Here is a 223,651-nt window from a genome sequence, read left to right as displayed (position 1 = left end):
ATGACGCCGTCAGGTTCGTTGACGCCATAAGCGTCCGCAATGTCCTGGTCGATGCCCTGGACATTCACCCCGAACCAGCCACGGCGCGGATGGCCAAATTCCAGAATTTGTCCGGCGACCTGGTCCACCAGGTTGGCCGGAATGGAAAAGCCAAGCCCGACCGAGCCCCCCGTCGGAGAGATAATCGCAGTATTCACGCCTATGACTTCGCCGTTCAGATTGAACAGCGGGCCACCGGAATTGCCCCGGTTGATCGCTGCATCCGTCTGGATGAAGTCGTCATAGCGCCCGGACTGGATGTCCCTGTTTCGCGCGGAAATGATGCCCGCCGAGACTGAGCCCCCAAAGCCAAACGGATTGCCGATCGCCATGACCCAGTCGCCGACTTCGGCGCCATCACTGTCTGCAAACTCGACATATGGCAGCGGGTCGTCGCTTGTGACCCTGAGGACTGCGACATCTGTTTCAGGGTCCGTGCCGACAAGCTCGGCCTTGAGGGTACGTCCGGAATTGAAGACAACATTGATCTCATCGGCGTTCTCGATGACGTGATTGTTGGTCACAACCGTACCATCCGCCGAGATCAGGAAGCCCGACCCCAGCGACCCCTCGCGCTGGAAGCCGTCCGGATCACGGCCAAAGAATTCGTTGAAGCGCTCAAGCGGGGAGCCGTCCGGGAACTCCGGCATGCCCTCGGGCGCGACGGTCTGGCTTGTCGTGATGTTGACGACAGCAGGCATCAGTCGCCTGGCAAGTTTCGAGAAGGACTCAGGCGCCTGCTTCTGGTCGATCGCCGATGTCGTATCGGACAGCGACCCCTCTGCCTGATTGCTATCAGACTGCGATGCCCGCTGGGCCTCGGCCAGCGGTGCAAATAGCAGCAGGCCGGCCACACCGGCCATGAGGGGGGCTCTGAAGCGTATCATTGTCGCTCTCCGCTTGAAGAAGACCTACATCTGTCTCGCACACAAGTATGGCGCTTCGCAGGCATACCGCAACGCGTCAGAAAAAGCGCGCCGCAATGTAAAAGATAACCAGACCCAGAATGGCAGACCAGATACCGCCGCTGCGGACGCTTTCTGTCGGCAGGCGCGCCAGCCAGTCTCCCATGCGCCGCATAGCATCCGGCGCGGCGGCATAAAGGATACCTTCGAGCGCGAACCACAGGCCAATGGCGGCGAGGATGGTCTGCCAGGTCATGGACGCGAACCTCCCTGCCGCCTGCCTGCTTGCCTATTGCGGTGTCCCGTTCTGACGGGCCTGCTGAATGAAGTCGTTGCACAGCCCCATCCTGTCTGGGCCGACAACAACTCGCGTGCCTTCGGTGAAGGCTTCCTCGCAGGCGATGAGGGCGCGCTGGAACCGGAAGAACTCGCGGTCGCCGTCATAGGCCTCCGCATAGATCTCGTTCCGGCGGGCATCGCCTTCACCACGAATCTGCTCCGACTGTTGCCGCGCTTCAGCCAGGATCACGGTACGTTCCCGCTCCGCCCGCGCACGGACACCGCGGGCACGCTCATCCCCCTCGGCCCGTATCTGCTCGGCTTCCTGGTTCCGGGTGGCCTCCATACGGGAGAACACACGTTCGGAAACATCGTCCGGCAGGTCAGCCCGGCGAATACGCACATCGATGATCTCGATGCCGCGACCGGCAATATTGTTTGCGAGATTATCGCGGATCTCGTTCATGAGCTCCGAGCGCTGACCGGAAATGATGTCCTCCGGCAGGCGTGAAGCCAGGGCATTACGGATTGCGGCATCCGTGAAGTTTTCAAGCTGGTCGCGGGCGACACGCTCCGTCTGGAGGCGCTGATAGAAGGCCAGCGGATCAGAAATCTGCCAGCGTACGAAAGCGTCGACGATCAACTGCTCCTGGTTCGATGCATAGGCTTCGATATCGCGGACATCGAGACCAAGATTGCGCCGGTCGTACATCACGACATTCTGGACAAGCGGCAGCTTGAATTTCAGGCCGGCCTCATCCGAGCCCGGCTCGTTATAGGAATCGACAACCGCCCCGACCTGGAGCAGCAGCGCTTGCTTGCGCTGGTCGACGATGAAGAATGAGTTGAAGGCCACGATCAGGGCGAGCACGATCGCGACGAGGCCAAGTATTCCAAACGGTCTCATGATCTAGTTCCCCTGATTGTTTCTGCGGTTGACGCTATCGAGCGGCAGGTAGGGCACGGCCCCGGACTCATTGTCGAGAATGAGTTTGTCGCTGCGATTGAGAATGCGTTCCATGGATTCAAGATACATCCGTTCCCGCGTGACTTGTGGTGCCTGCTGGTACTCAGCGAGGATCTGCGTGAAACGTGAGGCCTGACCGGTCGCATCGGCAATCACCTGCTCGCGATAGGCTTCGGCATCCTGAATGATCTGCTCAGCCGCACCGCGTGCGCGTGGAATGATGTCATTGGCGTAGCGGTTGGCTTCCTGGACTGCGCGCTCGGCATCCTGGCCGGCCACGACCACATCAATGAAGGCATCACGCACAGGCGCGGGGGCCTGGGCTTCCTGGATCTCGACGTTGAGGATCTGGACCCCTGCCTTGTAATCGGTCAGCAGGGCGCTGAGCTGGGTGCGAACCTCGTTCTGGAGCTCACCACGGCCCGTCGTGATGATGTCATCGAGATTGGACTTGCCGACCACTTCACGCATCACCGACTCAGCCGATGCTTTCACCAGCTCTTCACCGCCCTCGATATTAAGGATGAAGTTCTCCGGGTCTTCTTCATCATAGTACCAGAAGACACGGAACTGGACGTCGACGATATTTTCGTCACCGGTCAGCATCAGGCGCTCGTCATTGTCAGCGCCGATCTGTGTGACCTGCTGTTTCTCCGAGGGCATGATCTCATGCTTCTCGATCGGTGTCGGCAGGTGGACATGCAGCCCCGGTTCGAAATTTTTCTGCCACTTGCCAAAACGGAAGACTGCGGCGCGTTCGCCTTCATCGACCACGACAACGCCTGTGGCGAGCCATGCGATCAGCGCGGCCAGGCCAAGTACGGCGAAACCGAACGGGCCAAAGCCGGAGCCCCCGCCACGGCCATTTCCACCGCCGGAGCCATTGTTTCCGCGGCCACGACGGAACCGTTCCTGCATACGGCGCATTTGCTCTTCAAGGTCAGGGCGGTCACGTCCACCGCCACCTGATCCGCCGGAGCCTCCTGAACCGCCCGAGCCGCCGGGACGGGACCACGGAGAGTCCTTGCCCTTGCCGCCTGAGCCCCACGGGCTGCCATTGCCCTTGGACGATCCTTCGCCGTCCTTGTTTTCATTCCAGGGCATTGCCCCTCCTTCATGACTGTCCGTCTATGGCCATATAGACATTGCGCAGATATGTGCACCCCAAGACGCTCGCATCAAGGAGTCACCCGCATGTTTCGTGGCAAATCGCGGCAAACTGACAAAGTCGAAACCGCCATCCGGCGCGCACTGGGCGCACCTGAATGGCTACAGGGCATCCGCGTCAAGGATGATGGAAGCGTGACTCTCATCATCGAAGCAGACCCTGAAGACATGGAAGCCTCGGAGACACGCCGTGTCGAAGCCGAGGCGCGTGCCATGAATGTGAAGGGGGTTGGCGATGTACGGGCCATGTTGACCGCCGAACGCGCGCAGGGCGCACATAGTACACATGAAGAGGCCCCGCCCCGGGCAGGCACCCAGCGTGTGCACAAAGGGGCCCGCCTGTCCGAAGAAGCCGTATCGCAAGGCGAGCCCGGTGCACCGACCACCGAAAAAATACCCGGCATTTCCCGCATACTTGTTGTCGCGAGTGCCAAAGGCGGGGTCGGCAAGTCGACCGTTGCGGTCAATCTGGCAGCCGCTTTTGCCAAGCTCGGCCTCAAGACAGGCCTGCTGGACGCAGACATCTATGGCCCGAGTGCGCCGACCATGTTGGGCACAAGTGATGCCCAACCCGCCACGAACGCTGAAGGCAAGCTCGTGCCGGTCGAGGCGCACGGCATTCATTCGCTGTCCATCGGCTATCTCTCCGATCCCGATGCCCCCATGATCTGGCGCGGGCCGATCGTCATGTCGGCAATCACGCAGATGCTGAACGATGCTGCCTGGGGCACACCGGAAGACCCACTGGACCTGCTCATCATCGACACCCCGCCCGGCACTGGCGACGCGCAGCTCACCATTGCCCAGCGTGTGCCGGTCACCGCAGCCGTACTCGTCACCACGCCTCAGGAAGTTGCGCTTTCGGATGTGCGGCGCGGCGCAGCCATGTTTGCCAAGACAGCCGTTCCGGTGCTCGGCGTTATCGAGACGATGAGCTGGTTCGAGGACCCGGCCGGCAACCGCCACTACCTGATGGGCGAAGGCGGCGGACGCAGGACAGCAGACGCACTCGGCCTGCCCCTGCTAGGCCAGCTGCCGATCCTGAACGAAATCCGTGAAGGTGGCGATACCGGCAAACCCGCCGCGGCGGGAGAGACCGAATCCGCGAAACTCTTCCATGAGCTTTCGCGTAACGTCGCCCTCAACCTGGACAGCCTGCAGACCAAGCCTGCGCCGGAGATCGTGTTCGAGGACTAGGCGTTGAAGTTCAGCTTCAGGCCCGGCTCCGGCCAGCGGCACTTGATGAGCTTGCCGGTGCCCGACAGCGTCACATAGGCGTCCATCATGTCCTCGCCGCCAAAGGCGATATTGGTAACGAAAGGGTCGGGGAAGCCGATGTGGCTGTGGTTGCCATCGGGCTTTACCGTGGTGATGCCACCCTGAAGGATGGTCGCGGTGCAGACATTCCCGGCCGCCGTGATGGCAAGACTGTCGAAATAGCGCAGGTCTGGCATCCCGGCGACGACGCGGCCCGTCGAGAATGGCCCTGCCTGTTTCGGCTTGCCAGGGCTTTCAAGGTCATAGGCCCAGACACGCGCGGTCATCGTATCAGCGAAATAGACGACATCCTCGTCAGGCGAGAGACCAATGCCATTCGGCGAGATATGATTGTAGTCGAACTCCTGCACGGTGTCGGAGCCGGCTGGCATGAAGTAAAGCCCGCCCGTGTCGCGGTGGCGGGAATAGGATTTGCCGAGATCGGTGAAATAGAGATTGCCCGCCTTGTCGAAGACGAGATCGTTCGGCCCCTTCAGCGGATTCCCGTTACACTTGTCAGCAACGACCTCGACTTTCCCGGTGGAAAGATCGACCCGTTCGATCCGGCCGCCGGAATAATCTGACGGGCAGTGGCCGGGAATGAGCAGGCCGTCGCGCTCATGGTAGATGAAGCCGCCATTATTGCAGACCCAGAGCGCCCCGTCCGGCCCGATAGCGAGCCCGTTCGGGCCGCCTCCCGGTGTCGCGATCACTTCAGTCTTGCCGTCCCCCCAGCACCGCGTGATCTTCTTGCTCTCGATCTCCACGACAATGACCGAACCGTCCGACATAACGACCGGGCCCTCCGGGAACCGTAATCCTTCAGCGACGGTCTCAAAATCCATGGCGGTGCCCTCCCCTGGCACTGTCTGCTTTTATGAAAGGGGAGCTTGTCGCGCTGGAGAACGCCTTTCAAGCCGCGCCGTCGCGGAAGGTCAGCCGGACTCTTAGGGTATCTCAGGCATCTATCCGCTCAAGCACTCTCAGTGTAAACGCATGATCGTTGCGCTCATTCTGCGCAAACGGTTTGGTTGCGACTTCGCGGAACGCGGATTCATCGAAATCCGGAAAAGAGACATCGCCGTCCACCTCGGCATCGACCTCGCTGATATAGAGAACATCCGCGATGGGCAGGACACGGGTATAAAGCGACTGCCCGCCGATCACGAACACTTCATCCTCACCATCCCTGACCGCAATCGCCTTGGCGGCCTGTATCGCGGCATTCAGGTTCGAATAGACGCGCGCGCCTTCTGCGGCATAGGCCCAATCGCGTGTGATCACGATGTTCTGACGCTTGGGCAGGGGATGTATGGGCAGGCTCTCCCAGGTATTGCGGCCCATGATGATCGGTTTGCCCACGGTCGTCTGCTTGAACAGTTTCAGGTCATCCCCGAGTTTCCACGGAAGCCCGCCATCCTTGCCTATGATACCGTTTCTCGACCGCGCAACGATCACAGACAACCTGACCGGTTCTTCCATCGGAGTCCCTCTTGCATTCACACCGCATTCTGCGACGTTGATATATAACTACTCCGGACAAAGACTAGGATTGACGTATAGGCCGGATCAATAGCCTCGGTCACAGCCAATAGAAGATTCAACTCATGATGGACCTATTGAATGGCCTGATCGACGCAATAACTAACAATCAGCCGCAAAATAAATGGCCTGTAATTGCCGGCCTGTCGGTGACCCTCGGACTTATATACTACTTTCGCGGCCGGTTCTGGGCCTTCCTTTACTTTGCCACGATCCCATTCCTGAACTGGTCATTCGGTATTGTTGACAGTTTCACACTGCTGTCACCTTCAGAAAATTTCAGCCGCGGCGTCGAGATACATCCGCTGACTGTGGTCACCGGGCTGGTTTTCGTCTTTCGTGACTTCGTCCAGCGCCGCATGGGCCATCGTGTCCTGATCGTCATGGCGCTGGCGATTGCCTGGTCGTTTTACTATGCATGGCCTGTCATCGCGCTCGCCTCCGGGCTGGCTTTCGCGGTCTCGGAAATCACGGACTGGTTGATCTTCACCTTCACGAAATACCGCCTGTCGACACGAATCATCCTGTCGAGCGCCATCGCGGCACCGGTCGATACAACAATCTTCCTCTACGGCGCGGACCTCGCCCGCCAGATCAAGCTCGGCGACGAACCGGGCAACATGTTGCACCTGGCCAACTGGATTGTCTTCATCACCGGCAAGATGATCGGTGCCGTAATCGTCTCCTGGCTGATCCGCCAGCGGGAAAAGGCCGGTAAGGTCGATCCATACGAGGATGATGGCGCCAGCCCGAAAACCACTTTCGGCTAACCCGACGGCAGAGCTTCCTCACCCGCAGTTGCCCGCGTAATCATGCAGACGAGAGCAGATAAGGGAGGACACATCATGAAACTCGGCTCAGACACCCCTGCAATCGTTACAGGTGGCGCATCCGGCCTCGGGCGGGCAACGGCTGAAGCCCTGGCCGCAGCTGGCGTGAAGGTCGCGATCTTCGACATCCAGGAGGAAAAAGGTGAAGAGGTCGCCAAGGCCACGGGCGGGGTATTCTGCAAGGTCAACATTCTCGACGAGGAGTCCTGCGAGGCCGGCTTTGCAAAGGCCCGTGAAGCACATGGCCAGGAACGCATCACCGTGCACTGCGCCGTGACAGGCGGACGCGGCAAGACACTCTCGTTCGACAAGGAAACCATGAAATACAAGCGCACACCGACGGAAGAATATGACCGTGGCGCGCAAGGCATTCTTGTGGCCTCCTATCGCATCGCCTCAATGTCGGCGCTTGGCATGGCGAACTCAGAACCGTTGAACGATGATGGCGAGCGTGGATCCATCACACTGACGGCCTCGGTCGCTGCGCAGGACGCCCAGATCGGCCAGGTGATCTACGGCTCCTGCAAGGCTGGCGTGAACGGGCTTGTCCTGCCCATGGCGCGAGATCTGATGAATATTGGTATCCGGGTAAACTCGATCATGCCCGGCATCTTCACGACGCCACTGATGCTCGGCGCACCGGAGAAGGTTCTCGACAGCCTCGCCGCCTCCGTGCCGTTCCCGAAACGCCTCGGCAAACCGGAGGAATTCGGCTCGCTTGCGCTGGAGATCGCCCGCAACGGCTATCTTAACGGTCACAATTTCCGGCTGGATGGCTCTATCCGGATGGCTCCGCGCTAGGCAGGGCAGACGGCTCTATCAAACGGCGACCGGAGCCTTGATGTGCTTGTGGGCCTCATAGCCCACAAGCTGGAAGTCCTCATATTCCCAGCCGAACAGGTCGGTCTTGTCAGGATCAAGGATCATCTTCGGCGGGGTGAGTGGTGCGCGCGTGAGTTGCAGCTTCGCCTGTTCGAGATGATTTGAATAGAGATGCGCATCGCCAAGCGTGTGGACGAACTCGCCAGGCTCTAGCCCGGTGGCACGCGCCATCATCATCGTCAGCAGGGCGTAGGAAGCAATATTGAACGGCACGCCGAGAAAGATATCGGCAGAGCGCTGGTAGAGCTGGCAGTTCAGCTTGCCGTCTGCAACATGAAACTGGAACAGGCAGTGACACGGCGGCAGCGCCATATCGTTCACGTCCGCCGGGTTCCAGGCCGAGACCACCAGCCGGCGTGAGTTCGGATTGGTCCGGATTTCATTCAGGACCCATTCGATCTGGTCGATCGTGCGTCCGTCAGGTCCCGTCCAGGAGCGCCATTGTTTACCATAAACCGGGCCGAGATCACCATTCTCATCGGCCCACTCATCCCAGATGGAAACGCCGTTTTCCTTCAAGTAGGCAATGTTTGTATCGCCCCTGAGAAACCAGAGCAGCTCAATGATGATTGATCGCAGGTGCAGCTTCTTGGTTGTGAGCAAGGGAAAGCTATCGCCGAGGTCAAACCGCATCTGACGCCCGAAGACGCCTATGGTGCCGGTGCCGGTGCGGTCACCGCGCTCCACACCATTGTCGAGCACGTCCTGTAGAAGATCGAGATACTGACGCATTGCGGTAACGACTTTCACCGAGTCTGCACGCCCTGTCCACTGTCTTGCACGTCAGGAAACAGGTGGTCGATCCTTAACAAACCCTCAACCACAAGCCGCAAGTTAAACGACACATCCAAATCGGACTTCAACTCAGTTGTTTTAGGAAAGACACTGAGAAAGAGCGATTTATCTGGAGCGCTGGGCAAATGAAACTATTCGGAAACGACAGGAAGTTCCGTTCGAACAATGGCGGTAATGTTGCTGTTATCTTCGCGCTTACGCTTTTGCCGCTCCTTCTGGTTGCCGGTTTTGCCATTGATGCCCAGCTCGCCTTTTCCAAGAAGGGCAAGATCCAGCGGTCGGTAGACTCAGCCATGCTCGCCGGTGCGCGGATGATGCAGAATGTCAGCGACAAGGATGAGGTCAAGGAACACGCGCAAACCTATTTCGACGCCATCATGGAGAGTGAAGGCAACAGGCTTACGTGCGATGCCCTCGGGATCAAGTTTCCGGGGCCGGAAGAAATCGAAGGCACTGTGACCTGTTACCAGCCAACATCGCTGATGCGTCTGGCCGGGCGTGAATATGTCGAACTCACCGTCACGGGCACGGCAACCTATGGCACGGGCCGTCTGGACGTGTCGTTCGTCTTTGACGTTTCAGGTTCCATGAACAGCTATGGCCGTATTTTCGAGCTCAAGACCGCTGCCAAGGATGCGGTGGAAACACTGCTGCCTGAGCCAGGCTCCGCCAGTGATGGTGATGTACGCATCGCCATGGTCGCCTACAACAGCATGATCGATGCCGGGAATTACTTTGAGGATGTTACAGGCCTCAAAAAACGGCGCACCTATGAGGTCGATTACGAGAAGGAAGAGTGTAGCTACACCTGCGAACGGTACCACCCACGGTGGGGCTATTGCATGAGGTATGACCGCAGCTGTCGCGACAAGCGCGTGCAGGACACATATACGATGGACTCAACATGCATTTACGAGCGTGGCGGCAACTATGCCTTTGAGGACATACAGCCCAAGCAGGTCAACCAGTGGCAACTCGTCGATGAGCTCGAGTCCGGTGAGTACAATGCCCAGTCCGATAACAAGAACAGCGAAGGCTACATGGCGGCAAGCTATGCGGAATGGAGCGACTATTACGAGAGATGGTATACACGCGGTGAGGATGAGTGCCTGAACATTCCCCCTTTCGCCCTGAGCCATAACAAGACGCAAATCAATCACTTCATCAACAGCCTCTACGCGAATGGCGGCACTGCTGGGCATCAGGGCATCGCCTGGGGCTGGTACATGATCAATGACCGCTGGAGCGACGTCTTCGATGGCGCGTCGACACCGCTCGACAAGGAAGAGCCCGATGTCGTCAAGGCGATGATCGTCATGACGGACGGCGAGTTCAACCAGCAACTCTTCAACAGCCAGGGCAGCTCGACTGAACAGGCGAAGGATCTATGCGACACGATCAAGAATGATGATGTCATCATCTACACGGTCGCATTCCAGGCCCCGGATGCGGGCAAGGATGTGCTGGAATACTGCGCGTCGGGACAGGAGTTCTACTTTTCCGCTGATAACGGACAGGAGCTTGTCGAAAGCTATCGCGCAATCGCAACCTCGATTTCCGACCTGCGCATCTCACGCTGATCGCAACTGCCCCCTTTCAGGCAGCAGGGTTTCCACCTATATTACAATTGTCCTTTCGGGGACTATGGCGATAAACGCACGTGTAATAAGCGGTTCGGACCCGGGGGCGGTACCCGGCGGCTCCACCAATTTTCCCGTTCATTGGACGGATTATGGGGCCGAAACAGGATCGACGGACGTGTAAAGACGATGCTTTCGCCCGGCCGAGCTCCGTTAGAAGCTCATTTCAACATAGTTGCCAATGACAACTTTGCTGAAGGTGAACTGATGGCCGCGTAAGCGGTCGGTAGGTAAACCGAACTTTTAACTCCTGGGGCATCAGCGCCTCAGGCGGGGCCCGGAGGCGCCTGGCAACAGAAGCCTCCACCTTTTCCCTACAGATTCGCAGATGGCCTTGCCGGAACACCCCGGCCCGGCTGGCGTTTATCCTGACGATAACAGGAGTATGAAAATGTCTTCATTTGCACTTTACACGTTTGGTTTCGTGATCCTGATTGCCGGGCTTGCCTTCGGTGCCTATCAACTGGGCGTCCCAGGGGTCTGGATCGGAATTGGGGCCATTATCCTGGCCGGCATTGGCATCATAACGGGTGTCTCCAATACCCGCCGCAAGGACGATACTGAAGCTTCCCACGAGCACAGCTAGTCCGCGGCCCACATTCCAGGTCATTGCAGTTCAGATATATTCAGGCTTTGCAGAGCGTGTCCGCCCCTGACTATAAACGCGGACGCGCGAACGTGGTATTCTTATATCGCTTCCTGAACGAAGCATGTTGAAGCACGCTCAAAACGCCGTAGAAAGAGATCACTGCTGAAGGGATTGGCTGGATGACTGACGATATCGGATATGAAGCCCTCACACAGGCTGCAATGCGTGGCGTTGTGCGTGAAGCCCTTCGCGAAACGGCCCGCAACGAGATGGCGCCGGGCGAGCATCATTTCTATATCACGTTCCGGACCAAGGCCCCCGGCGTAAAAATGGCCGAGCATCTGGTCGAGCGGTTCCCGGATGAAATGACGATTGTGGTCCAGCACCAGTTCTGGGACCTGGAAGTGTTTGACGGGCATTTCGAGGTGATCCTGAAATTCAACGGTGTGCCCCAGCACCTGTCCATCCCGTTCGCAGCGATGACGCGCTTCGTCGACCCATCCGTGAATTTCGGCCTGTCATTCGAACGTGGAGAAGCCGGGACCGGTCAGGATGTCGTCGCACCCGCGACAGAGCTGTCGGCAGACGAAGAAGCAAAACCTGAAGAAGCAAAGCGTGCCTCGGGCGATGACAGCGCGGGCACCGTCGTGAACCTCGACACCTTCCGCCGGAAATAGCCTTGGCCGATAGCAACACCGAAAAGCCGCGCGTAAGCGATGCCGACATGCTGGCGCGTTTTCGCAATTCGAAGAAGCGTCCGGCCTGTTCCGACACGCTGGGCATGCAGCTGGCAGAAGTGCATCAGGATGAGATGCGCATCGTCGTGGATTTCCATGCCGACGAAAGCTTTGCCAATCCGACCGGCGCGATACAGGGCGGATTCGTCACCGCCATGCTGGACGAAGCGATCTCGACCAACATCATCATTGCTTCCAACGTGACCATGACCGCGCCAACGCTGGAGATGAAGACCTCCTACCTCGCGCCGCTCTTTGTCGGCCCGGCCAAGGTCGAGGCGAAAATCCTCAAGTTTGGCAAGACAGTGTGTTTTTCCGAAGCGCGATGCCTCGCCCCGGATGGCAAGGTCGTCGCCACGGCGACAGCCACGGCAGCGCCGAAACCTTTCAGACGGTTCTAGCCCAGCGCCTGTCGGGCCGACGGTATCAGTCCATCGCCTCAACACGCATATAGATGCCCTCGCGGTCTCCCACACGCCGCTCGACCAGCAGGCGCGCGACCTGATGGTCATCAGCGAAGGCATTTCCGGACACACTATCCAGCAGGGCCTTGGCAAGATTGTCGAGATCCATCCACGGCGGATCGCCGGTATATTCCATGACGATATGAACCGCATAGTCGCCATGGCCGGGCCGTAGGCGCGTAAAATCCTTGCGGAAGAACTCCTTCAGGAGCGGTTTATAGTATTTCGCCTGTGTGGTGAGGCCGAAACAACGGACCTCAAGGGCGCCCTCATCGGTGATCCGCGCCCGAACCTTGCCGGATTTGATCCAGCCATCCACGCTCAGACACCGCCAGTCTTTGTCACGCCGGACTTACCGAGCCGCCATTCGAGTATGTCCAGCCTGTCCTGCCCGAAGAAGGGCTCATCATTGAACACCATTAACGGCACGCCCCAGTGGCCAGCAGCCTTCTGGTCAGCTTCGTTTCGCTCGATCTCTGCTTCCAGTTCGTCCTTGCGCGTCTCTGCCTCTCTTTCCATCGCAGCAAGGTCGAAACCGGCCCTGTCTGCGGCCTGCGCAAGGGCATCTCCCTTGTCCCATTCGGTCTCCCCGGCCCAGATCAGGCGCGAAATCTCATCGAAGAAGGCCAGCGCATCCGGGGACTGGCTGGCAATGACACCCAGGCGCGTCAGGCGATGGATGTGGGGCTGATCTGCCGGCACCTCCCCTGTCGACATATCCATGACGACCGGGTCCGGCTTCGGACGCCCGATAGGGATGCCGTGATATTCTGCCAGCCGGAAACAGTCGCGCATCAAGTAGGGCGGCCACATCGGGTTCACCGTCTTGAAAAAACCGGGAATACGCACCGCAATCGGATAGACTGGCCTGATGATGAAAGGGATATCCCAGCGTCGCTCCATCTCGCGCAGGCGCGACGTCGCCAGGTAAGAATACGGGCTACGGAATGACCAGTAGATTTCAACCTTGTCCATGATGTCTCCGGTTTTGCCTAGCTAAGCCATCCGGCCAGCTCACGCCGGGCCAGTGTCTCCAGAAGATCAATCGCACGTTCGCTGTCATTCAGACAGGGCACCACAGAAAAGTGTGTACCGCCAGCCTCAAGGAATGTGTCCCGGCCTTCCATGGCAATCTCCTCAAGCGTTTCGAGACAGTCCGAGATGAATGCAGGCGAAACGACGGCAATTTTCTTCACGCCCTCCCCCGGAAGCGCTTCCAGCGTCTTGTCCGTATAGGGCTGTAGCCACTCGGTCGGGCCGAAGCGGCTCTGGAATGTCGTCATGGCAAAGCCAGTGTCCCAGCCGAGGTTTTCAGCCACCAGTCGCGTCGTCTTGTGACAGTGGCAGTGATACGGATCACCCTTGTCGAGATAGGCTTTCGGGATGCCATGATAACTCATCAGGACCCGTTCCGGCTCAAAATCCAGCCCGGCAACATGGTCCTGAATGGAGCCAGCCAGCGCCTCGATATAGGCTGGGTGATCGAAAAACGGCGCCGCCGTGCGTATCGCCGGTTGCCAGCGCATATCGCCGAGCGCCCGGAAGCTGCGGTCATAGACGCTCGCGCTCGTTGTCGCGGAATACTGCGGATAGAGCGCGATCACCGCGATCCGTTCGCAGCCCTCATCGTGTAGCCGCTCCAGCTTGGAGGCGATGGACGGATTGCCATAGGTCATGGCAAAGTCGACGAGCAGGTTCTCGCTGCCGATCCTTGCAGCCAGCCGATCAGCTTGGCGGCGGGTATAGACCAGAAGTGGCGAGCCCTCCTCCATCCAGATCTTTTTATAGGCCTCGCCGGACTTTGACGGCCGAAACGTTAGGATCGGCCCCTGGAGTATCGGCTGCCAAAGCAGCGGGTTGAGCTCGATGACGCGGCGGTCTGACAGGAATTCAGACAGATAACGCCGCATCGACCAGTAATCTGTGCCATCAGGCGTTCCGAGATTGACAAGCAACACGCCAGTCTTGCCCTGCACGATGGGCGGATGCCCCTCAGGCGCGTGTGCGGGTGTCTTGCCCCTGTGAGCGATCTGTCCATCAGCCATGACGAGTCTTTCTTCTGCTCAAACTGTCTCCTGCACTAGATAGCGCTAACCCGCGGGAGACAAGGCAGTCAGGCTGTCGCAATGCACCTGTCCCAGCCGGGCCCTTACATCTGCCCCTGACAACCGGGCGCATTTGCGCCGGCACACCTGCGTGTTAAAGCGCACGGGACAAAAGATATCTGCCGAACATGAAGGAGCCTCACCATGGGCATTTTTGGCGAAAAACAGCCGAAATCGCGTAAAGAAACAGACACGATGGGCCCGGTCGAGGTTGCCGGAGACAAGTACTGGGGCGCGCAGGCCCAGCGCTCCCTCGGTAACTTCAAGATCGGCTGGGAAAAACAGCCCGCCCCGGTCGTCCGCGCGCTTGGAATCGTAAAGAAAGCTGCCGCCGAGACGAACATGGCGCTCGGCAAGCTCGACGAAAAACTCGGCAAAGCCATAACGCAGGCCGCAGACGAAGTGATCGAAGGCAAGCTGGATGCGCACTTCCCGCTGGTCGTCTGGCAGACCGGGTCTGGCACCCAGTCCAATATGAACGCCAATGAAGTGATTTCGAACCGCGCCATCGAGATACTCGGCGGGGAGATGGGGTCCAAGTCGCCGGTTCATCCGAACGATCACTGCAATATGAGCCAGAGCTCCAACGACACCTTCCCGACCGCGATGCACATCGCCTGTGCGGAGGAAGTGACCCACCGTCTGCTCCCGGCGCTGCAACAGCTTCAGAACGCGATCAATGACAAGGCGCAAAGCTGGGCCGACATCATCAAGATCGGCCGCACGCACACACAGGACGCCACACCGGTCACGCTCGGCCAGGAGTTCTCCGGCTATGCCCAGCAGCTTGCCAACGGCATCGAACGTATCGAGATGACCCTGCCGAAGCTGATGGAGCTTGCCCAGGGGGGCACGGCGGTTGGCACCGGGCTCGCCTCCCCGGAAGGCTTCGACGAGATGGTTGCCGACAAGATCGCCCAGATCACGGGCCTCAAATTCCAGACCGCGCCGAACAAGTTTGAGGCACTGGCCGCCCATGATGCGATGGTCATGACGCATGGCGCGATCAACACGGTCGCCATGTCCTGCTTCAAGATCGCCAATGACATTCGCTTCCTTGGTTCCGGCCCGCGTTCCGGTCTCGGTGAGCTGGCCCTGCCGGAGAACGAGCCCGGCAGCTCGATCATGCCGGGTAAGGTCAACCCGACCCAGTGCGAGGCGTTGACCCAGGTCTGCGCACACATCCACGGCAACAATGCCGCCATTGGGTTTGCCGGCAGCCAGGGCCATTTCGAACTTAATGTCTTCAACCCGATGATGGCGTACAACTTCCTCCAGTCGGTGCGCCTGCTCGCCGATGCCGCGGTTTCCTTCACAGAGAACTGCGTTGTCGGCATCGAACCGCGCCTCGAGAACATCCAGCGCGGGCTGGAAAACTCACTGATGCTGGTCACGCCGCTTAAGGAAAAATACGGCTATGACCGCGCAGCCAAGATCGCCAAGACCGCTCACCAGAACGGCACGACCCTGCGCGAGGAAGCCATCAAGGATGGCATCCCCGAAGAGGACTTCGACGCGATCGTCCGGCCGGAGAAGATGATTTCGCCGGGGTGAACCAAACACTTATTTTGCTGAGTTCCGAAGCCACAGCCCTTGCCAGACGCGACGTCATCCTTCAAAAGCTTCACTAGTGAAGCAAATTGGAGGATACGTTCATGGATATGGATTTCAGCAATCTTTTTTCGGTGAAGGGCAAGACCGTTGTCGTCACGGGCGGGTCTCGCGGTATCGGTGAAATGATTGCCGCAGGCTTTCTCGCGAATGGCGCCAGGGTCATCATTTCCTCGCGCAAGGCCGATGCCTGCGAGGCCACGGTCGAGCGGCTGAAGGGCGAGTATGGCGGCGAAATCTATGCGATACCGTCCGATCTCGGCAATATGGACGGGGTCGAGTATCTCGCCAGTGAGATCGCCAAGCGCGAGGACAGGGTCGACGTGCTGGTCAACAATGCCGGTGTCGCCTGGGGGGCCTCACTTGAGGAGTTCCCGGAAAAAGGCTGGGACAAGGTGATGGACGTCAATGTGAAAGGCGTCTTCTTCCTGACCCAGAAACTGATGCCACTCCTGCGCAAGTCGGCCAACGCTGACGATCCGGCCCGCATTATCAACATCGCCTCCATCGACGGGATACACACCAATGCGATGAGCGGCTTCGTCTATGGGCCTTCCAAAGCCGCCGTCATTCACCTGACACGCGTCCTGTCGGCTCACCTTGCCGGCGAACACGTCCTCGTCAACGGCATCGCACCGGGCCCGTTCCCCACATGGATGCTGTCGACCGGCGTTGGCTTCAAGGGCGAAACCGAAGGGGTGGACTGGCAGTCGATCGGCGATCGGAATCCCTCCGGACGTGTCGGCAAACCGCAGGACATTGCCGGCCTGTCAATCTTCCTGTCGTCGAAAGCGTCCGCTTACATCACGGGCCAGACCATTGCCTGCGACGGCGGGATCGTCGCTGCAAGCTAAGAGCTGGCAGTAAAAAAGTTCAGCTTTTGGGACGGTCTTGGTGTTGCGCTGCAACATCAAGACCGTCATAGCGTGCGACAACTCCTCACACGCCAGAAGACTGAGCACATCCCGTGACCAAATCGACATTCGCCACTTTCGCTGATCGCCTCGGCGCGCAGAACTTCTCGCAAGCCAATCTTGCCAAGTTCACGCCCGGCCGCATCAAGACCGAGCTGCTGGCAGGACTGACCGTGGCGCTTGCCCTGGTGCCTGAAGCGGTCGCGTTCGCCTTCGTCGCGCAAGTGCATCCGCTGGTCGGGCTCTATGCAGCTTTCATCGTTGGCCTGATCACCGCCCTGATCGGCGGACGCCCCGGCATGATTTCCGGCGCCACAGGCGCGCTGGCCGTGGTCATGGTCTCGCTGGTGGCGCAGCATGGCGTGGAATATCTTTTCGCTGCCGTTGTCCTGATGGGCATCCTGCAGCTTGGCGCAGGCGTTTTCCGGCTCGGCAAGTTCATCCGGCTCGTCCCCCACCCTGTCATGCTGGGCTTCGTCAACGGGCTCGCCATCGTGATCTTCCTCGCCCAGCTAACCCAGTTCCAGGTACCGGGTACGGCTGAAGCCTCCGGCCACGGCATGTCCGGCGGGGAATGGATGACTGGCATGCCGCTTTACCTGATGCTCGGCCTCGTCGCGCTCACCATGGCGATCATCTGGGCCATGCCGAAAATCACGAAAGCCGTGCCAGCTCCGCTTGCCGGCATCGCGATTGTCGCCGGTATCGTGATCCTGTTCGGGCTCGATGTGCCGCGCGTGGGCGACCTGGCCTCGATCCAGGGCGGCCTGCCAAGCTTCCATATACCGATGGTTCCACTCAATCTCGAAACGCTGGAGATCATCTTCCCTTACGCGCTGATCCTTGCCGCCATCGGTCTGATCGAAAGCCTTCTTACGCTGAACCTGGTTGGCGAGATGACCAATACACGCGGCGGAGCGAGCAAGGAGTGCATTGCACAGGGATCTGCCAACCTTGTGACCGGGTTTTTCGGCGGCATGGGCGGGTGCGCCATGATCGGCCAGTCCATGATCAATGTGAAATCGGGCGGACGCACCCGGCTTTCCGGCATTTCCTCAGCCCTTTTCCTGCTCGCCTTCATCCTTGTCGGCTCCGGCCTGATCGAGCAGATTCCGCTGGCAGCTCTTGTCGGGGTGATGTTCATGGTCGTGATCGGTACATTCGCGTGGAACAGCCTGCGCATCATGACACGCATTCCACTGACGGATGCATTAGTTATCGTACTCGTCACAGGTGTGACGGTCGCATATGATCTGGCCACAGCCGTGGTTGTCGGCGTTATCGTCTCAGCGCTTGCCTATGCCTGGAACAATGCCCGGCGTATCCGCATCATCGAACGCGATTCCATCCGTACGCCCGGCGCACATGTCTACGAGATCGAAGGACCGCTCTTTTTCGGCTCGACGGAAGGTTTTGCTGAACTTTTCCACCCCGAAACCGATCCGGACGTCGTCATCGTGGACTTCATGCGCTCGCGCGTCGTCGACCAGTCGGCCCTGCAAGCCATTGAGGACCTGGCCGCGAAGTACGAAGCGCTCGGCAAGACGCTTCGCCTGCGCCACCTGTCGCGGGACTGCCACAAGCTGCTCAACCGCGCCGGACAGCTCATGGTCGATAGTGATGACGATCCGGACTACGGCCTTGCCGTGGATTATTCGGTGCGCACCGGGGCTTTTGGCGGGGCCCATTAAGTGTGGCCTCGCGCAGGTGACGAAACGGTCAGCTTTGCCTAGGCTTTCGGCCAGCAAAGCCACTGATTCGAAAGGTCACTGCCATGTCCAAGGCGCCCATCGGCTCGAAAGCCAATCCGTCCGAATTCGACGTTGTCGGCAAGCTCGCCGATGATGAGCCATACTTCGTGATCCGCGCGAACGATCCACTGTCCTCAGCGCTGGTCGAACTTCATGCCTATATCGGGGCCGGACAGGCAGGTGCAGCCCATAACAAGCTCGCAGAGATCATGGCACTGACATCGGCACGCGCGCCGCGGCCTGCCTCTAGTCCGAAATACCGCGAAACCTTCGCCATCTCGCTCGCCATGGAACAGTGGCGTGAGTTCAATCAGGATTAGGGGCCCTGTCCGTGAACGAACCGGTCAACCTCAACAAGGCCCGAAAGGTCAAAGCCCGCGCCGAGAAGGCGCGCAAGGCCACTGAAAATCGTGTGAAGCACGGCCGGACAAAAGCCCAGAAAGAGGCTGAAAAGACCGCCAAGAACAAGGCAAATTCAACGCTCGATTCCTCCCGGCTAGAAAGGTGATTTGTTATCTGGCGCTCCTTTTGCAAAGGTGGGCCAAATAAAAACATGAAACCGGCATCAGGGAGGATGCACCAATGACAAGAGCCGCATTTCGGGTGAGCTTTGTAACAGCCTGCTTTCTGCTGGCCGCAATTGCCGGCTACGCCATGCATGTCATGGGCTGGTAACGCGCCCGCTCAGCTTCCGGGACTGTCAGTCTGGCGCGCCTCTCCAAGCTCATGATTGAGGCGGCCTTCCTTCAGCCTGTTCAGGAGCTCAAGGCCTGAGCGATGATAGGACAGGCGCGAAAGTGATTCCCGGAATTCTTCTCCGGCCTGCCCCTCCAGACTTGCGGCGGCTGACTGCTCAGCGGCTTCAGCATAGAGCGTATGTGCGCCAGAAAAGTCGCCTGAGGATTCATAGCAGGCTCCCAGATTGTGTGTGACGGCAGGCGCCTGCGGGTACTCTGAATGTAGACGGTGCCAGACATCACAGGAGGCAAGGGGTGCCTCCCGGCCCGCCTTAACCGCCTGCTCGAAACGGGGGTCAGCCCGCACGACCGGGTCGACCGCTTCGTCAACAAAGGTTGCTCTCATCGTCGTATTGCGCGGCGCGATGTCGTTTCGGATTTCATGGATCGTGTCAGACAGGGCATCTATAACCATGTCCTGTGGTGGGCGGACACCGCCGCTCAGGCCATAGGCGTAACGCCCCTCGCGATAACGTCCGCGCCGGTCATGCCAGTACGTCTCGTCGCAGCTTTTATGCGATGAACTGCCGAAATAGGTGTCTGAAAACAGGAGCGTCCCGCTCCCATATTCGATGAGGCGCGGTGTGACGGCCACTTCCAACTCTTCGCGCAGGCATATCTCCTGAACCTCTTCACGGTGCTCACAATCGAACAGACCGTCCCATTCGACGCATTTATTGTTGGTCTGGGTGTATTCTTCCGCCTCATAGGCGGTCACCTCGATCAGGCCTTCATAGATGCCTGCTCGCTCGCCAGGTGAAAGATTACCGTCTGCGAAGCGCGCCATGCGGAACCAGGGACGGCCCTCGAATGTCGCGCCGGATAGCATCGCTTCAAACTGGCTCTCATACCAGCGTCCACCCGGCCCGGAAAAACGGCCGACATCGACCGTCCTCGTCTCAACTGCCGCGGTATTCGGTGGCACTATGCGTGCGGCGTAATCAATCCCCGGCGTTGCACAAGCGCCGAACCCGGCAACGGCGAAACACACAAAAAACTGTTTCATGTCGAATGTCCCCCTTCACTCTCGACTGATGACAGCGAGTTTAGGAAGACTCAAGTGAATGCGTACTGAACACTTCCAGGGCGGAAAACCATTGAACCATCACCTGTCTCGCACCAGATACTTGCCTGGTGAAATATCGGGAGAAAGACATGTCTGACGTAAGCCCCCTTTTTGAACCCTTTAGCATCAAGGGTCTCGACCTGCCCAACCGCATTGTCATGGCCCCCATGACGCGGGGCTTCAGCCCGGACGGTGTGCCGACAGATGATGTACGCGACTATTATGCCCGTCGCGCCGACGCCGATGTCGGCCTGATCCTGTCTGAAGGCACGCTGATCCCGCGCAAGGGTGCTGCTGACAATGCAAACTATCCGCTGTTCCACACCGAAGCTGCGCTTGCAGGCTGGAAGAATGTCATCGAAGGCGTCCACGCCAAGGGCGGCAAGATGGGGCCGCAGATATGGCACCAGGGTTTGCTGCGCAAGACCGGCACCGGCCACTATCCCGATGCCCCATCTGACAGCCCGTCCGGCGTCACGCACAAGGGCAAGCAACTCTTCGACGAGCCCGGTGAGGAAGAAGTCGCCGACATGGTCGCCGCCTATGCCAAGGCCGCCGCAAGCGCCAAGGAGCTGGGCTTCGACACGGTCGAAATTCATGGCGCTCACGGCTATCTGATCGACCAGTTCTTCTGGGAAGTCATGAACAAGCGTGAGGACAAGTATGGCGGCGGCCTGCCCGAACGCGCTAAATTTGCTGGCGAAATCATTTCCGAGGTCAAGAAAGCCGTCGGCCCGGATATGCCGGTGATCCTCCGCTTCTCGCAGTGGAAACAACAGGATTATGCCGCCAAGCTCGCGCAAACACCGCAGGAATTCGAGGCTTTCCTCAAGGTCTTCGTTGATGCCGGCGTCGATGTGCTCCACGCTTCCCAACGCCGGTTCTGGGAAGCTGAATTCCCGGACGTCGACGGCGAGAACGGCCTCAACACGGCCGGCTGGGCGAAAAAACTGACGGGCCTTCCAACCATCACTGTTGGGTCTGTCGGCCTGTCATCGGAATTTACGGGCGCGATGCGCGGCGAAGGCTCCAAGACCCGTCCGATTACCGATGTTGTCGAGCGTCTCGACAAGGGCGAGTTCGATCTGGTGGCCGTAGGACGCGCCCTGCTTCAGGACCCGCACTGGGCAACCAAGGTCAAGGAAGGCCGCGCCGACGAGCTCATGGACTATGATGCCAAGGCGATGGCAACACTTTACTAGACCAATGAAACGTCTTGCGCATGGGCTCCGGTTCATCCCGGAAGCCTGTGCGCAGACATCCCGCCTGTATTATACAACCGGGCCGCGTGAACTCACCCAGAAGGCGTGAATGATAGCTGGCAGCCACAGCACAAAACACAACACGATGTTGATGAGCAGCTGGAGGCCAACACCTGCACGCAGGGCAACTGCGACAGGCGGCAAGAATATGCAGAGCAGTATCGTGATAAGGGACATGGTTTTTTCCTGTTTAGACACAAGATGAACGCGCCCTGAACGCTACGTGTTCCGCTTTATCGACCGTATTTGCCAATCATCTTTATACGCTCCGGAAAAACCGCCGTCCCGTGAAGTTGCCTCACTCGAATTTTTACGTGACTGCCCCCACGGCACGCCTCCCAGTCTCCGCAAAAACAGAACTATGGGAGGCCTGCCATGTCATTCGACCAGATTAAATCAGAGAACAGAGGCCCAGTCTGCCTCATAACGCTCAATCGCCCTGACAAGCTGAACGCCTGGACCCCGCAGATGAGCCGGGAACTCGGTGAAGCGATCACTGCTGCAAATGAAGACGACGACATTGGCGCAATCGTAATGACTGGCGCGGGCCGTGGCTTCTGTGCGGGCGCCGACATGAAAGCCTATTTCCAGTCCAATATCGACGAATCCGAGACCAAGGCTCACAAGCGGGATGGCGGGATTGACTGGATTAGCCTGATCCGCTCGTCCAAGCCCTGCATCGCCGCTGTCAACGGTCCGGCTTTCGGTATCGGTGTTACACAGATCCTGCCGTTCGACATGATTGTCGCTTCGCGCGACGCGAAATTCGGCTTTGTCTTCGTAAAGGTCGGCATCGTGCCAGAGCTGGCGAGTTCGCATTATTTGATGCAGCGCGTGGGCTGGGGAAAGGCGCATGAGCTCATGCTGACCGCCAAGCCCGTCAGCGGGGAAGAAGCCGTCTCGATCAAGCTCGCCGACCGCCTGGCCGAACCCGAAACCTTGCTTGATGACGCTATCGCACTGGCCAGCCAGATCGCAGAAAACCCCTCGCCCATGCTTCGAATGACCAAAGAGCTCCTTACATCGAATGCCTGCGAGACGGACCACCACGTGATGCAGGCGCGCGAGCATGAGCAACTCGAAATCTGCTACACCCTGCCCGAGCACAAGGAGGCAGTGGCCGCCTTCACAGAAAAGCGTAAACCGGACTTCAAGGCCGCGCGCAGACGCCTCAAGGCCTAGGTAAAGCCAGCCCCGGTCATGCGCGCTCGTAAGCCGCCTTGAGCCAGGCTTTAACCTCGTCATCGACTTCGTCAGCCGTTTGTAACTTGATCTTGTGCGTGCACATGGAACCCGGTTTCTCCTCGGCCATCCGGATCGTCCCGGCTTCCCCCTTGAGGTTCACACCGAGATCGACCCGGGTCTTGGTCGCCGGCGTCACGACAGCGAAGTTCTTTGACCGACGAAAAGCGACCGCGGTCTTTTTCGGTGAAATCTCAACGTCCTTGCCGAGGGTTTTCGCATAGGCTTCCAGGGCGTCATAGATGGGGCGCAGATTGTCCTTGCCCTTGTACTGGCCGGCCAGCATGTCGCCTTCATCGGCATCAAACCGGCCCTTCGCCGCCTGGCAGACCATGTTGGCATGGCCATGGCCAAGCCCGTACTCGTCCTTGAGCATCTTAACCTGCTCTCCGAACTTTTCGTGACCGCTCGCCTGAACGACGCCTACCCAGTGCTCAAGCGGCTGACCGGTCTTTTTGAGCAAGCCAGCCCTCATGCTCTCCATCATCTCTTCAGGTGTCATGCCCATGAAGGCCTCTCTCATGTCTCCGTGCCTACCGATCGCAGGCATGACAGATGAGACGCCACTTCATTTAAACGTCAAGACTGAGCGGCGGGGCAGCCGGACTATTCATTGGCAGCAGCGCTGTCCCCGGCTGCTTCAGCACGCGCCAGAAGCGACGCACAGGGGGCATCATCAGCCCCGCCAGTCTCAATGAATGGCAGGGCTGCCAGCCCACCACTGATCGAGCCGAGTATGCCCGCAATGCCGAACTGCGCGACGGTTTCGGCACTGAATGGCAAAAGCTCTGGATTTCGCAGCGTGCCCCCGATGCCAACGTCTCCAACCAGCGTGCCAAGTGAAGCATCCTTGGCCTCGGAGCGCACGGAGAGCTTCATGCGTTCGGTGCCGAGATCGACATCGCCGCGGATCACGATCAGGCTGTCATCCGTATCGACGACTGCGGGGGAAAGCTGGCCATTTCCCTGTTCGAAACTGGCGACAAGGGCCATGCAGCGCGCATCGACATAGGTCCGGTCCTGCGGATTCTCGCCCCATACAGTCAGCGCCTCCACCAGGTCGAGCGCGGCGCCTTCAACGGCGAGCGCAAGGATGTCGGCATTCGTGGACCAGACCGAAACCTTTCCATCCAGTGTTTCAGCAGCCTGGCGAAAGCCATCCCCAGTAGCTTCGAGCCTGAACCGGCCTTCGGCTGTACCTCGTAGGTATGGATCAAGCGCAAGGTTCTCGATGGCGACGCTGCGCAGATCACCTTCCGCTGTTGTCACTGCAGGTGAGCGCGTCCCGTCCAGGGTCGCATAAGCCTCAAGCTCGCCCTCCTGGAATCCGGCTTTCAGCAGAGGGGCGCGCACAACCCGGCCTTCTATCTCGAAATCAAACTCGAGGCTCGTCACGTCGACAACAGCATCTTCGACGGTTTCTGCACGATAGGTCACGCTGCCATCAACAGCATCAAGGCGCGAGAAGTCGATTACGACATTCGGAATAAGCCGGTCGCTCTGATTGTAGACATTGCGCGCACGCTCCTGCTCCGCACCAACGGTTTCGCCGTCTCCCACACCAATAGGGATACCAAACACGATGCCGAGGTCATCTGCATCAAGCGTCTGTGAAACGAGATGGGCATCAATGACCGGGGTGTCCCCCGCCATGTTCACTGTCAGGGGGCCTGTAACATCGCTGTCGCCGACGATCGTCTCCGGCTGGAATTCAAATCTCCAGCTATCACCGTCGATATCAACAGCCATGCGCACATCATAAGGCGGGGTGTCAGGCGCGGCGAGGCCTGCAAGGTCTGCCAGGTCAGCGAAGTTACCCCCGGTTACGCGCAGGTCGCCTGTAATTGCCGTGAGAGTGCTGGCAGCTTCGCCGTTGAAATCGAGCGTGGAATTTGCCCCACGCGCTCGCACAATGAGCGCGCCGGAACGCAAGGACCCGTTTGCTTCCCGGATCAGAACGGTGCGTTGCCCGTCCGGGCGCGTCAGGCGCAGCTCGACATTGGCAAGAGCCACTTCATCAATGATGGAACGGTAGTCTGTCAGATCCTTGTTGTCTGGGCCGTCGTCACCCCCGCTTCCGCCAAAACGGATATACCCGTCACCACCCTCTAGCCGGGAAATCCAGCTGACGAAGGGAAGAAATCCAAAAGGATTGAGCCGCGCCTCGATTTCACGCGCCTCCATACGCTCCGGCATATCAATATCTTGGGCTATGGCAGTTGTTATTGCCGGGAAGCGCAACTGGGCCTGCCCAACGGTAGAGCCGTCAGGCCCCCATATCCCGAGCGCCCAGTTCGCGAATGGTGTTCCAAAGCGCGGTTGCGTCAGGGCCAAGAGAAAAAGTACGACAGCCATCAGCAGCCCTGTCAGGATCATGAGGGTGATTTTCAAGGGCTTCATGGCTCGGGTCGGCATTCTGGATAAACGCATTGACGCCACACGGGTTCTCGTCTGCTTCGTTACAAGCAGCTAACCCCTGCCAAGCGGGCCGATCCCTGCTATATGTTCGCCATGAGTTCCAGCCAGAATCGCCGCCCGTCCATCTCCGAAATGGCCGCCGCCCGCGCGCCCGTGCCGGACAGTACGGCCAACTATTTAGACGGTCTCAATCCCGAACAGCGCGAAGCTGTCGAAACGACCGACGGCCCTCTGCTCGTGCTCGCGGGGGCCGGTACAGGCAAGACACGCGTGCTGACGACGCGGCTTGCCCATATCATCTCCTCCAAACTGGCCTGGCCGTCCCAGACGCTGACCGTCACCTTCACCAACAAGGCCGCCCGCGAAATGCGCGAACGCGCGATGGAGCTGATCGGCGAGGCCGGCGAAGGCCTGCGCTGGCTCGGAACCTTCCACTCCATAAGCGCCCAGATACTGCGCCGCCATGCCGAGTTGGCCGGGCTGAAATCCAGCTTCACCATCCTCAATGCCGACGATGCGATCCGGCTGTGCAAGCAGGTGATCGAGGCGGAAAACATAGACACCAAGCGCTGGACACCGCGCCATCTCGCCAGCCTCATCGACGGCTGGAAGAATCGTGCCCTGACGCCTGCCAGGGTCCCGCAGGATGAAGCCTGGAGTTTTGCCGATGGCAAGGCCGTCAAGCTTTACGAGATCTATCAGTCGCGCCTGAAAGTTCTGAATGCGTGCGACTTCGGCGATCTTCTGATCCACAACATCACGATCTTCCAGGAAAACCCCGACCTGCTCGCCGATTATCACAAGCGGTTCAAATATATCCTGGTCGACGAGTATCAGGATACGAATGTCGCCCAGTATCTTTGGCTGCGCCTGCTTGCACGTGGTACGGGCAATCTCTGCTGTGTCGGTGACGATGACCAGTCGATCTATGGCTGGCGTGGCGCGGAGGTGGACAACATCCTGCGCTTCGAGAAAGACTTTCCGGGCGCCAAGGTCATCCGGTTGGAGCGCAACTACCGCTCGACGCATCACATCCTTGGCGCTGCCGCAGGCGTGATCGACAACAATAAGGGCCGCCTCGGCAAGACACTCTATGTCGGTGCCGAGACCACGGCCGATCCCGATGCCGACCGGGTGAAGGTCCGCGGTCTCTGGGACGGCGAAGCCGAAGCGCGCCTTATCTGCGACGACATCGAAGCCTATGTGAACAAGGGGGGCACTTACGAAGACTGCTCGATCCTCGTGCGCGCCTCCTGGCAGATGCGCCTGTTCGAGGACCGGCTGATCATGCTGGGCATCCCCTATCGCGTGATCGGCGGCCCGCGCTTTTTCGAGCGCGCGGAAATCCGCGACGCGATGGCCTATCTACGCCTCATTCGCTCGCCTGATGACGACCTCGCCTTCGAGCGCGTCGTCAACCAGCCCAAGCGGGGTGTAGGGGCCGCCACGGTGCAAAAGCTGCAGACCTTCGCGCGCGCCGACGGGCGCTCGCTGTTCACGCTGACCCCGATGGTGCTCCAGACCGATGAAGTCAAAGGCCCCGCCAAGCGCGGCCTGACAACCTTCATCGACCAGATAAACATGTGGCGCGACCGGCTGAACAACGGGATGCCGCATCATGAGCTTGCCCAGGTCGTACTGGACGAGTCCGGCTACACCGATATGCTCCAGAAGGACCGCTCGCCACAGAGCCAGACCAAGCTCGACAACCTCAAAGAGCTGATCCACGCCATTGGCCAGTTCGATTCGCTCGCCGGTTTTCTCGAGCATGTCGAACTCGTCATGGATGTCGGCAGCGAAAGCTCCGGCAACGAGGTCCAGATCCTCACCCTGCATGCCGCCAAGGGCCTTGAATGGCCAATGGTCTTCCTGCCGGGCTGGGAGGAAGAGGTCTTCCCGTCGCGCCGCTCGCTTGATGAGAGCGGGATGAAGGGCCTCGAGGAAGAGCGCCGCCTTGCCTATGTCGGCATCACGCGAGCCCGCGAGAATTGCTCGATTTCGTTTGTCGCCAACAGGATGATCTTCGGGCGCTGGCAGTCCGTTCTGCCGTCGCGTTTCGTCGATGAATTGCCGCATGACCATGTCGACGCGGTCTCCGAGACCGGCTATTCCACCATGCCCGGCGCCGATACCGGCTTTCAGGGCACGATCGAGGACCTGGGCGAGCGTTCCTCCTATAACTCGCCCGGCTGGCGCCGCCTGAAGGAGAACGCTCGCAGCGCAGGCAAGTCAGGCCCGGTCATCGAAGGCAAGGCAGAGCTGCTGGCCAGCAGCGCCGGAAAATCCGGGTTCCACGTCGGGCAGCGCGTGCATCACGAGAAATTCGGCTACGGCCAGGTCCTCGCCGCAGACGGCACGAAGCTGCAGGTGAATTTCAAGAAGGCCGGACTGAAGAAGGTGATCTCGACGTTCGTGACGGGGGTTTAGCTGCCTATCTGACGCTGGCGCCCATATACTGCCCACGCGACTACGCTCAGCATCAGCAACGTGCCCGACATTATAACGGCCAGCACGGAATTGCCGGGCCACCCGGCGAGTTCGTAAACAGCCGTGCCAGCCGTACTCGAAATGCCGCCACCAATGAACATCATGACGATATAGATGGTCATCAGGCGTGTGCGAATTTCTGCATCAAGCGAGAGAAATGTCATCCGATTGCAGATATCGACCAGCGGCCCGAGCATGGTCATCAGGATGACCGGGACAACCAGCAGCCAGAGATTATATCCCATCGGCCAGAGCAGGCAGACCGCCACGAAGTTTACCACCGCCGCGGCGATCCGGGCGCGGTAAGGCCCGACATCATCGGCCCAGCGCCCGAGGAAAGGCGTCGTAAACAGGTTGAATATAGCGAATCCGGCCAGATAGCCGACCACATCGACACCGTAACCCATATCCGGCAAGTGCAGGCCAAGCCCCATCCAGATCGCCAGGAAAACCCCGAAACCGAGCCCCTGTATCGCGCCTGAGATAATGATTTCAGGATAGCGCGTCACCAGTGGGAATATGGACAGTAGCAGGCTGAAATAGCCCTGTTTCGGCTGGTTCTTCGCGCTCGCTTCACGCTCATCCATCAGGAAAGGCAGGAGGATGGAAACGACCAGCATGAAAGATGCCGCGATATAATAGACAGTGCGCCAGCCAAAGTACTCTGCCACGACGCCAGATCCTGCACGTGCAACCAGAATACCGCCAATGATGCCTGTGGTGAGCATGGCGGTCACCGCGCCCAGCCGGCCCGGATCTATGCGCTTGGAAGCATAGGCAGGCAGCAGATAAGGCGCGATGGTGAAAAAGCCGAGTACGGTCGAGGCCAGCGTGAATACGCGGAAATCCTGTGCAAACGCCATTCCCACGATCGACAAAAACTGGCCTGCGACCGTTACGGTCACAAGCTTCCGGTTCGAAATAAGGTCGCCGAGCGGCAGTAGCAGGAAGACCCCGAGCGCCAGTGCGATCTGGTTAGCCCCAGGCACAATGCCGATAACGCCGTGACTGACATCAAAGCCTTCCGCGACCTCTGAAATGATCGGGTGGATATAATAAGCGTTTGCCGTCACCACGGCGCAGGCAAGGGTCAGCAGGAAGACTTCCGTGCGCGAAAGGCGCCGCTCACGGCTTGTTGTGGATGGTTCTGCTTCAGGGGCTGGGGACGAGTCGCTCATGCCCCTTCAGTGATAGGGCACTACATGAATGAAGCAACACATCCCCATGCGGCAGGGCAACTCAGGCAGCAGCCGGAACCGGACCACCTGTCTCAATTGCGGCAAAGACCGTTTCCATGGCTGCACCGCTCATATCCTCACGCAGGCGGTTAAGCGCACCATCGACGGAGAACTGGAAGTGGATGACATTGGCGTCGGTGCCCGTGCTCGCGGCATCAAGCGCCTTCATAAGCGATTTGCCCTTGCGGTTTTCCCAGAGTACATCCGCCGTCATGTCTTCAACGCCCTTGATCTGGGACTCTGCGACAAGCAGGGCGACCAGAAGACGGGCGACACCCTTATGCTGCCACTTATCAACAAGGCCAATCGCGAAGTCGGCGCTTTCATTGTGGGCTGTTGCCCGCATGGCGTGGGCCGCCCCGATAACCGGACGTCCAGGCGTGGCTTCATCTATGGCAACCCATGCAATATGGCGCATGCCATCAACATCCGCGAGCCTGTCCAGCACGGGATCGGGAATTGTCGTCATACCGGAGAAGAAACGCATATAGCGCGAGCGGTTTGAAAAACGGGCAATCGCATCCGCCAGGGCCGGTTTGTCTTCCGGCAAGAGTGGCCGCAGCAGGACAGGGCTGCCTTCATCGGTCTTTATATGAAGCTCATAGGTCATAATGCTGCACTCGCACAATTTATGCTGCACTTGCGAAATGGACCTTTCTGTGGACGATTGCAAGCTTAAAGATTCTGGCGTCTGCCATGCACGAATGCATGGAACCGGTAACAGTTGCGTACGCGTCCGGCGAGCATCTCGCTTCCCCTGCCCGCCTCTGCTAGACAGCGCGCATGTCAGATACCCACACCTATGAGGGCGATGAGCCCATTCGGCTCAACAAATGGATGGCGTCTCTTGGCCTCTGTTCACGGCGGGAAGCAGAAAGCCTGATCGAGAAGGGCGAAGTCAGCGTGAATGGCGAACAGGTCAGCTCCCCCGGCCACAAGATTTCTCCCGGCGAGACGATGACACTCGGCCGGGCCGGGGCAAAGCAACTGGATGAGCAGCTCACCGCCGTCCTGCACAAGCCGGTCGGCTATGTCTCTTCCCAGCCTGAAGCCGGACAGACACCAGCCGTACGCCTGGTGACGAAGTCAAATCTCGTCGGCAAGGCCCCGAAAGTGCCGGGTCGCTCGACACAGCTTGCCCCACTTGGCCGGCTCGACATGGATTCCCGAGGGCTGCTTCTCCTGTCCGAAGACGGCGTGCTCGCCAAGGCTGTGATCGGGCCGCTCTCCGGCCTCGAGAAGGAGTATCTTGTCACCGTAAAGGGACAGGTGACGCCCCAGGCGGTCTCTCAACTCCGCAATGGTCTGTCGCTGGATGGGCGGCGTCTGAAACCGGCCAAGGTCGACCAGCTGGGCGCGGGCCGGTTACGGTTCCGCCTCCGTGAAGGCCGCAACCGCCAGATCCGGCGCATGTGTGAACTTGTTGGGCTTGTCGTGGTCGATCTGCATCGCGTCCGCATTGGCCCGCTGGAGCTCGGCGACCTGCCGGAGGGAAAATGGCGCGCCCTCACAAGCGAAGAACGCGCCAGTCTGGTCAGTTCAGCTAAGGCTGCTGCTTCCGGCGGCGCATCCGGGGCCAGATCAGCTTCAGCCAGATCCAGAGGAAAAGGCCGGCCAAAAGGAGCCAGGGCAGGCCCACCGCGAAAGCGGTAATTACCGCCCCGATGGCCGCAGACAGGTTGTAGAAGAAGTCCCCGAACGCCTCGCCAAGTGGATTGGAGCGGGAATTCGAGAAGGGTGGGACCTTCGTCTGGTAGGAGATATCCAGCGACGACATCGAAACACGCAGGCGCAATGCCTTGAGCTGAGCTTCAATTGACTCGATCTCACCTGTCACACGCGCCAGTTCACGTTCGATGGAAAGCAGGTCACCCAAAGAGCCGTCGCGGCGCTCCAGCAAGCCTTCAAGACGCCCACGGAGTGTGCGCTGTGCGTCCAGCCGGCTGGATGTGTCGATGATGGTGCGCGTCAGGTCCTCCGCGCGCGTCGAGCGCGACGTGATTTCGCCTCCAGCCTCTTCAGTGGCTTCATCGACATTACCGAGAAAGGCTTCGATCCAGTCCGGTTTCGCCCGGATGGAGACGTGTCCGGACACATAGTCATCATTGGAATTGTTGATGTTCGAGTTGACCACAATGCAAGTGTTCGTGCCAACACTCCGGCAGGCCTCGACATGCGATTGAATCATGGGATCGACACCGCCCTTTGGCAGGCGCAGGCCGAGTGAGTGACTGTAGGCAATATACTGCTCGGCGCCGGGCTCGACCTCGGGTGTTTCTGGTGCAGGCCGTGTATAGGCTTGGTCACTCGCCATTCGCTGGCCGGAAACAGACACCTCGGATGCCACAGGCGGGGGAGGTGAAGATGGCGTGGCCGTCCTTTCAGGTCCCGAATCCGGCCCACCACAGGCGGCGATCAATCCCACAGCCAGTATGGCTGGCACAAAATATTTCATTCTCATCCCTCCCACTCAGCGGGTGAGGTCAGAGAGTGACACAGGCTTCGAGGCAAATCTTGGGCAGGATCAGGGCCTTGGGCCGAATTTTGTTGTCCCCGGCTCCATCCGGCGGCGCGCATGGTGAACAAAGTCCACCAGCAGCGGGCGTGTCTCTCGAGGATCGATGATCTCTTCCGCAAAGAAGGCTTCGGCTGTCCGGAACGGGTCTTCCATGGCCTCGAACTTCTTGTAGAGCTCCTTCAGGAGAGCCTCCTTGTCATCGGTCTCGGCCAGCTCCTTCCTGAAAGCTGCCTCGATCCCGCCAGACATGGGAAGCGAGCCCCAGTTGCCGGATGGCCAGCAATAACGCCATTTGGCCTTGGTGGGATTCATCATCGCAGAGCCTGCAAGGCCAAACGCCTTGCGGATAACAACCGAGCAGACCGGCACTGTTGCCTGATATACCGCGGCCATGGCGCGCACACCCTTGCGTGTCACACCTGCGGTTTCATGCTTCACGCCGACGGCGAACCCCGCGCAATCAACAAAGTGGATTACCGGGAGGTGGAAGGTCGAGCAGAGGTCCATGTGCCGGGTGACCTTGTCGCAGACATCCGCGGTCCAGGCGCCATCCATGAAGAACGGATTGCCCGCCATGATGCCGACTGGCTGGCCATTCACCCGCGCAAACCCGGTCACGATACCCCGCCCCCACTGGGACCCGATCTCGAAGAAGCTGTCCCTATCGACCGTCGCATCAATAATCTTCTGCGGCTTGTAGGGCGTTTTGCCATCGGTCGGCACGACCGAGATCAGCTCTTCTTCCTTGCGGTTGGGGTCATCCGTCGGCGCCGTAACAGGCGGCAGTTCGTGGACTGACGATGGCAGGTAGGACAGGAAGCGCTTGGCCGCCTTGAAAGCCTCCGCTTCTGTATCGACCACATCATCCACAGTGCCGTTCTTGGCCTGGATTTCCCAGCCGCCAAGCTCTTCTTTGGTGACATCCTCACCAACTGCAATCGCGACCGGCGGACCTGCGACGAAAACCTGCGAGAGCTCTTTCACCATGACAGAGTAATGGCTGGCACCAACACGGCCGGCTCCGAGGCCTGCACATGGACCGAGCGCCAGTGACACCATGGGAATTTCGCCCATCCCCTCGACAATCAGTTCCCAGCTCGGCGTTTCGGGGATGTAAGTCCGCGGATCCTTGAGGAACATCTTGATGGAGCCGCCGCCCCCGGTCCCGTCGACCAGTTGCACAAGTGGCATACGATATTCGATCGCCTGCTTAAGCGCGATTGTCGTCTTGCCACGAATCGAAGCGTCCGCAGCCCCACCACGCACGGTAAAGTCATCGCCCAGCACCATGGCCGGACGGCCATCCAGCCGCGCGCGGCCGACCACCGAGTTCGACGCCATGAAGCTTTCGAGCTGCTCGTCATCATCATAGGTGGCAACGCCGGCAATTTTGCCAATCTCATGGAAACTGCCGGGGTCGACCAGGAAAGAGACCCGCTCGCGCACTGTCAGCTTGCCACGCCCGCGCTGGCGTTCGACCGGCTCTTCGCCGCCCATCTTCTCCGCCATCCGTTCCCGGCGGCGCAGTTCTTCAATCGACTTTTCCCAACTCATGTCCTGATCAATCCAATTTCAATGACGGGTCCGTCAAGCGCAATCCGCGCTCTCAGAGCGGGTGCCGTAGCGGAATGCCACTTACGAGATAGTCATTTCCTGAAAGACCAAGCAGCCTGCGATTTAAACCCTTGGTGAGGGCATGACCGCTTCGAATATACATAACGACATGGCCTGCACCGGGTAACTGCGCCATAATGAAGACAGCCCTTCGCGATAATGATTGTCATTTCCTGGCATGTTCAGAATGGGGGTGCGAAGTTTCGTGTCATTTCAGTGACATACAACGAAAACAGATGCTTTGGGACTTGCCATACCTCGCCCTAGCCTGCTTTATCGCTTCGAAGATTCCAATTGAGGAGGCGTCCATGGATCTCGCAACACTTACCCAGAAAGCCAATGAAGCTGTTTCAGCTGGCAGCGATTTCAACAAGAAGGTGAAATTTGACTTCGGTGACGAAGGCAAACTCTTCATCGACGGCGCGAACGGCACCGCGGACAACTCCGACGCAGATGCTGATGCGACAGTGAAAGTTGATTGGGACGACTTCAAGAAACTTGCCTCCGGTGACATGGACCCGACCATGGCCTTCATGCAGGGCAAGCTGAAAGTTTTGGGCGACATGTCGGTCGCCATGCAGCTTCAAGGGCTGATGAAAAAACTGGGCTAGGCCAATACTTCCCGCCCGGCGGGCGGTTTTGTGTTATGCAAAGGGCGCTGGGGCCATGGCCGCCGGCGCCTTTTCTTATTGAAGCGAGGCCACGCGTGACAGACACGGATCCGGCAAACCAGACCCGTTTTGTCCATGTACAAGGCAATCCGGCTCCTGAAGGCGCCGAGCTGACCTGGTTTGAGGGCGTTAGCGGACGTCGCCTTCGGGCCTGCATGGCACCCTCCCTGCGTGATAGACCGCGCGGAACGGTGATTGTGTGTCCGGGCCGGACCGAATTCATCGAAAAATATTTCGAAACCGCCCGGGACCTGCAGGCAAAGGGCTTCGCCATACTTATTCTCGACTGGCCCGGACAGGGGTTGTCCGATCGCCTGCTCGATGATCGGTCGAAGGGACATATCGACCGTTTCGAGACCTTCATGGGCGCCCTTCGTAACGGGCTTGATGCATTTCCTGGAGATTTACCCCGCCCCTATATCTCGCTCGCCCATTCCATGGGGGGCGCGATTGCGCTGGCAGCGCTCACCCAGAAACTGGTAAAAGTCGATGCAGCGGCCTTTTCATCTCCAATGTGGGGACTGCCGATCAATCTGGCGGCACGCTACCTTATATGGGCGATGCGCGCCCTGGGGCGCGCCAGCTCTTTCGCCCTCCCGCCGGGTCCAGCAGAAACCTTCGATACAAATATCGTCACGCATGACCGTGCACGCTGGCAGCTCCAGCGCGACCTGATCGATGCTGCGCCAGAGCTTGAACTCGGCCCCGTGACATGGGGCTGGCTCGGTGCGTCACTGGATATTCTCGACAAGACGACCAAGCCGGACCTGTTGCGAGAACTGGATATCCCGGTCTTCGTGGCAAGCGCCAGCGAGGAACAGCTTGTCGACAACAAGGCCCATGCGCGCGTCGCAGGCCATCTGAAGGACTGCGAGCACATTACGATCGAAGGCGCACGCCACGAGATCCTGATGGAAACCGATGCCCGCCGGGCGGAATTCTGGGCTGGTTTTGACCGCCTGACAGACCGGGCCGGCATCTAAATCGGCTCCTGACGCAAGGCGAGTACTTTTCACCCGCGTGAGAAGACCTAGGTCTAGCAGACAGGCCAGAAGGAGACATCCATTGATCAAGATCCACCACCTCGAACATTCACGTTCTCAGCGTATCCTCTGGCTTCTGGAAGAACTCTCCATCCCTTACGAGATCGTGCATTACAGCCGGGATCCGGAAACGATGCTGGCCCCGGACTCGCTACGTGAAGTCCATCCGCTCGGCAAATCTCCTGTCCTGGAAGAAGATGGCATCATCGTCGCGGAAACCGGTGCGATCATCGAATATGTCATAGAGCAACATGGCGGCGGTCACCTCAAACCCCCGCCCGGCAGCGCAGAAGCGCGCGCCTGGACCTACTGGATGCATTATGCCGAAGGCTCAGCCATGACCCCGCTTCTCATGAAGCTGGTGTTCCAGCGTCTGCCCCAGAACGCCAATCCGCTTATGCGCCCGCTGGTCAAGGGGATTGCCTCGAAAGCCGAAGAGGGCTTCGTCGATCCACGCCTGAAGGAGCATATCCATTTCTGGGACTCTTCGCTGGCGCAAACAGGATGGTTCGCTGGCAGCACATTCTCCGCGGCCGACATCATCATGAGCTTTCCGCTTGAAGCGGCTGCCGACCGGGCCGGGGCTGACAAGTATGCCAACATCACGGCCTTTCTTGAGCGCATCCATGCGCGGCCAGCCTATCAGGCAGCCCTGAAAAAAGGCGGGCCCTACGCCTACGCGTAAGGGCCCTGACCCTGTTTAAGCCGGGTCCCCTGTTTCGTTCGGACTGGACTGGAGCTGGGTATAGTTCTGGATACCGATACGCTCGATCAGCTCGAACTGGGTTTCCAGATAATCGATATGCTCTTCCTCGCTGGCGAGAATCTTGCCGAACAGGTCGCGGCTGACATAATCGCGCACGCTCTCGGCATATTTCATGGCATCGCGCAGCTCCGGTACGGCCTCTTCTTCAAGCTGAAGGTCAGCCTTGAGAATTTCCTCGACACTCTCGCCAATCTTGAGCTTGCCGAGATCCTGAAGGTTTGGCAGCCCGCCAAGAAACAGGACGCGCTGGATGAGCCAGTCGGCATGCTCCATCTCTTCGATGGATTCTTCGTACTCATGCTTGCCGAGCACCGTCACGCCCCAGTCCATCAGCATGCGTGAATGCAGGAAGTACTGGTTGATCGCCGTCAGCTCGTTCTTGAGGCAGGCATTCAGGTATTCAATGATCTTGGGATCGCCTTTCATGGCGGCCTCCTTAATTACGTCATTCAACAGGTATGCTCTGAAAATAGCACGAAATTGACGATTCTCAAGGAAAAAATCCTGTAAAAACAGATGCTTATGATAGTGAGAAGCAATTGCACACCATACAGAGGGGCGCCCGGGTCAGCCAGACGCCTGTATTCCTGAAGGTTTTTTGTAGAGTAAGGTGCGCTTGGCGCTATTCTGCGGCGACGAGGCCCGGCTCGGGCGGCATGGCGTCCATCGTTTCCGAGATCATTTCGCCCATGGCTGTACGGCAGCGGCCACAATTGAACTCGCAGCCATGATGCGCTTGCACGGCTTCAGGGCTGCGGGCCCCGGCCTCAATGGCGGCTTGTACGCCTGCCTCATTAATACGCCTGCAAATGCAAATGATCATGGTTCTCAATTAAGCCACATGCGAATGATTGTCAATCACGCTTATCAGAAAAGCCTATTACCGGAATAAAAGCATTTGATCGGACAGAATTTTTTTCTGCCGTTCCGCACAGGCGTGTTGCAGCCCCAGCTTGACCGCGTCTTCCGGCCCTTCTACCTCCCCACACGACCCCATACCCAGTGACGGAGAGATCATGAGCGCGTTATCCACCCATGCCGAAAGTGCAAAGGCCTGGCCCTTTGAACAGGCACGCGCCCTGCTCAAACGTCTTGAGAATCTGGAAAAGGCCGGCACCCCCAAGGAAGGCCCCATCACCTTCGAGACCGGCTATGGCCCCTCCGGCCTGCCGCATATTGGCACGTTCGGCGAAGTCGTCCGCACGACCATGGTGCGCCACGCATTCGAAGTCCTGACCGACGGCAAGTACGAAACACGGCTGATCTGTGTGTCCGATGATATGGACGGGATGCGGAAGGTCCCCTCCACCGTGCCAAATCCAGCCGAGCTTGAACCCTATCTGCAACAGCCGCTGACGGCCGTCCCAGACCCGTTCGGCACCCATGACAGTTATGGCGCGCACATGAATTCGCGCCTGATCGGCTTTCTCGACAGTTTCGGCTTCCAGTACGAGTTCAAGTCGGCCACCAAACTCTACAAGTCCGGAGCGTTCGACGCCGCTCTTCTGCGCGCGCTGGAAAAGTTCGACGAGATCATGGCCGTGATGCTGCCGACACTGGGCGCTGAACGCCAGGCAACCTATTCGCCCTTCCTTCCCATATCACCAACCACGGGCCGGGTTCTTTACGTGCCGATGAAGGCGACCAATCCGGAAGACGGCACCATTACCTTCGAGGATGAGGACGGCTCCGATGTCACCCTGCCTGTCACGGGCGGCAATGTGAAACTGCAATGGAAGCCGGACTTCGGCATGCGCTGGGCCGCGCTCGGCGTCGATTTCGAGATGTTCGGCAAGGACCACCAGGACAATGCGCCGATCTACTCCAAGATCTGCCAGATCCTTGGAAGCCGCCCGCCACAGCAATATGTCTATGAGCTGTTCCTGGACGACAAGGGCGAGAAGATTTCCAAGACCAAGGGCAATGGTATCTCGGTCGAGGACTGGCTGGCCTATGCCCCGCAGGAGAGCCTGTCGCTGTTCCAGTTCCAGAAACCACGCGCGGCCAAGAAGCTCTATTTCGACGTCATCCCGAAAGCGGTCGATGAGTATCTGACTTTCCTGTCCAAATTTCCGGACGAAGAACCGGCCCGACAGATCGAGAATCCGGTCTGGCATATCCATCTCGGCAATCCGCCGGCAGGCACCACGCCGGTCTCTTTTGCACTGCTTCTGAACCTTGTCAGCGCAGCGAATGCCGAAACGAAGGAGCAGCTCTGGGGCTTCATCTCACGCTACGCGCCAGAGGCGAGCCCGGATAGCCATCCGCTCCTGGATGATCTCGCCGGATACGCGATCCGGTACTATGAGGACTTCGTGAAACCGACGAAGACCTATCGCGCACCGGATGAGAAAGAACGCAAGGCATTGGAAGACTTCACAAACCGCCTGCGCAACTGGCAAGGCGAAGCCAACGCGGAAGAGCTTCAGAACCTCACCTTCGAGATCGGCAAGACGCACGAGTTCGAGAACCTGCGCGACTGGTTCAAGGCCCTCTATGAAGTCCTGCTCGGCCAGAGCCAGGGCCCACGCTTTGGCGGTTTTGCTGCACTCTACGGCGTAGATGAAACGGCCCAGCTGATCGAGGACGCGCTGGCGCGATAGATTATCGCCACAGGTAAACTCGACCTGTATTCATTTGCAGACCGTAGTATGCACCACAGCGAAAAGCACTAGAGCCTTTAGCGTTACGCCCCGGAAAATCATGTAAGGTCACACTAGGTTCAGGTGCCTCTATTACAGCGGCAGGCGACTTGATAGGACACTGCCATCCAAGCTTCTCGACCATACTAAAACTCAGCATCTGGGATGACGTATCCAGATCATGTACTTCACGAATATCAAAAGCTGTGTCTGGCAACCATTCTGGTATCCAACCGCGCCGGACTGCCCCGTCATCAATCGCAGCTTGCCGTGTCTGGTATTGCGCTCGCAAATGCTCGTCACACGCTGCGCATAGGACTAGCAAAGTAACTGGAAAGAATAATCTGGCGCGCTTCATGGCCTTGGAAATCTCATGAAATAGCGTGGCATAAATCAGGCAACAGACAAAAAAAAGACCCCGTCGGTTTCCCGGCGGGGTCAGTTGCGAGGAGGAGTAGTGACTACTCCGCAGCGATCAGTGTCTGCTTCTTGGCGGGCATGCCGCCCTGCGGCCAGTTCTGCCAGAGCTCTTCTTCATGAGCCTCGGCGGCCTCCACAGAAGCATCCTTCACATGGCCATAGCCGCGAATCTCGTCCGGAATGGACGCAATAGCGACAGCCAGTTCATGGTTCTTGGAATTCAGCCCGTCAGCGAGCTTCAGCACCTTGTCGAGATATTCGTCCCGTATACGGCGCTCCATCTTGCGTTCGGCGGTCAGACCAAACGGGTCGGCCCAAGTGCCCCGCAGGAACTTGAAGTGCTTCATCAGGCTGAAAGCGGTCTTCATCCACGGGCCAAAGGTCTTCTTCATCAGATGGCCGTTGGCGTCCTTCTTGGAAAGGACCGGCGGAGCCATGTGATACTTCACCTTGCCACCATGGAACGTCTCGCGGAGCTTCTTCTCGAAGCTGCCATCGGTATAGAGACGGGCCACCTCATACTCGTCCTTATAGGCCATGACCTTGTAGGCAAACCTGGCAACCGCCGTCGTCAGTCCTTCACCGAGCCCAGCCTTCTCTTCCGCCGCGCGGACCTTCGCGACAATATCGCGATACTGCTCGGCATAGGCAGCGTTCTGATAGCCCGTCAGGCGCTCTGAACGGTTCTCGATGATTTCATCCAGCGTCTGTGGTTTGACATCACCGCGCGGGTCGGAGGTCTGCTCAAGGCGCTCGGGCTCAGCCGCAGCAAGGCGGCCAACATCGAAGGCCTTCATGTTCTCCTCGATCTTCACGCCATTGAGCTTGATCGCACGATAGAGCCCACGAAGCGTGACCGGGAGGTGCCCTTTCTGCCAGGCATACCCGACCATGATCATGTTGGTGTAGATCGCATCATTGAGATAGGCGATTGCGAGGGCCTCGGCATCGAGTGCGCCGAAATCCTTTGCCTGGCGCTTCACACGCGCAGACAGCATCTGGCTCTCGAACGTCTTCGACCGATCACGGATGAATTCGCTCGTTGGCGTCACGTCCGCGTTTGCCGAGGCAACCGTGCGGCCGACATCCATGAGACCGAGAGCGTCGCCACCAGCAGCCACGACAAGGTCACAGGCAATGATCGCGTCGGCAGACGCCGGTGGCACGCGGCCCGTGGAAATCATCTCCGGCTCCTTGGCGAAGCGCAGGTGCGAAAGCACCGGGCCGCCCTTCTGAGCGAGCCCTGTCATGTCGAGACTTGAAGAGGCGTTGCCATCGACGTGTGCGGCCATGGCCAGCACGGCGGCCACTGTAGTGACACCCGTACCGCCGACACCGGTGAACAGCACGTTCCACGGCTCGGCAATGGGCGGCAGGTCAGGCAGCGGAAGGCCAGAAGCATCAACATCGAGACCCGGCTCGTCTTCAGCGGCAAAGTGCGCATCAGTGATGGTCACAAAGCTCGGGCAGAAGCCGCGCAGGCAGGACAGGTCGGTATTGCACGAAGACTGGTTGATCCGGCGCTTGCGGCCGAGCTCGGTCTCGACCGGCTCGACGGAGAGACAGTTGGACTTCACCGAACAGTCGCCGCAGCCCTCACAGACTTCCTGGTTGATCATCACACGCTGGCGATCGGGCTTGCGCAGACCGCGCTTGGACCGGCGGCGCTTCTCGGTCGCACAGATCTGGTCATAGATGAGAACGGAGACACCGGGCGTATCGCGCAGCATCTTCTGCACCTCATCCATTTCCTCACGGTCATAGATGCGGATCGAGCGCGGCAGCCCTTTCACATTGGCGTAGCGTGTCGGATCCTCTGTCACGATCACGATCTTGGTCACGCCTTCAGCTTCGACCTGTTGGGCAATGTTCACCGGCGTCTGCCCCGATTCCACAATCTGCCCGCCCGTCATGGCGACGGCGTCATTATAGAGGATCTTGTAGGTCATGTTCGCCCCGGACGTGACCGCCGCACGGATGGCCAGCAGGCCGGAGTGCGAATAGGTGCCGTCGCCCAGATTGACGAACATGTGGTCTTCCTCGGTCGCGAAGTACTGGCCAAGCCAGGCAACACCCTCGCCACCCATCTGGCTGGTCATGTCGGTGTTCCGGTCCGGCATGAAGTTCGCCATGTAGTGACAGCCAATACCGGCCAGGGCCCGGGAGCCCTCCGGAACGACCGTGGATGTGTTATGCGGACAGCCCGAACAGTAGTGTGGCGACCGCACGGTGGGTGAAGCATTTGACCTGGCAGCCTCACCGGCTGCACCAACGCGCTTGAAATACTGTTCTGCCGTTGAAGTGTCCCAGCCCCCCGGCACGCGGTGCATCAGCGCATCGGCCATTTCCGGGACAGGGATGGAGCCGACCTGGCTCAGCAGGGGTTTACCTTCCTTGTCGCGCTTGCCTTCAATATATGGGCGCTGGTCATCCGGTAGGCTGTAGAGAGCCGCCCGAAGCTGCTCCTCGATAAGCGGGCGCTTGTGCTCGACAACGAGTACACGTTCCAGCCCCTGGCAGAAATTGCGGATGGCGCTCTGCTCCAGCGGCCACGGCATCGCAACCTTGAAGACACTGATCCCAAGACGTCCGGCCTCTTCCGGTGTCAGGCCGATGGCAGCCAGCGCCTCGAAAATGTCGCGGGCGGCCTGACCTGTCGTGATGATCCCGACACGCGGCTTCGGCGATGGCACGATAACATGGTCGAGCCCGTTGGCCCGCACCCAGGCCTGCGCGGCTGGCAGCTTGATGTTGCGCAGGCGGCGTTCCTTGTCCAGCGGATTGTCGCCACGGCGCATGTGAACGCCATCTTCGGGAAATTCGAAATCCGGCGTGATCAGGTTGAAACGGTCCAGCGTCACATCGACGACAGCCCCGGAATCCATCGTATCGGCGAGCGCGATCAGCGCAGACCAGCAACCGGAGAACCGGCTCATCGCCCAGCCATGAACGCCATAATCGAGCACATCCTGGATCGAGGCGGGGTTCAGGACCGGGATTTCCGCGTCCGCCATCGCATATTCCGATTGCGACGGTAGCGTGGACGACTTGCACATATGGTCGTCGCCACAGATCGCGACCACGCCGCCCAGCCGGGAGGAGCCGGCAGCGTTGGCGTGCTTGAAGGCATCGCCCGTACGGTCAACGCCCGGTGCCTTGCCGTACCAGATACCGAACAGGCCATCACGCTGAGCGCCAGGAAACAGGCCGAGCTGCTGAGAACCCCAGACGGCTGTTGCACCAAGGTCCTCGTTCAGCCCTTCCCAGAATTCGATATCATGCTTGTCCAGCCACTTCTGTGCAGCACGCAGCTGCTGGTCGTAGCCGCCCAGCGGCGAACCGCGATAACCGGAAATGAAGCCTGCCGTATTATGCCCGGCGGCCATATCGAGGCGCTTCTGGTCAAGTGGCAGGCGCACGAGCGCCTGGATGCCAGTCATGTAGGCATGGCCCTCGACAAGATCGTATTTATCGTTCAGCGTTACTTCGCGATGTTCCAAGGAACAGACTCCTTAAAGACAGTTTGTCTATATTTTTTGCATTTTTTCGTGAAAATGCTTGCCTATCTTGCGCTCTCTGGCATAAGAAGGGGCAAAATGTTCTAATTATTGCGCCATATGGAGCCAAAGATTGCCTCAGACGCTGGACGCCATCGACGCCAAAATTCTCGACCTGATCCAGAAGGACGCGGCCCTCTCGGTCGCTGACATTGCAGACCGTGTCGGCCTGTCCTCATCGCCATGCTGGCGCCGCATCAAGCGCATGGAGGAAGCCGGCATTATTCAGGGCCGGGTCACCCTGCTTGACCGTGAAACACTCGGCCTGGGCTTCGAAGTCGTCGCCAGCGTCAAACTGGCCCTTCCCAGCAAGGAAAACCTCAGCAAGTTCGAGGACCTCGTACGCAAGTGGCCGGAAGTGCTGGAATGCATGACCGTCACCGGCGCTGTCGATTATGTCATCCGTATCACCACCACCGACATGCATTCCTACGACGCCTTCTTGAGAGAGAAACTCCTGGGCTCTGGCCTGGTTTCAGATGTTCAGTCACGCATTGTCATCAATGTCGCCAAACGCACGACCGCCCTGCCACTCGGCCTGGTCAGCGATTACGTGCCGGCGAGCTAGAGACTGCTCCCCGGCAGGAGTATGCCTTCATGTTCCGATCGCTTGGTATGTCCCTGTTCACAGCCGCGCTGGCACTGCAGGCAGCCGCGCAGCCGGTTGATGAAACCTGGCTGGACGAGAATGTTTCCGCTCTTCAGGAAACCCACAACCTGTTTGCACTGGGCGCTGCCGTCGCAACTGTCGGGCAGGCGCCGGTCGTTGCCGTCTCGGGTGTTACTGCCAAGGGAAGCGAAACGCCAGTTGATGCCAGCAATGCCTGGCATATCGGGTCCAACACCAAGGCCCTGACCGCCCTGCTCTATGCCCGCCTGGTTGAGGATGGTCTGGCTGAATGGGGCGCAACCCTAGCAGAGCTGTTTCCGGAACTCGCGGAAGATATGGATCCCTCCTGGCAGGACACCACGATCGAGGACCTGTTCGCCCACCGATCAGGGCTCGGGCAGGTCGGGCCGGTCTGGCTGATCTCGCGGCGCAGCGACAGCGCGGCCCTGCCTGACCAGAGGTATGAGACCACGCGCGACCGCCTCACCAGTCCGCCCAAGGGCGAACCGGGCGCGTTCGAGTACAGCAATCTGAACTACATCGTCGCCGGGGCAGCGATTGAGCGCCTTCTCGAAATCAGCTGGGAGAAGGCAATCCGGGCTTATATCTTTGAAGCCGAGGAAAGCAAATGGCGGGAGGGCTGGGGATTCGGTCCCCCACAGGACGGCCTTGAAGGCCACAAACAGTCGCTCTTTGGCTCTCGTACAGCCTCCGGTGCTGGCGCGGGAGCGGACAATCCGCAAGCTCTCGGCCCGGCTGGCACCCTGCATGCCCGCATGGAAAGCCATGCCCGGCTATTGCTCGAATTCATCAACGAAGACAGCGCCTTCATTACACCGGCCATGCGTGAGCACCTTCTCTCGACATGGCCGGACGACACTGCCAGCTATGCCATGGGCTGGGGCGTTACTGAAAATGAATCCCTCGGCCGGGTCTACGGGCATAACGGCTCGAATACGATGTGGCTTTCCAGCGTGGAACTTGCCCCTGAGGCCGAAGCAGTCATCATCGTCAATGCAACTGAATATACAGACGCCTCCAGGGAGGCCGTGCGTGAGCTGATGGACCGGATTGAAGAACATTTACAGCCCGTCGAATAGCTCACCCCGGATCCACGCGTGTCACATGCCCATTGGAACTATTGAGAATCCGCGCCTCACCGCCCGGCCAGGTCTGCAACCGCGTCAGCATCTTCGGTGACTGCCTGTCGCCTCCGAAAAGCGCTTCTGATTCATAACAGAGCCAGGCAATCGGAGCTGCCTCGGTTGCACTGGCCCCCGCATCCGCGATCATCGACATGATCGAGCCGATAACCTCACGCGGTGGATAGATCAGAAAGACCGAGTGATAAATCACCGTCAGCCCTTGCTGGGGGCGTTGCTCCAGCTTTTGGCCCAGCCACTCCAGAGCATCCGCTTTCTCAACCTTGATGCCAGTCTCTTGCGCCAGACGCATCGCCGCGTCGAGACGCTCAAGACGTTCTGCCTGGTCGGCCCATGTATAGCATTTCAGGCGCAGCGCCTGTTTCGGGTCGGACAGGTCGAAAGGCGACAGATCGCAGGCTGCGCGGCTGGCGACAGCGGGACTGGCATCGAGATGTCCGGGCACATCAGTCTGCCAGTCGGTGCGGATAACCACATCGCTTGAACCTGCCCGTGACCAGCTTTGGGTCTCGTATCCATACCGGTCCCAGTTCTGGTTGAGGCCCGCACTCGCGCCAAGCTCCAGAAGGTGCATTGGCATGTCATGGCAGGCTGCCAGTTCGAGAAAGCCTGGCAAGAGTGCGATGCAACGCCGGGTCTCATTGGTTTGCGGCGGGCTCTGGATGAACTGGCGCACCCATCCATCATTGGCGGCCAGCCAGGCGCGTGCATGCGGCCAGATGCGCGCAGACGACCAGTCAGCGCGCTGGGCCGGATATTCACGCCCAAGCTCCGGTGCCTTTCCTGACAGCACGGCATAGTGCAACGCCCCAGCCAGGCGCAGCGCGAGTGCATCCTTGCGGGGGTTTGTCGGCCAGTCAGACGTAAGGCTGGCGATGATGCCGCCAGCCTCGAAATCGTCTGCGAAAGCAAGACAGAGGTCTGCTGTCAGGGGTGAACCGAGGGTACGGCACCAATCTGCCTGTTCGCGGAAATGCGCCGGAACGGCTGTTTCACCCAGCACAGCACAAACGCCTAGAAACGCTCCACGCACATGGCGATGCCCTCACCGCCACCAATGCAGAGCGAGGCAACGCCCTTCTTCACATCGCGGTCTTCCATCGCACCAAGGAGCGTGACGAGGATGCGCGCGCCGGATGCCCCGATCGGATGACCCATGGCACAGGCCCCGCCATGTACGTTGACGATGTCATGCGACAGGCCAAACTCCTTCATCGCGATCATCGGCACGACGGCGAACGCTTCGTTGATCTCCCAGAGATCGACATCGCCCTTGTCCCAGCCAGCCTTTTCCAGCGCTTTCTTCATCGCTGGCACAGGCGCAGTGGTGAAGTATTTCGGCTCATGGGCATGGCTGGACGAAGAAATGATCTTCGCGATCGGTTTCAGGCCGCGCTTTTCGGCTTCGGACTGCTTCATCAGCACCAGAGCGGCCGCACCGTCGGAAATCGCGGACGCGTTGGCGGCAGTTACCGTGCCATCCTTGCTGAAGGCCGGCTTGAGTTGCGGGATCTTGTCCGGACGGGCTGTACGCGGAAGTTCATCTGTATCGACCGTGACATCGCCCTTGCGCGTTTTCATCGTGACCGGCGTGATCTCGCGCTTGAACTTGCCATCTTCCGTCGCCTTCTGGGCACGGCTCAGCGTCTCGATAGCATAGGCATCCTGCTGCTCGCGGGTAAACTGGTATTCCTGCGCGATCATGTCGGCGAAAACGCCCATCGCCTTGTTCTCATAGGCATCCTCGAGCCCGTCGAGCGCCATGTGGTCCTTCATGCCGGCATGGCCGTACTTATGCCCTTTCCGCAGGTCCACCAGATGCGGCGCATTTGTCATGGATTCCATACCGCCGGACACCACCACGGAGGCATTGCCGGACTGGATAGCATTCCAGCCCATAACGGCAGCCTGAAGGCCCGAGCCGCACATCTTGTTAATGGTCGTGGCTTCGGTGCCCTGGTCGAGCCCGGCCTTGATCCCGGCCTGGCGTGCAGGCGCCTGCCCCTGCCCTGCCGGCAGGCAGTTGCCCATGATGATCTCGTTGACTTCATCGGGCTTCAGTTTGGCTTCCTCGGCAGCGGCCTTGACCGCAATCGCCCCGAGCTCATTTGCCGACATTCCTGCGAGATCGCCCAGGAGCCCCCCCATCGGAGTGCGCGACATACCAACGATAACGACGGGATCTTCAGCCATTTCTATCTCCTGGAGCTGTTCTCATTGTGCGTGTGCGAAGATGTGCGCTCCAGATGCCGGAGCGTCAAGCCTTTCCCCCTTCCGGCAGGCCATGGGGGTAAGTAATCCTCACTTGTCGATGACGGTTCTTGCGCCCGGGCCGGACAGCCCTTTATGAAGATAGCGAATTACACTGAAAGGGAGAGAAATATGGCTGCAAGTGTTCCGGATACCGGCCTGCAACTGCGTTCACTGGTCAAGGAAAGTGGAGAGCTTGAACTCTCCCTTGCCGAGGTAGATATCCCCCAGCCTGGCGATGACGACATCCTCATCCAGGTCAAAGCCACGCCGATCAACCCGTCCGACCTTGGCCTGCTTGTCGGCGCAGCCGACCTCTCGACCGCCCGCGCCACCGGAACTGCAGACCGCCCGGCCATTACAGCAGATATCCCGAAAGCGGGCATGCGTGCCATGGCTGCCCGCCTCGGCCAGTCCCTGCCGGTTGGCAATGAAGGCGCCGGCACAGTTGTCGCAGCGGGCAAGTCCCCCGCCGCACAAGCTCTTGTCGGCAAGAAGGTGACCGGACTTGGCGGCGAGTTCTACGGCCAGTACCGGATGCTCAACGTCGCACAGGTCATGGAGCTTCCCGAAGGCGTGAGTGCGCGCGACGGGGCGTCCTGCTTCGTCAACCCGCTGACCGCGCTTTCCATGCCCGAAACCATGCGTATGGAAGGTCACAAGGCCCTTATTCATACCGCTGCGGCGTCCAATCTGGGGCAGATGCTCAACAAGATCTGCATCGCCGATGGAGTCGATCTTGTGAACATCGTACGCAAGCCCGAACAGGAAAAAATCCTGCGTGAGATCGGGGCCAAACATATCGTGAATTCGACCAGCGACCGTTTCATGGAAGAGCTGATCGACAAACTGGTAGAGACCAAGGCCACTGTCGCCTTCGACGCGATTGGCGGCGGTCCGCTCGCCGGCCAGATTCTCACTGCGATGGAAGCTGCCGCCAGCAAGGGACAGGAATTCAGCCGATATGGCTCTGCCGATCCCAAGCAGGTCTACATCTATGGCCGGCTCGACCTCAGCCCGACGACCATTCCGCCGGGCGTCGGCATGGCCTGGGGCGCCAGTGGCTACCTTCTGACCTACTTCCTGCAGAAGATTGGCGCCGAAGGCCGTGCACGGCTTCGCAAGCGGGTCATGGATGAGCTCAAGACAACCTTTGCCAGCCATTACACCGCCGAGATCTCACTTCGCGATGCGCTCGATCCGGAGACGATCAAAGCCTACAATGAGAAAAAGACTGGCGAAAAATATCTCATCAACCCAAGTCTCTAGGTCTTAGCCCAGCAAGATTGGGAAATTGTATAGTAGGGGCAACCTTGCCGCCATGTGCCCTGTGTCAGGACGATAATCGCCAGTTCAGAACTGGTGAGCGAAACCTGACACAGGAGACACAAATGAAACTTGCAGCTCGTAGCGCTATTGCCGCCCTTCTGATCGGCGGAACCGCAACCGCAGGTCTTGCCGTTGCTGATGTGGAGGATGCCAAGGCCCTCGGCGAAGCCCAGATCAGCCTGACCGATGCCATTACAGCAGCCGAAGCCCACACCAACGGGCAAGCCTATGAGGCCCAGATCGAAGACGACTCTTTCTCTCCCGAGTTTGAAGTCGGCATAGTCGCCAATCAGAAGACTTATGAAGTCCGGGTTGACGGTAACACGGGCGAAGTCATTGATTCCCGCGAAGACCACGACGACTAGACCCCGCCGAAGGTCGTAACCTGCCCCGTTGCTTCAACAGTAACGGGGCATCTTGCCGGAGGGCTCTGATGCGCCTGCTTCTTGTCGAGGATGACCGTGACACGGCTGACTATATCATTCGCGGCTTCCGTGAAGCGGGCGATGTCGTAGATCATGCCGCTGACGGACGTGACGGGCTAATGCTTGCAACAGACTCTACCTATGACGCGTTGATCATAGACAGGATGCTCCCGCAGACAGACGGGCTGAAACTTCTGACCATGTTACGCGCGGGCGGCAATGAGATCCCGGCCATATTCCTGACAGCCGTTGACGGCATAGAAGACCGTGTAGAGGGGCTGGAGGTCGCGGAAGACTATCTGGTAAAGCCCTTCGCCTTTGCTGAACTCAAGGCGCGCGTGGGCGTGCTCGTCCGCAGCACCCGCTCTGCCGGCACGACAACAGACACCAGCCTGCAGACCGGCGACCTGCAAATGGATAGGCTTAAACGCTCCGTCACACGCGCGGGTAAACAGATAGACCTTCAGCCAACAGAGTTCCGCCTGCTTGAATACCTGATGCGCAACAAGGGGAAGGTCGTCACCCGTACGATGCTTCTTGAAAATGTCTGGGACTTCAACTTCGATCCGAGAACAAACATCGTGGAAACTCATATCAGCCGTCTTCGATCCAAGATCGATCGCGGTGCGGATGCTGAGCTCATAAAAACTATCCGTGGGGCCGGCTACATGATCGACGATCATGAATAGGCTTTTCAAATCGACAGGTGTGCGCCTTACCCTGCTGGCCGCTGGCGTCTTTATCGCTGGTATGCTGGCCATCAATCTTCTGGTCTATTTCAATGTGCGAGACGACATGGAGGACCAGCTGCGTGACCAAGTCTCCGCCGAAACGCGACAGCTGCTAGGTGACTACAGAGACGATGGCATTGACGAGCTTCGTCATGACATCAGTGAACGCCTGGAACGCAATCCCGGTGCTCGTCTGCAATATACGCTTCAGAATCCGGCAGGCGTGACCCTTTTCGACAGGTTCGCAACCGGCAGCGAACCAGGGTGGAGCCGCGTGCGCCGCGATGGTGCCGGCGACCTCATCCTTCTGACCACGCCTCTCGAAGATGGATATTGGCTCGGAATAGCTGCCGACACACGAAGTATCCGCGAGACGACAGCCGCGCTTCGACACACAATGCTCTTCGTGACCTTGCCCATTATACTCTTGGGCATCATCTCCGGCGCACTCGTAAGCAGGCGTTTTCTGCGGCGCGTCGAACGGCTGAAACGCACTGCAGACCAGGTCGGACAGGGTGAACTTTCCGCGCGAATGCAGACAACTGGCAGTGGTGACGAGTTCGACGGGCTCGCCATCACCATCAACCGGATGCTTGATCGCATTGAAGGCCTTGTTCATGACATGCGTCACGTCTCGACCAATATCGCACACGACATGAGAACTCCGCTGGGCCGTTTGCGCCAGCGTCTGGAAGACATTGCACGGCAACAGCTTGATCATGGTACTCGCACCCGCATTGAAGAAGCGATTGTCTTGCTTGACGAAACTCTGGGGACATTTGCGTCCTTGCTGCGGATAGCCGAACTCGATAGTGGCCAGGCTGCCTTGCAATATAAACCTGTCGCGCTGGAGAAATTGCTGTCGGAGATCGTGACAGCCTATGAACCCGCTGCCACCGAATGCCATCAACACCTTAAACTCAAGGATACGAAGCCCGCTACAATACCGGGAGATCGACAGCTGCTTGCGCAACTTATCTCCAACCTGATCGAGAATGCGATGACGCATAATGGAGCCGGCACGCATATCGAATTGTCTTGTGGATCAGAAAATGGCCAGCCGGTCATGGTAGTCCGCGATGATGGGACGGGCATACCACCAAACGAGTGGGAGAATGTTCTCAAGCCCTTTCACCGCCTCGACAAGAGCCGAACCAGCCGGGGTAGCGGCCTCGGCCTGAGCCTGGCGGCGAGTATCGCGGCACGCCACGAAGCCAGCCTCGCTCTATCGGATAGCAGGCCCGGCCTGACCGTTACTGTACGGTTCCCGGCGGAGACGTCATGAACGGTCTGAACTCTCTTCCCGTATCGTGATCCGTATCAGCCCGAGCGTTGCGCTCGTCACCTCGAATGTATCACCCGGCGCCATGCCCTCTGGATAGTAGGCACAGGTCTCAAGCGGTGAAAGGCTGGATGAAGTACACATCCGCGCTTCCTGCTTGAGACGCCAGTTACCAGAAAACGTGACGCCGGAAACTTCCCCGCTATAGGTCCCGTCCTCCCGGTAGGTAATCGGAATGGAGTGGCCTTGCGAATTGAGAATGACGCCATGCCGGATTACCGCCTGCAATGTATCATTCGGATTGATATCCTGGGCAGACGCAGTGCCCCCCGTCCATATGGGGAGCAATAAGGCTGTCAGGGCGGTCAGGATGAAATGTTTGCGCATCTTCAGGCTTTTCAGAGTCCAGTCCTATGGGGCACGTCACAGGCCCTTCGCAATATCACGCAATAAGGCTTCTTATCCACCTATACGGGCGGCTCCACCGTCTCGGCCATCTCATAATATATACGCGTGATCTCCTCACCAGTGGGGGATCGCTCACAACGCCGTGTTATGGCTTCTACGGCATAGTGATGTACGTCGAGGTCCGGCCATGAGCGCTTCTGGGCCTCCACCATGGAAATTGCAGCGTCAGGTTCTCCGGCCTGAACGAGGGCTGCGGCAAGCCGATAGGTCGTTTCAGGTGTTCTGAATATGCGGTCGGCGGCCCGTGCATGCTCGATCGCTGCCCCATTATCCCCGTTGTTGAGATAGGACTGCGCAAGCCAGGCCTGTGTGACCCAGCGCACAGGATTGTCCGCTGACAGACTCTCATCATATGCAGCGAGTCTAGCGATGGCTTCCTCAGGCACCTCCCGGCACGTGTAGGGAGACATGTAGACAAGGAACCGCGCAAGCGGATGGCTCCTGTCGAGCTCGAGCACCCGCCCCATGATTTCCTGTGACTGCTCAATATTCCCCATGTGCCAGTAGTGAATTCCGGCATTGAACAGGGCGTCCGGATCCTGCGGAGAAAGGTCCAGTGCCTGCTCGGCATGGAAGCTCGCCGACGCGCGCTGTTCAGGCGTATCACGTTCAGGCAGAAGATTGGCAAGATAGGCGTATTTGTCGGCAAGGACGGAGTGTGCGGGCCCAAAACCGGGTTTGACCTCAAGCGCGCGTTCAGCGAGTTCGGCCCGCTCGGCTTCCCAGGCCTGGCTGTTGACAGCCGATCCGGGCGACCATGTAGCCCTCAGATACAGTTCCCAGGCCGACTGGCGCGCTGTCGGCTTCAGGGCGATCGCCTGCTTGGCTGCCGCGACGAGTTGCGGGCGCAGCTCTGCGGCAAGCGCGAGCACGATCTCATCCTGGATATCGAAGACATCCTCATCATTGCGATCATATACGTCCGCCCAGATCGTCTTTTCCGTCCTGGTATTGGAGAGCTGGATCTGGACGCGATAATGAGACCCCACATGCTGCAGGTTTCCCTCAAGCACATAGTCGGCTTTCAGTGCTTCACCTATTGCCGCCAGCCTCTCATCCCTGTCCCCGTCAACAGATGCCGCAGCCGCAGGCGAACTGATATCAAGCGCAGGGATACGTGTAAGCGTACTGACAAGTTCGCTGCTGATCCCCTCGGCAACAAATCCGGCCTGCCCGTGATCATTGCTTGTTTTCAGCGGCAGGATAGCAAGACTGATCCGGTCGCTCACAGCCCCTGCGGCCTCATTGTCGGCACGGCCTGGCAAAGGATTGAATACCGAATAGCTGACAGTCACCGCGAGCAGGACAACAGCAGCGAGCACAGCGAACCAGAACCGGTCAGGCAGAGCCGGCCGGCCGCCTCCGGGCAGCTCAGTGGCTTGATCAGTCTTTATCTTTGCCGTTTCGGGAGGCGTCTCCAGGTGGGGCTCTGGTGGGCTCTGGCGGAGATGCAGGACCGGCCTGTACTGTCCTTTCGGTATTTCCAGGTGAACAGGGTCATTCACGCCGTCGCTCAGGTAATAGCTTTCAAGTAAACGCCGCAGGCGTCCTGTCTGTACCCTGACGATGGAATCACTGGATGGGTCGAAATCCGCTGGCCTGCCGAATACATCAACGCCAATCGAATAGCCTTTGATATTCTCGGCCTCGCCACGCAGCTCGGCCCTGACGAGATACACCAGGAGCTCACTCATCCGCGGCGATCCGGCAAACCGGTGATTGGAGAGGATGCGCGCTAATTGCGTCTCGACCTGATCACGATCCGGATACATCCACCCCTGCCCTCTCAGGTGTCACGCATTTGCGTGAGAACACTTTCGTGAATGTAACGTATTTAAGGGACAATCGGAAAACGATTTTGCATGCTGACAAGACAATACCCTGTATCTTATAAAGAATATTCTCAACACGCCGATGTTACATTTTGCCTGTCCGGCGACTGAATCCATGTAACGGTATGAAACTCCCGCGCGCGCTCAAAGACCTCTAACTTTCGGGCAGATATCCTGAGATGTCTCTCATGACCCAAGAAGGAAGCGGATAAGTTTGACTCGCATCACCTCCTCCATGACGACGTCCGGGGCCCGCCGGATCGGCCGCTTCGAATACGCTCCGAGCCGGCAGCTCGTGCCTGGCGATCTCGGTCTTTCCGAACGCGAGATAGAGACACTGAATCTGATTCTTGAAGAGCTGCCGCTCCGTCAGATCGCCGAACGCATGGAGCTGTCTCTCCATACCGTCGATACGTTCAAACGACGCCTTTTCGAGAAGCTTGGCGTCAACACGCTGGCCGGTGCTGCCGTAATCGCCACAGCCTATCTGGCTGGCATGGCGCTTCAGCCGCTGGACAACGCCGCCTGACAGCCAACCGGGCCGTGACGTTACCGGACCTTGACCGGCGCCGTCTGGTCGAGCTGTACCGCCCGGTCGATGATATCGATGAGCTCGTCGTCTATGTCACTGACTGCGCGAACCTTCACGTGGCGCAAAGCCTTGCCACTTCCCTCGATACGGCCGAAATACTGATCAGCGAGCCGGGCGCCAGACCATAACTGAAGATTACAGTGCCGCCCGTGCGCGACCACGGAAACCACCCGCTCGGTCCCCAGCCAGCATGGCACACCCCAGGCCAGTGTCGCCTTAAGAGCAGGTCCCTGCCTGTGCACCGCCTCGCTTAAAGCAATTGCAACGGACTTCATCGGGTCATCGAGTTTGTCGAAATACGCCTGCACAGCATTTGGAAATGGCATCGTCCAACCCTCATCAAGCAACCCAGGACGGGATCAAACACCAGGAAGGGCGGGTCTGTGAAGACTGATAAACGGGTTTTTATAATCCGCATGCGGTTTGCTGAATGAAAAAAGGGCAGGTTTGCACCTGCCCTTTCCATCCGAACCATTGCGATTCAAGACTACCAGATACGGATACGCTCTTCATCAGGAAGATAGAGCTCATCCTCCTGAGTAACGTTGAACGCCTCATACCATTCGTCAAAGTTGCGTACGACGCCGTTCACACGGAACTCCGGCGGGGAGTGTGGATCTGTAAGCAGCTGGTTACGCTTTGCCTCGTCGCGGTATTTCGCCCGCCAGACCTGCGCCCAGGCCATGAAGAAGCGCTGATCGCCTGTCAGCCCGTCAATGACCGGGGCCTCGTCACCATTCAGGGACAACTGGTAGGCGCGATAGGCCAGCGAGAGACCGCCGAGATCGCCGATATTCTCGCCCAGCGTCAGACGGCCATTCACGCAAGGCTCGCCTTCGCCAAGCGGGCAGTACTCGTTGTACTGTTCGGCAAGCCCGTCGCCGAGCTCCTTGAAGGCAGCCAGGTCTTCCTCGGTCCACCAGTTCGACAGCACACCGTCGCCGTCATACTTCGACCCCTGATCGTCAAAACCGTGGCCCATCTCGTGACCGATCACGCCGCCAATAGCCCCGTAATTCACAGCCGGGTCGGCCGAGGCGTTGAAGAAGGGCGGCTGAAGGATCGCAGCCGGGAAGACAATCTCGTTGAAGCTCGGATTGTAATAGGCATTCACCGTCTGCGGCGTCATGAACCACTCATCCCGGTCCGGTTCCTCATTGAGCCGGTCGAGATTGTCCTGAAGCTGCCAGGCCGCAGCATTCATTGCGTTCTGGAAGGCATTGTCCGAAACGGTCAGGCCATCATAGCTCTCGAACTCGTCAGGATAGCCGATCTTCGGGTTGAACTTGTCGAGCTTTTCTTCCGCCTTGATGCGCGTTTCCGGGCTCATCCATTCCAGGTCGGCGAGATTGGCCCGCATGGCCGTGCGCAGATTGGCAACAAGCGCATCCATCTTGGCCTTGCTCTCCGGCGGGAAATAGCGGTCGACATAGACCTTGCCCATTGCTTCACCAAGCGCCCCTTCGACAGCTGAAACCGCGCGCTTCCAGCGCGGGCGCTGTTCAGGCTGGCCGTTCAGCACCGTGCCGTAGAAAGCGAAATCGGCATCATCGATTTCCTTCGGAAGGACAGAAGAAAAATTGCTGATCAGGTGCGCCTTGAGATAGGCTTTCCACGTCTCGAGCTCAGCCAAATTGGCCAGTTCGAAAGCCGCAGGCAGACCAGCGCCCAGCTTGCCGAGATCTTCCTGCGAAAGGCCGACCGCAGCAATCTCTTCCTGGGTTGGCGGCAGTTCGGAAACGATGAATTCCGCTTCGCCATCGACACCCAGCTGCGAAAGAGCTGCGGCAAGCGGGAACGCACCTGCAATATCCTCAAGCTCGCTGCGTGTGATCTTGTTGTAGGTCAGTTCCGGGTTGCGGCTCAGTGCCCGGTCCCAGTCGAGCCTGGCAAGCTCGGTCTCAAGCGCGAGCACATCACTGGCACGCGCGCCCGCATCCTCATAACCGGCCTGTGTCAGCATGAAGGTAAGGAAATCCAGATACTTTGCGCGGATATCCTCGGATTTCTCATCATCCTTGAGGTAATACTCGCGGTCAGGAAGGCCGAGTCCGCCCACCGACATCTGGAAGACGTAGTCATCGGGGTTCTTGTCATCGACCCAGACAAACCCGTTCACAGGCGAGGAAAAACCAGGCTTCATGAACGTTCTGGCGAGGTCATCACGGCTGTCGATCGCATCGATTTCAGCCAGATAGGGTTGCAGCGGAGAAAGCCCGGCCGCTTCAATGCTGTCTGTATCCATGAAAGCATTGTAGAAGGCTGCCACCTTGCCTTCGGAGGTGTCCGTGGGCGGTGTCTCTGCTGCCAGGTCCTCGATGATGAACTTCTTCTGCTGCTCGGACTTTTCGCGCAGCAGGTCGAATGCGCCATAGCGTACCTTGTCGGCCGGCAGTTCGAACTCATCGAACCAGTCGCCGTTCACGTACATGAAAAAATTGTCGCCCGGGTCGACATCCCGGTCCATGACGCTGGTATCAATGCCCCACTCGCCCCAATAGTCCGGCGATGTCGTCTCGACCATACGGTCAGGCTTGGCGGGAGACGACGAAGCCATCTCCGATTGTGCGGCTGAAGCCTGCGCGTCGGCGGAAGGTGTCGTGGCCTCATCGGTCGCTGTGGCACACGCACTCAGCAACGCAATCGCCGCTGTACCGGCAAGAAGTTTTTTCATCTGGGTCTCCTCATAGATTTTGAATGCGTTATCGCACGCCGGATCAGAATATCCACCCGGGAAACTGTCGCATCTCTGGAAGTTTATTCCGCAGGCTGCGGGCGCGCGCCCCGGCTTGTACCGATCAGCTCTTCCTCATCGATATGGACATCGCCTTCATAGCTTTCACCAATCCTGCGATAGGGCAGCCCGCCCCATGTCCAGCGGAAAATCCGGCCAACCTCGCAACCCACCGCGTAAAGCGCCGGGACCATCAGCAGGGAGACGAACAGGGCAAAGGCTACGGCCGAGCCGAGCGAGACCACCATGGGTTTGAGGAACTGTGCCTGCACCGACTTCTGCGCAATCATCGGCAGGATACCGACAAAGGTCGTGACTGATGTCAGGAGCACGGGTCTGAAGCGCGACACACCGGCATCGACAATGGCCTGCAGCGCCCCTGCGCCCTCTGCTCGCCGCCGGTTGATATAATCGACCAGGACAAGGTTGTCGTTGATGACAACACCCGCTGCCGCGCCGATCCCGAACATGGAGAACAGTGCCATGGGCACGCCGAACGCGACATGCCCGAAGGCTGCGCCGGCAAACCCGAACGGGATCGCCATCATGAGAAGGATCGGCTGGGAATAGGACTGGAAGGCAATCGCGAGCAATATGTACATCAGCACGAATGCGATCACGTAAAGCCGGACAATGTCCTGGAAGAACTCCTGCTCAGATTCGGCTTCGCCAACCGCGCCGCGGGTAACCTGCGGGTATTTCTTGGCGAATTCCGGCCAGAAGTTCTGCTCCATGTCAGCCGTGATGATGCCGCGCGTCCCATCACCCACCAGGTCGGCGAAGACAGTAACAGAGCGCATCCGCTCGCGCCGCAGGATACGGTTGATACCCGGCTCGAATGAAAGCTCAGCCACCTGGGTCAGCGGAATCGCGCGTCCGTCGGGCGTACGGATTCGCAGGTCCTGAAGACTGTCGAGAGACCGCCGGTCCTTTTCGGGATAGCGCACCATGACCCGCACATCCTCGCCGTCACGCGGCAGGCGCTGGGCCTCGATACCGTAATAGGCCGCCCGCACCTGTGAAGTAATGTCGCTGAGCGTGATGCCCATGGTCGTGGCACCGGGCTTCAGGTCGATACGGACCTCTTCAGCCGCCGAGGAAAGATTGTCCCCGATGTCATAGGTCTGTTCATAGGTCGCCAGTTGCGCCTTCACTTCCTCGGCAGCCTGGCGCAACAGGTCGAGATCATCATGATTGATCGCAAACCGGATCGAGTTGTCGGAATCATTGATCGTGTAGGAGAAGTTCACTTCTTCTGCGTCGGGAACATCCCCGAACGCGGTACGGACCTCGTCCGTGATCATCTTGGTGCTGACACCTGTCGGGCGGTCCTCAGCCGGCATGAGGCCGATCCATGACTGGACCTCACCTTCGGAAGCGACGATGGAAATACTGGCGATCAGGGACTCGTCGAGATCCGGATAACGATCTGCCAACACCTCGCGGGCATCTTCGACAGCGAAGCGAAGCTGGTCACGCACATCCAGGGACCGTGACTGCGGAGAGCCGTCCGGCAGATCGACCTCGACCCGGATCAGGTCGCCCTCGATATCGGGCATGACCCGCATTGGCAGGATACCTGTGGTCAGAAGCATTACGGCCCAGACAAAGGTCGATGTGAAGACCGCAAGCGTGACATAGCGGTATTTGACAGCCATCTCGAGCACAGGCTTGTAGATCCTGTGGGCGAAGGTCAGCAGGCTGTCGGCAATCGTCTGTTGCAGCTTCAGCAGCTTGCCGGCCGGGCCATCAAACCGCTGCGGCCCCATATGCGACAGGTGCGCCGGCAGAATGAGCATGGACTCAATGAGCGAGAAGGTCAGCGCCGCGATGACGACAAACGAGATCTGCTGGGTGAACTGACGCTCCGGACCGGGAAGGAACATCCACGGCGCGAACATGATCATCGTCGTGATGACGCCGAACATCACCGGCTTGAGCATCAGCTGGGTCCCGATGGTGGCCGCGTCGAGGCCCTTGCGTCGCCCGCTCTCGACCTCCTTGTGAATATTCTCGCCGACGATGATCGCATCATCGACAACCACACCAATCACAAGAAGCACAGCGAACAGGGACAGGAAGTTCAGCGAAACACCAAACAGTGGCAGGATCAGCATCCCCCCGGCAAAGGCGGTCCCGATACCGATCGTGACCCAGAAGGCGACGACCGGACGCAGGAAGAGGATGAGAATGATCAGAACAAGGATCATGCCCTGGGTCGCCGCCGAGCTGATCGTGTTCATCCGCCCCTTGTAGACTTCCGAATCGTCAAACAGCAGGTCGAGCCTGATCCCCTGTGGCAGCGCATCCGGGCCATTCCCGCTATTGGCGCGCTCCATGTAATCCTGAATGGCATCGGAATAGGCAACAATGTCCATGACTTCCGGCTGACGGACCATGATGAAGGCTGTCGGCTCGCCGTCGAATGTCGCATCCATCTCTGCGTCAACAAAGCCGTCCACGACCTCAGCCACATCGCGTATCCGGATTGTGCCGCCATCGAGCGTCTCACGCACGACGATGTTGCCGAACTCTTCTCGTGTGTCGGCGAGTTGGCGCGCCTGGAGGGCGACTGTGCCGGTATCGGTGCGAACCGTTCCACCGGATGAGTTCAGGGAAGAACTGCGCACCGCATTGGCGACTTCCGCAAAGGTCAGGTTGTAGCGGCGCAAGGCCTCTTCTGAGACCTCGATCGAGACTTCCTCATCCAGAGTGCCCTGCACCTGCGCAAGCTCGCCACCTTCGATCAGGGCAATCTCGTCACGGACCTCATCGGCATAGTATTTCAGCGTCTGCCGGTCGACATTCCCGTGTAGGGCCAGGCCCATATAGGTATTGTTGGCGCGCCAGCGCGTGACCTGCGGCGGAAAACTCGATTGCGGCAGGTTGGAAATCGTATCGACACGCCGCTTCACCTCGTCGACAAACTCGTCGACGTCGACATCGAGATTGGTCTCAAGATTGACATATCCCACGCCTTCACGGGCCGTGCCCGTCATGCGCTTCAGACCGTCAATATCGGCGACCACTTCCTCAAGCCGGACAACGATCTGTTCCTCGACATCCTGCGGAGATGCACCGGGCCAGGCAATCGAAACGCTTGCCCCGTTGAAGTCTGCTGCGGGAAAGGCCTCTTTCTCAAGGCTCAGAAATCCGAACGCACCGCCTACGAAGGCGACAATCATGAGCAGGTTGGCTGCAATGCTGTTGCGCGCCCACCAGGCGACTAGTCCGTTCATTGGGAGGCCCCCTCAAGCTCGCCCGCCGCGAGTGCTGCGGTATCGTCATCGGCGTCTTCATCATCGGCACCCGGACGCGGGGTACGCGGCTCCAGCGATCCGTCAGGCATACGTTCAACAACCTGGATATTCATGCCGTCAAAAGCGGCCTGGATGGGCGAGACAATCGCCAGTTCATCAGGCTCGACCCCCTCGCGGACATAAGCACCATCACTATTGCTGAAGACGAGGTCGACAGTCCGGATGTCCAGTTTCCCGGCCGGCCCGTCACCGATAAAGACCTGGTTGACACCGCGCAGCGCAGCACGCGGTATCCTGACGACATTCTCAAGCGACTGCCCCTCGATCGCGGCGCTCACGAAGAGGCCCGGCGCCATCGGCGCGCCATCATCCGAGCCCTCGCCATACGGGTCTTCCAGCTCTGCAATCACATTGATCAGCCGTGTCTGCGGATTGAGTGCAGCCGATGTCCGTTTCACCCGGCCCTGCCATTCACGCGGCTTGCCGCCAACATTGGCCCTGAAGGTGACTTCGGGACCAGGATTGTCAGCCGTCTCCGCAAAAGCGAGCGGCAGGCCGACCCTGCCCAGGTCCTCATCCGACAATGGCAGCGAAACCTCGACCACATCGGTCGCGAAAATCGTCCCGAGCGACTGGCCTGGGCTGACATATTGACCAATATCGACAACCTGCTCGCGCACACGGCCAGAGAAGGGCGCCGTCACGGCCGTACGGTCCAGCGCAAGACGGGCATCGGCAAGTTGCGCCTTGGCAGATTCCAGATTGGCCTGTGCTTCAGCAAGCTGTGGTTCGCGGCGGGCCAGCGGGCTCGCATCCTCGATTTCAAGCTCTTCAAGGTCCTGCCGGGCGATATCGGCTTCCGCCTGCTCACGCGCCAGGGCCTGCTCGGCAGACGCCACGGCAGACCGGGCACGCACAACGGCCAGCTCATAATCCGCCGACTCCAGTCTTACGAGCACCTGACCATTCCTGATAAAGCCCCCATCGACAAAGTCCGGTGAGACAAAGGAAATCCGGCCGGAGATCTGCGGCGCAACGACGATCTGGCGTTTCGGGCGGACTTCGCCCTGCGCATTCACCGATAGCTGGAGATCGGTCTGTTCGGCAGCTTCCGCGAAAACAGAGAGGCCGCGCGGTTCCTCTTCAGCCTTTTCGACAGGCGGCTCGAACAGCTTCATGATCCCGAAGCCGCCAGCCACCAGGCCAACAAGGACAAGTACGGGAAGGAGGAGCGCTATGATACGTTTCATGGGAGGTCTCTTCTCAGGGCGCTATTATATCAGAAATTTCGGAGCCCGGCTCTCCCGGAATCCCGCCCCCAATAGCCAGATGGAAGGCGATACGGTTTGACACGCGTGCTGAGCGTGCGGCGATGAGTGTGCTTTCGGCGTTAAGTCTGCGGGTCTGGGCATCGACCAGGTTGAAGATCGTGATCAGGCCATTGGAATACTGTCGTGTGGCCAGCTCTTCAGCCTCAACTGCCTCGTCCAGGGCCCGCTGCTGGGCTTCGACCTGCCGGGCAAGCCACCGGTCGGCGGCAATCGCATCCTCGGTCTCCCGCCAGGCGACCAGGACATTGGCCGCATAGCCGGAAAGTGCGGCCTCCGCATCTGCAATCGCAGCATCGCGGTCTGCACGCAACGCACCGCCATTGAAGACGGGCTGGGCCAGCGATGCAATTGCATTGGCAGCAATACGGGTCGGATCCAGAACATCGCCCAGATCGGTTTCATTCGTATTGGCGGAGGCTGTCAGTGTCAGGCTCGGCAAAAGCGCGAGCCGCGCCTGCTCAGCCCTCAAGCCCGCCGCCCTTACCCGCGCTTCAGCCGCAGCAACGTCCGGACGGCGAGACAGCAGCATCACGGGCGTGCCCGCGTCCCGGATCGGGGCAAGATCCGGCAATACGCCAGGTGCCTCGATCTCATTAGCCGGATACCGGCCAACAAGTATTTCCAGGCGCCGCACGGCATTGCCACGCGCCTGGCGCCGCGAAGCGACAGATGCCTCAGCGGTTGCAAGCGCACTGCGGGCAAGACGCACATCAAGCGCTTCGGTCAGGCCACGGGCCAGCCGGCGTTCGGTCAGTTTCAGAACACGCTCACGCGCTTCAACCGTCTGGACGGCGACGGTTTCCTGCGCGACCGCCTCATTCAGGTCCGTCCAAGCAATCGCGGTCTGGGCGGCCAGTGAAAGCCGTGCCGAATCATAATCGGCCCGTGTGGCGGCCAGCGTTGCTTCGGCCGCCTCTATGCCCTTGCCGATGCGGCCCCAGAGGTCAGCCGTCCAGGAAGCATCCGCACCCAGGCTGTAAGTCGGGTCGGTAAAGCGTTCATCGAGCGCTTCGTTATAGGTTGTCGCAACACCGGCCGATCCCCCCGCCGTTACGTTTGGCAGGGAGCGGCCATAAACACCGCGTGCCTGTGCACGCGCGGACTGCACGGTGAAGTACTGTCCTCGCAGATCGGGATTGGCCTGCAGGGTTTCAGCAACAAGGGCCTCCATGGCAGGATCGTTGAACTGGGCCAGCCAGTCGCCTTCGGGTGCCTCACCCGTTACACCGGCAGCCGCCCAGCTTTCCGGTGCCTCCGGGGCGACCGGAAACACCGCGACCGGCTCTCCCGCCATGTCTGACAGATTGGCACACCCGGTCAGCGCCAGCGCTCCAAATATCAGCCATGCCTTTTTCATGCAGTCCTCATACATTTCGAGCTTTGGCTCTAGGAGGCGACTACTCGACTGTCAACAAAAAATTATTGAATTTCGATAACCTCTTGCAATCGTTGCATTTGCAACACAATGGTATTGAGATTTCGTACATCTTGTGCGTGAACAAAGACTGACAGAAAGCGCATGACAGCTTGTCAGCGCGCAGGATTGCTGGTTGGAAAGTGTATGTCTGCAAGCGAACGACATAATGGCAAACGAATTGTCCGCCGCCCTGAGCGAGCGAGAGACTTCATTGTCCTGACTTCCGGCGCCGCCGGCCTCATAGCCTTGCTGGTCGCCTCTGGCGCCCTCGGCTTCATCGAGGGTGTGATGGCAGCGATTGTCCTGTTCGCTGGAGGATTGGCCTACTATGTCGGCTCTGTTCCGCCGGAACCCTATCTCGATCCGCGCGCCGATGCTGCCGGACAACCCGTTACCCTGGACAGGACCATACGTTCGCTGGTGCTCGCCCTGCCCTTCCCGGCTGTCTATATCTCGAAAGACGAGCGCATCGAGGTGGCGAACCAGCATGCCGAGAAGCTGTTTCGCATTTCCCGGATTGAAGGCGCGCTCAAATCCGTGATTATCCGCCAGCCAGACGTACTCTCCGCAACGGATCGCGTCGCCCGGACCGGGGCCCGTGAACGCGTCGAGTTCCTCACCGGCGAGGGTGACGAACTGTGGCTTGCACACCTTACCCCCGGCCCGGACAGGGAGAGTGTCTTCATCGTTGTCGAAGACCGCACCGCGGTTCACCGGGCCGAACGCGCCCGCGCGGACTTCCTGGCCAATGCCAGCCACGAGCTGAGAACACCGCTGACAGCACTTGCCGGCTTCATCGAGACCATGCTTGGCCCGGCTCGTGACGATCGTGAATCCTGGGACGGCTTCCTGGAAATCATGCACCAGCAGACCGAACGCATGCGCCACCTGGTGGCTGACCTCCTGTCCCTCTCCCGGATCGAGTTCAGCGAGCACAAGGCCCCTGACACGATCATCGACCTCAGCGATGTCGTGGCTCGCACGATCATGTCCCTGCAACCACTGGCCGCCGACAGGTCCATCAAGCTGCAGGTCGAAATTCAGCCCGGCACGATTCCGATCACGGCCAAATGGGAAGAAGTCGCACAGGTCATCCAGAACCTTGTCGGCAACGCCATCAAGTACTCAACCGAAGGCGACGAAGTGGTTGTCACTGTCGGCACGAACTGCTCGATGAAAGAAGCCGGGCAGAATGCCCTCCTGCATGAGCGCCATGCCGCCAGCTCGACCCTCCTGCAGCCGCGCGCCTCCGCCGAAGCTCAAGCCACCTGGATCAGTGTACGCGACCATGGGCCCGGTATTTCACGCCAGCATCTGTCGCGTCTTGGCGAACGCTTCTATCGTGCAGATGAAAGCCGCGGTGGAGAGATTGAAGGCACCGGGCTTGGCCTGGCGATCGTCAAGCACATAATGGCGCGTCACCGTGGCGGGCTGGGCGTGGCCAGCCGCGAAGGCGAAGGTGCCACGTTCGGCGTCTGGCTGCCCGTGACGGATGGCGAGAACCTGCCAGCCCAGAGCTGATGGCGCCTGCCCCGCCGCCTCCAAGGCTCTACACACCGCCTGACACACCTCCTGCCATTCAGTATGCGGATGACTGGATCGTCGTGGCGGACAAGCCCGCCGGCCTCCTCTCTGTGCCAGGACGCGGCCCGGACAAGCAGGACTGCGCGATCTCCCGCCTCGCACCACGATTCGGTGCGCTTCATGCCGTTCACCGGCTGGATATGGATACGTCAGGACTGATTGTCTTCGCCCGTGACCAGCAAACAGGCATGGCCCTGTCGCAAGCCTTCCGGTCCCGGACTGTCACAAAGACATATGACGCCATCGTTGAAGGTCATCCGGAGGCAGAGTCCGGAGAGATCGCCCTTCCGATCGGGCGGGACTGGAATGAGCGCCCCTTGAGACGCATTGACCTGGAGACCGGGAAACCGGCCCTGACGCACTGGGCGCTCATACAGCTTGTGCCCGGCCGCGCCTGGCTACGGCTCACGCCTGTCACCGGGCGGACACACCAGTTGCGGCTGCATCTCGCGGCAATAGGCCATCCCATTGCCGGAGACCGTCTTTACGGGAATGAAACCGCCGGTAACCGCCTTTGTCTGCACGCTAACGCACTGCGTTTCCTTCACCCGGTAACACATGCAGAGATCGCAGTCTCAAGCCTGCCCGCCTTCCCTGAAAATACTCCGCCTGCCAAATAATCTGCTTGTACGCAGCGTGTGTCACATATGTGTCAAGCAGCCGCGTTAAGAGGCCCTCAGATGGGCTCGGAATCAGTGTGGCTGCATGCTTGAAACGTTTGGACATCTTCCAGTTGCCTGGCTGCTTTTTGCCGTTCTGGCTGCAGCGGGGTTCGTATCCTTTTTCGCCGGACGCACCGAGGCTGTGCTTGTCGGGCGTGGCGCCAGTGAGCGGCTGAACTCCCAACCGAACTATCATGGCTATTTCGTTGCCATGGCGACTGTCGGTCCGGCAGCGCTGATACTTGTCCTGTACGGACTATTCGGCGAGTCCATCGTCCGCGCCGAGCTGGCGAACGAACTGCCACAACGCATACGTGATCTTGGCTCGCTCGAACTCGGCCAGTATCTTGACCGGATTGCTGAACATGCTGCGAGAAGCGATGCCTCATCGACTGGCAACGCCCTCTTTGACGCCGCATCGGCGCGCTACACCGATCTTCTGGGTCTGTCGCGCATCATTGCCCTCGTCCTGGCCCTTTCCGCCGCAGCCCTCGGCTTCTTCTTCGCCAAGCGCAGGCTCTCAACCCAGTTCCGCGCGCGTGCCCGCGTCGAGGACGGCATCAAGATCATGCTGTTCCTGTGCGCCGCAATCGCCATTGCGACAACAATCGGCATCGTCGCCAGCCTGTTCTTCGAGGCGCTGCGTTTCTTCTCACGCGTGCCAGTGCTGAGCTTCCTGTTCGGCACAGAGTGGAATGCCCAGACCGGCGCGGACTTCGGGGCCATACCCCTCTTCTTCGGCACGTTCATGATCGCCGCACTCGCCATGCTTGTGGCGGCCCCCATAGGCCTGCTTTCCGCCATCTACCTGTCTGAATATGCCAGCCCGCGCTTCCGCGGCATCGTCAAACCGATCCTCGAGCTCCTCGCCGGCATCCCGACCGTTGTCTACGGCTTCTTCGCCCTTCAGTTCGTCGCTCCGCTGGTGCGAAATATTGCAACGTGGATCAATGGCCTGCCAGTCGTTCCGGATGGCCTGCTCGCAGCGCAGCCCACCAGTGCGCTCGCTGCTGGCATTGTCATGGGCATCATGATCATCCCGTTCGTTTCCTCCCTGTCGGATGACGTCATCAACGCCGTGCCGCAAACCTTGCGCGACGGGGCCTACGCCATCGGCGCCACAAAGTCGGAAACGGTCAAGCAGGTTGTCATGCCGGCCGCTCTGCCGGGCGTGATCGCCGCCCTTCTGCTTGCCGTTTCACGTGCCATTGGCGAAACGATGATCGTGGTCATGGCGGCTGGCCAGCGCGCACAGATCACGCCTGACCCGACCGCCGACCTTACCACCATTACCGTGCAGATTGTCGCCCTTCTGACCGGCGACACCGAATTCGACAGCGCCAAGACCCTCTCGGCTTTCGCGCTCGGTTTTGTCCTTTTCATCGTGACACTGGTGTTCAATCTGATCGCCCTCCGCGTCGTCCAGAAATACAGGGAAAAGTATGAGTAGCCCGGCCCCGCCAAACGCCTCTCCGCAGGGCTCCTTCATTACTGAAGAGGCCCTGAAACGCCTGAAGACCCGCCACGCCGCCGAGCGCCGGTTCAAGCTCTATGGCCAGGTTGCCATCGGCATTGCCGTGGTGGCGCTGGTCACGCTGCTCATTTCCATTTTTGGCCAGGCGTCATCGGCCTTTTCACGCCACGTTCTTACGTTTGACACCACGCTGGAGGCCGCTCAGGTCGATCCTTCCGGGACACGCGACCCCGGTGCCATTGAGCGCAATGTAAGCGGGTTCAACCTGCTGCTACAGGATGAACTGGCCGCTCAGTTCCTGCCTGAAGATGCAGATCGTAACCTGCAACGTGAACTCTATGGCATGTTCACGCGCCTTGCCGTCCTGCCAATCGCGCGCGAGACCGCAGACCGGCCCGAAACCGTGGGAACCCGGCAATCCTTCTCGGTGGCCCTGGCTGATGATATCGACCTTTACCTGAAAGGCGGGGTCAGCAACCGCACACAGGTCAAGCTGGGGGCCATCACGCCTGTTTCGGGCAGCCTTGAAGACACGGTCGTCGTGGAGTTCGGCCGTGATACAGCCGGGGCCGATATCGCGAACGCCATTGAACGCTTCCGCGCCCAGGGCGCAGGCGATAATGAACCGACCGCACTCATACAGATGGGGCAGACCTGGTTCCGGGCGACGGACATTACAGACACCACAGCCAGCCTGGCCTACGTTGCCGGTGCACGTACAATGCCCGGGGCCGATACCCAGGGAGCCGCACTCGTTCTCGAACAGGGGCAGGAAAATCGCACGGTCACGGACCGCCAGCTTGCCTGGACAATGCTGCTCAAGGACCAGGGCCGCATCAAGAGCGTCCTCAACACATCCCTGTTTACCAATTCCGACAGCACCTATCCGGAACTGGCCGGGACGGCAGCAGCCATCGTCGGATCCCTGCTGACCATGATGGTGACCGCATTGCTGGCCATTCCCGTTGGCATCTTTGCAGCCGTCTACCTAGAGGAGTTCGCGCCCAAGAACCGGATGACGGACCTGATCGAGGTCAATATCAATAATCTCGCCGCAGTGCCTTCCATCGTGTTCGGCCTTCTTGGCGCGGCTGTCTTCATCAACTTCATGGGACTGCCGAGATCGGTGCCGCTTGTCGGCGGTCTCGTGCTCGGCCTGCTCGTTCTGCCGACCGTCATCATCGCCTCACGCGCGGCCCTTAAGTCTGTCCCGCCCTCAATTCGCGATGCAGCCCTCGGCGTCGGCGCCTCGAAGACACAATCGGTGTTCCACCATGTCCTGCCGCTTGCCGCGCCTGGTATCCTGACCGGCGCAATCATCGGGATGGCCCGTGCGATCGGTGAGACAGCCCCGCTGCTCCTGATTGGCATGGTCGCATTTGTCGCCGAAGTGCCCGACAGCCCGACAGATGAATCGACGGTGCTGCCAGTTCTGATATACAAATGGTCGACAGGCGCCGAACGGGCATGGGAGCCCCAGACGGCCGCCGCCATCATCGTGTTGCTCGTATTCCTCGTCTTGATGAACCTGTTTGCAATCATCTTGAGACGCCGGTTCGAAAGGAGATGGTAGTCATGGACGGAAATGTCGAAGACTTCACCGAAACCACCACACCCAGGCAGGCCGAGAACATGGCTGAAATGATTAAAGTCGATTGCCGGAACATCGACGTTTTCTACGACGACAAGCAGGCGATCTTTGACGTCTCCCTGCCCATTCAGGACAGGGCCGTTACATCGCTCATCGGCCCGTCGGGCTGCGGCAAGTCAACCTTCCTGCGTTGTATCAACCGCATGAACGACACGATCGAGATCGCGAAAGTCCGCGGCAAGATCTACATGGACGGTGCCGATATCAACGACCACTCCATCGACCCTGTCCTGCTGCGCTCACGCGTCGGCATGGTTTTTCAGAAGCCTAACCCCTTCCCGAAATCCATCTATGACAACATCGCCTATGGCCCGCGCATCCACGGTCTTGCTGCCGGCAAGCACGAGCTTGATGGCATCGTGGAATCCGCGCTGATCAAGGCTGGCCTCTGGGACGAGGTGAAGGATCGCCTGACAGCACCTGGCACAAGCCTGTCGGGCGGGCAGCAGCAGCGCCTGTGTATTGCCCGCGCGATTGCTGTCAGCCCCGAAGTCATTCTGATGGACGAGCCCTGCTCGGCGCTTGACCCGATCGCCACCGCCCGTATCGAGGAGCTCATAGACGAGCTTCGCGAACGCTACTGCATCGTCATCGTGACCCACTCGATGCAGCAGGCCGCACGCGTCTCCCAGAGAACAGCCTTCTTCCATCTCGGAAAGCTGGTAGAGTATGGAGATACCGAGCGTATATTCACCAATCCGGAAGACAGCCGCACACAGGATTACATCACAGGCCGCTTTGGATAATGACCCGGAACGAAAGCCCCATGTCAGAACATATCGTTACCGCCTTTACCGACGAACTTGAGCACCTGTCGGCAAACCTCCTGCGCATGGGCGGTCTGGCCGAGGCCATGATCAATGATGTGAGCCGCGCGGTCATGACCTATGATCTCGAGCTGGCCCGCCAGGTCATCAAGCGCGATGAGTCGATCGACGAACTCGAAGCCGAGGCCGAAAAGGCAATCATCCGCCTGATCGCCTTGCGCCATCCAATGGCGGCGGACCTGCGTGCCGTGCTCGGCGCCATGAAACTCGCTGGCGACATCGAACGCATCGGCGACCTCTGCAAGAATATCGGCAAGCGTTGCCTTGAGCTGACCGGCGACGAGAACCGCGCCGCGCTGAAAGGGATCGAGCGCATGGCCCGCGCTGTATCGCACCAGCTACAGACCGCGCTCGATGCTTATCTGCGCCAGGACGTGGAGGCCTCTATCAAGGTGCTCGAGCTCGATGACGACATCGACGACCACTACACCTCCTTCTTCCGTGAAACCCTGACCTACATGATGGAAGATCCGCGCCAGATCGGCTCCAACACACATCTGATCTTCATGGCCAAGAATCTTGAACGCGTCGGAGACCACGCGACGAATATCGCCAAAGCCGTCTACTACATGGTTACAGGCGAGACCGCGACGGGCGACCACGTCGAGGACCGCCTCAAGCGGACGGGAGGCACAAGTTGAAACCGTTCGTCCTGATTGCTGAAGATGAAAAGGCGGTTGCCGAACTTCTGAGATACAATCTTGAGCGCGAAGGCTATGAAACCGCCATTGCGCCGGATGGCGACGAGGCGATGATACAACTGGACGAACGTGTCCCGGATCTGGTCCTGCTCGACTGGATGCTGCCCAAGGTACCGGGTATCGAGGTCTGCCGCCGTATCCGCTCAAAGGCAGATACCGCCAACCTTCCTGTCATCATGCTGACGGCCCGCACCGAAGAAGCCGACCGCATCCGCGGCCTCGATACAGGTGCGGACGATTATGTCACCAAACCTTTCTCGACGACCGAACTCATGGCCCGTGTACGCGCCGTTCTGCGCCGTATCCGCCCGGCCCTGGTCGAAGACAAGGTTACGGTTGGCGACATAACCGTGGACCGCACCACGCACATGGTCAGCCGCAACCAGCTGGATATCCATCTCGGCCCGACGGAATTCCGCCTGCTCGACTATTTCATCCAGCATCCGGGCCGCGTCTTCTCGCGCGAACAGCTGCTCGATGGCGTCTGGGGCTCGGATGTCTATGTCGAGGCCCGTACCGTTGACGTCCATGTCGGCCGGCTGCGCAAGGCATTGATGAGCCGCGGTGGCGATGATCCGATCCGCACAGTTCGCTCGGCAGGATATTCCCTCAGGGGTGATTAAGGCGCACGTTTCAGCCAATTCACCTTGCAAATTTGGCAATAACGATCTAGCCGCACAGCTAGATCACAATCTTTCATTGCTGGAGGAAGACCATGCGCATTGGTGTGCCGACTGAGATCAAGAAACAGGAATCCCGTGTCGGGCTGACCCCGGAGAGTGTTGGCGACCTGGTCGATGCCGGTCATGAGGTCTTCGTTCAGAAGGGTGCAGGCATCGGCTCAGGCCTTTCCGACGAGGAATATGAAGCCGTTGGCGCAACGATCGTCGCCGACGCCGATGCGGTTTTCAAATCCGCCGAACTGATCGTGAAGGTGAAAGAGCCCCAGCCGGAAGAGACCGCGAAGCTCACACCCGATCACACCCTCTTCACCTATCTCCACCTTGCGCCCGATCCGGTCCAGGCCAAGGGCCTCATCGACTCCGGCTGCACCGCGATTGCCTACGAGACCGTGACCGAGCCGTCCGGCGGACTGCCGCTGCTTCGCCCGATGAGCCAGGTGGCCGGGCGCATGTCCATGCAGGTAGCGGCATGGGCGCTGATGCGTACCAAGCGCGGCCGCGGCCTGTTGCTCGGTGGCGTACCGGGCACCCAGCCAGCCAAGGTGATCATTGTCGGCGGCGGCGTCTCCGGCACCAATGCCGCAGAGATCGCCGTTGGCATGCGCGCAGATGTTACCATCTTCGACCGCAACAATAACCGCCTCTCCGAACTCGATGCCCAGTTCAGCGGGCTGGTGAAGACCATGTATTCCACCAAGGCGTCCCTCGAGGCGGCCGTCAAGGAAGCCGATCTCGTCATTGGCGCGGTCCTGATCCCCGGCGCCTCGGCCCCGAAATTGATCACACGCGAACAGCTCAAGACAATGAAGCCCGGTGCGGTTCTCGTCGACATCGCTATCGACCAGGGCGGCTGTTTCGAGACCTCGCACCCGACCACGCACGAAGACCCGATCTATGATGTCGACGGCGTGCTTCACTATTGCGTCGCCAACATGCCGGGCGCTGTGCCACGTACATCCACCTATGCCCTGAACAATGCCACCCTGCCCTTCGTCATGCAGATCGCCAACAAGGGCGCACGTGACTCGATGAACACCAATGTCCATCTTGCGCACGGACTGACCGTCGCCGAGGGCTACATCACCCATGAACAAGTCGCAAAAGACCTCGGCATGACCTATAAGCTGCCGGACTGGTTCAAACCGGCAGGCTAAGGGCCTCACTCCATCCCGAACCTCCCTGCAAGCGGAGAGGCTCGGGATGGAACATTCACATCGCCCGCAACGCGGTCAAAAGCTCCGCCATATCCTCCGGCAGCGGCGCTTCAGCAAAAACCTTCTCACCAGAGACCGGATGGACAAAGCCGAGGCTCGCCGCATGCAGCGCCTGACGCTCCATCTTCCGCGCGAGCGTCGTGGCCTCGATGAACGCCTCGCCTGATCCATATGCCTTGATGCCGCGATGACGGCCATAGGTCGGATCGCCGATCAATGAAGCCCCGATATGCGCCATATGCACCCGGATCTGATGGGTCCGGCCCGTTTCCAGCTGGCACTGGATCAGCGCGGCAGCCGGCAGGCCGGTTCCCTTGTCCAGTTCCCCGAACGTCTCAAGCGCCTTGAAGTGCGTCACCGCTTTGCGGCCCGCATCGCTCTCCTCATCACGCACGACCGCCATCTTCTTGCGGTCGCTGGTCGAGCGCGCAATGGCCATGTCGACCGTGCCGACCAGTGGACGCGGCGCCCCGCGCGTCATCGCCAGATAGGTCCGTTCGATATCGTGCGCCTTGAACAGTTTTGACAAACCTGCGTGAGCGGCCTCGGTCTTGGCCACGGCAAGCACACCCGTCGTGCCCTTGTCGATGCGGTGCACGATGCCCGGACGCTCCACCCCGCCAATCCCCGGCAGTTCACCCTTGCAATGATGCAGAAGCGCATTGACCAGCGTGCCCTGCCAGCTGCCCGGCGCCGGGTGCACGGCCATGCCCGCGGGCTTGTTGACGAGCAGGAGATGCTCATCCTCAAATAGCACATCCAGAGGAATATCTTCCGGCTCGGGTGTCGCTGGCACAGGCGGCGGCATGTCGAGCTCATAGGTCAGCCCGGCGCGCACGCCTGCTTTCGGGTCGTCAGCCAGGGTGCCATTGGCCGTAACCGCTCCCTCCTTCACCAGCGCCTTGGCCCGCGAACGCGACAGGTCCGGAAACTGCTCCGAGAGGAAACGGTCGAGCCGGGTACCATTATCGGCTGGCGCGGCGGTGGCGGTGAGCTTGCTCATGACTGAAGCTTATAGACTGGGTTTCGTTCGTTCGTCATGATCAGGCGATAAACAGGCGTGCAAAGGGAGGGCAAGCCATCATGAGCAGGATTTCGAGACGCCATTTTCTGGGTTATGGGGCAGGCGCGGCCGGAATGGCTGCCTGCGCGACCGAAACAACGGGGAATACACCCCTCACAGACAATCGCCCCGCCTTTGCCGGGCAGGCCACATTCGATCACGGCGTTGCTTCCGGCGACCCCCTGCCAGACCGGGTCATCCTGTGGTCACGCGTCACACCCGCCGATGAAAAAACGACCGCCTCGATCCCGGTTACGCTCAGGGTCTACCGGGACCGCGCCATGCAGCGCCTTGTCTCTGAACAGCAGATGGACGCCGCCCCGGCCCGCGATTTCACCCTGAAAGCCGACATGACCGGCCTTGAGCCGGCCACGGTGTATTACTATCAGTTCGCCGCGAAAACTGCTGCTGGCGACATTCTCTCGCCTGCCGGGCGCACGAAGACAGCTGCGGCCTCAGGCACAGCGCCGGTCAGGCTGGCTATTGTCTCCTGCTCCAACTTCCCGTTCGGCTATTTCAACGTCTATGACGACATCGCAAGGCGCGAAGATCTCGATGCGGTCGTCCATCTCGGCGATTATCTCTATGAGTATGGCGTTGACGGGTATGGCGGCACGCAAGGGCAGGCGCTTGGCCGCAATCATGAACCGCCCATGGAGATCATCACGCTTGGCGACTACCGGATGCGCCATGCCCAGTACAAGCGCGATCCCATGCTCCAGGCCGCCCACGCTGCTGCGCCCTGGCTTTGCACATGGGATGACCATGAAAGCACGAACAACTCCTATCGAACCGGCGCTGAAAACCATCAGCCCGAAACCGAGGGCAACTGGTCAGACCGCAAGCAAGCCGCCGTACAGGCCTATCTTGAATGGATGCCGGTGCGCGATCCGGAAGCCGGGCGCGCCTTGGGCGGCATCTACCGCCAGTTCGACTTCGGTGACGTGGCCACCGTCTTCTGTCTCGAATCCCGCCTCACCGGCCGGTCTGAGGAAATCGCATGGGGCGCGGAACTCGCAGGTGTCGCTGAAGAAGACGTTGCGACAAAAGCGCAAGCTGTCATGGCCCGTGTGCGCGATAAAAGCCGCACCATGCTGGGCAGAAAGCAGGAAGACTGGCTCGCCGCCGGACTCGAGAGTTCCACCACGAACGGTAAGGCATGGCAGGTTCTCGCCAACCAGGTCATAATGGCGACGGTCAGACCGCCAAACCTGATGGAAGAGCTGACCCCTGAGCAACGCGTGGCACAGAAGGGCTATGTCGCCTCAATGGTGCCGTTCAGCGCGCTCGGCCTGCCCTTCAACCTCGATGCCTGGGACGGCTTCCCGGCGGCCCGCGAGCGGCTCTACGCCGCGGCCAGCGCGGCAGATGCGCGCCTTGTCACCCTGACAGGCGACACCCATACCGGCTGGGCCAATACCTTGCATGACGCCTCCGGCGCACTGCGTGGCGTGGAGTTCGGCTGCACATCCGTCACCTCTCCCGGCCTGGGCCAGTATGTGAAGGACGTGCCGGACATGGGCAGGCTGTTCGCCGAAGCCAACACCGATGTCGACTGGTATGACCCGGATGGTCATGGCTACACGCTCGTCACGCTCACCGCCGATAACGTGACCTCGGACTTCTACAAGGTCTCCGGTATCGAGACGGAAGTCTACACGACCAGAAAGGTCGCGAGCTTCGAGACACGCCGAGACGGGAAAGGGATGACGGCCCTCAAAGCCCTCTGAGGCTAGCCCCGCCCGCGATAGGGCGCGACGCCGGTGTCGGGCACATACAGCCCCTCCGGCACCGGGCCGGACTGCCAGAACACGTCAATCGGGATGCCCCCGCGCGGATACCAGTAGCCATAGATACGCAGCCATTTCGGCTCCAGCAGGCCCTCCAGCCGCTTGCCGATGGCAACGGTGCAATCCTCATGGAACGCGCCGTGATTGCGGAACGAAGTGAGATAGAGCTTCAGGCTCTTGCTCTCGACCAGCCATGCACCCGGCGCATAGTCGATCACCAGATGTGCGAAATCCGGCTGACCCGTCACCGGACACAGCGATGTAAATTCCGGGGCGGTAAAACGGGCAAGGTAGAGCGTATCGGTATGCGGGTTCGCCACGCGCTCAAGCTCTGCCTCTTCTGGCGAGGCCGGTATGCTGCTGGACTGGCCGAGTTGTCCGAGACCGGAATAGATATTGTCCGTCATGCCGGGCCTCCAGGGATCGGTATAAGATTGAAACTCATCGCCATGTAGATGGCATAGGCGAGCAGAAGCACAACACCTTCACCGCGTGCCAGCCTGCGTCCCGTATAGGCAAACAGGATCAACAGGAAGACCGATAGCGCAAGCGCGCCCATGTCCTGCGTGGTTACCAGGCTCTCGCCGGGGGCATACTGCATCGCTTCGACATCCGCCGGTGCTCCAGCAGGCGCTGAAGATGGCGCAAGGATGCTGAACGGATAGACCGCCGCCGAGATCCCCATGATGCCGAGGATATTGAAAATGTTGGATCCGATAACATTGCCAAGCGCCACGTCTGACTTGCCCTTTATCGCCGACATGATCGAGGTCACGAGTTCCGGCAGGCTGGTGCCGACCGCAACAATCGAGAGGCCGATTACCGTCTCCGATATGCCGAAGACGCGGGCAAGGTCCGAGCCGCCCGTCACCAGGAATTTCGCCCCGAGAACGACACCGGCAATGCCACCTAGCGCCAGCAGGAGGGAGAGCCAGAGGGGGCCGTGCGTCTCGACCACTTCGGCTTCTCCGCTATGCACGTCGGCCGCCGGTGAGCCACTGCGCCGGTCCATCAGCACCGATGTGACAAGATAGGCGGCCAGCAGCGCGACAAGGACCAGCCCCGTGAGGCGCGTGAACCCGTCGAACCAGAGCACGCCAGCAAACAGGATGGTTGCCGCAATCATGACCAGGCCGTCGCGGGCCAGCGCGCGGGGATTCGTCAGAATCGGCGAAATCAGGCAGGCCGCCCCGATCACGAGCAGGACATTGGCCACGTTCGAGCCGAGCACATTGCCGACCGATATGCCCGTCGCGCCTTCGGCCAGCGCCTCCAGGCTTGTTACCAGCTCCGGCATGGATGTACCGAACCCGACAAGGGTCAAGCCGATAAGCAACTCGGACATGCCGAGCCTGCGGGCCACGCCCACCGATCCACGTACAAGGAATTCACCACCGGCAAACAGCAGCAAAAGGCCGCCGATAATCAGCGTTATCATCATCAGCATTTGAAAAAGACTCCCCGACCGGCCGGGACCGGTCCGGCCTCGTAGATGGAAACGGCGAAAGGTGGTTTCAATTGGCAGGCCATGACGTACACTCATCACCGGAAAACGGGGAAGAAATCAATGCGTCGCTCCATAACCCTCCTGGCCGCCGGGCTCGCCCTGCTGCTCTCAGCCTGCCAGTCAACCCTGCCGGAAGCCTCACCCGCAGCTGACAAGGCGGCCATCCGCGCCATGCTCGCTGCCCAGGACGCGGCATGGAATGAGGGCGATATTGACGCGTTCATGCAGGGCTACTGGCAATCACCCAGGCTGCGTTTTGCCTCCGGTGGCGACGTGACACGCGGCTATGAAACCACGCTCAACCGGTACAAGGCGCGTTACGACAGCCCCGGAGCAATGGGCACACTCAGTTTCGACGATCTGGAAATCAATCTCCTTTCGCCGGATGCCGCCGTCGTTCATGGCGCATGGCAGCTCGCCCGCGAGACCGATACGCCCGGCGGGCTATTCACACTCGTCCTGCGCCGGATCGATGGCGAATGGAAGATTGTGAGCGATACGACAACTTCAGCGCGTCAGTCCGGATAAATAGCTGAAATCATCTGTAGGCACAGGCCATTTCTGGCGCTAGTGACCCCGCGGAACCTGATCCGATCACCTGAGTTCACAATATGTCGCAAGACAATTGAACACACATACCTGATTTTAATCGCAAAACCCGCTATAGTTGTACCCGATGAGCCTGTGGCAAATGCTGATAGATGGCGGCCGGCGCCTGTTTGACAGTGACGTTACCGATGATGAACCGGTGACGAATGAAGCCGGCTGTGCGCCAGATCCGGAAGATGTCGGCTTCACCGCCGCCGTAATCGGGCTCGGTGCCAAGATGGCGGCCGCCGACGGGCGCGTCAGTGACCGGGAGATCATGGTTTTCTCACGCGTCTTCCGCGCGCCGCCCGAAGATGCCAACAATGTCCGCCGCGTCTTCAACATCGCCCGCCAGACCGTGCGCGGCTATGAAGCCTATGCCCGCCGGATCGGCAAGAAATACAGCGCCCGGCCGTGCCTTCTGGAAGGGGTCCTGGACGGCCTCTTCATGATTGCCGGGGCCGATGGGGCCGTCACAGACGACGAGATGCAGTACCTGCGCACAGTGTCGGAAAATTTCGGGTTCGATGAAGCCACCTTCCGCCGCATTCGCGCCAGCCATCTGGGCCCCGACCGGGATGACCCGTATCACATTCTCGGCGTCGCCCACGATGCTGCCTTCGATGACATCAAGCGCGCCTACCGCCAGCTCATGGCCGACAACCACCCTGACCGGCTCGTCAGCAACGGGGCTCCGCGCGAGTTCGAACTGGCCGCGCATGACAAGGCTGCCGCCATCACCGGCGCCTATGCCCGCATTCGGGCAGAACGCGGCATGATTGCGGCGAATTGAGGGAGAATGCCGCAGGCCGATTGACCTTGCTGAATGCCGGTATCATGTTTGGATCAAGGAGATAGACAAAGATGACCGCAGCCCGCTCTTCCCTTTCCTTCGATAATATCCTGTCGCGTCTGGCCAATGGCACGCGTGAAGTGGCCCGGTGGGGTCTGCGCGGTGTTATCGCGCTAGCCGTCATCGTCATGGCCGGAATGATTGCGGTCGTCACCGCAGCAATCGGCCTGATCATAGCCGCCGTAGCAATTCTCCTGCGACTGACGGGCGCACGAAATGCCACGGCTACGCGTCATCAACGTGCAAAGACCGAATCCGACGGCATCACACTCGACGCGCATCGCACCGCCAGCGGCTGGACGGTCGAATAGGCTTCAAGGACTTTCTGGCCTAGTCCTGATCGCCCTCAAGCGGCCCCTCGACAATTGTTGTGCTTTCCGGTGCAGCTGCTTCGACGCGTACGGAATCGAGCCTTCCCCTATCATTGAGATATAGCGTCTGCGTCGGATAGGCGAGCTCGATACCCTCTTCACGAAACTTCCGGAACAGCGCGAGCAACACGCGGGAGCGAACCGCCATTGAGCGGTTGAAGTCCGGATTGAGGGAATAGACGACGAGTTCGTATTCCAGTGCGGCCGGCCCGATGGAAGCAAGACTGCACCTGTCGAACGAGACCCCCTGCAGCCCCTTGACCAGTTCGGCAGCCATGCCGGGCACACTGTCCGCCACATCGGCAGGCGTCTGATAGACAAGCGCAAATGTCGTCTCGAGGCGCCGCCGTGTCATCCGGCGCATATTATGGATTTCTTCCTCGAGCAGGTTCGTGTTCGAGATGATGATCTGCTCACCCGTCTTGGAACGGATGCGCGTCGTCTTCAGGCCGATATCCTCGATATCGCCCCACGTCTCGCCATAACGCACCGTGTCGCCGACCTGGAACGGCTTGTCGAGCACGATGGAAAGCGAGGAAAACAGGTCGCGGAACATGCCCTGCGCGGCGAGACCAATGGCGATACCTGCCACACCGAAACCCGCCAGAAGCGCGGTCACGTCCGCCCCGACATTGTCGAGGATGAGCAGCAGCGCAAACGACCAGATGACGAGATTGATGAACCACTTGATGAGGTTCACCGCAGAGGCAAGCGTGCTCGCGTCCTGGGTGTTGCGGATCGCCTGGCGCCGGATGGATGAAATCGCCGCTTCCTGCAAGAGTTCTGCGGCCTGTAGCGTCGCCGTGATCACGAACAGGACATGGGTAAATGTCGAGACCGTCGACGGCAGCTCCATGATCCGGTCCGTGATGACCAGCGCGCTGGCGATCATGAAATAGAGACGGAAGCGGCGCACGATCCTGTTCAGGATCGCCGGGATCGAATGATCCTTGTCCTTGGGCACATAGTGTATCAGCCGGATCAGCCCGTAGCGGGCAAACCAGAGACCTGCCGTGATCGCGATTGTCAGGCCGAGCGCGATCAGAGCCTCGCGAGAGCCCGAAGCAATCCAGGTGGCAAAATCGCTGGCCGCCTCGGTTGCCGTTTCTGCGGTATGCCCAAGCGCATCCAGCGGCTCGATACGAACCGGATCCTCTCCTTCCTGAAGGCGTGCCGGGCGCCATGGGCCGGGCAGGATCATGCGTGACAATTCCATGTCGCTTGATACGCCCGCCTGCCCGCCTTCGGCAAGATGCTCAGACAGACTGGGCGGCGAACGCAGAGTCCTCGACAAGATTGCGCAACGGCTCACCGTTCAGGAACAAGACGAGGTTCTCGAGGAAAAGCTCGTCGTTACGTTTGAGAGCATCTTCGGTCATCGCAGACGTATGCGGCGTCAGCGTTAGATGCGGATGGCGCCAGAGCGGGCTGTCTTCCGGCAAGGGCTCTTCCCGCGTCACATCCAGCGTTGCATGGGCCGGCCTGCGGGCTTCCAGCGCGGCTATCAGCGCGGTCTCGTCCACAAGCGCGCCGCGCCCGACATTCATGAACAGGCTGTCTTCCTTCATGGCGGTGAAGAAGTCTGCATCGGCGAGGTTTTCCGTCTCCGGGGTATGTGGACAGCACAGGAGCACGGCATCTGACTGGCCGAGATTGTCAGGCTCGAAATTCTGCGGATGTATGATCCGGTCCGCGAAGGGAGACACGTGGCCGGATCGGCGCACCCCCGTGACATGCGCCCCGAGCCCCCGGAGACGCCGGCCCACCGCTTCCCCGATATGACCGAAGCCATAGATAAGCCAGCGGGTTGCCTGGATTTCGCGGAACGACACGCTGCGCCAGTCCTTTTCCGCCTGAGCCGCACGGCGTCCGGCCCCATTGCCGAACCAGTCGAACCCGGCCCACAGCACCCATTCGGCAATCGCTTCTGACTGCACATGGCTGGACGTATAGGCCTCCGCCTTGTCGCCTATCTTCTGGAGGAACGGATTTTCCAGTCCCGCCGCACTCGACTGGAACCAGGCCAGCCGTCCAGCGCTGTGCAGATACTTCGCAAAGGCCTTCGCCGCCGGGCTGAACCAGACATCGGTATTGCCATAGGAGATCAGCGCGCCATCTTTCGTCTCGCCCCACGGATGCCCGATTTCCAGGTCATCATTGACGGTGACAGGTGCTAATTGTTCAGAAAACGGCTTGAGACGTTCCTCAAGCCGCGTGAAAGTCGTCTCATGAAGCAGGCATTCGTACACTGGCGCTTCCTCCCGGTCGCTTTGCTACTGGCATTCTTGCCAGCCATGACCGCGCATGGCCAGTATGAGAACCAATATCAGCGCCAGCAGGTGAGCGATTACACCGACACCCGCACGCAGGGCTATATGCAGACCGTTATCGAGCTGTCCTCTACACTGGGATCGGCTCACGCGATCAGGCAGCTTTGCAATGGCAGTAATGATCAGTACTGGCGCGGCTACATGCAGCGCCTGCTCAGCATGGAAGCGCCGTATCAGAGCCGTATGCGTTCCTCCATGGTCGACGCGTTCAACAATGCCTTTGCGTCGGAAAATTCCCGGCGCCAGCGCTGCGATGAAAGCGCTGTCTCGGCCGAAAAGGTCTACGCCTCCACAGGCCAGCGCCTTGCCGATGATCTCGCGGCGGCGAACCTGCCCGAAAAACCCCGGCAGGAAGACAACACCGGCCAGTAATCAAAAAGAGAGCAGACTGGGTCGCCAGTGCCACTCTGTCCGGCATGTAATGTCCCGAGCGGATCAGCCCGCTTCGGGAATGCTGGGACAAGAACGCAAGCGAAAGAAAGAGTGTTGAACGGAATTGAAGAAGTGCTGGCCTTATTACCTTATTCTGCAGCGTACTTTTTCATCTGTTTCAGAGTAAGTCTGCCAGCACACCGCTTCCACGTTTCTTCAGGAAAGGCTTCACCATTGATGGTCGGCCGAACCAGCCTGGCGACAAGGCCTTCTTTTTGGGAAAAGACATACCGCTCCTCTCCCCAGGTCGCTTCAGTAGATATTTCAAAACTTGTGTCATCGAGGGGCTCAAACCGATAAGTTTGATCATCCACTCTCCACTCAGATGGCTCGTTAGCGTGCAGATCAAAATCTGCGGGTACCGCGATCGGCAGTGGCTCGCGAATGCAAAAACCGGCAAAACTATCGCCGCAGCTTCTAATTGCTCCAAGATAGTCGGAAGTCGAGAACGTACGGTCAGACCAATCAAACTGAATGAATTCAGTCGGCTGGTCCTCGCTGCAAAGGCGGAACTTTTCAAAACTTGCACCGCAAGCGGCAACAGAGATTGCAGGCAAAAAGGCGGTCGTCAGTAGCCGGACAACAGGAGACACTTCTAACACCCTCGACTGCCTGAACATCTAGCCATCGCTATACCCAACCCTTGCAGGCATATTTGGAGAGGGAGTTAATTACCATTCCAATAGCTGTGCGGTTTACTCCTCCCGCTTGATCCGTGCCTTGCCGCGCCCGATCGCCAGCGCCTTCACCGCCCCCCGGAAGGTACGCACTTCCTGGCTCGTCCACTGCCCCCGAATGAAGGCATTGCGCAGATTGCGAGTCATCAGAGGTGTCTTGTCGGGAGGGTAGAAATAGCCTGCCCGCTCAAGCTCGGCCTCGAAGTGCTCGAACATGCCGATCAGCTCGTCCCGGCTTGCCGTCTCGCCGACCCCCGCATCCCTGCCCTCGAAGCGTCCGCCCTGCCCGGCTGCATCGCCCCAGGCATGGGCAAATACCATCACCGCCTGCGAAAGGTTGAGCGAGGCAAACGCCTTGCTCACCGGATAGGTCATGATGGCATCACAGAGCGCGACATGATCGTTCGACAGGCCCTGCGCCTCGTTGCCGAACATGACGCCGGTGCGCCTTTCCTGTCCCGTCAGCCAGTCCACCGCGCCAGCGGCATTCGTCACGGGTTTCTCCATCCCGCGCGGGCGCGCCGTCGCCGCGACGAGATAGCCAAGATCGGCACACGCCGCCTCGACACTGTCGAACACCTTGACCTCGACGCCCGCCTCGAACGCGCCGGCCGACATCGGTTCAGCGGCCGGATTGGGCCAGCCATCGCGCGGCGCGGCGATACGAAGCTCGGTCAGCCCGAAATTCAGCATGGCGCGCGCGGTCGACCCGATATTCTCCCCAAGCTGGGGCTCTGCGAGGATAATGGCGGGCTGGCGTGTCTCGGTCATTCCGCGGAATAGTCGGGCCAATCCATCGAAATCAACTGCCCTTCAGCATTGAACTGCGGCGCGAGCTTCGCCGCCTCCAGCATAGCTATGAGCGCCTTGCGCGGATTCTCCGGGGCTTCATCACCGACAATCGCCTGAATAAGGCTACGTTGGCCCTCGGTCGCGCCGAGCAGTTGAAGCGTATTGAAGTAAAGCCCGGCATCGACGCGTGGGCTTTCCATGTCCAGCGCGCGCTCGATCAGCGTGTTCCAGAAGGAATAGATGTCACGCCGCCTGAGAAACCCGTCGGTTGCCAGTGCGACGAAATCCCCGCAGGCATAATGGGCCGAGTTTACGCCGCGCTCTCGTGCGCTCGCCAGCGGGCCGCCCTCCAGGGCACTGACGCATTCCTCGAAAGCCCCGCCATAGACACTGGCAAGAAAACGCGGACCGGCTTCGTCATTGAGCGTGGCGGCGATCTGCGTATAGGCCATCATATTGGCTGCGCCCTCGTGGATCCACGCATCGCCTTCGCCTGCAAACCGTACACCACCCTCCGACTGGAACAGATGTGCGGCCTCATGCGCGAAGTACCAGTGAAGATAAGCCAGCGTATCGGAGTCTGGCTCGTTCAGCCGCGCCCCGCCCGCTGACACCATCAGCATGTCATCGGCCGCCCCGCCCTTCACAGACAGTCCACCCGCACGTTCGCCCTTATAGGCGAACATCACTGTGGGCTTCTTATCCAGCGCGCGGCCCCATCTGGCTTCATGGGCCGCGAAGATCCGTTCCAGCACGCTGTCCATGAAGCGCTCGCCAATCCAGGCCGGGAAGGTGGCGTCCAGCACGGCGTCGAAATGCTCGAAGCTGCGGATTTCACCCTTGCCGATATAGATATACGTCCCGCCATCCTCGATGCGGTTTGTCAGTGTGCCCTGATGCACCTCACCGTCGGCAATTATATTCCGGTCTGAAGAAATCCGTGTATCCATCGCCAGCTGCGCGGTGTCTGGATCGGGCAGCCGCTCGCCATCATCACCTAGAATTTCCGAACGCGTGACCGGGAACAGCCGGAACTGGCCTTCATGCACCGCAATGGCGCCATCCCGGAATGTCATGAAAGGGGTGGCCTCGCCCTGTAACTCACTGGTCAGCGGGATGACGCTGAACGCCACTTTGCGGGCCGGCTGGTCAAGGACGATGACATCCAGCCCGGCAGCGCGCGCAAGGTTCGCATTGCCTGAGCTGACCGTCCATGTTGCCGCCCTGTAGTCATTGCCCGACTGGACAAAGGCCAGCAATTGCTGCGGCTCTGCAAAGCTGTACTCGACCAGCCAGTTGCCGGACTCATCGGGCCCGATCGTGACAACCGCATCCGCACTGCGATTTGACTGCGCATACACCTGCCCGGCACCGGTCAGAAAAACCCAAGCAAAAACAAAGATCAGACGTTTCATGGCTAAAGACCTCTGGGCGCCCGGCCAGATGCGCCCGCAACTCGCTTTTGACCTCTCAACCCCTTCTGCTATAGCCGCCCGTAAAACAGTGCAACTGAAAGGACTTTCCCGGCATGGCAAAGATCAAGGTCAAGAATCCGGTCGTCGAGATCGACGGCGACGAGATGACCCGCATCATCTGGCAGATGATCAAGGAGCGACTTCTCCTTCCCTATCTCGATATCGATCTCAGATACTATGATCTCAGCATCGAGAACCGGGATGCGACCGACGATCAGGTGACCGTCGATTCCGCTAACGCCATCAAGGAACACGGTGTCGGCGTGAAATGCGCGACCATCACGCCGGACGAGGCCCGCGTCGAGGAATTCGGCCTGAAGAAGATGTGGCGCTCGCCAAACGGCACAATCCGCAACATCCTTGGCGGCGTCGTCTTCCGTGAGCCGATCGTCATTTCCAACGTTCCGCGCCTCGTCCCGGGCTGGACGCAGCCTATCGTCATCGGCCGTCACGCTTTCGGCGACCAGTACCGCGCCACAGACTTCCGCGTCCCCGGCCCCGGCACGCTGACCATGACCTGGCAGGGCGAGAATGGCGAGAAGATCGAGAAGGAAGTCTATGAGTTCCAGGACTCCGGCATCGCCATGGGCATGTACAACCTGGACGAGTCCATCAAGGACTTTGCCCGCGCCTGCTTCAATTTTGGCCAGACGCGCCAGTGGCCGGTCTACATGTCGACCAAGAACACCATCCTGAAAGCCTATGACGGGCGCTTCAAGGACCTGTTCCAGGAAGTCTTCGACAATGAGTTCGCCGACTCCTTCAAGGAGTGGGGTGGCACCTATGAACACCGCCTGATCGACGACATGGTCGCAGCCGCCATGAAATGGTCCGGCGGCTATGTCTGGGCCTGTAAGAACTATGATGGCGATGTCCAGTCCGACACGGTCGCGCAAGGGTTCGGTTCGCTCGGCCTGATGACATCGGTCCTGATGTCACCGGACGGCAAGACGGTCGAGGCCGAAGCCGCCCACGGCACCGTGACGCGCCACTACCGCAACCACCAGAAGGGCGAAGCGACCTCGACCAACTCGATTGCTTCCATCTTCGCCTGGACGCGTGGCCTTGCCCATCGCGGCCGCCTCGACGATACCCCGGAAGTGACAGAGTTCGCCGAAAAGCTGGAACGCTCCGTCATCAAGACCGTCGAGAACGGCCAGATGACCAAGGACCTCGCCCTCCTCATCGGCCCATCCCAGAAATGGGAAACCACCGAAGGCTTCCTCGAAGCCGTCGGCGCCAACTTCGAGAAGGAAATGGCGAAGGGCTAGGCACCCGTCTTCACCAATCTCAACCGGAAGCGCCCTGCATCGTGATGATGCGGGGCGTTTTTGTTACGGGAACAATTTCACCGCCGGTCCAGCACAGGCAGCAAATTCAGGTCTCTCTTTCTTGCGTCACGCTCGATGAGCTTGCTCATCTGAGCGCCCATCTCCTGATGTCCCTGCTCGCAAGATGAGAGAGAAACGGCAAATAGTCTTCACCCCACGATCACATGCTCTTCATTGAACCAGAGCGGGGAGCGTTTGAGGTCGATGAAGGTGCGTTCGTCTTCCAGCAGCGCCTGTCCGGCTTCCGCCGCGCCGGGGTTTTCGCTGGCGGAGAAGAACGCCTCCCAGTTCTCCCACCACAGCTCGGCAATGCCGTCGAACCGCTCCGGGGCTTCGCGCGTGCCGCGGATCGTCTCGTTCATCTCATGGATGATGGCGTGGGTCTGCACGTAGCGCTTTATGCCCAGCGTCCCGGCATGACTGGCAACCAGCGGGGCATGTTTCTCGCGCCAATAGGTCTGGAACTCCCCAACGGTAAGCCCCGGCAGGCGGTGCAGGCAGAATGTCAGCTTGAGCATGGCGTCTCCTCTCTCTCTGGAGGAGACTAGCGCAAACGACAGTCAGATACATCGACCGTTATGGACTTCATACCGGAAGTTCTGTTCCACGCCCGGCGTAACATATCCGACCGTACACTTGATGGTCGGCTTCTTCGGGATGCGCACGACAATCGCACCGTGGCCTTCACAGCTTATCCTGCGAGTGGCAACAAGGTTTTCTCCTGACCGTTCAAGGCTGGTCCTTTGCCCACAGAGCTGAAGCTCCGCTGAGGCCGGTTCGGGAACGTTAACTTCAAAAGTATTTACTGCCCCGCTGCAAGCCGTGACGAGCAATGGCAGGATGAGTAAGCCCGGATTCATGTACTGATTGTGGCGCCGCCACAATCTGCAAACTGACACCCCGAAGCTGCGCCCTGTGAGCTCGCGCCTACCCGACCAGTTCATACCGGTAGGATTCGATCACCGTATTGGCGAGCAGCTTCTCGCACATCTCTTTCACGCGGGCATCCACCTTGTCCTCGGCAACACCTGTCAGGTCGAGCTCGATCACCTTGCCGATGCGTGCGCCCTGCACCTCGTCATAGCCCATCCGTCCGAGCGTATCCGCGACAGCGCGGCCCTGCGGGTCGAGAACACCGGGTTTCAGGCCGACATGGACGATGGCTTTCATGGGCAAATCTCTCTTGCGAAAAGCGTTATTGCGATGCGGCGCCTTCTCTAGCCTATTCGCAAACCGATTGGAATGCAGGCAACTGAACCAGCTTATTTGCTGCCCGGGCTGAAATCCAGCACGTCCGCGCCCTGCGCGTTTTCCTTGATGATACCAAGGCGGCGGGCGACCTCAGCATAGGCTTCCGTCACCCCGCCCATATCCCGGCGGAAACGGTCCTTGTCGAGCTTCTCATTCGTCTCGAGGTCCCAGAGGCGGCAGCTGTCAGGGCTGATCTCGTCAGCCAGGATCGTGCGCATCATGTCACCCTCGAAGTGGCGGCCGAACTCGATCTTGAAGTCCACCAGCCGGATGCCGACCCCGGCAAACAGGCCGGACATGAAATCATTCACCCTGAGTGAGAGCGAGATCATGTCATCGAGTTCCTGCGGGCTTGCCCAGCCAAAGGCCGCGATATGCTCCTCGCTGACCAGCGGGTCGCCCAGCTCGTCCTTCTTGTAGCAGAACTCGACAATCGCACGCGGCAGCGTCTCGCCTTCCTCGATACCGAGGCGTTTCGACATGCTGCCTGCCGCGACATTGCGCACAATCACTTCCAGCGGAATGATCTCCACCTTGCGGATCAGCTGCTCGCGCATGTTGAGACGCTTGATGAAATGGTTCGGGATCGAAACCGCGCCGAGCCGCGTCATCATGAATTCGCTGATGCGGTTGTTCAGCACGCCCTTGCCGTCAAGAACGGCCTTTTTCTCGGCATTGAAGGCGGTCGCATCATCCTTGAAGTACTGGATCAGCGTGCCCGGCTCCGGCCCTTCATACAGGATCTTGGCCTTGCCTTCATAAATCTTGCGTCTGCGTGACATCGCGAGACTCCCTCCTGGGGTCAGGGACTGGCACATGACGGCCCTTTGCGCCCCTATAAAAACAAGCCCGGATTGTTACTCCGAAGCTCGCTTTCGAACAAACGCTGATTCAGGTTTCGCCTCCAGCCTTTTCATGAGATGGCCGTACAGCATGGGCGCTCTTGCCTGAAACGCCTTACGCCCTTTATACCCCGGCAGGTATGCAATTGAGCCCGTTAACGAGGGAAGGCTGGCCAGATGAGCACATTCGACGACCGTGAGCGCGCCGAGGAAGCAAAGTACGCCCACGACTCCGAGCTGCAGTTCAAGATCATGAACCGGCGCAACAAGCTTCTCGGCCTCTGGGCCGCCGACCTGATGGAACTGTCGGGTGCGGACGCTGAAGAATATGCAAAGACCGTCGTGCGCGCCGATCTCGAAGAGGCCGGTGATGAGGATGTCTTCCGCAAGGTGCGCGGTGATCTCGATGCCAAGGGCGTCGACCGCTCGGATGCCCGCATCCGTGAGCACATGGCTGAACTGATCGCCGTGGCGCGCGAGCAGATCATGAAGGAAGTGAAGGACTAGGCTTCGCTGCCGGTCCGCCAAGCGGATCAATCGATCCGGTGGAGCGATAGAAGCCGAAGACAGCCACGTCAGTGGCAGCCCAGGGCATGAAGGGGCTTGAAGCAGGCCCCCTCCCCCCTCACATCCTGATTCAACGCCATACAAGCGGAGACAGACATGAGCGACAACGTCCAGACATCCATCGACACCGCCGTGAAAGGCAATGATGTGGTGCTCTTCATGAAAGGCACACCGACATTCCCGCAATGCGGCTTCTCTTCTGTTGTCGTCCAGGTGCTCGATTATCTCGGCGTCGACTATGTCGCCACCAACGTTCTGGAAGACCAGGCCGTGCGCGAAGGCATCAAGGTCTATTCAGACTGGCCGACCATTCCCCAGCTCTACGTGAAGGGTGAATTCGTCGGCGGCTGCGACATCATCAAGGAGATGTTCGAAAGCGGCGAGCTGAAAGAATTCATGGCCGAAAAAGGCATCGAGATGGAAGCCGCCTGAGGCGCTACGCTCTCGAAAAAACGAACACTTGAAAACAGCCTGCCCGTCTCCAGACCGGCAGGCTGTTTTTTGTATGCGCCTATTTCCCGATACTCAGTAGCGTGTCCTGCTTGCGCATCAGGAACAGCGCGATGAGTGCGCCAAGCACCGGGATGGCGGCGATGAACAGGTGGTTCGAGCCTTCATATGGATTGATCAGCGTCTGCCATGTCGTCAGCGTGCCGAGGCCATGGATGACCAGGAAGAAGCCATAGGACCAGAACTTGAAAGCCCCGAGCGCGAACGCCACGAGCGCGCCGATCTGGATCACACCCACCGCATAGGACATGACGGCCGGCAGGTCCTCGACAAAATAGAAGGCTTCCCAGATGGCCGCCGTCGTGTCCGGCTTGATGAACTTTTCAAGCGCCCAGACGAGGAAGAAGATGGCGAGTGTGGCGCGCAGGATGAATAGTCCGGTCGCTGTTGCATTCTTTGTCACGGGATTGGTCCTTTCCAGCTATTGCGCGCTAAAGTGGGGAAGGCCCGCACGGCCTGCCAATCACACTCGCGTGAAAAGCCTCCAGCCCATAAACGACCCATTGCCCCGGCAGCCGGGACCGCTAGTCTTCCCCGCAGACGCCACCAGAAAGGAACGCCTCATGCGAGCTCTCCCGGCCCTCACCCTTGCTGCCACCCTGCTCACCGCCGGCCCGGCGGCGGCTGAAGACTGGGCCGCGCAGGCCGAGCATCACACCGTCGAGCTTGAGGACTTCGAGTTCGACACCGGCGAAACGCTCTCCTCCATCACGATGAGCTATTACACGCTCGGCACGCCAGAGCGCGACGCGGACGGCAACATCACGAATGCCGTCATGCTGCTCCATGGCACCGGCGGCAGCGGCAAGTCCCTGCTGCGCCCGATCTTCGGCGACGAGCTGTTCGGCCCCGGCCAGCCGCTCGACCTCGAAACCACCTATATCATCTCGCCGGACAATCTCGGCCATGGCGCGAGCTCCAAGCCGAGCGACGGGATGCGCACGGATTTCCCGCGCTACGACTATGACGACATGGTCCGCGCCCAGTACCGGATGCTGACCGAGGGCGCCGACATCCAGGGCCTCGACATGATCATCGGCACCTCGATGGGCTGCATGCACAGCTTCGTCTGGGGCCCCACCTATCCGGGTTTCACCGAGCGCTTCGTGCCACTCGCTTGTAACGCCATCGAGATCGCCGGGCGCAACCGCATGTTCCGGCAGATGCTGATCGACGGCTTCCGCAATGATCAGGACTATGACGACGGCAATTATGAAGATCCGACCGATCTCGAAACCGGCCACAAGATCTACGCCAACACCCTCATCCTCGCCGGCGCCAACCCCTACCGCCTCCAGGCCGAAGCCCCGACCCGCGAAGACGCCGTCGAGGCGTTGCGAACCTCGCGCGAAAGCCTGGTCGCGCGCGCCGTCGACCCGAACGACACGATCTACCAGTTCGACGCCTCACGCACCTACAACCCCGCCCCGAACCTCTCCGAAATCGAGGTGCCGGTGCTCTGGATCAATTCCGCCGACGACTTCATCAACCCGCCGGGCCTGGGTGACCCGGAAGTGTTGGCCGCGCGCATGCCGAATGCCCGCTTCGTCCTCATCCCCGCCAGCGAAGACACCCGCGGCCATGGCACGCACACCGCGGCGAAATTCTGGAAGGACGAGCTGGAAGCGTTTCTGGCGGAAAACCCCGAAAAGAAAGACTAGCCCGCTCACCCCGGCGAAGGCCGGGGTCTCCTGCCGCACGCGCAATGCCAAGGTGACAGAGATCCCGGCCTACGCCGGGATGATCGCCACTCTCGCCGGGTAGGATTCTCCGCTTCTGTAGGCCGCGCACGCCATCCATGATAAACTCAAAGCATGAGTTATGATGTCGGCTCCGGCGATCTGGTGCTGTGCGTGAATGCAGCGCCGAACCATGTGACCGGTGAGCCCGTGCCGCTCGTCGCGGGCGAGACCTACCGGGTCTACTACGTCATGCCGTTTCTCTGCCCGTGCGGGCGCTCCGATGCGTTGCTCGATGTCGGCGTTGGCTTCGCCTGGTGCCAGACGCGCTTCCGCCTCCTGCCCAAGCCCAAGAAACGGAAGGCGCCGCGCAAGGTCACCGCGCCGAAAGAGGTCGAGAAGGTCTAGCGTAGGCCCGAGGCGCCGCGCGTCGCACATGCCGCCCAACAGCCATGGGCTTCTTCCCTTCGAGCCCCGTGGCTGGTAAAGCCGCGCCCCATGAGCACCCTCATCGATACGCCGCCAAAGCCGCAAGCCAAAACCCAGCCGAAAGTCGGCATCGTCTCGCTCGGCTGCCCGAAAGCGCTGGTCGACAGCGAGCGCATCGTCACGCGACTGCGCGCGGAAGGCTATGCCATCTCCCCGGACTATAACGGCGCAGACCTCGTGCTGGTGAATACGTGCGGCTTTCTGGACTCCTCGCGCGATGAGAGCCTGGATGCCATTGGCGAGGCGATCGAGGCGAATGGCAAGGTGATCGTCACCGGCTGCCTCGGCGCCGAACCGGACGTCATCCAGAAAGCCCATCCCAAGGTGCTCGCCGTCACCGGCCCGCACCAGTATGAGCAGGTCATGGACGCGGTGCACACGCACCTCACCCCGCCGCCGAACGCCTTCACCGACCTCGTGCCCGAAAGCGGCATCCGGCTCACCCCGCGCCACTATGCCTATCTGAAGATTTCCGAGGGCTGTAACAATCGCTGCAGCTTCTGCATCATCCCGAAACTGCGCGGCGACCTCGTCTCCCGGCCCATCCACCATGTCCTGACCGAGGCCGAACAGCTGGTGCGCGCCGGGGTGAACGAGCTTCTGGTGATCAGCCAGGACACCTCTGCCTACGGCCTAGACGTTAAATACGCCCCCCAAGCCTGGAAGGGCGAGGAGTATGAGACCCGCTTCCTCGACCTTGCGCGCGGGCTCGGCTCGCTCGGCGCCTGGGTGCGGATGCATTACGTTTACCCCTACCCGCATGTCGACAAGGTCATCCCGCTGATGGCCGACGGGACCATCCTTCCCTATCTCGACATCCCCTTCCAGCATGCCTCGGCCAATGTCCTGAAGGCCATGAAGCGCCCGGCCAAGCAGGATCGCGTGCTCGAGCGCATCCAGCAATGGCGCCGCGATGTGCCGGGCATGACCATCCGCTCGACCTTTATTGTCGGCTTTCCGGGCGAAACGGAAGAAGACTTCCAGATCCTGCTCGACTTCATCCGCGAGGCGAAGATCGACCGGGCCGGCTGCTTCAAATACGAGAACGTCCAGCACGCCGAGAGCCGCGATCTGCCGGGTCATGTGCCGGAGGAAGTCAAGGAAGAGCGCTGGCACCGGTTCATGGCGCTGCAGGCTGAAATCTCCGCAGAGCGCGCCGCCAACCAGATCGGCACCACGCAGGACGTCATCATCGACGGGCCGAGCGATGAACCCGGCGAAATGCTCGCCCGCTCCAAGGCCGACGCGCCGGAAGTCGATGGTGTCGTCTATCTTGCCAATGCGGCCCACCTCCAGCCGGGTGACATTGTCTCCGCCCATGTCACCGACGCTGACGAATACGACCTCTACGCCGAACTGGCCTGAGCCACGCCGTCAGCGCTCGCGCGCAACCAAACACCAGATGCTCCGTTAACGGATCAGGTATCCTGATAATCCCGTATGTCCGGAGCTAAAAATGCTGTCTTTCCTGAATAGCCATAGCGGCGCGCTCAATACCATTGCGAACTTCGTCATGGTGTTCATCTGGCTGTTTTATTTCCAGCTGCTCCTCCAGAGCGTACGCCGGGAGCGCCGTTCCAGCCTCGTCATTTCCTGCACTACATCCGACGACAATGTGCCCAAGGGCATCATCGCAAACATGAGCGAAGGCCGCTTCTATATCCAGAACATTATCGGGGCGAGCCTCACGCCGGGCCATGAGTACAGCGCTGACCTCACCGAGCCCGGCAAGGACAGCCTCACCCATTCCCTGCAAGGCCCGCTCGGGCCCGGCGAAAGCCTGACGACAGGCCCCTTCAGCAAGCTTCTCGAGCGCCTCGTCGCCGTCCATCCAGAAGCGGAATCCGGCGCTTTCGAGCAACTGGACGAAATCGAGTTCGAGCTCACCGTCATCGGGGTTCACGGCACCAACAGCAAATCCGTCGCCGCCAAACGGCCCTTCCGCCTGAAGCGCAAGTCTGATGGCGAATTCGAAGTGACCGTGACCCGGCGCACCACGCAGCAGATTCGCAACGGGCGGGCCCGCAAGCAGATCGTCGCCCATGCCGCCAACCTTCGCTGACGCCCCCGCGGGTCTGCTGTAACAATTGCAGGCGCGGCCTGATATGAAAATTATTGACTTACGATAATATTATGTATTGAATATCAATAAATTCCGATTTACAGGAAAAGTCAGTCATAACTCGTACCGTTCAGAAGGACCCGCCATGTCACGTCTTGCCATCATCGCACTTGCCACAACCGCCACTGCCGCCCTGCCAGCGCTGGCGGAAACAAAGACCTACAATGTCCAGGATTTTGACGGCCTCGAAGTCTCTGCCGGCATCAAGGCCATCTACGAAACCGGCACCGCCACCTCCGTCGAAGTGGAAAACCGTGATGGAGACTTCAGCGATATCATCGTCGAAGTCGACGATGGCGACCTGATCCTGAAACGTCCGCGCAAGATGGGCTGGGGCAACCGCACACCTTACACCGTCACGATCGGCGTCCAGTCGCTCGAGGACGTGAAGGCTTCCTCCGGCTCCAGCGTCAAGGGCAACGGCCTGGCCGGTGACGATGCCTCGATTGACGTCTCCTCGGGCGCGCATGTGGCCATCACCAATATCGCGGCCGGAGAGATCGAGATCGAGACCTCAAGCGGCTCCAGCGTTGAAGCCTCAGGCACCTGCAACGAGCTGGAAGCCGACGCGTCTTCCGGATCGGAAATCAGGGCCGAGAAGCTGCAATGCGCATCGGTGACAGCTGACGTTTCCAGCGGGGCCTCAATCCGTGCCTACGCCACAGACAGCGTCAATGGCGATGCCTCCAGCGGCGGCAGCATCCGCGTGGCCGGCGGGGCAAAGAATGTCACCAAGGACCAGTCCAGCGGCGGCTCTGTTTCCGTCAAATAGCTGCACTCCATGATGTGTGGGCCACGCATGACCCGGCCCTGAAAATCGACGCCCGAGCACATCATGCGGCCCGTCCGGCTTCCAGCGAGCACCCTTCGCGAGGCAGCCGGGCGGGCCAGTCATGTCAGCGATGAACGCGTCAGCTGAAATCGTAATCTTCCAGCTTGTGGCCCGGGTCCGGCCATGACATGTCCATGTCCTCCAGAGCCCCGCGCACGATCCGCGCGACAGCCGCATTGCGGCGCGGGCGGCTGTCTGCGGGAATGACATGCCAGGGGGCCCACGGTGTCGAACAGCGCTGGATCATGGTTTCATAGGCATCCATGAAATCCGGCCACAGCTTCCTGTCTTCAAGATCGCCCGGATTGAACTTCCAGCGCTTGTGCGCCTCGGTAATGCGTTCCTTCAGGCGCTCACCCTGTTCCTCATGACCGACATGCAGCATGAACTTCAGAACCGTGATTCCGTTCTCTGTCAGGTATTTCTCGAACTGGTTGATCTGCTCGTAGCGCTCTTCGATCACGTCTGCCGGGGCAAAGCCGCGCACCTTGACCACCAGCACATCCTCATAGTGTGAGCGGTCGAAAATGCCGATGGTGCCCTTGCCGGGAACCGCCTTGTGTATACGCCAGAGATAGTCATGCGCGAGCTCTTCCTTGCTCGGCGCCTTGAAGGCCTGCACCTGCATGCCCAGCGGACTCGTGCGGGCAAACACATGCCGTATCACACCGCCCTTGCCGGACGTGTCCATGCCCTGCAGCACGACCAGCACGGCCCGGTCACGTACCGCATAGAGCATGTCCTGGAGCTCATCGATGGCTTCGGCATCATCCTCCAGCCAGTCCTTGGTCTCCCCCTTGTCTGGAAAGAGCGCCCGGTCGCCGCTATTGCGCGCCGACAGGTCGAAGGGCTCGCCGGGTTGCGCGATGAAGCGCGCGCGTACTTCGCTGATGGATGGTTTGCTCATGATTGCCCGCCTCCCACGGCATCAGGTTCACAAAGAAAAAGGCCGCGCCCATGACGAGCGCGGCCTTGAGAATGATGATGTAACTTCAAAAGGTCTATGAAGAATAGAACTCGACGACCTGGGCCGGTTCCATCTTCACCGGATACGGCACGTCGGCCAGTTCCGGAACACGGATATAGGTGGCCTGCATCGCCTTCGGGTCGACCTCGATATATTCCGGCAGGTCGCGCTCCGGCGAACCGAGGGCTTCGAGGACCAGGGCGAGGTTGCGGGACTTCTCGCGGACTTCTACGACGTCGCCCGGCTTCAGGCGATAGGAGCCGACATTGACCTTGTGGCCGTTCACCTTGACGTGCCCATGGTTCACGAACTGGCGGGCAGCAAAGATGGTCGGCACGAACTTGGCGCGATAGACGAACGCTTCCAGGCGGCTTTCCAGCAGGCCGATCAGGTTCTCTGCCGTGTTGCCCTTCATCCGGTTGGCCTGGTCGAAGGTGCGGCGGAACTGCTTCTCGGTGATGTCACCGTAGTGGAACTTGACCTTCTGCTTGGCCATGAGCTGCAGGCCGTAGTCGGAGGTCTTGGAGCGGCGGCCCTGGCCGTGCTGACCGGGCTTGGTCGGGCGCTTGTTGACCGGAGATTTGGGGCGGCCCCAGATATTCTCACCGACACGGCGGTCGATCTTGTACTTCGTCGAGTGACGACGTGACATGGCATTCTTCCTTTTTCGACGCGGGCCGGTGAAGCGTCCCTTGCGAGCTTCACGATTTCAACGGCGGCTCCGCACCACCCGTCCTGAAGCGGCGGGTTAAATGCGAAAACCGCCTCGGCGTCAAGACGCCCCGCTGCTTTGCTTTCTGGCCTGGGCCTGCGGTTTGTTACCTGCCGGACGCGACCGGTTACGCCGCGGCTTGCGCCGGCGTCCGCCGTCCTTGTCCGGATTGAACGACCGCCCGGTATTCTTTCCACCCTTGTTGTGACCGCCTTCGCCGCGCGCAGGTTCCGGCCCGGCTTCATTTCCAGGCAGGCGATGCCCGATCAGTTTCTCGATGTCGCGCAGCAGTTTGCGCTCATCGACGTCACACAGCGTGACCGCAACACCGGCCTCGCCGGCCCGGCCTGTACGCCCGATCCGGTGGACATAGGATTCCGGCACATTGGGCAGTTCATAGTTCACGACATGGCTGACCTTGTCGATGTCGATGCCACGCGCAGCGATGTCGGTCGCCACGAGAACGCGCAGCTTGCGTGCCCTGAAAGCGTCGAGAGTTTTCGTGCGCTGGTTCTGGCTCTTGTTGCCATGAATGGCCGCCGCGGTGAGCCCGGCCCCCTCGAGATGCTTGCACACCCGGTCAGCGCCGCGTTTCGTGCGGGTAAACACGATAGCGCTGTCGACGTCCGGTTCACTGAGGATGGACGTCAGCACGTCGCGCTTCTGCGGGTGCGGCACAAACTGCACGCTCTGGGTCACACGCTCGGCGGGCTTCGACACCTGGGCGACCGCAACATTGACCGGGTCGTTCAGGAACTTGTCGGCCAGTGCACGGATATCCTTCGGCATGGTCGCAGAAAGCAGGGCCGTCTGACGCTTTTCGGGAAGCTGTTTCAGCACGTTCCGGATCTGGGGCAGGAAGCCCATGTCCATCATGTGATCCGCCTCATCTAGAACCACGCTTGTGATCCTGTCGAAACGGATGGCATCCTGCTGTTTCAGGTCGAGCAGGCGGCCCGGCGTGGCAACGACGATGTCGACACCGCGCTGCATGGCCCGGATCTGCTTGGAAATCTTCACCCCGCCAATAATCATGGTCACGGAGGCGCGTGTGTTCGCACCATAGGCCCTTACGCTATCGGCGATCTGGGCGGCAAGCTCGCGTGTCGGTGCCAGCACCAGGGCGCGGCATGTCTTCGGTTCCGGTTTGCGGTTCTCATGTGCGAGCGCATTCAGGAGTGGCAGCACGAAGGCCGCCGTCTTGCCCGTGCCGGTTTGCGCGGTGCCCAGCACGTCGCGCCCTTCCAGCATGGCCGGGATGACCTGCGCCTGGATTGGTGTGGGCGTGTCATAGCCCTCGGCTGAAACAGCACGCAGGATCGGCTCGGCGAGGCCGAGGTCGGAAAACTTGGTCAAAATATATCTTTCTGTTTGCCTGAATGGCGGGCCATATCCCGCTCTGGAAGGCGTTCATGAGCCGGGGCGGCAGACCATTCTGCCGTCCGGAATTTCGCGCGTTCAGGGCTTTTAGGTCGCAAGGCAACGATCGTATTAGGAAAGTCGCTCGATCCGCGGGCAAACCCGCCAATGGATCTCTTGATCGATGCCTGAGGCGTCTGGCGGGCGTGATAAGCCGTTCGGGTAAAAACGCAACCGGTTTATACCGCTGTGAATGCTCTGCTTATGCCGGGTCTTCTGCCAGGTCTTCGCCCTCAAGATAGTCCAGCATGGTGGACGTATCCCGCCGATCCATGCGCCAGCTCCAGATCGTCAGCGCGAAAGAGGCCAGCAGCAGCAATGTCCCGAGGGTCAGCGTCACCGGGCCTGAGACCGGGCCGATATGCGCGCGCTCCAACATCTGGTCGAAATTCACCGCTTCGATAGGATGAATCCAGACCTTGCCGACATAGGCGGCATACTGAATTCCGAAAATCCAGAGATAGTTGCGCCGGAGCCTCTGGCCGAGCGCACGCCAGACCGAAATCCTGTGGCGCGGGCGGATATAATCGTCCGAGAGGGCCGAACCACGGTCGACCGGAATGTTCGCGCCCTCCCCGCGCAGGATCGGCACCATGATCGCCAGCTCAAGCAGGCGCGCGCGGAATTTCCAGACCGCGAAATACCGGTAGCGCCGCGCCTCTAGCGACAGGAACATGATGGTCAGCAGGCCGACCAGCGGGATCGGCAGCGGCGAAGCATTGGCGCTGGCAAAGCTCACTGACAGCGCAATCCCGGTCGACACCACCGTCCAGTTTGTCGTCATGTCGAGACGCTGGCGCCAGATCGTCGAGCGGTAGACCTCCGCCCGGTAGAGGTGGGCAAGCGCGCCGACTTCCTTTGAGCCGGCCACAGGGTCGAAATCGGAATCTGTCATTACGTTAAGGACTATACACCAGGAAGGTTAATCAGGGGATATTTCCGTTGATGATGAAGGCCTTACACGCCGGGCCGGACCGACGCCAACCCTCAGCGCCGCAATTCCGGACCGCTGTCACACCATCACCACACCCCTGTCACACCGTCTCAGGCCGGGGATAACGCTTCCATCTTCCCGAAACCGTCCCATACGCCATCCCCACATTCCAGGCATGACATCCAACACCTGCCGGGCTCTGGAAAAATCGCAAATCGCGTATTGACCACAACTGTAATCAAGAGTATCGACTACAAACGTAGTCAAAAGAGCGTAACAGCCATGCAGATCACTCCGGCAGAACTGGAAATCATGAACGTACTCTGGGACCAGCCCGGCATCGGCGCCAGCGAGATCGCTGACGCGCTGGAAGGCGGCAAGGACTGGAATATCCGCACGATCAAGACGCTTGTCGGTCGCCTCGTCGAAAAGGGGGCGCTGACAACAGAGCCTGACGGGCGGCGCTATCTCTACCGGCCTGCCATCAGGCGCGGCGACTATCAGAAAAAGGCGGCCAAGCAGTTCGTTGACCGCATGTTTGGCGGACGCGCCGCACCTCTGGTGGCACATCTTGCCGATGCCCGCGGCCTCAGCGCCGACGACATCGCCGAGCTAGAGAGATTGTTAGGGGATCTCAAGAAATGAACATGTTCAATGATATGAGCCCGGTGCTCACGAATGGCCTCCAGACAAGCCTTGCCGTCACCGTTCTGATCGGCCTGGTCCTTCTGGTACGCAAACCCTTTGCCCGTAGCTTCGGGGCAAAGGCCGCCTATGCCCTCTGGCTGGTTCCGCTGGCGCGCCTCCTGATGCCGCCCCTGCCCGCCAATCTCTCGCTTTTCGCCACGTTCGCCCCGGCCCAGCAGGCCGAGCCGACTCCCCCGGTGGTATTTGAACCCATGGTGAGAGCCGCCGAACAGGGTGCGCGCGCAGCGCCGCCTCCACCGGCCGCGATACCAGCCATGGAATTCACCCCGGCCGAACCGGCAGGCCCCGGCCTGATCGAAGCCATGAGCGCGCACCTCCCGGCCATGATCCTGCCAGTCTGGATCACGGGGGCGGTCCTGATGCTTGGCCTCGCCTGGTATCGCCAGAGCATTTTCCACCGGCTCATTGCAGACGATTCTGCGCCGGCCTCAGAAGCCGTCGCCAGCGCCGCAAACGAGATCGCTGGCGAGCTGGGGGTGAAGCGCACCTTCGATGTCCGCACGAGCCTGCTCAATGGCAGTCCGCTCATCACTGGCGTCTTCAGGCCGGTCATCCTGCTGCCAGAATGGTTCGAGGCCGATTACAGCCCGCGCGAGCAGCGTGATGCGCTTACCCATGAGCTCATGCACCTCAAACGCGGTGACCTCTTTGCCCTGCAGGCCGCCCAGCTCATGCTGGCCCTGCAATGGTTCAACCCCTTGGCTTATCTCGGCATCCGGGCGTTCCGGATTGACCAGGAGGCCGCATGCGACGCCGATGTGCTTCGGGCGGGAACATCATCGGCGTTCTCCTATGGCCGCACCCTCGTCAAGGCAGCCCGCCTCGCAGGCCCGGCCGACAGCGCTTTTTCGAGCGCAAACCTCACCCTGGCGCATCCCATAAAAGAAAGACTTATCCTGATGCAAAACGCCACGCCAACATTCCGCCGACGCCTTCTGGGCACGACTCTCGCGCTCACGCTGGGCTCAGCGGCTGTGTTCACCACTGCCTCCTGCGCTGCTTCCGCTACGCCCATGGACCAGGCTCCATCCGGACTGGCAGGCGGTTCAGAGGACAAAGACGCAAAATCCGAATCCCGCGTCTACCGGTTCTCTTCGAGCAGCGAGAGCGAGAACAGGCACTTTGTCCTGTTGAGTGATCCATTCGAAGACCTCCAGCCGCGCCTCGACAAGCTGCACGAGATGGATTTCTCCGATATCCAGGAAGAGATGAGCGTGCTGGCAATCGAACTCTCAGACCTTTCCCAGCTCAAGGAGCGCTCTTTCAAGGATTTCGAGACGCTGGGCGAACTCAGAGAGCTCAAGGGTCTTGCCGAGCTCGGTGATCTAAAGCTCGATTTCGACCTGGACTTCGAGGGTATGGATATCCAGACCATAGAGACTGATGACGGCATACGGATCGTCATCCCGAACCAGGAAATCTTACTGTCCGGCGACATGGACCAGCTGGATGTCCAGATCGAGAAGATCGCCTCCAATGCCGAGGCCCATGCCCGGATTGCCGAAGCGGTCGCCGAAGCAAGCTCGGAACGTGCAGAACGCATTGCCATCGTCATCGAGGAGCGCATGGAGGAAAAAGCTGCCGCCCTCGAGGCCCGCGCCGAAGCCATGGGTGCCCGCATTGAGGCAGCCTTCGAAGGCGGGCTTGAAGAGGACCTCGAAAATGCCGGGGAGCTGGTCGAAACACTGGCCGAACGGTGTGAAGATCATGATGAAGACCAGACAGCCCCGGTGATTCTCAGTGAACGTGGCGAGGATGGTGAGACCTATCACGCCCTCTGCGTCAACGGCCCCGCCGGGCGCCTCGAAGATGCCGATGTCCGCCAGTTTGTTTCAAACCATGCAGCCCTGTCAGACGCGGAAAAGGCCCGTTTCGAGACGCGTGAGCAAATCGAATTCGAGTATACCAGCGACCATGACTGAGCGTTTGTGAACAGCAGAGTACGAGCAAGGCCCTGCCGTGAACCGGCGGGGCCTTTTTCTATTTGACCAGACGCCCTCTCATTGCGCGGTGGACCAGCAGTGCAATCCCGAACAGCACGGTCGACAGGCCGAGAAATGCCGCGATCTTGAGCCACCAGCTGTCGAAGCGGTCATCGCCTGTGATGTCCATGATGTGAAACCGCCAGAACACATCGAAAATGCGCCATTTGGTCGTGCGGACGGCCACAATCCGAGCCGTTTCTGCATCGACCCAGAAGACTGCCCTGTCTAATCCCTCGAACTCGACCCGCCAGAGTGGTCTGGTTGAAAAGGCCTCGCGCGGCGGGTTATCGATACGCTCCACCGTTGTAGCATATCCCCGCCCAGCCCAGCCTTCTTCGGCGACGCGACGCACATCAGCTTCCTCCAGAGGGGCAATTTTTTCACCCGTCGAAGCTTCATAAAGCCGTGTCCGGCCATTGCCTGAGACCTCCCACACCGGCCGATCCAGAACCTGTCGCAGTTCGGCCTTTTCAAATGGGTATTCCACATCCGGCGGCGTGATATTTCCAAGCCCTGCAGGGTCAATAGCAGGTGTTTCCGCACGAAGGTGCTCGCCTCGTATCTGCTCAATCGGAAAAAGCGTGAAGAACAGCCCGCTTGCTGTCCAGAAAAACAGCTGGAGACCGATCACCAGGCCGAGGATCTTGTGTGTCTGCGCAATACGGCGCGCCCTGATGGACATGAAGAAAGCTCCCGGCCGAAGTCACCAGCAAGGCTTGTGCATGAAGACTGCATGCCCTGTCGATGTTGCTATGACACCCGTAGAACCGGTTTACCTGTACCTGCAGGCTCCATTGCTTCCGAAAACCCAGACGGGGGCTAGAGCTGAAAGTGGCGCGCCACAGCTTCGGGCAGTTTGCCAGCCTTTGCCTGCTGTAACGCCGAGAGGGTCATCAGGACTGTGAAAGCGTCCGTTACTGTTCCATCGAGACAGAGCTCAACAAGCTCCTGCACGGTGACGCGCCTCACCTCAAGCGCCTCGCTGGGCTCGGGGGCAGACTCTCCCTCCTTCAATCCCCAGCCGAGATAGCCGATAGCACGCTCATCACTGACGGAATTGGACAGGTGCCAGCGCCCGATCTCCTGCCAGTTTTCCGCCGTGAGGCCCGTTTCCTCTTTCAGTTCGCGCTGTGCCGACTCCAGGGGCATGACATCCATTGGCCCGCCCCCTTCCGGCAGTTCCCAACTATAGGCATCAAAGGGGAAACGGTGCTGTCCGACCAACCAGGTATAACCTGCCTCATCGACTGGCAGCACACCGATGGCGAGATTGGCATAGCGTACGACACCATAGATGCCGGGGTCGCCATTCGGGTGGGTGACCTGACTCGTCTCGATACGGATCCAGGGATTGCTGAAAGACTCTTCGGTAGAGTGTATGCGCCAGGGGCCATTGTTTTTGGACATGGCCCAAAGCGTAAGCAGCTTGCCTGCGGCTGGAAAGAGCGTCCGGGGCGCGGCTGGAAATTTCCCAGGAACACGCCTAATCACACGCCATGCCGTTGGTCAGCGCCCTCACCATACTTTTTGCGACACTCATAACGGCCTTTATTTCCGGCATTTTCGGAATGGCGGGCGGGCTCATCCTCATGGGTGTGCTGACAGCCCTGCTGCCTGTGGCAACAGCGATGATCGTGCATGGCGCGATCCAGATGGTCTCGAATGGCTGGCGCGCTTTTCTGCTGCGTGATCATATCAACTGGACACTCTTTGCCCGCTACGCGCTGGGCTCGCTCGCCGCCATCGCCCTGCTTGTTCTGCTGGCCTGGCGCCCGGACAAGCCGGTGGTCTACCTGCTGCTGGGGCTGACCCCGCTCATGGTCTGGGCACCCAAGTCCATCGTCGATCTCGACATCCAGAAGCGCGGACAGGCTGAGATTGCAGGCTTCATCGTACAGGCCCTGAATACGCTTGCCGGCGTTGCCGGGCCTCTGCTCGATCTGTTCTTCGTGCGCACAGACATGACTCGCCAGGCCATTGTGGCCACGAAATCCGCGACACAGGTTCTCGCACATCTCGTCAAGATTGCGTTCTGGAGCGTGCCGGTCGTCGCCGCAGCCGGGATGACAGCCATGCCGCCGCTCTGGCTCTTCGGTCTAGCCATTCCGCTTTCCATGACAGGGACATGGCTGGGCGGACTGGTCCTTGCACGCATGAGTGACGTGAATTTCAAGCGCTGGATGCGCTGGCTCGTGACCGTGATTGGTTTCGTCTACCTGGCCCGCGCGGTCGGGCTGTTCTAACCATAAAAAACGCCGGCGCTCCTTTCTGGAGCGCCGGCGCCATGTTGCGATCTTTCGCCTCGCACGTGCGGAGAGTTACTAGAACTTGTAACCCGCACCGAACATCGCAGCATGGGTATCGGTGCTGCCGAAACCATACCAGGTATAGTCGCCGCGCAGTTCCCAGTTCTCGGTCAGGTCATAGTTGAGACCTGCACCAAGCGCTGCCCCATCCTCGGAATCCTCGATCCGGCCAATTTCGGTGCCGCCTGGCGTGGTTGCAGTGGCATCAAGGTCGATAAAGGCATAACCAGCACGGGCGAATACGTCGAAACGGTCACTTACCGGCACGGAATAGCGGCCATACACACCGACCAGATAGTTCAGGCCGATGTCGCCTGAAGCGTTGATGGTGTCGTTGAAATCGCCATCATTATTGTCATCGAAGTTGAACTCGTCTTCATCAACATTGAAGTCGAAGTCGCCGTCATCGATGCCTGAGGTCAGGTCGGCTTCAACGCTGAAGTTGCGGTTGAACTGATAACCGGTGCGCGCGGTGATAGCGTTGGTATCAACGCCAGAGTCAGCACCGTCCGGCTGGATGTCCAGATAGCTGTAGCCACCTTGGAGATAGAAGCCGGTATCTTCGGTTCCGCCGCCATAGGACTGTGCCTGTGCACTGGCACCTGCGATTGTGAAAGCGCCCGCTGCAGTAGCGCCGATGAGCAGTTGTTTAAGCATGGGAGGTATCCTCGTTTATGAGATAATCTACTTTTTTGCCCCGGCCCGATGACCGGAACTGGACCTTCAACGAGGCGGAAACAAGGCACGTTCCCAGACAGGCAGACAAGCTTCTGCACATGTGGCAGTTGGGCATCACTTTCTGAAATTTAATTTAGCAATAACAGCAAGTTAAGTAGATGCAATCTTCCGATAGCGGAGCGTAATCCAGCACATTTGAGGGCATATCTGCACATCCGCGGAACAGCCGTGACGGCTGGCCCCAGAAGCCTTTCACGCGCGACTGTTCTATTTCCGGCGGCCCCGGAAGAATTCCCGCAACAGCCCTGCCGCTGTCGCGTCCCGGACGGTATCCTGCTCCACGACCGGGCGCCAGTGACAGGTCGCTTGCTCGAAGAAGCGCGGCCCATTGATTACCGCGCCGCCTTTTTCGTCGGCTGCGGCAAACACAAGCCGCCCGATGCGCGCAAAACTGATCGCACCTGCACACATCGCGCACGGTTCAAGCGTGACATAGAGCGTCGCTCCGGTCAGCCGGTAATTGCCAAGCCTGGACGCTGCTGCACGCAGCGCCATTATCTCTGCATGTGCACTCGGGTCATGATTTGCCACAGGGGCATTGGCCCCCTCCCCGAGAATTTGGCCGCTCTCAGGGTCGCAGACAACTGCCCCCACCGGCACTTCACCTGCCGCCGCCGCCTCGCGCGCCAGCTCCAGCGCACGCTCCATCATCGTGTCGTCCTGCATCATGTGACGGGCATATACCGAACCCCGCTTTCCTGCACCAGCGCCCGGTGCTATGGGCGCTGCCCATGCGCATCATATCAGGTTTCTTCAAAGGCCATCCGCTCGCCTCGCCCGCCGGACGCAACACGCGCCCCACAACCGACCGGGCGCGCGAAAGCCTGTTCAACGTGCTAGCCCACGCCTCATGGGCCCCAGCGCTGGAAGGCGCCCGTGTCATTGACCTGTTCGCAGGCTCGGGGGCGCTCGGCTTTGAAGCCATGTCGCGCGGGGCCGCCTTCTGCCTTTTCGTCGAAACAGACAGCGCCGCACGCGGCACCATCCGGGACAATATCGAAGCCCTTCAACTGTTCGGGAACACGCGTATCCACCGCCGCAGCGCGACTGATCTTGGCACCAAACCCGCTGGCGTCGGCCCGCCCTTCACCCTCGCCTTCCTGGACCCGCCCTATAATAAGGGACTCGTCGCTCCCTGCCTCTCAAATCTGCGCTCAGGTGGCTGGCTCGGTGATGAGGCGATTGCCGTCGTCGAAACAGAAACCAGCGAGACGTTTGAACATCCCGGATGGGAGGTTCTCGACGAACGCGGCACAGGCAAGGCAAAGCTCACCATCCTCCAGCCGGCCTGAGCCCTTACCCGGACAGGAAAGCCTCATGGATATCGAGGCTCGACTGCCGGCCGACCTTGTCGTGGCATGTCTCCAGCCACTCGCCGGCAAAAGCCCGCCCCTTCTCGCGCAGGCCGTTCAGGAAAGGCCAGCTGGTATCGTACTTGGTTTCCAGCCTGAACTCGCGAAGCATCTCACCGCCGCGGATCGCGTGAATGTTCACATTGCGGTACTCACTGCGCACGGCCTTGGTGAGAAGGTTCTGGCCGAGCAGTTTCTGGACAAAGGCGATCGCGCGAAGTTCTCCCAGCAGGGAGGCATTGAAGGTAATCTCGTTCAGCCGGTCCTGGATTTCGCCCGCCGAGCGCGGCGTGCCCTTGCGCTCAAGCGGGTTCAGCGTGACGAGGATCACGTCTTTCGGGGCATCCGAATAGAATAGCGGAAACAGCGACGGATTGCCGAGATAGCCGCCATCCCAGTAAGGCACGCCATCAATCTCCACCGCCTTGAACGTGTTCGGCAGGCAGGCGGATGCAAGCACCGCTTCAGGCGTGATGTCCCCACCCTCGAAGATACGGACCTTGCCCGTCTCCACATTGGTTGCCGCAATGAAAAGACGCACCGCGGACGCACGCACAGCTTCAAAATCTATCACATCACTGACAGCCTCGCGCAGCGGGTTGAGGTCAAATGGATTGAAATCGTACGGGCTGAGGAATGATGTCATGGCGGTCGCAAGACTATGCGGGGTCCAGGCCGTGAGCGGGTTGGCCGTTCCCGTTGGCATCAGCGCATCCAGGGGTGCGCCGCGGCGCGAAATTTCCTTCCAGAAGCGCTCCATGGTTTCGCAGGCCCCGGCCCGTCCGCCCTGCGCCAGCCCTGAGAGATAGGCGACCGCGTTCATGGCACCTGCCGATGTCGCTGTGATGGCCTGTATGTCGAGGGTTTCGCATTCGCTGAGACGTTCCAGGACGCCCCATGTGAAAGCACCATGCGCACCCCCGCCCTGGAGCGCGAGACTGACCGGCTTGGGTTTCGGGCTTGTACGCGCCATAAGATCTCCTTCAGATGAAGCCCATAGCCAGCGATCATGACGGCCACAATGACAAATGGAAAAAACCCGCCCAGGCCCGTCGAGGGCCTTCGTCCGCAGGCTGCTGCCGGTACCGTCTGCCTGAAAGACGGTCAGGTTCTCCTCATCCGGCGCGGCACGCCGCCAATGACCGGGGAGTGGTCCCTGCCGGGCGGGCGCATCGAACCCGGCGAACGGGCCCGCGATGCTGCCCTGCGCGAGCTAAGCGAGGAAACCGGTGTAGAAGCAGAGATCACGGGCCTTATCGATGTTGTCGACGCCATCGTGACAAACCGGGACGGCACGCTCATCACGCGTCACTATGTGCTAAGCGATTTCCTGGCCCGCTGGATAGCGGGCGACCCCGTCGCCGGAGACGATGCCGACGAAGCCTGCTTCATTCCTGTCGAGGATATCGGCGCGCTGAAACTCTGGGATGAGACTGAACGCATCATCCGCATGGGGGTCGCGATTTCGAAAGGATTTCGGGATTCCCCGGTTTAGTGGCATACTACGTCCGTAGTGCCCCGCCCAAGAGGGCACCAAGGGAGGCATGAATGAGGTGAAACGCACCTCGATCATTCTTTATCTTGTCGCTGCGGCGGCTTTCTTCGCAGCCCCTGTCAGTGCGACCCAGCAATACGTCATTCCCTTCAGGATTACGTCGACCGGTCATCTCGTCGTGGACATGAGCGTGAACGGCACCAGTGGCACAGGTGCCATCCTCGATACCGCGGCCACCTTCCCGGTGATTGATGACGGCGTGGCCAACCGTCTCGGCATTTCGCCCGGAGACGCACCAGCCACCGTCGACATTATCGGCATCGGCCCGGTCAGCACTTTCCCGGTCATGGACGTAACAAGCCTGAGTTTTGGCGATATCGAGATTTCCGGCATCAAGGCCGCCTATAACGCCACATTCGACCTGCCCGGCGAGCGCAACATAATTCCGTCGAACAGCCTCCCTTTCCGGACGCTCGACTTCGATTTCAAGCGCTCACGCCTGCTAGCCTATGACCGCAAGCCAAGGAGCATATTCAGGGCAACCACGAGCCGTATGCCGCTTATATGGACAGAAGGGCTCCCTTTCATACAGGTCCGGGTAAATGGTCAGGAAGGCCTGGCCCTGATCGATACCGGCGCGAATGTCTCGTACATCAACTCTGTCTTCGCCAATGGGGCAGCACGGTCACGCAAGGATTTCCGGAGTGTCGAGCTGACGGGCGTGACCGGTAATTCCGTCGTGATGTCAGTCCTGGCCAGCCGTGAGTTTCAAATCGGGGACTTCGAAGTCAAACGCTTCAATGTGATTGTCAGTGATCCCGAATTTCTCACCGCGATCGGTCTTGAAGATCAGCCTATCATGGTGATCGGCGTCGATATCCTGTCGAATTTCAGATTACAGATCGACCGTGTCGACCATGAACTATATCTCAGCAAGCCCGATGAACGCCCGCGGCACGGCCCCGGCATGACAATCTATAGTGATCGTTGACCTTGAAGCTGGTGCACTTTCCGTTCGGTCATCATTGAAATCAGGTGCTGCTTCTCTCTTTATGCCGCAAACAACAACGGGAGAGTATGAGCATGGCTTACGCACCATTTGATCTGACAGGCAAGGTCGCCCTCGTCACTGGCGGTAATCGCGGCATTGGATATGGCATGGCCGAGGCGCTGGCCGCTTCCAATGCGCATGTCGCCATCTGGGGCCGCAAGGACGCAGCAAACAAGGAAGCGGCAGACAAGCTCTCAAAGCTCGGTGTAGGTGACGTCAAAACCTGGAGTGTCGACGTGGCCGACGAGAAGGCTGTTGTAGACGCCATGAACGACACTGTAAGCGCCTTTGGCCGTATCGATACCTGTATCGCCAATGCCGGCGTCGGTTTCGGCGCAAAGAGCTTTGCGGAAATGGACACCGATACCTGGCGCAAGAACATGGCCGTTAATCTGGACGGCGCTTTCTGGACGCTGCGCGAGGTCGTCAAGCATATCACGGAGCGCGCGAAGAATGGCGATCCGGGCGGGTCGGTTGTAGGTGTTGCCTCACTTGCCGCTATTGAGGGCGCAGGCAAAAATCAGGCTTATGCCGCCACAAAAGGCGGTCTGATATCCATGCTCAAGGCGATTGCGGTTGAGACTGCACGCTACGGAATTCGCGCCAATGCCATCCTGCCAGGCTGGATCGCAACAGACATGACGGAAGCCGCTCAGGGCAATGACGCTTTCGAGACGAAGGTTATCCCGCGTGTTCCGGCCCGCCGCTGGGGCGAGCCGAAAGATTTTGGTGGTGTAGCCGTCTATCTCGCTTCAGATGCGTCTTCCTACCATTCCGGCGATACATTCGTCGTCGATGGCGGTTATTCTATTTTCTAGAGACTTACTGCGGCGCACCGTCCGGCGGCATCGTTTCATCCTCGATGTCGTCGGTCGCCGGCTCTGAGGTCATGGGCTCTTCGCCGATCTCGCTATCCTGCGGATCAATTTCAGGCTGTGTGTCGGGAGACGGTACAATGTCTTCATTGAGCTCACGGCTTGTATCTGCCTCAGGGTCCATCACCTGACCGGATCCGGCACTGTCCCCTGTTGCATATTCCGGACTGGCGGCCGTTTCATCGACACTTTGCTCAATGTCCTGGTCATTGCTGCCACATGCCCCCATCAACAGGGCCGCACTGGCGAGAAAGATCAGTCTGAAGCGCATTTCTGTCTCCACTTTCCGGGACGCGCTTTCTGATCGCGCCCATCACTTACGCTAATCAGCGCCGCAGATTAAATTTTGTTCCGATTTCGTAGCGGCATGACCTCGCGGGATATCTTGGCAAGCCCGTCAGACGGCGCGATGCAGGGTGAAAACCGGAGGAAAGAAAATGACGATCCATACACCTCTCTGCGACTTTCTTGGTGTTGAGCACCCGATCATGCTGGCCGGGATGGGTGGCGTTTCCTATGCCGAACTCGCCGCCGCCATGAGCAATGCTGGCGGCTACGGCGTTCTCGGTATGGCCGGAACAACACCGGACTTCATCGAAGGCCAGATGAAGCGCGTGCGCGAGCTCACCGACAAGCCATTCGGGGTCGACCTTCTGGCCGCATCTCCCGAAAGTCTGGAGGAGTCCGTCGATGTCATCATCGACAACGGTGCCGACAGCTTTGTCGCCGGGCTTGGCGTACCCATGCCGATCATGGAAAAACTCAAGAAGGCCGGCGTGAAAGTCATGGTCGTCGGTGGCGCTGTGAAACACGCCGTCAAGGCCGAACAGGCCGGGTGTGACGCGGTGATCCTGCAAGGTGGCGAGGGGGGTGGCCATACCGGGCTCGTCGGCACGCTGCCGCTGGTCGCGCAGGCTGTTGAAGCAGTCGACATTCCCGTAATCGCAGCTGGCGGCATCTATGACGGGCGCGGCCTGGCCGCTTCGCTGGCCCTCGGCGCCGTCGGGGTCTGGATGGGCACACGCTTCATCGCTTCCGAGGAAGCCCACGCCGCCAATATGTACAAGCAGACCATTGTCGGCGCAGGCGACACCGACACGACCCGCACACGCTGCTATTCCGGCAAGCCGATGCGCTGCCGCACCAATGATTACATCCTCGACTGGGAAAGCCGCCCGGAAGACATCCAGCCCTTCCCGCATCAGGCCATCCATTCCAACAAGACCGGCGTCATCGGCGGAATTGGCGGGATCACGGACGAGGCCAAGCTCAACCCTGATAGCTCCTGCTTTGCGATGGGCCAATCGGCAGGCGGTGTGAAGGACGTGCTGCCCGTCCGGGAGATTGTTGAACGCATCATCGCCGAAGCAGATGGCGCCATGGACCGGATGTCCGGCTACCGTACAGGATCAAAGACTACAGCCTGACCCGTCTGGCATCGCGGCCTGCGCAATGCGCCGCACTTGCCTTTCCCGTGCTGAAGGTGTTGGAAGTCGCCAGGTAAATGTAGCGAACTAGGAGGAAGTCATGGGCGTACTCGAAGGCAAGACCGTGCTCGTCACGGGCGGCGGCAACGGGATTGGCAAGGAATGTGCACTGCTCGCAGCGCGCGAAGGCGCGAATGTTGTCGTCAACGATCTCGGCGGCGGCCTGACCGATGCAGGCAGCGATAGCGGCGATGCCGGACCGGCAGAACAGGTTGCCCAGGAAATCCGCGACGCCGGCGGCCAGGCGGTCTCAAACTCCGACAGCGTGACCGACTACAAGGCGGTCGAAGGCATGATCGAACAGGCCAAGGACGAGTTTGGCGGCCTGCACTCCATCATGAACCCGGCCGGTATCCTGCGTGACGGCATGTTCCACAAGATGTCGGAAGAAGACTGGAAAGCTGTCATCGACGTTCACCTGCACGGCACGTTCAATGTCACGCGGGCCTCGGTCAATCATTTCCGCGACCAGGAAGATGGCGCCTACGTCCTGTTCACGTCCACGACGGGTCTTATCGGGAATATCGGGCAGGCCAACTATGGCGCTGCCAAGCTCGGCATTGCCAGCCTGTCGCGTATCATCGCCATGGAAGGCGAGCGCAAGAATGTCCGCTCCAACGTCATCGCCCCGTTTGCCTGGACCCGGATGATCGCCTCGATCCCGGTCAAGGACGAAGCCGGCAGGGAACGCGTCGAGCGGATGAAGAACGGCATGCGTGCCGACCAGGTCGCCCAGCTCGCCATCACCCTTGCCGCTGACAAGGCAAAGAACGTGTCCGGCCAGATCTTCTCGGTACGTGGCAATGAGGTCATCCTGTTCGACCAGCCGCGCCCGGTGAAGTCCGTCGCCCGGCTGGAAGGCTGGACACCGGAAACACTGCTCGAGCAGGGCCTACCTTCCATGCAGGGCAGCTTCATGGATCTTGGCGCGACGACCACGGTCTTCCCGTACGAGCCGATCTAGGCTCCTTCAAGATGGCACAAAACGAATTGGGCGGCCTCTCTATACAGGGGCCGCCTTTTTTGTGCCCGGTGGATTTATTCCCAGAACGCATAAGTCTTGTCTGGCCCACCATCTGGACGAGAGGCGCACATACGCCAAAATCCACCGCATCGGATTTGTCATTCAGCAGAAAGGAGACTTCCGATGATTGATATCAGGCGTTTCGAGGATCTCGGTACATTCCGGAATGAATGGCTGGATGCTCACTATCACTTCTCCTTCTCGCGTTATTACGATCCGGCGCGAATGGGGCATGGCAAGCTCAGGGTCTGGAATGATGACAGCATCCGCGCACAGACGGGGTTTCCCCCGCATGGCCACCGCGACATGGAAATCATCACCTATGTCCGCAAAGGTGCGATCACGCATGAGGACTCAATGGGCAATTCCGGCCGCACCGAGGCTGGCGACGTACAGGTCATGAGTGCCGGGAAAGGTGTCCAGCACTCGGAATGGAATGCCGAGGACGAGGATACCACGCTGTTCCAAATCTGGATCGAACCGGCCGAGACAGGCGGTAATCCGGGTTGGGGCGCACGCAAGTTTCCAAAGGCTGAGCGTTCAGGCCAGTGGGCTGTTCTGGCCAGCGGCGAGGCGCATGAAGATGCCCTGCCGATCCGCCAGGATGCCCATGTGCTCGGAGCGACAGTAAAGGCTGGCGAGGAACTGACCTACACCATCAAGGATGGCCGCTATGGCTATTTCGTCCTCGCTGATGGATCCGCAGAATTGAATGGCGAAGTTCTGAATGCTCGCGACGGTGCTGCGGTGACAGGCCCGGAGACGCTGGTCTTCAAGGGCGAAAAAGATGCCGAGATTGTATTTGTCGATACGGTCTAGAAGGTGTTGCCGGAACGAACGGGTCATGCGAGTCATGCTTGCATGACCCGATTTCGTAGCTTGGCCGCAATTCTCATTCTTTCCCCTTTCATGCTGGGCGGCTGCATTGTCGGCACAGCGGTCAGCGTCGCCGGGGATGTGGCAGAAGGCGCCGTGAAGACAACGGGCGCGGTCGTCGGGGCGGCAATTCCGGATGGCGAAAAGAAGAAAGACCGGAAAGAAGACGACTAGGGCGGCCTTTCACGCAGGCGTGATGACCGGCAACCACTTTGGGCCACAATCGTTTCGTATTATATTATCTCCATGAAGGAGACTGTGATGAAACGCTTCATAATACCCGCCGTGGCGCTGGCCATGGCTCCCGCTGCCTACGCTGCCGACATTTCAGTAGGCTATTCGCCTGAATTCCAGGAAGCCCTTCAGAATGATTATGGCATGCGTGAAGGTGAACGTCTCTCCGAGGAAATCCGCGAGGACCTCGAACGTGAACTGCGCAAGGCCAATATAGACCCTGCCCGGATTGATGTGACGATCCTGGATGCAAAGCCGAACCGGCCCACCATGCAGCAGGCTGCCGACCGTCCGGGCCTGGACATGATCCGCTCGGTATCCATTGGGGGCATGGACCTGAAAGGCGTCGCCTTTGATGCGCAAGGCAATGCGATCGCAGAACTCGAATATGACTGGTTCGAAACGAATATCCGGGACGTTTATGCCTCGGGAACGTGGGGCGATGCCAAACGCACCTCCAGCCGGTTTGCGCGCAAGTTCACCGAGAAGCTGAGCGGCCAGTAGCTGACACTAACAGGGGCGACCACCCCCGGCCTTTCAGCTACCCAGTTCAAGCGTGCAGTTCTCGTTGAGGGAGGGCCGCGAAAGGCTGACCCGCGTCAGGCCGGGAAGGACGGCCTTGAGCTCACGGGCGACCCAGAGACATATGCGCTCCAGCGTCGGCACGGACAGGCCGTCAATCTCATTCAGCAATCTGTGATCGAGCTTTTCGGCCACAGCGGCCAGCTCACGCGTCAGCAGGCTGAAATCCTCAACCCATTCCTCGCCAGGCTTCACCCGGCCTTTGACCGAAGCTTCCAGCCGGAAGCTGTGACCATGCAGGTTACGATAGGGATGGCCTTCAGGCTTGCCGCCCATGAAATGCGCTGCCTCGAAGGTCACGGCCTTGGAGATTTCGAACACTTCGCCTGACGGGCTCAGGGCAGCCCGATCAGTTTGTGGGTTTGTAAGCTCAGTCGCCATTTCGGATGCTTCATACAGTAAGCCGCCGCAGCGGCAATGTTATCGGCCTGCCTGTTATCATCTTTGGGCTGCAGGAAGAAGTGCCTGAACTGCAGCATCTCGAAGCGCTCCGGCTGGGCTTCCGGCTCAGCCTGGGGATAGACAAGCTTCAGCTCATCACCTTCGGTCTGGACAAGGCCGGCATTCGCCTTGGGGGACACACAGACCCAGTCCAGCCCCTCCGGCGCGCGAACCGTGCCATTCGTCTCCACACCGATCTCGAAACCGCGCTGCTTGAGGGCATCGATGAGCGGCGCATCAAGCTGGAGAAGCGGCTCGCCGCCCGTGCAGACGACATAGCCGGGAACGCCCTGCGCGCGATCATCACGCGCCCAGAGTGCGGCAACATGATCAGCAAGTGCCTCCGCGCCGCTGAACTTGCCGCCATTCTCTCCATCCGTCCCGACGAAATCGGTATCGCAGAACTGGCAGACGGCCTTGGTCCGGTCGCGCTCCAGCCCGGTCCACAGGTTGCATCCGGCAAAACGCAGGAACACCGCGGCACGCCCTGTCTGTGCGCCCTCGCCCTGGAGGGTCACATAGGCCTCCTTGACGCTGTAAGTCTTCACGCGAGCACGCCCCGCTTCCACTTCTCGTAGCCCGATGCGCGAAGCTTGCAGGCCGGGCATTCACCACAGCCATACCCCCAGTCATGCTTGCGCTTGCGCTCTCCGAGATAACAGGTGTGGGTCTCGTCGATTATGATATCCACGAGGTCCTGCCCGCCAAGGTCTTCGGCCAGCTGCCAAGTCTCGCCCTTGTCGAGCCACATCAGGGGAGTCTCGACCGTGAGGGAGCGATCCATGCCAAGCGCCAGCGCCTTTTGCTGGGCATCTATGGTTTCCCGGCGGCAGTCGGGATAACCGGAATAGTCAGTTTCGCACATGCCGCCGATAATGACGGAGATGCCGCGGCGCCAGGCAAGTGCGCCTGCGAGCGTGAGGAAAACCAGGTTGCGGCCCGGCACGAATGTCGACGGCAGGCCATCCTCAGTTTCTTCGATGTCCACGTCGCGAGTCAGAGCCGTGTCGCTGATTTCACCCAGCACGGAAAGATCGATCATGTGATCGTCGCCAAGCCGGTCAGCCCATTGCGGGAATCGGCTGCGCAGCTCTCTCAGGACATTCTCCCGGCAGGTCAGTTCGACTTCATGACGCTGGCCATAATCGAAGCCGAGCGTTTCGACATGCGCAAATCGTTTCAGGGCGGAGGCCAGACAGGTTGTGGAATCCTGCCCCCCGGAGAAGAGAACGAGCGCTGATGTCGGCCTTGTCATGCCGGGGCATCTAGCAGAGCCGGGCATACGGACCAAGCAAAAGCTTCCGTAACGTCACATAAGAGTCACCCAAAAATCACGCTTTGTGAGCATCTTACCCAATCGTAACGTAGCGGTTGACAAAGTGTCGCGGCTGCCGCTGTCATGGTGAATGAGGCACTTCCAATCAAAAAAAGGAAGGCCCGTGAGGAAACGCACAAACGAGCAAAAATAAAACAATTGCTCGACTGGGAGGAGAGTTAGATGATTCACAAGACACCCAAAAAGTATCTGATGCTCGCGGGGGCATCAGCAGTTGCTTTAAGCTGGTCCATTCCAGCCGCTACAGCGCAGGAAGGCGCAGACCAGCAGCGCAAACTCGGCACGGTTCTGGTGACGACGCAGAAGACTGAAGAGTCGATCCAGGATGTTCCGATTGCCGTTTCGGCCTTCGACGAAGAGTCACTGGAAAAGCTGCAACTTGTCGGCGGCCCCGACCTGACCAAGGCCATTCCGAACGTGTCCTTCAGTAAGGGCAACTTCACCGGCTACAACTTCAAGATCCGCGGTATTGGCGCCGACCTCGTCGCACAGTCCGGCGACGCAGGTGTCGGTGTTCACCAGAATGATGTGCCCCTGACGGCCAACCGTCTCTTCGAGGCTGAGTTCTTCGACGTCGAGCGTGTCGAAACGCTCCGCGGCCCGCAGGGCACACTTTACGGCCGGAACGCCACCGGCGGCGTGATCAACGTGATTACCGCCAAGCCGGTGATGGAGGAATTCCAGGGCGATCTGAAACTCACCTACGGCAACTACAACACCTTCAAGGCCAAGGGCATGCTGAACATGCCCATCGGTGACCGCGTGGCCCTGCGTGTGGCCGGATCGCTGATGCAGCGCGATGGTTATGTCGACAACACGGTTACGGGCAACGACATTGATGACCGCGACCTTTACGGCATCCGCGCGACCCTCGCTTTCGAGCCGACCGAACGCCTACGTGGCTGGGTCTCTTATGAACATTTCGAGGAAGAAGACTCGCGTCTGCGCTCGGGCAAGCAGTTCTGTGACAAGGACCCGCTCAACACCAGCTTCGCTGGCATCGCGATCGAACCTGCCGACCAGGTCTACACCTCACTCGGCTGTCAGGATGCCCCGCTTGACCAGGCACGCGACCGTGTGAACTCGGTCGCAACACTGGGCGGCGGCCTTGGTATCGTGGCCGGCCTTCTGAGCGGCGACGTCTATACCTCGCCGGTAAACCCTGACCTGCGCCAGATCGAATCTGCCCTGGACCCGGATTACTTTGCCGACCAGGATCTCTTTACCTGGAAAGGCGAGTTCGACCTGACAGATTCACTCCTGCTGACCTATCTCGGCAGCTATGGCGAATCTTCGATCCGCTCCATTGAGGATTACAACAAGGTCGGCGCCGACATTCCGTTCAACCAGGTCGGCGCACCACTCGGCAACCCGGCTCTGGTGCCTGTCTACCAGGCGCTTTTCCCTGGCGGCACGGTGAACGATCCGCAGCTTGGCGCCTCGAACCTGTTCCGCACATTCGACCTGTCAGGTGGCTCGAGCGAGCAGACAACGCACGAGCTGCGCTTGCAGTCTGATTTCGACGGACGGTTCAACTTCAATGTCGGTGCAATTTCGATCGACTTCGAAGCCATCGACCAGAACAATCCCGACGAAGGCTATTATGTGATGTCTAACACGCTCACAGGCCTCACCCAGCTCAACAACGCGCTGGGCGGTGCGATCTTTGGCGGCCCGGTCCCGATCGATGACAGCGGCTCGTCCTTCGGCCCGCTTCAAAACCTGAGTGGTGACGGTGGAAACTATTTCCGCTCACTATCGCCCTATTCCCTGGAATCCTTCGCTGTCTTCGGTGAGGGCTATTTCGACCTGACGGACAATCTCCAGCTGACAGTCGGCCTGCGCTACACGGATGACGAGAAAGCCCAGGAAAACATTCCGACCTTCCTGTTCACTCCCAATGACGGCAGTGTCGACCCACTTGCTCCGCAGCCGGTTCCGGGCGCTGACGACGACAATGCCGGGGACGGCACCTACAATGTGTCCTTCCAGGAAACCACGGGCCGTATCGGTCTCGACTGGTCGCCCGATCTCGACTTCTCAGAAGATACGCTCGTCTATGCCTTCTATTCACGGGGCTACAAGGGCGGTGGCATCAACCCGCCGCAACCAGCCGGGAATACAAGCGCCTTCCCGCAATTCTTCGATCCCGAGTTCATCAATTCCTACGAACTTGGGACCAAGAACACCTTCGCGAACGGGGCCCTTCAACTGAATGCCACCGGCTTCTACTATGACTATGAAGGCTACCAGATCACGCAGATCATCAACCGGACTTCGGCGAACTTCAACATCGACGCCAAGATCCAGGGTCTCGAGTTCGAAACGGTCTGGAACCCGGCTTCGACTTTCGTGGTCAACGCCAATCTCGGCCTGCTCGACACCGAAATCCAGGACACATTCGCTGTCGACGTGCTTGATCGCACGAATGGCCGTGCTGATCTCGTTGCGCTGAAGAATGCCTCGTCCTACGCCAACTGCGTTGTCTCGGCTCAGGGCTATGCCACAGTCCTCGGCGCGATCCAGGCCGGTGTTCTGGCTCCCGGCTCAACTGCCGGGCTTTGTACCGGTGCCTTTGCCGGTCAGGAAGCTGCCTTCGGTGTCGGTGATGTGACCTACACCGACTCCAACGGCCAGACCCAGACCGTTGGCGGCCTCACCCCCTTCGATGGTGAAGCCAAGAGCCTTGACGGCAACTCCATCCCGGGCGCCCCCGAGGCCACGCTCAGCGTTGGTGCCGAGTACACCTGGGAAGGCCTTTTCAGCGACAGCTGGGATGTCCGTCTTCGCGGTGACTATTACTATCAGGCCGAGAGCTTCAGCCGCGTCTGGAATACGTCCGGTGACGAACTGGAAGGATGGTCCAACGTCAACCTCTCCGTCCAGTTCTACAATGACGATAACGGTCTCGAATTCGAGGTCTTCGCCAAGAACATCACCGATGAGGAAGTCATTACGGGTCGCTACCTGACCGACGACTCCTCGGGCCTGTTCTCAAACGTCTTCCTGAACGAGCCTGCACTCTACGGTGTTTCCGTGCGCAAACGCTGGTAGGCCGAAGACGTAAGACTTTTCCCTGTAAGGGCGGTGCCGCGACGGTGCCGCCCTTTCTCTTTTCCCACAGACCATTTGCCTTGTGCGCAAGGCCAGATAAGGTCAGCTACAGACAACAACGGGGTGCTGCCATGATGAAAACCGTAATCGCCACATCCGCATCCGCCGCGATAATGCTTGCGGCGGCCTGCTCTGGCGGAGAGCCCGGCAATGACACGGGTGATACCGCGCCCGCTTCAAGCGAGACGGATGCGACAGACGTTTCCGGTACAGACCAGCAAACAGCCAACGCCGATACGACCAACGGCGGCGATGAGGACAGTTCCGCCACGCCGGAAGCACTTACATCGGAAGACGGCTATAAGCTGACACCCTATGCAAGCGGTCTCACCTTTCCGTGGGACATGCTGTTCCTGCCTTCCGGCGAGATGCTGGTAACGGAGCGCGACGGCAACATCCGCGTGATCCGGGATGGTGAACTGCTCGAAGCGCCTGTCTCAGGAACGCCTGAAACCCTCGCCGAAGGCCAGGGCGGTTACTTTGCCATGGCGCTCGATCCGGATTTCGCGTCCAACCGGACACTCTATCTTGCCTATGCAAAAGGCTCCGCGGACGAGAACACGACTGCTGTTATCAAAGGCATCCTGTCCGATGATGCTTCAGAACTCACCGAAGTTCAGGAAATCTTCGCCGGTACGCCGCGTGAAACGACCTACCACTATGGCGGACGACTCGAATTCCTGCCCGATGGCACGCTGATTATTACGATGGGTGAAGGCTTCCGCTATATGGAAGAAGCCCAGAACCCGATGAATTATCATGGCACGATCGCCCGCATAAACACGGACGGATCAATCCCGGAGGATAACCCCTTTGCCAGCGGCGAGGAGGGCGCGCCGGCGGTCTGGACCTATGGCAACCGCAACGTTCAGGGCCTTCTCTGGGACGGCGGGCGCGAGATACTCTGGGCGCATGAGCACGGCCCCAAGGGCGGCGACGAGCTCAACATTCTCGAGCCCGGCAATAATTATGGCTGGCCGGCCATTACCTATGGCGTGAATTATGATGGCACGATCATCACCGAGCAGACCGAAGCGGAGGGCATGGAGCAGCCTGTGGTCAAATGGGTACCCTCAATCGCCCCGTCCGGCATGGTGCTCCTAGATGAGAATAGCGGCGACTGGTCCGGCTGGGCTGGCGATATCATCGTCGCCGCCATGAACGGCCCGAAAGGGCAGAAACTCGTCCGTGTCGATCTTGATGAAACTGGCACATCGGCCACAACCGAGGACATGCTCGCAGATCTGGCCATTCCTTTCCGGGACATCACAATCGGGCCTGACGGGAAAATCTATCTGGCAACCGCCAACATGGAAGGTGTCATCTACACGCTCGAGCAGGCGTCTGACGAATCAGAGGAACAGGGCACAACTGAATGATCACACTTCACCATCTCCGTATCGGCCGTTCCATCTTCACGGTGTGGCTGCTTGAGGAAATGCAGCTCGACTATGAGCTCAAGGTCTATCACCGCAATCCGGAAACTTTTCGGGCGCAGGAGGACCTTGCCGCTGCAACACCGCTCGGTAAGTCACCCACTCTTGAAGACGGTGACATCATGCTGACCGAATCCGGCGCCATCGCCGCTTACCTGGTCGACCGCTATGACAGTGATGGCCGCTTTGCGCCTGCACGCAGCGACCACAAGGCATGGGCGGAGTATCTGCGCTGGCTGCACTATCCGGAAGGGTCTGCCTTCCTGCCGCTTTTCCTGAAGATGCTGCTCGCCCGCGAGGGCGACAACAAGTCAAAGGTGTTCAGCGCCTTTGCGGAAGGCGAAGTGCCCATGCACCTCGGCCTGATCGACAAGCGGCTGGGCGAAATGCCCTTCATTCTGGGAGATCAGTTCCAGGCACCCGATATTGGCATCAGCTATATTGCGAACATGGCGGAACGGCTGGGTGAACTTGGACCTTACAGCAACCTGAAAGCCTATCTGGACCGGAACATGGCGCGTGACGCCTGGAAACGGGCCAAGGAACGCGCCGTCGAGTAAGTGACATTGAAAGCATGACCGCGTGGTTCGACTTCGCTCACCATGCGGCTTTGAAGTATCGTGTCGTTTCGAAACCTGCTTGGTGAGCGAAGTCGAACCAGCAGGCGGGATTTACCGCCGCGACCGCAGGGCGGCTGCCAGTGTGCCATCATCAAGATGGTCGAGTTCGCCGCCATGCGGCACACCCTGGGCAAGCCGGGTGGTGTGGACCTCCAGCCCTTCGAGCTGGTCGCGGACATAATCAACCGTTATCTGGCCATCGAGCGTGGCCGGAAGGGCAAAGATGACCTCGCGGATACCCCCGGCCCTGATCCGGTCAACCAGCATCCCGATGGTCAGATCCTCCGGCTCGATCCCGTCCAGCGGGGAGAGCACGCCGCCAAGCACATGATAGCGCCCGCGAAAGGCGCTTGCCCGCTCCAGGGCCCAGAGGTCGGGCACATCCTCGACCACACAGATGAGACCATCATCACGCCCGGTAGACTGGCAGACCGCGCAGGGTTGCAGCGTGTCATAGTTCCCGCATGTCCGGCAGCGCTCGATCCGGCTTCCCGCCTCGCCAAGGGCTTCAGCCAACGGCAGGAGAAGCTGGTCCTTGCGCTTGAGCAGGTGAAGCGCTGCACGACGGGCCGAGCGCGGTCCCAGACCGGGAAGCTTCCCGATCAGCTCGATCATCTTAAGAATTTCAGGACCGGCGCTCTTCTGGCTCATTCAGCTAGCTCTGACACCTAGAACGGCATCTTGAAGCCGGGCATCATGCCACTGAAGCCGGATGTCGCGTCCTTCATGGCCTTCTCGACCTCTTCATCAAGGCGCTTGCGCGCATCGGCATAGGCGGCTTTCACAAGGTCCTCGACAATCTCGGCCTCATCTTCCATGAGCGACGGGTCAATCGTGAGACCGACCATTTCGCCCTTGCCCTTGAGACGTACCTTGACCATGCCGGCACCGGCAGCGCCCTCAGCCTCGATATCCTCTATCTTCTGCTGAGCTTCCTGCATCTTGGCCTGCATTTCCTGGGCCTGCTGCATGATTTTCGAAAGATCCGTCATGGCGGAACCTAACCTTTCTTCTGATTGGCGACGCGCAAGGGGACGACATTGTCTTCCGCCTGCCCTGCTTCAAGTGGCTGAGCGCGGCTGACTTCGACGATTTCAGCGCCGGGAATGGCCTTGAGCGCGGCCTGAACGTCCTGGTCGGACCTGACAGCATCAATCCGCTCGGCCTTGAGACGGTCCTCGCGTTCCTTGACGGTCTCCTCGCTGGTCCGGGCTTTCTGGACATCCCAGACCCGGCCAGTCGAAATTTCCAGAAAATCCGTCAAGCGGCGCAGGAGATCGACCGGCGCGCCATCCTTGAGGTCACAGCTTATGGTGCCCTCACTGAAGACCGCGGGGCGGATATAGGCCTTGGCCTCCCCCCACAAGGTCGGGCGGCGTTCCTTTTCCAGAAGGTCGAGCACATCCTCGAACTTTGAAAGGCTTCCTGTTCCGCCGCCGCCAACAGGGGCAACGTTCGGATCATCCTTACCGCCCTTCCCACGTTCAGCACTGGCGCTGGGGCTGCTTCCCCCGCCTTCGGCGATCATGCGGGCGGCATCTTCCGGCGATGGCAGACCGGCCGCGGAGACAAGCCGCAGCATCACCATCCGGAGGGCGACATCGGCCTCCGGGGCGCTCTGCGTATCACGGTAGCCAGACAGCAGGATCTGCCAGTTGCGCTGTGCCTGTGCGGGCGACACGCTGTCGGCGATCTGGCGGGTGCGGCTGGTCCAGTCGGCCGGGCCCGGCAACGTATAATCATCATCCATCGCCTGTATCGTGGCGACATCGGCGGCGATCTCGAGCAGGTCCTTCATCAGGACCAGCGGGTCAGCACCGATCTGGACCTGTTCGGTGATCTCTTCGATGGTCTCTTTCGCCTTGCCGGCGACGGCATGCTCGAATGCATCCAGCAGGCGCAGCCGGTCGCCAAGGCCAAGCATGTCGCGCACGGCTTCGCCGCTGATCTCGCCACCATCGAGGCCCTGCACAATCGCCTGATCGAGGATGGACAACCCGTCCCGCACCGAACCTTCGGCCGCGCGCGCGATGAGCGTTATGCCTTCCTCGGTGATCTTTGCGCCCTCGCGTTCGGCAATCTTCGCCAGATGTGCGGCAAGATCGCCTGTCTCCAGCCGCTTCAGGTCAAAGCGCTGGCAGCGCGACAGCACGGTCACGGGCACCTTGCGGATTTCGGTGGTGGCAAAGATGAACTTCACATGCGGCGGCGGTTCTTCCAGCGTCTTCAGCAGCGCGTTGAAAGACGCCGTCGAAAGCATGTGGACTTCGTCGATGATGTAGACCTTGTAGCGCGCTGACACCGGCGAATAGCGCACCCCGTCCAGTAGCTCGCGCATGTCGGCCACGCCTGTACGCGAGGCGGCATCAAGCTCCAGCACATCCGGGTGGCGGCTCTCCATGATCGCCTTGCAGTGTTCCCCCGGCGGGTCGAGTTTCAGGCTCGGCCCGTCATGGTCGCTGCCTTCATAGTTAAAGGCCCGCGCCAACAGCCGCGCCGTCGTCGTCTTGCCGACCCCGCGCACCCCCGTCAGCATGAAAGCATGGGCGATCCGGTCGAGCTCGAAGGCATTGGTGAGCGTGCGCACCATCGCCTCCTGGCCGATCAGGTCAGAGAAGAGGCGCGGACGATACTTGCGGGCCAGCACCTGATAGGGCGCGTTCGCTTCAGCCGAGCCCATCTCGTCCTCTCCGAACATGGAGAAGGTCGCGTCATCGCGTTCGGCTTCGGCCCCGGTGTCGAGTTCATCAGTCATCGCTGATTTACTAATGGCAGGGACTCGGGGGCTCGCGCAATGGCACGCGCGCGGTTTTGCAGCCTTTGCCTGTGGCCGGTTCGCCCTAATTGAGCTGGCGATGACCAAAGCGCTTCTCATTTTTCCGCACCAGCTGTTTGCTCACCATCCCGGCCTCGACAAGCGCCCGGACCGGACCGTGCTAATCGAGGACACGCTTTTCTTCGGCGACCGGCAGTATCCGCTCAGCTTTCACAAACAGAAGCTGTGGCTGCACCGGGCGAGCATGACCCGCTATGCGCAGTATCTCGACGGGCTGAAGCCGGCGTTCGAATATGTCAGCTACCGGGCGGGCGAGGCGCTGCTGAAGCCGACGGTCAGGCGGCTGGCGGATGAGGGTGTCAGCGAGATCATCGCCTGCGACCCGGTGGACTTCATCCTGGAGAAACGCCTGCGCGCCTATTGCGCCGACAACGGCATCGAGCTCACCCTTATGAACACGCCGATGTTTTTCAACACTCCCGGTGAGAACCGCGCCTGGCGGGCCGATCACAAAAGCTGGTTCCAGGCGGAGTTCTACAAGCGCCAGCGGCGCACGCTCGATGTGCTGATGGACGGCGACACCCCTCAAGGCGGCCAGTGGAGTTTCGACGAAGACAATCGCAAGAAAGTGCCCAAGGGCCTGCGCGATGAGGTGCCGCGCCTGCAGGCCAAGGAACCCGACAGCATCGAACAAAAGGCCCGCCGCTCGGTCGAAAAGGACTTCCCCGACAATCCGGGCGCGCTGGACGCGCTCTACTGGCCGACCAGCCATGAGGCGGCCGAGAGCTGGCTGGGCGAATTCTTCGCCGAGCGTTTCGAGCGCTTCGGGCCTTATGAGGATGCCATCCTCGAGGGCGAGAGCCTGCTCTGGCATTCGGCCATCACGCCGATGCTCAATACGGGCCTCATCACGCCAAAGCTGGTGCTGGATGCGGCCTTAGCCGTCATCAGGGCGCGCGATATCCCGATGAACTCGGCCGAGGGCTTCATCCGCCAGGTGATCGGCTGGCGCGAATTCATGCGCGCGACCTATGAGGATATCGGCGTGGCGATGCGCACCACCAATCACTGGGGCCATACGCGCCCCCTGCCCGACAGCTTCTGGACCGGCGAGACCGGCATCGCGCCCATCGACGACACCATCAAACGTGTCCTGAAGACCGGCTATGCCCACCATATCGAGCGGCTGATGGTGCTCGGCGGGTTCATGTTCATCTGCGAAATCGATCCGGACGACATCTATCGCTGGTTCATGGAGATGTTCGCCGACGCCTATGACTGGGTGATGGTGCCCAATGCCTATGCGATGAGCCAGAATGCCGACGGCGGACAGATCACGACAAAGCCTTATTTTTCAGGGTCTTCCTATATCCGGAAGATGGGCAATCATGAGAAAGGCGCGTGGTGCGATATCTGGGACGGGCTCTACTGGCGCTGGATCTGGCAGCATCGCGAAAGCCTTGGCAACAATCCGCGCTGGGCGATGATGGTCTCGATGGCCGAAAAGATGGATGCCGCAAAACGGGAGAAACACCTTGAAACGGCGGCGAATTTTTTGCGGGGGCTGAAGTAATATCCCCGCTCGCCCCGGCGCAGGCCGGGGCCTCCTGTCGCATTCGGTGCGCCTGCTGCACGAGATCCCGGCCTTCGCCGGGATGATCGGACGGATAGGGCCAGCACGTCTGCCCGCAAGCCCGGCGGGCTGGCGGCGTATGGTCTGGCATAAGCAGAACACCCAGCCCCTAACCTGAATCCAGGAAGGCCGGTGTGGGGATGGTCTGGTGACGGTGTGACAGCGGTGTAGCGATGGTACATTGAAAAAGACCGTCTGCGAGCGCGGCGAGGCGCGCGGCTTGTCGCTCCAGCGAGAGCGCGGCCCACGGTTCACGCGGGGCATACCGGGTCCAGTCATCCGCGGTAGGGCGGTCTTCGGGCACATGCGAGACAATGACGATGCGCCCGGTCGGCGTGACGCCGAAGGAGATCATGCCGCCGGTTTCAGCGAACATCCCGTCCAGCACGAGCCGCACCCGCGCACACTCCCACAGGAATATGGGCCAGTACCACAAGGCCAGGTCTTCAAGGACACGGAGGATCCAGTCGCGGGTCATCGTGCTGGATTGGATCACAGGTTCTGGAGGGGTGGGATGGATTTTTTTCTGTCCCGACACCCCAACGGCGTCATCCCGGTTTGCGCGCACGCGCATGCCGGGGACCCAGTGGGGGTGCGGAAACATATCGAAACTGGGTCCGGGCGCTCCCCCGGACACTATCGGGGTCCGGGGGAGCGCCGGGATGACGGAAGGTGGACTCAGGAAGTATCACAGACATGGCAGCCCTCACCCCTGACCCCTTTTCGGGGCGAAAGGTCCCCCGGACCTTCCGCTAATCCCTCAAAGCCCGCGAACCGGGAGAGGGGAATGACGGGTGTCCGATCTGTTTTAGACGGTCAAGGGTCATGATCCTACGGACGCGGAACGCGCCCTTGACCGCCTGAAACGGATCGAAAGAGACTGGCTATGGCCGAATGGTAAAGTCTGCCATTCGGCTTGAGGAGAACTTCAAGTAATCAGATACTCAGAATTGGAGCCCGGCACATATCTGCTGAAATTCGAAAAAATGAAAGCGATCGTCCGCTAGTCATAGACTGAGGGCCAAATAAGTGTCGCAATACTCTTGAACTGTGACACCCCTAAAGAGCCTCTTTCATTGCGTGATTTTGACCCTGGCTTAGAGAGCCTATCCAATATCGCCGCCCTTGGTGCTTCCCAGATTTCCGCAACTTCATATCGCCCCTGCATAAGAACCAGCATGACCGTGTCAAACGCTTTGGTCGTATTGATAGACCCTACGCGCCCCCAATTTTTACCTTGCCTTTTCCAACGACCTTTAATTTGAATACGCGTTATATTGTTACCGTCGCGACGAACGGCATCGTAACCTTCAGTTCTCGCTTCAGTTAGCTCCAGCCCAAGGTGCTGGGCCGCCTCGACCTCGGCAATCTCACCAGTAACACCCAGAGGTTTTCCGGTAATATCATAATACTCGACAGCAAGCTTTTTCACTTGTTTTAAAATCTCAATTTCACGCATGACGGAAACACTCCTCTTTCATACGTAATTTTTGCAATTTTATTTTCGGGTTAATAAAAACGGCACAATTCGTTCCAGCTCTGTATGGCGATAGCATACGATTAAAGATCACCCGCCAAGATGATCGCAAACACTTGGGGAAATGACTTTTGCAGATGAATGAACTGATTGAACTATCTTGGAATACCCAATTCACATTAGCTGTTGGATACGCTTCCTACATAGTTTCATACAAAGGTATTAGGGATCACCACACAACTCTAGACATCATATTTTGTACGTTAGTTTTTGGCTTTTTTGCTACGTCCATAATGTGGCTATTTCGATCCGTAGGCTGGCCCATTTGGGCTGGCGCAGCTCTTAGCATTCCAACGACTCTCGTTGGCGCTTTACTTTGGCGCTCTCATGGAAGGATTCACCTACAGGATATTCTCGAAAAAAGCGGTATCCAAAGCGACGATACACCATCGGCCTGGAAGGCACTCTACGAAATCAAAGGCTGCGAAGTTAAACAGATATCTATCGAAACTAACGATGGACACTGGTTAAGGTGTGATGACACATCATTATTTTTCGATTGCCCTGGAAGACCAGTGACTCTGGGCGCCGATGGGGGCGTCCTGCTTTATCTTACCCATACAAGACTCAAGGGCGAGGAAGCGAAATCTCAAAATTCCGTAATAGATAAAAACTACGGAAGCCGATTAACTTATGTCCCGCCGTCGAATATTAAAAGAGTAAATATTAGATACAAAAAATTGGAAACCTAGCCTTCCTCGGAAGGAGGCGGCTCTGCTGAGTTGTCTGTTTCACTGGGCGTTCGAGGCTGATAATTTGCTTGACCAGAATCTGGCTTTGGCGTTTTGGGCGTAAGATTATTACGCACTAGCTCTCGATCTTCTTGCCTTTTATTTTTTTCCAATATTCCCTCCCAAAGAAATAAAGCGGAGACTGGACAGTGACCCGGAGGGAAACTCGTTAGGGCTGCTTCGTTCCCGATCTGACCCGGTTGGCGAGGACTCCGTCCACCGCCAGCCTCCTGAGGCCCTATATCGCGCGCGTAAGCTCCAGTGACAAGGGGCTGGATGCGGTGAGTTTCGCCCTGCCGCGCGAGACCTCTTGAGCCCTCGCCTGCCCCGCCGTCAGGGGTGATTTTCGCCGCCGCCTTTATTGCAGCGTCTCGAAAGGCTGCTAGGTGTAGCGCCATGACGAATTCCGATCTCATTCCGCTGGGCGCGCGCCCGATCGACCGGGCCGGCCATCACCGTTCCGACCCTGACTGGCTGGAGGCTGCCTATGGCCGGGAAGATGTGCTCATCCTCGTCATGCAGAAGGGGCTGCCCCTGGTTGCGCCGGGCGGCGGGCTGGTCTGGATGGGGCCGGAGATTGCGAAGGCCGCGCCGGATGCGCGCCGCCTGTTCCTCGGCCTCGACAAGCAGGGCACGCCAGTCTTCGCCGCGGGCTTGCGCGATGATTTCGACCTTGATGGTTCGCTGATCGCAGGCACGGGCGAGTTCATGGACTTCCGCATGGCGATGACGAAGCTCTCCGAACTGGAAGCTAATCTCGCCTCGACGGCACGCTCGATCTTCGAGTGGCACAAGTCCCATCGCTTCTGCGCGGCCTGCGGGGTGGAAAACGAGGTGACGGAAGCAGGCTGGAAAAGTGTCTGCCCGGCCTGCGAAGCCCAGCACTTCCCGCGCACAGATCCGGTGGCGATCATGCTGGCGACAAGTGGCGACAAGTGCCTTCTGGGGCGCCAGAAGATGTGGCCGGCGGGCATGTGGTCGTGTCTTGCCGGGTTCATCGAGCCGGGCGAGACGCTGGAACAGGGCGCGGCGCGCGAGCTGCACGAGGAGGCGGGGATTGTCTGCCATCCGGCGAATGCGGAATATCTCTGCTGCCAGCCCTGGCCATTCCCGTCATCGCTGATGATCGGGCTTCTGCTGCCTGCCGAGAATGAGGACATCACGGTCGACAAGACCGAGCTTGAGTCAGCACGCTGGGTGTCGCGGGCCGAAATGCGCGATGTGCTGGCGGGCAAGCATGATGAAATCTTCGCGCCGCCGCCCTTTGCCGTCGCCCATCACATCATGAAGATCTGGGCCGAACGCGACGACTGAGCCTCTGTCTGCCTGACTGCATGTCTGCCAGAAAATCACCCCATACATACGAAAGGCCCTGCACCGAGGGGGAGTGCAGGGCCTAAAGCCGGGTGAAGCGGGACAGGGGGGTGAGGGGAGGAGGGAATTCTTGCCCCGCTAATTCAACACCGTCGGCCAGTTCGTATTACCCTTCTCAATGAACGCCGCCTGGTTTTGTTCCCAGCGGTCCTGAATTTTTCCATTATAATTGAGGTAGAGTTTTCCATCGACGATTTTCCAATGGCCGGGATCGCCCTTGGCGGTCTTGCCTTCGGCCACGGCCCAGGCGCAGTAGCCACCGTATTGCGGGGCATATTTCGCAGGGTCTTCCTCGAACATGGCGAGGTTTTCGGCACTGGCGAAGCGGAATTCTGCGCCCTCATACTCGGTGGAAAATTCCTTCTTGCCCTTCACGGGCTGGCCTTCTGTGAAATAGGCCACCGGGTCATGCCCGCCAACGGCCGTGTCGGAGAAGAGGCCGGTATAGACCGGATCCTTGTCGGCATGGGCCGGGGCGGCGAAACCAAGACCGAGGATGCCGAAGGCGATTGCGGCGGTGAGGGTGCGTTTCATGAGGGTCCTCCTTGGTGGGGTCATGCGTTCGCAGGGGCTGTCGGGGCGGCTGCAGCCGGGCGCGTGGCGGGCAGGAAGGTTCCCGCCAGACCACGCCCGACCGCAGCCAGTTCATGACGGCGGATGACGATCAGGGAAAGGGATATGACCCAGACCACGCAGGCCATCATGAAAAGGCCGCCGCCATCATTGTTCGGGTCGATCCCGAGCGACGTCCAGAGGTGGAAATTGACCGCGCCGCTCATCACGGCGAGTCCGATCAGCGCGCCAATGGCCTGAAAGCGGCGCAGCGCCGGCAGGATACCGATGAGCAGGAAGGCCGAGGCGACCAGCTCGGCCGTGCCGATGACATACTGGCTGAACAGGCCGGTCTGGGCGAACAGGCCATCCGCGCCGAGGCTCGCCGCCCAGGCGTCGAGATTGCCGAAGATCACCTGCGTCTCTTCAGCATTGGTGAACTTGAAGCGCAGGCTGTCGAGGAAAACGAGCGCCGCGATGATGGCGGCGACATGCGGAATCCAGGTGCGGATACGGCTCATGACTGACGTCCCCTTTTTGTCTCTGATCATGAGATAGGCTAACGCTGCGTCACTTGCGAAGCACGCCTTCGTGAACCGGGCTCACATTCCGGTGAAGCCGCAGGCCCGTAGCTGGCCCTCGAAACGCAGGGGCAGTCGCCTTATATATGCAAGTCACGGGTAAGAGCGGGAGAAGATCATGGACCGTCTGGACGCGATGCGGCTGTTCATCAGGGTCGCGGATACGGGCAGTTTCTCCAGGGCTGCGGCCGATCTGGAGATGGGCCAGCCGACGGTCTCGCGGCGCATCCAGGACCTCGAGACACAGCTTGGCGCGGACCTCTTCCTGCGGACGACACGCGCATTGAGCCTGACCGAAGCGGGGCAGAAATTCTATGAACGCGCCCGCGGGATTCTCAGTGATTTCGAGGAGGCCGAGGCGGAAGTGCGCGGGCTCGACAATGAGCCTTATGGCCAGCTGCGCATCACGGTGCCGCACTCGCTCTCGCGTGTTGTCGTCGCCCCGGCCCTTGCCGGCTTCATGCGGCAATATCCCGACCTCTCGCTGGATGTGATTTCCGACGACACCTATACCGACATCGTACAGGAGGGCATCGACATCGCTTTCCGGCTCGGCGAGATGGCCGATTCCAGCCTGATGGCGAAACGCATCGCGCTCAGCCCGCGACGGCTGTGGGCCTCCCCGGTCTACCTGGCCCAGCTGGCTGGCGTGGAAAGCCCGGACACCCTGCCGCCCGATGACGCGCTGCACCTGCGCCACAAGGCCACTCACAAGCACTGGGCCCTGACCCACAGGACAGCAGGCTCACGCATCGATCTGCGTGTCGAGGGACGCTTCCGCGCATCCTCCGGCGACATGCTGATCCAGGGCGCACAGGACGGGCTCGGCTATATCCTCGCGCCTGACTGGCTGGTCTGCGAGAAGGTGCGCGCGGGCCAGCTCGTGCCGCTCCTGCCCGACTGGGAGGCCGACGCCCTCCCCCTGCACGCGGTCTGGTCCGGCGGCAAGCTCAAGGGCAAGGCCCGGCTGCTGGTGGATCATATCGCCGAGGCGATGAAGGCGGTGGAGCTTCGCGAACCCGAATCCGTCGCTTAGACACCGGATCGCGAGTGGCGCGCGTCCGGCTGGACAAGCAGCCAGATTTGGCGAGGGTGTGGAAAGCGGAAAGCCCGGAGCCGAGTGATGCGTATCACAACCCTGTCAGTCTTCCTGCTTGCCAATGCCGGCCTCTCGGCGGCGCAGACAGATAACGCCAATGATGACGCCTTTCAGCGCAGCCGCGCGGCAATCGCCGAGGCGGTTCGGCTTGCGGGCGAGGACAAGTCGCGTTGCGAGCAGGATAGGCGCACCGTGCGCTATGCCGGGCGTACAGATCTTGGGCTCTATGCATGCCTCTATGAAGCCGTGCAGAGCGGCGCCCAACACCTCACGATAACGTCCTTTGGCGGGCCGGTGGTGAATGCCATTCCCGCCGCCGATATTATCGCCCGGCACGGCATGAGCGTTTCGGTGCTGGGCATTTGCGGCTCTTCCTGCGGCAACTATCTCGCGCCGGCCGCCACCCGGCTTGGGGTGCTGCCCTACTCGCTGATCTCAGTTCACGGTGCGCCCCATCCGCCGGACGAAAGAAAAATTAGAGAGGCGCTGAGAAAGGCTGGCAACAGCCGGGAACAGATTCGAATGTTTCTCGGCCCGAATTTGCGCCGCGGGCGATTTGAATACGCGCTGCACCAAGCGTTCCAGCGCCGCCATGGGATACATGACGGGCTTTACGATGCAGACGCATTGAGGTCTGCACAGGTCAGGTTGAGGGGCATGCCAATGCTATACCTCTCGCGGGAGACCATGAGCGCTTGTGCGCCGAACCTCCACCTGGACATGTATTGGGAGCCTGAATCCCAGGATGACGAGGCGCGCCTAGAGCAGCTCTTTCCAAACAGTTCGCGGGGCGAGTACGGCGCGCTGAGTGACGGCCGGGTCTGCCGCGAGACAGGGACCGCCGACTGAACGCAAAAAAAACGGCTCCGAGGCCATGTGCCACGGAGCCGTTCTGGTTGCACCTGAGGAGAAGAGACCTATTCCTCGGTTTCCATCTCCATACCTGTGTCTTCGGCTTCAGGCTCCGTGTCACCATCGGCCGCGTCATCAGACATATCGGCGTCGCCAGCCTTCACCTCCTCGATCCAGGTATTGACCCGGCGCTCGAGGATCATGAGCGGCATGGCACCGCCGCCGAGGATGGTGTCGTGGAAGCCCTTGATGTCAAAGTCTTCGCCAAGCTCCTCTTGCGCGTGCGCACGCAGTTCGAGGATCTTCAGCATACCGATCTTATAGCTGGTTGCCTGCCCCGGCATCACGATATAGCGCTGGATTTCGGAGCGGGCCTGCGCGTCAGTGACGGCAGCATTCTCGGTGAAGTACTCATAGGCTTCCTGCTCGGTCCAGCCTTTCGAATGCAGGCCGGTATCGACAACAAGCCGGATGGCCCGCCAGATTTCCGAGCCGAGACGGCCGAATTCAGACATCGGGGTCTCGTAGGTGCCCGGCATCTCGCTGGCGAGCTTCTCCGAATAGAGTGCCCAGCCTTCCGAATAGGCGGTGAACCCGGCCTGGGTGCGGAATTGCGGGATGTTTTCAAGTTCCTGGGCGATCGAGATCTGCATGTGGTGGCCCGGAATGCCCTCATGATAGGCGATCACTTCAAGCTCCCGCTTGGGCATGGCCGTCATGTCTGACAGGTGAGCGTAATAGGTGCCCGGACGTGAGCCATCCGGTGTGCCCGGATAATAGTGCTGGGCCGCCCCGTCCTGCTCACGGAAAGGCTCGACGCGTTTCACGACGAGACCGGCCTGCGGCTGGATACCGAAATAGTCCGGGATCTGGGTCTCGATATTCTCGATAGCGGCTGTGGCATCCGCGATATAGGCATCGGCGCCTTCATCGGTGTCCTCGTAATAGAGGTCACGATTATCGGTTTCCTCACGCAGATAGACGAAGAATTCCTCCAGCGTCCCGTCAAAACCATACTCTTCCTTGACCGCCTGCATCTCGTTCTGGAGACGCTCGACCTCATCAAGACCGATCTGGTGGACCTCATCGGCAGTCAGGTCGGTTGTCGTCTGCTGCTGCAGGCGGAAATTGTAATAAGCCTCGCCGTCCGGCTGCGTCATGCCAGCGCCGGTCGGGTTTTCCGGGGCTTCCGGCAGGGCTTCCTCGGCCCATGTGATGAGCCGCTCATAAGCCGGCTGGAACTCTTCGGTGAGTGCGGTGCGCGCCTCTTCACGCAGCGTGCCTGCCTGTTCGGCGTCAATCTCGCCGGCCTCTTCGAGCGCGGAAATTTCCTTCTCGACATCCGCCCAGAGGTCTGACGGGTCACCATCGGTGAACGGGGCCCCGGTGATCACCTTTCCGGCCTGTTCGATGACACCCTCAAGTGCGAAATCCGGTGTCTCGACACCGCGGCTGGCGGCTTCTTCCGCGATGGTCAGGAGCTGGTCGATGGCGCGGGCGCCTTCCCCGATCCGCGAGACATAAGCCTGCATGTCATCGGCGTTGTCGACCTGGTGGAACTGGATCAGCAGGGTTGGCAGGAAGCTCTGCGCCCCGTTCATCTGGTCGAAGGTATAGCCGTTATAGAAGTACTGCATGCCTTCCTGGGCCATCTCGGCCTGGTACTTCCAGATGTCCCAGGAGTTCCGGGCTTCCTGGCTCAGCTTGTCATAGTCGAATTCGGCTTCCATTTCCTCGACGGTGGCCAGGCGCCAGTCGAGTTGCTCCTGTGCGGCCTCACGCGACATGTCGTCGATCTGGCCATGCTTGTCCTTGCGGCCAAGGAAGGTCAGCTGGATAGGGCTGAACTGGAGCTGTTCCTCATACTTCTCGTCGAACCAGGCATTGAGGCGCTCGGTCTCGGCCTGGACAGCTTCCTGGGAGGCTTCTCCCCCGGAACTGGACGCTTCCCCCTGTGCCGGAGGTGTTGGCGCATTCGCCTCTCCGGTCTCTGGGGCGGACGCCTGCTGGCCGCAGGCGGCGAGGACGAGGGCGAGGGCGAGGGCTGTCAGACTGACGCGCATGTAAAATTCTCCCGGACTTGTAGATACCCGGCTAGTCAGCAGGATTTTTGTTCATGCGCAAGGTTACTGGGACAAATTACCCGTTATTCCATGCCCTCAGGCATAACGTGTCCTGAGCATCGTCCAGACAGCACGCAGGCCACACGCGGCCGCGCCTTCGGGACGGCCATACTTCGCAAGTCGCCAGCCCCAGACATCAAGGTGTACCCAGCGCTCGGCCTCGACGAACTGTTTCAGGAAGATTGCCGCCGTTATCGAGCCTGCAAAACGCCCGCCTGCATTCTGGATATCGGCAATGTCGCTCTTGAGCATGGACTTGTACGGGTCCCAGAGCGGCATACGCCAGACCGGATCGCCAGAGACGGTGCCAGCCGCATTGATCGCGTCAGCGGTGTCGCCATCATCGGTGTAGAAAGGCGCAAGCTCCGGACCCAGCGCGACGCGGGCTGCGCCGGTGAGCGTGGCGAAATCAATCAGCAGGTCCGGCGAGCCTTCGCAGGCCCGCGCAAGTGCGTCCCCGAGGATGAGCCGGCCTTCGGCATCGGTATTGTCGATCTCGACGGTGAGCCCCTTGCGCGTCGACAGGACATCGCCCGGACGGAAAGCGTCTCCGGCAATAGCGTTCTCGACAGCCGGGACATAGAGCTTCAACCGGACCGGAAGCTTCGAGGCCATGACCAGCTTTGCCAGCGCGATGACGTGGGCCGACCCGCCCATATCCTTTTTCATGATGCGCATCCCGCTGCCCGGCTTGAGGTTCAGCCCGCCCGTGTCGAAGGCCACGCCCTTGCCGACCAGCGCAAGCTCGGGATGGTCCTCATTGCCCCAGGACAGTTCGATGAAACGCGGTGCTTCGGGGGCTGCACGGCCGACCGCATGGACCATCGGATAGTTCGCATCGAGCAAAGCGTCCCCTGTCGTGACCTCGATATCGGCACCATGCTCCTCGCCGATCTGGCGCACAGCCTGCTCGATAGAGGCCGGTCCCATATGCTGGGCCGGGGTATTGATAAGGTCCCGAAGCAGAGCGATGGCATCGGCCTCGCGCTCCAGCGCGTCAGCATCGCTGTCATTGCCGATGACAAGACGCGGCGGTGTGTCAGTGTCCTTCAGGTAGCGGTCGAAACGGTAGGCGCCGTCAGCCCACCCTGCCGCAATGTGGGCGAAGGGCAGCCCGGCATCACGGGCAATCTCGTAATCCCCCTCGGGCAGTTTCGCAGACAGGGCTGCTACTGCCAGGGCATCCGGCGCCTTGCCGAGACCAAAGAGGACGTGCTTCAGACGGCCTTCATCATCCGCCTCAAGCACCATCTCGCCTGATTTTCCGGTAAAGCCTGTCGCGCGGGCCAGGGATTTCAGACCGGACGGGACTTCGTGTTCAGCTTCGCTCCAGTCGAGCGGGCGCACGAGATAGACGGAAGCGGCATCGCTGGCGGTGGCGGTGAAGGCTTTGTACATGGAAACAGAAAAGTCCCTTGAGCTGAAAACGGTTAAGCGATTGCGCGTCTTTGTTAACTGATCCTTGACCCTCGCAAACGCAAGGTGGCCGGTAAATCTCACGCCGGAGCGTCCTGAATGTCCAGAGCAAAAGCCACTGCCTTCGCCCTGCCCTTGCTCTCTGCCGCACTCATCGCCGGGTGTGCAAGCACAGGCGGCAAGGAGGCCGTGAAAGAATCAGAGATCGAGCAGGCCGTAGCCGAGAAACTCGAACCGGCCACACAGGCCGAAATCGAGGCGGCTGAGCGCGCCGATCCTCTTACAAGAGCGAATTTCTGGGCCAAGGAGTTCCGTAAGGATCCGACAAAGCTCGATGTAACGCTGCAATTCCTTGAAGCCCTGCGCGCCATCGGCAGCCAGGAACGTGCTATCGAGGTCGCCGCCAAGACCATCCCGCTTCATCCCAAGTCGGCCGAACTGAAGATTGTCATGGCGCGTGCCCTGATGAGCGAAGGACGTGCAAACGAAGCGGCTGACGCCTACTATCAGGCAACGACCCTGGCACCGGGCAATGCGGCCGCTTTTGCCGGGCTTGGCCTCGCGCTCGATCATGTCGAGCGCCATGCAGATGCCCAGAGGGCTTACACGACAGCACTGGACATTGCCCCCCAGCGTACTTCGACGCTTTCCAATTTCGGGCTCTCCCTCGCGCTCTCAGGCAATCTCGATGCCGCCGAGGCGCGTCTGCGCGAAGCTGCATCCATGCCGGATGCCAATGCGCGGGTGCGCCAGAACCTTGCGCTCATTCTCGGGCTTCAGGGCAAGTTCGACGAAGCCCGCGAAATCGATCCGCATGCGCCCAAACGCAAGGTCGAAGAGAACATGCAGGCCCTGAAGGATATGCTGTCTCCGGTGCGGGATTACGGGACGCTGCGTGACGACCCGCCTGCTCCGTCCGAAACCGAACAGAGGGAACTGGCCCCAGCCCAGGAAGAAGCATCGGCACCACCTCAGCTTCGTGGCTCACTTGGCGGCAATTAAACGCAAACCGGTCGGGATAATTTTCCAGGCCTGATGATTGCCCGGTCAAACCGCGCGCAAATCACCCGCCCGTACCCTAGCTGCCGGCATTCATTTCCGTGTACTTGATATAGGCCGGACCGAGCACGACCAAGAAGAGGACCGGCAGGAAGAACAGGATCATCGGCACCGTCAGCTTGGCTGGCAGGGCAGCGGCCTTCTTCTCAGCCTCTGACATCCGCATATCACGGTTTTCCTTGGCCATGACGCGCAGCGCATCACCCAGCGGCGTACCGTAGCGCTCGGCCTGCATCAGCGCCATGCAGACAGATTTCACGCCCTCATGGCCCGTCCGCTTGGCGAGATTCTCATAAGCGGTGCGGCGCTCCTGCAGGTAGGCGAGCTCGGCCGTGGTCAGCTGTAGCTCCTCGGCAAGTTCCGGCGAGGCCGGGCCGATCTCTGCGCCCACCTTGGCGAAACCCAACTCGATCGACATGCCCGACTCGACACAGATGAGCAGCATGTCCAGCGCATCGGGGAACGCCTGCATGATGGATTTCTGGCGCTTTGAGGCCATGTTGGAAATATACAGGTTCGGCGCATAGAAGCCGATGGCGGCACCAACGATGACCGCACCTATCTTCATCTGGGGCGAAAGGCCGAGATCGTTGATGAGGAAGATATACAAGAAAGCTGAAAGCGCGCCGATAATGGGCAAGGCGAAGCGGCAGAAATAGAAGATGGAAAGCGGGCGGGGCCCCCGGAAGCCAGCCTGTACGAGTTTGGCCTGAATATTCGGGTCTTCCAGCATTTTCTGGAGATTCAGCTTACCCGTGATCTGACTGATGGTCCCCGTATCCTCGCGCTTCAGGCCCTTCTTTTCGAGCGCTTCACGGCTGGCACGGCGCAGCTTTTCGCGCTGGGTCGTCACCTGCTTGAGGCGCGTCTCCAGCTTGTCGCCCTTGAGCGCAGGCAGCATGACAGAAGTGATCGTTGCGAACATCGCAATCGCAGCCAGCATCGAGGCCAGCATGGCGGGATCACTGAGAGAATTTGCAAATGCCTGCATTTCAACGCCTCTCTAGATATCGAAATTGATCATGCGGCGCATGACCGTGATACCGATGAACATGAGACCACCTCCCATGAACAGGATCATGTGGCCGGTCGGATCGAGGAACAGCTCCATGATGTAGTCCGGGGTCGTCAGGTAGACCATGAACGCTACGGCGAACGGCAGGGAAGCGATAATGCCCGCTGAAGCCTTCGCCTCGGAAGACATCGCCTTGATCTTTTCGCGCATCATCTTGCGCTGACGGATCACGGAGGAAAGGTTGCCCAGCGCCTCGGAGAGGTTACCACCGGACTTGGACTGGATGGTCAGCACAATGACGAAAAAGTTTACTTCCGGCAGCGGCACACGCTTGTAGAATTGCTGCAGGGCCCGGTCGATTGTCGTGCCCATCTGGATATTGTCCGTCAGGTTCTTGAACTCGGTACCGAGCGGGGCCGGGCTTTCGGCCGCGATGATCCGCAGACATTCCGTCAGGGGTAGGCCGGACTTCACACCCCGCACGATGACGTCGATGGCATCGGCGAACTGGTTGGTCATCTTCTTGTGGCGCATCTTGGTCATGACGCCCAGGACCCAGCGCGGAACACCAAGGAAACCGGCAAAGCCTGCCGCAAGCACCATGGCCGGGCGGGACTTGATTTCAATGCCCATGACCGGCGGCGGCCCTTCGGCACCGGACATGAAGGTCAATGTCGCGAAAACGACACCGAGGAGGGCTGAGAATACCCAGAACATCTCGGGCTTTATATCCAGGCCAGCCTGGACAAGCTTGGCCTTGATGTCCTGTGGCATAAGCGATTTACGCCGGGCTTCATCACGCTGGCGCAGCTTTTTCAGCATCTGCTGGGTCTGGCGCCGGCGCTGGCTGACAGCATCATCATCGCCGCGTGATTTGCCGCCCTTCTTGCCTTCCTTGATCTGCTTGGCGCGTTTGGAGGCCGCCTCGCTGGACCCGCCCGTCAGCGCAAAGCCAACCCCTGCCAGGGCCAGGAAGGCCAGGCCTGCAACGAGAAAGACGGTCAGATCACCGCTCATGGTCATGCATCCAGTGCATCAATGGCCGAAGCAAGATCGCGCTCGAGGTTGAAGTAGGAGGCACGCTCCCAGAAGCGGGGACGCCCGATGCCGGTGCCGCGATGACGCCCGCTGACCTTGCCGTCTTCGTCTTCACCGTCCATCTCGAACTTCAGGACATCCTGAAGAATGATCGTATCGCCTTCCAGGCCCATGACCTCCGTCACGCACATGATACGGCGCGACCCGTCCCGCAGGCGCGAGGCCTGGACCACAACGTCAATCGAGCCGACAATCATTTCACGGATGGTTTTCGCAGGCAGCGAGAAGCCACCCATGGTGATCATGGATTCCACACGGCTGAGAGCTTCACGCGGGCTGTTGGCGTGCAGTGTGCCCATCGAACCGTCATGGCCTGTGTTCATGGCCTGCAACAGGTCGAAAGCTTCCGGCCCGCGAACCTCACCAACAATGATCCGTTCCGGGCGCATACGCAGACAGTTCTTAACGAGATCGCGCATCGAGACTTCGCCTGAGCCTTCAATGTTCGGCGGGCGTGTTTCAAGGCGCACGACATGGGGCTGTTGTAGCTGAAGTTCAGCGGAGTCTTCGCAGGTGATGACGCGCTCGGTGGGGTCGATGAAACCGGTCAGACAGTTGAGCAGGGTCGTCTTGCCCGAACCTGTACCGCCCGAGATCAGCACGTTGCAGCGCGAGTGACCGATAATGCGAAGGATCTCGGCCCCCGCCTCGGATATGGAGTTGAACTTGACCAGATCGGCCAGGCGCAACTTGTCCTTCTTGAACTTACGAATGGTGAGCGTCGGCCCGTCAATCGCGAGCGGCGGGGCAATGACGTTCACACGTGAGCCGTCGAGCAGGCGCGCGTCACAGATCGGAGAACTTTCGTCGACGCGGCGGCCGACCTGGGAAACGATGCGCTGGCAGATATTCATCAGCTGCGCATTGTCACGGAAGCGGATATTGGTCCGCTCGATCTTGCCGTTCACCTCGATATAGGTCGTGTCGGCACCATTCACCATGATATCGGCGATGTCGTCACGGGCCAGAAGCGGCTCGAGCGGGCCGTAGCCGAGAACGTCGTTACAGATATCGTCAAGCAGGTGCTCCTGCTCGGAGATCGACATGACGACATTCTTGATGCTGATGATCTCGACGACGATGTCGCGGATTTCCTCGCGCGCACTGGCCGCATCGAGCTGGGCGAGCTGGCCAAGGTCGATCGTGTCGATGAGCGCGTTGAAGATGGTCGTCTTGGTCGCGTAATACTCTTCGGAGCGAGTATCGACCTTGTGGATCTTCTCCGCCTCCATATCGGGTGGCGGCTTCAGGTCGACCGGCTTCGAGGCCGCAGTCCGCGGCGGTTGCGCACCCGGCTTGGGAGGCTGTTTGGGCGGCGTGCCCTGCCCCTGTGGGCGCGCAGGAGGTTTCGGCTGCGCAGCAGGTGCCTGACCGGCAGGCCGGGGGGCCGGTTGTGGCTGGCGAGCAGTTGCTGAACGTTTGCCAAAGGACATTGCGGTTACCTAACCAGGCTTACTTTCCGAGAAGTTTCTTGAGGAAGGATTTCTGGGGCTTCTGGGTCTCGCGCCCGGACAGCTGGGAGGCCAGCTCATCAATCGACATGGCGGGCTTGGACTGCGGGTCAGCCTCGGAAATCATCTGACCCTTGTTCGATGCCGTGCCGAACAATTGCGGATCGAAGGCCAGGACCATATCCGGCTCGAGCTCAATCGCATCGGCGAAATCCTTGACCGGAATTTCCGGCCGTTTCGGCACGCCTGCCATGTTGATGATCAGGCGCGGGGGATTGTCATTCGGACGCTGTGACTTCAGCTGGTCGATCAAATTCTTGCCGTTCCGCAAGGAAGCAAGATCGGGCTGGCAGACAAGGATGACCTCATCCGATGTGATCAGCGTGTTGTAGATCCACTGGGACCAGCCGTGCGGCAGATCGAGGACGACATAAGGCATCAGGCGCCTCACGCCTTCGATCACCATCGAATAGGACTGGGCGTCGATATCCATGATCTGGTTGACGCTGGCTGGTGCAGTGAAAAGCGACAGCCGGTCGGTCGCCTTGGCAAGCAGGCGGGAGATCACCGCATCATCGGTACGGTCCGGCGAAAGCAGGGCATCGGCGATGGTCTGCTGGGTTTCCTGGTTGAAATCGAGCGACGTCGTGCCGAAGGACAGGTCGAGATCGACCAGGGATGTATTGACCAGCGCATTCTCAGCAAGCGCCCAGGCGAGATTGTGAGCGATCGTCGATGAGCCGACGCCGCCCTTGGCCCCTATGACGGAAATGGACTTGCCGACAAAAGGCGCGTCCGGGTCCGTGAACAGCCCGCCAACGGACCGGACAAGCTGGACCGGCTCGATCGGCGGCACAAGATATTCGCTAACCCCGCGCGAGACGAGCTGGCGGTAAAGGGGGATGTCGTTGGTTGCCCCGATCACCATGACCTGCACGCCTTCTTCACACTGCGCAGCAAGCTCGTCGATCTTCTGGATCATCGACTTGGAAGGTGCAGACGATTCGACAATCAGCAGGTTTGGCGTCGGATTCGAGGCAAGGTGCTCGATGGCGGCCGGTATGCCGCCGGGATGAACCTCGACCGTGGTGTTGATCATCCTGCGGTCACTCGCCATGCGCTCAAGGACGTCGCGGGTCTCACCACTTTCGTGGAAAGCCAGAACGGCAATCGCAGGAATAGCCCGGTCGCCGCCCTGAAAAGCATTCATCGGCGGAGGAACGACGGCCTCGGCGCCAGCGTCGTCATGAGCATTATCGACAGGCCCGGTGAGCTGATTGATCAGGTCTTCGCCGGACGAGTCCTCGGAGTTGGTCTCATCGAATTCGAGGTCGAATTCATCGTCGAAAAGTGCGTTTTCTTTACTCATAAACCTATCCCAATCACGCGCCTCACCGGCTAGTTCACGGCGGAGGAAACTGTCCCTGATTCCTGATCGCTTCGCTGAGCAGCTGTCGATTCACCCTGGCGGTAGAGCTCAAGCTGCGCAGTCCGCCGGGCCAGGTCACCTTCGTCCAGCGGACGTTGGCCAAGCAGGTCGGCAGGATCAGCGATCATCGCCGCCATGTTGGTGCGCACTGAACAGCCCAGTGTCGGCATGTCGTTGTTGGATGTCGCATCGGCGAAATCGACCTGCGATTTCTGCAGGCAGTCCGGCGCGACGGCGTCGAAAGCGGTAAAGGCCAGCACGACAGGGGCTGTCGCGCTGCCGCCAGCATCATAGGCGCTACCACGGATATCTGCATAATCGACCCCGGCAGACCAGACGATCTCACGCGCTTCGGCAACGGCTTTCACGGCGAGTTCTTCATTGGCATGGTTCTTCGGCAGGGACATGACAAGCGGGCCATGACCACTGGTGACGTACTGATCGACGAACTGGCGGATACGCGCCTTTTCACTGAGCCGCAGATGGCTGTCGAGCGGATTGAGCGCGACTTCCAGATAAGCGGTGCGTTTTGCGACCTGGATATTGTGCCGGTCGAGCGTCGTGCCCTGCAGGTAGGACTGGGGAACAGGCCCGCCAGGTCCGCTGGAACTGCATCCGGCCAGGGCAAGCGCTGAAGCGAGGCCACAGGAGATGACGATTTTGTTCAGCATACGCATGATGACGTCCTATTCCTCGATAAAGCCGACTGGCGCGTTGTAGTTATCGGCTGTCAGCTCCTGGCCGTCCCGGCCATACACGGCGTTCAACTTGCCGAAGAAGATCGTTTTGGGGTCCGAAGCGTTGGCGAATCCGTCTGCTGGTGTCCGCAGGCGGCCTTTCTGGGTTGGGTCGACCAGATATGGCGTGATGATCACGACAAGCTCGGTTTCCTCATTCACGAAGTCGCGGGACTGGAAGAGTGAACCAAGAACCGGAAGCTTCTTAAGGCCCGGCAGCTGGTCGAGTGTCTGGCGTGACCGGCTCTGGATCAGGCCGGCCATCATCATTGAGCCACCGCTTGGAAGCTCGACCGTGCTTTCCGCCCGGCGCACTGTCAGTGCCGGGATCGTAAGCGTCTGTGCTGTGATGATGTTGCCATCATCATCGGTCCCCGCCACCGACTGGCCCTGGAAAGAGCCCTGATTGGTCAGTTCTGAAACCTCTGTCGAGACCTTGAGCGAGATCCGCCCTTCCGACAGTACAACCGGGGTAAACCCGAGCCCGACACCGTACTGTTTGAACTCCACGGAAATCCGGCCATTATTGTCCTGGCCGACCGGCACGGGAAACTCACCGCCCGCCAGGAACTTGGCCGACTCGCCGGAGACCGCCGATATATTCGGCTCCGCCAGTGTCCGGACAATCCCGATACGTTCGAGGGCGTCAATCTCGGCACCGATATTGGTGGTCCGCCCATTCGCGTCCTGTGTCGTATAGCTCGGATCAAAGCCAAGACCGCCGAGCGCCTGCCCCTGGACGTTGAAGTTCGTCGTTGAGGCGAAGTCGAAGTTCAGCACATCCTCAAGGCTGCCGATCGTACGCCCGGCCAGGTCGATGCCAAGCTGTTTGACGACAGAGCGCTGCATCTCAACGACGCGCACCTCAAGCATCACCTGGTCTTTTGCAGCTACCGAAAGCATATTTACCGGCTCGACGTCATCACCGCCGCCGGAATAGGCTTTCACCAGGCGCACCACCTGATCGGACTGCATCATGTTTTCGACTTCGCCGCTGACCACGATGTTCCCGCCGACACTCTCAACGTCGACGCGCGCATTCGGGACATAGCGGGAAATCAGTGTTTCGAGCGCTGCGGTATCGGCATCGACGATGATTTCCAGGTTCAGGAGCGGATTGCCGTTCCGGTCGAACAGGAAGGCGTTCGTTTCGCCGACCTCGATCCCCCGGAAGATAAGGCGCCTCGATGTCTGCACGACCGCATCGGCAATTTCCGGGTTGGTAATGACGACGTCAGCCACTGCCCGGTCCAGTTCGATCACGGTCGACTTGTTCAGGCCGAGCTTGACCGTCTGGGACACATCGGTCTCACCAGGCTGCATGACGGACACGCCCATGAGGTTCTGCGAACCAGCGGGCGCGGCCAAGGCAAAGCAGGCCAGGCCTGCGAGGAAGGATTTCCTCATGAAACTGCTAGCGGGCATCAGCTTCCCCTGCTTCCATTCTTGAAGACCTTGACGCGGTTGCCCTCGGCGCCTTCGCCGCTGAGGAGGCCGGTATCAGCAATGGCCGCGCCTTCATTCTCGTCTGCATCCGACACACTGCGAAGCGCCAGTGAGATTGCGCCGAGGCGGCTGGCATGTGCCAGTAGCTCTGCCTGTTTGGGCGCAAGCTCCAGTGTCGCGGTCGATCCTGTCAGGACTGCCGCCCCGTCCATCTCGCCAAACATCTGGTCGATCGCCAGCACACGGGCATTCTCAATGACCGTGCGCGTATATGTTGCTTCGCTCATACCCCGCTCGGTCGGAACCTCGGCATCATAGGTGAGGATGACATCAACCCGGTCATCGGGAAGGATGAAGCCCGCTGAAGCCGTCTCCGGTGATATTTCAACTGAAATGGCACGTTTGCCGGGTGCCAGCAGCGCCGCCATGAAGCCAGTGTCACCCTTCTGGACAATCTTTTGTCCGATAATCGGTTCGCCCTCGATAAGAGCGGTCTTAACGACACTGCCCGAAAGCTCTTCCACTGCACCCGGATTGTTTTCCTGGGTAAAGTAACCCGCATTCACAGCCTTTTCCGGCCAGTCCGACCACTGGAAATCTTCAGGCGTCAGGAGCGTGCCGACCCTCATATCCGCGCGGGCCACGAGCACGCGCGTTGAGGAGACTTCGACTTCCCTCACGACCTCAACCGGCTCGCCAGCGCTTTGCTCGGGGGCTGGCTGGCTCGACATGCTACGCACAAGTAGCGCAGCGCCGACCGCTGCTGCCCCAGCAACAAGCAGAATGATCAGACGGACTGGAGACATGTAAGCGCCCTCTTTTTCATTTCCCAAGACTTCGGGAATCACAAGGGTCACATTTGCACTTACAGACTAAAGCATAGTTAACTGATCGAATTCAGAAATTCATGAAGTGGCTGTAGCAATGGCGACAGCGGAATACAGGCAATTGCACCTGCGGCGATGGCCACGCCATAAGGCACGCCATTGCCTGCCAGAAGGGTTTCGCGCGCGAAACCGGGGGCTGCGCCGGCCGGGACGAACTTCCGCGCGAGGACGACGCAGACGGCAAGTGCACCGCCCGCCACCGCCATGACCATGACAAATGGCATTGCCGCCTGCGGCCCAAGCCAGAGCATGACGCCGGGGATCATTTTCGCGTCACCGCCCCCGAACACGCCGAACATGAAAAGAAGTACGGAGACGACAAATGCGACCCCGCCCGCCAGCAGGTGAGCACCGGTGATATTCCAGCCGGGCGCCAGGATTATGATCGCGGGAAGAAAGAGAAAGGCGATGATCGCGTTGAGACCATTTGTGATCGTCAGCGTTTCCACATCGCGTACCGCAGCGTAGATGCAAAGTGCCAGAAATATAATCGCAAACAGCACGCTGATCATGGCAGGCCCCTATCCGGCAAACAAAACCGGGAAACCGGCTATCATCGAAGTCTGAAGACTTACTTTCCGCCCATACGAAAGAAGCCGCCGGCAGGACCGGCGGCTTCCCTGAATTTACCAGTAAGACACTGGGAGTGTGGCTTCTTATTCGTCACCCTCTTCACCAGCGCCGCCCATTTCGTCGGCAACGGTCTGGAAGGTTGCTTCAGCGTTGTTACCGAGAGCCGTAACACCACCGATGATCGCAACGGCGATCAGGGCAGCAATCAGGCCATACTCGATAGCAGTTGCGCCGGACTCATTCTTGAAAAGACGTGCAAGCTTTTGCATTGGAGACTCCATCATCATCTAGTTTGTTCAAGTTCCGTTTGTTCGGTTTTTCCCGGAACGAGATCGGTTCTAGATGAGATCGCTGAATATCAAGTAAACCGGAATATTTAATTCATCTACACTCCAATACATTCTGTTAACCCCCTCACGAGAGCCCTGCCATGACGGGGTTTTGAGCGGTCGCATTTTCCGGGCAGTCCACTCATATATCTGCGAATGCGCCTGGCCAGGCTTCCGGGAACCTGCTTGCGGACAGCCCGTGTTCATTCGTGACAATATATATAGGCCTTGCGTAAAGGCGCCCTGTGCCCGCCTTAGAACAAGCCCTGCCGATACGCCCAACCCAGCCTGTTAGGGATAAGGAAACCTTATGGCGATTATTGTCGGGCCATATGATTTGCCCACGGAGTGGCCCTCATGACGTTTTCAGCAAAATTCCTTGCCGCAACCATGGTACTGGCAGGTGCATCCATATGCCCGGCTGTAGCCCAGACCTATAGTGTCGAGAGCGGCACCACGATGCCGGTCCGCCTGTCCAAACCCGCCTCTAGCGTGGTGATCGGCAACAAGAATATTGCAGATGTCGCCGTCGCGGACTCAAAGCTTGTCTTCCTGACAGGAAAATCCTTCGGCACGACCAATCTCCTCATACTGGATGATGACAACAACATCCTGGTTTCCGCAGACGTCGCCGTAACAGCGGATTCGGCCAGCATGGTAACGGTGAACCGTGGCGGGGCATCATACACATATGACTGCGCACAGGACTGTCGCGATGCGCCGATGATCGGCGATGCCCAGGATCACTTCTCGAAAGCGCTCGGCCAGGCCGAACAGACCAAAGCCCTCAACGACGCACGTTAAGCACGTTCGTCGTACGAGATCATGAGCCGGCCCCGGACAGGGTCGGCTTTTTTTGGGGCATTGTCGGGAAACGGTGCTACCGGGCAGGCCGGCTATTGGAGGTCGCCGCGAGGGACGGGGTCTTGCGTTCAGCAGCAAGCGTGGCGGCTTCATCGATACTGGCAGAATAGACGGGCTGATCCTTCTGGGACAGGCGTCCGACGAATTCACCATCAACGCGCCATTCGAACGCACTGCCATCCTGTGCGGTGACCGTCCAGCCAGCATCCACGCGGGGGTAGTATTTTTCCCCCTCCGCCATGACACGACTACGGAAAATCGTCCCGTCAGCTCCACGGATCTCGATCCATGCCGGTTCAGTCGCCACGATGGCAAGCTGCATGGCCTTTTCCGGACGGGTGGACAGCGGCTCTTCAGCAAACAGGCTTTCCTGAGCGGTATTGACCGCCACGACCCGTTCAGCAACCGAAGGCGCATCCTGGCGTGTAGTGGCGATCTCGCCTGGCTTCAGCATGACAAAGGAAATGCCGACAGCCAGAACGGCCCCTGCAACCGCTGTTACCGGAACGAGATAGCGGCTAGCGCGTCCTTCACCGATCGTTGCCGATGACTTGGGAACTGCCGTGGCAAGCTCCTGCTCCTCGTCCATCGGAAAGTCAGCCATGACGAAAGCTGGATCGACGCCGAGCATCTTCGCATAGGACTTGGCCAGCAGGCGCGTGCGCCGCATATCGTATTCAGGCGGCTGGATCGTCTGCTCGAGGTTTTCAATGACCCTTGGGCTGACTTTCAGCTCAGTCGCAATGTCTTCCTGAGAGCGGCCCTGCTGGAGACGGGCCTCCTTGAGGCGGCCGCCTGCTGTGAAAGTATCAATCAGTCCAGAGCGTGCTTCCGTCACATCTTCATCAAACGACGCGGACGCCGAATTATCATCAGATGTTTCTTCTGAAGCCTCTGGGGTATGTCTTTGCACTTCGTCATCACTCATGACGGGCATCCGATGGGCTGGAATTGTTTTTTGGGCTGAACCGGTTGTGTCGGCTGTACCACACTCTGCCAAAATTCACACGCCCGATGTCAGTTATCCGATACCACTATTCCCTGTAACTCGGTGATGGCTAACACTTCGTTACGGAACGCTCCGTTTGAACTGTATATCGCTTCCCGGAACGGTTCCACGAAGGATTGCAGGTCCATTGAGCGCAACATGCGCTTGACCGGGCCGATGCCCGCAGCCGGCATCGACAGCGTGTGAAAGCCGAGACCGATCAGGCAAAGCGCCTCGACCGGGCGGGAAGCAACCTCGCCGCAGATCGAGACGGTGATACCAAGGCGGTCGCATTCCTTCTTGATAAAATCGAGAAACCGCATCACCGGCCGGCTGACCACGTCATAACGCTCCGATACGGTGGGCATCATTCGATCGGCCGCATTGAAGAACTGCAGCAGATCATTCGTGCCGATGGAGACAAAATCCACCTCCCCGGCCACTTCCGAAAGGCCATAGGCAAAGGCCGGGGCCTCAAGCATGGCCCCGACACGAAGCTCGCTCGGTGCCGGATGTCCCCGCGCGCGGCCCCATTCGATTTCATCCATGAGGAGTGCCTTTGCCTCAAAGAACTCCTCGGCAATCGTCACCATCGGAAACATCACAGACAGCGGCCCGCCATCGGCTGCCCTGACCAGCGCGCGCAGCTGACGCCGGAAGAGGCCCGGACGGTCCAGCGCGAATCGTATGGAGCGCCAGCCGAGCGCCGGGTTTTCCTCGTCATCGGCATTGGCGTGCGGCAGCAGTTTGTCGCCACCGAGATCGAGGGTCCGGAAATGAACCGGTCGCTCGCCGGCAAAGTCGAGCACGCGGCGGTAAAGCTCAATCTGGGAATCGATCCGGGGGAGCGTGTCAGAGACCAGGAACTGGAATTCCGTGCGGAACAGGCCGATGCCGTCGGCGCCCGTCTGCGCCATCGACTCAAGGTCGATCCCGAGACCGGCATTCAGCATCAGGCTGATCTCGGTGCCGTCACGGGTGCGTGAAGGCTGCTCGCGCAGGGCCTGGAAGGCGGCCTGGCGCTCGGTCCTGAGAATGCGGCGCGACTCATAGGCATCCAGCAAGCCCTCATCGGGGCGGATATGCAGCGTGCCTTCTTCGCCATCGACGATCAGCTGGTCGCCGGGCGCGACGACCGAGCCAAGCGCGCCGACCCCGCCAATCGTCGGGATTCCCATCGCCCGTGCAACAATCGCTGTATGGCTTGTCGGTGCAACTTCCTCGAGCACAATGGCCGCCAGCCCGGAATTACGGTACTCCAACAGTTCGGCCGGACCGAGGCGCCGCGCAATCAGCACTTCCTGAACATCCGTATCGCCATCATCTCCGTTCGACGCCGAGCCATCTCCCCCGGAAAGAATACGCAACAGGCGATTGTCGAGATCTTCCAGGTCATGAAGCCGCTCACGCAGATAGGGGTCGTTGGCGTTCTCCAGCTTGATCTTGTGCTCACGCCGCGAACGATCCACGGCTGCTTCGGCCGACAGGCCGGATTTGACCGTCTCTTCAAGGCGCTTGGCCCAGACGGGGTCGCCCGCCAGCATCTTGAACGCCTCTAGCACTTCGCGCGGTTCGCCAAAGATCGCGCTGACATCGCTGGCGAGCATGCGGTCGAGGGACTCCCTGAGCGTGGTCAGCGCATTGCGCAGCCGCCGGGCCTCAGCCTCGGGGTCTTCGGTGAAGTAGCGGGCCGGGGAAACGACCGGGTCATGCAGCTTCGCCGCGCCAAGACCCAGCCCGTCACAGAGGATGCGCCCGCGCAGATTGACCGGGCGCGCCTCTCGCTGCGCGGCGCCAGGACCGGCGGTCGGCGCCTCGGCCGCAACCACTTCGGCCAGGACCATGGCAATGGTCTGCAGGCTGTCGATTTCGTCTTCTTCATAGATCCGCTCGGTGCGGTTCTGGACGGTGAGGACGCCGATCACACGGCCCCCACGCAGGATCGGCACACCGAGAAAGGCGTGGTAGGGATCTTCTCCCGTCTCCGGGCGGTAGGAGAAGGCCCTGTGACGCGGGGCATCCTGTATCGAGAGCGGCTCACCTGATAGCGCGATCTGGCCGACCAGCCCTTCCGACAGACCAAGACGCGTCTGGTGGACGGCACTCACGCTCAGGCCCTCTGTGGCGACCAGCTCGAGTTCGTCGCTATCGGTGCGCTTATAGATCGAGCACACATCCGCAACCATCGTACCCGCGATGAGGGTCACGACCTTCTGCAGGCGTGTATCGGCCTCCATATCACCCGCCATGACATTGCGGAGGCGATTGATAAGCAGCCTGGGGACGGAAAAGGTCTGGGGCATGGTCTGCCCGCTATTGGACGGTGCAGCTACGTTGCGTCAAGGCCGAATGCGGTGTGCAGGGCCCGAACGGCCAGCTCAGTATAGGCTGCATCTATAAGTACCGATATCTTGATTTCGGAGGTCGAAATCACGTCGATATTGATGCCCCGCCTGTAGAGCGCATCGAACATTGTGCCAGCGACGCCTGTATGGCTTTTCATGCCGACGCCAATGACTGAAACTTTAGCGACATCGCCGGACACAGACAGGCTTTCAAAGCCGATATCGTCCTTATGATCGAGCAGGTGCTGCTCAGCTTTTGTGCTATCGGCGCTGGTACAGGTGAACACCATGTTGGCGCGTTCCGGGCCGCGCGCATTCGCCTGGACAATCATGTCGACGTTCACGCCGGCATCAGCCAGCATGGAGAAGATGCGCGCCGAGACACCGGGCTTGTCCTCCACCCCGTAGAGGGTGACCTTCGCTTCATCGCGTGAATATGTGACTCCGTTAACGACCTGCTTTTCCAAGATCTCATCCTCACTGCAGACATAGGTGCCCTGATTTTCGTCGCCGGGGGCGGCAAAACTCGAAAGCACGCGTACCTTGACCTGGTGGTTCATGGCCATTTCGACCGACCGTGTCTGGAGGACTTTCGCCCCCAGCGATGCCATTTCCAGCATCTCTTCATAGGAAATCTTCTCGAGCCGGCGCGCCTGCGGCACGATCCGGGGATCGGTCGTGTAGACCCCGTCGACATCAGTATAGATATCGCACGAATCTGCGCCCAGTGCCGCTGCGACAGCGACCGCACTTGTATCCGAACCGCCGCGGCCGAGCGTCGAGACGCGGGCCGCATCGGTCACGCCCTGGAAACCGGCGATCACAGCGACCTCGCCTTCCGCGACCGCGTCGGCCAGGCCGGAATCCTCAAACCCCTGGATACGTGCGCTGCCGTGCGCGGAGCTGGTCTTCATGGCGAGCTGCCAGCCAAGCCAGCTGCGTGCTTTCAGGCCGCGCTTGCGCAGCGCCAGGGCCAGCAGTCCGCTCGTGACCTGTTCACCGGAAGAAACGACGACGTCATATTCATCGTCAAAGTCCGGCCCTGTCAGGCCATCCCCTGCGGCACCGCGCGCATGGGCGACGAGCTTGTTGGTCTCACCTGCCATGGCGGAAACGATCACGGCGAGTTGCTCGCCCTGTTTCGCGCGCCAGGCGACAATGTCCGCCACATGCGCGATGCGGTCGAGGTCTGCGACCGACGTTCCGCCGAATTTCAAAACCGTGCGCTGCATTGCCTCGCTGCCAAACCTTCCCATTTATTGCATCAAGGAATTCGCGCGCTTCTGTAGTCGTCCGGAGGCGTTTGCGCAAACAGGTTTGCTAAACTGATGGATAAAATAGCAGAAAACCGGCAAGATTTGCCCCGAACGCCCAGTATCGACGCGGATGAAGTGGCGAAATTTTCCGCCATGGCCGCTGAATGGTGGGACCCAAAAGGCAAATTCAAGCCGCTGCACAGGTTCAATCCCGTCCGGCTGGGCTTCATCCGGGATACGATTACAGCGCATTTCGGTAGGATGGATGCTGGCCGCAAGCCGCTGGAGGGGTTGCGAATCCTAGATATCGGATGCGGGGGCGGGCTGGTGTCAGAACCGATGGCCCGCCTCGGGGCGGACGTTACCGGCGTCGATGCCAGCGCAGACAATATCAAGACGGCCATGACCCATGCCGAGGAATCCGGCCTGAACATCGACTATCGCGCCGGCACTGCCGAGGGCCTGCTGGAAGATGGCACGCCTGCCTTCGATGTCGTGCTCAATCTGGAAGTCGTCGAGCATGTCGCCGACCCGCAGCAATTCCTTCAGGATACCGCCGCGCTGGTTAAACCCGGCGGGCTGATGATCGCAGCGACGCTGAACCGGACGCCAAAAGCCTTCGCGCTCGCTATAGTCGGGGCGGAATACGTACTGGGGTGGCTGCCGCGTGGCACGCATGAATTCTCAAAATTCCTCACGCCGGACGAGGTTGCCCGCCCACTGGAAACCGCGGGACTGGTGACCCGGCCTTCGCAGGGGGTGAGTTTCAATCCCCTGACCGATACCTGGCGCCTCTCCTCAGATGACAAGGTGAACTACATGATTGTCGCAGACCGCCCGGATGGCGCGAACTGAAATGAGCGTAACGCCCGCTACCGTTCTGGACTACTGGATTGGCGATACTGCCAGGTCAGCCGACGCGCTTGAGGCAAAAAACAAGCTCTGGTTCCAGAAAAGCTTCGAGACCGACCAGGAAATCGCCGACCGGTTCCTGCCTACACTGACCGCCCTTGCCGATGGCATGGCCCATGATTGGGCCGCACAGGGGCCGCGTGAACGGCTCGCCGCAATCATCGTGCTAGACCAGTTTAGCCGGAATATCTTTCGCGACCACCGTTTCGCCTTCAAGCATGATCCGCTGGCGCTGGCCCTGTCGAAAGTAGGCATAGTCGCCGGTGAAGATGCCGGACTGGCTGAAGCCGAACGGGTCTTCTTCTACCTGCCATTCGAACATTCCGAGGATATGGCCGACCAGGACCAATCGGTCGCCCTGTTCGAGAAACTGGCAGGGGACGCGCGTGAAGCATTCCGCCCCTTTTGCGAAGGCACGCTTGATTACGCCTACCAGCATCAGGATGTGATTGAACGTTTCGGCCGCTTCCCACACCGTAACAAGGCACTACGGCGGACATCCACGCGGGAAGAACAGGCCTATCTAAGCAAACCCGGCGCGGGATTTTGAGGGGTCTGCCCCACCGCCCTGCGTATCCCGCCAGAGCTTTTCCATTTCCGCGATGACCATGGGCCAATGGCTGTAGAGCAGATACTGCCCTGCATCCTCGACCGGTATCAGCTTGGCATTAGGAACCGCCGATACGAAAAAGTCGAACATTTCAGGTTTGAAGACCTTGTCCTGAAGACCGTGAATGATCCGGAAAGGACATGTCACACGCCGGGCCGTCTCGCGTCTGTCGGTCAGGGCCATGCGGATTTCCGCTACAAAGCCATTGGCCCCCTGCCGCACAGTGTGTCGAAGGCCGTCCATGATAACCCTCTTTACTTCCGGACGCCGGGCCACACGCTGCTCAAGGAGCGAATCCCGGTGCAGCGTCGTCAGCAGGAAATCCTCCCTGCTTGAATCGATGAAGGCCACTGTCGCCCTTGCCAGAAAGCCGATGGCAGACGGCGCACGCTTGAGCGTCGTCGCGATCACCCTGTGATGCCAGGGCAAGTCTTCTTCCATACCATCCTGCCAGCTTGTTTCACCGCTGACAGAGAGAAGCGCATAAACACGATGCGGATTTCTGACCGCGAAGCTCTGGGCATGGATCAGGCCGTTGGCGTGACCGATCACCAGGACAGTCTGGAGCCCCAACCGGTCCAGCAACTCAATACAGGCATCCAGCGTGGCCTGAATTCGTTCGTCCGGTGAGGACGTCGTCGCCCCATCCGACTGCCCAAAGCCCGGCCTTGAGGGGGCGATTACCCGCCAGCCCTGACGCCCCAGTGCTTCAACACTCGGGTCGGTCCAGCCTGGCCCGAGATAGAGGTGATGGAAGAACAGCACCGGGCGGCCATTCGGGTCTCCCTGCTCCAGCCATGTGAAGCCACGCCCGTCAGACAGGGTCATCTGCTGCCAACCGCGCCAGCGGTCGACATCACGTCGCGCCGGTGAATGACGGGCGATGGCACCAGAAATGTTCATTGTGGCACCAAAACTGGTAAGCACACGCACCGCATCCGTCATGGAACTCGTGTCCAGCTTGGCCAGAATCCCGCGGATCTGCGTACGGACAGTGGCCAGTTTGGCCGCCCGGTTACGCGCAATCTCCTCTGGCGTCTCACCACGGACAAGACGGAAGGCAACGTCCAGTTCGGCCGGCGAAAAACCATAGGCTTCGGCCAGCTGATCTGCCATCAGCCCGTTCATGTGAACATCGACCGCCGCCAGAAGGATGGCATCTTCGCTGGTGGTGCCCTTACCGGCGTGAAGGCTAATCCGCGTCGCCAGGAAGCGCATGTCGGTTCCCGGCAGCCCGAACGGCGTTGTAAACAGGAGGAACTGGGTCTGCTCGTTGAACACAGCATTCGGGCGGGCCCATGCGCGTAATTTTTCGAGCGCTCCATCCTCAAATTCAAGATCCATAAGGCCTTTGGGAGCCTGGCCGCCAAGCGCGCCGAGACAGGCTTCGTTCGCGCACAGAATTTCACATTCCGGTTTCATGACAAGCGCGGGGCCGGGCATCTGGTCAACTATGATCCGTGCCGTCTCTTCTCGCGCCTCGACCCGTCCGATCCTGTCGAGAATGGCGAGAGCGTGCTGAAAATGCGAATTGAGGTTATCGGCCAGGAAGATGTCATCTCCCCCATCCGGCAAGGTGGAAATATATTCATGCCAGGCCGCCAGGAGGGCCTCATAGCGCTCCGGATCCAGTGTCGTTGCGTATGCTTCCTCGATGACCCGTTCGGTCCGAGGCCCTTTATGATTGTGCACGCGTCTCCCCAACTCCAGCCATTGCCCATACTGCCCGCAAAACCGTATTGCACGCAAATACGTGACAAAAACGGTCACTTATCCCCAATTCTGATGATGCGGGACGCGATGCGCCGGCGCATTAGCTAATTGTAATAAACATTACGGCGGATAAGGGACGCACGTGGAGCGCGGGCGGAGTTGGTTATTTTCCAGCTCCGCCCGTTGCCGTTCTGTTGACTTGTGGCCAGATAGGCTCATTCACCGGGCTGGAGGTCACACGATGAGCACGACAGCAGAAGAATCCCTTGAAGCCGCCGGTGTAAAACGCCCGGACCTTCCGATGCCGGTCTGGGAATTCGTTGCCATGATCGCGGCCATGATGGCGCTTAATGCGCTTGCCATCGATACGATGCTGCCCGCGCTGCACAATATCGCAGAATCCTATGCCCTCCAGGACCAGAACGACCAGCAGCTTGTCATATTTGCTTATGTTGCCGGGTTCGGCGCGCCACAACTCGTCTTCGGCCCCGTCTCCGACAGTTTTGGCCGCAAGCGCGTCGTCTTGGCCTGTATCGTCGCCTATATCGCAACAGGCTTTGCCTGCATGGCGGCCAACAGTTTCGCGATGCTTCTTGCGATGCGTTTCCTGCAGGGGATTGCCGCCTCGGGGATTCGCGTGATCGCCGTCTCGGTCGTGCGTGACCTGATGGGCGGGCGGGCAATGGCCCGGATCATGTCGCTGGTGATGACGGTTTTCATGGTCGTGCCGATCCTGGCGCCCTCCATCGGACAGGGCGTGATGCTGCTTGCGCCGTGGCAATGGACGTTCGGCATCCTCGGGCTGGCCGGGATTGCCATGTTTGGCTGGATTTCCATAAGGCTTCCGGAGACACTCGCGCCGGAATCGCGCCAGCCGCTGAACCTTGCCGCCTCCTTCCGCGCCTACAAGGAAGTCGTCACAACGCCTGTCACCTTCGGCTACATGTGTGCCAGCGGTGTCATCATCGGTGCACTGTTTGCCTATGTTGCCTCCTCCGAACAGGTGTTCCGCGATGTCTTCAACAAGCCGGACACATTCGTGCTCTGGTTTGCCGGCATTGCCGGGACGCTGGCGGTCGCGAACTTCATGAATTCGCGCATCGTTGAAAGGCTTGGCATGCGCCGGGTGAGCCATACGGTCCTCTTCGGGTTTATCGCCCTAGCCCTGGCCAATACCATTCTCATGGCGACAATGGGCGAGAAGCTGATCATCTTCTATCCGCTATTCGCGCTGACATTCGCCTGCTTCGGCATGATCGGCGCGAATTTCTCCTCGCTTGCCATGGAGCCGCTCGGCCATATCGCAGGGACCGGCAGTGCCGCCTATGGCTTCATGACCACCACAGTCGCGAGCTTCATAGGCTGGCTCGTAGCAAGCCGGTTCGACGGCAGTGTGGTGCCTCTTCTGGAAGGTTATGTGGGCCTTGGCCTGGCCTGCCTCGCCGTCGTCCTGGTGACCGAGCGCGGCAGGCTTTTCGGCACGCGCGATGACGTGAATTGAGCCTTCAACGCCTTCGCATCCGGTCAATAATTTGAATATTTTCCATAAAGGCCCATTATAGGAGCATGGAAAATAGACTTCGCATTGGCCTCATGGCCGGAGCGATTCTCCTTTCCGGGCTGGGCCTGTCACAGTGTACACCGGCTCGAGACGCCGCGCTCGTCACGGATTCTACGACGATCGCAAGCGTCAAGGAGGATGGTAATCTCATCGTTCTTACGCTCAGGGGACCGACAACCTATCGCCGGACAGGCGATGGCCCGTCCGGCTATGAACATGACATGGTCGAAGCCTTCGCCGACGATCTCGGCGTCGAGACGCAGTATGTCGTCATGGACGATATTGATGCGCTGATCGACGCGATCGAGAACGGTGAGGGACACATAGGTGCGGCCGGCCTGACAATTACCGACCTTCGCGCCGAGCGGGTGAGTTTCGGCCCGGCGTACAAGAATATCGAGGAGAGCCTTGTCTGCCATCAGGATGGGCCGAAGCCGGCTTCAATCGATGCTCTTAAGGATGTCGGCCTCACAGTCCTGAAAGGATCCGCCTATATCGAGACGCTCGAACGCCTCAAGATGGATCATGGTAGCCTGGACTGGACCGAACGGGCCGCCGGGTCTGCCATGCCGATGCTGCTGGGTGTTGCACGGGGCGGCATCGATTGCACCGTCGCTGACAGCCACGTCGCAGAATATGCCCGCCGCCTGCATCCTGATCTTGTCATGCCCATGGCCCTGACGACGGACCGGCCACTGGGCTGGATCTACAACGAAAAACTGACCGGCATGGACGATGCGCTTACGGCCTGGTTCGCAGATGCCCACGCCAGCGGTTTTCTCGAACAGCTTGATGAGCGCTGGTTCGGCCATCTGGACGAGTTCGATTATGTCGAGGTCCTGCGCTTCGTTGAGCGCGTGGAACAACGCCTGCCCCAGTATCGCGGAATGTTCGAGACTGCTGCTGAGGAAACACCGTTCGACTGGCACCTGCTTGCAGCCCAGTCCTATCAGGAATCACACTGGGATGCGGATGCTGTCAGCCCGACCGGCGTTCGCGGCCTGATGATGCTGACCCTGCCGACGGCGCGATCACTGGGCGTGAAAGACCGCACCGACCCAGAACAGAGTGTCGATGGCGGTGCGCGATATCTTCAGAGACTGCATGAACGCCTCCCCGAAGGCATTCAGGGCGAAGATCGCATGTGGTTTGCGCTCGCCGCCTATAATGTCGGCATGGGCCATATCTACGATGCCCGCAGGCTGGCTGAACGCCAGGGCCTTAACAAGAATAACTGGCGCGACGTGGAACGTGTCCTGCCGCTGCTGTCCCAGAAAAAATATTACAGCACGCTGCGTCATGGTTATGCCCGTGGTTACGAGCCTGTCCGCTATGTCCAGAAGATCCGCGACTATTACAACATGCTGCGTGCAAACGTGCCCGTGTAAGGCAGACACGCAACTGAATAGTTGCGCTTTAGACGCAGTGGGGCTATAAGATGCGCAACCAAGGAGTTGCGCTAATGCTGGATCATATTGAGAAGACGACTACGCTGAAGGCCCCTGTCGACAGGGTCTGGGAGGCCATCACCGACCATGAGAAGTTTGGTGAATGGTTCCGAGTGAAGCTGTATGATCCCTTCCGCGAGGGCGAGATCACCAAGGGTCACATCACCTATCCCGGCTATGAGCATTTCGAATGGGAAAGCATCACCCGGGTCATCCGGCCAAAATCCTATTTCGCCTTCACCTGGTTTCATGACGACATCCAGCCGCATGAGGGAACCGGTCGCCTGTCCACGCTCGTCGAGTTCAAGCTCGAGCCCAGGAATGGCGGAACGCATCTGACGATCATAGAGTCCGGCTTTGACGCGTTTCCGCCGGGGGCCGGCAAGGAAGCCTGGAAGCGCAATGAAGGCGGCTGGACAGAGCAGGTCAGCAACATCACGGCCTATGTCGATGGGTGAACGGGTTCTGAAAGCTGACCCTGTGCCACTCTTTGCCGCATTGGGCGACCGCACACGGTTAATCATTGTCACCACTCTGGCTGACGGCGAGGCGCATTCGATTTCCGAACTGGCAAGCGGGTTCGGCATGAGCCGGCAGGCGGTGACCAAGCATCTCAAGGTGCTTGAAAAGGCCGGCCTTGTTGCCAATGACCGGGCAGGCCGGGAAAGCCGCTACCGGCTCGAAGGTGAAAACCTCGATACCGCACGGGACTATCTCGACCGGGTATCGGCCTATTGGGACACCGCCATTGGACGCTTGAGGGAGTTTGTGGAGGAAGAAGACTAACCTCTATCTAGACCCGCTCTACCCAGGCCTCTTCCACCACGTCCACCACATCGCTCATGATGTCGGTGATCATGAAGTCTTTCGGGGTATAGACCCTGCGCACACCCATCTGGCCGAGCGCGCGTTCATCCTCTTGCGGGATGATGCCGCCAACAACAAGCGGCACATGGTCCAGTCCGGCCTTTCGCATTTCCGCGATCGTGTCCCGGACAAGGTCGAGATGACTGCCCGAAAGGATGGACAGCCCTATGACATGCGCATCGGACGCTTTCGCCTGGGCGACAATCTCTTCCGGGGTGAACCGTATCCCCTCATAGACGACATTCATGCCGCAGGCACGAGCCCGGCTGGCAATCTGTTCGGCACCGTTCGAATGGCCGTCGAGCCCAGGCTTGCCGAGCACATAGGTCAGCTGGCGGCCAAGCGCTTCTGAAACCTGCTCTACACGGGTGCGCGTCGCCTCTATGGTTTCATCGCCCTGGCTATCGACCGTCAGCGCGACGCCGGTCGGCCCGCGATACTCCCCGAAGACTTCCCGCAGTGCTGCGCCCCACTCGCCTGTCGTGACACCAGCCTTGGCCGCGGCGATGGAAGGCTCCATGATGTTCTCACCTGACCCAGCCGCAGCCTTGAGCGCCTCAAGGGCAGCCTCAGCTGCGGCGCTGTCCCGGCCGGCACGCCACTCTCTCAAGGCGCGAACCTGCTCGGCCTCAAGCAACGGGTCGACCGTCTCGATCATCTTTTCCCCAGCGCTGAGAGGGCTATCGGCGCTCTCCTCGTAACGGTTGACGCCAACCACGGTCTGAAGGCCGGTCTCGATGCCGCGAATACGGTTTACCTGTGCACCGACAAGGCTTTCCTTCATGTAGCCGACCGAGTCGACCGCCCCGCCCATCCCGTCGATGTGAGCCAGTTCCTTGCGCGCCCCGGACTTGAGCTCATCGGTCTTGGACTCGATGACATGGCTGCCATCGAACAGATCCTCGAACTCCAGAAGGTCGGTCTCATAGGCAAGGATCTGCTGCAGACGCAGTGACCATTGCTGGTCCCACTCGCGCGGCAGACCCATCGCCTCGTTCCAGGCGGGCAGCTGGAGCGCCCGGCAGCGCGCGCGCTTCGACAGGGTAACCGCCAGCGCCTCCAGAAGGATGCGATAGACATTGTTTTCCGGCTGCTGCTCGGTGAGCCCAAGAGAGTTGACCTGAACACCATAACGAAAGCGCAGGGATTTCTCGTCTTCCACGCCATACCGCTCCCGGCCGATCTCTTCCCAGAGGTCGACGAAGGCACGCATCTTGCAAAGTTCCGTAACGAAACGGACCCCTGCATTGACGAAGAAAGATATCCGGCCAAAGACGGTCGGAAAGTCCGCCTCCGGTACCTGTCCGCCAGCTTTTACCGAATCCAGAACCGCACAGGCTGTGGCGAGTGCATAGGCCAGTTCCTGCTCCGGTGTGGCACCGGCTTCCTGCAGGTGATAGGAGCAGACATTAAGTGGGTTCCATTTCGGAACCTCTGTATAGCACCAGCTTACCATGTCCGAGATAAGCCGCATCGAGGGCTCGGGCGGGAAAACATAAGTGCCGCGCGAGAGGTACTCCTTGATGATGTCGTTCTGCGTCGTGCCACGCAGCTTCGCCCTGTCATCACCACGCTCATCGGCAAGCGCGACATAAAGCGCCAGCAGCCAGGCAGCCGGCGCGTTGATCGTCATGGAGGTGTTCATCTCCTCCAGCGGCAGGCCATCAAACAGGGTGCGCATGTCGCCGAGATGGGAGACCGGACCCCCTACCTTGCCAACCTCTCCCTTCGAGAGCACATGGTCGCTGTCGAAAGCGGTCTGGGTAGGCAGGTCGAAAGCGATGGAAAGCCCGGTCTGACCGCGCGCGAGGTTGGAACGATAGAGGGCATTGGATCTTTCCGCCGTGGAGTGCCCGGCATAGGTCCTGAAAATCCACGGCCGGTCCGGTGCATGCTGAAAAGCCTGCTCACTCATTGTCTGCCCTCCATTATTGCGTTGCAACATGGACCGAACCTCTGGCATGAGCAAGTTGCCCCGAACGTCAGCTACAGGCCGGGGCATACAGGCTGGCCAGGCCAAATCGCAACACTGATCGCCTCATGCACCGTTCGTTGTGAGGTTCGTAAAACTCCCGGAGCGACAATATGGCTGAGGTTTTCGGCGCGATCGCAGCCATTCTGACAACGGCAAGCTTCCTGCCGCAGGCATTTCTGGTCCTGCGCACGCGCAACACCGAGGGTCTGTCGCTCATCATGTATGCGATGTTCACGACAGGGGTGAGCTGCTGGCTTGTTTATGGGCTGATGATTGGCAGCCTGCCGATCACGCTGGCAAATGCCGTAACCGTCCTGCTGGCGACACTTATCCTGATCGTGAAGGTCCGCAACACGCTTGGCACAAGGCCCGGCACGGGTGAACCACCTGTCTGAACACCTGAAAAGCAGGCCTGCTCCGCCACTCTTCCCTGCAGAACACGCACCGGTGACCTTGCCCGGAATGTGTGGCAAGCCAACATGAGCCTGCTAGGAGCTTCCGCGAATGGACATCATGATCCGTATCAGCCTTGCGCTACGCCTTACCGCCCTGTTCGCCCTGCCGGCCGGCATCCTGACGGCTGTTATCCTGCAGCGCAGCCCGGCCATTGTACTGGTCTTCGCACTCGCGATGATCTTCGTGCGTCCGCTTGTTCTGCGTGTCACAAAATCAAGGCCGCCTGCCTGGCCATCGCTGAACCGCTTCGCCACCCATTTCACCGTGCTGGCGATTTTTGGTGGTATCCTGTTTGTCACCTTTGCCGGGATCGGCACACTATTTACAGGCATCGACCTGAGAAACCAGCTTACGGGCACTGACTTTGCCATAGTGCTGATCTGGGCAGCCATTGGAGCTGCCTGTCACGCACTGTCAATACGACTGATGTCCGACACAGTTGAGGCTGGCATGTACGAGATGCGCCTTGGCCCGTTCGGACGCGGGCCATTCGGTTTTGGTGACGAGCCCACGCCGCCGGCAGACCAGGAGGGCGAGATCATCGAAGGCGAAGTCATCGATCCTGACGAACAGGAGCGGCAGAAGCGCTAGGCCCCGGCCACCCAGGCCGCACGTTTTTCGCTGTCTGCGCCGATGGCATCATAATAGAGCGCCTGCACCCGACGCGTAACAGGTCCGGGCCTGCCCTCTCCCACAGCATGTCCGTCCAGTTCGATCACCGGCAGGACGAGTGACGTTGCCGCCGTCGTGAACACTTCAGCAGCCGCGTTCAACTCTTCGATGGAAACAGCTCTTTCCTCTACGTCGAAACCGCTTCCGGACAGGCGATCCAGTACAGACTGCCGCGTGATGCCGGGCAGGATGGAATAGCCGAGATTACGGGTGATAATCCGGCGGTCCGGGCTGACCACCCAGAGGTTCGCCGAAGCCGCCTCGGTGACAAACCCGTCCTCATGCAGGATCGCGGACGTTGCGCCCGCGCGCTGGGCATCGCGATAGGCCAGCGCTTGTGAGAGGAGTTGCGTGGTCTTGTAGTCTCTTCGCTTCCAGCGCTGGTCCTCGACAAGAACCGCCTTCACCCCGTCGCGCGCCTTTTCACCGATCAGCTCGCGAGCTTCACAGAACAGGAAAAGGCCGGGTTGCAGCGTCTCAGGCCCGGCGAAGTCCCGCACGCCGTAAGCACCGCCCGTGACCTGCATATAGATGAAGCCTTCAATGAGATTATTCCTCGCGAGTATATCCCTGTGAAGCGCTTCCAGCTCAGTGCGGCTCATCGGCATGGGAATGTCGATGCCGCCAAGTGTGCGTTCGAGCCTGGCCATATGGCCCTCGAAGTCGATCAGGCGTCCATCGAAAACGGCTGTCACTTCATAGGCCGCATGCGCAAACAGGAAGCCCCGGTCGAATGGCGAAACTGAGGCCGCCTCAGCCTTGCAGATATCCCCGTTGAGATAGACCCAGCCGGATGGTCCCATTTCCGCAATCGCTCCTTCATTGCATCGTATCCGCGCCTCACTTGCGGTGTCTCACCCCCGGTGTCCAGCCTGGGAGGTGCTGTAGGAAGCAGAAGACTGATCATACCCTCCCCTGAATCACGAAAGCTGACGCATATGTCACCCTCTTGCTCTTGAAGACGAGGCAGACCAGAGTACCCGCCTGTTACAAACCGCATGAGGGAGGGCTGGTTTGAAGAAGATCCTGCTTGGCATCGGGGGGCTTGCCCTCATACTGGTCGCGGTCCTGCTTGTACGGACTTTCATGTATGGTGGCACACCGGAGGGTATCCGTGAGGTCGAGCTGCCCGAGCCGCCGCAAATTTCCGCAGACACCGCCGCCCAGCATCTCTCTGAAGCCATCCAGTTCCGCACAATCACTGTTGCCCCCGGCGACCCCCGCCCCGGCCAGGAAGGCCCGTGGCTGGAATTGCATGACTGGCTGGAGCAGACCTACCCGGCTTTCCATCAGGCCGCTGAAAAGGAGATCGTGCCCGACGGGCTGACCCTGCTCTACACGCTTGAAGGTTCTGACCCATCCCTCGATCCGCTCCTGCTCATGGCGCACCAGGATGTCGTGCCAGTGAATATCGGCACGGAAGATGACTGGGATGCACGCCCCTTCTCCGGTGCGATACAGGATGGCTATGTCTATGGCCGCGGCGCAATTGACGACAAGGGCTCGCTGGTTGCTATCATGGAAGCCCTAGAGGCGCTCACCGAAAACGGTTTCGCGCCACAACGCACCATTCATGTCATGCTTGGCCATGATGAAGAGGTTTCCGGTTCTGGCGCGGAGTCCGGCATTGCCCTCCTGAAGTCACGCGGGGTCGAACCCGTCATGGCGCTGGATGAAGGCTTCATGGTGCTGGAAACCAATCCACTGACAGGCGGGACGCTCGGTTTTATCGGTATCTCGGAAAAGGGGTACATCACCTTGCGCATCACCGCGAAGGCGGAAGGCGGCCATTCCTCCACCCCGCCTCGCAACAGCGCCACGGTTCGTCTGGCACGCGCGCTCGTAGCACTGGATGAAAACCAGATGGAGGCCGATTTCTCCAAACCGCCCCTCTCCGACATGATGCAGATCGTCTCGATGGAGATGGGCTTCATGGCGCGCATGGCGATGGCAAACCAGTGGCTGTTCGGCGGTATGCTTGAAAGCCAGTTCGCCGCTTCGTCAGCGGGCAATGCGATGATCCGCACAACGACAGCGCCGACGATGCTGGCCGGCTCCGCCAAGGAGAATGTGCTTGCTCAGCGGGCAACCGCCATCGTCAATTTCCGCGTTCATCCCAACAACACGCCTGAGGGCGTCATACAGCACGTGAAGGATGTCACGCGCGACATCGAAGGCATCGAGGTCGCGCCCATCGAAGGTGGAATCGGCAGCGAGGCCTCGCCCGTCAGCGCGACCGACAACCGCGCCTATGGCGTCCTCAACGCTGTGGCGAGGGAGGTTGGCGGTGGTGCCCCGGTCGTCCCCGGTCTTGTACTCGGGGCGACGGACGCACGCTATGCCAGCGCCATCACTGATGACGTCTACCGCTTCATGCCCGCCATCATGAGCGAGGAAGACCTGAGCGGCTTCCACGGCACGAACGAGCGCCTCACGGTCGAGAATATGGGCCGTATGGCACGCGGCTATGCACAGATCATCATGGCGATGGATGAGCCGGAGGAGGCCAGCTAGCTGGCCTCCTAGCCCCGCAACTCGCCACCAGTCCCACTAGTAACCGACTTGACCACCCTGTCGGCAATCGCATCGATATCCTTGTCCTTCAGCGTCTCGCCTTCCGGCTGGATCGTGACCTCGATGGCAATCGACTTCCGGCCCGGCTCGATGCCGGTGCCCTGATAGACGTCGAAGACCTGTACACCGGTAATCAGCTTCTTCTCCGCGCCACTGGCAAGACGGATGATCTCGGCAGCTGCCACGCCCTCATCGACGATGAAGGCAAAGTCACGCCGGATCGGGGTCAGGTCAGAGCGTTGCAGGACAGGCCGGGTCTTGGTGGCCCGCGCCTTCATCTGCGGCAGGGCGCTGAGATTGAGCTCGAAGCCATAGACCGGGCCGTCCACGTCCAGCTGTTTCAGCACGCGCGGATGCAGCGCGCCGAAGTGAGCAATCGTCACCTTCGGGCCGAGTTTCAGGCAGGCCGACTGGCCCGGATGCCAGTGCGGCTGGCGCGGGGCCTCGATCTGGAAACGTGCGGGTGGCTGGTCCAGCTCGGTGAGAAGCGCGAAGAGGTCGGCCTTGGCCGCCATCGCATCATATGGCGCAGATGCACCGCTCCAGTGGCGTTCGGCCACGGGACGCACAATGGCGGCGACCACGTTGCGCTGGTCTTTCGGCCCGTCGCCAAGATAGACCGGCCCGGCCTCAAAGACGCGCATCTCGCGCTCGCCACGGTCGAAACCGCGCTGGGCGGCGATGGCGAGGTTGGGTAGGATGCTGGGCCGCATCTGGTTAAGCTCGCTGGCAACCGGGTTGGCGACCGTCAGCGCGTCGCTGCCGCCGCCGAACATTTCCGCCTGTGTTTTCGGCATGAAGGACCAGGTGACCGCCTCGAGGAAGCCGCGGGATGCCATCACACGCCGCGCCGCACGCTGGCGGGCCTGCGCACCGGTCACGACAACCTTACGGCCGCCTTCAGGGGCCGGCAGGGACTGTGTTGGCAGCGCGTCATAGCCGACAAGCCGCGCGACTTCCTCGACGATATCGGCGGATTGTTCGATGTCGAACCGCCAGCTCGGCACAGCAAGATACCAGGCTTCGCCTGCATCCTCGATGCCGAAGCCAAGCTCCTTGAGCATTTTCTTGAGTTCGGCCGGTTTCACTTCAAGCCCAGTGAGGCGGGCCACGTCGCGGCGATCAAAGGCGACACGGGTGCCACGCACGGGCGGCGCGCCGGCAATCCGGGCCGATGAAATCTCTCCGCCGCCATACTCCTTGATGAGCGCGAGGGCGAAATTCAGACCGTCGACACAGCTTTCCGGGTCGACGCCGCGCTCGAAACGGTAGCGGGCATCGGAAATGATGCCTGTCGCGCGGCCCGTGCGGGCTGTGCGCAGCGGATCGAACCAGGCACTTTCGATGAAAACATCCGTTGTCTCGTCAGTGACGGCAGTCGACTGGCCACCCATGACGCCGCCAAGCCCGATCACACCGGAGTCGTCGGCGATGACGCACATCTCCTCGCCGAGGTCATAGGTCTTGCCATCAATCGCATCCAGCTTTTCGCCGGGCCGGCCTAAACGTGCCGTGATAGCGCCCTTGAGCCTTGCCGCATCATAGGCGTGCAGCGGGCGGGCGCGATCTTGCGAGATATAGTTCGTGATATCGACCAGAAGCGATTTCGGCGTGATGCCGATGGCCGTCAGGCGCTGCTGAAGCCAGTCAGGCGAGGGGCCATTTTTTACGCCGCGCACAAGCGCCCCGGCAAAGACCGGGCAGGCCTCGGGGGCTTCGAGCCTGATCTCGACTGGACAATCATAGCTGCCCTCGACCTTGCGGAGCGGATTTTCCAGGAACCTTCCGCCCCCGGCGGCAGCCAGGTCACGCGCGATACCGTACACGCCCAGCCAGTCCGGCCGGTTCGGCGTCACCTCGAAATCAATGACCGGATCGGTGAGTCCGAGCGCTTCTGCGGCAGGTGTGCCGACCGCCCAGTCGCCTTCAAGGTCAGCGATACCATCATGATCCTCGCCGGCTTCCAGCTCTTTCGTCGAACACAGCATGCCCTGGCTTTCGACCCCGCGCAGCTTGCGCGGCTTCTTGTCGAGCGCGAAATCGAGCCCCGGAATATAGGCCCCCAGCGGGGCATAGATCGCCGTCATGCCCGCCCGCGCATTTGGCGCGCCGCAGACAATCTGCTTCTCGCCATCGACAGTATCGACAGTGCAGACCCGCAGCCGGTCGGCATCCGGATGCTGCTCGGCTGCCTTGACGTGAGCGATGGTGAAATCAGCCAGCTTTGCAGCCGGGTCCTCGACCGCCTCGACCTCCAGGCCTGCCTTCAGCATCACTGCCATGATGTCTTCAAGCGAGGCCTTGGTGGCGAGATAATCCTGTAGCCATGAGAGCGTGAATTTCATCAGCTCAGTCCTCCCGAAACGCTGGGCGAAAGCCAGGGCCGGAAACCATAGTGGCGTGTCCAGCCGGCATCGGCCTCGAAATAGGGGCGAAGGTCGGGCATGCCGTATTTCAGCATGGCGAGCCGGTCGACGCCCATGCCGAAGGCGAAGCCCTGGTATTCATTCGGGTCGATCCCGCAATTCTCCAGCACATTCGGATGCACCATGCCGGAGCCCAGAATCTCCATCCAGCTGTCACCCGCGCCAATCTCGATCGACTCGCCCTTCTTGGTGTATTTCACGTCCATTTCGGCGCTCGGCTCTGTGAACGGGAAGAAGTGCGGGCGGAAGCGGGCTTCCACATTATCGACTTCGAAGAACTCGCGCACGAAGTCGATCAGGCACCCCTTGAGGTGGCCCATATGGATATTCTTCTCGATGACGAGCCCTTCGACCTGGTGGAACATCGGCGTGTGGGTCGCGTCCCAGTCATTGCGGTAGACCCGGCCCGGCACGATGATCCGGATCGGGGGCTTCTGCGCCTCCATCACGCGTACCTGCACGGGGCTGGTATGGGTACGAAGCACCTTTGGCGCCGCGCCCTCCTGGGGGTGGAAGAAGAAGGTGTCGTGGACCTCGCGGGCCGGGTGGCCTTCCGGGAAGTTCAGCGCGGTGAAATTGTGCCAGTCATCCTCGATGTCGGGGCCTTCAGCGACAGCAAAGCCCATATCCCCGAAGATCGCGGCGATTTCCTCGAAAACCTGCATCACCGGGTGCAGCTTGCCTTCCGGCGTCACGCGCGGCGGCAGCGTCATGTCGATACGTTCGGTTTGCAGGCGCTTGTCGAGTTCGGCTTCTTCAAGCTCGGCCTTGCGTGCCTCGACGGCCTCCTGGACACGGTTGCGCAAGCCGTTGAGCTTCGGCCCCATCTCCTGGCGCTCTTCAGGGCTCATCTTGCCGAGCGTCTTCATCAGCCCGGAGATCCGGCCCTTCTTGCCGAGTTCGGCAACGCGCACGGCGTCGAGCGCGGCCAGGTCTTCAGCCCCGGCAATCGCGCCGAGCGCTTCGGTTTCTATGGCTTCAGTGTCTGACATAAGAAAAAGCCCCGTTGGGAGAAAACCAAACGGGGCTCTTCCGCCCCGCCTTGGCGGTCGGAATAGCGGAGAAAGACGAAAAGCGGAACGCTTAAGCTGCGAGCGCGCCCTTGGCCTTCTCCACCAGAGCGCCAAAAGCTTCCGGTTCGCGCACGGCGAGATCAGCCATGACCTTGCGGTCAAGCTCGATCCCGGCCTGCTTGAGACCGTTGATGAAACGCGAATAGGTCAGATCCTCGTCATGCACGCGCACGGCGGCATTGATGCGCTGGATCCAGAGCGAACGGAAGGTCCGCTTCTTCTGCTTGCGGCCGATATAGGCATACTGGCCGGCTTTCCAGACCGCGGCATTGGCGGTGCGGAAGGTATTCTTCCGGCGGCCATAATAACCTTTTGCGGCCTTCGTGATCTTCTTGTGGCGGGCGTGTGCCGGCACCTTGTTTCTTGAACGGGGCATCTGGGCCTCCTGCTATGATCTGTTCGGTTCGAGTTCTGTTGAACGAGCTGCCGGGCGCCTAGAGGCCGTAAGGCAGGTACTTTTTCACGCGGTATTCATCTGCCTTGGCCACCGGCTTGGTGCCGCGGTTCTGGCGGATGTACTTCGCATTGTGGCTGATCAGGCGGTGGCGCTTGCCGGCAACACCGTGCTTGAGCTTGCCTGTAGCCGTGAACTTGAACCGCTTCGCAGCGGCCTTCTTGGTCTTCATCTTCGGCATTTCGATCTCCTGTCGGGACCCGCGGGGGACCCACTGTTTAGTCGTTCATGAGCCTGCAGGCATGCCGTTTTAGCCCACACTGCTCGAAAGAGGGCGCTTATGACGGAAAGGCGCGCCGGAATCAAGGCGCGCCTGCCGTTTCAGTGCATGATTATTCAGTTGTCAGGCTGCACCTAACGCGGTGCCATCACCATGATCATCTGGCGACCTTCGAGCTTTGGCTCGAGTTCGACCTTGGCGACCTCGTCAAACTCTTCCTTCACACGCTGGAGGAGTTCCATGCCGAGATGCTGGTGGGCCATTTCGCGGCCACGGAAACGCAGGGTGACCTTCACCTTGTCGCCATCCTCGAAGAAGCGCGTCATCGACTTCGTTTTCACGCCATAGTCGTGAACATCGATGTTCGGCCGCATCTTGATTTCCTTGAGCTCGGCCGACTTCTGCTTCTTCCTGGCAGCCGCCTTCTTCTTCTGCTCTTCGTAGCGAAGCTTGCCATAGTCGATGATCTTGCAGACCGGGACGTCCTGGTTGGGTGAGACTTCGACAAGGTCGAGGCCTGCTTCCGCAGCTGCATCAAGCGCAGCCATCAGAGGCATGATGCCCTGTTTTTCACCGTGTTCATCAATGAGCAGAACCTTCTCTGCCCGGATATCCCTGTTGGTGCGCGGTCCTGTGTCTCGTTTGGACGGCGGGGCCGCATGTGGTCTTCGTGCTATGGCTCTTCTCCTTTTAGCCTGTTCAAGCTGATCAAATATGCCGTTTTACGGCGGATTTTTCAAGTTTTACGGCCCGTGGCCTGTTCTGGCATGACGCCCAGCATCTGAACCGCCTGCCAGACATCCCCGACCCCCAACTGATCCAGTGTCTCCGCCTTGCAGACAATGATGTTGGCGCCACGGGGACATGCCTTCTCCGGATCGCTCTCGCTTGTCGCGAAAAGGGCAACGCCCGGACAACCGGAAAGTGCCGCCATATGCATGGGTCCAGTGTCATTGCCAACAGCGAAGAGTGCTTTTTCTGCCAGTGTCACGATCTGGAAAAGGTCCGTGCGCGAGACAATGTTGTGGCAACGCGGCTCGGCCCGGCAGATCTCACGTGCGAGTTCAGACTCGGCCTTCGACCCGATAATGACTGGCGTGACACCCCTGTCGGCGATAATCCCGGCAAGCTCGGCATAACGCTCGACAGGCCACCGTTTGGCTTCGCGGTGGGCCGATGCGCCCGGTATGAAAAGGCCATACGGCCCTTTGATCGTGAAGAATTCGGGCGTCAGGGATGGCTTGTCGCCGAGATAGCGCCGCACGAAAGACATGTCCGGCATCGGCGGCCAGCTGCCCTGGATGTCCTGCCGCCTGATCCCGGCCCGTTCGAGCTGGTCGCCCAGCCGGTCGATCGAATGCATGTCGCCACGGCACGGATTGTCATGGAAGAAAGCTGCCCCCTCTGCATGGCCCGACCAGAGAGGCGTGTTGAAGAAGGGCAGGTTCAGCGCCTTGAAGTAATTCGCCGTGCGCCCGGATGTATGCAGGTCATAAATGATGTCATACCGCGCCGTCCTGATCCGCCTGATCAGTTCGCGCGTCGCCTTGAGGCCATCCGGCCGACCATCGGTCTCGATGGTCTGGAACAGCCCCGTCGCCTTGGCCAGCTTCTCATAAGGCGGTGTGGTCAGAAGCGTCAGCTTCGCTTTCGGATGCTGCTCACGTATCGCGCGCATCGCGCCAAGCGCCATGACAAAGTCGCCCAGCGCGCTCAGTTTGATGACGAGTACACGCTCCGCGCCTTCGCCGGGATTAATTGCCGAACCCAATCTTAACCATCCTCGTGCGGTTTCAGCAGGCGCTTATAGACGCCCAGAGTGGCGGCTTGAAGCCCCCGCTTGGAAAAGCGTTCCATGACATGCAGCCGGCCAGCTTCGCCCATGCCGGCCCGGCCGTCGGCCCCAAGGTGCAAGAGCGCCCTTAGCGAAGCGGCAAGATCTTCTGCGCTGCCGGGCTCAGCGAGCGATCCTGTCCGTCCCTCGACAACGATTTCCATCTGCCCGCCATGATTGGCGACAATGACCGGCTTGCCCATTGCAGACGCCTCGGCAGCCACCCGTCCGAAGGCTTCAGGGCGCGTTGACGGCGCAAGAACGATGTCGGCAACCGCATATGCGGCTGCCATATCTTCACAATGGCCAGGTATCCGGACGCTGCCTTCCAAACCTGCCCCGGCAATACGTGCCTCCAGGCTCTCGACATAGCTGCTGCGTCCCTGCGCATCGCCCGCCAGTATGAGGAGCAGGTTTGCCCGCTCCCCTTCATCGAGACGGGTCAGCGCCTCAATGGCGATGCTCTGGCCTTTCCACTCGGTCAGGCGGCCGGGCAGGAGAAGGATGAGGCGTTTTTCCTCCGGGCCGATCCCCCAGGCTGTCCGGATCGCGGCCCGGCGCTCATCGCTGACGCACGCCGGGTCGAAGATCTCGAAATCAACACCGCGCGGTATGGTGACGAGCCGGTTGTCCTCTGTCCCGTGCACGGCCTGCACATGCGCTGCTGTCCAGCCCGAATTGGCAATTACGAGATCGCCGCGCGCCATGACGGAATTATACAGCTTCTTGAGCCCGGAAACGCCCGAATAGGCCCCGTGATACGTTGTCACGAACGGAACCCCTGCCCTGCGCGCGGCACGCAGCGCACTCCACGCAGGAGCCCTTGAGCGGGCATGGACAAGATCGACCGACCTTTCCCTGATGAGTTGTGAGAGCTTCCCGGCATTGCCCAGTATCGTAAACGGGTTCTTCGATGCCATCGGAAGTACGACATTCAGGCCACCAAGCTGCTCGAGTTCGGCTACCAGCCGGCCGCCCTCACTGGCGACAACCGGATAGCCGCCCGCTTCCACGATGGCTTCAGCCACTTCGATGGTCGTGCGCTCGGCGCCCCCGGCAGAGATTTCCGGAATAACCTGCAGGATGGTCCTGCCCGCAAGGTCCGGCAGCTCGATCGTGCTCATGCGTGCTTTCTCCAGATCCTTCAACGCTGCTGGCACGTCCAGCACCTCATGGCCCGGCCCCAGCCGATGCCAAGGCCTAAACGGATTGGCCAGGAAGGCAAAGTGACCTGCTTGACTTCACCAGCAAGCCGTTGGAGGGCCTGTTAGCATGACAACACTATTTCTCGACTGTGAAAATGGCAGGCGCATTGCCTATCGCGCGCATGAAGGACGCTCCGGGCTGACCTATGTGTGGCTCTCGGGCTTCATGTCCGACATGACCGGCACAAAGGTCATGGAACTGGAGGCATGGGCAAAGGCCGAAGGCCACGGTTTCCTCGCCTTCGACTACTCCGGCCACGGCGAGTCCGGTGGCGCGTTCGAGGATGGAACGATCAGCGCGTGGCGGGAAGATGCGCTGCAAACGATCAATGCCTGCACCCAAGGGGACCTCGTTCTCGTCGGCTCCAGCATGGGCGGCTGGATGGCCCTGCTTTCTGCACTTGCCCTTCAGGACCGGGTAAAGGGCCTCGTCCTGATCGCGCCAGCGCCGGACTTCACCGACAAGCTGATGTGGCCGGAATTCTCAGAGGCGGCAAAAGCCGAGATCATGGAGAAAGGCGTGCACCTGCGCCCGTCAGAGTATGGAGACCCCTACCCCATTACGAAGGGGCTGATCGAGGATGGTCGTGGCTGGAACCTGCTTGATGCGCCGATCGCGTTCGATGGTCCTGTCCGCATCCTTCAGGGCGTCTGCGACCCGGACGTACCGTGGCAGCACGCGATGCGCCTCGTCGATACTATGACATCAGGCGACCTCGTCTTCCACCTGATCAAGGATGGCGACCACAGGCTTTCCCGACCGCAGGATATCGACCGGTTGAAAGCCGTCTGCAGTGAGATTTCAGGCGTGGTCGAACAATAGCTAGTTCGGGCGCTGCTGGTCTTCGCTGGTCATGCCGTCCCAGAACTTTTTCACGCGGCCGAGAAAGCCTTCGCTTTCCGGATTGCAATCGGCGCCCGAGCAATCGCAGAACTCGCGCAGAAGCTCTTTCTGGCGCGAGGTCAGGTTGCGCGGGGTCTCGACCATCATCTCGACGAAGAGGTCGCCGGCATGGCCTGAACCGCGCAGGGAGGGCATCCCCTTGCCGCGCATACGAAGCTTGCGGCCTGTCTGGGCCCCTTCCGGCACGGTGACACGGGCACGTCCGCCATCAATCGTCGGAATCTCGATCTCGCCGCCAAGGGCAGCTGTCACCATCGGCACGGGGGCCGGGCAGTAGAGGTTCGGCCCGTCACGCTCGAAGATGTCATGCTCGGCGACATCGATGAAGATGTAGAGATCGCCTTTCGGTCCGCCATTGAGGCCCGGTTCGCCTTCGCCTGACAGCCGGATACGCATACCCGCCTCGACGCCGGCCGGAATCTTGACTTCGAGATTGCGCTCTTCGCGGACCTGGCCAGCGCCATGGCAGGTCTTGCAGGGATTGGAGATGACCTTGCCCTTGCCGGCACAGCGCGCACAGGGGCGCTCCATCGTGAAAAAGCCCTGCGTAGCGCGGACACGCCCCGCGCCCGAACAGCTCGGGCACGTCTCCGGGCTGGTGCCTGGCTCGGCACCTGATCCATCGCAGGTATCGCATTCAACAGCAGAGGGCAGCGTGATGGTCGTGTCCTTGCCAGCATATGCGTCTTCGAGATTGATCTCGAGATCATATCTCAGATCGTTGCCGCGGGCCGGACCATTGCGGCGGCGCCCGCCTGCAAAGCCACCAGCCCCGCCAAAGACCTGGCTGAAAATATTCTCGAAAATGTCGCCCGGATCCATGTTGCCGAACGGGTTGCCACCGCCACCGGGGCCGCCGCCACCTTCAAAGGCGGCATGGCCAAACCTGTCATAGGCTGCCTTCTTCTCCGGATCGGAGAGAATGGCATAGGCTTCGCCAACTTCCTTGAACTTGGCTTCAGCCTCTTCATCGCCCGGGTTCTGGTCTGGATGGTATTTCAGCGCCAGTTTGCGATAGGCGCTTTTAAGCGCCTTGGCGTCGGCATCCTTCGAGACGCCGAGAATCTCATAATAGTCCTGTTTGCTCATGGCAGTGGTAAAGGTCCGCTGTTTGGCAGTTAGAAGCGCAGTTGGGGAGCACCGCCCATTGTTACAAGGGCGGTGCTACAGGCCAGACGCGCTTCAGCTGGCTTTCGCCTCAGCGTCCTCACCTAGGATCATGCCGGCAACTTCCTTGGGCACGATGAGCCAGGTCTCGCCCAGCGTCTGCTCCCAGTTGTCGAGAAGCTTCTTCGCACGGGCCGACCCGGTGCGTTCGGCATGCATTTCCAGCATCAGGTGGAAACGCCCGATATGCTCTTCAGGCATGTCGGCCAGTGTGTACCAGTCGATGGAGTCCGGGTTGGCGACACGCTGGAAACGTTCTTCCGGATCCCAGATCCAGGCGACCCCGCCTGTCATGCCGGCCCCGAAATTGTCGCCGACCGGGCCGAGGATCGCAACGCGCCCGCCCGTCATGTACTCACAGCCATTCGCGCCACAGCCTTCGACAACAGCCTCGGCACCGGAGTTGCGTACACCGAAGCGCACGCCCGCCTGCCCGGCCGCATAAAGCCGGCCGGAGGTGGCACCATAGAGACAGGTATTGCCGATGATCGTGTTCTCGGACGCCTCAAGCTGGGCATCACGTTTCGGCCGCAGCTGGATCGTCGCGCCGGAAAGCCCCTTGCCGACATAGTCATTGGCATCGCCATAGACATCAAGCAGGAGCCCCTGCACGGAGAATGCCCCGAGCGACTGGCCGGCACTGCCTGTCAGGCGCACCCGCAAGCGTCCTTCGGGAAGTGCCTTTTCGCCGAACTTGCGCACGATGGACGAGCTGCACCGCGCCCCGATGGAGCGCTGTACGTTCTGCACATCGTATTCGAGCTGCATCTTCTCCCCGCGCGTGAAGAAAGGCTCGCCGTCACGCAGGATCTGCGCATCGAGCGTTTCCCAGACTTCCGTGCGGTGGGACGGGTTATAGACCACAGGCGTATTCGTCTCGACCTTCACCAGAAGCGGATTGAGGTCGAGGTCATCAAGGTGGGACGCGCCCCGGCTGACCTGGCTCAACAGGTCTGTCCGCCCGATCGCTTCGTCCAGCGAGGAAAGGCCGAGGCTGGCCAGGATCCTGCGCACATCCTCTGCGATGAAGGACATCAGGTTGACCACCTTGTCCGGCGTGCCAGTAAATTTCTGGCGCAGCGCCTCATCCTGAACGCAGACGCCCACAGGGCAGGTGTTGGAGTGGCACTGACGCACCATGATACAGCCCATCGCCACGAGCGAAGCAGTACCAATCCCGTACTCTTCAGCCCCCAGCATCGCCGCCATCACGATATCGCGGCCTGTCCGGAGCCCGCCATCCGTGCGCAGCGTAACCTTGTTGCGCAGATTGTTGAGCGACAGCACCTGGTGGGCTTCGGCCAGCCCCATTTCCCAGGGCAGGCCGGCATACTTGATTGAAGTCTGCGGGCTTGCCCCCGTCCCGCCGACACCGCCAGCGATCAGGATGACATCTGCCTTGGCCTTGGCCACACCAGCGGCAACCGTACCGACGCCGGACTGGGCAACGAGCTTCACGCAGACGCGCACCTCGGGGTTGATCTGCTTCAGGTCATAGATGAGCTGGGCCAGATCCTCGATGGAGTAGATATCGTGGTGCGGCGGTGGCGAGATCAGCGTCACGCCCGGCGTGGCATGACGGTTCTTGGCAATCATTTCCGTCACCTTGAAACCCGGCAGCTGGCCGCCCTCCCCGGGCTTGGCCCCCTGTGCGACCTTGATCTCGACCTCACGGCACTCATTGAGATATTCCGCCGTCACGCCGAAGCGTCCGGAAGCGACCTGCTTGACCGCGGAGTTCATGTTGTCGCCGTTCGGCAGTGGCCGGTAGCGTTCGCGGATTTCCCCGCCCTCGCCGGAGACCGACTTGGCACCGATCCGGTTCATCGCGACATTCAGCGTGCCGTGAGCTTCCGGCGACAGGGCCCCAAGCGACATGCCGGGCGTCACGAAACGCTTGCGCACTTCATTGACCGACTGGACCTGTTCCAGCGGGATGGATGTCTGTGACTTGGTCTTGAAGTCGATCAGGTCCCGCAGCTGGATCGGATGGCGGTTGGACTGTGCCTCGACATATTTCTCATACAGGGAATAGTCGCCACGGTCACAAGCCGCCTGAAGCATGTGGATGAGGTTGCCATCCAGCGCGTGGGGTTCACCAGATGCGCGCAGCTTGTAGAAACCGCCCACTGGCAGCGAGATCACATCCTCATCGAAGGCGACCTCGTGGCGGTCCACCGCATTCTCCTCCAGACCGGCAAGACCGATCCCCGAGATACGGCTGGTCATGCCGGGGAAATAGTCTGCCACCAGCGCCCGCGAGAGGCCCAGCGCCTCGAAATTATACCCGCCGCGATACGACGAGATGACCGAGATGCCCATCTTGGACATGATCTTCAGAAGGCCCGCCTCGATCGCTTTCTTGTAGTTCTGTACATAGACCGACAGCGGCTCATCGCCGAGCAGGCCACGGGCATGACGATCTGCAATTGCTTCCTGTGCGAGATAGGCGTTCACACAGGTAGCCCCGACACCGACCAGGACCGCGAAATAATGCGTGTCCAGGCACTCGCCTGAACGCACCGTCAGTGAACAGAATGTCCGCAGCCCCTGGGAAACGAGATGCGAATGCACCGCCCCCGTCGCGAGGATCATCGGGATGGCGATATCGTCGGCGCCCTGATGCTCGTCCGTCAGCACGATGTGCTCACGCCCGGCGCGGACGGCTTCCTCGGCCTCCGCCTGGATGCGAGACAGCGCCTCTTTCAGGGCACGCCCATCACCCTGTACATCCTTCAGCCTGAACGTACAGTTGATATGCTCGACGCCCTCGCCCAGCGTCTCCATGAGACGGTGGTACATACCTGTCGAGAGGAAGGGGCTCTCCAGCACGAAGACATTCTGCTGGGTTTCGTCCGTGGTCAGAATATTTCCGAGGTTCTTGAACCGCGTCTTCAGCGACATCACACGGTCTTCGCGCAGCGGGTCGACCGGCGGGTTCGTGACCTGGCTGAAATTCTGCCGGAAGAAGTGCGAGAGAGGCCGCGCTTCGCTCGACAGCACGGCAAGCGGGCTGTCATCGCCCATCGAGCCGATGGCCTCTTTGCCCGTTTCCGCCATGGGCGCGAGAATGAGTTCTGACGTTTCCAGCGTGAACCCGGCCACGGTCTGACGGCGCAGCAGGCCCTCCTTGTCAAACAGGCGCGGCTCCTCGCCCTGGATGATGTCCTCCTCGAGCTCCTTAACGTTTTTCAGCCACTTGTCGTAAGGGTGCTCGGCAGCCAGCTCGTCAATAATCTCGTCATGCTCGTAGAAGCGGCCATTCTCAAGGTTCGCGGCAATCATGCCACCCGCGCGGACATGGCCGCGGCGTACGACATCATGGCCGGTCAGCGGGCACATGCCGGTTTCAGACCCGACAGCAAGAATGCCATCCGAAGTCAACGCATAGCGCAGTGGGCGCAGGCCGTTGCGGTCCAGCCCGGCAATTGCCCAGCGCCCGTCATAGGCACAGATGGCGGCCGGCCCGTCCCACGGCTCCATGACGGAATTACAATAGGCATAAAGGGCGGCATGATTGTCCGGAATGATTGAGGCGCGCTTCGACCAGGCTTCAGGAATCAGAAGCGCCTTCGTCATCGGCGCAGCCCGCCCGGCCTTGCACAGGATTTCAAACACGGCATCGAGTGCGCCGGAGTCCGACTGCCCTTTCGGCACGACAGGCTTCACGTCCTCGACATCATCGCCGAACGCGCCGGAGACCATCTTGATCTCGTGACTCTTCATCCAGTTCAGATTGCCGCGCAGCGTGTTGATCTCGCCATTATGGGCGAGCATGCGGAAAGGCTGGGCCAGCGACCATTGCGGGAAGGTATTGGTCGAATAGCGCTGGTGATAGATCGCGATGGGCGACACGAAGCGCTCATCCTGGAGGTCGAGATAGAAGCGGTCGATATCCTCGGCGAGGAACATGCCCTTGTAGATCAGCGACTTGTGGCTGAGCGAGCAGATATAGAAGCCCGGTATGCCCGCCTCGCGCGCCTTGCGCTCGATACGGCGGCGGCAAAGATAGAGCGCACGCTCCAGCTCGTCAGAACTGCGATCACGCGAGTCGCGGAACATGACCTGCTCGATCTCGGGGCGCGTATCAGCTGCTTTCTGGCCGATAATGCTGGTATCGACCGGCGGCTGGCGCCAGCCATAGATGTAGAAGCCAAAGTGAAGAACTTCTGTCTCCACAATCGCACGTGCAGCCTCCTGGGCCGCAAGATCGGTGCGAGGCAGGAAGATTTGGCCAACACAGATCGGGTCATCGGTGGGATTGTGGCCTGTGCGTTCGGCCTGTTCGCGGAAAAAGTCCTGCGGCACCTCGATGCGGATACCCGCGCCGTCGCCTGTCTTGCCATCAGCGTCGACGGCACCACGGTGCCAGACATTCTTCAGCGCCTTGATACCCATCTCGACGATTTCGCGCCGGGGCTTGCCATCCATGGCCGCCACGAGACCGACACCACAGGCGTCTTTCTCATATTCGGGGTCATAGGCATGCGCGTCGATCAGCTTCTGGCGCTCGATGAGATATTTTTCGATTGTGTCGGTCATGATTGGTCGTCCTGAAAATTGGCAATGACCTCTGCGCCGGTCAGGCGCGGCGCGTCATCCTTGAAATCGTAATAGGCGGGCTTTTCATCAATGAAGATATGCTCGCCAATATCGGGCAATCCTGCCTGGTCAGAGAGTGTACCGGCTGCCACAGAAGAGACTTCTCCGCCCTTCCCGCGATAGAACAGAACTGTGCCGCACGTCGCACAGCTACCGCGGTCAGCAACTTCGGAGCTTTCATACCACTTCACCGCATCAGCGGTCTGGAGCGTGATGCCCTTGTCAAACATTGCAGCAATGAACGGGCCGCCATTCCAGCCCAGACAATCGGAGCAATGGCACACATGAAGGTGCGGCTTTCCCTGCCCCTGGTACTGGACCGCACCGCAATGACATTTGCCTTTGTACAAGTCAGCCATCGGCCTACTCCGCAGCCACAGGCTCAGGCGCGCGTTCGCGGGCCATCTGCTTCATGCGCTTGTGCATTTCTTCAGCCGCGTCGCGTCCATCCTTGATGGCCCAGACGACGAGCGAGGCGCCGCGCACGATATCACCCGCGGCAAAGACGTTGGCCACGCTTGTCTCCATCGTCTTGAAATCAACCTTGATCGCGCCCCAGCGATTGACCGTCAGGGCCGGCTCCCCAAAGAGCTGCGGAAGCTCTTCCGGGTCAAACCCAAGTGCCTTGATGACCATGTCGGCCTCGAGGTCGAACGTCTCACCCGTCTTCTCCGGGGACTGGCGCCCGGACGGATCCGGCGCACCGAGTTTCATGCGGGAGGCCCGGACAGCTTTGACATCTCCATTATTGTCGAGGATGGCCTCGGGCGCAGCGAGCCACTCAAAGACGACACCCTCCTCCTCTGCATTCGCCACCTCACGCTGCGAGCCCGGCATGTTGGCGCGGTCGCGGCGGTAGAGACAGGAGACGGATTTCGCGCCCTGGCGCACAGCGGTACGCACACAGTCCATCGCGGTATCACCACCACCAATGACGACGACACGGCGTCCATCAGCATTATGCGTGCCGTCTTCGAAGGTCGGCACTTTGTCGCCCAGGCCCTTGCGATTGGAGGTCGTGAGAAAATCCAGCGCAGCATGAACCCCGGTCGAGCCGATGCCCGGCACTTTCAGGTCACGCGCCTTGTAGACGCCCGTCGCGATCAGCAGCGTGTCATGCGCATCCCGCAGGTCGGACAGGGTCTTTTCTTCACCGATTGAGGTGTTGAACTCGAACGTGACACCGCTCTCCTCGAGACGCCTGATGCGCCGCTCGACGATCTCCTTCTCCAGCTTGAAGCTCGGAATGCCGTAGATCAGCAGGCCACCGCCACGATCATAGCGGTCATAGACGGTGACCTGGTAGCCCTTGCGGCGCAGCTGCTCAGCCGCCGCCAGTCCGCCAGGCCCGGCTCCGATGATACCGGCCGACTGATCGCGCTCACGCGGGGGCTTGATCGGGGTGACCCAGCCCTGCTCCCAGGCATTATCGGTGATATAGCGCTCGACCGCCCCGATCGTCACCGTGCCGTGACCAGATTGCTCAACCGTACATATGCCTTCGCACAGCCTGTCCTGCGGACAGATACGGCCACAGATTTCCGGCATGTTGTTGGTGGCCGCAGAGACCTCATAGGCCTCTTCCATACGGTCTTCGGCGACCAGCTTCAGCCAGTCAGGAATATTGTTGGAAAGCGGGCAGCCCTGCTGGCAGAACGGAACGCCGCATTGCGAACACCGCCCGGCCTGATCTTCGGCCACCTGCTGGGCATAGTCTCCATAAATCTCATGGAAGTCCTGCGTGCGCGCTTTCGCGTCACGCTTTTCCGGCATGGCGGGGTCGATATTCGTGAATTTCAGCATACGGCTGGCCATGGAAACGTCCTTAACGTTGCAATACTGTGCCTTATCCGCTCGCCTCAAGCAGAGCGCAAGGGAAAAATGCGCCCTAAAATATCAAAATGATATATACTGGCGCTGATCTTCTATAATATAGCGCCGTATTATCAAAAACGCAAATTCATTACATATCATATTGATATTTTGTGAATGCGTGCGTCGACAGGCGAACCGTGCCAGACAGGGGCCCTGGCCCGGCCACAACAGCTCATCCGGTAACATGTCACTCTTCCAGCTCTTCATTATCTCCGTCGTCCAGGGCATTTCTGAATGGCTGCCCATCTCCTCTTCTGCGCACGTCCTGCTGACAGCGCACCTCTTTGGCGTCGGCGGGGAGGACGAGCTGATGGTGAACGCCATGGCTCACCTGGGGACACTTTTTGCGCTGTTTGCCTATTTCCGGCGCGACACGGCCCGGGCCATCAAGGGCGCCTTCGAACTGATCGGCATAGGCCGCCAGGATGGACGGCTGACATCGTCGGGATGGCTTGCCCTGCTGATCCTGATAGCAACACCGCCTGCCGTGCTGGCCGGCCTGGCCTACGAATTCCTCCCCGGTATGGGCATACTGCGCAGCGTCGAAATGATTGCGGCGGCAACCATATTCTTTGCCCTCCTGCTATGGTGGGCCGATGCGCGCGGCCCACGTCACCGTACGGAGGCCGATATGACGGTTCGCGATGGCGTCCTCATTGGGCTGGCCCAGGCGCTGGCCTTCATTCCAGGGGTGAGCCGCTCAGGCATCACCATGACCGCTGCGCGCGGCCTCGGCCTGTCGCGCGTGGAGGCGGCCCGCTTCGGTATGTTATGCGGGGTGCCCGTCCTGATGATGGCCGGCGGTTATGCCTGCCTGAAGCTCGCCACAGCCGACCCCGGAGAGCTGACCATCCCCCTGACAGACGGGCTCATCATTGCAGCGCTCAGCTTTGTCTCGGCTTTCGTCTCGATCTGGGCACTCATGGCCCTCCTGGAAAAGATGAGCTTCCTGCCCTTCGTGATCTACCGCATTATTCTCGGCATCGCGCTCATCGCGCTTATTCCCTACATGGCCGCAGGCTAGCCCTCAGAGCATCCATTACATCCAGACCAGCAATTCGCGTGTCCGGACACGAAATATCTGGCGACCGGACAGGATTTCGGTTTCAATCAGACCGTGCAACGCCACTCTGGAAAGGTCCGGGCGACACGCAGGGATATCTGATGAAGACAACACGCAAGGAAAAGAAATCGGACACGCTGGAAGTCCGCCTGCCTCACTCGAAGAAAGAGGCGTTCAAGGCGGCCTGCAAGTCCGAGGGCATCACTGCCAGCCATGCCGTGCGCACTTTTGTCGACGCCTATCTGCGCCGCTCGCACCGGATGCAACTGAAACGCATCGCAAAGGATCTTTCCATGACCCTCATCAAGAACCCCATGAAGACCACAGGCGGAATCGCTGCGACCGGGGCAGCTATTGCCACAGCATCCATCATGGCACTGCCCAGCGCAGCCGACAGCCAGCCCCAGCCGATAGAACCGCCTGTCCCCGAATACCCGATCGAGCTGGCCGAACAAGGCATCGGCGCAAAGTGCAAGGGCACGTTTGATGTGTCTGAGAAAGGCTATGTTGAGCCAGGCGTGCAGGTCGATTGCACGCACCCGGGCTTTGTTGACGCCACCCGTACCGCCATCCAGACGTTGCGTTTCGAACCGAAAATGCAGGATGGCAAACCCATTCGCCGGAAAGGCGTGGTCTATCCGATCCAGTACATCATTACGCCGGACACTGAGGAGATTTCAGGCCCCGATACCGATTAGGGTAGGCCGCTTCGTCAGGACAGCCGGTCAGGCATCGCCCTTCTGGTGGAATTCACCATAGGCGCGGTAGGGCCAGAGATAGCTGGGCGCGATGGCCTCGACGCTTTCGATGTCCGGCACACCGAGATCACTGAGCGTCAGCGCATCCTCGGCAACTATATTGTCGGCCTTCAGCATCTCGACCTGGTCGCCCGTAATCGGGGCCGGGCCGAGAAAACCGAACGAGACTGGCGGCACACTCCAGATCGCGCCGAAGGTCAGCCCCAGCGGCTTGGCAATGAAGAACGGCAGCGGCAGGGAATAGCGCTTCCGGTCGATCGTTTCGAAGATGATCTCGTAGAGCTCCTTGAAGGTGTAGACCCGCGGGCCACCAAGCTCATAGGTCTTGCCCTCAACATCGTCGCGCGTGGCTGCCGCCGCAATCGCATCGGCGACATCGCCGGCATAGACCGGCTGCAGTTTCGTCTTGCCACCGCCAATTGCGGGCAGGAACGGAAGCACGTTCGAGATCGGGCTGGAGGCCATGCTGGCAAACTTGTTGAGGAAGTCATCCTCAGGGCCGAACACGACCGATGGGCGCAGGATGACCGCTTCGGGGAAGACCTCTCGCACGGCTTTTTCAGCCTCAGCCTTGGTGCGGGCATAATTCGACTCTGCGTCTTCGTCCGCACCAATGGCCGACATCTGGACGAAACGCTTCACGCCTGCTTTCGCAGCCGCTTCAGCGACATTGATCGCGCCGTCACGCTGCGTCGCCTCAAAGCTCTGCGGGCCTTTCTCGATCAGGATGCCGACCAGGTTGATGACCACATCGGCGTCCTCGACGGCCCGCTCGACGGACAGGCGGTTGCGGATATTGGCCTGCGCAAGGTCGACCCATCCGGGCGGGCCGGCCAGTTTCACATCTCCAGCAAGGTGTGGTTTGCGCACGGCAACCCGGACACGCCACCCCTCGCGCACCAGTGCACGTGCAGCATAACGCCCGATAAAACCGGAGCCGCCAAATATGGTTACCAGACCCTTGGACATGGAATGCAAACCTCGCTGTTAAGGCCCATTTCTACAGATTGCGCGCGTTTCATCACGCCTTGCAAGCCTTGTCCATGCGGCGAATGGCAAAAGTGCTGCGCGGTGCGCGCGGGCACGGCAGGCCCGGCTCATGGCTCGACAATCCACTCCGCCTGCACCACGATATTTGCGTAATTCCACAAACTGGCTAAAGGCGTCAGGCATGAACAATATCACACTCCATAAGGGCGACCTGCCCGCCGGGCTGGACCTTGGCGGCGAAATCGCCGTCGACACAGAGGCCATGGGCCTCAACCCGTTCCGCGATGCCCTCTGCGTCGTACAGCTTTCAGCCGGAGACGGCAGCGCGCATGTCGTCCAGCTGAAGCGCGACTTCGACTGCCCGAACCTGAAGGCGCTCCTTGCTGATACGAACAGCCTGAAACTGTTTCACTTTGCCCGCTTCGACATCGCCATGATGAAGCACTGGCTCGGCATCGACTGTGCGCCGGTCTGGTGCACCAAGATCGCCTCGAAGCTCAGCCGCACCTATACAGACCGCCACGGCCTGAAGGATGTCTCGCGCGAGATCGCTGGCGTGGACATGTCGAAAGCCCAGCAATCCTCGGACTGGGGCGCAGAGACACTCACCGATGCGCAGCTGCAATACTGCGCAAATGACGTCCTGCACCTGCACGAGGTCAAGACAGGGCTTGAAGCCATGCTCAAGCGCGAAGGGCGTCTCGGCCTGGCGCAGGCCTGCTTCGACTTCCTGCCGGTCCGCGCAAGACTCGACCTGGAAGGCTGGGAAGACACCGACATCTTCGCGCATAGCTAAGCTTCCGGAACAGCATTCCGGTCAGGCAGAAATCCTGACCTCGCCGCTATCAAAAAACCACAATCCACCTTAAATACGGGGACATGGAAGTTTCGGCTGAAACAGAACACGCCCTGAGTGTGTGGGAACCCCGCCGCCAGATGACGCTTGCGCAGGCGCGCCAGCGCTCGTCCATGGTTTCAATGATGCGTCTCGCCTTTACGGCCGGTGCCGCCATTTCAGCCGGGATCATGATCGGCCATCTGACCGCCAATGCTTTCTCCACCTCCCCCGGCGCCATCGAAAAACTGTCGCGTGATGAAGTCGTCACCATGGTCAATCCGCGTTTTACCGGACGGGATGCTACCGGGCAGGCTTTCGTGATTACCGCAACCACCGCACAACGCCAGACCGGGGGCGGCGACCGGATCGAACTGGAGAACCCGGAACTGCTGACCGAGGACGGCACCCAGATCACCGCGCCAAGCGGCCTGTACGATCAGGATGCACAGACCCTCGACCTTTATGAGGACGTGCAGGTCGAGAATGCCAAGGGCTACAGCTTCGATTCCACTTCAGCAAAAGTCTTCATTACGGAAGGCCGAGTGGAGGGGATAGACCCGCTCCAGGGCTCTGGCCCCCTTGGCGATGTGCGCTGTGACACGTATGAGATCATTGAAGAAGGTGACAGGGTCTATTGCTCGGGCAATGTAGAGATGACCATCACCCCCGGCGAACGCAGCGGGACTACAAGCAAGGCCGGCAATGAGCCCGGCAATGAGGAGCAAGGCGTTGAAGAATAGAACCTGGATCGCAGCAGCCGCTATCGGGCTTGTCGCAGCCACGCCGGCCACGGCACAGATCTCTGGCGAGGGTGGACCGATCCGCGTCAACGCCGACCGCAGTGAGGTCGTCGAGAAACAGCGTCAGGTTATTCTCACTGACAGTGTCGACATCATGCAGGGCGATGCACGCCTGCGGGCCAACCGCGTTACGCTGAACTATTCAGGCTCAGGCGAAACCCAGACCACCGGACTTTCCGGATTTGGCGACATATCCAGCATGGAAGCTGTTGGAGAGGTCTTCTATGTCACCCCGGAACTCAAGGCGACCGGTGATAATGGCGTCTATGATGCCGCTCAGGATACGATTACCCTGACCGGGAATGTCGTCCTGATCCGCGGAGAGGATGTGGCAACCGGGGAACGCCTGGTGATGCAGCTTTCAGAAGGCCGCACGGTCCTTGATGGCGGCTCCGGACAGGTCCAGATGAATATCAATCCGAACCAGACCGAAGAGGGCGAAAACGCGGAAGCGTCAAATTAGACCGGTCCGTCTAAACGGATATTAAGCCTGTTGGCCTAGATACGGCGCCGGGCAGCGCAAACCGCGCAGCAGTGGGAGGACAACGGAAATGACCGATACGGCCGATGGCCTTGTAGCAACCGGACTCGCCAAGTCCTTTGGCAAGCGCCAGGTTGTGCAGGACGTTTCCATATCTCTCCAGCGCGGCGAAGTTGTGGGTCTGCTCGGCCCGAATGGGGCCGGCAAGACAACCTGCTTCTACATGATCATGGGACTGATCGGTGCCGATGACGGCACGATCACGATAGATGGGGCAGATGTCACCACGCTTCCCATGTACCAGCGCGCCCGGCTGGGTGTCGGTTATCTTCCGCAGGAAGCCTCCATTTTCCGGGGCATGACTGTGGAGGAAAATATCCTTTCCGTGGTCGAGCTTGTCGAGAAGGACAGGACCGCCCGCCGCAAGGAAGTCGATGCCCTGATGGACGAGCTGCACATCACGCACCTGCGGACGCAGTCTGCGACATCCCTGTCAGGCGGTGAACGCCGCCGTGTCGAGATTGCCCGTGCACTCGCCTCAAGACCGAGTTTCATGCTTCTGGACGAACCGTTTACCGGTATCGACCCCCTCGCCGTGTCGGACATTTCCGATCTGGTCGGTTATCTCAAACAGCGCGGCCTTGGCGTGCTGATTACCGATCACCAGGTGCGAGAGACACTCCAGATCGTTGACCGGGCATCAATCATTTATGATGGCGGTGTGCTGTTCGAAGGCGCCCCGGAAGATGTCCTGAAAAACGAGGATGTGCGCCGGGTCTATCTGGGCGAACGGTTCGCAGCGTAACGCCGATGTCCATTTCACAACGCCTCGACATGCGCCAGGGCCAGTCCCTGGTGATGACTCCGCAACTGCAGCAGGCGATCAAGCTGCTCCAGCTGTCGAATGTCGAACTGGCCGAATTCATCGAAGCCGAGATCGAACGCAATCCGCTGCTTGAGCGCGGCGAGGCCGGTGACGGCGATGATTATTCACCCGACAAGGAGGCCCCCGCCTCCCGCAGTGATGAACTGTCTCTCGATGACAGCTCCGGCCTGAATGAAGCGCGCGAAGCCATGGATGCGCCGGGCGAGGACCTTTACGAGAGCGGCACGACCTCCGACACTGGCGAAACCGCCAGCCAGACATCCGGGCCGTCAGCCCAGACGGACTGGTCACAGGCGGGCAGCGGCGGCAGCTTTTCCGGGGAAGATTATGATTTCGAGGGCTCTCTCTCGTCTGAAAAATCCCTTCATGAACACCTGCATGACCAGCTTGCCATGTCGGGCCTGTCACAGGCTGACCAGCTGATCGGAGCCCGCCTGATCGACGAAACCGACGAGGCCGGCTACTGCAAGGTCGAGTTGGAGAGCGTTGCCGGGGCCCTGGGGGCCGATACAGCAAATGTCGAGGCTGTTCTGGAGCTCTGCCAGGGGTTCGAGCCAACAGGGGTCATGGCACGCACGGTGGAAGAATGCCTCGCCCTGCAACTCAGGGAACAGGACCGGTTCGACCCGGCCATGCAGGCATTGCTGGAAAACCTCGACCTTGTCGCCAAACATGACATCAAAAAGCTTTGCGAGCTTTGCGGTGTCGACAAGGACGATGTGCGCGACATGATCGCAGAACTACGGACGCTCACCCCCCGGCCCGGCTCTGCCTTTGCCGGTGGAACGACAATCGCCGTTGCCCCTGACGTCTTCGTGCGCGAAATGCCGAACGGCATGTTCGCCGTCGAGCTCAATTCCGACACGCTGCCAAAGATCCTGATGGACAAGGCGTATTACGCCGAGGTTAGTACGCTGCCGATGCGCGAGCGCGAGAAGGAATTCATCAGCGAATGTGCCCAGAATGCCTCCTGGCTGATCAAGTCGCTGGACCAGCGTGCCCGCACCATCCTCAAGGTTTCCAGTGAGATCGTGCGCCAGCAGGACGCTTTCTTCGCCCACGGGGTCGCGCATCTGCGCCCGCTCAACCTCAAACAGGTTGCCGACGCCATCGAGATGCATGAATCCACCGTCAGCCGGGTGACATCCAACAAGTATATGGGCACCCCCCGCGGCCTGTTCGAGCTGAAATATTTCTTCTCGGCGGCCATTCCGGGCACGGGTGGAGGCGACACCCACTCCGCTGAAGCAGTGCGCCATCGTATCAAGCAGCTGATCGACGGAGAGGGCGAAAAAGTCCTGTCGGATGACCAGATCGTCGAGATCCTGACCGAATTCGGCGTCGAGATCGCCCGGCGCACCGTCGCGAAGTACCGCGAAAGCCTCAATATTCCTTCCAGTGTGCAACGCCGTCGGCGTCTCAAGGCCAGCGCATAGAGCCTGCCTGCGGCTTGTTGACTCACTCTCTCAGAATTTTATGGAAGCCCCGGTCTCGATTTCCGCGACCGGTGTGTTTATAGTAGACTTTCGTTATCGGAGAGTTCCGTGCAGATACAGATTGCAGGACGGAAGATGGACCTTGGCGATGCGCTGCGCACGCGTATCGAGACAGGTCTGGAAGCAGCCGTCACCAAGTACTTCGACCGGGAATTTGATGGTCATGTCACCGTCAGCCCGAACGGCCACGAAACGGAAATAGACTGCAACATACACTTGCCTTCGGGCATTATCCTGCAGTCGACCGGCAAGGCGAATGACGCCCATTCCGCGCTGGATGAAGCCCTTGAAAAGCTCGAAAAGCGGGTCCGTCGTTACAAGCGGCGCCTCAAGGACCATCACAAGAATGGCCGCACGCCCTTCCCGAGCGAACCGGCATCGGCCTTTGTGCTCAAGGTAACGCCTGAGGATGAAGACCCGGCCGACACGGGTGAAGATGGCGAAGCACCTGTTATTGTTGCAGAATCTGCTTCTTCCATACGCACGATGACTGTTTCCGAAGCTGTACTTCAGCTGGAGCTTGCAGACTCACCGGCCTTGATGTTTCGCAATGCGAAGCATAAGGGGCTCAGCATGGTATACCGTCGCTCCGACGGACATATCGGCTGGGTTGATCCGGCGACTGAAGACAAGACTTCCTGACGAAACGTTTGGCGCACTATGGCAAATGATCTCACAAGCCTTCTCGGTGAGGGTGTCATCCTCGATCCTGTTGCAGTCGAGAACCGCAAGCAGGCCCTGAAGACACTCGCAAACGCGCTGGCCGAACAGACGCGCCTGGACACGCGTGATATCTTCGATGCGGTCATGGAACGCGAACGGCTCGGCTCGACCGGCGTCGGCGAAGGTGTCGCCATACCGCACGCCCGGATCGAGAAGCTGCCCCAGCCGGTTGGCGGATTTGTACGCCTTGATGGCGGGGTTGACTTCGACGCAGTCGACGATCGCCCTTGCGACCTGATTTTCATGCTGATCGCACCGGTTGGCTCTGGTGCCGATCACCTGCGGGCGCTCGCCCAGGTCAGCCGCACCCTTCGCCAGCCAGATATTCGTGAAGCGCTGCGCCAAGCCGAAACGGCCCAGGACATACAGCGTATTCTCTGCCCTGAAGCTGCAAGCGTATCTGCCGCCTGAGGCAGCTTTCCGCGTCAGTTCCCAGGCCTGCGCAGATTTGATTCGCCTTCAGCGATCAAAAGTCTAACCTTGGCGAAAACCCAAGGGAGGCTACTCAATGCTCAGACACACATCCGGCCTGGCTGCACTGGCGCTTGCACTTGCACCGGGCGCCTACGCGCATGGCAATGGCACGCATACTGCCCAGTCTGCACAACCGGCCGAAGTCGAAACAAGCGAACTTGGCGGCGGCATCTACATGCTGACGGGCCGTGGCGGAAATCTCGGCGTCCTCACAGGTGAGGACGGCGCGTTCATCATCGACAGCCAGTATGCCGAGATGGCCCCTGCCCTGCTGAACGCGGTGAGCGAGGTCGCGGATACGTCCAATGTGCGCTTTCTGCTCAATACGCACTGGCACGGCGATCACACGGGCGGCAACAAACCCATGGCCGGGGCCGGGGCGACCATCGTGGCCCATGACGAGGTCCGCACTCGGCTCACGCATGAACAAGTGCAAGACTTCGGCAGCGAAACCCGCACGACACCGCCCGCCCCAGAAGAAGCCTGGCCGGTCATTTCCTACTCAGAAGAGATGCGCTTCTATCTGAATGGCCAGACCATCCATATCCACCACCTGCCCCACGCGCATACCGACGGTGACTCCGCAGTCTTCTTCGAGGAAGCCAATGTCATCCATACCGGCGACGTAATGTTCAATGGCAGCTTCCCCTTTGTCGACATCACAAGCGGCGGCACCTTCGCGGGATACGTCACCGGGCTGGAAACACTCCACGAACTCGCCAATGCCGAAACGCGGATCATTCCAGGCCACGGTTCCGAAGCTGACCGGACTGACATCATGGCGCTGAAGACAATGCTCGAAGAGGCCATGGCTGCGGTGCAGGGCGAAATCGATGCCGGTAAGACACTTGAGGAGACCCTGGAAGCCCGTCCACTCGAACCATGGGTCGCAGACTGGGAAAGCGGCTTCATGACCGAGAAACGCTTCACCTCCCTGATGTATGCCGACCTCAGTTCCGATCGCGATTGAGGCGCTTCGGTTTCTGACCGGCAACTATCTCTGGGAAGACGTTTTCGCCCCGGCTGGGACGGTCGTGCCGGCGGGGCGGTTCACCTGCGTGACACCCCGTGCTGGCGTCCCGCTCGCATGACGATCCAGAAATGCGCTGACATCGCCTGCACTCCGCGCGGCAACTTCCTCCTGCGGGACATGGCCGGCAGGGTAGGTGATGGCCACCGCGTTCGGAATGGCACGCTTGAAACGTTCTGCGTGAGAGACCGGGATCAGCTTATCCTCCTCACCCCATATGATGAGGGTCGGCACATCAATCGCAGACAGCGTTTCGCGGCTCGCCTTCTCACGATCCGGTCTGCTGGCTGCCAGCCGAAGCAGCACATCGCGGTGGCCGGGGGCGCGTGAGAGCGCACTGTAACGCTCCGCCATCTCCGCAGTGACATGCGTCTGGTCAACGAAGGACTTGCGCAGTCCGTCCTCGATAAGGCCGGTCATGTCGAGGTCACGCATCAGAAGGCGCGCGACCGGCCAGCGCAGAAGTTTGAAGGCCATCGGCGAGCTGTCCGCCTCGCCCTCTCTAGCAGGCCAGCCAGCTGCATCCACCAGGATCAGGCTGTCGAGCTGGCCGGGATGAGCACGCGCATACTGCCAGGCAACGTTGCCCCCCATCGAGGAGCCGGCAAGCGAGAACTGCCCGATATCGAGCTTGCGGGTCAGACTGTCGACGACATCGACAAAATACTCGATGCTGACCGGTGGGTCTTCAGGCACACGTGACAGGCCATGCCCCGGCAGGTCCAGCGTAATTACGCGGTAATTTGTGCTCAGACGCTTCTGCCACGGCAGCCAGGTATGCAGTGAAGCCGCATAGCCGTGGACGAGCACGACAACTGGTGCATCGCGCGGGCCGGTATCGGTATAGTGAATCTTCACATTCCCGGCTGCCGTCACGAATCTGGACTGTTCGAGTGCGTAGCGGTTTTCCAGGGTCTGATAGGGAATGTCAGGACGGCGAAGGGCAAGCCATCCCGCCGCAAGAAGGGCGACTATTGCCAGAGAGATCGCAGCCAGCTTGCGAAACATCTGCCCTCACCAGTGACACCACACCTGTCGTAAAATCGTCAAAAGCCGTCGCTGTCAAAGGAAACTTTCACGCTGAACAGACAGGACAGTCCGTGTCCTGATGAAGTTTCACACTCCGCGAAATGCCGCTCAAGCCGTCCAGTAAAAGGATTGTGCCGATAAGTGGCCGACCCGCACCTGTGACAAGTTTCAGGGTTTCAAGCGCCATGTGTGACGCCACGATTCCCGTAACCGGCCCGACGACGCCAGCATCCTCGCAGGCTGCTGCATCCGGCGGGGGCTCTGGCACGAAACACTGATAACAGGGTGCCCCTTCCTCCACGCCCGAGGCGAACACGGAAACCTGCCCGGACCATTGCAGCGCCGCCCCGGAAACAAGCGGCCGCGCGGTGCCATGTGCAACACGGTTCAACGCGAAACGGGTCTCGTAATTGTCTGTCGCGTCAATCAGGACACTCCCGGCAAGCGACATGCCTGTCTGCCACCTCATCTCCCGAACGTTGACATCGCAGTCCGGTGCGGCGGCCTGCAGGCGTTCAGCCAGCCGGATAGCCTTGTCCTGCCCGATGTCGGCTCGTCCGAACTGCACCTGTCTCTGGAGGTTGGACAGCTCCACTGAATCATCATCCCAGATCTCGATGTGTCCGACACCGGCTGCGGCGAGATACATCGCACACGGCCCGCCCAGCGCACCTGCGCCAATGATCGAAACGCTCTCGCCCATCAGCTTCTGGACACCGGCCCCGCCGATCTCCTTGATGAGAATATGCCGTTTCTGGCGCTCGAGCTGTTCAGGGGTCAGGGCCATGCTCTCGCTTAGCAGGACGGATGCGGTTAAGGCTACAGACAATGAACGAGTCAGATACCGAACACCTGCCCGACAGCCTCTATGCCGCCCCGGCCGAATGGGTCGCCAAGGGCGCGGGCGCGCAAGGCAACCTCTTCCTGACGGGCCGCGCCGGCACCGGCAAGACGACCATGCTGCGCCGCTTTCTTGCCGAGGCTGGGGAAAACACCGTCGTTCTCGCGCCAACAGGAGTGGCCGCAATGAATGCGGGTGGGCAGACCATCCATTCCTTCTTCAAGCTGCCCCCGCGCCTGATCGAGCCGACTGACATCAAACGCCTGCGCGGGGTGCGCCTCATCAAGGCGATCGAGACGCTGATCATTGACGAGATCTCCATGGTACGAGCCGACATGCTCGACGCCATCGACAAGAGCCTGCGGCTCAATCGCGGCTCGAAACGCCCGTTCGGCGGTGTGCGGATGATCCTTTCAGGTGACCTGCACCAGCTGCCGCCCGTCGCGCGCGGAGAAGAAGCCGAGATCCTGAACCAGCGCTATGGCGGGCATTACTTCTTCAATGCGCCCGGCTTCAAGGAGGCCGAGTTCGCCCTTCTCGCGCTAAAGCATGTCTTCCGCCAGGCCGATCCGCGCTTTCTCGCTCTCCTGGGCGCAATGCGGCAGGGACGCCTTACCCCGCCTGACCAGAACTTGCTGCAATCGCTTGTCTCCGGCCGCACGGCTGTAAAGGCCAGCGAGACCCATGTCGTTCTTACACCGAACAATGCAAATGCCTTCCGCATCAACCAGGCCCGCCTCGATGACCTGCCCGGCAAGCCGCACGTGCTTGAAGCCAGGGTGCAGGGGGAATTCGACGAGAAATCCTACCCCACCGAAGCCGACCTGGAACTGAAGGAAGGAGCACGGGTCATGCTGATAAAGAATGACCCGGAAGGCCGCTGGGTAAACGGCTCGCTGGCAGTCGTCGATGGTTTCAAGGGCGATAATGTCATGGTCGAGCTCGATGGGCACCTCTATGAAATCGAACCGGCCGCCTGGGAGAAATACCGCTACGAACTCGATCCGGAGACGAAGAAAGTCTCCCGCGATGTCGTCGGCACGTTCAAGCAGGTACCATTGCGTCTTGCCTACGCCGTGACCATCCACAAGGCACAGGGGCTTACCCTCGACAAGCTCTATATCGACTTCGACAGGGGTATGTTCGCCCACGGACAGGCCTATGTTGCCTTCTCGCGTGCCCGTTCACTCGAGGGGCTTGAAATCTCCCGCGCCCCGCGCCCGCGTGACCTCGTGATAGACCGCAGCGCCTTTGCTTTCGGACCGCTGGAAACGATCGAGAATACCGACGCCTATCTGCTGGCGAAATTTGCCAAGGGTGAAGATGTATTGCTGTAAGCGCCCTCGACTCAGTCGAGCCACTCGATCTCGGTATGATTGTAGACAAAGCGCGTCACACGGATCTGGTAGATGAATAGCGCCAGGCCGAGCGTGATGATTGTCAGCAGGATCCAGAGAAAGGCGTGCCCGAAAGCATCGCCAAAACCGATGGAACAGCGCAGGCGCCCCATCTTTGTGCCCGTCCCGTCGACCACGAAACTCCTGTTGAGTACGTCCTTCTGGTAGAAGTAAGGAAAGAAGAACGCGGCGATGCCGAGCGTAATCAGCGTCAGGAGCATCCACACGATCACCGTGCCGATGGATGAGCCAACTGAAAATTCCGATTTGACCTGCGTAAGCCGCGGTAGCGCCATGTAACTGCCTCCCCCTCAACAGTCCTGATGGGGCGGCTATTCGCTCGGCCTGTCAAGCAAGCCGGCGGATTTCCTCGCGCAGGCGCTCATCCTTGTCCGTCGCGATCGTCTCGAGCACGCGCACACGCTCTGTCAGCCGGTCAATCTCGCCCTGCATCCGCTCGACATCAGCCCGGCTTTCCGCATCGCTTTCGCGCCCGGCACGCATCTTGAAGTAATTGTTGATGACACCTGCACCCACGGAAATGAGCACGATGATGACGACCATTGTGAACGGGCTGTTGATTTCCATGGAGCGACCCCTGTTTATTATCGTATTTCGATAATAAGGACTCAGCGGCGAAAAAGCAAGGCTATTCCGGTATGTTATCGACCCGTAGAGCCGAATCCGCCTTCGCCACGCATTGTCTCGGGCAGCGTCTCCACGCCCTGCCAGGCGATCCGCGTGACCGGGGCCAGCACCATCTGGCCGATGCGCTCCCCGCGCGCGATGGTGAATGTCTCGTCCCCGTGATTGATCAGGATCACCTTGATCTCACCACGATAGTCACTGTCGATCGTACCGGGACTGTTGAGGCAGGTAATCCCATGCTTTGCCGCCAGTCCAGAACGTGGACGCATCTGGATTTCGTAGCCGTCAGGTATGGCCACGGACAGGCCGGTCGGCACCATGGCGCGCTCACCCGGTTTCAGGACAATAGCCTTATCCTCCTGAACAGCAGCACGGACATCCATGCCCGCGGCCCCTTCTGTTTCATAGACAGGAAATGGGAGTCCCTCGAAATGGGGCAGCGTTTTTACGGCAACAGTCACGTCTTTCATGAGCGCCAATGCGCGGGAGTCGCCCGGCGCTGTCAACTCGAAAGCGCTCAGATGGACCGGCTATCCACATTGATTGGCCCCGTCCCGGGCGCGCGCGATACCGGCTCGCTACTGGCAGGCATGGCTTCGAGAGTGTCAGCCTTTGGCTCGGTATCGGCCTGTGCATAGCTGCCACCGAGAACCGACAGGCCAATCAAGAGGGCCGCTATAAAGATAAAATACGCAACAATCAGCTTCATGACCTGATCCAGATCTCATATTCAGACGTTGAGAATACCACCGTATCCGCAAACAAAGTGTTTCCGTCTCAGTAACCATGCACACCTGGCCTGGTTCCAGAATAGAACTGCGTGAAGTGTAAACAGCCTGCGGTTCGCTGATTAACCTACTCGGCTGCGACCTGCCTGTCGTCCGGATCGTTCAGCGCGACTGCAATCCGTTCCGCAAGACGGCGGGCCACCTCGGTCTTGTCCATGCGCGGCCATGTTTCCAGCCCGCTCCCCGTGACAAGCGCAACCTCGTTTTCCGCTCCGCCCATGACATCCCCGGACACGTCATTGGCGACGATCCAGTCACAGCCCTTGCGCTGCATCTTGGCCCGCGCCAGCGCCTCGAGATCATGCGTTTCGGCGGCAAAACCGATGACCAGTCCGGGCCTGTCACTTGTCTTGTGTGACAGGGTGGCGAGAATGTCGGGGTTCTCCGCGAGTGTCAGCGCAGGAAGCGTCTTGCCCTCATCCTTGAGTTTGAGCTTCTTGTCCGACGAAATTGCCGGGCGCCAGTCGGCTACGGCCGCGACCGATATGAACACATCGGCAGGCAGCGCATCTTCACATGCCTGGAGCATCTGCTGGGCTGTCTCGACGGGGATGTGATCGACGCCGCGCGGCGGTGTGATGCCAACAGGGCCCGAAACAAGGCTCACACGTGCGCCAAGCGCTGCCAGCGCGCCAGCGATCGCATAGCCCTGCTTGCCGGAGGAATGGTTGGAAAGATAACGCACAGGGTCCAGCGGCTCACGCGTGGGGCCGGCCGTAACGAGCACATGGCGGCCTTCCAGCGGTTTCGGTCCGGCAATGCGGGCAAGTTCGGCCTCGACCGCGTCAGCGATGATAGGCACGTCAGGCAGGCGGCCCGGCCCGTACTCACCGCACGCCATCGCGCCTTCATCAGGCTCCATAACGGTGACCCCGTCCCCGCGCAGCGTTTCGACATTGCGCCGTGTGGCGGCATGCTCCCACATGCGCACATTCATCGCCGGAACCATCATCACCGGCGCGTCCGTCGCCATCAGTGTTGTCGAGGCAAGGTCATTTGCGTGGCCACCCGCCGCCTTGGCAAGCAGATCAGCCGTTGCCGGGCAGACCACGACCAGGTCTGCAGAGCGCGAAAGCTGGATATGACCCATTTCAGCCTCGTCATCGAGACTGAACAGGTCAGTGAAACATTTCTCACCCGACAGTGCCGAGACAGACAGCGGCGTGATGAACTCCGCACCACCTTTTGTCAGGATACAGCGGCACTGGATGCCACGCCGGGACAGCTCGCGGATCAGCTCAAGTGACTTGTAGGCGGCGATTCCGCCACCGATGATCAGGAGAATTCGTTGCGTGCTCATTGGGACCAGATAAGTTTCTTGAGCCCCTTTTACACGGAAAGTGTTGAGAAATCGACGACAACCGTGTCTTGAGGCTCAGCAAGAACACGAAACCGGGTGTGAGTGCCCCCTCGACAATCACACCCGGTCTGTGCTGCGCCTGCTCCCCGCCCCCTAATAGCGGCGCAGCGGCCCCACAATCACATTTGGCTGGCGCCGTCCTGTCTTTGCGGCATGAAAGCTCACCAGCGATTGCAGTCCTGTGTCGTAAACGGCGGCCTCGACGGCCTGGTCCTCACAGTCATTGCGCCGGGCATAGGCTCCATAGCCTGCCTGCCCACGGCATGCGCGGCGTGCAGCCGTTGCGATACGGTCATAGAGAAGCTCCACGCGGCCCCCATAAACCGGCTGCAGGTCGGAGTAGCAGACCTCGTAACGCGTACGGCCCGCACGGTCGTCGCCAAGCCTGCGGATGCGCCGGTCGCAGACACCCCGGCTGATCCCCACGACAGGCACGATGTCCCGGCCCGGACGCGCCCGGCGAGGTGGGGCCTCGTGGCGCGCGCCATAAAGCTCGGGCGTGCTGTCGTAGTGCACCTCACGATGGCTGTGGGCACAGCCTCTATATGTCGTCACGCCGTGCTCGGCCGCGTAGTAGCTGCAGGGCCTCGTAGTGCCCTCGCTTCCGCCCCGGAACACGCGCACGCCGTGAACTTCCGGGGCAGATGGATAGGCCCTGTGGGCTGGCGCTGAATAGGTATAGGTGCGCTGCACGCGGGGCGCTGGCTGGCTCGAAAGGGTGTCCTGCCTGTAGCTTGCACGCGGACCGGAGGCGGCACCTTTCAGGACCTGCGAGCGAGTGTAGCGGTCCTCTTGGTAGGTGGTGTGGCCCTGCGGATCCAGGACGCTGCGGGTCGTCCTGTAAATCCGCGTTTCGGGATAGGCATGAGGCTCAGGCTGATGGATATCGACGATCTTGCCCTGCGTATCCGTGCTGCACACAAAGCCCGGCGGGCCACCCTCAAGTACACCATTCACACACTGAAAGGCTTTCGCAGATGCCGGCGCGGCAATGAGGCTCAGGCAGAACGCGCTCAGCAGGATTGAATACAGTTTCATGTGACTCACTCTCCGCATACGAACCGGACCACTCGTGTTAGGAATTGATTAACCTAACACAGGCAGCCGGGGAGAGGAGTCCTTTCCCGTTTCAGGCGAACTGTACGGCCGTCAGTCCCGCAATAGCTGCAAGCGTCACCGTCAGGCCGAACCAGGCCCACCAGGGCGGCCGATTCTGGCCTGCTGCTGTACCATCAGGTGTACCGTCACCAGACCGCTCATCGAGGCTCGCTTCGAACCGGTCCATGACTTCAGGCAGACGCTTCAACCGCTCGGCGACCTCCCGCACATTCCGCGCTGCCAGCCTGGCTGCGCCCGATGGACCGAAATTCTCGCTGATCCAGCCTTTCACGACCGGCTCGGCCGCTTTCCAGATGTCGTGCTTCGGATCGATGGCGCGCGCGACACCTTCAACCTGCACCATCGTCTTCTGGAGCAGGACAAGCTCTGGCCGCAAATGCATGCCGAAGGTGCGCGTATAGTCCAGCAGTTGCAAAAGGATACGGCCCATATAGACATCTTCGGCAGACTTGCCGTGGATCGGCTCCCCGACAGACCGGAGCGCCTGTGCGAAATCACCAACAGACTGGTTGGCCGGCACATAGCCCGCCTCGAAATGCACCTCGGCGATGCGGTAATAATCCCGCCGTATGAACCCCCACAGAATCTCAGCAAGGAAACGTCGCTCGTTCATGCCGATCCGCCCGATGAGGCCAAAATCCACGAGCGCGACCTTGTTGTCCGGCAGGATCAGTATGTTGCCCTCATGCATGTCGGCGTGAAAGACGCCATGGCCGATCGCCTGTGACAGGAAACCGCGCGTGATGGAGACAGCAAGCTCGGCCCGGTCGAGGCCGGGCTGGGAAAGGGCATCGGACTGAGTGAGGGGCCGCCCCTCGACCCAGTCAGTTGTCAGGACGCGCTGGCCCGTGCGCTCCCAGTCTACAGAGGGCACCACAAACCAGCCCTCCTTATCCGACAGGGCGCGGATTTCATCGGCCCCGCCTGCTTCGAGACGAAGATCCAGCTCCTTCATCATCGAATCGGCCACGGTATTGGTGAAGGCAACGGGCTTGAGGCGGCGGCTTTCCAAGGAAGCGCGTTCGATCGTGCGCGCTGCCCGGCGCATCGCCCGGAGTTCCTGCGAGATAAGACGCTCGACCCCCGGCCTGAGAATCTTGACCGCTTTCAATCCATTCGCTGTCTCCAGCTTGTGAACCTGGGCAAGTGATGCCGCAGCAACCGGTTCTCCCAGTCCTGCAAACAGCCTGTCAGCTTCCGCCTTGCCAAATTCGCGCTCAAGGGCCTTGCGGGCCTCATTCATGGAAAAAGGCGGCAGCTTGTCTTTCAGCCGGGACAGGTCTGTCGCCACATCAGAACCGAACACGTCCGGGCGTGTCGCGAGGAACTGGCCGAGCTTGATATAGGCAGGTCCTAGCTTCTCAAGTGCCTTGGCAAGCCGCTCACCTGGACGCCCTTTGGCACGTCCACCGAACAGCCGAAACATCCGTCCCGCAAGGCGCGCAGGCAGGGGAAGACGCGTCTGGTATTCGCCCGGCAGAATGACGTCATGGCGCACAAGCGCGGTCCCCGCACGCATCAGGCGGCCATAGTCAGCAAGCGCTTTCAGCAAGGTGTGCCTCCAGAATATGGGAACCGCTGGCAACCATAGACGTTTTCAATCCCACGAAAAGGAGACGCAAAATGGCTGAAAACAATCAATCTGGTAACAGCGCACTCTGGTTTATCGTCGGGGCCCTTCTCGTGGCCGTCATCGGTTTCGGTATCTGGTACTTCGCTGGACAGCCGACGTCCGGCGGCGAAGGTAACGGAGGTGAATCCGACGTCTCGATCTCCGTCGACGAGGACGGCATGTCGGTCGACACGAACGAAGAGTGAGGAATTCATACAGCCCACCCGAAATGGAGGGCCGCAATTCCCCCAGAGAAATTGGTAACGGAGACGCCGGAGAAACCAGCGTCTCCGACCTCTTTCCGGAACGCATCCTGTTTCGGAAATCTTCTTATTGATTCAACAAGATACTGGTAGCTGTCGCGGTCTGAAGCGACGAGCTCACCCATCCGTGGGATGATATTGAAGCTGTAGGTATCGTAGAGCTTCTGCAGCATCGGTACCGTCATATGACTGAACTCCAGCACCGCAAGCCGCCCGCCGGGTTTCAGGACACGGCGGAATTCTGACAGGGCTGCTGCCCGGTCAGCGACATTCCGGATGCCGAAGGCAATCGTCAGCGCATCTGCTGACCTGTCCCCGAAAGGCAGGCATTGCGCATCGCCACAGACCCAGCTGATCCGGTCTGCATAAGCTGCCATGTCTCCGCGGGCCCGGCCTGCATCCAGCATCGCATCATTGATGTCACAGACAACCGCGCTTGCGGCTGCTTCCCGTCCGCGCCGGTGACCAGCCCTGTCGGCCCGGTCGATGAAGGCTTTCGACAGGTCCCCTGTTCCGCCTGCGACATCTATAAGATGCTCGCCGGGCTGAGGGTTGAGCTTGGCGATCGTGTCATGTTTCCAGAGGCGGTGGACGCCAGCCGACATGAGGTCGTTCATCACGTCATAACGGCTCGCCACAGAGCGGAACACGCCCTTGACCCGGCTCACCTTTTCATCAGGCGAAACCTCTTCAAAGCCAAAACTGACCGTCTTTTCTGTGTCTGTCTCATCTGTCATGCGCGGGAACCATAGTGGCATGAAAATCTAAACGCTATATGCGGGTATCATGCCCGAATTACCCGAAGTCGAGACAGTTCGCCGCGGCCTTGCCCCCGTCATGGAAGGCCGCACCCTGCTATCAGTCGTTCTCAACCGGCCGGACCTGCGTTTTCCACTGCCTCAGGGCTTTGCCGAACGGTTGCGCGGCACAAAGGTTGTGCGCCTGTCACGGCGTGCCAAGTTCCTTGTCGCAGAACTCTCCTCTGGTGACGCACTGATCATGCATCTTGGCATGTCGGGCCGGTTCACGATCACGGGCGGGGCGCAGCCCGGCGGTTTTCATCAGGCAATCGCCCCCGATCCCAAACATGACCATGTCATTTTCCATATGGAGGGCGGTCATGTGGTGACATATAACGATCCGCGCCGCTTCGGCTTCATGGAACTCTGGCCCCTGCTTCAGATGGAGCGGTATCCGCGGCTTGCCGGGTTCGGGCCTGAACCGCTTTCGAACGAATTCTCGCATGCATGGCTTGATGAAGCCCTCCGTGACAAGAAAGGGCCGATCAAGTCTGTCCTTCTCGACCAGCGTACGATTGCCGGGCTCGGTAATATCTATGTCTGCGAAGCGCTTTTCCGCGCCGGCATAAGCCCACGTCGCCGCGCTTCCACCGTGCCGGGCCAACGCGCCGCGCGTCTTGCGGTGGCAATCAATGACGTGATCCGGGAAGCCATCGCCGCAGGCGGCTCATCCATCAGCGACTTCAAGGCAGCTTCCGGAGAGCTCGGCTACTTCCAGCACACTTTCTCCGTCTATGACCGCGAAGGCGAAGCCTGCCGCAGCTGTGGCGCAGCTGTCCGGCGCATCGTTCAGTCCGGACGTTCGAGTTTCTATTGCGGAGCGTGCCAGCGTTAAGGGCCGACATGTTTCCCAGCATGCTCAGCAAATCGTCTCAGCAATTCTGGTGGGAGTTTTTTTTAAAGCGGCCTTACAGGAGGCAGAGCTTCCATTCCGGATACCCTGATCTGCTCTGGGGTCGCGATGACAACAGCATCGCTTAGATTGTCCAGTGATACAGACTGCCCCGTCACATGCACATAGCAGTTACGGCAATTGTTCAGCACGGCTTTTCCGGTGACGGCGTTTCCTGAGCTGTCCTTTCTGGACCTTTCCCAGAGCGCCCTGAAACTACCAATATCGCTCCAGTCCATGCTGACAGGGACCACTTTGAGGTTCTTGTAATGCTCCATGATGGCATAATCGACCGACTCTTCCCTGCAGGTCTTGAACGCCTCCGGCTCCAGCCGGACTGTCTTTCCCGTCGGAATGTAGCTGTCTGCTGGCAGCGCTGATGCAACAGCATCAAGGATGTCCGGCGCATATTCCCGGAAAGCGGCTCGCATGTCAGATGCCCGGAACAGGAAAATCCCCGCATTCCAGTAGTACTCACCAGAGGACACATAGCGTTCCGCCGTCTCGCGATCCGGTTTCTCGACAAAACGCTCAGCCTCCCTCACTGCGCCTGTACGAGCCGTGACCTTGATGTAGCCATATCCCGTTGCCGGGCCATCCGGAACGATCCCGAACGTGACAACGGACCCGGACAGCGCAGCATCCGCACCCTTCCTGATCGCTTCATGAAAGGCAGGAACATCGCCGATGTCATGATCAGCGGGCAGCACCAGAAGCAGGTCATCGGGCCTGGCGCAAAGGGCGGCGGCCGCAACGGGTGCAGCTGAATTGCGCCCGAAAGGTTCGAGCAGGACAGCCGCATCCCCTGCCCCCTCGCGGATCACCGTCTGATGGCTTTCGGAGCCTATGACCAGCGGGTCGGAAAACTCCAGGGCATCGTCGCCGCTCTTGCCCGTCACACGCGCCAGGGTCGTTTCAAGCATTGTCCCGTCACCGAGCAGGGGCAGGAACTGCTTCGGACGTTCAGGCGTGGAAAGTGGCCATAGCCGTGTTCCTCTTCCGCCACACAGTATCACGGGCCTGATACGATGTTTGTTCATCTCACTCGCTCCCATTCTGGCAGTTCTTGTCTGGTCCGAACCACAAGCTTCTCGACAACCGGCATTGACGAATACCGTGGTGCAGGCAATCAAGCCGTATGCCCATCCTGAACGTCGAGAGTTTCGAAATCCTTGGCCCCTTGCTGATAACGCCAAAGGCGCATGGGGATTCCCGCGGCTGGTTCTGTGAGACATGGAATGCGCGCGACTGGGCCGAAACCGGCTTGCCTGATGTTCAGTGGGTTCAGGACAATCATGCCTTTTCTGCTGCGCCCGGCACGACCAGGGGGCTGCATTTCCAGGCCCCGCCCCATGCGCAGGCGAAACTCATACAGGTGCTGCGCGGCGAAATCTTCGATGTGATCGTCGACCTGCGCAAGGGATCACCGACCTATGGACAGACCCTCTGGATCACGCTCGATGCGAAAAATCATCAGAACTTTTTCGTGCCCGTCGGTTTCGCCCACGGCTACCAGACGCTGACGACCAATACACAGGTCGCCTACAAGGTTTCAGATTATTACGCGCCTGATTGTGAGGGCGGCCTGTTGTGGTGTGATGTGGACTTGAACATCCCGTGGCCAAAGCCTGATGATGTCGTCATGTCGGGCCGGGACTTCACATGGCCGACACTTGCGAACTTCGACACACCCTTTGACCAAGGCACCTGATCATGACCCAGGATATCCTCGTCACAGGGGGCAATGGCCGCCTCGGCATGGCACTGGCCCGGCAGGGTTGCCGCGCGCTGCCGCGAGACCGGATGGATATTACAGATCCTGTACAGCTTGCATCCGTCCTCGAGCAGCGCCAGCCATCATGCGTGATCAATGCCGCAGCCTATACCGCCGTCGACCACGCGGAAGACGAAAGTGACAACGCGCACCGGGTCAACGCTGCGGGCGCGGGGCTGCTGGCACGGCTCTGCGCGGCGGCCAGCATCCCACTCATTCAGATCTCGACGGATATGGTCTTCAGCAAGGCCGATCCGGATAGCCCGTTGCCGGAAAAGACCTGGCCGGAACCAGACTCGGTCTATGGGGCCAGCAAGCTCGAGGGCGAAACGCTGGTCCGGCAGGCGGGAGGGCCACACCTCATCGCGCGTGTCAGCTGGCTGTTCGACAGGGAAGGCGAGAGCTTCGTAAGCAAGATACTGGGCGCAGGTCTTCAGCGAGACACCCTGAAGCTGGTGGAGGACGAACATGGCCGTCCGACGCCGGCAGACGATCTGGCGGCAAAGCTCATCATACTGGCTGGATACCTGGAGCGCGGCGATCCACTGCCGCCTGTGCTGCATCTCGGTCCGCCGGTCCCGGTCAGCCGGTATGGCTGGGCACAACACATCTTCGAAACCGCCGAAAGGCTCGGCCATAGAGTGCCGACACTGGAGCCTGTATCGTCGTCACAGTTCAAGACCCCCGCAAACCGACCATTAGGCGTCGTGCTCGATGTCAGCCTTGCCGATAGCCTGCTCGGCCCGATGCCGGACTGGAAACCCTCATGCGAAGAGGTTGTCAGACATGCGCTGGATAGCTGGGCGTCCTGACAAGCAGGCGCCCTAGCTGGAAAAACCGGCGACCGCCTCCACGATACGATCCTGATCGTCTTCGCCGAGATAGGGGTGCATCGGCAGAGACATGACACGGCCGGCAAGAGCTTCCGTCACCGGAAGACCGCCCGGCCCGGTCGGATAATGTTCATAGGCGACGTTCATGTGCATCGGCACAGGATAATAGACCGCCGAGGGAATACCTTTTGACCTGAGGTGGGCCTGCAGGCCGTCGCGGTCCTCATGCTCGATCGTGTACTGCGCCCATGTCGAAACGACTCCTTCCGCGACAGCCGGCACTGACATCACATGCGGGGCGAGTTTCTCATTATAACGGGCGGCCACGCGGTTCCGCATTTCGATCTCGTCAGCAAAGATGGCGAGCTTCTCGCTCAGGATTGCCGCCTGTATGGAATCAAGGCGCGAATTCATGCCGATCCGCATGTTGAGATACTTGGGATCATGCTCGAAGTCGGCGCCCTTGGTATCCGAAGCGACCGCCTTGCCATGGACACGCAAACTATCAATCCGTTCCGCCAGAGCCGCATCATTTGTGACAACGGCCCCGCCATCGCCATAGCAGCCGAGCGGCTTGGCCGGGAAGAAACTTGTCGTGACGATGTCGGCGTAATCGGACGGGTGGCGGCCACTGATCGTCGTGCCGAAGCCCTGCGCGCTATCGGCGATCAGCTTCAGGCCGTACTTGTCAGCAACTTCGCGCAGGCGCGGATAATTGGCCGCCTGCCCGAACAGGCAGACACCAATAATGACTTTCGGCGTGAGCTTTCCTTCCTTCAAGGTCTGTTCAATGGCCGCCTCGAGGTGCCCGGGGTCCATATTGAACGTGTCCGGCTGGACATCGACGAAGACCGGCGTTGCGCCCAGCCACGGAATGACTTCTGCCGTCGCGCAGAACGTGAAAGACGGGCAGAACACCGCGTCGCCGGGCTGTAGTTCCCAGGCCATTAGCGGCAGCGCGATGGCATCTGTGCCGTTTGCACATCCGACCGCATGACGGGCCTTCGAGAAGGCCGCAAGCTCTTCCTCGAACTGTTTCACCTGCGGCCCCATGACAAACTGGCCGCTCTCAAGGACTTTTGCGATCGCGCTGTCGATCCTGTCACTGATGCGGGCGCGCTGGGCCTGAAGATCAATAAACTGCATGGCGGTGATGTCCTGTCTGTGCTGAGTTATACTGGCATGCAGGAGCGGTGTTTAAAAACCCCGGCAGCCAAGGCAATTCACGAATTCCGTTGCTTCATTTCAAACCGCAACAGACAGGGACTGTCCCGCTAGCCGAGCGCCCTTTCATAGATACGCTCATAATCTTCCTGGGTCGCCGGCTTGGCATTGCCGCGGTGAGCCAGGTCGGCCAGTGCATATTCAACGACACCCGGCCCGTCGGAAGCGTCCAGCCCGATCTCCTTCAGCGTGTGCGGGATACCGATGTCCTCGTTGAGGCGGGAAATCGCATCCGCCAGGTCGGCTCCTTCCTTGAGTCCCATCGCAACCCGAAGACGCTCATATTTGCGGTCTGCGGCACCTTCATTGAAGCGCAGAAGGTGCGGCAGGAAAATCGCGTTCAGCGTGCCGTGATGTAGCTTCTTCTCATGCAGGCGGCCAGCCGCGTGCGACAGCGCGTGAACACTGCCGAGCCCCTTGGTGAAGGCAAGTGCCCCTTCATAGGACGCCATCATCATGTTCCAGCGCGCTTCCGGGTCGGAGCCATCCTCGACTGCCCGGCGCAGCCAGCCATCGCCAACTGCCCGCGTCAGCCCGTCATAGCCGATCCCTTCGGCCGGCGGGTTCGACACAGGCACGAGCACCGCCTCGATACAGTGCGTGACTGCATCCATGCCGGTCGCCGCCGTCATCATCTTCGGCAGGCCAAGGGTGAGGTCCGGGTCACAGATCGCGACCGGGGGGATCAGGTTCGGCGATGCGAAAGTTTCCTTGCGGCCATTGTTCAGCGTCGTGATCATGCCGATGGAAACTTCAGAGCCGGTGCCTGCCGTCGTCGGAATCGCGATGAGCGGCGGCAGCTTCTTGATATGCTTTGAACCACCCGACATGGCGGCATATTTTTCCAGCGGGCCTTCATGGCTGGCCAGCAGGCCGACCGCTTTGGACAGGTCCATGCTGGAACCACCGCCAAGCGCAATGATGCCGTCTGCCCCGGCACTCTTGTAAAGCTCTGTCACCTTGATCGCCTGGTCTTCTGTCGGGTTGGCTACAGTGTCGGAGAAGACCCCTGCCGTCTTGCCGCCAATCGCTTCAAGGATCTGTTCGAGAATACCGACTGACTTGATGCCGGGGTCGGTGATGACGAATGGCTTTGACACGCCATTGCTCTTGAGGACGCCGGGGAGTTTCTGGATGGCCCCGTGGTCAAAGATGCAGGTATTGAGGAAGGTCATTACAGGCATGGCGGTCTCATTTCTCAAATCAGGCTATAAAACTACTGCCAAGTAAGACGGCGACGGCACACAGTGCAAGCCGGAGCCGCGCGTCATTATGCCCTTGAGATCGCCAGCCCGATCCTATGTTGTTGGTGACGCTTCCAGAAATTTCTCGATTCACAGGTAATCACTTCCATGACCCGACCTCTCAATATCGGCCTGCTCGGTGCCGCGCGGATCAGTCCGAAAGCCCTGTGTCAGCCGGCCGCCGTCATCCCTGCCGCACGCCTTTACGGCATCTCCGCACGCAACAAGCAGCGCGCCAGCCTGTTTGCCGAGGAGCACGGCGTACGCGAAGTCTTCGATACCTATGAATCCCTGATCGAGAGTGATGAGATCGACCTCATTTACAATCCGCTTCCCATCAACCGGCATGCCGAGTGGACAATCCGCGCGCTTGAGGCCGGCAAGCATGTGCTCTGTGAAAAGCCGCTCGCCATGAATATGGACGAAGCGACGGCCATGCAGGCCGCAGCCCAGAAATCCGGCAAGCGGCTGATCGAAGCTTTTCACTACCGCTATCACCCCGCTTTCCGGCAATGCCTGGACTGGGTTAGGGATGGGCTTATCGGTACCGTGCAGACAGTCGATGCTGTCTTCAATGTCGAGATCCGCGATAGCGACGACGAAATACGCCAGCTGCCCGAGACAGGCGGTGGCGCGATGATGGATCTCGGCTGTTATCCGTTGAGCTGGGCACTGCACCTGATGGATCAGGCTCCCACTTCCGTAACCGCCGAAGCCACGCTCACAAAACGCGGCGTCGATGAATCACTACAGGCCCGGCTTGAGTTTGGAGACGCGGCAACCGCAAAGCTGACAACATCCATGGCACAGGGCACGCCCTTCAAGGCCGAGATGACGGTAAAGGGCTCTGGAGGCTCGATCAGCTTCGTCAATCCACTTGCGCCGCACCAGGGCGGCCACCTCACAATGATGACAAAAGGCGGCGAAGTGAACGCCCCGGTCAGCCCGATCTCGTCTTACACCTGGCAGCTGGCCGCGGTCACAGAGGCTCTGAGAACCGACACGGCCCTACCGACAGAAGGTGAGGCCATGCTGACCCAGCAGGCCCAGCTCGACGCCATCTACGAGGCTGCCGGACTGAGAGGGTTGCGATACCGCTGACTGGAACGGGTTGTTGACTTATCTGCCGGTCTTGGTCCCGATAGTCGTCTGATCCAGCAATCTACCTGCCGAGGCAAACCGTCCGTGACCGACCCTATCCTTTCCGTCAGAGACCTGAAGATCGACTTCGACACACCTGACGGAACGGTCAATGCCGTGAAGGGCACAAGCTTTGATGTCGCCCCCGGCGAATGTCTCGGCATTGTCGGGGAGTCCGGGTCGGGAAAGAGCCAGTCGGCGCTGGCGGCCATGGGCCTCATTGCAGACAATGGTGCGGTCACAGGCTCGATAAAGTTCGGCGGACAGGAGATGGTCGGCGCGAAAGCGTCCACGCTGCGCAAGGTGCGTGGCGCGCAAATGTCGATGATTTTCCAGGATCCGCTGACATCGTTAACGCCGCACCTGACGGTTGGTGCGCAGATGCGCGAAGTGCTTGCCCTCCACCGTGGCATCAAGGGCGAAGCGGCCACGAAACACTGTGTCGACTGGCTGGAACAGGTACGCATACCCGAAGCCCGGCGACGTCTCGACCAGTTCCCGCACGAACTCTCCGGCGGAATGCGCCAGCGGGTGATGGTGGCCATCGCCATGCTGTGCGATCCGAAACTCCTGCTCGCCGACGAGCCAACGACAGCACTTGATGTAACCGTACAGGCTCAGGTCCTCGACCTGATGTTCGAACTCAAGAAAGAAACCGGCACCGGTATCGTGCTGATTACTCACGACATGGGCGTCGTAGCGCGGATGTGTGACCGCGTAGTTGTGATGAAGGATGGTGAAATCGTCGAGACCGGCTCAAGCGACGACATCTTCTACAAGCCTCAGCATGATTACACGAAAATGCTGCTCAACGCCGTGCCACGCATCGACCAGCCTAACCGCGAGGGGCGCCCGAAGCTTGGAGACGCTCCGAACAGCATGACCGAACCCGTGGTCAAGGCACGGGATGTGAAAGTGCAGTTCCCGGTCAATGTCGGCGGCGGCCTGTTCGGCAAAACCAAGATGCTGCGCGCCGTGGATGGCGTCTCTTTCGATCTGCGTCCTGGCGAAACGCTTGGCGTTGTGGGCGAGTCCGGGTGTGGCAAGTCCACGCTCGCCCGTGCTGTGCTGAAACTCGTGCCACAATCAGCCGGCAGTGTTGCCTGGATGGGACGCGATATCACGCATGCCGACCACAAGGAGATGAACGGGCTGCGCGATGATCTCCAGATCGTCTTTCAGGACCCGCTTGCCTCGCTCGATCCGCGCATGACCATCGGCCAGTCCATCGCAGAACCGCTGACAGTCCACAAACCCGGGCTTTCGAAGGCCGAGCGGGAGAAAATGGTCAAGGACTTCCTGCCGAGGGTCGGTCTGTCGCCGGCGTTGATCAACCGCTACCCGCACGAATTATCCGGCGGGCAGAACCAGCGCGTCGGCATCGCACGAGCCATGATCCTCCAGCCAAAACTTCTGATCTGCGACGAGGCGGTCTCTGCACTTGATGTGTCTGTGCAGGCCCAGGTTGTCGATCTGCTGATCGAGCTACAGAAAGAGTTCGGGCTCGCCATGATCTTCATCAGCCATGACCTGTCTGTCGTGCGCGAGATCAGCCACCGCATTATGGTGCTCTATCTCGGCAAGGTCGTGGAAGTTGCAGATCGTCACACGATCTATGAGGACGCGCGCCACCCCTATACGCAGGCGCTGATTTCGGCCGTACCAACACCGGACCCGGAGTTTGAACGCGGCAAGGAACGCCTCAAGCTGCGCGGCGACCTGCCCTCGCCGCTCGACCGTCGTTCGCCGCTGCGTTTCATGAAATCGGTCATCGTCGATGATCCGGATGCGGAGCAATACGATCCGAAGCTGATCGAGGTCGCCCCCGGCCACCTCGTCGCCGAGCACGATCCATATGAAGACGTGGAGGGGCTTTACGCGGACAAGACTGAAGCGGCCTAACCGTTCACCGTTTCATGTATGGTCTTCAGTGTCCGCAGCAGCGGTTTCGCCGCTTCCAGCGGCAGGCAGCTCGGTCCATCGCAGAGCGCCTTGTCCGGCTCGGGGTGAAACTCCAGGAACACACCGTCAGCGCCCGCAGCCACGGCTGATTTCGCGATCACGGCAACACCTTCCCGGCGCCCGCCGGTCGAGCCGCCAGATGTACGCGGATCAGCACCCGGCAGCTGGACAGCATGGGTCGCGTCAATCGTTACCGGCACGCCAAGCTCCTTCATGGCGGGGATGCCCAGCATGTCGACAACGAGATTGTTGTACCCGAAGCTTGCCCCGCGTTCACAGAGGATCGTGGGATTATCCCGTCCAGTGACTTCCCCCACCTTCGAGATGATGTTCTTGCAGTCCCACGGGGCCAGGAACTGCGCCTTCTTCACGTGCAGCCAGCCGCCGCGCGCCTTCACCGCCTCGGCGCCTGCAACAACCAGGTCGGTCTGGCGACAGAGGAAGGCGGGCACCTGTACAACCTCTGCCACTTCCGCGACCGGCCGGGCCTGCTCTGGTGTATGGTAATCGGTGACAACGGGAACGCCGAACTCGGCCTTCACGTCCGAGAGGATATTCAATCCCTCTTCAAGACCCGGTCCACGATAGGACTTGATCGATGAACGGTTCGCCTTGTCGAAACTGGCCTTGAATATGTAGGGCAGGCCCAGCTCATCACATACGCTCTTGAGATGTTCGCAGATCCGCATCGCGAGATCGCGGTTTTCAAGCACGTTCATCCCGGCCATGACGGTCAGGGGCTGGCCGGTACCGATGGAAATATTGTGTTCTGCGAGGGTGAGATGGCTCATGATCCGTTCCTGCTTTTTCGAAGCCCAGCGATTAGACAAGACAGCACCACACGGCAAGAGCAGCTGAGCGCCATGCCTCCTTGCGCGAGATAGAGAATATCCGTCCGGAAATTACCACGACATCCTATGGAGAAGGCCGCTTGCCCTCTACTGCCCCCCTCAATAGGGTGCGCCCGCGTTCAAAGCAGGACCTGAGCCATGAGTGAAAATCTGCCGATAAATCTTGATGATGTCCGGGATGCCGCGCGCATCCTTGAAGGACAGGTCGAGCGCACGCCGCTGCGCAAGTCCCGGACCCTGTCCGAGATTACGGCAGCCGATATCTGGATCAAGTTCGAGAACTTCCAGTTTACCGCTTCGTTCAAAGAGCGCGGGGCCCTGAACAAGCTTTCACAGCTCACCGATGAAGAGAAAGCCGCTGGCGTGATCGCGGCCTCGGCTGGCAACCACTCTCAGGGCGTTGCCTATCATGGCCGCCGTCTCGGTATCCCCGTCACCATCTGCATGCCGGTCACAACGCCGTTCAACAAGGTCGAGCATACCCGCGCCTTCGGGGCGCGTGTGCTATTGAAGGGCAACACCTTCGACGAGGCCAAGGCCCATGCCGAAAGCGTCATGGAGCGCGAGGGCCTGACCTTCATCCACCCGTTCGACGATCCACTCATCATGGCCGGTCAGGGCACGGCCGCGCTGGAAATGTTCGAGGAGGGGCTGGAGCCAGACGTGCTGGTTGTCCCGATTGGCGGCGGTGGCCTGATCTCCGGCTGTGCCACGGTCGCCAAGGCGCTGAAACCTGATATCGAGGTTATCGGCGTGCAGGCCTCCATGTACCCGTCCATGCTTGCCGCCATGCAGGGCCGTGAGGTGAAAGCCGGCGGGGCCTCCATCGCTGAAGGCATATCGGTCAAGACGCCGGGCGACCTGACACAGAAGGTCGTGCGCGCTCTGGTCGACGAGATTGTACTGGTCGAGGAAGAACACCTTGAGCGCGCCATAACCCTGCTGGCCGATGTCGAAAAAACCATCGCCGAAGGTGCTGGTGCAGCCGGTCTCGCCGCCCTCCTCGCGCACCCGGCGAAGTTCGCGGGCAAGCGTGTCGGACTGGTTCTCTGTGGCGGCAATATCGACACCCGCCTGCTGGCCTCAGTGCTAACGCGTGCGCTGGTGCGTGAGAAACGGCTGTCGAATATCCGCATCATCGGCGACGACCGGCCGGGTCTGCTGGCGCTTGTCTCCAAGATCATCGGTGACAATGGCGCCAATATCATGGAAGTCGCTCACAACCGGATCGCCCTCGATGTGCCCGCCAAGGGCGCCGAATTCGATATCCTGATGGAAACGCGCGACGCCCAGCATACCCAGGAAATCATCGACGCGCTCGCCCAGGCTGGCTATCCACCCCGGCGCAACTGAAGCGGACGGTCAGCTATTGCGGACGCTTCCGGTCAGGTGACTGGCCCGGTTCGAAAAAGTCGTCCGGGAAAGCCTCTTCCTGCTTTTTATCGAAGTGACCGTCTGGGAACTCTTTCTTCTGCTCTCCCTCAAAAACTGAGTCTGGATAGGCTTTCTTCTGTTCACGCTCAAAAGTGGAGTCAGGAAATTCCTTTCCCTGGTCTGGTTTGAACATACCCCCCGGAATTTCCCGGTCTGGCGTAAACATGCCTCCTGGAATCTTATCTTCGTCTCTCTGCGCCCGGACAGGCTCAGCCTGTTTCTGGAGCTTGGGGCGCACGGCTTCTTTGCGCTGAGCTTCCATTTGCACGTGCTCCGCCTTGGCAGTTCTATCGGCGTACTTGCCTGACTGCGCGAGGGCCGCTGGCGTGGCCAGCAGCGTCAGGCTCGAGGCAAGCATCGTGAGGCGGGAAAGTTTATGTGCTTTCATGTCTGTCTCCATTGAGAGTTGCGGTGCGAATAAACCGCCGCACCACCCTGTATTACGCAAAACACCCACCTGATCCGGACATGCGCGGCCCGACAAAGCGCAGCAGGGGATGATTTCGCTGCAGCCTTGTGCTTAGGGTCGTGCCAAGCCATTCAGTTTCAGGGAGCGTTTCGCCCGTGTTCAGATATTTTTCCGGAGCCATTCTGGCCCTCAGCCTCGCCGCCTGCGGCAACCAGCCTTCAGCTGATTTCGACAGCTATTTCCCATGGGATCCCGACAGGTCCGGCGTGGAGACAACCGAGCAGGGGCTCCAGTATGTCGTCGTCGAGGAAGGCCCGGAGGACGGCGCGGTCCCGAATATCGATTCCACCGTGCAGGTGCTTTATGAGGGCCGCCTGACGGATGGTACGACCTTCGACGGCAATTTCGAGAGCGGCCGCCCGGCCGTCTTCGGCGTCGGAAACGTTATCCCCGGCTGGACGCAGGGCCTCGAGCTGATGTCGGAAGGTGACGAGTACATTTTCTATATCCCGTCCGACCTCGCCTATGGCGAATCTCCCCGTCCGGGCAGCAAGATCAAGCCCGGTGACGACCTGATCTTCCGGGTCAGGCTGCTCAATGTCTTCGAGCCGAAACCGGCCGACAAGGAAGCGTGGGAGACCTACACCCCCTGGAATTCCGACAATGAAGCCGTCGAAACCACAGGCTCGGGCCTGGAATATGTCGTGCTGGAAAGCGGCGATGAAAGCGGTGCGAGCCCCGGCCCGCAAGAGACGGCCGTGGTGTTCTATGAAGGCCGCCTGGCCGAAACCGGGGAAGTGTTCGACAGCGCATTCAAGCGCGGCGAACCACTGATGATCCAGCCATCCCAGGTGATCCCCGGCTGGCAGGAAGCACTCTCCATGATGAAGCCAGGAGACCGCTGGCTCGTACATATTCCATCAGATCTCGGCTATGGCGAACGCGGCTATCCCGGCACCATCCCGCCAAATGCGGATCTCAATTTCGAGGTTGAGGTGGTCGATGTCCTCAAGAGCGAATAGACTTGCCTGAAACGCTGTTGCGATTCGGGGATGATGATGAATCTGAAAACTGCCCTTCTGGCCCTTCCCGTTCTTGTCATGGCCGGTTGCCAGTCCGGACCTGCAGAGCCGCCTGCCGGGATGGCGCAGGCTGTTGACACCTGCCGGGACATCGCGCCCGGGTCAGGCACTTACGCACCTCCCTTCCCGGCTGGATGTGAGGGTACGCAGGAGAGCGAAGACGGCCTGATATGGCTTGAGCTGACGCGCGGGCCGGAAGGCAGGGCCGCACCCGAGGCCGGGGCCACCGTCATCGTGGACTATGAGGGCTACCTTGCGTCAGACGGCACACGTATCGACAGCTCCTTCGAACGTGGCGAACCCGCGGTTTTCAAGGTCGAGGAAGTGATCGAAGGCTGGACACGCACGCTCAAACGCATGACGCCGGGCGATGAGTGGCTGGTCTATATCCCTTCCAATCTGGCGTATGGTGCCAATCCGCCGGGAGAGGGTGTGCCCGCCAACGCCGACCTTGTTTTCCGGATAAGGCTCCAAGGTTATATGAATGCCGATGCTGCGGCTGAGCTCAAGCAGACAGCTTCCGCAGACGAAGCCCTCGGGGCAGCGCCGGAACTCTGGGACGAGTTCCTCCCATGGGACAGCTCACGCGAGGGCGTGAAAACGCTGGAATCCGGGCTCTCCTGGTATCAGATCGATTCTCCGGGTGAGGCCGGTCCCACAATCAGCGCAGACGACATGGTTGCCATAGACTATGAAGCCCGCCTCGCCGACACAGGCCGTGTGGTCGGAACCACCTGGAACCAGACAAAGCCGCTTGTCGTGCGTGCCGGGGATCTCATTCCCGGCTTTGCCCAGACACTCACACTGATGCAGCCAGGCGATATCGTCATCGCCCACATGCCGTCGAAGATCGCCTATGGGGAAGAAGGACTGGATGACGCAATCCCGCCCGATGCCGACCTGGTCTATCTGGTCAACCTTATCACCCTGAATCCGCGTACACCGTCAGACACCAACTGAGCGGCTACGGGCCCTCTCTACTTGACCTCGCCGGGAATGGCCCGCACACCGCGCGAAACCGATTGGCGGGAGAGCCCTATGAAAACGCTCATTGTCATACCGGCAAGGTACGGCTCCACACGCTTCCCGGCCAAGCCGCTACATCCGATTGCCGGCCATTCGCTATTGTCACGCGTCGCCCGGATAGCAGCCGACACAGCTGCCTCGAACGAACAGGTCAGCTATGTCATCGCCACCGATCATGATGAGATCGCTGCCCATGCCCGCGAGATCGGCGCCCCGGTCGCCATGACCGATCCGTACCTGCCCTCCGGCACCGACCGCACACTCGCTGCCGCGCGCCAGCAGGCAGATGAGCCGGACTTTGTGCTCAACCTCCAGGGCGACGCCCCCTTCACACCGCCCGCCTATCTCAAGGCTCTCATAGAAGAAGCACGAAAGACGGAGGCGGACGTCATCACCCCTGTCACCCAGCTCGACTGGGATGCGCTGGACACGGTGCGAGACCAGAAGACACGTGAGCCTTTCAGTGGCACGAGCTGCGTGCGCCGTGCTGATGGTCATGCCCTGTGGTTCTCCAAGCAGGTCCTGCCTGCCATCCGCAAGGAAGAGAATTTGCGCAAGCAAGTCGCCCTGTCACCGGTCTGGCGGCATATCGGCCTGTACGGCTACAGGATGTCCGCACTGGAACGTTTCGCAAGCCTGCCCGTCGGCCACTATGAAGCCCTTGAGGGCCTCGAGCAACTTCGCTTCCTTGAGAACGGCATGACCATCATGACGGTACCCGTGACCTCCGGAGCGACAGCCATGTGGGGGGTCGATACGCCCGAGGATGCCGAGTATGCGGCCAGACTGATCGCTGAACATGGTGACCCGATGAAAGGGGCCCACGGATGAGCCGCAAGGTGTATATCGTTCGTCACGGGAACACGTTCGACAGGGGCGATACGGTCACGCGCGTCGGTGCACGTACGGACCTTCCACTTTCCAGGTCCGGACAGGAACAGGCCGATGCCCTGGCAAAGCATTTCAGCAGTATGCAGACAGCCTTCAGCCGGATTGTGACAAGCCCGCTGAAACGCACCCGCCAGACGGCCGAAACAATCGCGGCCGCCCAGCCGTCTGCCCCCGATCTCGAGACAGCCCCCTTCCTGCGCGAAATCGACTATGGCCCCGACGAGAACCAGCCGGAGGCAGACGTTGTCGCCCGGATCGGTGACGCCGCACTGGAGGCCTGGGAACGCCGGGCCGTCCCGCCGCCGGGCTGGAATGTGGATCCGCCAGCCATTATCGGAAACTGGGACAAGTTCTTCGCCTCGGTCGCAAAAGAGCCCGTATCCGGCCCGGTCCTCGTCGTTACCAGCAACGGGGTTGCCCGCTTTGCACTCCTGGCCGCGCGGCAAGCCAATCCGGAGCTCAATATCGAGGCTTCAGACCTCAAACTGAAAACAGGGGCCTATGGCATCCTCAGCATTGAAGCCGACGCGAAACCTGGCCTGCTCGACTGGAACATCCGCCCCTGAGCGCTTGCCCGAACGCTAGATATAGCCTTCCTCGAGCAGGTCCTTGGTATGGATCACACCGACCGGGCGCTGGTCTTCGAGGACAAAACCGTTTGCGATGCGGAGCTTGGTCATGACATCAACGACGAGCGCGATCCTGTCATCCTTGGCAAAGGTTCGCCCGCCGGGTGTCATGATCTGCGCAGCGGTTCGGGGGCCGTCCAGCCCATGCTCCATGGATCGCCGCAGGTCCCCATCGGTAATGATCCCCCGATAGGCGCCATCCTTGTCGACAACAGCGACACACCCCTGCCGGCCCGCCGCAATATCGTGAATGACTTCCTGTAGCCGGGCGTCTTCATCAACCGTCGGGACTGTCTGCTCCCTCGACATGAGATAGTCGGCAACCGTGTGGAGTGCCTTGCCGAGCTTGCCGCCTGGATGACGCGCGCCGAAATCTTCCGGGCTGAAGCCACGCCTGGCCATGAGCGCAACAGCCAGCGCATCGCCGAGTGCCAGCGTCATAGTTGTCGACGTCGTTGGGGCGAGACCATTCGGACAGGCTTCCTCGAACTCGGGGAGCCGCAATACAATATCGGCGTTTCGGCCAAGCACGGAATTGGGATCACGCGTGATCGCAATCAGCGGTATGCTGTAAGTCTTACAATATCGCAGGAGGTCAATCAGCTCCCGGCTACCCCCCGAATACGAAATCGCCAGCACGACCGAATCGGAGCGGACCATACCAAGGTCGCCATGACTGGCCTCTGTCGGGTGCAGGAAGAAAGAGGCCGTTCCGGTCGAAGCAAAGGTGGCTGCAATCTTCTGCCCGATATGCCCGGATTTGCCGACGCCCGCGACAATCACATAGCCGCGACACTCCAGCACCTTATCGACAGCGGCCTCAAAGCTTGCATCAAGCGCCTTCGACAATGCCCCGATCGCGTCAGCCTCAATGGACAAGACGCGGCGGGCGACCGCTACATCTCTCTGGCGCTGCTGTGTCATAATCTGCTCTCCTGATATGCGTAGGACCTTAGCCTTGCGCCTTTTCTGATATCGAATATCCGCCAAATGCAACGGCGTGTCGGCCGCGTAAACTCGAACTAAAAAGTGCTGCAAACGCTAAAATCGGCAACGTCATCGGCCTCAAGCACCATGTTCTCCGAAGTATAATCGCAGGTGCGTGAGATGCCGTTTAGGGCACCCCGGACAGCCTCTTATCGTTCCCTGAGTAGACTGAGCAGATAAGAACCATATCCATTTTTGCCGTACAACTGGCCCGCTTCAGCCAGTTCCGCATCGCTCATCCAGCCATTTCGCCAGGCAATTTCTTCCGGAGAGGACATACGAACGCCCTGGCGTTCAGAAATGCTTTTTACGAAGTTTCCGGCATCTAATAGGGAGTCATGCGTCCCGGTGTCAAACCAGGCATACCCTCGCCCAAGTAGCTCCACGCGCAGATCCCCACGCACGAGATAAGCCTTGTTTACGTCGGTTATCTCCAGTTCGCCGCGGCCCGAAGGTGCGATCTCGGCAGCTATGTCCAATACGTCGTTATCGTAGAAGTACAGACCGGTAATGGCGTAACTGGACTTTGGCTCAACCGGCTTCTCCTCAATCGAGACAACGCGTTTTTCACGATCGAACTCCACCACCCCGTAACGCTCAGGATCGGCCACACGGCACCCGAATACTGTTGCTCCTTCTGTACGCGAAGCTGCTTCGGTCAGGATTTCTGGCAGGCCGTAGCCGTACAGAATATTATCGCCCAGCACGAGAGCGACGCTATCGCTGCCGACGAATTCGCGGCCGATGATAAAGGCCTGAGCAATCCCGTCAGGCGAGGGTTGTTCAGCATAGCTGAGAGAGATGCCGAGCCGCGAGCCGTCGCCGAGAAGACTTCTGAAAACTCCCAGATCATTGGGGGTGGTGATGACCAGAATTTCGTGGATACCCGCCATCATGAGCAGGGAGAGCGGATAGTAAATCATCGGTTTGTCATAAACCGGCAGCTGCTGCTTGGATTGCGCGAGTGTCAGCGGATGGAGTCTCGTGCCAGCTCCGCCAGCGAGTATGATCCCCTTCATGAGCGCCCCCCATTTCCTTTAGAGAAAGCAGTCTCTTCTGTCAGGCCGAGCCGCTTGCCCCCTCCCGTGCTTGTCAGGATGTCGCGCCACCACGGCTCATTGTTCAGATACCAGTCGACTGTCTCAATAATCCCGTCGCCGAACGCTCGGCGCGGGCGCCAGCCCAGTTCCTTCTCGATCTTGGTGCAGTCTATGGCGTAACGGAAATCGTGGCCAGGGCGGTCGCAAACAAAGCTGATAAGATCGCTATGAGGCGCTTTGGCGGGAAAACGTTCATCAAGGGCGGTGCATATAGTTTCTACAACCTCCAAATTTGTGCGTTCCGCACCGCCGCCCACATTGTAGCTTTCCCCAAGCTTTCCGCTCCCTGCGATCAGCAAAAGCGCCTCGGCGTGATCGTCCACGTGCAGCCAGTCGCGAACATTTTCGCCTTTGCCATAGACCGGCATGGCAGCCCCATCTCGCCCCTTTGTGATTATAACTGGGATTAGCTTTTCGGGATGTTGCCAGGGCCCGTAATTGTTTGAGCAGTTTGATAGAACCACCGGAAGACCGAACGTCTCGCCCCATGCCCGGACCAAATGATCTGAGGCCGCCTTCGACGCCGAATATGGTGAGCGTGGATCATACCGGGTTGTCTCGGTGAATGCCTGCGCGTCAGGGCTCAGAGAGCCAAACACTTCATCGGTAGAAATGTGATGAAACCGGAATTTCTCGCGCCGGCGCCCCTTTTGGGATTCGAGGAACGCTCTCGCGCCCTGAAGCATATTAAACGTCCCAACTATATTAGTTTGGATGAAATCACCCGGGCTATCTATAGACCGGTCGACATGGCTTTCAGCAGCCAAGTGCATGACCAGATTCGGCTCATGGGACTCAAAGACGGAGCGAACGCGATCTGAATCACGTATATCGCCTTTCTCAAGTATGAAACGATCGGATTTCGACGTCTCTTCATTGATCGCGGACGGGACCGCCGCGTACGTCATGGCATCCAGCACGACCACCTTGCTACTTGTCTCTTTGATGAGCCTGCGCACGACGGCAGAGCCGATGAAGCCAAGACCACCGGTAACCAAAACAGTATCAGCATGAATCATAGGCCGTGTTCTTTTTTTGCATACACATTGAATGGGTACTAGGTCATTCATTCTCCGCCAGCAACCTGATGACGGCCTACTGCTTACGCGCCTCCAACCTGCCGAATTTTGACACTCTGGAAAGAGATGCGGAGCCTGCAACAAATAGCGCTGGCTGTGAAATCTACCCCATGAAGCGCGCGCTGCAGCAGGCTCATAGCCTTCCCACAGAGATGTAAGAAAACCCGCGCCGGGCCCTGCGCCCAAATTCCCTGATAACTGGCGAAATACAGGGAATTTAATCCAATTAACAGGGAGAGCGTCGCTTCGAGCTCCTCTGAGGCCTCGTGTCGACGGGGTATTACGGCGAAATTCCCTAAGCCAAAGAACAGGGAATTAGAAATCCAAGAACAGGGAATTTCTTTCGCCAGAACAGGGAAACCGCGCAGCCAGTTCAGGTCAGTATCCAATGAGTTATGCGGTTGTGCGTGGTATCAGGCATTAAGTCTTTTTTGGCTGGTTTTGAAAAAGTTGACAGGCAGTGACGCATAGGCAGGACATGACCATCGCTGCCAACTTCTCCGAAGCTTTCATGCCAATTCAATTCTGTCATGGTAGGGATACTGCGAATATGTCCTGCTGACGCGTTCCAGTTTTACCGGCTTGGGCAAAGTACGGTGGGCCCGACAATCTGCATGGCGATTGCTCGATCAAAGCTGAAACGGATTTTCGCGACATATCCTATAGACGCTCGGCCCTGTCACGCCCGCTTGCCGCCTGATGTAATAGCCTCTTTGCCGTAACCTTGTCATCGCGGCGCGCACGGTGTGAGGCTGCCATCGAAGGGCTACCGCAAGCCCGTCGATTGTTGCGTCTTCCTGCAGCAGGCACACAAGCCACGCAAGCTTGCTACCCGGCACAGGCGGCCTTTCGAAAAACAAGGTATGTGATGATGTCATTTTTTTACCTCCAGCCTTGAGCGCCAGGTACCGCAAACCACCAAGGCAAGCTCGGAGCCGGCCGAGCCGTACTGATGACGCACGTCGCAAGCATAAACATCAAGGCTCAGTCTGAGCCCGAAGTCGAGCGTATTTCCACTGTTCAAGACCGGGCTCGGAACTACCCAGACCGGCGTCCGGACAACTCGCCACGTTCGACTTGACTGTGCCTGCACATCGAGCACTGGTCTCTCCACCCTAGATAGATTTAAAGGATGGAGTTCAATGAAAGGCATTACCAAAGATTGTCGAGTGGCTTTTGGCCGACCCGCAAAGACGTTGCCCATCGTTACCGCACAACTGCTATCGTGCTTGCGAGACGCCGAGACTGCCATGTGTCTCGCCATGAAGCACGGCGTCTGGGCAGAGCCCCAAGGCATCCAAGAACGGCACGGTTCACTAAATGTGAGCCTCGACCTTATTGAGGATCACGTCGCAACTATCCGGACGATCATCGAGCCGCCCGAAAAACAATCACCGTCTGGCGGAGGATGCGTAGATGCCAGATAGTATTTTCAGAGCCTTCAAGATCGATCATTTGTCCGCCTCCTCTATCAACAAGTGGACGGGCGACCGCGGCGCCTGGGTCGCACATTATGTGTTCGGCCTCAAAGGCGATGTTGGCCCCGCCGCCTGGCGCGGCAGCGCCGTTGAAGACGGCCTGACAGCATATGTAACGCGTTCGCGGATCGATCCACTGACACACGCCATGATGACGTTTGAACGCGATGCGAAGGGCGACCTTGATGACGATGTCGAAAAGGAGCGAGGCCTTGTGAGCCCCATGCTGGAACAATCGATAAGCGCCTGGGAGGACGCCCATCTTGGCAAGCCGGTAACCCAGCAGATCCGGGTCGAGACCTGGCTCGACGGCATCGAGATCCCCCTTGTCGGTTTCGCCGATTATTGTATGGATGGCTACTGCATAGACCTGAAGACGACCAAGGCGCTGCCATCGAAGCCGCGTCATGACCATACGCTCCAGGCAGCCGGCTATGCCTTGGCTCGAAATGAAGAGAGCGCTGCTCTCCTGTATGTTACGGCCAAAAAACACACGATCCATGAACTCGACCGCGACCAGCTTTCAGACGCCGTGTCAGACCTGACTCGACGTGCCCGAGGGCTGCAGAACACATTGACGGCTGCATGGGCGGCAGGCGGCGGTGATCCTGACCGCGCCAAACTTCGGCTCGCCGAAATGTGTCCTCCCAATATCGACACCTTCTACTGGAGCGAGAGGGACTTCGAGACCGCCCGCTCACAGATCGAAGCCTGGGCCTAGGAGGAGCAAATGCAATTACCAAAACCCGACAGTGTAGGCTTTGAAACCTGTCCGCCAGGCACGCATGTCGCGATCTGCTACCGTTTCATCGATCTCGGCACACAGCGTTACCAGCATCCGGGCGGGCCACGGGACCAGCACAAGGTCATGCTCTCATGGGAACTGCCGGACGCGCTTATCCAAGAAGGCGATCATGCAGGCGAGCCATTCACCTTCCATCAACAATACACATGGTCGATGCACGAAAAGGCGACATTGCGAAAGCACCTTGAAAGCTGGCGGGGTATTCCGTTTCGCGAAGAGGACTTTGGAGAAGACGGCTGCAATATACGCGACTTGCTCGGCAAGCCGTGCATGCTCACGCTCGCTCCATCTTCACGCAGCTATAAGTCGCAAATCAGCCTGCTATCTATCTCCAGGCTGGTCAAAGGAAAACGCGCACCGCACACACCACAGAACCCGATAACATACTTCTCGATGGAAGGACCGTATATCGACCTACTGACCTTCGACAGGTTGAGTGACAAGTTACAGGCAACCATCCGGAAATCGCCGGAGTATGATCGCTTGACACGCGCGGTTCCCATACGGATTTGGGCTCGGTGCATCGAGCCACACGCCCAGACGCTCTATGGAGGCTCACCAAATTTGGCGCAGACAACGAGCTTACTGACCTCCTCCGGTAGGCCACTGTCACTAGCACGCCAACCTGAGCGCCCAGCGCCGCCTCAGAAGGCATTCTGATGGCTTCGAACTTCTTGAAAACAAGTTCGGGGCGGCCTCTGAAGTGGATTGACGTACCCGCGAGCGAACAGAGCAGGCTACAGCGTAATGAAAAGCGACAGCGCTACAAAACCCGGAGGATGGGACTCCCGGCACAGCCTGTATCCGTCGAATCCTTATGGCTTACTCAGAATGGGATGTGCGTTTGTAATGAATGCCGCGGGCATGTGCCGCTTGAGATCCGCGATACCGTCATCGCCCATGAGTATTTTCGTGCCGGGAGAAATTCTCCAGGCCACGTTCCGACAAATGTTTCGCTTTGGCTTTCGGCGTGCAATTCGAGAGAAGCGGTCAAAGAAAAGGCTGCGTTACGAAAAGCGCACCGAATGCGCGTTTGCGACAGGGCTGAGGATTCTGAAGACCCAGTTGAGACGTCATTTCAGCCAGACCCGTGGAACAAGCGGTTCAAGCGCAAGCTAAACGGACAGGTGGTTCGGCGTTGATCTATGCCCAAGCATTTCAACCGGGGCATAGATCAGTTCGAAACTAATAATGCTGAACATTCTTGTTTCTCAAGCGTCTGTTTTTCCTTGTTTTATCTCCCCCAGGGCTCTTGCAATCTTGCGCTCCATATCTTCATCGAGCTGTTGCTCTTCCCACTCGCGTTGAGCGGATGAGCCCTTCTCCGGCCCATCCAGGCCTCGGCTTCGAAAAGTTTGATGGCCGCCGCTATAGAACGAAGATCCCCTCCCAAGGCGTCGTTGCGCAATCTCATGATCATAGCTTCGATAGCGGGCATGGTGACCTGCTTCCCGCCAACCTGAGCCGGGATGGGCGCCATGAACGCACTCTCGACCATTGCTGTCAGGTGGGTCTCTTTCTTGTTTCTCGGGCGCCCCTTCGGATTACCACTCTGCCCCTCCTTGAATTGAGAGTTTTTCGGAGGCCGACCGTACCCAACGTCTCCGGCCGGCGCTTTCGAAGACTTCCTGCGTTTTGTCATCGCACCGCCTCCTCTGAGTTTTGCTGCATAGCCTTCGCATCCCGGAATGTGGCTCCGTCGTGCTCGCGCATGGGCTCAACACCGGTCATGTCGCGCCATCGCCCCAGCGCTGTATCCACATAGGCTGGATCGATATCTAGCCCAACAAAGGTACGCCCAGTCCGCTCAGCAGCGATCAACGTGGTGCCGGAGCCAAGGAATGCGTCCAACACCGTCTCGCCGCGTTTCGTGACATCCAAGATTGCATCAGCCACGAGACCGACCGGCTTTACGGTAGGATGCAGGTCGAGATCCTGCCGGCGGCTTCCGACGAAGGTGTTGACCGAGGGATAATCCCAGACGTTTGTGCGGTTGCGGCCGTGCTTGCCGAGCTCGACATTGTTCCGGTGCGGCCCCTTCCCCACTCGGTAGACCAGGACGAGCTCATGCTTGGACCGGTACAGGCTCCCCATACCGGCATTCGACTTGTTCCAGACACAGAGATTCAGGCGAGCCCCGTAAACATCGTTTCCAGCCGCCAAGAGTTCACTCAGATGGCCGTGATCTATGCAGACAAAATGCACGGCGCCCGATTTGCAAACCTCGGCACAGGACCCAAGGGTGTCTTTCAGAAACTGGGTGAACTCTCTCGACGACATTTCGCCTGACGCTTCGTAGAATTCCCGATGCCGCGTTTTGCCCTTCCCACAAACGTGACCATCGACCCGGACATTATATGGCGGATCCAGAAAGGCCGCATCGACAGCCCTGCCTTTCGCAACCGCCTTCAGAAACCCTGGAGTCCTGACGTTGCCGCAACCAATCCGATGCGGTCCTGCGATCCAGATATCACCGGTCTGCGAGACCGGATCGGTTGGAACCGCAGGTACGACCTCATCGTCTGGATCTCCGCCGCTGTCGTCCAACAGCACATCGATCCGCGCCGCATCGAAGCCGGTGAGTTCAAGGTTGCAGGCCGGGTCCAGAGAGATGGCGTATAATTCCTCGCGAACCAGCTCCATGTCCCAGGAGGATTCCAGGGCAATCTGGTTGTCGGCGAGGCGGAGCGCCCGCTTCTGAGTTTCGGAGAGCCCGCGGATACGGATGACCGGAAGCTCTTCGAGGCCGGTTTCCTTGGCTGCAATCAGCCGGCCATGGCCCGCGATGATCTCACTGTTCTCATCAATCAGGAGCGGGTTCAGGAATCCGAATTCTCTGATCGAGCGGACCAGTTTCTGAATCTGCTGCTTTGGATGGATCCGCGCATTCGCAGAGTATGGCTTGAGATCCTCAACCTTGACCTCCTCTCGGTTAAGATCAGGCAGCTTCTTTCTCTTGGGCATACCGACGCTCTCCTCTCGTGCGCGATCCCATTGATCGCGCGAGCGAGGCTGAACGACGCGCTATTCTAAAAGGAGGGTCAGTTTGTCGGCGTTATCCGAAACTGCCAGGGCTCGTATTTCGCCTGACCTTGCCAGAGCACTGGGACGAGCTGCTCGGCCGGCTCGGCATAGGCAACCACAAGGCGGAGGAACAATTCATCGAAATAGATGGTGTGCGGCCAGAGCATACGAGCGCGCGCATAGTGCAAGCTGACCAGTTTCAAGGCGATCAACAGGTGCAAGACCGGGCGAGCAGGTGCCCAGAAACGAGATCTGAAATTATCTTCGTCTGCGATCCAGTACACTCGCCCCACGCAATCTTTCAGAGATGAGGGTGTGCCATCTGGCAGCCCTTCAACATCGAGATGGTGCAATAGGGCGACACTGGCGACATCAGCGGCGTGGAGGCGTTGATCCAAGCGCGCCCCCAAACGCTTGATATGGTGTTGTGACTTCGAGGCGAGCTCCAAATGCTCTTCGCGCGGCGACTCGCACGACGAATACCTTATGCCCGTCAGCACGCTTAGCTTGAGCGCATGCGCACATAGAACCGAGAAAGCTTTCTCGCGCTCCTGGTCCTCGTCCAACCCCGGAAAGAGGATAGTCGCCAATAGCCTTGCCCCACACTCATAAATCGGGCGCTGCACCGGATTCAGGATATGGGTCTCCATGTCCTCAATATGGCCATACTCACCCAGAAAAGGGAATGCGGAATCGCCGCGTGCAAGACCTAAATAAATCATCAATCATTGTGTAAGATAAACACGCACCGCCCTCACGCAGGAATTCAGGATTTGAGACCACGGCGAAGTCCGCATCCGGCTTGGTCTTGCGGATAATCGCCTCGACCTCGTCGCCGGTACCGACAGGCACGGTGGATTTTGTCACCACGACAGTGAACCCGTCCATCAGTTCGGCAACTTCCTCGGCCGCACCATAGACATAGGATAGGTCGGCATGGCCGTCGCCGCGCCGGGACGGTGTGCCGACGGCGATGAAGACCGCGTCGGCGTCGGCGATAGCGTCCTTGGCCTCGGTCGTGAAATTGAGCCGGCCCGCCTTGACGTTCTGGGCGACGAGCTCATCCAGGCCGGGCTCGAAGATCGGAATCTCGCCCTTCTTGAGCCGGTCGATCTTGGAAGCGTCCTTGTCGACGCAGGTCACGACATGGCCGAAATCGGCAAAACATGCCCCGCTTACCAGGCCAACATAGCCTGTCCCGATCATCGCTACGCGCATGGCTTCATCCCATTTTCAGTTACGCCACTGGTTTGGGCGCGAGAGGTGCGGTTATCCCGGATGCATCATGTTGCGTATTGGCATAGCTGTAAGAGAATTTGTCCTGGCGACAGTTAAAGAGTAAGAAAATTTGACGTGCTTACATACGCCGCGCACCTTCCGGATACGACCCTTAAAGTTTGCGAGTTGATAAAGAATAGCATGAACGAACGGCCCTTATTCAGCGTGATAATCATTAATTACAATGGAGGGATTTTCCTACAAAAAGCGCTCGACTCGCTTGTCTCACAATCCTTCAAGAATTTTGAGGTCCTTGTGCTTGATAATGCGAGCGAGGACTACTCAGCCGACGCTGCTGACTTCGACAGACTATCTCAGGTAAAACTCATCAAGGAGCCAACCAATCACGGCTTTGCTAAAGGTAACAACCTCGCTGCGCAAAAAGCCGCGGGCGAATGGCTGGTTCTTCTCAATCCCGACTGTACAGCGACCTCAACTTGGCTTGAAAGGATCGATGCAGCTATCAAGGCAAATCCAGAGATATCCACATTCACCTGTGCTCAAATTAGTCTCAGTGATCAAAGTAAGCTCGACGGCACGGGTGACGCCTACAACATCTTTGGAATCCCTTGGCGAGGCGGCTTTGGACACCCTGCTGCGGATTTGCCAGACACCGGATTTTGTTTCAGTGCCTGTGGTGCCAGTGCCGTCTATCGAAAAGATCTGTTTCTGGAGGTCGGCGGTTTCGACGAACGCTTTTTCTGCTATTGCGAAGACGTAGACTTGGGCTACCGGCTACAATTGCTTGGTTATGACTGTTTGTTTCTGTCTGATGCCATCGTACATCATGAAGGCAGTGGTATTTCCGGGCGTCACTCCTATTTCACAACCTATTATGGAAACCGCAACCGAACTTGGCTGTATATTAAAAATACTCCGCTTCCTCTTCTAATTGTAACGTTGCCCGGACATCTTGCTCTTCTAAGTTACATTTATCTTCGAAATTGCCGTGGATCTCGACAAAATGGTCTGCAAAAAGGGCTTATTGACGGTCTCACGCAGGCATGGAGGCTTAGAAACTGTCCAGATTATAAAACGCAGGACCGAAAGATATCCCTTTTAGCGCTAACCAGAAAAATGTCTTGGAATCCCTTTCGTATGGCCGCCCGTCGTCCCCATGTTCGCTAGCTAAGATGGGAAGCGGGCCGATCTGACACTGCATTATAGAGGATCTGAGGCTTGTCCCATACTCGTTAGCGCGTATAGGCTAATATTTATTCATTAAAGTAATTGCGAACAGCTCACAGAAATGATTCATCGTGCGCTCATATTGCTTCGAAATATTTGGCAGACACTGCCTGTTCCGACACCGATCAGGCGTAAAGTGGGCAAGTATAGCTGGGTCAGTATCGACCGCATTGTCTCCTCCCACATGAAGCGATCGGACAGTTTCGCGCCCGGTCCGCTGTATGTGGCAGGCTTTTTCACACAATCGAGCGGCATCGCGGCATCAGCAAAACTCTGCGCCACGGCACTGGAAGCCCTCGATTACGAAGTTCATCGTCTAGACATTGGCGAGCTCCGCCACGAACACCTCCTGACTGATGTCAGCCCTCCGATAACAGAGGGGGGCACATGCATCATCCACGTCAATCCCCCGGAGCTGACTTACGCCCTTAAACGGCTGGGCATTTCGCAGCACTCGCAGGTCAAGGTGATCGGTTACTGGGCCTGGGAGTTACCGAAGGCCCCGCCACAATGGATTTCACGTAGTCGTCTCTGCCACGAGGTCTGGGTGCCCAGCACATTCGTCGCTACCGCTCTTCAGGGCGCTTATTGCCCTGTGAAGACAGTACCCCACCCTGTCCCAACCGTTCAAACCAGTGCATCCGACCAATTATCGGCCTTCATACCAGAGAAAAAATTCTGCTGTGTCTGCATGTTCGACATGCGCTCATCTCTCGCTCGCAAGAACCCGCTGGGGGCAATCAAAGCCTTCAAGTTCGCCTTCCCCTGCAACGAAGACGTATCCCTGATCGTGAAGACCCAGCACGGAGACAAATACCCCGCGTCATTGGCAAAGCTTCAGGCGGCCGCCGGTAGCGATCAACGCATCAAACTTGTTGATGCGGTCTGGGACAAGACCCAGGTCGAGACGCTGATCCGGGACTGCGATGTCTTCCTTTCCCTGCATCGGGCCGAAGGCTTTGGCCTGATGATCGCGGAGGCGATGTCCATGGCCAAGCCTGTCATTGCGACGGCTTGGTCCGGCAATATGGATTTTCTTGGCGAGGATTATTTTGGTGCGATACCTGCTCAACTTGTCCCGATTTGCGACGATGATGGAATTTATGAAGGACAAGACTGGGCCGCGCCGGACATCGCCGAAGCGGCAAGGCGGCTGCGAAACCTCCAAAACGACCCGGAAAAAGCGCGAGCCGTAGGTGCCGACAGCAGAACGCGTTTCAACCGCGCCCTCAGCCTGGATGCCTATGGGGCTCTCGTTCGCGAGCGTCTGGCCGCTGATCAGCCGAGGAACACATAGCTGTAAGTTCGCACCTCTCTTGTCCGATTCAGAATATGGAACCCGCTTTGATCGACCGCCATGTTAGTTCGGCAGGGGTGACACGTCAGGGCTGCAGGTCAGGAGCTTCCCTCGTTCGCAATCCTGGTCCCGACAGCAAGGCCGATCAGGTTTGGCATTACCCCGGCGTCATCGACCAGCAGGCCGCTATGATAGCTTTGCGAAAATCGGGATGAAGCTGGGAATCAAAACGAATCCGCCAAATAGTGGCATCTATATTGTAACAGCTTGAACACCGGTAATCGTCACGATTGCGGTTTGTGCCGACGGACTGTATGCAATGGCTATCCCGATCGATGGCAAGCGCACTTCGCCATTCAGC

General features: G+C 59.7%; 219 protein-coding genes, 2 other RNA genes and 1 pseudogene (1 of these 222 only partly in view). 107 read left to right on the top strand and 115 right to left on the bottom strand.

All coding sequences use genetic code 11. The features are described 5' to 3' along the window. From Q1K31_RS01390 to hflK, 4 genes are all read right to left on the bottom strand, one after another. Positions 1-926, bottom strand: partial view of a Do family serine endopeptidase gene (locus Q1K31_RS01390; protein ID WP_300375915.1) — the 5' portion only. Its footprint begins 553 nt before the window's first position; only the first 926 of its 1,479 coding nucleotides appear in the window; its start codon is at positions 924-926; its stop codon lies off the left edge, out of view. 76 nt (positions 927-1,002) lie between these two features. Then, positions 1,003-1,200, bottom strand: a complete 198-nt coding sequence (locus tag Q1K31_RS01385; protein WP_300375913.1) for a DUF2065 domain-containing protein — start codon at positions 1,198-1,200, stop codon at positions 1,003-1,005. A 33-nt stretch (positions 1,201-1,233) separates the two neighbouring features. Further along, positions 1,234-2,130 (bottom strand): protease modulator HflC, encoded by an 897-nt coding sequence (gene hflC, locus Q1K31_RS01380; RefSeq protein ID WP_300375911.1) that lies wholly within the window; start codon positions 2,128-2,130, stop codon positions 1,234-1,236. 3 nt (positions 2,131-2,133) lie between these two features. Continuing rightward, positions 2,134-3,294, bottom strand: coding sequence for an FtsH protease activity modulator HflK (hflK, locus tag Q1K31_RS01375; RefSeq protein WP_300375909.1), 1,161 nt, complete (start codon positions 3,292-3,294; stop codon positions 2,134-2,136). 90 nt (positions 3,295-3,384) lie between these two features. Here hflK and Q1K31_RS01370 point away from each other — a divergent pair, with 90 nt between their 5' ends. Beyond that, positions 3,385-4,554: an Mrp/NBP35 family ATP-binding protein gene (locus Q1K31_RS01370; protein WP_300375907.1), complete on the top strand. Its 1,170-nt coding sequence runs from the start codon at positions 3,385-3,387 to the stop codon at positions 4,552-4,554. Here the strand turns inward: Q1K31_RS01370 and Q1K31_RS01365 are convergent. Together Q1K31_RS01365 and Q1K31_RS01360 are read right to left on the bottom strand one after the other, a co-directional pair. Continuing rightward, positions 4,551-5,459 (bottom strand): SMP-30/gluconolactonase/LRE family protein, encoded by a 909-nt coding sequence (locus Q1K31_RS01365; protein ID WP_300375905.1) that lies wholly within the window; start codon positions 5,457-5,459, stop codon positions 4,551-4,553. The two genes, Q1K31_RS01370 and Q1K31_RS01365, sit on opposite strands and share 4 nt — an antisense overlap. 112 nt (positions 5,460-5,571) lie before the next feature. Continuing rightward, a complete protein-coding gene (locus Q1K31_RS01360) occupies positions 5,572-6,096 on the bottom strand; it encodes a dihydrofolate reductase (RefSeq protein ID WP_300375903.1) in 525 nt (174 codons plus the stop codon). Between the two features lie 125 nt (positions 6,097-6,221). Here Q1K31_RS01360 and Q1K31_RS01355 point away from each other — a divergent pair, with 125 nt between their 5' ends. Next, positions 6,222-6,926, top strand: a complete 705-nt coding sequence (locus Q1K31_RS01355) for a VUT family protein (protein WP_300375901.1) — start codon at positions 6,222-6,224, stop codon at positions 6,924-6,926. A 75-nt stretch (positions 6,927-7,001) separates the two neighbouring features. Beyond that, positions 7,002-7,787 (top strand): SDR family oxidoreductase, encoded by a 786-nt coding sequence (locus tag Q1K31_RS01350; RefSeq protein ID WP_300375899.1) that lies wholly within the window; start codon positions 7,002-7,004, stop codon positions 7,785-7,787. Between the two features lie 18 nt (positions 7,788-7,805). Here the strand turns inward: Q1K31_RS01350 and Q1K31_RS01345 are convergent, their stop codons facing one another. Further along, positions 7,806-8,600 (bottom strand): thymidylate synthase, encoded by a 795-nt coding sequence (locus Q1K31_RS01345; protein ID WP_300377025.1) that lies wholly within the window; start codon positions 8,598-8,600, stop codon positions 7,806-7,808. Between the two features lie 188 nt (positions 8,601-8,788). On the opposite strand from Q1K31_RS01345, the gene Q1K31_RS01340 reads away from it, so the two are divergent. From Q1K31_RS01340 to Q1K31_RS01320, 5 genes are all read left to right on the top strand, one after another. After that, positions 8,789-10,243, top strand: a complete 1,455-nt coding sequence (locus Q1K31_RS01340) for a pilus assembly protein TadG-related protein (protein ID WP_300375896.1) — start codon at positions 8,789-8,791, stop codon at positions 10,241-10,243. Positions 10,244-10,253: 10 nt separating this feature from the next. Continuing rightward, positions 10,254-10,611: a transfer-messenger RNA gene (ssrA, locus tag Q1K31_RS01335) on the top strand. Positions 10,612-10,694: 83 nt separating this feature from the next. Next, entirely contained in the window at positions 10,695-10,889 is a 195-nt protein-coding gene (locus Q1K31_RS01330) for a hypothetical protein (RefSeq protein WP_300375894.1), read from the top strand. Positions 10,890-11,071: 182 nt separating this feature from the next. After that, positions 11,072-11,569 carry an SspB family protein gene (locus Q1K31_RS01325; protein WP_300375892.1) on the top strand — a complete coding sequence of 166 codons (498 nt, stop codon included), beginning with the start codon at positions 11,072-11,074 and terminating at the stop codon, positions 11,567-11,569. Between the two features lie 2 nt (positions 11,570-11,571). Next, positions 11,572-12,030: a PaaI family thioesterase gene (locus tag Q1K31_RS01320; protein WP_300375890.1), complete on the top strand. Its 459-nt coding sequence runs from the start codon at positions 11,572-11,574 to the stop codon at positions 12,028-12,030. A 25-nt stretch (positions 12,031-12,055) separates the two neighbouring features. On the opposite strand, the gene Q1K31_RS01315 is transcribed toward Q1K31_RS01320, so the two are convergent. The 3 genes from Q1K31_RS01315 to hemH are packed head-to-tail and all read right to left on the bottom strand — an operon-like array spanning position 12,056 to position 14,138. Beyond that, positions 12,056-12,412, bottom strand: a complete 357-nt coding sequence (locus Q1K31_RS01315) for a RusA family crossover junction endodeoxyribonuclease (RefSeq protein WP_300375888.1) — start codon at positions 12,410-12,412, stop codon at positions 12,056-12,058. A gap of 2 nt (positions 12,413-12,414) precedes the next feature. After that, entirely contained in the window at positions 12,415-13,068 is a 654-nt protein-coding gene (locus tag Q1K31_RS01310; RefSeq protein ID WP_300375886.1) for a 2-hydroxychromene-2-carboxylate isomerase, read from the bottom strand. Positions 13,069-13,085: 17 nt separating this feature from the next. After that, positions 13,086-14,138 (bottom strand): ferrochelatase, encoded by a 1,053-nt coding sequence (gene hemH, locus Q1K31_RS01305; protein ID WP_300375884.1) that lies wholly within the window; start codon positions 14,136-14,138, stop codon positions 13,086-13,088. Between the two features lie 204 nt (positions 14,139-14,342). Here hemH and fumC point away from each other — a divergent pair, with 204 nt between their 5' ends. From fumC to Q1K31_RS01280, 5 genes are all read left to right on the top strand, one after another. After that, positions 14,343-15,752 carry a class II fumarate hydratase gene (gene fumC, locus Q1K31_RS01300; RefSeq protein WP_300375882.1) on the top strand — a complete coding sequence of 470 codons (1,410 nt, stop codon included), beginning with the start codon at positions 14,343-14,345 and terminating at the stop codon, positions 15,750-15,752. 107 nt (positions 15,753-15,859) lie between these two features. Beyond that, on the top strand, positions 15,860-16,663 hold the full coding sequence (locus Q1K31_RS01295; protein ID WP_367187508.1) for an SDR family oxidoreductase: 804 nt from the start codon (positions 15,860-15,862) through the stop codon (positions 16,661-16,663). A 113-nt stretch (positions 16,664-16,776) separates the two neighbouring features. Then, entirely contained in the window at positions 16,777-18,414 is a 1,638-nt protein-coding gene (locus tag Q1K31_RS01290; protein WP_300375878.1) for a SulP family inorganic anion transporter, read from the top strand. Between the two features lie 83 nt (positions 18,415-18,497). Continuing rightward, positions 18,498-18,794 carry an aspartate decarboxylase gene (locus tag Q1K31_RS01285; protein WP_300375876.1) on the top strand — a complete coding sequence of 99 codons (297 nt, stop codon included), beginning with the start codon at positions 18,498-18,500 and terminating at the stop codon, positions 18,792-18,794. A gap of 11 nt (positions 18,795-18,805) precedes the next feature. Further along, positions 18,806-18,982 carry a DUF4169 family protein gene (locus Q1K31_RS01280; protein ID WP_300375874.1) on the top strand — a complete coding sequence of 59 codons (177 nt, stop codon included), beginning with the start codon at positions 18,806-18,808 and terminating at the stop codon, positions 18,980-18,982. Positions 18,983-19,158: 176 nt separating this feature from the next. Here Q1K31_RS01280 and Q1K31_RS01275 read toward each other — a convergent pair whose 3' ends face one another. Beyond that, positions 19,159-20,217, bottom strand: coding sequence for a hypothetical protein (locus Q1K31_RS01275; protein WP_300375872.1), 1,059 nt, complete (start codon positions 20,215-20,217; stop codon positions 19,159-19,161). A 149-nt stretch (positions 20,218-20,366) separates the two neighbouring features. Here Q1K31_RS01275 and Q1K31_RS01270 point away from each other — a divergent pair, with 149 nt between their 5' ends. Beyond that, on the top strand, positions 20,367-21,479 hold the full coding sequence (locus Q1K31_RS01270; protein ID WP_300375870.1) for an NADH:flavin oxidoreductase: 1,113 nt from the start codon (positions 20,367-20,369) through the stop codon (positions 21,477-21,479). Positions 21,480-21,548: 69 nt separating this feature from the next. On the opposite strand, the gene Q1K31_RS01265 is transcribed toward Q1K31_RS01270, so the two are convergent. Then, positions 21,549-21,716 (bottom strand): YqaE/Pmp3 family membrane protein, encoded by a 168-nt coding sequence (locus tag Q1K31_RS01265; protein ID WP_300375868.1) that lies wholly within the window; start codon positions 21,714-21,716, stop codon positions 21,549-21,551. A gap of 198 nt (positions 21,717-21,914) precedes the next feature. On the opposite strand from Q1K31_RS01265, the gene Q1K31_RS01260 reads away from it, so the two are divergent. Beyond that, positions 21,915-22,721 (top strand): enoyl-CoA hydratase-related protein, encoded by an 807-nt coding sequence (locus tag Q1K31_RS01260; RefSeq protein ID WP_300375866.1) that lies wholly within the window; start codon positions 21,915-21,917, stop codon positions 22,719-22,721. Between the two features lie 16 nt (positions 22,722-22,737). On the opposite strand, the gene Q1K31_RS01255 is transcribed toward Q1K31_RS01260, so the two are convergent. Continuing rightward, a complete protein-coding gene (locus Q1K31_RS01255; RefSeq protein ID WP_300375864.1) occupies positions 22,738-23,304 on the bottom strand; it encodes a DUF5655 domain-containing protein in 567 nt (188 codons plus the stop codon). 83 nt (positions 23,305-23,387) lie between these two features. After that, a complete protein-coding gene (locus tag Q1K31_RS01250) occupies positions 23,388-25,181 on the bottom strand; it encodes an AsmA-like C-terminal region-containing protein (protein ID WP_300375862.1) in 1,794 nt (597 codons plus the stop codon). Between the two features lie 102 nt (positions 25,182-25,283). On the opposite strand from Q1K31_RS01250, the gene Q1K31_RS01245 reads away from it, so the two are divergent. Then, positions 25,284-27,626 (top strand): ATP-dependent helicase, encoded by a 2,343-nt coding sequence (locus Q1K31_RS01245; RefSeq protein WP_367187493.1) that lies wholly within the window; start codon positions 25,284-25,286, stop codon positions 27,624-27,626. Here the strand turns inward: Q1K31_RS01245 and Q1K31_RS01240 are convergent. Both Q1K31_RS01240 and Q1K31_RS01235 read right to left on the bottom strand, forming a co-directional pair. Then, on the bottom strand, positions 27,623-28,864 hold the full coding sequence (locus Q1K31_RS01240; RefSeq protein WP_300375858.1) for an MFS transporter: 1,242 nt from the start codon (positions 28,862-28,864) through the stop codon (positions 27,623-27,625). The genes Q1K31_RS01245 and Q1K31_RS01240 overlap by 4 nt on opposite strands. Before the next feature lie 61 nt (positions 28,865-28,925). Then, entirely contained in the window at positions 28,926-29,534 is a 609-nt protein-coding gene (locus Q1K31_RS01235) for a GNAT family N-acetyltransferase (protein WP_300375856.1), read from the bottom strand. 173 nt (positions 29,535-29,707) lie between these two features. On the opposite strand from Q1K31_RS01235, the gene Q1K31_RS01230 reads away from it, so the two are divergent. Beyond that, entirely contained in the window at positions 29,708-30,577 is an 870-nt protein-coding gene (locus Q1K31_RS01230) for a pseudouridine synthase (RefSeq protein ID WP_300375854.1), read from the top strand. On the opposite strand, the gene Q1K31_RS01225 is transcribed toward Q1K31_RS01230, so the two are convergent. Both Q1K31_RS01225 and Q1K31_RS01220 read right to left on the bottom strand, forming a co-directional pair. Continuing rightward, a complete protein-coding gene (locus Q1K31_RS01225; protein WP_300375852.1) occupies positions 30,468-31,379 on the bottom strand; it encodes a DUF4349 domain-containing protein in 912 nt (303 codons plus the stop codon). The two genes, Q1K31_RS01230 and Q1K31_RS01225, sit on opposite strands and share 110 nt — an antisense overlap. A gap of 69 nt (positions 31,380-31,448) precedes the next feature. Then, complete coding sequence (locus Q1K31_RS01220) at positions 31,449-32,996, bottom strand: acyl-CoA carboxylase subunit beta (RefSeq protein WP_300375849.1); 1,548 nt, start codon at positions 32,994-32,996, stop codon at positions 31,449-31,451. Between the two features lie 368 nt (positions 32,997-33,364). Here Q1K31_RS01220 and Q1K31_RS01215 point away from each other — a divergent pair, with 368 nt between their 5' ends. From Q1K31_RS01215 to Q1K31_RS01205, 3 genes are all read left to right on the top strand, one after another. Beyond that, positions 33,365-33,667: an SCP2 sterol-binding domain-containing protein gene (locus Q1K31_RS01215; RefSeq protein ID WP_300375847.1), complete on the top strand. Its 303-nt coding sequence runs from the start codon at positions 33,365-33,367 to the stop codon at positions 33,665-33,667. A gap of 95 nt (positions 33,668-33,762) precedes the next feature. Next, positions 33,763-34,710, top strand: a complete 948-nt coding sequence (locus tag Q1K31_RS01210; protein ID WP_300375845.1) for an alpha/beta fold hydrolase — start codon at positions 33,763-33,765, stop codon at positions 34,708-34,710. 82 nt (positions 34,711-34,792) lie between these two features. Further along, complete coding sequence (locus tag Q1K31_RS01205; RefSeq protein WP_300375843.1) at positions 34,793-35,455, top strand: glutathione S-transferase; 663 nt, start codon at positions 34,793-34,795, stop codon at positions 35,453-35,455. 15 nt (positions 35,456-35,470) lie between these two features. On the opposite strand, the gene bfr is transcribed toward Q1K31_RS01205, so the two are convergent. Together bfr and Q1K31_RS01195 are read right to left on the bottom strand one after the other, a co-directional pair. Next, positions 35,471-35,962, bottom strand: a complete 492-nt coding sequence (bfr, locus tag Q1K31_RS01200) for a bacterioferritin (protein WP_300375841.1) — start codon at positions 35,960-35,962, stop codon at positions 35,471-35,473. A gap of 196 nt (positions 35,963-36,158) precedes the next feature. Beyond that, positions 36,159-36,359: a bacterioferritin-associated ferredoxin gene (locus Q1K31_RS01195; protein WP_300375839.1), complete on the bottom strand. Its 201-nt coding sequence runs from the start codon at positions 36,357-36,359 to the stop codon at positions 36,159-36,161. A gap of 193 nt (positions 36,360-36,552) precedes the next feature. Between Q1K31_RS01195 and Q1K31_RS01190 the strand changes: the two genes are divergently transcribed. Next, entirely contained in the window at positions 36,553-38,139 is a 1,587-nt protein-coding gene (locus tag Q1K31_RS01190; RefSeq protein WP_300375837.1) for a lysine--tRNA ligase, read from the top strand. A gap of 500 nt (positions 38,140-38,639) precedes the next feature. Here the strand turns inward: Q1K31_RS01190 and Q1K31_RS01185 are convergent, their stop codons facing one another. Then, on the bottom strand, positions 38,640-42,098 hold the full coding sequence (locus Q1K31_RS01185) for an indolepyruvate ferredoxin oxidoreductase family protein (RefSeq protein ID WP_300375835.1): 3,459 nt from the start codon (positions 42,096-42,098) through the stop codon (positions 38,640-38,642). Positions 42,099-42,228: 130 nt separating this feature from the next. Here Q1K31_RS01185 and Q1K31_RS01180 point away from each other — a divergent pair, with 130 nt between their 5' ends. Next, on the top strand, positions 42,229-42,723 hold the full coding sequence (locus tag Q1K31_RS01180; RefSeq protein WP_300375833.1) for an Lrp/AsnC family transcriptional regulator: 495 nt from the start codon (positions 42,229-42,231) through the stop codon (positions 42,721-42,723). Positions 42,724-42,752: 29 nt separating this feature from the next. Beyond that, positions 42,753-43,865 carry a serine hydrolase gene (locus Q1K31_RS01175; RefSeq protein ID WP_300375831.1) on the top strand — a complete coding sequence of 371 codons (1,113 nt, stop codon included), beginning with the start codon at positions 42,753-42,755 and terminating at the stop codon, positions 43,863-43,865. Position 43,866: 1 nt separating this feature from the next. Here Q1K31_RS01175 and Q1K31_RS01170 read toward each other — a convergent pair whose 3' ends face one another. Both Q1K31_RS01170 and Q1K31_RS01165 read right to left on the bottom strand, forming a co-directional pair. Beyond that, on the bottom strand, positions 43,867-44,931 hold the full coding sequence (locus Q1K31_RS01170) for a DUF2332 domain-containing protein (protein WP_300375829.1): 1,065 nt from the start codon (positions 44,929-44,931) through the stop codon (positions 43,867-43,869). Positions 44,932-44,942: 11 nt separating this feature from the next. Next, the gene (locus Q1K31_RS01165) at positions 44,943-46,121 is read right to left on the bottom strand and encodes a thiolase family protein (RefSeq protein ID WP_300375826.1); all 1,179 of its coding nucleotides are present in this window, start codon (positions 46,119-46,121) and stop codon (positions 44,943-44,945) included. A gap of 189 nt (positions 46,122-46,310) precedes the next feature. On the opposite strand from Q1K31_RS01165, the gene Q1K31_RS01160 reads away from it, so the two are divergent. From Q1K31_RS01160 to Q1K31_RS01145, 4 genes are all read left to right on the top strand, one after another. Further along, positions 46,311-47,447, top strand: a complete 1,137-nt coding sequence (locus Q1K31_RS01160) for a zinc-binding dehydrogenase (protein ID WP_300375824.1) — start codon at positions 46,311-46,313, stop codon at positions 47,445-47,447. Positions 47,448-47,569: 122 nt separating this feature from the next. Further along, entirely contained in the window at positions 47,570-47,872 is a 303-nt protein-coding gene (locus Q1K31_RS01155) for a PepSY domain-containing protein (RefSeq protein ID WP_300375822.1), read from the top strand. Between the two features lie 68 nt (positions 47,873-47,940). Beyond that, positions 47,941-48,621, top strand: a complete 681-nt coding sequence (locus Q1K31_RS01150) for a response regulator transcription factor (RefSeq protein ID WP_300375820.1) — start codon at positions 47,941-47,943, stop codon at positions 48,619-48,621. Then, on the top strand, positions 48,614-49,948 hold the full coding sequence (locus tag Q1K31_RS01145) for a HAMP domain-containing sensor histidine kinase (RefSeq protein WP_300375818.1): 1,335 nt from the start codon (positions 48,614-48,616) through the stop codon (positions 49,946-49,948). The genes Q1K31_RS01150 and Q1K31_RS01145 overlap by 8 nt, the downstream gene beginning before the upstream one ends. Here the strand turns inward: Q1K31_RS01145 and Q1K31_RS01140 are convergent. Both Q1K31_RS01140 and Q1K31_RS01135 read right to left on the bottom strand, forming a co-directional pair. Next, positions 49,943-50,332: a hypothetical protein gene (locus Q1K31_RS01140; protein WP_300375816.1), complete on the bottom strand. Its 390-nt coding sequence runs from the start codon at positions 50,330-50,332 to the stop codon at positions 49,943-49,945. The two genes, Q1K31_RS01145 and Q1K31_RS01140, sit on opposite strands and share 6 nt — an antisense overlap. Before the next feature lie 80 nt (positions 50,333-50,412). Beyond that, entirely contained in the window at positions 50,413-52,185 is a 1,773-nt protein-coding gene (locus Q1K31_RS01135; protein WP_300375814.1) for a hypothetical protein, read from the bottom strand. 274 nt (positions 52,186-52,459) lie between these two features. Between Q1K31_RS01135 and Q1K31_RS01130 the strand changes: the two genes are divergently transcribed. Then, positions 52,460-52,774: a response regulator transcription factor gene (locus Q1K31_RS01130; RefSeq protein ID WP_300375812.1), complete on the top strand. Its 315-nt coding sequence runs from the start codon at positions 52,460-52,462 to the stop codon at positions 52,772-52,774. Positions 52,775-52,794: 20 nt separating this feature from the next. Here the strand turns inward: Q1K31_RS01130 and Q1K31_RS01125 are convergent, their stop codons facing one another. From Q1K31_RS01125 to Q1K31_RS01105, 5 genes are all read right to left on the bottom strand, one after another. Next, positions 52,795-53,163 carry a DUF1801 domain-containing protein gene (locus Q1K31_RS01125; RefSeq protein WP_300375810.1) on the bottom strand — a complete coding sequence of 123 codons (369 nt, stop codon included), beginning with the start codon at positions 53,161-53,163 and terminating at the stop codon, positions 52,795-52,797. Positions 53,164-53,324: 161 nt separating this feature from the next. Next, the gene (locus Q1K31_RS01120) at positions 53,325-55,511 is read right to left on the bottom strand and encodes a M13 family metallopeptidase (protein ID WP_300375808.1); all 2,187 of its coding nucleotides are present in this window, start codon (positions 55,509-55,511) and stop codon (positions 53,325-53,327) included. A gap of 83 nt (positions 55,512-55,594) precedes the next feature. Next, positions 55,595-58,810 carry an efflux RND transporter permease subunit gene (locus Q1K31_RS01115; protein WP_300375806.1) on the bottom strand — a complete coding sequence of 1,072 codons (3,216 nt, stop codon included), beginning with the start codon at positions 58,808-58,810 and terminating at the stop codon, positions 55,595-55,597. Further along, entirely contained in the window at positions 58,807-60,081 is a 1,275-nt protein-coding gene (locus tag Q1K31_RS01110; RefSeq protein ID WP_300375804.1) for an efflux RND transporter periplasmic adaptor subunit, read from the bottom strand. The genes Q1K31_RS01115 and Q1K31_RS01110 overlap by 4 nt, the downstream gene beginning before the upstream one ends. A 13-nt stretch (positions 60,082-60,094) precedes the next feature. Then, positions 60,095-61,519: an efflux transporter outer membrane subunit gene (locus Q1K31_RS01105; RefSeq protein ID WP_300375802.1), complete on the bottom strand. Its 1,425-nt coding sequence runs from the start codon at positions 61,517-61,519 to the stop codon at positions 60,095-60,097. Between the two features lie 204 nt (positions 61,520-61,723). Between Q1K31_RS01105 and Q1K31_RS01100 the strand changes: the two genes are divergently transcribed. The 8 genes from Q1K31_RS01100 (at position 61,724) to ald (ending at position 70,315) form a co-directional block, all read left to right on the top strand. Further along, positions 61,724-63,100: an ATP-binding protein gene (locus Q1K31_RS01100; protein ID WP_300375800.1), complete on the top strand. Its 1,377-nt coding sequence runs from the start codon at positions 61,724-61,726 to the stop codon at positions 63,098-63,100. After that, on the top strand, positions 63,100-63,783 hold the full coding sequence (locus Q1K31_RS01095) for an RluA family pseudouridine synthase (protein WP_300375797.1): 684 nt from the start codon (positions 63,100-63,102) through the stop codon (positions 63,781-63,783). Before Q1K31_RS01100 ends, Q1K31_RS01095 begins: the two co-directional genes overlap by 1 nt. 85 nt (positions 63,784-63,868) lie before the next feature. Further along, on the top strand, positions 63,869-65,275 hold the full coding sequence (gene pstC / locus Q1K31_RS01090; RefSeq protein ID WP_300375794.1) for a phosphate ABC transporter permease subunit PstC: 1,407 nt from the start codon (positions 63,869-63,871) through the stop codon (positions 65,273-65,275). Further along, positions 65,268-66,872: a phosphate ABC transporter permease PstA gene (gene pstA / locus Q1K31_RS01085; RefSeq protein ID WP_300375791.1), complete on the top strand. Its 1,605-nt coding sequence runs from the start codon at positions 65,268-65,270 to the stop codon at positions 66,870-66,872. Before pstC ends, pstA begins: the two co-directional genes overlap by 8 nt. 59 nt (positions 66,873-66,931) lie before the next feature. Continuing rightward, on the top strand, positions 66,932-67,696 hold the full coding sequence (pstB, locus tag Q1K31_RS01080) for a phosphate ABC transporter ATP-binding protein PstB (RefSeq protein WP_300377023.1): 765 nt from the start codon (positions 66,932-66,934) through the stop codon (positions 67,694-67,696). A gap of 20 nt (positions 67,697-67,716) precedes the next feature. Next, positions 67,717-68,418, top strand: a complete 702-nt coding sequence (phoU, locus tag Q1K31_RS01075; protein ID WP_300375788.1) for a phosphate signaling complex protein PhoU — start codon at positions 67,717-67,719, stop codon at positions 68,416-68,418. After that, on the top strand, positions 68,415-69,101 hold the full coding sequence (gene phoB / locus Q1K31_RS01070) for a phosphate regulon transcriptional regulator PhoB (RefSeq protein ID WP_300375785.1): 687 nt from the start codon (positions 68,415-68,417) through the stop codon (positions 69,099-69,101). The genes phoU and phoB overlap by 4 nt, the downstream gene beginning before the upstream one ends. A gap of 92 nt (positions 69,102-69,193) precedes the next feature. Continuing rightward, a complete protein-coding gene (gene ald / locus Q1K31_RS01065; protein ID WP_300375782.1) occupies positions 69,194-70,315 on the top strand; it encodes an alanine dehydrogenase in 1,122 nt (373 codons plus the stop codon). Between the two features lie 55 nt (positions 70,316-70,370). On the opposite strand, the gene Q1K31_RS01060 is transcribed toward ald, so the two are convergent. Then, on the bottom strand, positions 70,371-71,378 hold the full coding sequence (locus Q1K31_RS01060) for an RluA family pseudouridine synthase (protein ID WP_300375779.1): 1,008 nt from the start codon (positions 71,376-71,378) through the stop codon (positions 70,371-70,373). Positions 71,379-71,458: 80 nt separating this feature from the next. Here Q1K31_RS01060 and Q1K31_RS01055 point away from each other — a divergent pair, with 80 nt between their 5' ends. Further along, positions 71,459-73,168 carry an alkaline phosphatase D family protein gene (locus Q1K31_RS01055; RefSeq protein WP_300375775.1) on the top strand — a complete coding sequence of 570 codons (1,710 nt, stop codon included), beginning with the start codon at positions 71,459-71,461 and terminating at the stop codon, positions 73,166-73,168. A 2-nt stretch (positions 73,169-73,170) separates the two neighbouring features. Here Q1K31_RS01055 and queF read toward each other — a convergent pair whose 3' ends face one another. Both queF and Q1K31_RS01045 read right to left on the bottom strand, forming a co-directional pair. Next, positions 73,171-73,635 carry a preQ(1) synthase gene (gene queF, locus Q1K31_RS01050; RefSeq protein ID WP_300375773.1) on the bottom strand — a complete coding sequence of 155 codons (465 nt, stop codon included), beginning with the start codon at positions 73,633-73,635 and terminating at the stop codon, positions 73,171-73,173. After that, on the bottom strand, positions 73,632-74,675 hold the full coding sequence (locus Q1K31_RS01045) for a calcium/sodium antiporter (protein ID WP_300375770.1): 1,044 nt from the start codon (positions 74,673-74,675) through the stop codon (positions 73,632-73,634). The genes queF and Q1K31_RS01045 overlap by 4 nt, the downstream gene beginning before the upstream one ends. A 120-nt stretch (positions 74,676-74,795) precedes the next feature. Here Q1K31_RS01045 and Q1K31_RS01040 point away from each other — a divergent pair, with 120 nt between their 5' ends. The 3 genes from Q1K31_RS01040 to Q1K31_RS01030 all read left to right on the top strand — a co-directional run bounded on the left by Q1K31_RS01040 (position 74,796) and on the right by Q1K31_RS01030 (position 76,487). Next, on the top strand, positions 74,796-75,263 hold the full coding sequence (locus Q1K31_RS01040) for a nuclear transport factor 2 family protein (protein WP_300375767.1): 468 nt from the start codon (positions 74,796-74,798) through the stop codon (positions 75,261-75,263). 163 nt (positions 75,264-75,426) lie between these two features. Beyond that, on the top strand, positions 75,427-76,116 hold the full coding sequence (locus Q1K31_RS01035) for a molecular chaperone DjiA (RefSeq protein WP_300375764.1): 690 nt from the start codon (positions 75,427-75,429) through the stop codon (positions 76,114-76,116). A gap of 71 nt (positions 76,117-76,187) precedes the next feature. After that, positions 76,188-76,487 (top strand): hypothetical protein, encoded by a 300-nt coding sequence (locus Q1K31_RS01030; RefSeq protein ID WP_300375762.1) that lies wholly within the window; start codon positions 76,188-76,190, stop codon positions 76,485-76,487. A 19-nt stretch (positions 76,488-76,506) separates the two neighbouring features. Here the strand turns inward: Q1K31_RS01030 and Q1K31_RS01025 are convergent, their stop codons facing one another. Together Q1K31_RS01025 and Q1K31_RS01020 are read right to left on the bottom strand one after the other, a co-directional pair. Next, positions 76,507-77,841 (bottom strand): mechanosensitive ion channel family protein, encoded by a 1,335-nt coding sequence (locus tag Q1K31_RS01025; RefSeq protein WP_300375759.1) that lies wholly within the window; start codon positions 77,839-77,841, stop codon positions 76,507-76,509. Then, on the bottom strand, positions 77,804-78,796 hold the full coding sequence (locus tag Q1K31_RS01020; RefSeq protein WP_300375756.1) for a D-2-hydroxyacid dehydrogenase: 993 nt from the start codon (positions 78,794-78,796) through the stop codon (positions 77,804-77,806). The genes Q1K31_RS01025 and Q1K31_RS01020 overlap by 38 nt, the downstream gene beginning before the upstream one ends. On the opposite strand from Q1K31_RS01020, the gene Q1K31_RS01015 reads away from it, so the two are divergent. Next, the gene (locus Q1K31_RS01015; protein WP_300375754.1) at positions 78,776-79,249 is read left to right on the top strand and encodes a TIGR02301 family protein; all 474 of its coding nucleotides are present in this window, start codon (positions 78,776-78,778) and stop codon (positions 79,247-79,249) included. The two genes, Q1K31_RS01020 and Q1K31_RS01015, sit on opposite strands and share 21 nt — an antisense overlap. Before the next feature lie 149 nt (positions 79,250-79,398). On the opposite strand, the gene Q1K31_RS01010 is transcribed toward Q1K31_RS01015, so the two are convergent. The 3 genes from Q1K31_RS01010 to Q1K31_RS01000 form a co-directional block, all read right to left on the bottom strand. Further along, positions 79,399-79,929 carry a hypothetical protein gene (locus Q1K31_RS01010; RefSeq protein WP_300375752.1) on the bottom strand — a complete coding sequence of 177 codons (531 nt, stop codon included), beginning with the start codon at positions 79,927-79,929 and terminating at the stop codon, positions 79,399-79,401. Positions 79,930-80,004: 75 nt separating this feature from the next. Next, positions 80,005-80,757 (bottom strand): RNA methyltransferase, encoded by a 753-nt coding sequence (locus Q1K31_RS01005; protein WP_300375750.1) that lies wholly within the window; start codon positions 80,755-80,757, stop codon positions 80,005-80,007. After that, a complete protein-coding gene (locus tag Q1K31_RS01000; RefSeq protein WP_300375748.1) occupies positions 80,754-82,193 on the bottom strand; it encodes a hypothetical protein in 1,440 nt (479 codons plus the stop codon). Before Q1K31_RS01000 ends, Q1K31_RS01005 begins: the two co-directional genes overlap by 4 nt. Positions 82,194-82,306: 113 nt before the next feature. On the opposite strand from Q1K31_RS01000, the gene Q1K31_RS00995 reads away from it, so the two are divergent. After that, the gene (locus Q1K31_RS00995; protein ID WP_300375747.1) at positions 82,307-83,524 is read left to right on the top strand and encodes an NADP-dependent isocitrate dehydrogenase; all 1,218 of its coding nucleotides are present in this window, start codon (positions 82,307-82,309) and stop codon (positions 83,522-83,524) included. 209 nt (positions 83,525-83,733) lie between these two features. On the opposite strand, the gene Q1K31_RS00990 is transcribed toward Q1K31_RS00995, so the two are convergent. The 3 genes from Q1K31_RS00990 to purC form a co-directional block, all read right to left on the bottom strand. Further along, positions 83,734-84,102 carry an EthD domain-containing protein gene (locus Q1K31_RS00990; RefSeq protein ID WP_300375746.1) on the bottom strand — a complete coding sequence of 123 codons (369 nt, stop codon included), beginning with the start codon at positions 84,100-84,102 and terminating at the stop codon, positions 83,734-83,736. Between the two features lie 409 nt (positions 84,103-84,511). After that, positions 84,512-84,754, bottom strand: coding sequence for a phosphoribosylformylglycinamidine synthase subunit PurS (purS, locus tag Q1K31_RS00985; RefSeq protein ID WP_300375745.1), 243 nt, complete (start codon positions 84,752-84,754; stop codon positions 84,512-84,514). A gap of 92 nt (positions 84,755-84,846) precedes the next feature. Beyond that, the gene (purC, locus tag Q1K31_RS00980) at positions 84,847-85,617 is read right to left on the bottom strand and encodes a phosphoribosylaminoimidazolesuccinocarboxamide synthase (RefSeq protein WP_300375743.1); all 771 of its coding nucleotides are present in this window, start codon (positions 85,615-85,617) and stop codon (positions 84,847-84,849) included. A gap of 237 nt (positions 85,618-85,854) precedes the next feature. Here purC and Q1K31_RS00975 point away from each other — a divergent pair, with 237 nt between their 5' ends. Beyond that, positions 85,855-86,184, top strand: coding sequence for a DUF1476 domain-containing protein (locus tag Q1K31_RS00975; protein WP_300375741.1), 330 nt, complete (start codon positions 85,855-85,857; stop codon positions 86,182-86,184). Between the two features lie 156 nt (positions 86,185-86,340). Continuing rightward, on the top strand, positions 86,341-86,676 hold the full coding sequence (gene grxD / locus Q1K31_RS00970) for a Grx4 family monothiol glutaredoxin (RefSeq protein ID WP_300375739.1): 336 nt from the start codon (positions 86,341-86,343) through the stop codon (positions 86,674-86,676). Positions 86,677-86,755: 79 nt separating this feature from the next. Here grxD and Q1K31_RS00965 read toward each other — a convergent pair whose 3' ends face one another. After that, positions 86,756-87,157 (bottom strand): hypothetical protein, encoded by a 402-nt coding sequence (locus tag Q1K31_RS00965; protein WP_300375737.1) that lies wholly within the window; start codon positions 87,155-87,157, stop codon positions 86,756-86,758. A 160-nt stretch (positions 87,158-87,317) separates the two neighbouring features. Here Q1K31_RS00965 and Q1K31_RS00960 point away from each other — a divergent pair, with 160 nt between their 5' ends. The 5 genes from Q1K31_RS00960 (at position 87,318) to Q1K31_RS00940 (ending at position 91,816) form a co-directional block, all read left to right on the top strand. Continuing rightward, positions 87,318-88,415, top strand: coding sequence for an alpha/beta fold hydrolase (locus Q1K31_RS00960; RefSeq protein ID WP_300375735.1), 1,098 nt, complete (start codon positions 87,318-87,320; stop codon positions 88,413-88,415). 153 nt (positions 88,416-88,568) lie between these two features. After that, complete coding sequence (locus Q1K31_RS00955; RefSeq protein WP_300375733.1) at positions 88,569-88,841, top strand: hypothetical protein; 273 nt, start codon at positions 88,569-88,571, stop codon at positions 88,839-88,841. A gap of 90 nt (positions 88,842-88,931) precedes the next feature. Continuing rightward, complete coding sequence (gene rimO, locus Q1K31_RS00950; RefSeq protein WP_300375731.1) at positions 88,932-90,287, top strand: 30S ribosomal protein S12 methylthiotransferase RimO; 1,356 nt, start codon at positions 88,932-88,934, stop codon at positions 90,285-90,287. 91 nt (positions 90,288-90,378) lie between these two features. Next, on the top strand, positions 90,379-90,984 hold the full coding sequence (locus Q1K31_RS00945) for a hypothetical protein (protein ID WP_300375729.1): 606 nt from the start codon (positions 90,379-90,381) through the stop codon (positions 90,982-90,984). Between the two features lie 145 nt (positions 90,985-91,129). Then, positions 91,130-91,816, top strand: a complete 687-nt coding sequence (locus Q1K31_RS00940) for a head GIN domain-containing protein (protein ID WP_300375727.1) — start codon at positions 91,130-91,132, stop codon at positions 91,814-91,816. A gap of 139 nt (positions 91,817-91,955) precedes the next feature. Here Q1K31_RS00940 and Q1K31_RS00935 read toward each other — a convergent pair whose 3' ends face one another. From Q1K31_RS00935 to Q1K31_RS00920, 4 genes are all read right to left on the bottom strand, one after another. Beyond that, complete coding sequence (locus Q1K31_RS00935) at positions 91,956-92,783, bottom strand: polyphosphate kinase 2 family protein (protein ID WP_300375725.1); 828 nt, start codon at positions 92,781-92,783, stop codon at positions 91,956-91,958. 94 nt (positions 92,784-92,877) lie between these two features. Next, positions 92,878-93,495, bottom strand: a complete 618-nt coding sequence (gene rpsD / locus Q1K31_RS00930; RefSeq protein WP_300375723.1) for a 30S ribosomal protein S4 — start codon at positions 93,493-93,495, stop codon at positions 92,878-92,880. A gap of 120 nt (positions 93,496-93,615) precedes the next feature. Beyond that, a complete protein-coding gene (locus Q1K31_RS00925) occupies positions 93,616-94,911 on the bottom strand; it encodes a DEAD/DEAH box helicase (RefSeq protein ID WP_300375721.1) in 1,296 nt (431 codons plus the stop codon). Positions 94,912-95,176: 265 nt separating this feature from the next. Beyond that, complete coding sequence (locus tag Q1K31_RS00920) at positions 95,177-95,869, bottom strand: DUF2270 domain-containing protein (RefSeq protein WP_300375719.1); 693 nt, start codon at positions 95,867-95,869, stop codon at positions 95,177-95,179. A gap of 321 nt (positions 95,870-96,190) precedes the next feature. On the opposite strand from Q1K31_RS00920, the gene Q1K31_RS00915 reads away from it, so the two are divergent. Further along, positions 96,191-96,553 (top strand): BlaI/MecI/CopY family transcriptional regulator, encoded by a 363-nt coding sequence (locus Q1K31_RS00915; RefSeq protein ID WP_300375717.1) that lies wholly within the window; start codon positions 96,191-96,193, stop codon positions 96,551-96,553. Between the two features lie 2 nt (positions 96,554-96,555). Beyond that, complete coding sequence (locus Q1K31_RS00910) at positions 96,556-98,538, top strand: M56 family metallopeptidase (protein WP_300375715.1); 1,983 nt, start codon at positions 96,556-96,558, stop codon at positions 98,536-98,538. A gap of 58 nt (positions 98,539-98,596) precedes the next feature. Here the strand turns inward: Q1K31_RS00910 and Q1K31_RS00905 are convergent, their stop codons facing one another. After that, the gene (locus Q1K31_RS00905) at positions 98,597-99,283 is read right to left on the bottom strand and encodes a hypothetical protein (RefSeq protein WP_300375713.1); all 687 of its coding nucleotides are present in this window, start codon (positions 99,281-99,283) and stop codon (positions 98,597-98,599) included. Positions 99,284-99,420: 137 nt separating this feature from the next. Further along, positions 99,421-100,008, bottom strand: a complete 588-nt coding sequence (locus Q1K31_RS00900) for an NUDIX hydrolase (RefSeq protein WP_300375711.1) — start codon at positions 100,006-100,008, stop codon at positions 99,421-99,423. An 89-nt stretch (positions 100,009-100,097) separates the two neighbouring features. On the opposite strand from Q1K31_RS00900, the gene Q1K31_RS00895 reads away from it, so the two are divergent. Beyond that, entirely contained in the window at positions 100,098-100,844 is a 747-nt protein-coding gene (locus Q1K31_RS00895) for a sulfite exporter TauE/SafE family protein (protein ID WP_300375709.1), read from the top strand. A 78-nt stretch (positions 100,845-100,922) separates the two neighbouring features. Here the strand turns inward: Q1K31_RS00895 and Q1K31_RS00890 are convergent, their stop codons facing one another. Beyond that, positions 100,923-101,564, bottom strand: a complete 642-nt coding sequence (locus tag Q1K31_RS00890) for a porin family protein (protein ID WP_300375707.1) — start codon at positions 101,562-101,564, stop codon at positions 100,923-100,925. 288 nt (positions 101,565-101,852) lie between these two features. After that, the gene (locus Q1K31_RS00885) at positions 101,853-102,314 is read right to left on the bottom strand and encodes a nucleoside deaminase (RefSeq protein ID WP_300375705.1); all 462 of its coding nucleotides are present in this window, start codon (positions 102,312-102,314) and stop codon (positions 101,853-101,855) included. A gap of 62 nt (positions 102,315-102,376) precedes the next feature. Between Q1K31_RS00885 and rsmD the strand changes: the two genes are divergently transcribed. Continuing rightward, positions 102,377-102,937, top strand: coding sequence for a 16S rRNA (guanine(966)-N(2))-methyltransferase RsmD (gene rsmD / locus Q1K31_RS00880; protein ID WP_300375703.1), 561 nt, complete (start codon positions 102,377-102,379; stop codon positions 102,935-102,937). Positions 102,938-102,941: 4 nt separating this feature from the next. Here rsmD and Q1K31_RS00875 read toward each other — a convergent pair whose 3' ends face one another. After that, complete coding sequence (locus Q1K31_RS00875) at positions 102,942-103,970, bottom strand: patatin-like phospholipase family protein (protein ID WP_300375701.1); 1,029 nt, start codon at positions 103,968-103,970, stop codon at positions 102,942-102,944. Positions 103,971-104,018: 48 nt separating this feature from the next. Here Q1K31_RS00875 and Q1K31_RS00870 point away from each other — a divergent pair, with 48 nt between their 5' ends. The 3 genes from Q1K31_RS00870 to Q1K31_RS00860 all read left to right on the top strand — a co-directional run bounded on the left by Q1K31_RS00870 (position 104,019) and on the right by Q1K31_RS00860 (position 106,361). Then, a complete protein-coding gene (locus tag Q1K31_RS00870; protein WP_300375699.1) occupies positions 104,019-104,492 on the top strand; it encodes an NUDIX hydrolase in 474 nt (157 codons plus the stop codon). Positions 104,493-104,541: 49 nt separating this feature from the next. Continuing rightward, a complete protein-coding gene (locus Q1K31_RS00865; protein ID WP_300375697.1) occupies positions 104,542-105,483 on the top strand; it encodes an aspartyl protease family protein in 942 nt (313 codons plus the stop codon). Positions 105,484-105,575: 92 nt separating this feature from the next. Beyond that, entirely contained in the window at positions 105,576-106,361 is a 786-nt protein-coding gene (locus Q1K31_RS00860; protein WP_300375695.1) for an SDR family NAD(P)-dependent oxidoreductase, read from the top strand. A gap of 4 nt (positions 106,362-106,365) precedes the next feature. Here Q1K31_RS00860 and Q1K31_RS00855 read toward each other — a convergent pair whose 3' ends face one another. Then, positions 106,366-106,689 carry a hypothetical protein gene (locus Q1K31_RS00855; RefSeq protein ID WP_300375693.1) on the bottom strand — a complete coding sequence of 108 codons (324 nt, stop codon included), beginning with the start codon at positions 106,687-106,689 and terminating at the stop codon, positions 106,366-106,368. A 166-nt stretch (positions 106,690-106,855) separates the two neighbouring features. Between Q1K31_RS00855 and Q1K31_RS00850 the strand changes: the two genes are divergently transcribed. The 5 genes from Q1K31_RS00850 to Q1K31_RS00830 all read left to right on the top strand — a co-directional run bounded on the left by Q1K31_RS00850 (position 106,856) and on the right by Q1K31_RS00830 (position 110,543). Beyond that, positions 106,856-107,845 (top strand): nitronate monooxygenase, encoded by a 990-nt coding sequence (locus Q1K31_RS00850; protein WP_300375691.1) that lies wholly within the window; start codon positions 106,856-106,858, stop codon positions 107,843-107,845. A gap of 100 nt (positions 107,846-107,945) precedes the next feature. Further along, on the top strand, positions 107,946-108,869 hold the full coding sequence (locus Q1K31_RS00845) for an SDR family NAD(P)-dependent oxidoreductase (protein WP_300375689.1): 924 nt from the start codon (positions 107,946-107,948) through the stop codon (positions 108,867-108,869). 183 nt (positions 108,870-109,052) lie between these two features. Beyond that, complete coding sequence (locus Q1K31_RS00840; RefSeq protein WP_300375687.1) at positions 109,053-109,748, top strand: pirin family protein; 696 nt, start codon at positions 109,053-109,055, stop codon at positions 109,746-109,748. Between the two features lie 42 nt (positions 109,749-109,790). Beyond that, positions 109,791-109,979, top strand: a complete 189-nt coding sequence (locus Q1K31_RS00835) for an NF038104 family lipoprotein (protein ID WP_300375685.1) — start codon at positions 109,791-109,793, stop codon at positions 109,977-109,979. Positions 109,980-110,066: 87 nt separating this feature from the next. After that, complete coding sequence (locus Q1K31_RS00830; protein ID WP_300375683.1) at positions 110,067-110,543, top strand: hypothetical protein; 477 nt, start codon at positions 110,067-110,069, stop codon at positions 110,541-110,543. A gap of 33 nt (positions 110,544-110,576) precedes the next feature. Here Q1K31_RS00830 and Q1K31_RS00825 read toward each other — a convergent pair whose 3' ends face one another. The 3 genes from Q1K31_RS00825 to queC are packed head-to-tail and all read right to left on the bottom strand — an operon-like array spanning position 110,577 to position 112,317. Beyond that, positions 110,577-111,002 carry a 6-carboxytetrahydropterin synthase gene (locus Q1K31_RS00825; protein WP_300375681.1) on the bottom strand — a complete coding sequence of 142 codons (426 nt, stop codon included), beginning with the start codon at positions 111,000-111,002 and terminating at the stop codon, positions 110,577-110,579. After that, positions 110,957-111,610 carry a 7-carboxy-7-deazaguanine synthase gene (gene queE / locus Q1K31_RS00820; RefSeq protein WP_300375679.1) on the bottom strand — a complete coding sequence of 218 codons (654 nt, stop codon included), beginning with the start codon at positions 111,608-111,610 and terminating at the stop codon, positions 110,957-110,959. Before queE ends, Q1K31_RS00825 begins: the two co-directional genes overlap by 46 nt. Beyond that, a complete protein-coding gene (gene queC / locus Q1K31_RS00815) occupies positions 111,607-112,317 on the bottom strand; it encodes a 7-cyano-7-deazaguanine synthase QueC (protein ID WP_300375677.1) in 711 nt (236 codons plus the stop codon). Before queC ends, queE begins: the two co-directional genes overlap by 4 nt. A 243-nt stretch (positions 112,318-112,560) precedes the next feature. Between queC and Q1K31_RS00810 the strand changes: the two genes are divergently transcribed. From Q1K31_RS00810 to Q1K31_RS00800, 3 genes are all read left to right on the top strand, one after another. Further along, positions 112,561-115,452: a TonB-dependent receptor gene (locus Q1K31_RS00810; protein ID WP_300375675.1), complete on the top strand. Its 2,892-nt coding sequence runs from the start codon at positions 112,561-112,563 to the stop codon at positions 115,450-115,452. A gap of 131 nt (positions 115,453-115,583) precedes the next feature. Beyond that, positions 115,584-116,891 (top strand): PQQ-dependent sugar dehydrogenase, encoded by a 1,308-nt coding sequence (locus tag Q1K31_RS00805; RefSeq protein ID WP_300375673.1) that lies wholly within the window; start codon positions 115,584-115,586, stop codon positions 116,889-116,891. Beyond that, on the top strand, positions 116,888-117,508 hold the full coding sequence (locus Q1K31_RS00800) for a glutathione S-transferase family protein (RefSeq protein WP_300375671.1): 621 nt from the start codon (positions 116,888-116,890) through the stop codon (positions 117,506-117,508). Before Q1K31_RS00805 ends, Q1K31_RS00800 begins: the two co-directional genes overlap by 4 nt. A gap of 111 nt (positions 117,509-117,619) precedes the next feature. On the opposite strand, the gene recR is transcribed toward Q1K31_RS00800, so the two are convergent. Genes recR through Q1K31_RS00785 form a run of 3 tightly spaced genes read right to left on the bottom strand, consistent with a single transcriptional unit; the run spans position 117,620 to position 120,323 of the window. Then, entirely contained in the window at positions 117,620-118,219 is a 600-nt protein-coding gene (recR, locus tag Q1K31_RS00795) for a recombination mediator RecR (RefSeq protein WP_300375669.1), read from the bottom strand. Between the two features lie 17 nt (positions 118,220-118,236). Beyond that, the gene (locus Q1K31_RS00790) at positions 118,237-118,560 is read right to left on the bottom strand and encodes a YbaB/EbfC family nucleoid-associated protein (RefSeq protein WP_300375667.1); all 324 of its coding nucleotides are present in this window, start codon (positions 118,558-118,560) and stop codon (positions 118,237-118,239) included. 8 nt (positions 118,561-118,568) lie between these two features. Beyond that, positions 118,569-120,323, bottom strand: coding sequence for a DNA polymerase III subunit gamma/tau (locus tag Q1K31_RS00785; RefSeq protein WP_300375665.1), 1,755 nt, complete (start codon positions 120,321-120,323; stop codon positions 118,569-118,571). 100 nt (positions 120,324-120,423) lie between these two features. Between Q1K31_RS00785 and Q1K31_RS00780 the strand changes: the two genes are divergently transcribed. Continuing rightward, the gene (locus tag Q1K31_RS00780) at positions 120,424-121,917 is read left to right on the top strand and encodes a cryptochrome/photolyase family protein (RefSeq protein WP_300375663.1); all 1,494 of its coding nucleotides are present in this window, start codon (positions 120,424-120,426) and stop codon (positions 121,915-121,917) included. Positions 121,918-122,086: 169 nt separating this feature from the next. On the opposite strand, the gene Q1K31_RS00775 is transcribed toward Q1K31_RS00780, so the two are convergent. Together Q1K31_RS00775 and Q1K31_RS00770 are read right to left on the bottom strand one after the other, a co-directional pair. After that, the gene (locus tag Q1K31_RS00775; RefSeq protein WP_300375661.1) at positions 122,087-122,455 is read right to left on the bottom strand and encodes a hypothetical protein; all 369 of its coding nucleotides are present in this window, start codon (positions 122,453-122,455) and stop codon (positions 122,087-122,089) included. A 525-nt stretch (positions 122,456-122,980) separates the two neighbouring features. Then, complete coding sequence (locus Q1K31_RS00770) at positions 122,981-123,436, bottom strand: hypothetical protein (protein ID WP_300375659.1); 456 nt, start codon at positions 123,434-123,436, stop codon at positions 122,981-122,983. Positions 123,437-123,591: 155 nt separating this feature from the next. Here Q1K31_RS00770 and Q1K31_RS00765 point away from each other — a divergent pair, with 155 nt between their 5' ends. After that, positions 123,592-124,206, top strand: coding sequence for a hypothetical protein (locus Q1K31_RS00765; RefSeq protein WP_300375657.1), 615 nt, complete (start codon positions 123,592-123,594; stop codon positions 124,204-124,206). Between the two features lie 173 nt (positions 124,207-124,379). Here the strand turns inward: Q1K31_RS00765 and ffs are convergent. Further along, positions 124,380-124,476, bottom strand: an RNA gene (gene ffs / locus Q1K31_RS00760) — signal recognition particle sRNA small type. A gap of 165 nt (positions 124,477-124,641) precedes the next feature. Between ffs and nudC the strand changes: the two genes are divergently transcribed. After that, positions 124,642-125,559 (top strand): NAD(+) diphosphatase, encoded by a 918-nt coding sequence (gene nudC, locus Q1K31_RS00755; RefSeq protein ID WP_300375655.1) that lies wholly within the window; start codon positions 124,642-124,644, stop codon positions 125,557-125,559. 138 nt (positions 125,560-125,697) lie between these two features. On the opposite strand, the gene Q1K31_RS00750 is transcribed toward nudC, so the two are convergent. Both Q1K31_RS00750 and Q1K31_RS00745 read right to left on the bottom strand, forming a co-directional pair. Beyond that, the gene (locus Q1K31_RS00750; RefSeq protein WP_300375653.1) at positions 125,698-126,153 is read right to left on the bottom strand and encodes a YHS domain-containing (seleno)protein; all 456 of its coding nucleotides are present in this window, start codon (positions 126,151-126,153) and stop codon (positions 125,698-125,700) included. Between the two features lie 20 nt (positions 126,154-126,173). Next, complete coding sequence (locus tag Q1K31_RS00745; protein ID WP_300375651.1) at positions 126,174-126,692, bottom strand: hypothetical protein; 519 nt, start codon at positions 126,690-126,692, stop codon at positions 126,174-126,176. A gap of 178 nt (positions 126,693-126,870) precedes the next feature. Here Q1K31_RS00745 and Q1K31_RS00740 point away from each other — a divergent pair, with 178 nt between their 5' ends. After that, positions 126,871-127,788, top strand: a complete 918-nt coding sequence (locus Q1K31_RS00740; protein ID WP_300375649.1) for a LysR family transcriptional regulator — start codon at positions 126,871-126,873, stop codon at positions 127,786-127,788. 87 nt (positions 127,789-127,875) lie between these two features. Then, positions 127,876-128,700, top strand: a complete 825-nt coding sequence (locus Q1K31_RS00735; protein ID WP_300375648.1) for a hypothetical protein — start codon at positions 127,876-127,878, stop codon at positions 128,698-128,700. Positions 128,701-128,768: 68 nt separating this feature from the next. Here the strand turns inward: Q1K31_RS00735 and Q1K31_RS00730 are convergent, their stop codons facing one another. Together Q1K31_RS00730 and Q1K31_RS00725 are read right to left on the bottom strand one after the other, a co-directional pair. Beyond that, positions 128,769-130,766 (bottom strand): DUF885 family protein, encoded by a 1,998-nt coding sequence (locus Q1K31_RS00730; protein WP_300375646.1) that lies wholly within the window; start codon positions 130,764-130,766, stop codon positions 128,769-128,771. A 96-nt stretch (positions 130,767-130,862) separates the two neighbouring features. Then, positions 130,863-132,224, bottom strand: coding sequence for a M17 family metallopeptidase (locus tag Q1K31_RS00725; RefSeq protein WP_300375644.1), 1,362 nt, complete (start codon positions 132,222-132,224; stop codon positions 130,863-130,865). 117 nt (positions 132,225-132,341) lie between these two features. Here Q1K31_RS00725 and Q1K31_RS00720 point away from each other — a divergent pair, with 117 nt between their 5' ends. Continuing rightward, complete coding sequence (locus Q1K31_RS00720; protein WP_300375642.1) at positions 132,342-133,244, top strand: hypothetical protein; 903 nt, start codon at positions 132,342-132,344, stop codon at positions 133,242-133,244. Between the two features lie 76 nt (positions 133,245-133,320). Here the strand turns inward: Q1K31_RS00720 and Q1K31_RS00715 are convergent, their stop codons facing one another. The 9 genes from Q1K31_RS00715 to Q1K31_RS00675 form a co-directional block, all read right to left on the bottom strand. Further along, entirely contained in the window at positions 133,321-134,292 is a 972-nt protein-coding gene (locus Q1K31_RS00715) for a type II secretion system F family protein (protein ID WP_300375640.1), read from the bottom strand. A 12-nt stretch (positions 134,293-134,304) separates the two neighbouring features. Beyond that, positions 134,305-135,333 carry a type II secretion system F family protein gene (locus Q1K31_RS00710; protein WP_300375638.1) on the bottom strand — a complete coding sequence of 343 codons (1,029 nt, stop codon included), beginning with the start codon at positions 135,331-135,333 and terminating at the stop codon, positions 134,305-134,307. A 2-nt stretch (positions 135,334-135,335) separates the two neighbouring features. Continuing rightward, a complete protein-coding gene (locus tag Q1K31_RS00705; RefSeq protein ID WP_300375636.1) occupies positions 135,336-136,847 on the bottom strand; it encodes an ATPase, T2SS/T4P/T4SS family in 1,512 nt (503 codons plus the stop codon). 19 nt (positions 136,848-136,866) lie between these two features. After that, positions 136,867-138,234, bottom strand: coding sequence for an AAA family ATPase (locus Q1K31_RS00700; protein WP_300375634.1), 1,368 nt, complete (start codon positions 138,232-138,234; stop codon positions 136,867-136,869). Between the two features lie 29 nt (positions 138,235-138,263). Further along, positions 138,264-138,971, bottom strand: a complete 708-nt coding sequence (locus Q1K31_RS00695; protein ID WP_300375632.1) for a CpaD family pilus assembly protein — start codon at positions 138,969-138,971, stop codon at positions 138,264-138,266. 9 nt (positions 138,972-138,980) lie between these two features. After that, on the bottom strand, positions 138,981-140,456 hold the full coding sequence (locus Q1K31_RS00690) for a type II and III secretion system protein family protein (RefSeq protein ID WP_300375630.1): 1,476 nt from the start codon (positions 140,454-140,456) through the stop codon (positions 138,981-138,983). After that, complete coding sequence (gene cpaB, locus Q1K31_RS00685; protein WP_300375628.1) at positions 140,456-141,283, bottom strand: Flp pilus assembly protein CpaB; 828 nt, start codon at positions 141,281-141,283, stop codon at positions 140,456-140,458. The genes Q1K31_RS00690 and cpaB overlap by 1 nt, the downstream gene beginning before the upstream one ends. Before the next feature lie 77 nt (positions 141,284-141,360). Then, positions 141,361-141,876 carry a prepilin peptidase gene (locus Q1K31_RS00680; RefSeq protein ID WP_300375626.1) on the bottom strand — a complete coding sequence of 172 codons (516 nt, stop codon included), beginning with the start codon at positions 141,874-141,876 and terminating at the stop codon, positions 141,361-141,363. Positions 141,877-142,020: 144 nt separating this feature from the next. Beyond that, positions 142,021-142,206: a Flp family type IVb pilin gene (locus Q1K31_RS00675; RefSeq protein WP_300375624.1), complete on the bottom strand. Its 186-nt coding sequence runs from the start codon at positions 142,204-142,206 to the stop codon at positions 142,021-142,023. A gap of 417 nt (positions 142,207-142,623) precedes the next feature. Here Q1K31_RS00675 and Q1K31_RS00670 point away from each other — a divergent pair, with 417 nt between their 5' ends. Beyond that, positions 142,624-143,070: a pilus assembly protein N-terminal domain-containing protein gene (locus tag Q1K31_RS00670; protein ID WP_300375622.1), complete on the top strand. Its 447-nt coding sequence runs from the start codon at positions 142,624-142,626 to the stop codon at positions 143,068-143,070. Between the two features lie 76 nt (positions 143,071-143,146). Here the strand turns inward: Q1K31_RS00670 and Q1K31_RS00665 are convergent, their stop codons facing one another. The 3 genes from Q1K31_RS00665 to Q1K31_RS00655 form a co-directional block, all read right to left on the bottom strand. After that, positions 143,147-144,058, bottom strand: a complete 912-nt coding sequence (locus Q1K31_RS00665; protein WP_300375620.1) for a RodZ domain-containing protein — start codon at positions 144,056-144,058, stop codon at positions 143,147-143,149. 89 nt (positions 144,059-144,147) lie between these two features. Beyond that, the gene (ptsP, locus tag Q1K31_RS00660) at positions 144,148-146,421 is read right to left on the bottom strand and encodes a phosphoenolpyruvate--protein phosphotransferase (protein WP_300375618.1); all 2,274 of its coding nucleotides are present in this window, start codon (positions 146,419-146,421) and stop codon (positions 144,148-144,150) included. A gap of 26 nt (positions 146,422-146,447) precedes the next feature. Then, on the bottom strand, positions 146,448-147,695 hold the full coding sequence (locus Q1K31_RS00655; protein ID WP_300375616.1) for an aspartate kinase: 1,248 nt from the start codon (positions 147,693-147,695) through the stop codon (positions 146,448-146,450). A gap of 96 nt (positions 147,696-147,791) precedes the next feature. On the opposite strand from Q1K31_RS00655, the gene ubiG reads away from it, so the two are divergent. After that, positions 147,792-148,574, top strand: coding sequence for a bifunctional 2-polyprenyl-6-hydroxyphenol methylase/3-demethylubiquinol 3-O-methyltransferase UbiG (ubiG, locus tag Q1K31_RS00650; RefSeq protein WP_300375614.1), 783 nt, complete (start codon positions 147,792-147,794; stop codon positions 148,572-148,574). A gap of 1 nt (position 148,575) precedes the next feature. After that, positions 148,576-149,181, top strand: coding sequence for a DUF924 family protein (locus Q1K31_RS00645; protein ID WP_300375612.1), 606 nt, complete (start codon positions 148,576-148,578; stop codon positions 149,179-149,181). Here Q1K31_RS00645 and Q1K31_RS00640 read toward each other — a convergent pair. Next, positions 149,155-150,933, bottom strand: coding sequence for an alpha/beta fold hydrolase (locus Q1K31_RS00640; RefSeq protein ID WP_300375610.1), 1,779 nt, complete (start codon positions 150,931-150,933; stop codon positions 149,155-149,157). The two genes, Q1K31_RS00645 and Q1K31_RS00640, sit on opposite strands and share 27 nt — an antisense overlap. Before the next feature lie 262 nt (positions 150,934-151,195). Here Q1K31_RS00640 and Q1K31_RS00635 point away from each other — a divergent pair, with 262 nt between their 5' ends. From Q1K31_RS00635 to Q1K31_RS00620, 4 genes are all read left to right on the top strand, one after another. Further along, positions 151,196-152,455, top strand: coding sequence for a multidrug effflux MFS transporter (locus tag Q1K31_RS00635; protein ID WP_300375608.1), 1,260 nt, complete (start codon positions 151,196-151,198; stop codon positions 152,453-152,455). 65 nt (positions 152,456-152,520) lie between these two features. Then, positions 152,521-153,903 (top strand): membrane-bound lytic murein transglycosylase MltF, encoded by a 1,383-nt coding sequence (gene mltF / locus Q1K31_RS00630; RefSeq protein WP_300375606.1) that lies wholly within the window; start codon positions 152,521-152,523, stop codon positions 153,901-153,903. Between the two features lie 74 nt (positions 153,904-153,977). Next, positions 153,978-154,421 carry an SRPBCC family protein gene (locus Q1K31_RS00625; protein ID WP_300375604.1) on the top strand — a complete coding sequence of 148 codons (444 nt, stop codon included), beginning with the start codon at positions 153,978-153,980 and terminating at the stop codon, positions 154,419-154,421. Further along, positions 154,414-154,749, top strand: coding sequence for a helix-turn-helix transcriptional regulator (locus Q1K31_RS00620; RefSeq protein WP_300375602.1), 336 nt, complete (start codon positions 154,414-154,416; stop codon positions 154,747-154,749). The genes Q1K31_RS00625 and Q1K31_RS00620 overlap by 8 nt, the downstream gene beginning before the upstream one ends. 7 nt (positions 154,750-154,756) lie before the next feature. On the opposite strand, the gene Q1K31_RS00615 is transcribed toward Q1K31_RS00620, so the two are convergent. Continuing rightward, the gene (locus Q1K31_RS00615) at positions 154,757-156,745 is read right to left on the bottom strand and encodes a protein meaA (RefSeq protein ID WP_300375600.1); all 1,989 of its coding nucleotides are present in this window, start codon (positions 156,743-156,745) and stop codon (positions 154,757-154,759) included. 170 nt (positions 156,746-156,915) lie between these two features. Here Q1K31_RS00615 and Q1K31_RS00610 point away from each other — a divergent pair, with 170 nt between their 5' ends. Together Q1K31_RS00610 and Q1K31_RS00605 are read left to right on the top strand one after the other, a co-directional pair. Next, on the top strand, positions 156,916-157,200 hold the full coding sequence (locus Q1K31_RS00610) for a SemiSWEET transporter (RefSeq protein WP_300375598.1): 285 nt from the start codon (positions 156,916-156,918) through the stop codon (positions 157,198-157,200). Positions 157,201-157,309: 109 nt separating this feature from the next. After that, complete coding sequence (locus Q1K31_RS00605) at positions 157,310-157,852, top strand: hypothetical protein (RefSeq protein WP_300375596.1); 543 nt, start codon at positions 157,310-157,312, stop codon at positions 157,850-157,852. Here the strand turns inward: Q1K31_RS00605 and Q1K31_RS00600 are convergent. Then, positions 157,849-158,736, bottom strand: coding sequence for an aminotransferase class IV (locus Q1K31_RS00600; RefSeq protein WP_300375594.1), 888 nt, complete (start codon positions 158,734-158,736; stop codon positions 157,849-157,851). The genes Q1K31_RS00605 and Q1K31_RS00600 overlap by 4 nt on opposite strands. Positions 158,737-158,947: 211 nt before the next feature. Here Q1K31_RS00600 and Q1K31_RS00595 point away from each other — a divergent pair, with 211 nt between their 5' ends. After that, on the top strand, positions 158,948-160,447 hold the full coding sequence (locus Q1K31_RS00595) for a M20 family peptidase (RefSeq protein WP_300375592.1): 1,500 nt from the start codon (positions 158,948-158,950) through the stop codon (positions 160,445-160,447). Between the two features lie 8 nt (positions 160,448-160,455). Here the strand turns inward: Q1K31_RS00595 and pheT are convergent, their stop codons facing one another. The 7 genes from pheT to Q1K31_RS00560 all read right to left on the bottom strand — a co-directional run bounded on the left by pheT (position 160,456) and on the right by Q1K31_RS00560 (position 167,638). Beyond that, positions 160,456-162,852: a phenylalanine--tRNA ligase subunit beta gene (gene pheT / locus Q1K31_RS00590; protein WP_300375590.1), complete on the bottom strand. Its 2,397-nt coding sequence runs from the start codon at positions 162,850-162,852 to the stop codon at positions 160,456-160,458. Further along, positions 162,852-163,925: a phenylalanine--tRNA ligase subunit alpha gene (gene pheS, locus Q1K31_RS00585; protein WP_300375588.1), complete on the bottom strand. Its 1,074-nt coding sequence runs from the start codon at positions 163,923-163,925 to the stop codon at positions 162,852-162,854. The genes pheT and pheS overlap by 1 nt, the downstream gene beginning before the upstream one ends. 91 nt (positions 163,926-164,016) lie before the next feature. Beyond that, the gene (rplT, locus tag Q1K31_RS00580; protein ID WP_300375586.1) at positions 164,017-164,382 is read right to left on the bottom strand and encodes a 50S ribosomal protein L20; all 366 of its coding nucleotides are present in this window, start codon (positions 164,380-164,382) and stop codon (positions 164,017-164,019) included. A gap of 58 nt (positions 164,383-164,440) precedes the next feature. After that, complete coding sequence (gene rpmI, locus Q1K31_RS00575) at positions 164,441-164,641, bottom strand: 50S ribosomal protein L35 (protein WP_290753228.1); 201 nt, start codon at positions 164,639-164,641, stop codon at positions 164,441-164,443. A gap of 173 nt (positions 164,642-164,814) precedes the next feature. After that, positions 164,815-165,357 (bottom strand): translation initiation factor IF-3, encoded by a 543-nt coding sequence (infC, locus tag Q1K31_RS00570; RefSeq protein WP_300377021.1) that lies wholly within the window; start codon positions 165,355-165,357, stop codon positions 164,815-164,817. 59 nt (positions 165,358-165,416) lie between these two features. After that, a complete protein-coding gene (locus tag Q1K31_RS00565) occupies positions 165,417-166,451 on the bottom strand; it encodes a glycosyltransferase family 9 protein (protein ID WP_300375581.1) in 1,035 nt (344 codons plus the stop codon). A gap of 2 nt (positions 166,452-166,453) precedes the next feature. Beyond that, positions 166,454-167,638, bottom strand: coding sequence for a glycosyltransferase family 4 protein (locus Q1K31_RS00560; protein ID WP_300375579.1), 1,185 nt, complete (start codon positions 167,636-167,638; stop codon positions 166,454-166,456). Positions 167,639-167,786: 148 nt separating this feature from the next. On the opposite strand from Q1K31_RS00560, the gene Q1K31_RS00555 reads away from it, so the two are divergent. Next, complete coding sequence (locus Q1K31_RS00555) at positions 167,787-168,542, top strand: alpha/beta hydrolase (protein ID WP_300375577.1); 756 nt, start codon at positions 167,787-167,789, stop codon at positions 168,540-168,542. Here Q1K31_RS00555 and dnaJ read toward each other — a convergent pair whose 3' ends face one another. From dnaJ to Q1K31_RS00535, 4 genes are all read right to left on the bottom strand, one after another. Further along, complete coding sequence (gene dnaJ, locus Q1K31_RS00550) at positions 168,543-169,712, bottom strand: molecular chaperone DnaJ (protein WP_300375575.1); 1,170 nt, start codon at positions 169,710-169,712, stop codon at positions 168,543-168,545. A 93-nt stretch (positions 169,713-169,805) separates the two neighbouring features. Beyond that, positions 169,806-174,332, bottom strand: a complete 4,527-nt coding sequence (gene gltB, locus Q1K31_RS00545) for a glutamate synthase large subunit (protein ID WP_300375573.1) — start codon at positions 174,330-174,332, stop codon at positions 169,806-169,808. Next, the gene (locus tag Q1K31_RS00540) at positions 174,329-174,751 is read right to left on the bottom strand and encodes a GFA family protein (RefSeq protein WP_300375571.1); all 423 of its coding nucleotides are present in this window, start codon (positions 174,749-174,751) and stop codon (positions 174,329-174,331) included. The genes gltB and Q1K31_RS00540 overlap by 4 nt, the downstream gene beginning before the upstream one ends. Positions 174,752-174,755: 4 nt before the next feature. Then, a complete protein-coding gene (locus Q1K31_RS00535) occupies positions 174,756-176,207 on the bottom strand; it encodes an NAD(P)-dependent oxidoreductase (protein ID WP_300375569.1) in 1,452 nt (483 codons plus the stop codon). Positions 176,208-176,451: 244 nt separating this feature from the next. Between Q1K31_RS00535 and Q1K31_RS00530 the strand changes: the two genes are divergently transcribed. Continuing rightward, positions 176,452-177,291, top strand: a complete 840-nt coding sequence (locus tag Q1K31_RS00530; protein ID WP_300375567.1) for an undecaprenyl-diphosphate phosphatase — start codon at positions 176,452-176,454, stop codon at positions 177,289-177,291. A gap of 140 nt (positions 177,292-177,431) precedes the next feature. Then, positions 177,432-178,028 (top strand): energy transducer TonB, encoded by a 597-nt coding sequence (locus tag Q1K31_RS00525; RefSeq protein ID WP_300375565.1) that lies wholly within the window; start codon positions 177,432-177,434, stop codon positions 178,026-178,028. Between the two features lie 27 nt (positions 178,029-178,055). On the opposite strand, the gene Q1K31_RS00520 is transcribed toward Q1K31_RS00525, so the two are convergent. Next, positions 178,056-179,057 carry a complex I NDUFA9 subunit family protein gene (locus Q1K31_RS00520; RefSeq protein ID WP_300375563.1) on the bottom strand — a complete coding sequence of 334 codons (1,002 nt, stop codon included), beginning with the start codon at positions 179,055-179,057 and terminating at the stop codon, positions 178,056-178,058. Between the two features lie 202 nt (positions 179,058-179,259). Between Q1K31_RS00520 and Q1K31_RS00515 the strand changes: the two genes are divergently transcribed. The 8 genes from Q1K31_RS00515 (at position 179,260) to Q1K31_RS00480 (ending at position 185,746) form a co-directional block, all read left to right on the top strand. Further along, a complete protein-coding gene (locus tag Q1K31_RS00515; protein ID WP_300375561.1) occupies positions 179,260-179,874 on the top strand; it encodes a ribonuclease D in 615 nt (204 codons plus the stop codon). A gap of 83 nt (positions 179,875-179,957) precedes the next feature. After that, positions 179,958-180,656: an LPS export ABC transporter periplasmic protein LptC gene (gene lptC, locus Q1K31_RS00510; RefSeq protein WP_300375559.1), complete on the top strand. Its 699-nt coding sequence runs from the start codon at positions 179,958-179,960 to the stop codon at positions 180,654-180,656. Then, a complete protein-coding gene (locus tag Q1K31_RS00505) occupies positions 180,646-181,179 on the top strand; it encodes an LptA/OstA family protein (protein ID WP_300375557.1) in 534 nt (177 codons plus the stop codon). The genes lptC and Q1K31_RS00505 overlap by 11 nt, the downstream gene beginning before the upstream one ends. Before the next feature lie 88 nt (positions 181,180-181,267). Continuing rightward, complete coding sequence (gene lptB / locus Q1K31_RS00500) at positions 181,268-182,002, top strand: LPS export ABC transporter ATP-binding protein (RefSeq protein ID WP_300375554.1); 735 nt, start codon at positions 181,268-181,270, stop codon at positions 182,000-182,002. Between the two features lie 5 nt (positions 182,003-182,007). Next, positions 182,008-183,519 carry an RNA polymerase factor sigma-54 gene (gene rpoN / locus Q1K31_RS00495; RefSeq protein ID WP_300375552.1) on the top strand — a complete coding sequence of 504 codons (1,512 nt, stop codon included), beginning with the start codon at positions 182,008-182,010 and terminating at the stop codon, positions 183,517-183,519. Between the two features lie 108 nt (positions 183,520-183,627). Further along, positions 183,628-184,221, top strand: coding sequence for a ribosome-associated translation inhibitor RaiA (gene raiA, locus Q1K31_RS00490; RefSeq protein WP_300375550.1), 594 nt, complete (start codon positions 183,628-183,630; stop codon positions 184,219-184,221). Between the two features lie 18 nt (positions 184,222-184,239). Beyond that, the gene (locus tag Q1K31_RS00485) at positions 184,240-184,713 is read left to right on the top strand and encodes a PTS sugar transporter subunit IIA (RefSeq protein ID WP_300375548.1); all 474 of its coding nucleotides are present in this window, start codon (positions 184,240-184,242) and stop codon (positions 184,711-184,713) included. A 97-nt stretch (positions 184,714-184,810) separates the two neighbouring features. Beyond that, positions 184,811-185,746: an MBL fold metallo-hydrolase gene (locus tag Q1K31_RS00480; protein WP_300375546.1), complete on the top strand. Its 936-nt coding sequence runs from the start codon at positions 184,811-184,813 to the stop codon at positions 185,744-185,746. A 24-nt stretch (positions 185,747-185,770) separates the two neighbouring features. Here the strand turns inward: Q1K31_RS00480 and Q1K31_RS00475 are convergent, their stop codons facing one another. Beyond that, positions 185,771-186,814: an alpha/beta fold hydrolase gene (locus tag Q1K31_RS00475; protein ID WP_300375543.1), complete on the bottom strand. Its 1,044-nt coding sequence runs from the start codon at positions 186,812-186,814 to the stop codon at positions 185,771-185,773. A 67-nt stretch (positions 186,815-186,881) separates the two neighbouring features. Continuing rightward, positions 186,882-187,622: a HesA/MoeB/ThiF family protein gene (locus Q1K31_RS00470; RefSeq protein WP_300375541.1), complete on the bottom strand. Its 741-nt coding sequence runs from the start codon at positions 187,620-187,622 to the stop codon at positions 186,882-186,884. 41 nt (positions 187,623-187,663) lie between these two features. On the opposite strand from Q1K31_RS00470, the gene Q1K31_RS00465 reads away from it, so the two are divergent. Further along, complete coding sequence (locus tag Q1K31_RS00465; RefSeq protein ID WP_300375539.1) at positions 187,664-189,013, top strand: AAA family ATPase; 1,350 nt, start codon at positions 187,664-187,666, stop codon at positions 189,011-189,013. An 11-nt stretch (positions 189,014-189,024) separates the two neighbouring features. On the opposite strand, the gene Q1K31_RS00460 is transcribed toward Q1K31_RS00465, so the two are convergent. The 7 genes from Q1K31_RS00460 to Q1K31_RS00430 all read right to left on the bottom strand — a co-directional run bounded on the left by Q1K31_RS00460 (position 189,025) and on the right by Q1K31_RS00430 (position 194,540). Further along, complete coding sequence (locus tag Q1K31_RS00460) at positions 189,025-189,369, bottom strand: DUF6693 family protein (RefSeq protein WP_300375536.1); 345 nt, start codon at positions 189,367-189,369, stop codon at positions 189,025-189,027. A gap of 52 nt (positions 189,370-189,421) precedes the next feature. Further along, the gene (locus Q1K31_RS00455) at positions 189,422-189,661 is read right to left on the bottom strand and encodes a hypothetical protein (RefSeq protein ID WP_300375533.1); all 240 of its coding nucleotides are present in this window, start codon (positions 189,659-189,661) and stop codon (positions 189,422-189,424) included. A gap of 74 nt (positions 189,662-189,735) precedes the next feature. Continuing rightward, the gene (gene dut / locus Q1K31_RS00450) at positions 189,736-190,191 is read right to left on the bottom strand and encodes a dUTP diphosphatase (protein WP_300375530.1); all 456 of its coding nucleotides are present in this window, start codon (positions 190,189-190,191) and stop codon (positions 189,736-189,738) included. Between the two features lie 47 nt (positions 190,192-190,238). After that, positions 190,239-190,430 (bottom strand): hypothetical protein, encoded by a 192-nt coding sequence (locus tag Q1K31_RS00445; RefSeq protein WP_300375527.1) that lies wholly within the window; start codon positions 190,428-190,430, stop codon positions 190,239-190,241. 146 nt (positions 190,431-190,576) lie between these two features. Next, positions 190,577-191,809, bottom strand: coding sequence for a bifunctional phosphopantothenoylcysteine decarboxylase/phosphopantothenate--cysteine ligase CoaBC (gene coaBC, locus Q1K31_RS00440; protein WP_300375524.1), 1,233 nt, complete (start codon positions 191,807-191,809; stop codon positions 190,577-190,579). A gap of 153 nt (positions 191,810-191,962) precedes the next feature. Further along, positions 191,963-192,907 carry a hypothetical protein gene (locus Q1K31_RS00435; RefSeq protein ID WP_300375522.1) on the bottom strand — a complete coding sequence of 315 codons (945 nt, stop codon included), beginning with the start codon at positions 192,905-192,907 and terminating at the stop codon, positions 191,963-191,965. A gap of 91 nt (positions 192,908-192,998) precedes the next feature. After that, positions 192,999-194,540: an AarF/UbiB family protein gene (locus tag Q1K31_RS00430; RefSeq protein WP_300375520.1), complete on the bottom strand. Its 1,542-nt coding sequence runs from the start codon at positions 194,538-194,540 to the stop codon at positions 192,999-193,001. A gap of 71 nt (positions 194,541-194,611) precedes the next feature. Between Q1K31_RS00430 and Q1K31_RS00425 the strand changes: the two genes are divergently transcribed. Beyond that, entirely contained in the window at positions 194,612-194,806 is a 195-nt protein-coding gene (locus Q1K31_RS00425; RefSeq protein WP_300375518.1) for a hypothetical protein, read from the top strand. A 5-nt stretch (positions 194,807-194,811) separates the two neighbouring features. On the opposite strand, the gene ubiE is transcribed toward Q1K31_RS00425, so the two are convergent. Then, positions 194,812-195,600 carry a bifunctional demethylmenaquinone methyltransferase/2-methoxy-6-polyprenyl-1,4-benzoquinol methylase UbiE gene (gene ubiE / locus Q1K31_RS00420; protein ID WP_300375516.1) on the bottom strand — a complete coding sequence of 263 codons (789 nt, stop codon included), beginning with the start codon at positions 195,598-195,600 and terminating at the stop codon, positions 194,812-194,814. A gap of 49 nt (positions 195,601-195,649) precedes the next feature. Here ubiE and mutM point away from each other — a divergent pair, with 49 nt between their 5' ends. Then, a complete protein-coding gene (gene mutM / locus Q1K31_RS00415; protein WP_300375514.1) occupies positions 195,650-196,498 on the top strand; it encodes a bifunctional DNA-formamidopyrimidine glycosylase/DNA-(apurinic or apyrimidinic site) lyase in 849 nt (282 codons plus the stop codon). Between the two features lie 62 nt (positions 196,499-196,560). Here the strand turns inward: mutM and Q1K31_RS00410 are convergent, their stop codons facing one another. Next, complete coding sequence (locus Q1K31_RS00410) at positions 196,561-197,595, bottom strand: mannose-1-phosphate guanylyltransferase (RefSeq protein ID WP_300375512.1); 1,035 nt, start codon at positions 197,593-197,595, stop codon at positions 196,561-196,563. A 98-nt stretch (positions 197,596-197,693) separates the two neighbouring features. Between Q1K31_RS00410 and rfbC the strand changes: the two genes are divergently transcribed. Both rfbC and rfbD read left to right on the top strand, forming a co-directional pair. Further along, positions 197,694-198,266: a dTDP-4-dehydrorhamnose 3,5-epimerase gene (gene rfbC, locus Q1K31_RS00405; protein WP_300375510.1), complete on the top strand. Its 573-nt coding sequence runs from the start codon at positions 197,694-197,696 to the stop codon at positions 198,264-198,266. A gap of 2 nt (positions 198,267-198,268) precedes the next feature. Continuing rightward, positions 198,269-199,141, top strand: coding sequence for a dTDP-4-dehydrorhamnose reductase (rfbD, locus tag Q1K31_RS00400; protein ID WP_300375508.1), 873 nt, complete (start codon positions 198,269-198,271; stop codon positions 199,139-199,141). Between the two features lie 12 nt (positions 199,142-199,153). Here rfbD and Q1K31_RS00395 read toward each other — a convergent pair whose 3' ends face one another. Both Q1K31_RS00395 and Q1K31_RS00390 read right to left on the bottom strand, forming a co-directional pair. Next, complete coding sequence (locus Q1K31_RS00395; protein WP_300375506.1) at positions 199,154-200,308, bottom strand: DegT/DnrJ/EryC1/StrS aminotransferase family protein; 1,155 nt, start codon at positions 200,306-200,308, stop codon at positions 199,154-199,156. A 128-nt stretch (positions 200,309-200,436) separates the two neighbouring features. Then, positions 200,437-201,570: an iron-containing alcohol dehydrogenase gene (locus Q1K31_RS00390; protein WP_300375504.1), complete on the bottom strand. Its 1,134-nt coding sequence runs from the start codon at positions 201,568-201,570 to the stop codon at positions 200,437-200,439. A 168-nt stretch (positions 201,571-201,738) separates the two neighbouring features. On the opposite strand from Q1K31_RS00390, the gene Q1K31_RS00385 reads away from it, so the two are divergent. Then, on the top strand, positions 201,739-202,731 hold the full coding sequence (locus tag Q1K31_RS00385; RefSeq protein WP_300375502.1) for a Gfo/Idh/MocA family oxidoreductase: 993 nt from the start codon (positions 201,739-201,741) through the stop codon (positions 202,729-202,731). An 84-nt stretch (positions 202,732-202,815) separates the two neighbouring features. Continuing rightward, the gene (locus Q1K31_RS00380; RefSeq protein ID WP_300375500.1) at positions 202,816-204,672 is read left to right on the top strand and encodes an ABC transporter ATP-binding protein; all 1,857 of its coding nucleotides are present in this window, start codon (positions 202,816-202,818) and stop codon (positions 204,670-204,672) included. Here the strand turns inward: Q1K31_RS00380 and kdsA are convergent. Then, positions 204,669-205,523: a 3-deoxy-8-phosphooctulonate synthase gene (kdsA, locus tag Q1K31_RS00375; protein ID WP_300375498.1), complete on the bottom strand. Its 855-nt coding sequence runs from the start codon at positions 205,521-205,523 to the stop codon at positions 204,669-204,671. The genes Q1K31_RS00380 and kdsA overlap by 4 nt on opposite strands. Before the next feature lie 198 nt (positions 205,524-205,721). Here kdsA and Q1K31_RS00370 point away from each other — a divergent pair, with 198 nt between their 5' ends. Beyond that, positions 205,722-206,936 carry a threonine ammonia-lyase gene (locus Q1K31_RS00370; RefSeq protein ID WP_300375496.1) on the top strand — a complete coding sequence of 405 codons (1,215 nt, stop codon included), beginning with the start codon at positions 205,722-205,724 and terminating at the stop codon, positions 206,934-206,936. A 13-nt stretch (positions 206,937-206,949) separates the two neighbouring features. Here Q1K31_RS00370 and Q1K31_RS00365 read toward each other — a convergent pair whose 3' ends face one another. After that, complete coding sequence (locus Q1K31_RS00365) at positions 206,950-207,405, bottom strand: hypothetical protein (protein WP_300375494.1); 456 nt, start codon at positions 207,403-207,405, stop codon at positions 206,950-206,952. 176 nt (positions 207,406-207,581) lie between these two features. Here Q1K31_RS00365 and Q1K31_RS00360 point away from each other — a divergent pair, with 176 nt between their 5' ends. From Q1K31_RS00360 to Q1K31_RS00345, 4 genes are all read left to right on the top strand, one after another. Beyond that, a complete protein-coding gene (locus tag Q1K31_RS00360) occupies positions 207,582-208,448 on the top strand; it encodes an FKBP-type peptidyl-prolyl cis-trans isomerase (RefSeq protein WP_300375492.1) in 867 nt (288 codons plus the stop codon). A 36-nt stretch (positions 208,449-208,484) separates the two neighbouring features. Further along, on the top strand, positions 208,485-209,468 hold the full coding sequence (locus Q1K31_RS00355) for an FKBP-type peptidyl-prolyl cis-trans isomerase (protein WP_300375490.1): 984 nt from the start codon (positions 208,485-208,487) through the stop codon (positions 209,466-209,468). A gap of 78 nt (positions 209,469-209,546) precedes the next feature. After that, complete coding sequence (locus Q1K31_RS00350) at positions 209,547-210,365, top strand: manno-octulosonate cytidylyltransferase (RefSeq protein WP_300375488.1); 819 nt, start codon at positions 209,547-209,549, stop codon at positions 210,363-210,365. Beyond that, positions 210,362-210,991, top strand: coding sequence for a histidine phosphatase family protein (locus Q1K31_RS00345; RefSeq protein ID WP_300375486.1), 630 nt, complete (start codon positions 210,362-210,364; stop codon positions 210,989-210,991). The genes Q1K31_RS00350 and Q1K31_RS00345 overlap by 4 nt, the downstream gene beginning before the upstream one ends. 15 nt (positions 210,992-211,006) lie before the next feature. On the opposite strand, the gene Q1K31_RS00340 is transcribed toward Q1K31_RS00345, so the two are convergent. The 4 genes from Q1K31_RS00340 to Q1K31_RS00325 form a co-directional block, all read right to left on the bottom strand. Continuing rightward, positions 211,007-211,978, bottom strand: coding sequence for a KpsF/GutQ family sugar-phosphate isomerase (locus Q1K31_RS00340; protein WP_300375484.1), 972 nt, complete (start codon positions 211,976-211,978; stop codon positions 211,007-211,009). A 212-nt stretch (positions 211,979-212,190) separates the two neighbouring features. Further along, positions 212,191-213,060 (bottom strand): glucose-1-phosphate thymidylyltransferase RfbA, encoded by an 870-nt coding sequence (gene rfbA, locus Q1K31_RS00335; RefSeq protein WP_300375482.1) that lies wholly within the window; start codon positions 213,058-213,060, stop codon positions 212,191-212,193. After that, on the bottom strand, positions 213,057-214,160 hold the full coding sequence (gene rfbB, locus Q1K31_RS00330; protein WP_300375479.1) for a dTDP-glucose 4,6-dehydratase: 1,104 nt from the start codon (positions 214,158-214,160) through the stop codon (positions 213,057-213,059). Before rfbB ends, rfbA begins: the two co-directional genes overlap by 4 nt. Before the next feature lie 689 nt (positions 214,161-214,849). After that, positions 214,850-215,098: a DUF3489 domain-containing protein gene (locus Q1K31_RS00325; RefSeq protein ID WP_300375477.1), complete on the bottom strand. Its 249-nt coding sequence runs from the start codon at positions 215,096-215,098 to the stop codon at positions 214,850-214,852. A 538-nt stretch (positions 215,099-215,636) separates the two neighbouring features. Here Q1K31_RS00325 and Q1K31_RS00320 point away from each other — a divergent pair. After that, on the top strand, positions 215,637-216,419 hold the full coding sequence (locus Q1K31_RS00320; protein ID WP_300375475.1) for a PD-(D/E)XK nuclease family protein: 783 nt from the start codon (positions 215,637-215,639) through the stop codon (positions 216,417-216,419). 9 nt (positions 216,420-216,428) lie between these two features. After that, positions 216,429-217,163 carry a phage replication initiation protein, NGO0469 family gene (locus Q1K31_RS00315; RefSeq protein ID WP_300375473.1) on the top strand — a complete coding sequence of 245 codons (735 nt, stop codon included), beginning with the start codon at positions 216,429-216,431 and terminating at the stop codon, positions 217,161-217,163. 574 nt (positions 217,164-217,737) lie between these two features. On the opposite strand, the gene Q1K31_RS16615 is transcribed toward Q1K31_RS00315, so the two are convergent. The 4 genes and pseudogenes from Q1K31_RS16615 to Q1K31_RS00300 all read right to left on the bottom strand — a co-directional run. Next, complete coding sequence (locus Q1K31_RS16615) at positions 217,738-218,145, bottom strand: DUF5681 domain-containing protein (protein ID WP_367187491.1); 408 nt, start codon at positions 218,143-218,145, stop codon at positions 217,738-217,740. After that, on the bottom strand, positions 218,142-219,467 hold the full coding sequence (locus Q1K31_RS00310; RefSeq protein ID WP_300375471.1) for a DNA methyltransferase: 1,326 nt from the start codon (positions 219,465-219,467) through the stop codon (positions 218,142-218,144). Before Q1K31_RS00310 ends, Q1K31_RS16615 begins: the two co-directional genes overlap by 4 nt. Before the next feature lie 77 nt (positions 219,468-219,544). After that, on the bottom strand, positions 219,545-220,249 hold the full coding sequence (locus tag Q1K31_RS00305; protein WP_300375469.1) for a hypothetical protein: 705 nt from the start codon (positions 220,247-220,249) through the stop codon (positions 219,545-219,547). A gap of 28 nt (positions 220,250-220,277) precedes the next feature. After that, positions 220,278-220,745, bottom strand: a pseudogene (locus Q1K31_RS00300) (UDP-glucose 6-dehydrogenase); the annotation flags it as partial. A 201-nt stretch (positions 220,746-220,946) separates the two neighbouring features. On the opposite strand from Q1K31_RS00300, the gene Q1K31_RS00295 reads away from it, so the two are divergent. After that, positions 220,947-221,933 (top strand): glycosyltransferase family 2 protein, encoded by a 987-nt coding sequence (locus Q1K31_RS00295; protein WP_300375465.1) that lies wholly within the window; start codon positions 220,947-220,949, stop codon positions 221,931-221,933. 196 nt (positions 221,934-222,129) lie between these two features. Next, positions 222,130-223,290, top strand: a complete 1,161-nt coding sequence (locus Q1K31_RS00290) for a glycosyltransferase family 4 protein (protein WP_300375463.1) — start codon at positions 222,130-222,132, stop codon at positions 223,288-223,290. Positions 223,291-223,651 lie beyond the last annotated feature (361 nt).

The sequence above is a fragment of the Henriciella sp. genome, assembly GCF_029936995.1.
Lineage (GTDB): Bacteria > Pseudomonadota > Alphaproteobacteria > Caulobacterales > Hyphomonadaceae > Henriciella.
This window is presented reverse-complemented; position numbering and strand designations above follow the sequence as displayed.

What these genes read in the sequence shown, in the direction of transcription:
- Q1K31_RS01385 (WP_300375913.1), bottom strand. Translation starts at nt 1,200, where the DNA reads ATGACCTGGCAGACCATCCTCGCCGCCATTGGCCTGTGGTTCGCGCTC.
- hflC (WP_300375911.1), bottom strand. Translation starts at nt 2,130, where the DNA reads ATGAGACCGTTTGGAATACTTGGCCTCGTCGCGATCGTGCTCGCCCTG.
- hflK (WP_300375909.1), bottom strand. Translation starts at nt 3,294, where the DNA reads ATGCCCTGGAATGAAAACAAGGACGGCGAAGGATCGTCCAAGGGCAAT.
- Q1K31_RS01370 (WP_300375907.1), top strand. Translation starts at nt 3,385, where the DNA reads ATGTTTCGTGGCAAATCGCGGCAAACTGACAAAGTCGAAACCGCCATC.
- Q1K31_RS01365 (WP_300375905.1), bottom strand. Translation starts at nt 5,459, where the DNA reads ATGGATTTTGAGACCGTCGCTGAAGGATTACGGTTCCCGGAGGGCCCG.
- Q1K31_RS01360 (WP_300375903.1), bottom strand. Translation starts at nt 6,096, where the DNA reads ATGGAAGAACCGGTCAGGTTGTCTGTGATCGTTGCGCGGTCGAGAAAC.
- Q1K31_RS01355 (WP_300375901.1), top strand. Translation starts at nt 6,222, where the DNA reads ATGATGGACCTATTGAATGGCCTGATCGACGCAATAACTAACAATCAG.
- Q1K31_RS01350 (WP_300375899.1), top strand. Translation starts at nt 7,002, where the DNA reads ATGAAACTCGGCTCAGACACCCCTGCAATCGTTACAGGTGGCGCATCC.
- Q1K31_RS01345 (WP_300377025.1), bottom strand. Translation starts at nt 8,600, where the DNA reads ATGCGTCAGTATCTCGATCTTCTACAGGACGTGCTCGACAATGGTGTG.
- Q1K31_RS01340 (WP_300375896.1), top strand. Translation starts at nt 8,789, where the DNA reads ATGAAACTATTCGGAAACGACAGGAAGTTCCGTTCGAACAATGGCGGT.
- Q1K31_RS01330 (WP_300375894.1), top strand. Translation starts at nt 10,695, where the DNA reads ATGTCTTCATTTGCACTTTACACGTTTGGTTTCGTGATCCTGATTGCC.
- Q1K31_RS01325 (WP_300375892.1), top strand. Translation starts at nt 11,072, where the DNA reads ATGACTGACGATATCGGATATGAAGCCCTCACACAGGCTGCAATGCGT.
- Q1K31_RS01310 (WP_300375886.1), bottom strand. Translation starts at nt 13,068, where the DNA reads ATGGACAAGGTTGAAATCTACTGGTCATTCCGTAGCCCGTATTCTTAC.
- hemH (WP_300375884.1), bottom strand. Translation starts at nt 14,138, where the DNA reads ATGGCTGATGGACAGATCGCTCACAGGGGCAAGACACCCGCACACGCG.
- fumC (WP_300375882.1), top strand. Translation starts at nt 14,343, where the DNA reads ATGGGCATTTTTGGCGAAAAACAGCCGAAATCGCGTAAAGAAACAGAC.
- Q1K31_RS01295 (WP_367187508.1), top strand. Translation starts at nt 15,860, where the DNA reads ATGGATTTCAGCAATCTTTTTTCGGTGAAGGGCAAGACCGTTGTCGTC.
- Q1K31_RS01285 (WP_300375876.1), top strand. Translation starts at nt 18,498, where the DNA reads ATGTCCAAGGCGCCCATCGGCTCGAAAGCCAATCCGTCCGAATTCGAC.
- Q1K31_RS01275 (WP_300375872.1), bottom strand. Translation starts at nt 20,217, where the DNA reads ATGAAACAGTTTTTTGTGTGTTTCGCCGTTGCCGGGTTCGGCGCTTGT.
- Q1K31_RS01270 (WP_300375870.1), top strand. Translation starts at nt 20,367, where the DNA reads ATGTCTGACGTAAGCCCCCTTTTTGAACCCTTTAGCATCAAGGGTCTC.
- Q1K31_RS01265 (WP_300375868.1), bottom strand. Translation starts at nt 21,716, where the DNA reads ATGTCCCTTATCACGATACTGCTCTGCATATTCTTGCCGCCTGTCGCA.
- Q1K31_RS01260 (WP_300375866.1), top strand. Translation starts at nt 21,915, where the DNA reads ATGTCATTCGACCAGATTAAATCAGAGAACAGAGGCCCAGTCTGCCTC.
- Q1K31_RS01255 (WP_300375864.1), bottom strand. Translation starts at nt 23,304, where the DNA reads ATGAGAGAGGCCTTCATGGGCATGACACCTGAAGAGATGATGGAGAGC.
- Q1K31_RS01250 (WP_300375862.1), bottom strand. Translation starts at nt 25,181, where the DNA reads ATGAAGCCCTTGAAAATCACCCTCATGATCCTGACAGGGCTGCTGATG.
- Q1K31_RS01245 (WP_367187493.1), top strand. Translation starts at nt 25,284, where the DNA reads ATGTTCGCCATGAGTTCCAGCCAGAATCGCCGCCCGTCCATCTCCGAA.
- Q1K31_RS01240 (WP_300375858.1), bottom strand. Translation starts at nt 28,864, where the DNA reads ATGAGCGACTCGTCCCCAGCCCCTGAAGCAGAACCATCCACAACAAGC.
- Q1K31_RS01235 (WP_300375856.1), bottom strand. Translation starts at nt 29,534, where the DNA reads ATGACCTATGAGCTTCATATAAAGACCGATGAAGGCAGCCCTGTCCTG.
- Q1K31_RS01230 (WP_300375854.1), top strand. Translation starts at nt 29,708, where the DNA reads ATGTCAGATACCCACACCTATGAGGGCGATGAGCCCATTCGGCTCAAC.
- Q1K31_RS01225 (WP_300375852.1), bottom strand. Translation starts at nt 31,379, where the DNA reads ATGAAATATTTTGTGCCAGCCATACTGGCTGTGGGATTGATCGCCGCC.
- Q1K31_RS01220 (WP_300375849.1), bottom strand. Translation starts at nt 32,996, where the DNA reads ATGAGTTGGGAAAAGTCGATTGAAGAACTGCGCCGCCGGGAACGGATG.
- Q1K31_RS01215 (WP_300375847.1), top strand. Translation starts at nt 33,365, where the DNA reads ATGGATCTCGCAACACTTACCCAGAAAGCCAATGAAGCTGTTTCAGCT.
- bfr (WP_300375841.1), bottom strand. Translation starts at nt 35,962, where the DNA reads ATGAAAGGCGATCCCAAGATCATTGAATACCTGAATGCCTGCCTCAAG.
- Q1K31_RS01195 (WP_300375839.1), bottom strand. Translation starts at nt 36,359, where the DNA reads ATGATCATTTGCATTTGCAGGCGTATTAATGAGGCAGGCGTACAAGCC.
- Q1K31_RS01190 (WP_300375837.1), top strand. Translation starts at nt 36,553, where the DNA reads ATGAGCGCGTTATCCACCCATGCCGAAAGTGCAAAGGCCTGGCCCTTT.
- Q1K31_RS01175 (WP_300375831.1), top strand. Translation starts at nt 42,753, where the DNA reads ATGTTCCGATCGCTTGGTATGTCCCTGTTCACAGCCGCGCTGGCACTG.
- Q1K31_RS01165 (WP_300375826.1), bottom strand. Translation starts at nt 46,121, where the DNA reads ATGGCTGAAGATCCCGTCGTTATCGTTGGTATGTCGCGCACTCCGATG.
- Q1K31_RS01160 (WP_300375824.1), top strand. Translation starts at nt 46,311, where the DNA reads ATGGCTGCAAGTGTTCCGGATACCGGCCTGCAACTGCGTTCACTGGTC.
- Q1K31_RS01155 (WP_300375822.1), top strand. Translation starts at nt 47,570, where the DNA reads ATGAAACTTGCAGCTCGTAGCGCTATTGCCGCCCTTCTGATCGGCGGA.
- Q1K31_RS01150 (WP_300375820.1), top strand. Translation starts at nt 47,941, where the DNA reads ATGCGCCTGCTTCTTGTCGAGGATGACCGTGACACGGCTGACTATATC.
- Q1K31_RS01145 (WP_300375818.1), top strand. Translation starts at nt 48,614, where the DNA reads ATGAATAGGCTTTTCAAATCGACAGGTGTGCGCCTTACCCTGCTGGCC.
- Q1K31_RS01140 (WP_300375816.1), bottom strand. Translation starts at nt 50,332, where the DNA reads ATGCGCAAACATTTCATCCTGACCGCCCTGACAGCCTTATTGCTCCCC.
- Q1K31_RS01135 (WP_300375814.1), bottom strand. Translation starts at nt 52,185, where the DNA reads ATGTATCCGGATCGTGATCAGGTCGAGACGCAATTAGCGCGCATCCTC.
- Q1K31_RS01125 (WP_300375810.1), bottom strand. Translation starts at nt 53,163, where the DNA reads ATGCCATTTCCAAATGCTGTGCAGGCGTATTTCGACAAACTCGATGAC.
- Q1K31_RS01120 (WP_300375808.1), bottom strand. Translation starts at nt 55,511, where the DNA reads ATGAAAAAACTTCTTGCCGGTACAGCGGCGATTGCGTTGCTGAGTGCG.
- Q1K31_RS01115 (WP_300375806.1), bottom strand. Translation starts at nt 58,810, where the DNA reads ATGAACGGACTAGTCGCCTGGTGGGCGCGCAACAGCATTGCAGCCAAC.
- Q1K31_RS01110 (WP_300375804.1), bottom strand. Translation starts at nt 60,081, where the DNA reads ATGAAACGTATCATAGCGCTCCTCCTTCCCGTACTTGTCCTTGTTGGC.
- Q1K31_RS01105 (WP_300375802.1), bottom strand. Translation starts at nt 61,519, where the DNA reads ATGAAAAAGGCATGGCTGATATTTGGAGCGCTGGCGCTGACCGGGTGT.
- Q1K31_RS01100 (WP_300375800.1), top strand. Translation starts at nt 61,724, where the DNA reads ATGTCTGCAAGCGAACGACATAATGGCAAACGAATTGTCCGCCGCCCT.
- Q1K31_RS01095 (WP_300375797.1), top strand. Translation starts at nt 63,100, where the DNA reads ATGGCGCCTGCCCCGCCGCCTCCAAGGCTCTACACACCGCCTGACACA.
- pstC (WP_300375794.1), top strand. Translation starts at nt 63,869, where the DNA reads ATGCTTGAAACGTTTGGACATCTTCCAGTTGCCTGGCTGCTTTTTGCC.
- pstA (WP_300375791.1), top strand. Translation starts at nt 65,268, where the DNA reads ATGAGTAGCCCGGCCCCGCCAAACGCCTCTCCGCAGGGCTCCTTCATT.
- pstB (WP_300377023.1), top strand. Translation starts at nt 66,932, where the DNA reads ATGGCTGAAATGATTAAAGTCGATTGCCGGAACATCGACGTTTTCTAC.
- phoU (WP_300375788.1), top strand. Translation starts at nt 67,717, where the DNA reads ATGTCAGAACATATCGTTACCGCCTTTACCGACGAACTTGAGCACCTG.
- ald (WP_300375782.1), top strand. Translation starts at nt 69,194, where the DNA reads ATGCGCATTGGTGTGCCGACTGAGATCAAGAAACAGGAATCCCGTGTC.
- Q1K31_RS01060 (WP_300375779.1), bottom strand. Translation starts at nt 71,378, where the DNA reads ATGAGCAAGCTCACCGCCACCGCCGCGCCAGCCGATAATGGTACCCGG.
- Q1K31_RS01055 (WP_300375775.1), top strand. Translation starts at nt 71,459, where the DNA reads ATGAGCAGGATTTCGAGACGCCATTTTCTGGGTTATGGGGCAGGCGCG.
- queF (WP_300375773.1), bottom strand. Translation starts at nt 73,635, where the DNA reads ATGACGGACAATATCTATTCCGGTCTCGGACAACTCGGCCAGTCCAGC.
- Q1K31_RS01045 (WP_300375770.1), bottom strand. Translation starts at nt 74,675, where the DNA reads ATGCTGATGATGATAACGCTGATTATCGGCGGCCTTTTGCTGCTGTTT.
- Q1K31_RS01040 (WP_300375767.1), top strand. Translation starts at nt 74,796, where the DNA reads ATGCGTCGCTCCATAACCCTCCTGGCCGCCGGGCTCGCCCTGCTGCTC.
- Q1K31_RS01035 (WP_300375764.1), top strand. Translation starts at nt 75,427, where the DNA reads ATGCTGATAGATGGCGGCCGGCGCCTGTTTGACAGTGACGTTACCGAT.
- Q1K31_RS01030 (WP_300375762.1), top strand. Translation starts at nt 76,188, where the DNA reads ATGACCGCAGCCCGCTCTTCCCTTTCCTTCGATAATATCCTGTCGCGT.
- Q1K31_RS01015 (WP_300375754.1), top strand. Translation starts at nt 78,776, where the DNA reads ATGAAGCAGGCATTCGTACACTGGCGCTTCCTCCCGGTCGCTTTGCTA.
- Q1K31_RS01010 (WP_300375752.1), bottom strand. Translation starts at nt 79,929, where the DNA reads ATGTTCAGGCAGTCGAGGGTGTTAGAAGTGTCTCCTGTTGTCCGGCTA.
- Q1K31_RS01005 (WP_300375750.1), bottom strand. Translation starts at nt 80,757, where the DNA reads ATGACCGAGACACGCCAGCCCGCCATTATCCTCGCAGAGCCCCAGCTT.
- Q1K31_RS01000 (WP_300375748.1), bottom strand. Translation starts at nt 82,193, where the DNA reads ATGAAACGTCTGATCTTTGTTTTTGCTTGGGTTTTTCTGACCGGTGCC.
- Q1K31_RS00995 (WP_300375747.1), top strand. Translation starts at nt 82,307, where the DNA reads ATGGCAAAGATCAAGGTCAAGAATCCGGTCGTCGAGATCGACGGCGAC.
- Q1K31_RS00990 (WP_300375746.1), bottom strand. Translation starts at nt 84,102, where the DNA reads ATGCTCAAGCTGACATTCTGCCTGCACCGCCTGCCGGGGCTTACCGTT.
- purS (WP_300375745.1), bottom strand. Translation starts at nt 84,754, where the DNA reads ATGAAAGCCATCGTCCATGTCGGCCTGAAACCCGGTGTTCTCGACCCG.
- purC (WP_300375743.1), bottom strand. Translation starts at nt 85,617, where the DNA reads ATGTCACGCAGACGCAAGATTTATGAAGGCAAGGCCAAGATCCTGTAT.
- Q1K31_RS00975 (WP_300375741.1), top strand. Translation starts at nt 85,855, where the DNA reads ATGAGCACATTCGACGACCGTGAGCGCGCCGAGGAAGCAAAGTACGCC.
- grxD (WP_300375739.1), top strand. Translation starts at nt 86,341, where the DNA reads ATGAGCGACAACGTCCAGACATCCATCGACACCGCCGTGAAAGGCAAT.
- Q1K31_RS00960 (WP_300375735.1), top strand. Translation starts at nt 87,318, where the DNA reads ATGCGAGCTCTCCCGGCCCTCACCCTTGCTGCCACCCTGCTCACCGCC.
- Q1K31_RS00955 (WP_300375733.1), top strand. Translation starts at nt 88,569, where the DNA reads ATGAGTTATGATGTCGGCTCCGGCGATCTGGTGCTGTGCGTGAATGCA.
- rimO (WP_300375731.1), top strand. Translation starts at nt 88,932, where the DNA reads ATGAGCACCCTCATCGATACGCCGCCAAAGCCGCAAGCCAAAACCCAG.
- Q1K31_RS00945 (WP_300375729.1), top strand. Translation starts at nt 90,379, where the DNA reads ATGCTGTCTTTCCTGAATAGCCATAGCGGCGCGCTCAATACCATTGCG.
- Q1K31_RS00940 (WP_300375727.1), top strand. Translation starts at nt 91,130, where the DNA reads ATGTCACGTCTTGCCATCATCGCACTTGCCACAACCGCCACTGCCGCC.
- Q1K31_RS00935 (WP_300375725.1), bottom strand. Translation starts at nt 92,783, where the DNA reads ATGAGCAAACCATCCATCAGCGAAGTACGCGCGCGCTTCATCGCGCAA.
- rpsD (WP_300375723.1), bottom strand. Translation starts at nt 93,495, where the DNA reads ATGTCACGTCGTCACTCGACGAAGTACAAGATCGACCGCCGTGTCGGT.
- Q1K31_RS00920 (WP_300375719.1), bottom strand. Translation starts at nt 95,869, where the DNA reads ATGACAGATTCCGATTTCGACCCTGTGGCCGGCTCAAAGGAAGTCGGC.
- Q1K31_RS00915 (WP_300375717.1), top strand. Translation starts at nt 96,191, where the DNA reads ATGCAGATCACTCCGGCAGAACTGGAAATCATGAACGTACTCTGGGAC.
- Q1K31_RS00910 (WP_300375715.1), top strand. Translation starts at nt 96,556, where the DNA reads ATGTTCAATGATATGAGCCCGGTGCTCACGAATGGCCTCCAGACAAGC.
- Q1K31_RS00905 (WP_300375713.1), bottom strand. Translation starts at nt 99,283, where the DNA reads ATGTCCATCAGGGCGCGCCGTATTGCGCAGACACACAAGATCCTCGGC.
- Q1K31_RS00900 (WP_300375711.1), bottom strand. Translation starts at nt 100,008, where the DNA reads ATGTCCAAAAACAATGGCCCCTGGCGCATACACTCTACCGAAGAGTCT.
- Q1K31_RS00895 (WP_300375709.1), top strand. Translation starts at nt 100,098, where the DNA reads ATGCCGTTGGTCAGCGCCCTCACCATACTTTTTGCGACACTCATAACG.
- Q1K31_RS00890 (WP_300375707.1), bottom strand. Translation starts at nt 101,564, where the DNA reads ATGCTTAAACAACTGCTCATCGGCGCTACTGCAGCGGGCGCTTTCACA.
- Q1K31_RS00885 (WP_300375705.1), bottom strand. Translation starts at nt 102,314, where the DNA reads ATGATGCAGGACGACACGATGATGGAGCGTGCGCTGGAGCTGGCGCGC.
- rsmD (WP_300375703.1), top strand. Translation starts at nt 102,377, where the DNA reads ATGCGCATCATATCAGGTTTCTTCAAAGGCCATCCGCTCGCCTCGCCC.
- Q1K31_RS00875 (WP_300375701.1), bottom strand. Translation starts at nt 103,970, where the DNA reads ATGGCGCGTACAAGCCCGAAACCCAAGCCGGTCAGTCTCGCGCTCCAG.
- Q1K31_RS00870 (WP_300375699.1), top strand. Translation starts at nt 104,019, where the DNA reads ATGACAAATGGAAAAAACCCGCCCAGGCCCGTCGAGGGCCTTCGTCCG.
- Q1K31_RS00865 (WP_300375697.1), top strand. Translation starts at nt 104,542, where the DNA reads ATGAATGAGGTGAAACGCACCTCGATCATTCTTTATCTTGTCGCTGCG.
- Q1K31_RS00860 (WP_300375695.1), top strand. Translation starts at nt 105,576, where the DNA reads ATGGCTTACGCACCATTTGATCTGACAGGCAAGGTCGCCCTCGTCACT.
- Q1K31_RS00855 (WP_300375693.1), bottom strand. Translation starts at nt 106,689, where the DNA reads ATGCGCTTCAGACTGATCTTTCTCGCCAGTGCGGCCCTGTTGATGGGG.
- Q1K31_RS00850 (WP_300375691.1), top strand. Translation starts at nt 106,856, where the DNA reads ATGACGATCCATACACCTCTCTGCGACTTTCTTGGTGTTGAGCACCCG.
- Q1K31_RS00845 (WP_300375689.1), top strand. Translation starts at nt 107,946, where the DNA reads ATGGGCGTACTCGAAGGCAAGACCGTGCTCGTCACGGGCGGCGGCAAC.
- Q1K31_RS00840 (WP_300375687.1), top strand. Translation starts at nt 109,053, where the DNA reads ATGATTGATATCAGGCGTTTCGAGGATCTCGGTACATTCCGGAATGAA.
- Q1K31_RS00835 (WP_300375685.1), top strand. Translation starts at nt 109,791, where the DNA reads ATGACCCGATTTCGTAGCTTGGCCGCAATTCTCATTCTTTCCCCTTTC.
- Q1K31_RS00830 (WP_300375683.1), top strand. Translation starts at nt 110,067, where the DNA reads ATGAAACGCTTCATAATACCCGCCGTGGCGCTGGCCATGGCTCCCGCT.
- Q1K31_RS00825 (WP_300375681.1), bottom strand. Translation starts at nt 111,002, where the DNA reads ATGGCGACTGAGCTTACAAACCCACAAACTGATCGGGCTGCCCTGAGC.
- queC (WP_300375677.1), bottom strand. Translation starts at nt 112,317, where the DNA reads ATGACAAGGCCGACATCAGCGCTCGTTCTCTTCTCCGGGGGGCAGGAT.
- Q1K31_RS00810 (WP_300375675.1), top strand. Translation starts at nt 112,561, where the DNA reads ATGATTCACAAGACACCCAAAAAGTATCTGATGCTCGCGGGGGCATCA.
- Q1K31_RS00805 (WP_300375673.1), top strand. Translation starts at nt 115,584, where the DNA reads ATGATGAAAACCGTAATCGCCACATCCGCATCCGCCGCGATAATGCTT.
- Q1K31_RS00800 (WP_300375671.1), top strand. Translation starts at nt 116,888, where the DNA reads ATGATCACACTTCACCATCTCCGTATCGGCCGTTCCATCTTCACGGTG.
- recR (WP_300375669.1), bottom strand. Translation starts at nt 118,219, where the DNA reads ATGAGCCAGAAGAGCGCCGGTCCTGAAATTCTTAAGATGATCGAGCTG.
- Q1K31_RS00790 (WP_300375667.1), bottom strand. Translation starts at nt 118,560, where the DNA reads ATGACGGATCTTTCGAAAATCATGCAGCAGGCCCAGGAAATGCAGGCC.
- Q1K31_RS00785 (WP_300375665.1), bottom strand. Translation starts at nt 120,323, where the DNA reads ATGACTGATGAACTCGACACCGGGGCCGAAGCCGAACGCGATGACGCG.
- Q1K31_RS00780 (WP_300375663.1), top strand. Translation starts at nt 120,424, where the DNA reads ATGACCAAAGCGCTTCTCATTTTTCCGCACCAGCTGTTTGCTCACCAT.
- Q1K31_RS00775 (WP_300375661.1), bottom strand. Translation starts at nt 122,455, where the DNA reads ATGACCCGCGACTGGATCCTCCGTGTCCTTGAAGACCTGGCCTTGTGG.
- Q1K31_RS00770 (WP_300375659.1), bottom strand. Translation starts at nt 123,436, where the DNA reads ATGCGTGAAATTGAGATTTTAAAACAAGTGAAAAAGCTTGCTGTCGAG.
- Q1K31_RS00765 (WP_300375657.1), top strand. Translation starts at nt 123,592, where the DNA reads ATGAATGAACTGATTGAACTATCTTGGAATACCCAATTCACATTAGCT.
- nudC (WP_300375655.1), top strand. Translation starts at nt 124,642, where the DNA reads ATGACGAATTCCGATCTCATTCCGCTGGGCGCGCGCCCGATCGACCGG.
- Q1K31_RS00750 (WP_300375653.1), bottom strand. Translation starts at nt 126,153, where the DNA reads ATGAAACGCACCCTCACCGCCGCAATCGCCTTCGGCATCCTCGGTCTT.
- Q1K31_RS00745 (WP_300375651.1), bottom strand. Translation starts at nt 126,692, where the DNA reads ATGAGCCGTATCCGCACCTGGATTCCGCATGTCGCCGCCATCATCGCG.
- Q1K31_RS00740 (WP_300375649.1), top strand. Translation starts at nt 126,871, where the DNA reads ATGGACCGTCTGGACGCGATGCGGCTGTTCATCAGGGTCGCGGATACG.
- Q1K31_RS00735 (WP_300375648.1), top strand. Translation starts at nt 127,876, where the DNA reads ATGCGTATCACAACCCTGTCAGTCTTCCTGCTTGCCAATGCCGGCCTC.
- Q1K31_RS00730 (WP_300375646.1), bottom strand. Translation starts at nt 130,766, where the DNA reads ATGCGCGTCAGTCTGACAGCCCTCGCCCTCGCCCTCGTCCTCGCCGCC.
- Q1K31_RS00725 (WP_300375644.1), bottom strand. Translation starts at nt 132,224, where the DNA reads ATGTACAAAGCCTTCACCGCCACCGCCAGCGATGCCGCTTCCGTCTAT.
- Q1K31_RS00720 (WP_300375642.1), top strand. Translation starts at nt 132,342, where the DNA reads ATGTCCAGAGCAAAAGCCACTGCCTTCGCCCTGCCCTTGCTCTCTGCC.
- Q1K31_RS00715 (WP_300375640.1), bottom strand. Translation starts at nt 134,292, where the DNA reads ATGCAGGCATTTGCAAATTCTCTCAGTGATCCCGCCATGCTGGCCTCG.
- Q1K31_RS00710 (WP_300375638.1), bottom strand. Translation starts at nt 135,333, where the DNA reads ATGAGCGGTGATCTGACCGTCTTTCTCGTTGCAGGCCTGGCCTTCCTG.
- Q1K31_RS00705 (WP_300375636.1), bottom strand. Translation starts at nt 136,847, where the DNA reads ATGTCCTTTGGCAAACGTTCAGCAACTGCTCGCCAGCCACAACCGGCC.
- Q1K31_RS00700 (WP_300375634.1), bottom strand. Translation starts at nt 138,234, where the DNA reads ATGAGTAAAGAAAACGCACTTTTCGACGATGAATTCGACCTCGAATTC.
- Q1K31_RS00695 (WP_300375632.1), bottom strand. Translation starts at nt 138,971, where the DNA reads ATGCGTATGCTGAACAAAATCGTCATCTCCTGTGGCCTCGCTTCAGCG.
- Q1K31_RS00690 (WP_300375630.1), bottom strand. Translation starts at nt 140,456, where the DNA reads ATGCCCGCTAGCAGTTTCATGAGGAAATCCTTCCTCGCAGGCCTGGCC.
- cpaB (WP_300375628.1), bottom strand. Translation starts at nt 141,283, where the DNA reads ATGTCTCCAGTCCGTCTGATCATTCTGCTTGTTGCTGGGGCAGCAGCG.
- Q1K31_RS00680 (WP_300375626.1), bottom strand. Translation starts at nt 141,876, where the DNA reads ATGATCAGCGTGCTGTTTGCGATTATATTTCTGGCACTTTGCATCTAC.
- Q1K31_RS00675 (WP_300375624.1), bottom strand. Translation starts at nt 142,206, where the DNA reads ATGCAAAAGCTTGCACGTCTTTTCAAGAATGAGTCCGGCGCAACTGCT.
- Q1K31_RS00670 (WP_300375622.1), top strand. Translation starts at nt 142,624, where the DNA reads ATGACGTTTTCAGCAAAATTCCTTGCCGCAACCATGGTACTGGCAGGT.
- Q1K31_RS00665 (WP_300375620.1), bottom strand. Translation starts at nt 144,058, where the DNA reads ATGAGTGATGACGAAGTGCAAAGACATACCCCAGAGGCTTCAGAAGAA.
- ptsP (WP_300375618.1), bottom strand. Translation starts at nt 146,421, where the DNA reads ATGCCCCAGACCTTTTCCGTCCCCAGGCTGCTTATCAATCGCCTCCGC.
- Q1K31_RS00655 (WP_300375616.1), bottom strand. Translation starts at nt 147,695, where the DNA reads ATGCAGCGCACGGTTTTGAAATTCGGCGGAACGTCGGTCGCAGACCTC.
- ubiG (WP_300375614.1), top strand. Translation starts at nt 147,792, where the DNA reads ATGGATAAAATAGCAGAAAACCGGCAAGATTTGCCCCGAACGCCCAGT.
- Q1K31_RS00645 (WP_300375612.1), top strand. Translation starts at nt 148,576, where the DNA reads ATGAGCGTAACGCCCGCTACCGTTCTGGACTACTGGATTGGCGATACT.
- Q1K31_RS00635 (WP_300375608.1), top strand. Translation starts at nt 151,196, where the DNA reads ATGAGCACGACAGCAGAAGAATCCCTTGAAGCCGCCGGTGTAAAACGC.
- mltF (WP_300375606.1), top strand. Translation starts at nt 152,521, where the DNA reads ATGGAAAATAGACTTCGCATTGGCCTCATGGCCGGAGCGATTCTCCTT.
- Q1K31_RS00625 (WP_300375604.1), top strand. Translation starts at nt 153,978, where the DNA reads ATGCTGGATCATATTGAGAAGACGACTACGCTGAAGGCCCCTGTCGAC.
- Q1K31_RS00620 (WP_300375602.1), top strand. Translation starts at nt 154,414, where the DNA reads ATGGGTGAACGGGTTCTGAAAGCTGACCCTGTGCCACTCTTTGCCGCA.
- Q1K31_RS00615 (WP_300375600.1), bottom strand. Translation starts at nt 156,745, where the DNA reads ATGAGTGAGCAGGCTTTTCAGCATGCACCGGACCGGCCGTGGATTTTC.
- Q1K31_RS00610 (WP_300375598.1), top strand. Translation starts at nt 156,916, where the DNA reads ATGGCTGAGGTTTTCGGCGCGATCGCAGCCATTCTGACAACGGCAAGC.
- Q1K31_RS00605 (WP_300375596.1), top strand. Translation starts at nt 157,310, where the DNA reads ATGGACATCATGATCCGTATCAGCCTTGCGCTACGCCTTACCGCCCTG.
- Q1K31_RS00600 (WP_300375594.1), bottom strand. Translation starts at nt 158,736, where the DNA reads ATGGGACCATCCGGCTGGGTCTATCTCAACGGGGATATCTGCAAGGCT.
- pheT (WP_300375590.1), bottom strand. Translation starts at nt 162,852, where the DNA reads ATGAAATTCACGCTCTCATGGCTACAGGATTATCTCGCCACCAAGGCC.
- pheS (WP_300375588.1), bottom strand. Translation starts at nt 163,925, where the DNA reads ATGTCAGACACTGAAGCCATAGAAACCGAAGCGCTCGGCGCGATTGCC.
- rplT (WP_300375586.1), bottom strand. Translation starts at nt 164,382, where the DNA reads ATGCCCCGTTCAAGAAACAAGGTGCCGGCACACGCCCGCCACAAGAAG.
- rpmI (WP_290753228.1), bottom strand. Translation starts at nt 164,641, where the DNA reads ATGCCGAAGATGAAGACCAAGAAGGCCGCTGCGAAGCGGTTCAAGTTC.
- Q1K31_RS00560 (WP_300375579.1), bottom strand. Translation starts at nt 167,638, where the DNA reads ATGAGCACGATCGAGCTGCCGGACCTTGCGGGCAGGACCATCCTGCAG.
- Q1K31_RS00555 (WP_300375577.1), top strand. Translation starts at nt 167,787, where the DNA reads ATGACAACACTATTTCTCGACTGTGAAAATGGCAGGCGCATTGCCTAT.
- dnaJ (WP_300375575.1), bottom strand. Translation starts at nt 169,712, where the DNA reads ATGAGCAAACAGGACTATTATGAGATTCTCGGCGTCTCGAAGGATGCC.
- gltB (WP_300375573.1), bottom strand. Translation starts at nt 174,332, where the DNA reads ATGACCGACACAATCGAAAAATATCTCATCGAGCGCCAGAAGCTGATC.
- Q1K31_RS00540 (WP_300375571.1), bottom strand. Translation starts at nt 174,751, where the DNA reads ATGGCTGACTTGTACAAAGGCAAATGTCATTGCGGTGCGGTCCAGTAC.
- Q1K31_RS00535 (WP_300375569.1), bottom strand. Translation starts at nt 176,207, where the DNA reads ATGGCCAGCCGTATGCTGAAATTCACGAATATCGACCCCGCCATGCCG.
- Q1K31_RS00530 (WP_300375567.1), top strand. Translation starts at nt 176,452, where the DNA reads ATGTCACTCTTCCAGCTCTTCATTATCTCCGTCGTCCAGGGCATTTCT.
- Q1K31_RS00525 (WP_300375565.1), top strand. Translation starts at nt 177,432, where the DNA reads ATGAAGACAACACGCAAGGAAAAGAAATCGGACACGCTGGAAGTCCGC.
- Q1K31_RS00520 (WP_300375563.1), bottom strand. Translation starts at nt 179,057, where the DNA reads ATGTCCAAGGGTCTGGTAACCATATTTGGCGGCTCCGGTTTTATCGGG.
- Q1K31_RS00515 (WP_300375561.1), top strand. Translation starts at nt 179,260, where the DNA reads ATGAACAATATCACACTCCATAAGGGCGACCTGCCCGCCGGGCTGGAC.
- lptC (WP_300375559.1), top strand. Translation starts at nt 179,958, where the DNA reads ATGGAAGTTTCGGCTGAAACAGAACACGCCCTGAGTGTGTGGGAACCC.
- lptB (WP_300375554.1), top strand. Translation starts at nt 181,268, where the DNA reads ATGACCGATACGGCCGATGGCCTTGTAGCAACCGGACTCGCCAAGTCC.
- rpoN (WP_300375552.1), top strand. Translation starts at nt 182,008, where the DNA reads ATGTCCATTTCACAACGCCTCGACATGCGCCAGGGCCAGTCCCTGGTG.
- Q1K31_RS00485 (WP_300375548.1), top strand. Translation starts at nt 184,240, where the DNA reads ATGGCAAATGATCTCACAAGCCTTCTCGGTGAGGGTGTCATCCTCGAT.
- Q1K31_RS00480 (WP_300375546.1), top strand. Translation starts at nt 184,811, where the DNA reads ATGCTCAGACACACATCCGGCCTGGCTGCACTGGCGCTTGCACTTGCA.
- Q1K31_RS00475 (WP_300375543.1), bottom strand. Translation starts at nt 186,814, where the DNA reads ATGTTTCGCAAGCTGGCTGCGATCTCTCTGGCAATAGTCGCCCTTCTT.
- Q1K31_RS00470 (WP_300375541.1), bottom strand. Translation starts at nt 187,622, where the DNA reads ATGGCCCTGACCCCTGAACAGCTCGAGCGCCAGAAACGGCATATTCTC.
- Q1K31_RS00465 (WP_300375539.1), top strand. Translation starts at nt 187,664, where the DNA reads ATGAACGAGTCAGATACCGAACACCTGCCCGACAGCCTCTATGCCGCC.
- Q1K31_RS00460 (WP_300375536.1), bottom strand. Translation starts at nt 189,369, where the DNA reads ATGGCGCTACCGCGGCTTACGCAGGTCAAATCGGAATTTTCAGTTGGC.
- Q1K31_RS00455 (WP_300375533.1), bottom strand. Translation starts at nt 189,661, where the DNA reads ATGGAAATCAACAGCCCGTTCACAATGGTCGTCATCATCGTGCTCATT.
- dut (WP_300375530.1), bottom strand. Translation starts at nt 190,191, where the DNA reads ATGAAAGACGTGACTGTTGCCGTAAAAACGCTGCCCCATTTCGAGGGA.
- Q1K31_RS00445 (WP_300375527.1), bottom strand. Translation starts at nt 190,430, where the DNA reads ATGAAGCTGATTGTTGCGTATTTTATCTTTATAGCGGCCCTCTTGATT.
- coaBC (WP_300375524.1), bottom strand. Translation starts at nt 191,809, where the DNA reads ATGAGCACGCAACGAATTCTCCTGATCATCGGTGGCGGAATCGCCGCC.
- Q1K31_RS00435 (WP_300375522.1), bottom strand. Translation starts at nt 192,907, where the DNA reads ATGAAACTGTATTCAATCCTGCTGAGCGCGTTCTGCCTGAGCCTCATT.
- Q1K31_RS00425 (WP_300375518.1), top strand. Translation starts at nt 194,612, where the DNA reads ATGGCTGAAAACAATCAATCTGGTAACAGCGCACTCTGGTTTATCGTC.
- ubiE (WP_300375516.1), bottom strand. Translation starts at nt 195,600, where the DNA reads ATGACAGATGAGACAGACACAGAAAAGACGGTCAGTTTTGGCTTTGAA.
- mutM (WP_300375514.1), top strand. Translation starts at nt 195,650, where the DNA reads ATGCCCGAATTACCCGAAGTCGAGACAGTTCGCCGCGGCCTTGCCCCC.
- Q1K31_RS00410 (WP_300375512.1), bottom strand. Translation starts at nt 197,595, where the DNA reads ATGAACAAACATCGTATCAGGCCCGTGATACTGTGTGGCGGAAGAGGA.
- rfbC (WP_300375510.1), top strand. Translation starts at nt 197,694, where the DNA reads ATGCCCATCCTGAACGTCGAGAGTTTCGAAATCCTTGGCCCCTTGCTG.
- rfbD (WP_300375508.1), top strand. Translation starts at nt 198,269, where the DNA reads ATGACCCAGGATATCCTCGTCACAGGGGGCAATGGCCGCCTCGGCATG.
- Q1K31_RS00395 (WP_300375506.1), bottom strand. Translation starts at nt 200,308, where the DNA reads ATGCAGTTTATTGATCTTCAGGCCCAGCGCGCCCGCATCAGTGACAGG.
- Q1K31_RS00390 (WP_300375504.1), bottom strand. Translation starts at nt 201,570, where the DNA reads ATGCCTGTAATGACCTTCCTCAATACCTGCATCTTTGACCACGGGGCC.
- Q1K31_RS00385 (WP_300375502.1), top strand. Translation starts at nt 201,739, where the DNA reads ATGACCCGACCTCTCAATATCGGCCTGCTCGGTGCCGCGCGGATCAGT.
- kdsA (WP_300375498.1), bottom strand. Translation starts at nt 205,523, where the DNA reads ATGAGCCATCTCACCCTCGCAGAACACAATATTTCCATCGGTACCGGC.
- Q1K31_RS00370 (WP_300375496.1), top strand. Translation starts at nt 205,722, where the DNA reads ATGAGTGAAAATCTGCCGATAAATCTTGATGATGTCCGGGATGCCGCG.
- Q1K31_RS00365 (WP_300375494.1), bottom strand. Translation starts at nt 207,405, where the DNA reads ATGAAAGCACATAAACTTTCCCGCCTCACGATGCTTGCCTCGAGCCTG.
- Q1K31_RS00355 (WP_300375490.1), top strand. Translation starts at nt 208,485, where the DNA reads ATGAATCTGAAAACTGCCCTTCTGGCCCTTCCCGTTCTTGTCATGGCC.
- Q1K31_RS00350 (WP_300375488.1), top strand. Translation starts at nt 209,547, where the DNA reads ATGAAAACGCTCATTGTCATACCGGCAAGGTACGGCTCCACACGCTTC.
- Q1K31_RS00345 (WP_300375486.1), top strand. Translation starts at nt 210,362, where the DNA reads ATGAGCCGCAAGGTGTATATCGTTCGTCACGGGAACACGTTCGACAGG.
- Q1K31_RS00340 (WP_300375484.1), bottom strand. Translation starts at nt 211,978, where the DNA reads ATGACACAGCAGCGCCAGAGAGATGTAGCGGTCGCCCGCCGCGTCTTG.
- rfbA (WP_300375482.1), bottom strand. Translation starts at nt 213,060, where the DNA reads ATGAAGGGGATCATACTCGCTGGCGGAGCTGGCACGAGACTCCATCCG.
- rfbB (WP_300375479.1), bottom strand. Translation starts at nt 214,160, where the DNA reads ATGATTCATGCTGATACTGTTTTGGTTACCGGTGGTCTTGGCTTCATC.
- Q1K31_RS00325 (WP_300375477.1), bottom strand. Translation starts at nt 215,098, where the DNA reads ATGACATCATCACATACCTTGTTTTTCGAAAGGCCGCCTGTGCCGGGT.
- Q1K31_RS00320 (WP_300375475.1), top strand. Translation starts at nt 215,637, where the DNA reads ATGCCAGATAGTATTTTCAGAGCCTTCAAGATCGATCATTTGTCCGCC.
- Q1K31_RS00315 (WP_300375473.1), top strand. Translation starts at nt 216,429, where the DNA reads ATGCAATTACCAAAACCCGACAGTGTAGGCTTTGAAACCTGTCCGCCA.
- Q1K31_RS16615 (WP_367187491.1), bottom strand. Translation starts at nt 218,145, where the DNA reads ATGACAAAACGCAGGAAGTCTTCGAAAGCGCCGGCCGGAGACGTTGGG.
- Q1K31_RS00310 (WP_300375471.1), bottom strand. Translation starts at nt 219,467, where the DNA reads ATGCCCAAGAGAAAGAAGCTGCCTGATCTTAACCGAGAGGAGGTCAAG.
- Q1K31_RS00305 (WP_300375469.1), bottom strand. Translation starts at nt 220,249, where the DNA reads ATGATTTATTTAGGTCTTGCACGCGGCGATTCCGCATTCCCTTTTCTG.
- Q1K31_RS00295 (WP_300375465.1), top strand. Translation starts at nt 220,947, where the DNA reads ATGAACGAACGGCCCTTATTCAGCGTGATAATCATTAATTACAATGGA.